The following is a 230,686-nucleotide window of genomic DNA, read 5'->3' as shown; positions in this document are numbered from 1 at the left end:
TCCTCCTGCTCGCCGGTGAGCGGGTTGATCATACCGTGAGCCAGCTCGATAATCTTGTTCTCGTTGAACGAGTAGGTGAAGTTGGTAGCCCAACGGAAGTCACCCCACTTGTTGTTGTAGCCGACCGAGAGCTCGATACCCTGGTTCTGGATGTTACCCGTCTGGGCGGCGTAGTTCTGGTAACCGGTCGACGAGGCCAGCGGCATGTAAATCGTCTGGTCGTAGGTGTTCGAACGGTAGTAGGTGATGTCGAGGTTGAACTTGTTGATGAAGCGTGCGTTCACACCGACCTCCCACGACTTGGTCATTTCAGGCTGCAGGTCCGTGTTCGGGTAGGTGGTCGGGGCGCTCCAGCCGTGCGACTGCTCGTTGTAGGTGTAGCTCGGGTTCGACAGATAGCGGGCGAAGGCCGATGCCACCTGCGAGTAGGATGCGCGTACCTTCAGGAACGAGAGCCACTTCGGAGCGTTGAACATGTTCGAAACGACAGCCGAGAGACCTACCGAAGGATAGAAGAACGACGAGTTGGCCGAGTATGCCAGCTGCGAAGCCCAGTCGTTACGTCCCGTGACGGTCAGGTAGAGCATCGAGCGCCAGCCCACCTCGACGTTGGCGAAAATCGCCTGCGTCTGGTCGTGCCAGCCCTTCTGCATAATCTTGTACTTGTTCTCGGTGTTGAGGTTGAGCTTCGTGAAGAGGTTGGTCTTCTTCAGGTCGCCCGCGTCGCCCGAACGCTCGTAGCGCTGGTCGTTAATCGAGGCACCGACCTGGGCGCTGAGCGACCAGTCGCCCCACGTCTTGTTGATGTTGGCCATCACGTCGCCGTAGAAGGTGCGGTCGAGTTGCGTCTCGTCCGACAGACCGCCGTTCTCGCCGGCGAAGGTCTCCAGCGTCGAAGCGTAGTACTTCGTGGTGATGCGGTAGTCCGAGTTGTCGATGCGTACGCGCCCCGTTACGTTGAGCCAGTCGGTGATGTCCCACTTGAGCGAGGCGTTGAGCATGTAGCGGCGCTTGGTGGTCTCACGCATGATGCGGTTCTGAATCCAGTAGGGGTTCTGGAGCGAGTGAGCGCCCTCGCCGTAGGGCCAGTACTGAGCCATGTAGCCGCGAACGGGGTCCCAGCGCTCGTAGAGGCGGATTTCGTCGAAGTCGTCGCCGCGCGGGAAGAGGTAGAGGGCCGGCAGCGGGTTGTAGTACTTACCCTGCGATACCTGGTTCTGGTTGTTCTGGATGACGAAGCTTGCACCGAAGTCGAAGGTCAGCTTGTCCTTGGCGAACTTGGTGGTGTTGCGGGCCGTGAAGTTGTAGCGGTTGTACTCGGCCTCGGGGATGATGTCGGCGGCGTTGGTCGTCGATACCGAGATGTAGGTCTGGTTCTTCTGCGTGCCGGTCGAGAGCGAAACCGAGTTGATTACGTTCGTTCCGGTGTTGAAGAAGTCCTTGGCATCGAACGTGCCGTTGATTTTGTCTCCCCAGCTGAAGGTCGTATTGCTGGTGCCGTAGCGGTTCTGCATCTCGGGCATCATGTAGGCCTTCGAGAACATCGTGGTGTTTGAAATCGTCACGGTGGTCTTGCCTTCGGCACCGCGCTTGGTGTTGATGAGCACCACGCCGTTGGCGGCATCCGAACCGTAGAGGGCGGCTGCCGAGGGGCCCGTCAGCATGTTGATGGACTCGATGTCCTCGGGGTTGATATCGGCGATGCTCTCCGAGCCGACCTGGGCGGTCATCGTACCGCCGGCGTCGCCGCCGAAGCTGTTGTTGTACATCGGGATACCGTCAATCACGTAGAGGGCGGCGTTGCTCTTCTCCAGAGACTTCATACCGCGCATGATGACACGCGACGAAGTACCTGCACCACCGGCACCGGCGTTGATGGTCACACCGGCCACCTTGCCCACCAGCGAGTTCATGAAGTTGGCATCCTTGACCGTCGTGATTTCATCGGATTTTACCTGCTGCACGTTGTACGACAGGGCCTTCTCCTCGCGCTTGATACCGAGGGCCGTTACGACGACGGCGTTGAGGGCCGTTGCCTCCTCCTTGAGCGTCACGTCGAGCATCGTCTGACCGACGTAGGGAATCTCCTGGGTCTGGTAGCCGATGAACGAGATGACAATCACGTCGCCCTCCTTTACTTTATTGAGGGTGAAGCTTCCGTCCATGGCAGTCGTCGTACCGGAGGTGCCGTCCTGCGTGATGACCGTTGCTCCGACAATCGGACCGGCAGCATCCTTGACGATACCCTTGACGGAGGTTTCGCCTCCGTTCTGGGCGAATGCGCCGAATGTGCCGGCAACGAGAACGGCGCAGCACGTAGCGAGCATTAACTTAATTGATTTCCACATAATTAAGAGTGTCTAAAATTAAACATAAGCATAAAAGGTTAGATAAAACTTAGAAGCGACCGGAATCGGTTTCTTCTAACGGAACGGTGAGGGTTTTTGTTTTTTTCTTATAGGCTTCGGTGTTTTTGAGTTAATAAATCTTTAGAATGTTGACCTTTTTTGTTTATTGTGTGGTCCGTCGAGACCTCTTTCTACTATTATGCCTTATAACAAAATTACACATTTTTTTATTTATAACAAAATGATATTGTAATATCTTGCAAAACCGTGTACGATTCGTTCAAAATGATGTTTCATTTTACTTGTCCCGGGTTTTGTTACGCAATATGTTTTTTACTTTCATATTGCCTTCACGATTGTAACCGGCGGGGAGTGTTGACGTTGAGATTGAAATTTGGAAGCAGGTGCCTGTTTTCGAAACAGATGCAAAACACTTTCTTAAAATTTTTATTATCGTCTTTTTTAGGAATTGCCTGCCTGTCGGGAGCTCGTGGCGATGTTCTCTCGGTCGTTTTTACTGGTAGATACAGCCTCTCCGGGAGCGTCTGGAAAACTCTTTTTTCGCTGGACGAATATGTATAGCAGCCGCGTGCGCCGGAGCCTACATCGGACCTTTTGTCTCGTTTGGCGGCTCTCTGGAAGGGGGCGTCGGTTGCATGGCAGCGCAAAGTCAGACAGAACCCGCATCGCTGCATCGCGATGCGGGTTCTGTCGTAAAGTTCCGGGAAGCCCTCCCGTGGGGCGTATGCCGTTTGTCGCAGTTGTCGGTTCCGGACGGTATGGAGGTGCGGAGGCGAAGCTCTCTTTCGTTCCGGAGCGCCGGAAGCGTCCGAGAAGGGCGCTCACGGCGTCGGGTCAGAGCACCACGATTTCGTCGAGGAAGAGCCAGCCGCCCGGCGTGCCGTTCGAGCGGGCCACGCAGCGCAGGTAGCGCGCCGAGGTGCGGCCCGTGTAGGCGAAGGTCTTGAAGAGCAGGTCGGGGCACTCCGTCGAGATGTCGTTGCGCACCGTGGTCAGCCGCTCGAAGTGCTCGCCGTCCTGCGAGGCGTAGATTTCCACCTCGGAGGGCACCCAGACGTAGGGGCCCTTCGACTGCATGAAGGTGAGCCCCACGTAGTGCACCTCGGTCGGCTCCTCGAGGTCGACCGTCACGTCGACGTCCGAGTTGAGGAAACCCTGCCAGCGGCGGTCTCCGTAGGTCCATCCGCCAATCATGCCGTCGGTGAGCGTCGTCTCGCCCGCGGCGGCATACTTCTCGTGCCACGGCGTGCGGTACTCCACCCGCTTGCCGCGCGCCAGATGCTCCTTGGGTTCGAGGCTCTCGGGCCGCTCGCCGTATTCATGCTCCAGGTCGAAGGGGTTGTAACCTTCCTCGCGGAGCCACTCGACGGCGCCCAGTGCCCGGCGCAGGAAGTCGTCGTAGTCGCGTCGCTCGGGAAGGCTCCATCCCGCCTCGGCAATGGCCAGCACGCGGGGGTAGAGCATGTATTCGACGTGTTCGGGCGTGGGGATGTATTCGGTCCAGAGGTTGGCCTGCACGCCCAGCAGACGGGCCTGCTCTTCGGGCGTCAGCTCGGGGAAGCTCATCTCGAAGGAGTAGACCTTGCGCAGGGGCGTGTAGCCGCCGATGGAGAGCGGCTGGGTGAAGGGGGCATCCTGCGCATAGTCCAGGTAGCAGTACTCGCCCGGCGTCATGATGGCGTCGTGGCCCGCGCGGATGGCCTTCAGCCCCCCTTCAGCGCCGCGCCACGACATCACCGTGGCGTTGGGGGCCAGTCCCCCGTCGAGAATCTCGTCCCAGCCCAGCAGCCGGCGGCCGTGGTCGTTCAGGAAGCGCTCGATGCGGTGCACCAGATAGCTCTGCAGCCCGTCCACGTCGGCGATACCCTCGGCCTTCATGCGGGCCTGGCACTTCGGGCAGCTCTTCCAGGCGCCCTTGCCCGCCTCGTCGCCGCCGATGTGGATATACTCCGAGGGGAAGAGCTCCATGACCTCGGTCAGAACCTCTTCGAGGAATTCGAAGGTCTGCTCGTTGCCCGGGCAGAACTCCGAGTTGACGTAGGGCTTGCCGGCGCACGAGAGCTCGGGATAGGCGGCCAGCACCTCCTCGCTGTGGCCCGGCATCTCAATCTCGGGAATCACCGTGATGTGGAGCCGGCGGGCATGTTCGACAATCTCGCGGATATCCTCCTGGGTGTAGAAGCCGCCGTGGGCCTGCGGGTCCGAGGCCTCGCAGTAGTGGCGGTCGGCCGACCACCAGTCGAGCCACGTCCGGTAGGGGCGCCATGCGGCGAACTCCGTCAGACGGGGATAGCGCTTGATTTCAAGGCGCCACCCGGCACCGTCGGTCAGGTGGAAGTGCAGCCGGTTGAACTTGAAGTGCGCCATGGCATCCAGCTGCTTGAGTACGAACTCCTTCGACTGGAAGTTGCGGCTCACGTCGAGCATGATGCCGCGGTAGGGGAAGCGGGGGGCGTCCTCCACCCGGCAGCAGGGGATGCGCCACGAACCATCGGTCTGCTTCCCGGCCAGCTGCAGCAGCGTCTGCAGGGCGTAGAAGGCGCCCGCCTCGCTGCGCGCCTCGACGTTAATCCGCCGGGGAGTCACCTCGAGCGTGTAGCCCTCTTCGGCTGCTACCCGGCGCGGGTCGATGCGCAGCGTGAGCGCGCCGCCTCGGGGCGCTTCCTTGAGTGCGAAGGGGAGCGAGGCGATATACTGGGCGAGTTCGCCTTCGCGTGCGGCCCCCGTCAGGGAGAAGGTGGCGCCGGAGGTCAGCCGGTATTCGCCCGGCTGCTCCGTGAAGGAGGCTGGAGCCGGAATGACAGGGTGGCCCGATGCGGGCAGGAGTGCGGCCGTCAGGAGCGCGGCCAGCAGCAGTGCAAGTCGTTTCATGGGGGTGTCGGGTTGGGTTATTCGACTACGATTTCATCGACGAAGAGGTAGCCCTTCTTGCCGTGGGCGCCGTGCCATGCGGGAATCTCGCCGACGGTCTGGGCCTCGACGCGCAGGTAGCGGGCCGACGTTTCGGGGAAGGTCACCGTGTAGCTCTTCAGCCCGTCGGGATCGGCGGCCGTCTCCATCGGGATGTCAAGCGAGCCGGCGTCGGTGAAGTGCTCGCCGTCCTCCGAGACGCTGGCCTTGAGCGCCAGCGGCGCGAAGATGTCCATGCCCTTCTGGACGAGCGTGCCCAGACGCACCGAAGAGTACGAGGCCCCCTGCATGTCGATGGTCACGACCATCGGGTCGCCGAACCAGCCGGTCCAGTCGCCGTTCGAGTAGGTGAAATCGCTCTCGAAGCCGTCGACGAGCGTTTGGGGGGCGCCGTAGAGGTAGTTGTCGCGTGGCTGCGTGTTGAGGACGATGGGGTGGGCGAGCGCCTTGTTGGCCGTGAAGAGACGCGTGTAGGGGCGCACCTCGATGTTGTCGCGCAGGGCGATGGCCTGGAGCGTGCAGCCGGTGCGGATTTCAATCGGGGCAGTGTAGCGCGTGCTCTTGTCCGTGGGCTCCGAGCCGTCGAGCGTGTAGTAAATCGGGGCGTCGCCCTGCGTGAAGAGGGTCACCTCGACGCATCCCTTTTCGGGGTTGTTCCGCGTCTGGGCGCTCACGCCGAAGACATTTTTGGCGAAGTTGTATCCCCGCGCGCGGTAGATGTCGGTCAGGTGGGAGAGGCTTCCCAGGAAGCGCTCCCACGAGCGGTTGTCCGCCCGGCACCACTGCACCTCGGCAAGGGCCGCCTCACGCGGCAGCAGCATGTATTCGAGCTGCGACGAGGTGGGAATGTATTCGGTCCAGAGGTTGGCCTGCACGCCCAGGATGTGCGCTGCCTCCTCGGGCGTGAGCTCTCCCTCGAACGAGGGGTCGAACTCGTAGACGCGCTCCACGGGGATGTAGCCGCCGATGGCCAGCGGCTCGTTCTCGACGTCGCGCGCCTGATAGTAGTCGAAGTAGAGGTGCGAAGTGGGGGTCATGATAACGTCGTGGCCCATCTTGGCGGCCTTGATACCCCCTTCGGTTCCGCGCCACGACATGACCGTTGCGCTGGGCGAGAGTTCGCCCTCGAGAATCTCGTCCCAGCCGATGATGCGGCGGCCGTGGTCGGCGAGGAACTTTTCGACGCGCTTCGTCACGTAGCTCTGGAGGTAGTGCTCGGCCTTGAACTCGGCGTCATCCTTGAGTCCGAGCGCGCGGATGCGGGCCTGGCACTTGGGGCACTGCTCCCAGCGCTCCTTGGGGCACTCGTCGCCGCCGATGTGGATGTACTCCGAGGGGAAGAGCTCCATGACCTCGGTCAGAACCCCCTCGAGGAACTCGAAGGTCTTGTCGTTGCCGGCGCAGAGCACCTCCTTGGCCACGCCCCATTCGCTCCACACCTCGTAGGGGCCGCCCGTGCAGCCCAGCTCGGGGTAGGCGGCCAGTGCGGCGAGCATGTGGCCCGGAAGGTCGATTTCGGGAATCACCGTGATGCCGTTCTCGGCGGCGTAGGCCACCACGTCGCGCACCTCATCCTGCGTGTAGTATCCGCCGTAGGGGGTGTTGTCGGAGGAGCCCCACTGCTTGTCGACCATCGTATGGCGGCGGAGGGAGCCCACCTCCGTCAGACGAGGGTAGCGCTTGATTTCGAGGCGCCAGCCCTGGTCGTCGGTCAGGTGCCAGTGCAGCGTGTTGAGCTTGTGCAGCGCCATGATGTCGATGACGCGCTTCACCTCCTCGACCGGGAAGAAGTGGCGCGAGACGTCGAGGTGCTGTCCGCGGTAGGCGAAGCGGGGTGCATCCTCGATGCGGAGGCAGGGCATCGTCCATGCGACGGTCTCGGCGGCCGGTCCTTCGCCGTAGATGGCCACGGGCAGCAGCTGCTTCATCGTCTGGATGGCATAGAGCACGCCGCGCTGCGACGAGGCGCGCACCGTCACCAGCCGGCGCGTGACATCCAGACCGTAGCCCTCGGCCGGCTGGAGCGAATCGTAGAGGAAGAGGAATCCCTCCGCTGCGGAGTCTCCCGCGCTCATCTCCGACGGCTGGCCGCTGGTCGCCTCAAGCTGTTCGGCGAAGTGCCCGACGGCCTTGCGGGCCGCCTCGTCCAGCTGCGGGTCACAGGTGAAGGGTGCCCCTGCGGCGTGGAACTCGCCCGAGCGGGGTTCGAGCGAATTGGGATAGGGAATCAGGTCGTAGCTCCGGGTGTTGCCGGCGCATGCCGCCAGAAAGAGGCAGCACGACAGAAGGGTAGTCAGTCTGTTCATTAGGGTTTTGGGTTTGGTTGCTGCGCGGAGGCAGATGGTGCAAATATACGAAAATATGGCCGGAGGGCCAAACCTTTCCGGACGCTTTTCGTCCGGCGTCGGCCGATTCCCGGGCGTAGATGACGCCGCGTTGCGATTTTTTCGCTATTTTTGAAGTCCCGATGTTGCCGCATCGCCCGCTTTGCGCCCGACCTTCCGGGCCGGGGAGGCGGCAATGGAGGGATGATTGACCTCCGAACCCAAAAACCGCTTCGATGAAACATCTCTTTCCGCTTCTTCTGCTGCTTGCCGGCGCCTGCTCCCGCGTGGAGGCGCCCGCACCCGTAGGTCCCGTGCCCGATGCCCGGCAACTGGCCTGGCAGCGCCTCGAAACCTACGCCTTCGTCCACTACGGACTCAACACCTTCAACGACATGGAGTGGGGCTACGGCAATACGCCCGCCTCGACCTTCGACCCCGCGGCTCTGGACTGCGACCAGTGGGTCCGCACGCTCAAGGCGGCCGGCATGAAGGGGGTCATGCTGACGGCCAAGCACCACGACGGCTTCTGCCTCTGGCCCTCGGCCTATACCGACTACAGCGTGAAGAGCTCGCCGTGGCGCGATGGAAAGGGCGACCTGGTGCGTGAGCTCTCCGACGCCTGCCGCCGTCACGGGCTGCGCTTCGGCATCTACCTCTCGCCCTGGGACCGCCACCACGCCGAGTATGGCCGCGAGGCCTACGTGGAGTACTTCCACAACCAGATGCGCGAGCTGCTGACAAACTACGGCCCTCTGTTCGAGTACTGGTTCGACGGTGCCAACGGCGGCGACGGCTGGTATGGAGGCGCCGACGAGCGGCGCAGCATCGACGCGCGGAGCTACTATCGCTACGAGGAGGCCCGGGAGACGATTCGCTCGCTGCAGCCCGAGGCCGTCATCTTCGGCGGCACGTGCGCCGACATCCGCTGGATTGGCAACGAGGAGGGCTGGGCCGGCCAGACCAACTGGAGCTTCGTCAAGGGGGCGGGTGACCAGAACGTCAACGACTTCACGCACGGCGAGCGCGACGGCGACCACTGGCTGCCCGGCGAGGTCGATGTCTCGATTCGTCCCGGTTGGTTCTACCATCCGCGCGAGGATACCCAGCTGAAGAGCCTCTCGCAGCTGGTCGACATCTACTACCAGAGCGTGGGACGCAACGCCAACCTGCTGCTCAACTTCCCGGTCGACCGCTCGGGACGCATCGCGGCGGCCGACTCGGCCCGCATCGTCGCGTGGCGGCAGACGCTCGACGCCGAGTTCGCGCACGAGCTGTTGGCCGGAGCCGACGTCGAGGCCGACAACGTGCGCGGCGGTGCGCGCCGCTTCGCACCCGGCCGCACGACCGACGGCAACTGGGAGAGCTACTGGGCTACGGACGACGGCGTGACGGAGGGCGTGCTGACCTTCCGCTTCGAGGCGCCGCAGCATGTGAACCGCCTCCTGCTGCAGGAGTACATCCCGCTCGGGCAGCGCGTGGCGCGCTTCGCCGTCGAGTGGTCCGGCGACGACCGGGAGTGGCATCCGGTCGAGACCGGCGAGGAGCTGACGACCATCGGCTACAAGCGCATCATCCGCTTTGCGGGGGTCACGTGCCGGGCCTTGCGTGTCCGTTTCGAGGAGGCGCGCGGTCCGCTCTGCATCTGCAACGTCGAGGCCTACGACGCCCCCGTGCTGCTCGAGGAGCCGCGCATCGTGCGCGACGGCAGCGGCATGGTGACGCTCCGGGCGGGCGACCGCGGCGCCGAAATCCGCTATACGACCGACGGCACGCAGCCCGATGGCTCGTCGCCGCGTTACGAGGTCCCCTTCCTGCTGCCGGACAAGGGCGAGGTGCGGGCGCTGGTCCGTGACCCGCAGAGCGGCCGCATGAGCGAGGTTGCGGCCCGCCGTTTCGACATCCCCTGCGGCTCGTTCCGCGTCCGTGAACTGGAGCCCGGCGAGCAGGCCAAGATGTTCGACGGCGATGTCACGACGGCGGCCTACCTGCCCCGGGGCCTGAGGAGCTGCACGATTGACATGGGGTGCGAGCGGAGCCTTACGGGGTTTGCCTATACGCCCGACGCCGGGCGCTGGGGCAGCGGCGTGGTCACGCACTACCGGCTGTTGCTCGACGGCCGCAAGGTGGCCGAGGGGGAGTTTTCGAACATTGTGAACAATCCGGTGGAGCAGCTGGTTGAGTTCGCTCCGCAGCGGGGCCGCGTGCTCCGCTTCGAGGCGTGCGCGCTTGCCTCGGGCGACGCCCCCTCCATCGCCGAATTCTCCGTCAGGACCGAATAGGGTATACCCTTCCCTGGAGCGTCAAGCGCCCGGAGCCGAATAGGCTCCGGGCGCTTTTTTCGTTCTGCGGGAGAGGGGCGTATGGCGGGGCGCCGTTTGCCCGGTTTGCGAATGTCGCCGTATGAGGCTTTTCTCCGAGTTGCGCTCCGAGTTGCATCCCGGGTGGCGCAAACGTTCCGTTTGAGCGGGAAAAAGGTTGCTGAGTAAAAAAAATATAGGAAAGAAAGACTCTTTTTTTTACGCCTGCTAAAACGTTTAATCTGAATTGTGATGGCCATTTTGAGGTGAGGCGGTCCTTGATGTCCCGGTCGGGGTATTTGTTTTATTTAGAAAGAATGGTATATTTGTTTTGCGGCGTATGTCAAAATTAAAAAACGGGCCGAGTGTACGTTGAAAAAAACGAGCATAATAGAGATAACTTTTTAAAATAAATAAAAACCGAAGCCTATTATGAACAAACACGCAAAAAACTTCACCGATTGTCGGAAAAACGGAACCAAACCCTCATGGTTCCGGCTTTTTCCATGATTCACCCAAACAGTATGCTTATGTTTAATTTTAACGGTCTTAATTATGTGGAAATCGATTAAGTTAATGCTCGCCACGTGCTGTGCGGCCCTTGTCGTCGGCATATTCGGTGCATTCGCCCAGAACGGAGGCGAAAACTCCGTCCAGGGTATCGTCAAGGACGCCGCCGGCCCGATTGTCGGTGCGACGGTCATCACGCAGGACGGTTCGTCGGGTACGACGACCACCATGGACGGAAGCTTCACCCTTTCGCGGGTCAAGCCGGGCGACGTGATTGTCATCTCGTTCATCGGCTACCAGACCCAGGAGATTCCCTACGTCGGACAGACGATGCTCGACGTGACGCTCCAGGAGGAGGCTACGGCCCTCAACGCCGTCGTCGTAACGGCCATGGGTATCAAGCGCGAGGAGAAGGCGCTGTCGTATAACGTGCAGCAGGTCAAGTCCGATGAAATCACGACGGTCAAGGATGCCAACTTCATGAATTCGATGGTGGGCAAGGTGGCCGGTGTGACCATCAACTCGTCGGCCGTCGGCGCCGGCGGTTCGGCCCGCGTGGTGATGCGCGGTACCAAGTCGCTGACCAAGAGCAACAACGCCCTTTACGTGATTGACGGTATCCCGATGTTCAACACCTCGACCGGCGCCTCCGACATCTCGGTGCTCTCCGACCAGCCCGGTTCGGACGCCGTTGCCGACCTCAACCCCGAGGACATCGAGTCCATCAACATGCTGACGGGTCCCTCGGCAGCCGCCCTCTACGGTTCGGATGCCGCCTCGGGCGTGGTGCTCATCAACACCAAGCGCGGAACGAAGGACAAGACGACGGTCACCTACTCGAACAACACGACCTTCTCGCTGCCCTACATGATGCCGAAGTTCCAGAACAGCTACGTCAATGCGGCCGGCGCACTCGAGAGCTGGGGCGCCAGACAGCACAGCAGCTACAACCCCGAGGACTTCTTCAACACGGGAACCAACGTCATCAACTCGGTGGTCTTCACGACGGGTACCTCGCGGAACCAGACCTACGTCTCGGCCTCGACGACCAACACCTCGGGTCTGCTGCCCAACACGAAGTACGAGCGCTACAACTTCACCTTCCGCAACACGTCGTCGTTCCTCAAGGACAAGCTGACGCTCGATGTGGGCGGCAGCTACATCATCCAGAACGACCGCAACCTTACGGCCCAGGGACAGTACTACAACCCGCTGACGTCGCTCTACCTCTTCCCGCGCGGCGACAACTTCGACGAGGTGCGCAACTTCGAGCGCTACAACGCGGCACGTGAGGTCTACGAGCAGTACTGGCCCTACACCACGGCCGGTATCGGTCTGCAGAACCCCTACTGGGTAGCCTACCGCATGGTGCGCGAGAACAACAAGAAGCGCTACATGTACAACGCCACGCTCAAGTATCAGATTACCGACTGGATGGACATCTCGGGACGTGCCAAGGTCGACAACACGACCAACCGCTACACGTTCAAGAAGTACGCCACGACGGATGCCATCTGGGCCAGCGAGAACGGCGGCTATCAGGACGAGCAGAGCACCTACCAGAGCTTCTACGGCGACGTGATGCTCAACATCAACAAGACGTGGAACGACTGGTCGCTGTCGGCCAACATCGGCGGCTCGATTAACGACCAGCGCTACCAGATGATTGGCCATGCGGGCAACCTGCGCGACGCCAACCTCTTTGCCGTCCACAACCTCGACTACACGACCAAGTACAAGCCCAAGCAGGCCGGCTGGCACGACCAGGTTCAGTCGGTGTTCGCCAACGTCGAGGTGGGCTGGCGCTCGATGCTCTACCTGACCGTTACGGGCCGCAACGACTGGGATTCGCGCCTGGCCGGTTCGAAGGAGTCGTCGTTCTTCTATCCTTCGGTGGGTCTTTCGGCCGTCGTTTCGAACATGTTCGACGCTCCGCGCTGGCTCTCCTTCCTGAAGGTGCGCGGTTCGTATGCCGAGGTGGGTAGCGCCTTCGACCGCTTCCTGACGCGTTCGTCGTATCCCTTCAACGAGGAGTCGAAGAACTGGGAGACGCTTGCCCGTTATCCGGTCTACGAGCTGAAGCCCGAAAAGACCAAGTCGTGGGAGGTCGGTGTGAACGCCAAGTTCCTCAACAAGATTTCGTTCGACTTCACCTACTACCGTTCGCACACCACCAACCAGACCTTCAACGTGCCGCTGTCGGCATCGTCGGGTTACGACTACGTGCCCATCCAGAGCGGTGACATCCAGAACCAGGGTATCGAGATGGGCATCGGCTACAACAACAAGTGGGGTGACTTCACCTTCAGCACCAACTACAACTTCACGTGGAACCAGAACAAGGTGATTCGCCTGGGCGGCGGCGTCGTGAACCCCGCAACGGGCGAAGTGGTCGAGATGGAGACCTGGGAGCAGGGCAACTTCGGCAACCTCGACGCCCGCGTCATCCTCAAGGAGGGCGGCTCGATGGGCGACGTCTATGCCGCGCACGTGCTGGCCACCGATTCGAACGGCAACATCAAGGTTGACCCGCAGACCGGCGCCATCTCGATGATGGCCAAGGATGTGAAGCTGGGTTCGATTCTTCCCGACTTCAACATGGGCTGGAGCAACAACTTCGACTACAAGGGCATCAATCTGGGTGTGACCTTCTCGGCCCGCATCGGCGGTATCGCCCTCTCGAGCACCGAATCGTTCCTCGACCAGTACGGCGTATCGGAGCGTTCGGGCAAGGCGCGCGACAACGGCGGTGTGCCGGTCAACTACGGCAAGGTCGATGCCAAGACCTACTATCAGGGAATCGCCGGCTACGGCGCCTACTACGCCTACAGTGCGACGAACGTCCGTCTGCAGGAGCTCTCGCTGGGATATACGCTTCCCGCAAAGTGGTTCCGCGACAAGGTGCGGATGACCGTTTCGTTCGTGGGCCGCAACCTGTGGATGATTTACTGCAAGGCTCCGTTCGACCCCGAGGTGACCGCTTCGACGACGAACAACTACTACCAGAGCTACGATTACTTCATGCTCCCGAGCACGCGTAATTTAGGTTTCAGCGTCAAACTCCAATTCTAAAAAATGTTCCCGATTATGAAAAAGGTATTGAAATATATTGTAGGCGTTGCTTTGCTGCCGCTGGCCTTAGCCGGATGTACCAGCAACTTCGACGAATACAACACCAACCCCTACGAACCGACGACGCTCGACGTCCGTCAGTTCTTCGCGGAGATGCAGGACTGCTTCGCGTCGCCCGAAGAGAACCCCTACCAGCGGAACGCTACCTTCTGGGCCTGTTTCGGCGGATACATCACCGCACCGCACAGCTGGTCGCGTTCGACGCTCTATTCGACCTGGAACATCGACGACGACTGGAACAAGTGGACCGTCGACTGGTATTACACCAAGTTCTATCCCTCCTATTTCCAGGTGGAGAACTACACCGAGAAGCAGGGCCAGTACTATGCGCTGGCGGTGCTGCACCGCGTGGCCGTGATGCAGTATGTGCTCAACCTCCAGGGCCCGCTGCCCTATTCGCAGGTGACCAACGGCAAGTATGCCGTCCCCTACGACGACGAGAAGACGGCCTGGCACCAGATGTTCGACGACCTGGATTTCGCCATCGCCGAGCTCTCCAACGCCATCGACCCCAACTACCGTCCGATGTCGGGCTACGACCGTGTCTACAACGGTGACTACGAGAAGTGGGTCAAGTTCGCCAATTCGCTCAAGCTGCGCATGGCCATCCGCATCTCGGGCGTCGATGCCGAGTACGCCAAGCAGCAGGCCCTGTCGGCCGTCAACCATCCCATTGGCGTGATGACCTCGAACAGCGACAGCGCTTATGACAACCTCAACGGTCGTTTCCCGAACGGTTTCTACCAGGTGGGTACGGGCTGGGGCGAGGCTCGTCTGAATGCCTCCATCACCGCCTACATGAACGGCTACGAGGACCCGCGTCGCGAGAAGCTCTTCACCGAGGCTACCGTTGCCGACACCTCCGGCTACATCGGCGTGCGTTCGGGCATCGCCGGCGCCAACAAGGCCGACTTTGCCGAGTACTCCCAGTGGAACGTAACCTCGACCACCCCCATCCCCTTCTTCGTTGCCGCCGAGGTGGCCTTCCTGCGTGCCGAGGGTGCGCTGCTGGGCTGGGACATGGGCGGCACGGCACAGCACTGGTATGAGGAGGGTATCCGTCTGGCCTTCTCCGAGGTGGGAGCCCAGGGTGCCGAGGACTACATCGCCAACAGCACGGCCAAGCCGGGCAACTACGTCGACCCGAAGAACAGCGCCTACAACTACAATAACCGCAGTACGATACCCATTGCCTGGAGCGCCGTTTCGTCCAACGAGGAGCACCTCGAGCAGATTATCACCCAGAAGTGGATTGCCAACTTCCCCAACGGACTCGAAGGGTGGTGCGACTTCCGTCGCACGGGTTATCCCTACCTCTTCCCGGCCTACAACAACCAGTCGACGCAGGGCGTGACCAACGAGCGCCAGCAGCGCCGTCTGCGCTTCTCGCTCTCGGAGTACCAGACCAACAACGCGAACGTGACGGCGGCCGTCGGCATGCTGAGCAACGGTCAGGATTCGGACAACACCGACCTGTGGTGGGCCAAGAAGAATTGAGTATAAACCTTAGATTCGAACAAGACTATGAAAAAGAAGATATTGAATCTGGGCATCCTGGCATTTGCCGCGGCGCTTGTGGCGGGCTGCAGCGACTGGACCGAAGCGGAGCCCAACAACTACTTCGAACCTCGCCCCGCCGAGTATTACGAGCAGCTGCGCGAGTGGAAGAAGACCGACCATTCGGTGACCTTCGGCTGGTTCGGCAACTGGACCGGTCAGGGTGCGTCGCCCGTCAACTGTCTGATGGGTCTGCCCGACAGCGTCGATTTCGTCTCGATGTGGGGCAACTGGTATGGCCTTTCGCCCGAGAAGTGGGCCGACAAGCGCGAAGTGAAGAGCAAGAAGGGCACGCGTGTGACCATCTGCTTCATCGTGGCCAACTGCGGTGACCAGACGACTCCCCAGTCGGTGCGCGACAACTGGCAGGCCAACGGCTTTGCCAGCGAGGATGCGGCGGTGAAGGACTTCTGGGGCTGGGTGGACGGCGACCAGGCCGCCATCGATGCCGCCATCGCCAAATATGCAAAGTCGATTGTCGATACGATTGACAAGTACGACTGGGACGGCTTCGACTTCGACTACGAGGCCAACTACGGTTCGCCGGGCAACATTGCCGGTCCGTACCTCGGCGACTCGGGCGACCCCGAAACGAACCGCCAGCGCACGAACTTCCTGACCTTCGTCAAGGAGCTGGGCAAGTACCTCGGACCCAAATCGGGAACGGACCGCCTGCTGGTCATCGACGGCGAACCGCAGAACATGCATCCCGATGCGCGTGACTACTTCGACTACTACATCATCCAGGCCTACGCCTGCTACTCCTACTCGAATCTGGACTCCCGCTACGAGAAACTGCTCCGGGGTCTTGAGGTCGGGGACGACGAGGCGCTCAAGCAGATGGTGACCGAGCGGTTGATTTGGTGCGAGAACTTCGAGAGCTACGCTGCCGACGGCGGTGTGACCCACACCACGCGCGACGGCCAGACGGTCAATTCGCTCAAGGGCATGGCCATGTGGGAGTCGCAGTACGGCTACCGCAAGGGCGGTGTCGGAACCTACCACATGGAGTATGAGTACAGTCTTGCCGGCCACTCGATTGAGTACCCCTATCTGCGTGAGGCTTCGGCCATCATGAATCCTCCCATGAAATAACAAAGCGAGCAAAAGGTTATGAAAAAGAACAGAATCTATATCGGATTAGCCCTCTGCCTGGCGGCCGTGCTGGGTACGGGGTGCGAAGATGCCAATTACGATACGATTGACAACGGGCTCTACATCAAGGAGGCATTCAGCTCCAAGGGCCTCACGTCGAGCAAGATTACGGTCGATGCCGAGGATGTGACGGTGACGCTTACCCCGTCGCTTTCGCGTCCGCTCTCGTCGGATGTCACGGTGAAGCTGGAAATCGACCCGACGCTGCTCGAGACCTACAATGCGGCCAATGCAAGCAGCTATCAGGTGCTTCCGGCCGAGTACTATGAGATGCCGGCCGAGGGTGTCATCCAGGCCGGATTCACCAGCGGTGACGCGATGGTCATCACGGTGAAGCCCTTCGAGGCGGAGGATGGCGCCCAGTATGCCCTGCCGCTCAAGGTCGTTTCGCCGCAGATGAACTCGCTGCCCTCTTCGTCGAAGTATCTGGTGCTCTGCGACCAGCCTCTTGTCCAGTCGGTTCCCTACATGGACTACACGTCGCACCTCAAGTGCGAGCCGCTTGACGGAAGCGGCGAGATGGCCCGCAACTGGGGACTCAGCCTCAACGAGTGGTCGCTCGAATTCTGGGTATGGATGGACGGCTTTGCCATCAACAACCAGGCGCTCTTCGATTCGAACGACATCTACATCCGCTTCGGCGATGCGATGATTGACTTCGACCTGCTGCAAATCAAGACGCTCGGCACGCAGGTGAATACCGTATCGCACTTCACGCCCGAGACGTGGACGCATGTGGCCATTACCTTCGATACGGCCGGTCTGCTGACGATTTATGTCAACGGTGTGAAGGATGTGACGCTCCAGACCAAGGGCGGTTCGGTTCCCGTGGACTACCTCCAGATGGTATGCTCGGGTGCCACCTACTTCCGCAACCATTGCATGATGGCGCAGGTCCGCTTCTGGAAGAAGTGCATCTCGGCCAGCCAGATTGAGTCGAACCGCTACTACTCGATTGCGCCGACCGACGACATGGTGGGTTACTGGCGCATGGACGAGGGCAGCGGCGACATCTGCAGCGACTGCACCTCGAACGGTCGTCATGCCCATGCCAGCGCTCCGCTGACGTGGCGTGAGAACCAGCGTTTCGACGGCAAATAGTCTTTAACGGTAATGTAAATTGAAAACGGATATGAAAAAATATTGAAAATACATGGCGTTTGCAGCTGTAGCCCTCCTCGGTGTGGGGGCTGCGGCCTGCAGCGACGACGAAGGGGACACCTCGTGGTTTGAAACATACGCTTACCTGGTGCCCGAGCATCTTGGTATCCTCGACAAGTCGGTGACGCTCAGCCATACGGCTGCGGGCATCACGGGCGACGCGTCGCTGGTCTTCAGCGTCGGCCTGAACAAGGCCGCGGCGAAGGACCTGACCTTCTCGTTTGATGTTGTTGCCAGTGAGACGCTGCCTGAAAATGCGGTTGCCCTTTCGAAACAGGAGGTGACCGTTCCGGCCGGCGAGCTTGTCTCGGCTCCCGTGACACTCTCCGTTTCCGACTGGAGCTTTGCCGCCGATATGCGCGACAAGGCGGAGTATTCGATTGCCGTCTCCCTTGCGCAGACCCCGGCGTGGAGCTGGGGCGTCAGAATCTGCTGACGCTCGACATCACGAAGAACGCCTATCTGAATCTCAAGGCCGAGGCTCCGGCCAACCCCAAGCAGATTGACCGTACGAACTGGGTATGCTCGAAGATGGATGGCATCGAGGGTGACGCCAACGTATTGAAGGGCACGGCCGGCGGCGATGTGGCTTCGAACTCCGCACCCTGGTGGGTGATGGTCGACATGGCGGCAACCCACACCCTCATCGGTGCCAAGACCACCCATTGGGCTTCGGCCTTCGCTCCCACGCAGATTGAGGTGGAGACCTCGGCCGACGGGACGAACTGGACGAGCCACGGTGTGCTTGACGTCTGGGGCGGAACGCAGAACTGGAGCTTCATCGAGCCCGTGACGTGCCGCTACCTCCGTTATACGGCTCTTGCTCCGAATTCGCGCACGGACATCACCGGCATGTTCCTCTACGAGGCCCAGTAGCCAATCGGGCATTCATTCAAGGAGCCGCCTTCCGAACGGGAGGCGGCTCCTTTTTTGTTACCCTGCAGGTGTCCCGCAGACGGCCGTATGGGGCTGTTGTACGACCTCTGCACCGTGGCGGCAGGAAGCGACGGCCGGAGGCGGCAGCGGCTGCAGAATCGCCCGTTTGGGACCTTAACGTCCTGTCTGACGGCGGGGAGGCGGCTGTTGGTGTGGGGGGCGGCTATTGTCGGCGCAGCACCTTCTCAAAGGCTTCGCGGTGCTCCGCTCCGTAGCGGATTTCGCCGCAGCGGACGAATCCCGCCTCGGCGAGCAGTGCGAGCATGTCGGCGTTGTCGAAGTTGGTGTCGACGCGGAAGCTGCCGATGCCGCGCGTGAGGGCCAGTGCCTCGACGCGCTGCATGAACCGGCGCGCCACGCCCTGTCGGAGCCGCTCCTCGGCCACGGCCAGCCGGTGGACCATGACGTAGGGGCCTGTGGTCAGCCACCGCCCCTCGATGGCCTCGTAGGCCGGTTCGCCCTCGAAGAGCACGGCGCCGTAGGCCACCGTGAGCCCCGTCTCCGCCTCCGCAAGCAGATGGCCGTAGCCCCGCTCGATGTCGCGCAGGATGTCCGCCGCAGCGGGGTAGCCGTTCTGCCACTGGCTGCTCCCGCGGGCCCGCATGCGGGCCTGTGCCGCGCGGATAATCTCCATGATGCGCCCGAGGTCGGCCTCCGCGGCGGGCCGGAACAGAAGTTGGTCGTGTGTCATGCCGCAAAGGTAGCGATTCTTCGGCCAAGTTGCGACGAAATGGCGTGCGGAGTCTTTCTTTGTCATGACGAATCGTCCGCTTTTGTGACAATTTGTGACACACTGTGCGCTTTGGCCTTCTGGCACGGCATTTGACCATATTGGGGGCGAAGCCGCTCCGAAAGGGGCGGGTCCAAAAAAGCAAATGTTGAACTAAAATAAATAGGAGGACAAAACTATGGTACCTGCAAGACGTAACAATCAGAATTGGTTGCCGAGTATTTTCAATGATTTCTTCGACAATGAGTGGCTTGAGAAGCGCAACACGACCTCTCCGGCCGTCAACATCATCGAGAATGAGGACGAGTTCCGCATTGAGGTGGCAGCGCCGGGCATGACCAAGGAAGACTTCCATGTCGACGTCAACCCCGACAACGAGCTGGTCATCTCGATGGAGAAGAAGAACGAGGAGAAGGAGGAGGATCCCAAGAAGAAGGGTACCTACCTGCGTCGCGAGTTCTCGTACAGCCGCTTCCAGCAGAGCCTGCTGCTGCCTGACAACGTCGAGACCGAGAAGATTTCGGCCAAGGTCGAGCACGGAGTGATGACCATCGACATTCCCAAGAAGAAGGTCGAGGAGAAGGCTCCTGCATCGCGTCGCATCGAAATCAAATAATCGTCGCAGCCAAGCCGAACGAGGGAGAATTCCTGCAAGGGGATTCTCCCTTTTTTTGTGCCCTGCGGGGCCGGACCGGGAGCGGGCGGTTGCCGCGCCTTTGTCGATGCGGACCGGGCCGGAGGAGGGGGAGGTCGCTGCGGAGTTGGGCTGGGGCCCGAACCGACTCATTGCCGCCTCGGGGTAGCGGGGTGGTGCACCGGGGGCGGAATTGAGCGCGGCGGCGGGGATGTCGACCGCCTGGCGCGCTTCGGCCGGAAGCGCTCCTGCGGCATCCGGCGCCCGTGCCCGACGGTTGCGTGCGGGGAGGGGAACGGAAAAATTCGACCGGCAACGGCGAAAATCGGGCCGTTCGATATCAAGTTGGCGCAATTCACGCTATCTTTGAGGCCGGTTTTTGCGCCATACAGACAAACATATCCGTAACCTTACAAAGAACAATCGATGAAAGTCGGACTCTTTATCCCCTGTTATATCAACGCGCTCTACCCCCAGGTGGCGCGCGCCTCCTACGAACTGCTCGTTCGGCTGGGGTGCGACGTGGAGTATCCGCTCGACCAGACCTGCTGCGGCCAGCCGATGGCCAACGCCGGGTTCGAGCAGGATGCCAAACCGCTGGCTGAACGGCTGAACGACCTCTTCGCACGCTTCGACTACGTGGTGGCCCCCTCGGCCAGCTGCGTGGTCTTCGTCAAGGAGGGTTATCCCCGGCTGCTGGAGCACTACGACGAGCATGCCTGCGTCGATTCTCGCATCTGGGAAATCTGCGAATTCATCCACGACGTCGTCCGCCCCGAGCGGCTCGACGCCCGCTTCCCCCACCGGGTGAGCCTCCACAACTCCTGCCACGGCGTGCGCCGGCTGGGCCTTTCGTCGCCCAGCGAGCGGCACGAGCCCTACCTCTCGAAGCTGCGCGACCTGCTCGAGATGGTCGACGGCATCGAGGTCCGCGAACCCGCGCGGCGCGACGAGTGCTGCGGCTTCGGCGGCATGTTCTCCGTCGAGGAGAACGCCGTGTCGTGCGCCATGGGACGCGACAAGGTGCGCGACCACATGTCAACGGGCGCCGAATACATCACGGGCGCCGACTCCTCCTGCCTGATGCACATGCAGGGGGTCATCGACCACGAGAAGCTCCCCGTGAAGACCATCCACATTGTCGAAATTCTCAATTCGCACTCATGAGCAGCCATTCCAAAGCAGCAAAGCGGTTCGTAGCCGACGCCGAACGCATGGCGTGGCACGACCGGGCGCTTTACGCCGTGCGCGAAAAGCGCGACCGGATGGCGCATACGGTTCCCGAGTGGGAGTCGCTGCGCGAGACGGCATCCGCCATCAAACGACATACGCTCAGCCGTCTGGGCCACTACCTCGAACTCTTCGAGCGCAACGCCACGGCCAACGGCATCGAGGTCCACTGGGCCGAGGATGCCGCCGAGATGAACGCCACGGTGTGGCGCCTGGTCCAGGAGCACGGCGGGCAGAACCTCATCAAGAGCAAGTCGATGCTCTCGGAGGAGTGCGGCCTGACCCCCTACCTGCGCGAGCGCGGGGTCGATGCCGTCGAGAGTGACCTGGGCGAGCGCATCATGCAGCTGCTGAAGCTCCCCCCGAGCCACATCGTGCTGCCGGCCATCGGCGTGCGGCGCGAGGAGGTCGGCGCGCTCTTCACTCGCGAGATGGGCACCGAACCGGGCAACAGCGACCCGACCTACCTGACCCATGCGGCGCGGCGCAACCTGCGCGCCAAGTTCCTCGGGGCCGACATCTCGATGACGGGCGTCAACTTCGCCGTCGCCGAGACGGGCGCCCTGGCCGTCTGCACGAACGAGGGCAATGCCGACCTTGGCACCTCGTTCTGCGACCTGCACATCGCCATCATGGGGCTCGAGAAGGTGATTCCCGACATGCGGGCGCTGGGCGTCTTCACGCGGCTGCTGGCCCGCTCGGGTACGGGACAGCCCGTGACCACCTACACCTCGCTCTACCGCCGTCCCGCCCCCGGCAAGCGCATCCACGTCATCATCGTCGACAACGGCCGTACGGAGTGGCTGGCCAACGAGGCGCACCGCAACATGCTCAAGTGCCTGCGCTGCGGCGCCTGCATGAACACCTGCCCGGTCTATCGCCGCTCGGGCGGATACTCCTACTCCTACTTCATCCCCGGACCGCTGGGCATCAACCTCTCGATGCTGCGCTCGCCCAAGCTCCACCACGGCAACGTCTCGGCCTGCTCGCTCTGCTACTCCTGCTCGCACGTCTGCCCGGCGAAAATCGACCTGGGCGAACAAATCTACCTCTGGCGCCAGCAGCTCGACCGCGACCATCTGGCCGACCCCGCCAAGAAGGCGGCCGTCAAGGCGATGGACGTCATCATGCGCTCGCCGCGCTGCTTCTACGGCGGCATTGCGCTGGCCCGCGTGGCCGAACACCTCCCGGCGTGGATGCTCGACAACGGGCTGAATCCCTGGTGTGCTCCGGGACGTGCCATGCCCCGTTTCGCACCCCATACCTTCAATGCCCTCTGGAAGCGGGGCGGAATCGAAAAAACGACCGACCATGAATAGCAAAGCGAAGATTCTCGAGCGCATCGCCCGTGACGGCATGCCCGAATACCCCTATCCCCAGTTTGACTTCACGCCGCAGCGTTTCGACGACCGTGCGGCCACCTTCGCCGAGCGGCTCGCCGCTGCCGGGGGCCGGGCCGTATGGGTCGAGGAGGGTGAATCGCTCGCCGCTGCCGTGCGCCGCTGCTATCCCGAGGTGCGGCAGATTGCCTCGACGATGCCCGATGCCGGAGCGACGATGAATCCCGACGAGGCGGAGGATGCCCGCTCGCTGGTCGACGTCGAGCTGGCCGTTGTCGAGGGTTGCTTCGGCGTGGCCGAGAACGGTGCCGTATGGATTCGCCAGAACATCCGCCACAAGGCGCTCTACTTCGGGGCCACGGCGCTGCTCATCGTCATCCCGCGCGACGCGCTGGTCGATACGATGCACGAGGCGGTCGTGCGGCCCGATGTGGCTGACTTCGATTACGGCTGCTTCGTCTCGGGCCCCTCGAAGACGGCCGACATCGAGCAGGCGCTGGTCTTCGGCGCCCACGGCCCCATGTCGGTGACGGTGCTGCTGCGGTAGTGCGCCGCGCGGATTGGATTTCTCGCGCGCTTTTCGTACCTTTATCGACCGAATACCGCCAACCCTCTTTCCGATGATTACAACCGAACTGTGTGCCTATACGCGTGCGGCGTGCGACGTGGCCCGCCGCTGCGGCGTGTCGCGCATCGAACTCTGCTCCGCCCCGCTCGAGGGGGGCACCACCCCCTCGGCCGCACTGCTGCGCTACGCCCGTTCGCTCGGGGGCGTGCGGCTGAGCGTGATGATTCGCCCGCGCGGCGGCGATTTTCTCTATACCGACGACGAGGTCGAGCTGATGGCCGCCGAGATACGCTTCGCCCGCGAGTGCGGAGCCGACGGTGTGGTGCTGGGGCTGCTGACGGCCGACGGCGAGGTCGACGTGGAGCGTACGACCCGCCTGGCGCGCGAGGCGGGACCCCTCGAGGTGACCTTCCACCGCGCATTCGACATGGTGCGCGACCCGCAGCGGGCGCTCGAGGCGCTCATCGCCTGCGGCTGCCGCCGCGTGCTCACCTCGGGAGGCCGCAATACGGCGCTCGAAGGCATCGAGCAGCTGCGTGCGCTGGTCGCCCGGGCGGCCGGTCGCATCGAGGTCATGGCCGGCAGCGGCGTCAACGCCTCGAATGCCCGCCTGCTGGCCGCAACGGGGGTCGATGCCCTACACTTCAGCGCCCGCCGCAGCCGCGAGAGCGCGATGCGCTACCGCAACCCTGCCGTCTCGATGGGGGGCTGCGCCGAGGTGCCCGAATATGTGGTAACCGATGCGGACGAAGAGCTCGTCCGTCAGATACTAACCCAACTTGAACCATGAAAAGACAACTGCTCCTGCTGCTCGGCGTCGTGCTCTGCGCCTGTACGCCGAATCCCTACGGGCGGGGTGTTCCCGCCTCCTACGTCCCGCTGCTCGATGCGGCGCTCGAAGAGACGCCGCGTGCCGACTCGCTGCGTGCGCTGCTGAGCGACACGCCCTGCGAAGAGCGCGAGGCGATGGCCTACCTGATTGCCTGGATGCCGCGGGGCGACCGCGACACGATGGCGCTCGACCTGCTGCGCGAGGATGTGCACTACGCCTGCCGGGCGCGGAGCGAGTTCCCGTGGACGCAGAGTCTGCCCGACTCGATTTTCCTGAACGAGGTGCTTCCCTATGCGGCCGTCGACGAGGTGCGCGACAGCTGGCGCGCCGACTTCTACCGGCGCTTCGCCCCCCGCGTGGCCGGCTGTAAGACCCTGCGCGAGGCCTTCGAGGCGGTCAACCGCAGTCTGCGCGACGAGGTGCAGGTCGACTACAACACCCTGCGTGAGAAGACCAACCAGAGCCCCGCCGAATCGATGCGCCAGCACATGGCCTCCTGCACGGGGCTCTCGGTGCTGCTGGTCGATGCGCTGCGTGCGGTGGGCGTACCGGCGCGCTTTGCCGGCACGGCAGCCTGGCACGACAACCGCGGCAACCACAGCTGGACCGAGGTGTGGCTCGACGGCGAGTGGCACTTTGCCGAGTATTACTATGCGGGGCTCGACGAGGCGTGGTTCCTCGCCGACGCCGGCAAGGCTTCGCCCGACGACCGTGCGCATGCCGTCTATGCCGTCTCGTTCCGTCCGACGGGCGACTGGTTCCCCATGGTGTGGAGCGAGTCGTCGCGCGAGGTGCATGCGGTGAATGTTTCGCAGCGCTACATCGACCTGAGCGCCTCGCGTGAGAGCGAGCAGGTGAAGCAGGGAACGCACGTGTGGGTCTCGTTCCGCATGTTCCGCGATGCGCGCCACGCCGCGGAGTCGGGTGACCGCGTGGCGGCCAACGTCGACGTCTTCAACGCCGACGGGCTGCAGGTGGGCGGCGGCCGGACCGCAGGCCCGACGCAGGACATGAACGACGTGCTGAAGTTCCTGCTCGAGAAGAACCACAGCTACCTCTTCCGCTATACGAACGGCGCCGACCGTCCGGTCGAGATGAAGGTTGAGGTGGGCGACGCTCCGATGACCGTCGACGGCTACTGGGAGTAGCGTGCAGTCACCGGCTGCCAACGATAAAGGGAGGCTCCGCATCGTGCGGGCCTCCCTTTTTTACGGCGTTTGCGGCGCCTCGTGCCGGCGTCTCAGAGCAGCGTGACGTTGGGCTTCGGACGGCCGAAGCTGCGGGCAAGTGCAGCGGCGAAGGGGGTCTCGAAGCTGCGGGCTCCGACGGGGCACCCCTTCACGCAGGCGCAGCAGCGGATGCAGCGCGAAGGGTCGGTCTCCTCCTCGCGGCCGCGGGTGATGGCCCCCGTGGGGCAGCCTGTGGCGCAGCGGCCGCAGTGGATGCAGCGTGCGGCGTCGGTTCGGGGAAGCAGCACGACGGGGTGCCGCTTCTGGCGGCGGAGGTAGCTGAGGGCAAAGGCGATGAAGCGCAGCAGCGGCAGCAGCGGGGTGTGGGGCGTGCGGAGCCGTGCGACGTCGACGGATGCGGCCCCTGCACCGGAGAGCTTAGCGTGGATGCGCTCGCCGAAGAGCCGGGCTTCGCCCAGGTCGCGGTCGTCGGGACGCCCGGCGGCGATGGGCGTGGCGGGCGAGGAGTAGGAGTGCTCGCCGATGAAGGCCCCTGCCGCTACGGTGCGGAAGCCCCGCTGGGCAAGGAAGGCGTCTAGTTCGCGGAGGGCATGGTCGAAGGCGCGGTTGCCGTAGAGGACCACCGCGACGGCGGGGGTGTCGTGGCCGCGGAGTGCCGCCATGCGCTCGAGCGCCAGCGGTGCGGGGTGCCCGCCATAGACCGGAACGGAGACGACGAGCAGAGCGTCGGCGTCGAGCTCCGTGGCGGGAGCGGCGCCGAAGGTGATGTCGCAGCAGCGGGGTGCGGGCTCCTCCGCCGTGCGGATTCCGCCGGCGATGGCCTCGGCGATGCGCCGCGAGGTGCCGGTGGGTGAGAAATAGAGGGTGACGAGCTTGTCGGGTTTCATGTCGTTTGTGTGTCGTTGATGCAAAGGTAGCCTTTTTGGAGGGAAGCCGGCCGCTGCAGGTGCGGCGATTTCCCGTTCCGGCGAAAAAAAACGCCGCGAAGGCGAGAAAACGGATGAAATTCGTATCTTTGCTGGAGAACCTCAATACTCGAAAAACGTATGAAAGAACTTCTTGCTTTGGCCGTAGCGGCACTCTTCGTGTCGTGCGGCCCGCGTTCCGCCGGCAACGCCGCCTCCGGGACGGCACCCGAAGAGGTGCGTACTCCGGTGGAGATGGCCGAGACGATTGCCCTCGTGAAGCCCGAACTGAAGAGCGGCCTCACCATCAACGAGGCGCTGCAGAACCGCCGCTCGTGGCGTGAATATGCCCCCGAAGCCCTCTCGCTTGAGGAGCTGTCGGGTGTGCTGTGGGCCGCTGCGGGTATCAACCGTCCCGAGAACGACCATCTGACCGCCCCCTCGGCGCTCGGTCTCTATCCGCTGCGCGTCTATGCCTTCTTTGCCGAGGGCATCTACCTCTACGATGCCAAGGCGCACCGGCTGGTGCGCGTCAAGGAGGGTGACTTCCGCAAGGTGTCGGGAGCGCAGCCCTTCGTCGAGACGGCGCCGCTCAATCTGGTCTATGTGGGCGACCGCTCGGTCTACGAGGGGCGCAACATTCCGGAGGAGCACCAGTACTACCTCTGCGGTCAGGATGCCGCCGGCTATGCCGAGAATGTCAACCTCTATACGGCGGGCCACGGCCTGCGTTCGATTACGCGCGGCAGCGTCTCGCCCGAGCTGCTCTCGGTGCTGGAGCTCGACCCGGCGCGCTACTGCTTCGCACTGGCCCAAAGCGTGGGCAGGTAGCAGTCCACATTGACGTAAACAAGACGAGGAGCGCCTCTTTCGGGGTGCTCCTCGTCTGTTTTGTGCTGCCGACCGCTCCTCTGCTATCGCCTTGCGGCGGCGCAGCGCTGCTCGCCCAACTCGCAGAAGTAGCGCCACAGCGGTGCCGCCATGAGCGCCTGGCGGATGGCCCCCTCGTCGAGCAGTTCGCGCACCTCGGCCTCGGTGAAGAGGTGCACGCTGAGGTCCTCCGTCGCATCGGGGTGCTGCTCGCCGATGCGCTCGACCCCCTCGGCCACGAAGCAGTGGGTCAGGTTGTTCTGCGTGGCGGGGTTGGGGGCGATGACCATCAGCTCGCGCCACTGCCCGCCGCCGTAGCCGCTCTCCTCGAGCAGCTCGCGCCGGGCGGTCTCCAGCATCGAGGCGTCCGTCGGCTCGCTCACGCCGGCCACCAGTTCGTAGTCCGTCTCGCCCAGGGCGTGGCGGTACTGGCTCACGAAGACAAACTCGCGCCGGGGCGTGATGGCAATGACGTTCACCCAGTCGGGGTATTCGAAGATGTAGTAGTCGGGGATGCGGCGTCCGTTGGGCAGTTCGACGCATTCGTGGCGTACGGTGTACCAGGGACGGCGGGCGAGGTATTCGCTGGTGATGACCTTCCAGGGTCGGTTTTCGGGCTTTTTCATCGGTGTGTCGCAGGGTGTGGTGCGAAGATACGGAAAATTTCCTATCTTTGTTTGTATGAATGCCGGACGCGGTCCGGCCCACCAACCTGAAAAACACACCGTATGATTCCTCAGTCCGAACGTCAGCGCATCATCGCGCTCATCCAGCGGGAGGTGGTTCCCGCCATCGGATGCACCGAGCCGATGGCCGTGGCGCTGTGTGTGGCGCGTGCCACCGAGACGCTGGGCTCCCTGCCCGAAAAAATCACGGCGCGGTTGAGCGCCAACATCCTCAAGAACGCCATGGGCGTGGGTATCCCCGGCACGGGCGGCATGATAGGCCTCCCAATCGCCATTGCGCTCGGCGCACTGGTCGGCCGCTCGGAGTACCAGCTGGAGGTGCTTCGCGACACGACGCCCGAGGCGGTCGAACGTGGCCGGGAGTATATCGACCGGAAGTGCATCTCCATCGGTCTGAAGGAGGGCATCACGGAGAAGCTCTACATCGAGGTAGAGGTCGAAGCCTCGGGGCACCGGGCCGTGGCGGTCATCGCGGGCGGTCATACGAACTTCGTCTACGTGGAGCACGACGGCGAGGTGCTGCTCGACAACCGACGCGCCGCCTCGGATGAGGCGGAGGAGGGCGAGGTGCCCCTCACGCTGCGCCGCGTCTGGGACTTTGCGATGACGGCGCCGCTCGACGAGGTGCGCTTCATCCTCGAGACGCGCCGTCTGAACAAGGCGGCAGCCGAGCGGGCCTTCACGGGCGAGTACGGCCACTGCGTGGGACAGACGCTGCGCCGCGAACGCGAGCGGCGGGTGATGGGCGACAGCATCTTCAGCCACATCCTCTCCTACACCTCGGCGGCGTGCGACGCGCGGATGGCCGGGGCGATGATTCCCGTGATGAGCAACTCGGGGAGCGGCAACCAGGGCATCGCCGCAACGCTTCCCGTGGTGGTCTACGCCGAGGAGAGCGGCGCCACGGAGGAGCAGACCATCCGGGCGCTGGTGCTGAGCCATCTGACGGTGATTTACATCAAGCAGAGCCTCGGCCGGCTGTCGGCCCTCTGCGGCTGCGTGGTGGCGGCCACGGGGTCGAGTTGCGGCATCACCTATCTGATGGGGGGCAGCTACGAGCAGGTGGTGGCCGCCGTCAAGAACATGATTGCCAACCTGACGGGCATGATATGCGACGGGGCGAAGCCCAGCTGCGCGATGAAGCTGACGAGCGGTGTCTCGACGGCCGTGCTGTCGGCCATGATGGCGATGGACGGCCACTGCGTGACCCCCGTCGAGGGCATCATCGAGGAGGATGTCGACCGCTGCATCCGCAACCTGACCGCCATTGGCCGCGACGGCATGAACGAGACGGACCATCTGGTGCTCGACATCATGACGCACAAGTGCTGAGCAGCCCGTGTGCCTCCGGACAGAAAAAGAGCGAGGGGACTTCCCGTATGGAAGTCCCCTTGTTTTGTCTGTCTCTGTAGCTTTCGCCCTTTGTCGCAGCTGACTTTGTTTTTTTTTCCCCCCCCTCCGGCGGACGGAGCGCTACCGGGTGCCGCTCTTGCGGAAAATCGTGTGGAGGATGATGCCCGTGGCCCCCTGATGGCGCGTGGTGTAGTCCTTGGCGATGCGGCTCGTCTTGCGCAGCAGCTCCTCGTCGGTGCGCAGCGGGGTGAACCAGTCGCGCAGCTCCTCGTACGTGGTGACGGGCTGCGCTGCACCGAGCGTCACCAGGTCGCGCGCCTCCTTGAACTTCTGGTAGTTGGGCCCGAATGCCAGCGGCAGGCCGAACGTTGCGGCCTCCAGCGTGTTGTGGATGCCCACGCCGAATCCGCCGCCGATGTAGCTCCACGAGGCGTAGCCGTAGACCGACGAGAGGATGCCGACCGTGTCGAGCACCAGCAGCTGTGTCCCCTTGAAGTCGCTCTGGGGCGTGCAGCGCGTATAGCGGATGCCTCCGCCGCGCGTTTCGCCGAGCAGGCGGGCGATGCGCCCCTCGTCCATCTCGTGGGGGGCGATGACGAACTTCACGTCGGGATTGTCGTTCATGAGCCGGATGAGCAGCTCCTCGTCGGGGCCCCACGTCGAGCCGGCCACGAAGAGGCGCTCGTCGCCGCGGAAGCGCTCGACAATCTCGATGCGTTTGGCCGCCGAGGCGATTTCGGCCACCCGGTCGAAACGGGTGTCGCCCGCAACCACCACGTTGTCGAAGCCCAGTTCGGCCAGCAGGCTCTTCGACTCCTCGTTCTGGACGAACATCGTGTCGAAGCTCTCCAGCGCCTGGCGCCAGATGCTGCCGTAGGGGCGGAAGAAAATCGAGTTGCGGCGGAAGATGGCCGAGACGATGTAGGTGCGTACCGAGCGGTGGCGCAGCTCGGTGAGCAGGTTAATCCAGAATTCGTACTTGACGAAGATGGCTATCTCGGGGTGGGCGATGTCGAGGAAGCGGCGGGCGTTCGACGGTGTGTCAATCGGGAGGTAGAAGATGTAGTCCACGCCGCTGTAGTTCTTGCGGATTTCGTAGCCCGAAGGGGAGAAGAAGGTGAGCAGAATTTTGTACTCGGGGTACTCCTTGCGGAGCCGTTCGATGATGGGACGCCCCTGTTCGAATTCGCCCAGCGAGGCGACGTGTATCCAGACGATGCGCGCCTTGGGGTCGATGGCGTCGGCCATCCGTTCGAAGAGATTTTTCCGCCCCTCAATCCAAAGCTTCGCCTTGGGGTATCGCGGCGAGACCAGCCGGATGGCCAGTGCATAGAGCATGAGTCCGAAATTATAGAGCCACATCGGTATCTTCGTTTGCGATGTTGTGTTTGCGTCCCTTGGCTCCCGTGCGGGGCTCCGTTCGTCCGTCGTCCGAGGCAATCCGGGCCGGGTGGAGCGGTTTCGGTTCGCAAGCAACCGTTTCAGTCCGGCAAAGGTAGCATATTTTGGCGGAAATGCAAAATTGCCGGCCGTTTATCCGCCTGATTCGCACGGCGGTGCCGTCGGAAGGGTCGGCCGGAGTGTTGCCGTGCCGTCGGACGGGTGTGCGCGTGCGGTCACCAGTTGTACTCCATGGCCTGCTCGACGAAGCGGACGTCGAAGCCTCCGTCGCGACGCATTGTGACGGCCGCCAGGTCGAACTGCACCTCCTCCGTGACGGCGTAGGCGGCCATGTAGCTGCGGGCGGCGTGGCTCAGCGCGCGGAACTTGGCCGGTGTAATCGCCTCCTCGGGGGTGGTGAGGCTCCCCTCGCGGCGGGTCTTCACCTCGACGAAGTGGAGCACGCCCGGCGTGCGGGCGACGATATCCAGCTCGTAGCGCCCTTCGCGCCAGTTGAGGGCGCAGATTTCGTACCCCCTTCGGCGGAGGTAGTCGACGGCGGCCCGTTCGCCCCGGCGTCCTGTTTCGCTCGTTTTCGATTCCATGGTGCGCTTTCGGAAGGGTAGTGGGGTTCGAAATGCACCTCAAGTTAGGCATTTTTTTGCCGAAAAGCAAATTTCCGCTTCCGGTTCCGCAGTTGGGGGGGAGTTCCACAGTCCGGTTCCAGTTCCGCAGAGGGCTTTGGCTCCGCGGTCGGCTTCCGTTTCCGCACCGGGAACGATTGCTCGATGTCCGATGTCCGATGCAGCCCGGGCCGTTTCGGTGCCCGCGCTGACGCTCCGTATAGCTCCTATAATAAAGGTGTGCTTCCGCGGATGGGAAGAGACATTCCTCAAATACGTAGGGGCAGTGGGGCGATTGTCGCAAGCGGGCGTTCGCGCCGTTTGCCGGGTGCAGCCATCGGCCGGGGGCTCTTCCCGATTCGGGCGGCTCGGAAGAATAACCCTGCGGGCGCTGTTGCATCGGTGCCTTGTTGAGCGGCTCTCTCCGGCCGGAGCCGGAGCGGTGGCGGAAGTGGTGGCGGAGCGGTGACGGGAGATGGCCCGGGGGCGTCGGGGCCGGCGGAAGAGGCGGGGTCGGCGGCAAGGTTCGCGGACGAAGGAAGCGACCGGAACGACGGCGAGGTCTGTGACAGGGACTGCGGAAGGGGTGGAAACGACCGGAACGACAGAAAGAGGGGGCGGAAGCCTTGCCTCCGCCCCTCTTCAGCCTACAGCAGGAAGTCGAGCTCCTCGCCCGGATTGACCTCGAAGGGGTCGCGTCCGTGTTTGAAAATCCGCATCGGACGCTTGCCGAGCAGTTCGAGGCGTCCCTCCTCGTAGCGCAGCATGCATCCCTCGCGCAGGCCGACCACCCAGCGGCGCGGATTGGCGGCGATGTACTCCAGGATGCGCTGCTCGCGCGTCTCGCCGGCATGTCCCTCGGGGTTGGCGTCGAGGTAGTGGGGGTTAATCTGGAACTTCACGGCGCCGATGGCCCGGAACGACTCGGGCTGGACGATGGGCATGTCGTTGGTGGTGCAGATGGTGGGGCAGGCGACGTTGCTGCCGGCCGACCACCCGACGTAGGGCGTTCCGGCCTTGATTTTGCGCAGAATTGCCTGCATGAGCCCCTGCTCCTGCATCTTTTTTGCGAGGGCGAAGGTGTTGCCGCCGCCCACGCAGATGGCCTCGGCGTTGCGGATTTCGCGGGCGGGGTTCTTGCTGCGGTGCACCGACCGCACGCGGATGCCCAGCTCGGCCAGGCGCGCCTGCACCTTGGCTTCGTAGGCCGCATAGGAGAAGGTCACGGCCGCGTAGGGGACGAAGACGAGTTCACGCACGCCGTCGAGAAAACGGCCGATTTCGGGCAGCGGGTAGCGGAGGTATTCCTCGCCGGCGTTGGTCGAGTTGGAGATGAGAAGCAATTTCATAAAAATCTGTTCTTTAATTTGTTGCGAATGCAATTGTGCTAAATGTCGAAAATGTTGTGAATAAAAAAAACGCTCCTTTTGTCAAAAGTAATAAAAAAAATGTTACTTTTGCGCGAAATTATGTTGGAAATACGTGAACTATTTCTAGTAATAATTGTTTAACTAAAAACTTAAAGTTATGTCAGAAGTTCAATCCAAAGTTGTCGAGATTATCGTTGACAAGCTCGGCGTTAAGGAGTCGGAAGTTGTGCCCGAAGCAAGCTTCACCAACCACCTCGGAGCAGACTCGCTCGACACCGTAGAGCTCATCATGGAGTTCGAGAAGGCATTCGACATCCAGATTCCGGACGAGGACGCTGAGAAGATTACGACCGTTGGCGACGCCATCAAGTACATCGAGGAGCACAAGAAATAATTTGCCCCGAAAAGGGATTTTCACGGAAGCTTTAAACTTAGATTTATGACTGAAAGAAGAGTAGTTGTTACGGGCATCGGTACTATCAACCCGCTCGGTAATAATGTTGAGGAGTATTTTTCCAACCTTGAAAAGGGCGTGAGCGGTGCCGCACCGATTACTCACTTTAACGCCGAAAAGTTTAAGACGAAGTTTGCCTGTGAAGTAAAGAATTACGACCCGTCCCAGTTCTTCGACCGCAAGGAGGTCCGCAAGTACGACCTCTTCACGCAGTATGCTCTTGTGGCGGCCGCCCAGGCCGTTGAGGACTCGGGTCTCGACCTGGAGACCGTGGACAAGGAGCAGGTGGGCGTCATCTGGAGCTCGGGCATCGGAGGACTCAAGTCGTTCTTCGATGAGTGTCTGGGCTATGCCGAGGGCGGTATGACCCCTCGGTTTAGCCCGTTCTTTATCCCCCGCATGATTGCCGACATCGCCGCCGGTTTCATCTCGATGAAGTATGGCTTCATGGGACCCAACTACTGCACGGTGTCGGCCTGCGCCTCCTCCAACCACGGCATGATTGCCGCCTTCGACGCCATCCGCTACGGCAAGGCCGACGTCATGGTTGCCGGCGGCTCCGAGGCTGCGGTCAACGAGCCCAGCGTGGGCGGTTTCAACTCGATGCAGGCGCTTTCGACGCGCAATGACGACCCCGAGCATGCCTCGCGTCCCTTCGACAAGGACCGCGACGGCTTCGTGGTGGGCGAGGGTGCCGGAGCGCTGATTCTCGAGGAGTACGAACATGCCAAGGCGCGCGGTGCGAAAATCTACTGCGAAATCCTCGGTGGAGGTGCCTCTGCCGACGCCTATCACTTCACCGCGCCCCATCCCGAAGGAAAGGGAGCCATCAAGGCCATGCGCGATGCACTGAAGGATGCCGGCATTACGGCCGATGAGATTGATTACGTCAACGTACACGGAACGTCGACCCCCGCGGGCGACCTGCCGGAGCTGAAGGCCGTGGCCGAGGTTCTGGGCGACCATGTCTACGACGTCAACATTTCGTCGACCAAATCGATGACGGGACACCTGCTGGGTGCCGCCGGTGCCGTCGAGGCGCTGGCCTGCATCTTCGCCATCACGCACGGCGTGGTGCCCCCGACCATCAACTGCGAGAACCTCGACCCGGCGATTGACCCCCGCCTGAACCTCACGCTCGGCACGGCGCAGAAGCGCGACGTGAAGTGCGCACTGAGCAACACGTTCGGTTTCGGCGGCCACAACTCGACGGTCATCTTCCGCAAACTCTAACGCCCGAACCCGCTGCGCGATGCTCGATTTTCTGCTTCGCCCTTTGAAGCGCACCTTCGGACGGGACAAGGCGTACTACCGAATCATCGATGATATGCTGGGCTTCATCCCGCATAACATCGAACTCTACAAGCTGGCTTTGATACACAAGTCAGCTTCTTTTGTTTTGGAGAACGGTACGGCCATCAACAACGAACGGCTCGAATTTCTGGGCGATGCCGTCATCGAGGCCGTGACGTCGGACTACCTCTACATCGAATTCCCGGAACGTGACGAGGGCTTCATGACCCAGCTGCGGTCGAAGATTGTCTCGCGGCAGTCGCTCAACGCCATCGCCGGCAAAATCGGGCTGGACCGCCACGTGATTTCGAACGGCAACGGGAACTTCGCCCAGAAGCATATCTACGGCGACGCCTTCGAGGCAATGATGGGGGCCGTCTACCTCGACCAGGGATACGACTTCGTCAACCGGCTGCTCATCAACCGGATATACTACCGTCATCTGGACCTCGAGCAGCTGACCGAGTCGGAGACCGACTTCAAGAGCCGGCTGATTGAGTGGTGCCAGAAGAACCACCACACAATCCTTTTCCAGACGGGTCACGACAAGGGCTATACGTCGAACCGTCCGCTCTTCTGCTCCACGGTGCTCATCGACGGAATGGAGATGGGACACGGAGCCGGCGAATCGAAGAAGGAGGCCGAACAGCATGCTGCCTTCTCGGTGTCGCGTTCGCTCAGCGACGAGGATTGCGCCTCGCTGCTGGACAAGGTGGACCGACTTTCGGAATGAATACGATGATGCAACCGTTGTACGACAAGGCGCTTTCGCGAGGCATCGCTTCGCTCAGCGACGAGGAGCTGCTCACGCTGCTGGTCGAGGAGCCCGGCGTGGCCGCCTCGGTGCTGCGTTCGTGCGGCGGTTCGCTGGCTTCGGTCGCCGCCGAGGAGCCGGCGCGGCTGCGGATGGTGGGCGGTCTGGGACGCAACCGGGCGCTGCGGCTGCTGGCCGCCGCCGAGTTCGGCCGCCGGGTCGCCGAGAGCCGTGCGGGCGAGGCTGACGTCATCGCCACGAGCGACGACGTGGTGCATCTGTTCCGCCCCAAGTTGCAGCGGCTCGACCACGAGGAGTGCTGGGTGCTCTACCTCACCTCGTCGAACCGCATCGTCGAACGGCAGCGGGTGAGCCAGGGAGGCGTTCAGGGGACGGTGGTCGACCATCGGCTCATCATCAAACGTGCGCTTGAACTGCTTGCAACACAGCTGATTATGGTGCACAACCATCCGTCGGGCGCCGCCGAGCCGAGCCCTCAGGACAAGGTGCTGACCGAACGGATTGCCCGGGCTGCGGCGCTCTTCGACATCCGGCTGTTGGACCATCTGATTATCTCCCGCGAAGGGGACTTTTCGTTTCTGCGCGAGGGGCTGCTGCACTGAGACTGCTCCGCGTGGCGCATTTCGGCGCCGTGCCGCTCCGCACCGTCCGCATAATCCGCGCATCCGCGTACCCTGCACAACCTGCCCCCGCACCCACCTCGCACCCCACACCCCGCACCCTGCACCCTGCACCCTGCACCCCGCACCCTGCACCCTGCACCTCGTACCTCTCGCACCCCGCACGGCCTGCCTGTACCGTATGATTGCCCCTCCGCTCCGACGGGCCTGTCAATCCCGGTCACCCGCCCCCCCCCTCAATTTTGCCGTTCGTAGCGTTGGCGCCCGCCACATTTTCGCAAAATCGCAAATTAATCGCCGCAGAGGGTGCGGTTTCTCGTTAATTTTGTACTTTTGTAGTTCGGAAATCAGGTAAAATCAAAATACTATGACTCAGGAGGAACTTTTCAAGAAGCTGGTCGCTCACTGCAAGGAGTACGGATTCGTATTTCCGTCGAGCGAAATCTACGACGGTCTGGGAGCTGTCTACGATTACGGCCAGAACGGCGTCGAGCTGAAAAACAATATCAAACGCTACTGGTGGGACTCGATGGTCAAGCTCCACGAGAACATCGTCGGCATCGACGCGGCGATTTTCATGCACCCCAAAACGTGGGAGGCTTCGGGTCACCTGAGCGCCTTCAACGACCCGCTCATCGACAACCGCGACTCGAAGAAGCGCTACCGCGCCGACGTGCTCATCGAGGATTGGCTGGCCAAGCAGGATGAGAAAATCGAGAAGGAGGTCGAGAAGGCCCGCAAGCGCTTCGGCGAGTCGTTCGACGAGGCGAAGTACCGCCAGACGTCGCCCCGCGTGGCGGAGACGTCGGCCCGTCGCGACGAGATTCACCGCCGCTTCGTTGCGGCGCAGAATGCCAACGACCTTGCGGAGATGCGCCAGATTATCCTCGACTGCGAAATCGCCTGCCCCATCTCGGGTACCCGCAACTGGACCGAGGTGCGTCAGTTCAACCTGATGTTCTCGACGCAGATGGGCTCCACGTCGGACGCCACGTCGACCATCTACCTGCGTCCCGAGACGGCACAGGGCATCTTCGTCAACTTCCTCAACGTCCAGAAGACCGGCCGCATGAAGATTCCCTTCGGCATTGCCCAGATTGGCAAGGCCTTCCGCAACGAAATCGTGGCCCGTCAGTTCATCTTCCGCATGCGCGAGTTCGAGCAGATGGAGATGCAGTTCTTCGTACGCCCCGGCACCGAGATGCAGTGGTGGAACGAGTGGCGCAACACGCGTATGGCATGGCACCGCGCGCTGGGCTTCGGCGACGATAACTACCGCTTCCATGACCATGAGAAGCTGGCCCACTACGCCAATGCGGCCACCGATATCGAGTACAACTTCCCCTTCGGCTTCAAGGAGGTGGAGGGCATCCACTCGCGTACGGACTTCGACCTGGGCAACCACCAGAAGTTCTCGGGCAAGAAGATGCAGTACTTCGACCCCGAGACGGGCGAGAGCTACGTGCCCTACGTGGTCGAGACCTCGATTGGCGTCGACCGCATGTTCCTGCAGGTGATGTCGGCCGCCTATACCGAGGAGAAGCTCGAGGGCGGCGATTCGCGCGTGGTGCTGCGCCTGCCTGCCGCGCTGGCTCCCGTCAAGGTGGCCATCCTGCCGCTGGTGAAGAAGGACGGCATGCCCGAAGTGGCTCAGAAGATTGTCGACCTGCTCAAGTACGACTTTAACGTGGTCTACGACGAGAAGGATTCGGTCGGCAAGCGCTACCGCCGTCAGGATGCCATCGGCACCCCCTTCTGCGTCACCGTCGACGGTCAGACGCTCGAGGACAACACCGTGACGGTCCGTCACCGCGATACGATGCAGCAGGAGCGCATCGCCATCGACCGGCTCCACCAGATGGTCGAGGAGGAGTGCTCCTACCGCAAGCTCTTCCGCAAGCAGAACCTGTAGCAGATGGAGGCAAACCTCGCGGCAAAGCGGCGTCGGCGCCTGTGGCTCGTGGTGCTCGTCTGTTTCCTGCTGGGCATGCTCCTCGGCGGGCTGCTCCTCGCTGCGGGGTGGCTCAATCCCGGGTCGGACCTTAACCTCTGAGCAGGCATGGGACGCATCATGGCCATAGACTACGGGACGCGGCGCACGGGAATAGCCGTGAGCGACCCGCTGCGCATCATCGCCGGGGGGCTGGTGACCGTCGAGACGAAGGAGCTCGAACGGTGGCTGGCTGACTACTTCGCGCGTGAGGATGTCTCGACCATCGTCCTGGGCAAGCCGCTGCAGATGGACGGCACGCCGTCGGAGACGTGGCGCTACGTCGAGCCGCTGGCGGCCCGTCTGCGCCGGGCCTATCCCGACAAGGAGGTCTGCTTCCACGACGAGCGCTTCACCTCGGTGATGGCGCACCGCACGATGCTCGAAAGCGGCATCGGCCGCATGGCGCGCCGCAACAAGGCGCTGGTGGACAAAATCTCCGCCACGATTATTTTGCAAAGTTATATGGAATTCAACCGATGATTTATCCGATTGTTATCTATGGCGACGAGGTGCTGCGCAAGCACTGCACCCCGCTCGAGCCCGGAACGCTCGACGTGAAGCAGCTCGAGAAGGACATGTTCCTCACGCTCGAGGAGGCCGGCGGCGTGGGCCTTGCCGCTCCGCAAATCGGCAAGGACATCCGCTTCTTCATCGTCGACTGCACGCCGTGGGCCGAAGAGGACCCCTCGTGCGCCGACTACAGGCGGGCCTTCGTCAATGCCGAAATCTACGAATACTCCGACGAGAAGAAGAGCTACAACGAGGGCTGCCTCTCCTTCCCGGGGCTCTACGCCGACGTGACGCGTTCGCTCTCGATTCGCATGCGCTACCTCGATACCGACTTCGTCGAGCACGACGAGGAGTTCACGGGGCTCAAGGCGTGGGTCATCCAGCACGAGTACGACCACATCGAGGGAACGGTCTTCACCGACCGCGTCTCGCCGCTGCGCCGTCAGCTGCTCAAGGGAAAACTGTTGAATCTGGCCAAGGGCAAGTACCGTTGCGCCTATAAAACCAAGTAAGTGATGAAGAAGTTTCTGGCTGCAGCATTCGTGGCGCTGGCATGCGCCGGGTGCGTCAAGTCGCCGGTCGTAGGCGGCATCTATACCGATGTGAAGGACGGTCTGGCCGTTACGGGCAATGCCGGTTCGAGCAAGGTCGGCACGGCCGAGGTGAAGGGATACGTGGGTCTGGTGGCGCTGGGCGATGCCAGCATCCAGACGGCGGCGCGCGATGCCGGCATCACGCGCATCCACCACGTCGACTACCAGGCGAAGTCCTACGTGGGCGTCTATACGATTTACACGGTCATTGTCTACGGTGATTAGGCGTGCGCTGCTGACGGCGGTCCTGCTGCTGACGGCTGTCTGCTCGGTGCAGCAGCTGCGGGCGCAGGAGATTCGTGACCGCTATGTGGCGCGCCACGAGGCGGACGGCACCATCTACCACACCTTCCCCGTGACGCTCTTCGAGCGGGAGGGGTCGGGCGATTTGACCTTCGACATCACCTATAAGACGGGGCGCGACGGCCGGGCGACGCTCAACTTCACCTACCGCATGGCCGAGCCCCTGCCGGCCGATTCGGTCTGCTTCCGCTCGGGCACGACGCGGATTGCGGGTCGTGTCGAGCGGCTCTACATCGAGCCGGAGCGGCGCATGTGGGTCCATCGCTACTCGCTCTCGACGGATGTGGCCCCCTTCTACCGCTTCTTCGACCCCGAAGCCGAGGCCGACGTGACGCTCTACTCGGGCGGTCGTGCCCTGAGGTACGGGGTCAAGCGCCGCGCATGGCGGAGTTACGCACCGGTCGGCTTCCGCATCTTCGAGATGATTCGCTGCAACGAGGCTCAGTAGGGTATACGGGGCGCGGAGCAGTGCGGAGCCGGGGCGAAACGGGGTCGGGCGAACCGAGGCCGGGGCGAACAGAACTGGGCAAACCAGAACCGGGCGAACCAGAACCCGGGTGGAACCGGGGGAGGAGCGGTGCCGGTCTTCGGTGCGACCCGGGATAGCCATTCGGCTCAGGGAGCAAGCAAGACGGAATGTGCTCTTGCCTTTCGGTCGTAATTCCGCCTCTTCCGGCGCATCGGACCTTTACAAGGCTCATCTCATCGTCCGGAACCGGACAGACCAAAATAGAGGCTCTTCTGCATAGCAGAAGAGCCTTTTTCGTATCCGGAGACCGGGTCCCGGTTTCTCAGAATCGGTAGGCGCCGCCTACCATGATGACAACCGGATTGGTACGTCGGTCGTCGAACATGGGCTGCCATTTGAGCCCGGCCGTGATGTCCCAGTTGTTGGCGACGCGGAAGTCGAAGCCGCCTCCCACATTCAGACCGACGGCCCACTTGCCGATGTCGTTGGTCGTGAGGCCGACCGAGGGGTAGATGGCCCAGGCGTCGCCGATGTGGAAGAGGTATTGTGCGTCGCAGCTGACGTCAATCGAACAGTCGCGGTGGAGCAGCGCCGCAATGGCGGGCTCGATGCGCCAGTTGTCCGTAATGCTGTAGCGGCCCGATGCGCCCAGACCGACTACGGCGTCGCCGACGTTCGTGTAGATGCTCATTTTGGGGACAATGGCCCACTTCCCGGCATCCTGTGCCGACGCTATCGAGGTCGAGCACAGCATGATGGCGATAGCAAGAATGATTTTTTTCATGGTTGTGATGCTTTTTTTGTATTGCTTGCCAGTTCAAATATAGCGATATTCTCTCCTCGGGCCAAAAAATTTCAACGAACAGCTCTTTTTTCCCGACCAACCGGTGATTCGCTCCATCGGCCCCGGAGCTGTACCTCGCCCGGGTGTATCCCCGCACGAAGCGTGCCGAACGGGAAACGCGGCGGCCTCTTCCTTGCAGACGGGGCCCGGTGACGGCTGTCGGTTTTCCCGTCTCCCCTGTCGGAGTGCACGTTACCCGCCGCGGCCCCATCTGCGGCCTCATCCGCGGTCGCGGGGAGGAGCGCATGCAAAAAAGCCCCCGCATCGAAGGATGCAGGGGCTTTTCGGTTGTCGGCCGGGCGGAGGCATTCGCGTTGCCCCCCCCCTCGGCGCGGATGTTACTTTTCGTTGAGCGCTGCGTGGGCTGCGGCCAGACGTGCGATGGGCACGCGGAAGGGCGAGCAGCTGACGTAGTTCAGACCGGCATAGTGGCAGAACTCCACCGACGAGGGCTCGCCGCCATGCTCGCCGCAGATACCGCACTTGAGGTTCGGACGCGTGCCGCGGCCCTTGAAGACGGCCTCGCGGATGAGCTGGCCCACGCCGTTGCGGTCCAGAATCTGGAACGGGTCGTTCTTCAGGATGCCCTTCTCGAGGTAGATGGGCAGGAACTTGCCGATATCGTCGCGCGAGAATCCGAGCGTCATCTGCGTCAGGTCGTTCGTACCGAACGAGAAGAACTCGGCAACCTCGGCAATCTGGTTGGCCGTCACGGCGGCGCGCGGCACCTCAATCATCGTACCGACCATGTACTCGATGCGGTCGTTGCGCTCCGAGAATACCTGCTCGGCCGTCTTGTCGATGATGTTCTTCTGGTAGCGGAGCTCCTTGTGGTTGCCCACCAGCGGAACCATAATCTCGACGTGTACCGGAATACCCATCGCGCGGACGTTCATCGCAGCCTCGATGATGGCACGGGTCTGCATCTCGGTGATTTCGGGATAGGTGTTGCCCAGACGGCAGCCGCGGTGTCCCAGCATCGGGTTGAACTCGGCCAGCGACTCCACCTTGTCGACAATCTTCTTGAGCGATACGCCCATCTCCTTGGCCATCTCGCGCTGGCCCTTCTCATCGTGGGGCACGAACTCGTGCAGAGGGGGGTCGAGCAGGCGGACCGTCACGGGATATCCCTTCATGACCTTGAACAGCCCCTCGAAGTCACCGCGCTGCATGGGCAGCAGCTTGGAGAGCGCCACGCGGCGGCCGGCCTCGTCGTCGGCCAGAATCATCTCGCGGATGGCCTTGATGCGGTCGCCCTCGAAGAACATGTGCTCCGTGCGGCAGAGGCCGATGCCCTCGGCGCCGAACTCGAATGCCTGGGCGGCATCCTTCGGCGTGTCGGCGTTGGCGCGCACCTTCAGCACGGCGTATTTCGAAGCCAGCTCCATCAGTTTGCCGAAGTCGCCGCTCAGGTCGGCGGCCTTCGTGGCAACCTGGCCCAGGTATACCTCGCCCGTCGAGCCGTTGAGCGAAATCCAGTCGCCCTCCTTGACGGTGAAGCCGTTGACCTGGATGGTGCGGGCCTTGTAGTCAATCTGCAGCTCGCCGGCACCCGACACGCAGCACTTGCCCATACCGCGGGCAACGACGGCGGCGTGCGAGGTCATGCCGCCGCGTGCCGTCAGGATACCTGCGGCGTCGAGCATGCCCTTGAGGTCCTCGGGCGAGGTCTCGATGCGTACGAGCACGGCCTTCTGGCCCGTCTTGGCGAAAATCTTCTCGGCATCCTCGGCGAAGAAGACCACGGGACCCGTGGCGGCGCCGGGCGATGCGGGCAGACCCTTGGTGATGACCTGCGCCGAAGCGATGGCCGTCTTGTCGAATACCGGGTGGAGCAGCTCGTCGAGCTTTGCGGGCTCGCAGCGCAGCACGGCGGTCTTCTCGTCGATGAGCCCCTCGCGCAGCATGTCCATGGCAATCTTCACCATGGCGGCACCCGTGCGCTTGCCGTTGCGGCACTGCAGCATCCAGAGCTTGCCGTCCTGAATCGTGAACTCGATGTCCTGCATGTCGGTGAAGTACTGCTCCAGGTGGTGCTGGATTTCGTTGAGCTCCTTGTATACGTCGGGCATCACCTCCTCGAGCGAAGGATACTTGCTCTTGCGCTCCTCCTCGGAGATGTTCTGAGCCTTGGCCCAGCGCTTCGAACCCTCGATGGTAATCTGCTGCGGGGTGCGGATGCCGGCCACCACATCCTCGCCCTGGGCGTTGATGAGGTACTCGCCGTTGAAGATGTTCTCACCCGTTGCGGCGTCGCGCGAGAAGGCCACGCCCGTAGCCGAGTTGTTGCCCATGTTGCCGAATACCATGGCCTGTACCGATACGGCCGTACCCCACTCGGCGGGGATGTTGTTGAGCTTGCGGTAGAGGATGGCGCGCTCGTTCATCCACGAGCCGAAGACGGCGCAGATGGCTCCCCAGAGCTGGTCCCACGGATTGGTCGGGAAGTGCTCGCCGGTCTGCTTCTTGACGGCGGCCTTGAACTCCTTGACCAGCTCCTTCAGGTCGTCGGTCGTCAGCTCGGTGTCGTTCTTCACGCCGCGCTGCTTCTTCTTGGCGTCGATAATCTCCTCGAAGGGGTCGTGGTCCTCCTTCGATGCGGGCTTCATGCCCAGCACCACGTCGCCGTACATCTGGACGAAGCGGCGGTAGGAGTCCCATGCGAAGCGGGGGTTGCCCGAGAGCTTCGAGACGGCCTCGACGGCCTGGTCGTTCATGCCGAGGTTGAGAATCGTGTCCATCATGCCGGGCATCGAGGCGCGTGCGCCCGAGCGTACCGAGACGAGCAGCGGTTTGTCCTTGTCGCCGAACTTGCGGTCGGTCAGCCGCTCGATGTTCTGGATGGCCTTCTCCACGTCGGGACGCAGCAGGTCGATGACCGCCTGCTTGCCGTGGGCGTAGTATTCGGTGCAGACCTCCGTGGTGATGGTGAATCCGGGAGGAACGGGAATGCCAATGAGGTTCATCTCGGCGAGGTTGGCACCCTTGCCGCCGAGCAGTTCGCGCATTTTGCCGTTTCCTTCGGCCTCCTTGTTGCCGAAGGTATAGACACGTTTAACGTCTGCCATAGTAGTAGTGTTGTTTTGAAATATGATTAGTTTTGAAATTTTGTTCCTTCTCGTAAAGTTAATAAAAATTTTCGTTTCGGGGAATACCCATAGCCGAAAAATTGCGGTCATGTATCACACGCCGCAATTCTCTCTCCAACTTTCGCTTCGGAAGCGCGAATATAGTGAATTATTTCGATTTCTCCAACTGCTCAGCGAATATCTTGAGTTCAACTTATAAATGCAACTTTTTGGGTGCGGATAATAAGCAATAAAAACATTTATTTTTCAGAGAGGAAAGAGAGACAATGTCCCCCTTTCTCTCACTCTGAATGGATAAAGTTTGCTATCTTTGCTTTAATTGTCCGTCCAAAGAAAAAAAAGTTGCAGATGAGCAAACATATAACCGAGGAACAAAGGTATGCAATTTCTATGATGTTGCAAATACCGATGAGCAAAAAAGCAATAGCGGAAGCTATCGGAGTAGATAAAAGCACTGTTTACAGGGAGATAAAGCGCAATTGCGACGCCCGAAGTGGTAGCTATAGCATGGAGCTTGCCCAGCGAAAAGCAGACAGGCGCAAGCAGCAAAAACATCGCAAGGAAGTGCTTACACCGGCAATGAGAAAACGGATAATAAAGCTGTTGAAGAAAGGATTCAGCCCGGAGCAGATTGTCGGCAGGAGCCGCTTGGAGGGAATTGCGATGGTATCTCACGAAACGATATATCGCTGGATTTGGGAGGATAAGCGGCGGGGTGGCAAACTGCACAAATATCTTCGCAGACAAGGTCGCAGGTATGCCAAACGTGGTTCTAAAAATGCAGGGCGAGGATTTATCCCAGGCAGGGTGGATATTGATGAGCGTCCCGAGATAGTGGAACTGAAGGAGAGATTTGGTGATTTAGAGATAGATACAATTATTGGTAAGAACCACAAAGGTGCCATTCTTACCATTAACGACAGAGCAACAAGCAGGGTCTGGATACGCAAGTTGTCGGGAAAAGAAGCCATCCCGGTAGCTAAGATTGCAGTATGGGCACTGCGGAAAGTGAAAAACTTAATACACACAATTACGGCTGACAATGGAAAGGAGTTTGCAAAGCACGAGGAAATTGCGCAAAAATTGGAAATAAAATTCTATTTTTGCAAACCATACCACTCATGGGAACGTGGTGCCAATGAAAACACCAACGGGCTTATCAGGCAGTATATCCCAAAGGGTAAGGACTTTAGTGAAGTAACCAACAAACAGATTAAGTGGATTGAAAATAAACTCAATAATCGACCTCGTAAAAGACTTGGATACCTCACGCCAAACGAAAAATTTAAACAAATTATTAATCAGAATTCTGTTGCATTTGCAAGTTGAATTCAGCTATAAATGAAAATTGGCAGGGAAAAACCGAAACCTCCGAGGTACTTCTCCCGCCGGTAGGTGGGAAGCGGCCCGATGCCCCGCTCGTCGAAGAGGAAGGGGCGGGCGTAGACGTCCGCGCCGCAGACCTCGAACGCCGTGTCGGCGAGGATGCGGTCGCGCATGTGCCAGCTGCCGTTGGGGTAGCGTACGTTGCCGCGTCCGGCGCGTTCGGCGCGGCGCAGCAGGTCGCCGAGACCCAGCCGTGCGGCGTCGCGGTGGGGTGTCCGTCCGGCCACGAGCAGCCGCAGCCCTGGCCGGTCGTGCCGCAGTTCCCGTACCGCCCAGCGGGCCATCCGGTAGTCGCAGCTCAGCACCAGGGCGAGGGTGTCGCTGCGCAGGACGCCCTCGATGCAGAGGTAGTCGCGCCCCTGCTCCACATCGAGCGGACGGAAGAGGTCGCCGTAGTAGAGCAGCGCGAAGTCCAGACCGTCGAAGGCGTTCATCGTGCTGTGCAGATAGCTGTAGTCGCCCCGGCAGGCGGCCGAAAGGTCGCGCACGACCGCCTCGTTCTCCACGCCGTAGAGCGCCACGAGGGGCAGCCCCATCGAGTCGATGACGGCGGCCGTATGGGCTATCTTGCGGCGGTAGCGCTCCGAGTCCCAGGCCAGCCGGCCCCGGGGCGTATGGTCCGAGTCGTCGTAGAAGAGTGCGGGGATGGTGTCGTAGAGTCCGTCGAGGTCGTAGAAGGCGATACCCAGCGCCGGTTGCCGCTGTGCCCGGGCGGTCGCGACGCAGAGGGCAAGCAGCAGAAGGAGCAGGCAGCCGGGCAGACGTTTCATGCGGGGGTGTGTATCAGTGTGTTTCGGCAGCGCGTTGCAGCAGCCGGCGGCCCAGCGGACACTCTGTGCAGCGGCGTTCGGCGCAGTATTCGGTGGCCAGCTGCAGCAGCGCCTGCGTCTCGAAGGCGTTGGCGGGTGCCGGCGCGCAGCTGTTGAGCCAGGCGCGGATGTAGCGGTTGTCCTCCGCCTCGAGCCGTTCGAGCAGCGTGAGCGAGCGGTCGCGCAGCGCCTCGTGTCCCGTGTAGCTGCCGTAGGCGTATTGCAGCACGGCGACCAGATTGATGCCGATGATGTTGGCCTTGAAGTTGCCCAGCCGCTTGGGCGTATCGAGGCTGGCGGCGCCGGGGATGTAGTGTGTGCGCCAGTATTCCGACGCCTCGACGCGGAAGAGCCGCCGCACGTCGTTTTCGTTGCAGCACTCCATGGCGCGCTGCATGATGAATTCGTCCTGCGTGAAGAACTCGGCCGCCTGGGCCAGCCGCAGCACGGGGTGGTTCGCCGGACGGATGCCGGCCAGCTCCCATGCTTGGGCGTCGAGCCGTTCAAGCGAGTATTTGGCCGCCAGATATTCGAACGAGCGGCGCAGGTCGAGCGTATAGCTGTCGTCGCGGTAGAGGTCGAGCAGCCCCGAGCAGCCCAGCAGCATCGCCTCGACGGCGTGGGGCGCCAGCCGCTCGCGCAGCACGATGCGGTAGGGGACCCGGCGGGCGAGTTCGAGGTAGACGGCCTGGTTGGTCCGGTCGCCCAGCGTGCGGAAGTACATCAGGTAGAAGGTCTGGTTCCAGTTGCGGGTCGCCTCCTCCCACAGCTCCGTCACGGTGCGCATCTTGCGCTGCAGACGGTCGAAGAGCAGCGTCGTGTAGAGTTCGTTGCGCTGCAGCGGCGAGAGGGCCTCCAGATGTACTCCGCAGCTCAGGTTGCGGGCCCCGGCCTGCAGCCGGTTGAGCATCCGCTCTTCACGCTCGGTGCGTGCCATGGCTCAGAGCATGTTGAGTTCGAGCAGCGCCTCCTCGGACATCATGCTCTTGTCCCAGACGGGGTCGAACGTCAGAATCACGTTCACCGACTTCACCCCCGGCACCTTGCCCACCTGGATGTTGACATCCTCGACGAGCATGTCGGCCATCGGGCAGTTGGGCGCCGTGAGCGTCATGCGGATGTTGGCCACGCCGTCGGGCGTGTAGTCGATTTCGTAGACCAGCCCCAGGTCGTAGATGTTCACCGGGATTTCGGGGTCGTATATGTTCTTGAGCGTAAGGACGATTTCCTTTTCAACCTTGAGAATCTCTTCGGGTGTCATGACGTATGTGCGAATTTGATGAGGGAAAAACTACCGCGCATCGGGCTCCCGGTGCTGTTCGTGTTCGCGGGCGTCGAAGGCCAGCGCGTAGAGCCGCATCTGCTTGACCATCGCCAGCAGTCCGTTCGAGCGGGTGGGCGAGAGGTTGGCGCTCAGTCCGATGGCGTCGATGAAGTAGAGCTCCGTGTCGAGGATTTCGCGGGGCGTGCGGCCGTTGAGCACGCGGATGAGCAGCGCGATGATGCCCTTGGTGATGATGGCGTCGCTGTCGGCCGTGAACCACACCTTGCCCCCCTCGTAGCGGGCGTCAATCCACACGCGCGACTGGCACCCCTGAATCAGGTACTGGTCGGTGCGGTGTTCGGGAGCGATGGCCGGAAGCGAATCGCTCAGCGAAATCAGGTAATCGTACTTGTCGAGCCAGTCGTCGAATACGGCGAACTCCTCGATGATTTCCTCCTGTATCTTGTCCATGGTCATAAACGGTAGATTTACAAATCGACGATTTCCGGAAGGATTCCGCCCTCGGAGGCGGCCGGTTCCGTAATTTCCAACAACCGGGCCAGCGTCGGTGCCACGCAGGTCATGTCGATGCGGCGCTTTATGCGCATCATCCCGGCGCCCGTTCCGTAGAAGAGCAGCGGCACGTGGGTGTCGTAGCCGTACATCGAACCCGAGGCCGAGCGGCAGCGGTCGCGCTCCTCAATCCATCCGGGCATCAGGTTGAGGATGACGTCGCCCGAGCGGCGGGGGTAGAAGCTGTTCTGCATGCGCTGCGCATAGCCGCTGCCGAAGTAGCTCGTCCGCATGGCGGTGGCCGAGAGGGCGTGCGACACGCCGCGGAACTGCATGGCGAAGATGGCCACCTCGTTCTGCACCTCGGAGAGGTTGAGCCCCCGTTCGTAGACGAGGTTGTGGTTCAGATAGATGCACTGGTCCTCGTAGGCGAGCAGCCAGTCGCCCGACCCGTAGCGGGCGTTGAGAAAGCTGTTGACGATGACCTCGAACTGCCGCGTGTTGAAGCGCTCGAGCGGCTCCGGACCTGCGTCATACGAGGGGCTCGTTCCGTGGTCCGAGGTGAGGACCACCGTGACGTTGCCATCCTTGACCTGGGCGAAGAGGAAGGTCAGGAAGTCGGCCAGGTCGCGGTCCAGCCGGTAGTACATGTCCTCGGCCTCGATGGATTCGGGGCCGTAGGCCTCGGTGATGCGGCGCGATGCGTCGAGGCAGATGTTCAGCAGGTCGGGTGTCTCGTCGGCGCCGAGGCGGAACTGGGCGATGGCCTGCTTGGCGAAGCCCAGCACGGCGGTGTTGCCCGCCGGCGAGTAGAGCATGCGGTCGAGGTCGGTGCGCAGCTCGGGGCCCTGGCCCGCCCTGCGGATGCGCTCCTTGCCGCGCTGAGCACCCGACAGTTCGATGTCGAAGCTGCGCGTGTTGACGTAGTCGTCGGGCGAGAGGAGCGTGCGCCACGTGGCGTCGAGGTAGGAGCGGTTGAACCCTTCGCGGTTGCTGCGCTCAATCCATGCCGGGAGGATGGGTTCGTAGTAGGTCGACGAGCTCCAGCCGCAGGAGAGCGAGTCGAGCCAGAAGGCCTCGCCCCCCTTGCCTGCCATCACGACGGCCGACGTGGCCTCGGCGGCGATGGATACCTGGCGGCTCCCCTCGAGCTGCTGCTCCATGGTCTGGGCCAGCGTCGGGGCGATGAGGTTGTAGGGGCCGCACCCCTGCCGTCCGTCGAGCAGGCGTACCGTGCGGTTCTCGGTATAGTTCTGCCAGCGGGTCCCGATGACGCCGTGCGTCGAGGGCATGGCCCCCGTGGTGAGCGTGGCGAGCGAGACGGGGGTCGTCGTCTGCTGGTATTCGTAGCGGCTGTCGAGGTATTCGGTGCCTCCGCGGCGCAGGCGCAGAAAGCCGTCGTTGCAGAAGTTGGCGGCGTAGCGGTCGAGCTCCTCGGCGCGCATCGAGCCCACGACAATCTGGACAATCAGACGGGGGCGTGCGGCCGCGTGGAGCTGCGTGGCGGTCAGGAGCGATGCGGCGAGCAGGATGATGAGTCGTTTCATTGCGTAATGAGGTGGAAACCGAACGGCAAATTTACGTTTTTTATTTCAAAAAGCGTGAGAAATATGCCCGTTCGGCGGTGAAATCGACCTCGGGGAGCGCCTCGATGGCGGTGAGCTGCTGCCGGCAGAAGGCGCGGCACGCCTCGCTGCGGGGGTGCTGCATGCGGTGCTCCGAGGCGCGGACAATCCGCTCGACCTCGGGCAGCAGCCTCCGGGCCCGCTCCGAGAGGGCCGCCTGCGTGAAGTGCTCCCAGACATATTCGACGGCCTGCGGCGAGGGGTGGACCAGGTCTTCGGCGTAGAAGCGGTAGTCGCGCAGGTCGTCGACGAGCATCTCGTAGGCGGGGAAATAGCGGACTCGCTCCGCAAAGCGCTCCTCGAGCGCTGCGGCGGCCAGCCGCAGCGTCGCCTTGCTGAGCGAATTTTCCACCAGCCCGTCGCCCGCGTGGCGCACGGGGCTCACGCTCACGATGAGGCGCTTTGCCGCAAGCTCCCCCTCGAGCAGCCGCGCAAACGGGGCGACAATCTCCTCGACCGTCATCCGGCGGCGGTGAAACTCCGCGGCGGGCTGGCGGTGGCAGTTGGCCACCGGCCGCCCCTCGTGGTCGTAGACCCACGCCGTACCGAAGGTGAGCAGCAGCGTGTCGGCCCCGTGCAGCGCTTCGGCGCCGCGCCGCACCGCCTCGTTCATGGCGTCGAGGGCCTCGTCGGCCTCCGTGCGCGAGAGCGAGCCGTGGAAGTCGTAGTGGAACCACACCCCCTCGCGCGAGCGGTGCAGCTCCTCGCGGCGGACCGGCTCGGCGTGCCACAGGCGCTCGAGCGTCCGGACGATGGAGGCGGGGTTGAAGAGGATGCCCGTCGGGTTGGCCTCGATGCGGAACCGGGCGCGGGAGAGCCGCGCCGCAATGTGCTCGGCAAAGCACGAACCGAGGGCCAGCAGCCGGCTTCGGTAGTCGATGTCGGTGCCGAGGGTGAAGGGCTCTATTTCGGTGCGGAACTTCATGCGGCGGTTGCTTTTTGAGGAGTGCGCGGTCCGGGGGCTCCTAACGGTCGATGACGCCCGAGCCGACGAGCTCCTCGCCGTCGTACCAGGCGGCGAACTGCCCGGGGGTGATGCCCCGCTGCGGCTCGTCGAAGAGGATGAAGCCCCCTTCGTCGCGCACGTAGAGGGTGGCCTGCTGCAGCGGCTGGCGGTAGCGTATCCGCACCTGGAAGCGGCGGCTGCCGCCTGGTGCGAGCTCCCGCGTGGGGTTGACCCAGTGCATCTCCTCGGGACGGATGCGCAGCGCACGACGGTAGAGGCCCGGGTGGGCGTCGCCCTCGCCGACATAGATGACGTTCTGCTCCACGTCGGTAGCCAGGATGAAGAGCGACTCGCGGCGGCCGCCGATGCCGAGCCCCTTGCGCTGGCCGATGGTGTAGAAGTGGGCGCCGTTGTGCTCGCCGATTTTCTTGCCATCGCGCACGGTGTAGTGCCACGGCTCGGCCAGTGCGGCCAGCTGCGCGGTCGTGGGTTCGCAGCCGGGTTCGGGGAGCGGAGGCCGCTGTGCATATTTGGGCCACGTGGCGAGAATCTCGTGGACGTTGCCCCGCCGTGCAGCCAGCTTCTGCTGGAGGAAGAGCGGCAGGTCGACCTTGCCCACGAAGCAGATGCCCTGCGAATCCTTGCGCTTGGCGGTGGCGAGCCCCTGCTCGGCGGCGATGCGCCGCACCTCGGACTTGAGCAGCCCGCCCACGGGGAAGAGCGCCGGGCGCAGCTGCTCCTGCGAGAGCTGGCAGAGGAAGTAGCTCTGGTCCTTGCCCGGGTCGCTGCCCGCAAGCAGCCGCCACGTCGTGCCGCCGTCCGGCCGCAGCTCCTCCGCCTTGCGGCAGTAGTGGCCCGTGGCGACGTAGTCGGCCCCCAGGCGGAAGGCCTCCTTCATGAAGACGTCGAACTTGATTTCGCGGTTGCAGAGCACGTCGGGATTGGGCGTGCGTCCCCGTTCGTACTCCGCGAACATGTAGTCGACCACGCGGCGGCGGTACTCGGCCGAGAGGTCCGTGATGTGGAGCGGAATGTCGAGCCGGCGTGCGACCAGCTCGGCGAAGAGGCGGTCGTCGTGCCACGGGCAGTCGCCCTCGAGCGTTCCCGTGGTGTCGTGCCAGTTAATCATGAAGAGCCCCACCACGTCGTATCCCTGCTGCTTGAGCAGGTAGGCGGCCACCGACGAATCGACGCCGCCCGAGAGTCCGATGACTACCTGTTTCATTGCTTCTGCGTTTGTGTTTCGAAGGTTTCGGCCAGCAGCTCGCCCAGTCCGAGCCCCGGTTCGGTGAAGAGGCGCGAGGTGTCGGCCCCGAGCAGCATGAGCACCCGCATGAGGTTGTAGCCCGTAGCATAATAATAGTAGGGCGTGCGCGCGGGGTCGTACAGCCAGGTGTCCTTCTGCATGTCGTAGATGCCCAGGCGGAGCCCCGTCTGGGCATCTACGTAGCGGGCCGAACCCTCCATCATCTCGTAGAGCCGTTCGGCCGAGGTCATCGTCTCGCCGTTGTAGTGGAGCATGCGGGCGCGGCGGTCGGCACGCGTGTCGAGGAAGAGGCGGATGCAGGAGTCGCGCTGCGCAACGTCGGCGGCTGCCAGCGCTCCCTTGAGCGCCTCGTTCTCACGGTCGATGAGGCGGCGCTGCCAGTCCACGCCCTGGTAGAGCCGGCGGAAGGGGCCCTGCGGGAAGGTGAGGCAGTATTGCTCGAACTCGGCCAGGAAAGCGGGGTGCAGCAGCTGGAAGCCGTGGGTGTATTCGTGGAGCGCCATGAGGGCCCACGCCTCGTCGGAGTCGGTCCCTGTGACGAACTGCGCCGTGGTCTCGGGCGAGCTGCAGAGCAGGACGGGCGAGCGGTAGTCGAAGCGGGTCGAATCGTCGAACGACATAATCGCCTGCATGTGGAAGGGGAGCGAATCGGGGCGGGCGCACTTGCGGATGTTCAACCCCTTCTCCTCGTGCATCGGCCGGCACGCCATCCGCCCGAGGAAGTGCTGCGTCGGGTTCACCGCGTAGCAGACCGAATCGGTGTAGTAGAGCAGCGGCACGTCGTATTCGGGACGGAGCAGCGCGGGCCAGCTGCGGCCCGCCTCGGCGCGCAGCTGCTGCACCATGCGGATGCGTTCGACGATGAGCGCCTCGCCCTCGGGCTCGGGCGTAGAGCAGCTGCCCAGCAGCAGGGCGGATGCAAGCAGAAGGAGGTATCGTTTCATGCGGAGCTGTTTTGAAAATCCTTGCGGCGAATTTACGAAAAATATTCAACAACCCGAAACGCAGGCGGGGCGGACGGCCTCGGCCGTCTGCCCCGCACTGCGTCTTCCGACCCGCCGTCTGCGCTTCAGAGGTCGGTCATCCCCTCGGGCAGCACGAGCTTCACGCACCGCCGCTCGAAGTCGATGTGGGCGATGAACTCCTCGACGGCGGGGACCAGCAGGCGCCGTCCGCCCGTCTCCAGTTCGAAGAGCGGGTTGGCCTCGCTGTCGTAGTAGTCGGTCAGCCGTCCCTCGAAGTGGAGCGGCTCGGCCTCGTGGCGCGTCTCGATGCCCTCGACGCGGAAGCCGATGAGGTCTTCGAGGTAGAACTCGTCGTCCTCCCGCTCGCCGCTCTCGATGCGGAACTCGCGGCCGACGAGCTCCGATGCGCGGCGCTCCGTGTCGAAGTCGGCGAACGTGGCGACGGCGCCCGAGATGCCGCGCCGCTCGAAGCGGTCGCACCAGAGCGGCACGTCGAGTGCATCGATTTCGACGAAGAGTGGGGTAGTCTGCGGGGAGAACTCCTCCGGAAAGTCGGCATAGAGCGAGAGCATCAATCCGCCCTCGGAGCCGAAGAGTTTGTTGATTCTGCCGGCGGGAACAAGCATGTCGATTGTCTGTTTTTGGAGTGAGGAAGGGGGCCGTCAGTCCCGGCGTGCCGCGCGGGACCCTCTCGGCCGGAAACGAAAAACCCGATAAGTCTCCGAAGAGAGTTACCGGGCGTTTCGAAAGAGAGAACCTGCTCCTTTAGGCCTCTGCGGGAGCTTCGGCGCCCTCTGCGGGAGCCTCGGCAGCAGCAGCCTCGGCAGCCTCCTTGGCGGCGGCTTCGGCAGCAGCCTTCTTCTCGGCGATTGCCTTTGCGCGCTCCTCGTTCACCTTGGTCTCGGCAGCCAGACGGGCCTTCTGGGCCGACTTGGCATCCGATGCGAGCTTGTTGCTCTTGGCCTCAATCTTGCCGACCTTGGCCTCAAGCCACTTGTTGAAACGAGCCTCGGCCTCAGCCTCGGTGAAAGCGCCCTTGGCGACACCGCCCAGCAGGTGCTTCTTGTACATTACGCCCTTGTACGAGAGAATTGCCCGACAAGTATCCGTAGGTTGTGCGCCTTTGAGTAACCAACCCAGAGCTTTCTCGAAGTTCAGGTCAATCGTAGCAGGATTCGTGTTGGGGTTGTAGGTACCCAGCTTCTCGATGAATTTACCGTCACGCGGCGCTCTGCTATCTGCGGCAACGATGTGGTAGAAGGCGAAACCCTTCTTGCCATGGCGTGCCAGACGAATTTTAACAGCCATTTGCTATAAAATTAAATTAATGAAACGCTCACCCACTTTGGGCTTTTTAGCGTGCAAATGTAGGTAAAAAATTCCGCGCAGCAAAATTATTCGCTCAAAAACCCCTATTTTTCTTTCATTTTTACGGTAAAATGACAGGATAGTTGTTGAAATGAAAAAAAATGTTTACATTCGATATGCATTAACCCCTAAATTTTCTAATTATGACTCGTTTCTCTGTTTTTGCCGCTCTGGCGGCCGTGTCCTTGTTGTTCTCATGCAACAAGTCGGGTGAGGTAGAAAATCCGCAGGCATCACAACCGATAATCCTGATTCAGACCAGGACGGTTTCCGTTGAAGCCCAGGGCGGAGACTGTGAGATTTTATACACGGTCGAGAATGCTAAAAACGGAGTATCCATGGAGGCTTCGTGCGATGCCGAATGGATTTCCAATATCGATTGCTCGGTAGCGAACAAGGTGACCTTCACGGTTGACCCCAACGACCAGGCGGAGGAGCGTACCACCCCCATTATCCTGAGATATGGTACGGAGACGGCCACGGCTCAGGTCGTGCAGCACACCGATGGTTGGTCGGAGTACGATGTGGAGCTCGAAATGCCCAAGTTCTACGGAATCTACTACGGTGACTATTATATGCCGGGCGTGGGCAACTACTGGTTCTATCTGATGGACCAGGACATGGTCAACGACGTGATGTCGCCCAACGGAAACTACTACCGCATCGACCTCTACGGAGAACTTTCGGAGGATCCTTCGGCTGCGGTTGTTCCCGACGGAACCTATAAGTTGGATTTTGCGTCGACCTGTGCTTCGGGTACGTTTACTAGCAACTACAGCTATCTGATGACGACGGACGAAGCCGGACGCGGTACCGCTCATGACTATACGGAGGCCGTCCTCACCGTGAAAAACGATGGTGAGAACTGCAGCTTCGAGCTGATTGCCACCATCGAAGGCAAAAAGCATCGGATTACCTACAACGGTCCTGCTCAGTTCATGGACGATTCGGGCAGCGACGAGCCCGAGGTGGATTATCCGCAGCTCAAGGAGAATGTCGACCTGAATGTGGTCAGCGCTGATGCATACTGGGTTGAGACCAAGGAGGGCGTTTCCGCAATCGACCTGCGCTTCATGGATATGGAGAAGGATGGCAGCGGCAATCCGGTATATCCCGGCAACATCCTGGATGTAGACCTCTACAGCGTGCTTGAAAGCGACGGAAGCATCAAGCCGGGCACCTATACCATTGCTGCCTCGGAGGAGGAGGCCGGTCCCGACGGAACGATGACTCCCGGCTCCGTAAGTTCCATCATGGGCATGATATTCTTCCCTTCGGGTACGAACGTGCAGCAGTACGATGAGGACGAGAACCGTCTGTTCGGTCCGGTGACCTCGGGTACGCTTACCATCTCCGGCAATGCATCCAGTGCGACCGTGGACATCGACTTTACCATGGTGGGCGGTTATACCGTCAAGGGCAAATATACGGGTCCGCTGCCTGTTGACCGCCTGCCTTCGGACGCCTCCGTGCCCTCGCTGCGTGCTGCCAAAAGACGTTAGCGGAAGGCCGTCCGCCTAAGTCCGCCTGACGTGCGGACGGAACGATTCACGCATGAGACCCCGGAATGCGGTTTATGCCGCATCCCGGGGCCTCTTTTTTCGTGCGGTACGTTTTTCCGGGGGCGGAACCTTCTGAAGGGCCGGTTTGCGGCACGTGAGGCCTGCGGCCTGTAACCATGCGCCGGGCGGGCGATGGAGGTGTTCGGTCTCCGACGGAAGGCCCTGGAATGTCGTCGGAACCCTGTGACCCGCCCTCTGTGCGAGGCTCGATTTGCATTCGGTTTGTATAATTTCTCGCAAATTCATTTATAATCGGGCGAGATTTCGTATATTTGCACCCGCAAGCGGTGCGCCTGTCGCGCTGCGAGCCGATGGTTCCGTAGCTCAGTTGGATAGAGCAACAGCCTTCTAAGCTGTGGGTCTTGGGTTCGAATCCCAACGGAATCACCCCTAAACATGCGGCAAGCGGGAGACTCCTTCGTGGAATCTCCCGCTTGTCGTTTTCCGGTCTGTCTGTCCGTCTGTCTGTCTGTCCGTCTGCCCCTCTGCCCGTCCGGCTCTCCGGCCCCGAAGGGCCGTGACCGGCGGTAACCGGTGCGGCCCGTCAGCGGCGTCGGAGCGTGTCGACGAGTGGATGCTCGGCCGACGAGGGTCCTACCTCGATGCGTACACGCCCCTCATAGCTCATCGGGCGGTAGTCGCGGCCGATGATTTGCAGATCGCGCGGCGTGAGGCGGAACTCGACCTCGCGCTCCTCACCGGCCGGGATGGCGATGCGCTCGAAGGCCTTCAGCTCGCGCAGGGGCTGTACCAGCGGCGCCTCCAGATGGCGGATGTAGAGCTGTGCCACCTCTTCGCCGTCACGTTCGCCGCAGTTGCGCACCGTGCAGCGGATGCGGTAATCGTTCCTGCCGAGCGAATCGACGGCCAAATTGCCGTACTCGAAGCGCGTGTAGCTGCGTCCGAATCCGAAGGGGTAGAGCGGCGTGGCCTCCAGCTCGACGTAGTCGTGGTTGGCTGGCACGAGCTTGTTGTAGTGGACGGGCAGCTGCCCCTCGGTGCGGGGAATCGAGACAGGAAGGCGTCCCGCAGGGTTGTATTGCCCGAAGAGCACCTCGGCCAGCGCCTCGCCTCCGGCCTCGCCCGGATACCAGGCCGTCAGCAGCGCATCGGCATGCTCCGAAGCCCAGCGCATGTCGAGCGGACGTCCCTCGATGTAGACCACCACCATCGGCTTGCCTGTCTGTGCGACGGCGCGCAGCAGCTCCTCCTGCCGTCCGAGCAGCGCCAGCGAGGCGCGGTCGTTGCCCTCGCCGCACTCCATGTCCTTCACGCTGCGCGTCGAGGCCACGGCGGCTCCCGTGGCGAGGTACTCCGTGTCGAAGTCGCGGGCACTCGAGCCACCGACCACCACCACGGCCACATCTGAGCGGCGTGCGGCGTCGACCGCACGCTGGATTTCGGCCGTCGAGAGGTCGCGGATGGCGCAGCCGCGGACGTAGCGGACGCGGTCGGCGCCGATGAGCCGCTCGATGCCGCGGCGCAGCGTCGTCACGTTGTCGGACTGCTGGGCCGTGTAGTCACCCAGCTGGTTGTATACGTTGTCGGCATTGGGGCCGATGAGGGCCACCGTTCCCTTCCCGGTGGAGAGGGGCAGGATGCCGTTGTTCTCGAGCAGGACGATGGACTGGCGCGCCACCTCGAGCGTCGTCTGCCGGTGCGCGTCGCTTCCCGACGTGCATCCGTCGACATCGACATAAGGGTTCTCGAAGAGCCCCATCTCGAACTTGAGCCGCAGCACCCGCTCGGCCGCCCGGTCGATGAGCGCCGGGTCGACGAGCCCCTTGCGCACCGACTCGATGAGCGTGAGGTAGGCTTCGCCGCAGAGGTCGGCATCGACACCCGCCGTGAGCGCCTTGCGCGCCGCGTCGTCGACCGACGTTGCCACGCCGTGCGTCTGGTAGAGCCCCTCGATGCTGAAGAGGTCCGAGATGACGAATCCGTCAAAGCCCCACTCGCCGCGGAGCACCTCGCCGAGGAGGTAGTCGTTCATCGTGCAGGGCACGCCGTCGATGGAGCTGTAGGCGGTCATCACCGAGCGGGCGCCCGCCCGCACGGCCGCCTCGACGGGCGGCAGGAAGGTGCGGCGCAGCTCGCGCTCTCCGAGCAGGTTCGCTCCGCCGTTCTGTCCTCCGTCCGAGGCTCCGTAGGCGGCGATGTGCTTGAGCGTCGAGAGGGCGTGCTCCCGTTCGCTCAGGTCGGCCGAGCCGAGTCCCTCGACGAAGGCGCGCCCCATGGCGGCCGTCAGCGTCGGGTCCTCGCCGTAGGACTCCTCGGTACGCGACCAGCGCGGGTCACGCACCACGTCGAGCACCGGTCCGTAGGCGATGTGTGCTCCCTGCGTGCGGATTTCCGAGGCGATGACCCCGCCCATGCGGCGGATGAGCTCCGGATTCCACGTCGAGGCCTGTCCCAGCGCCGTGGGGAAGACCGTGGCACCGATGGCCATGAATCCGTGGGGCGCCTCCTCGGCCAGGAAGAGCGGGATGCCCCAGCGGCTGTGCTCGATGGCGTAGCGCTGCATGCGGTTGGCCAGCTCGGCGCCCATGCGGGGCGAGAGGCCCGTTTCGAGGTTGCGCTGCGTCCAGGGGTCGGCGCGGAAGGTGCCCCACAGCATGCCGATGTGGCGCTCGTCGACCAGCTCGCGGAAGCGGTCGGTCAACAGCACCGAGTCGCCGCTGCGTTCGTAGGTCTCCCAGCCGTAGGGGCACTGCAGCTGTCCGACCTTCTCTTCGAGGCTCATGCGGCGCACCAGGTCGGCGGCACGTGCCGCGGGGCTCTGCGTCGCATCGAGGTAGAGCGGTGTCGTCTGGCAGGAGCCCAGCCCGAGCAGCAGCGCTCCCGTCATGATTTTCAGCGTTTTCAACGTTTTCATCGTTCGGGTATCTCTGTTTTGTTTCGAATCGTTCCACGGTGCCGTCCGCCGCGTCCTGAAACCGGACGGGGGACCTCCCGGCCTGCTGCTCCCCAATTTATAAATATCCCTCACCACGGGTGTTTTGCAGCCGGTCGTCGAGGCCCCCTTCGCCGGACCCACCTGCTGGCGGGCTTGACCGAAGCCTTGGACAGTCTTATCATGGCTGCGGGACCTGCATGTCGGCTGACCTCGCGGGGAGGATTGCTGCCGGTCGGTGCGCACGCCCTTCGTGAAGGCGTACGTTGTGACGAAAGTGCGTCGTCGGCAGCTGGAGCCGTTCTTTTCCTTACTGCCGTTCACGTAGAACAGCACCTTGAATGTGCTTCTTGCCATACTCGTTTCTTTTTGGTTGCAAAACTATAAATCAACGAGTTACCTATTGATAAGCAAAGCTGCGCAGAACGCCGCAAAATGAAACGAGGACTGTTAAATCTGCACTTTCATCGGGTAATGATTAGGAAACCGTTCTTTTGCTTTAATCTGCTTTAAGACGGTTTTCAATTGTCTGCCCAACTTCTGCGTTTTTCTTCTAACTCCCTAATTATCAAATCCTGTTGCGTTAATCTGCTGCAATTCGGCGGATATTCCAGAGATTTTTCATAAGTTTGTAAGAATTGATTTTAGGGTTAGTCCGGTTCACAGGGGGACCGGATGGTCTTGGCGATTCGACAGGCGGGGGGACGGGCAGGTCCTTCCGCTTGTGTTTTTTCGGGTCGGGCTAAGTCTGTCTCATGGTTCTGGGTGAGGTTTTGGTTTGTTTTCGGTTTGATGCAATCTATTTATATTCAGATATTTCAGTATACTTCGAAGATGGCCCGCCCGTCGGTTTCGCGGTTCCCGTCCTCAAGCCCGATTTGGTGGAAGCGGAGCTTCGAGGAGATGGTGAAGTAGCGCAGGATGACGTCGAGGCTCTGGTTGGAGAAGGTTCCCGTGAAGGTGTTGCCCAGCAGCTTCTGGTCCTTGATGTCGAACGAAACGTTGTACTTGTTGCCAATCATGCGCAGCGCGTCGTTGAGCGGCGTGTTGTCGAGCACGATTTTACCCTCTTTCCACGAGGTGCTGCTGGCGATGTTGGCTTGGTCGAGGTAGATGGCGCCGGTGCGCGAGTTGTAGATGACGAACTGGTCGGGAACCAGCCGCACGAGCTGGCGCATGTGGCGCGAGTCGTCGTACTTCATGCCGATGCTTCCCTTGACCAGCGTGGCGCGGATGTACTCGTCGTTGTAGGCCTCGACGTTGAACTCCGTGCTGTAGACCTCGATTTCGGTCGAACGGGCCTCGACGACGAACTTGTGCTTGGTGTCCTTCGTCACCTCGAAGTAGCCCTCGCCGCAGAGCTTCACGCGGCGCTCCTTGCCGCTGAAGCGGGTGGGATAGATGAGTTTCGAATTGGAATTGAGCCAGACGCGCGAGTTGTCGGGCAGCGTCACGGCGCTTATCATGCCCGTGGTCGAGCGAATCTCGACCATGCTGTTGTTCTTTTCGGCGATTTTCGAGGCCAGGAGCAGCGAGAGTACGATGAAGGGGAGCAGCAGTACGGCAGCTACGCGCTCCAGACGGTGGAACGTCCGGTGCCAACGGTCGCTCCGGATGCGGCGGTGCACCTTGCGCAGCGCCTCGGCCGGGTCAATCTCCCGGTGCAGGCGCTCGACTTCGGCCGCCAGGTTAATATAATAGAGGTGCTCTGCCGTCTTGCGGTGCTCCTCGCTCCCGGCAATCCATGCCGCGACCTTTTCGGCCTCGGCCGACGAAAGCTCGTTGTTGAAGTAACGGACGAGCAGAGGTTCGATTTCAGTAAGGTCCATAGTTTGGGTTTTGTTATTATGACTCATTTGCGGGGCGAGTTCCTAAACGGAACGACGACTTTTTTTCATTGTTTTGTAAAATTTTTTTATCTCCGGCTTGCAGTTGGTCTTTTCCGGATGTCAAAGGTTGTTTTTCGGAACGGCATGGCCCGTTGAGCTGCCGGGTGGCGCAGCTTTTCGGGTTGATGCCTTCGGATTGACGCCCGGAGTTCGTTTGCAGCGGCGCGGATTTCAGGACGGAGCCTTCGTGGCTTTCGATACGTAAGCAGTTTCGGGTGGACGTATTGGTACTTGATTGGCTCATCTTTCACCTTAATTGGTTAAAAACGGGGTGTATGATGTCTGCTTTGGGTATGCACCGGCTCCATCGGGACTTTTTTTGTCGTTTTTTCCTGAGACATGCTCCCCAAAGAGTTGGAGTTCCGATTTATTTACTAATTTTGAATCATGCTCAAAAAGGAACGGATTTCGGAATCGGAACTGCTGACCCGACTGTTGGAGGGGGAGCGGCAGGCTTTCGACGAGATTTTCACGCGGTATTACACCTCGCTGTGTGCCTTTGCGAACCTGTATGTCAAGCAGACCGAGGTGGCGGAAAACATCGTTCAGGACCCGATGCTCTGGTTGTGGGAGAACCGTTCCGAGCTTCAGATTCGGGGGGCCCTGTCGCACTATCTCTTCACCTCGGCCAAGAACCGCTGTCTGACCTATCTGAGCCGTGAGGCCCTGCGCAGCAACCGTTTGAGCGACCTGCGGGTCGATGTTGCCGAGCCCTTCGGCGTTCCCGACATCTACCAGCTCGAGGAGCTGCGCCAGAACATCCGCCGGGCGGTCGAGGAGCTGCCCGAACCCTATCGTGAGGCGTTTGAAATGAACCGTTTCGAAAACCGCACCTACAAGGAGATAGCCGAGGAGCTGGGCATCTCGGCCAAGACGGTTGACTACCGTATTCAGCAGAGTCTGAAGATTCTGCGCGTCAAGTTGAAGGATTATCTGCCGCTGATTCTCTTCCTGCAGGCTGCGGGCATGCTCGGCGCCGACCACTGGTTCGGGCTGTAACCTCTCCGGTGAGCGTTCGTGTGCAGCTTGTTCCGTATCCGTTTATCTGCCAGCCGGTCGTCTGACCCACATCGGTCGGGGGCAAGTTAATCCTTATTTATTAAAAATTTTATAAAATCAATAAGACGAAGAAGAGCCCGCTTTCCTTTCGGAAGCGGGCTCTTCTGTTCTCCCTCTGTGATGTGTTGAGCGGCGGGGATGCCGGCCTTGCGCGTGGAATCGCGCGGAGTGGGGCATCTGCTCTTGCTCCGTGGGCCGCCGCGGTGCCGTCCGCCGGGTCAGCGGCGGAAGCTTCCCTCCCAGCGGCTCTCGTTGCCGCAGCCGTCGCGGACGACGAGCAGCAGGCGGTGCGTCGAGCCGTCCGGCCCCTTGGGGAAGTGGTATTCGAGGGTGCCCTGCATCGGGTAGCGTTCGCAGGGGGTCCACTCGCCGTCGACGTAGAGGTCGCAGGAGGCGATGCCCGAGAAGTTATCGCCCAGCCGGAAGCGGAGGGCTCCCTTGCGTGCAAGGTCGGCGCCCGATTCGAAGAGCGGGCGTATGGTCGGGGGCAGCGTGTCGGCTACGGCGAGCCAGTCGCCCGAGGTGCGGATGCGTGCCGTCAGCCGTCCGTCGGCGTAGGAGCCGCCCAGCCAGACGAGCTGTCCGCGGCGGTTGATGCCGGCCAGCGTGACGTGGCGGCCCATCTCTTCCGGGACGAAGAGCTGCAGCGAGAGGGTCACGGCCGAGGCCAGCGGCGTTGTGAGGTCCAGAAACCGGTAGGCGGGGGTGAGCACCTCGACGCCCGTGGCGTGGGCCGAGGGGTTGTCGTGCCGCTCGGGGCGGGCGAAGAGCGATTCGTGAAGCGCTCCGGCCGGGATGCGGAGCGTCGCCTCGTCGCCGATGCGCAGCAGTGCGTCGCGGTCGCGCCGCAGGGCGACGGCCGCCGAATCGCGCCGGGGCTGGAGGCGTGTCTCGCCGCCGCGGATGTCGAACTCGAGCGTCGAGCAGTTGCCGCAGTCGTCTTCGGCCTCGATACGGATGTGGCGGCTCTCTCCCGGTGCCGTGCGGACCAGGCCGCGCTCCCGCAGCGTGGGGTAGAACTCGGCGGGGGCCCCTTCGAGCTGCGCCAGACGAATGACCTCGGCGCGGGCGCCCACCTGGAGCGGGTAGCAGGAGACGGCGTCGCAGCTGCGCGAGCGGTCGAACGTGAAGCCGTCCATGCGGTACTCGAAGCAGCACCGGCCGTCGACATAGAGGCTCACGCGGTAGAGCCCGAAGCGGTTGTAGACGCCGTCGCGGCGGTCCGACGCCTCGATGACGAAGTAGCCGCGCGGACCCACCTCGATGCTCCCGGCCTCCGTGCGGTAGCGCCCTTCGGCCGTCTTCTTCAGCTCGAAACTGCGCAGCGGTCCGTGGACCGGAATGCCTTCGAGTGTGTCGACCTCGGCGTAGCGGAGCCCCAGCATGAGCGGTGCGATGTGGTCCTCGGGGCGGATGATGCCCATGCGGACGGTGTTGAGCGTGCGTTGTGTGGCCGTCTCCCGTATTTCGAAGTGGAGGTGCGGCCCGAACGACGAGCCGCTGTTGCCCGAGCGGGCCACCACGTCGCCCTGTGCGACGGGGAACTCGCCGGGCCGAAACCACAGGTTGACGCTGTTGCTGCGCGTGCGGCGCCGCTCGGCGTCGACGCGCTGCTCCAGGTCGTCGCGGAAGCGCAGGATATGGCCGTAGACGGCCGTATGTCCGTCGCGGAGCGTGATGTAGAGGGCGCGTCCGTAGCCGCCCGGCGCCACCGAGAGGCGCGAGATGTAGCCGTCGCCCACGGCGACGAGCTCCTTGCCCACCGCACCGTCGGTCTTGATGTCGACGCCGCCGTGGAAGTGGCCCGGGCGCAGCTCGCCGAAGTTGGCCGAATAGAGCCCGGAGACCTGCCGGACGGGGTAGAGGTATCGGGTCGAATCCTCGCGTGCGAGGGCAGTCGTGCAGCCCGCCGCAAGGAGCATCAGGGTCAGAAGATATCGCATTCGTCGTTCTCTTTGATGAGTGTGGCGACCAGGTCGCCCACCGTTTCGTAGTCGTATCCGAGCGAGAGGCCGTAGCGCAGCAGCTTGTTCCGCCGCTCGAAGGGGGTTCCGCCCTTCAGGCTCCGCATCTTGCGGCGCAGCTGCTCCTCGAGCCGCCGGCCCATTGCCTCGCGGTCGGTCTGGCACAGTGCGGCGTCGATTGTCGCGCGTGCGATGCCCTTGCGGAGCAGTGCCGCCCGGATTTTGTATTCGCCCCAGCCGCTCAGCCGCAGCTTGTCGCGCACGAAGGCCTCGGCATAGCGGGCGTCGTCGATGAAGCGGTCGCGTACGAGCCGCTGCAGCACCTGCTGCCGGTCGCCCTCCGACAGCCCCCAGCGCTGCATGAGCCGCAGCGCGTCACCCGTCGAGCGCTCGGCACGGGCGCAGAGCCGCATGAGCGCGGCGAGCGCCTCGTCGGGGCTCTTCGTACGCGGAGTGCGGGGCGCAGCCGCTGCGCTGCCTTCGGGGGTTGAAGTTCGCGGTTGTTTCATCGTTGCTGTTTTGGGGTTGGGTTGGTCGTTCCGCCCGCTGCGGTGCGGAGGTCGCCCCCGGTTTCGGGGGCGGCTTCGGCTTGCAGCGCCGCAAGCCGGGCTGAAGCCATGCGCTCCCGCCCGAAGAGGTCGCGGCGGATGCGCACCTCGGCGTAGCCCTCCTCGAGGAGCATGCGGCGCATCGTCTCGCCGGCCCGTTCGTAGATTTCGAAGTAGAGCCCTCCGTCCGGGGCGAGCATGCGGCGCGCCTGCCGCGCGATGGCGCGGTAGAAGAGCAGCGGGTCGTCGTCGGGGACGAAGAGCGCTCCGGGGGGTTCGTAGTCGCGCACGTTGGGATGCATCGCCGCGGCGTCGCTCCGGGGAACGTAGGGGGGATTGGAGACAATGACGTCGAACGTCCCGGCGAAGCACTCCGCCAGATTGTCGAGCGCATCGGCGCGGCGCAGCTCGATGGGCGCTTCGAGGCGGCGGCTGTTCTCGGCCGCCACGGCCAGCGCCTCGTCGGCGATGTCGGCCGCCGCCACCTCGGCGCGGGGAAGCCGCCGCTTGAGGGCGATGGCGATGCAGCCGCTGCCCGTCCCCACGTCGAGCAGCCGGCGGGCCGTCGGGTGCTCACTTGTGACCCACTCCACCAGCTCCTCGGTTTCGGGGCGGGGGATGAGCACCCCCTCGCGCACCTTGAAGCTCATGCCGCAGAACTCCGCCTCGCCCAGCTCGTACTGCACGGGGCGTCCCGCCGCAAGCCGTGCGATGACGTCGTCGAGCCCCTCAAGCTCGAGCTCCGCCCCGGGGTCGGCCAGCAGCTGCGTGCGGCTCACGCCGCCCAGCCCGGCGGCCGTGAGCAGTGCGATGCTGCGCGCCTCGTCGTGCCCGTAGAGGGGGGTGAGCGCCTCGGTGATGCGGCGGATGATATCGTGGCGGGGGGGCATGGGGGGGGCAGGGCGGCAAGAATGATGGCCAGCGCGGCCTCGACCACCACGGCGCCCCTCAATGCAATGCAGAGGCCGTGGCGGCCGCCGATGCGCAGCGCCCGCCGCGTCCCCGTTGCGGGGTCGTAGGTGAATTGTTCGCGGGCGATGCTCGGCGTGGGTTTGAAGGCAACGCGCACCACGAGGTCGTTGCCGTTGGTGATGCCGCCGTCGATGCCTCCCGCATGGTTCGTCGCGGTGTGTCCCTCGGCGTCGAGCAGCAGGTCGTTGTTGGCGGAGCCGCAGCTGCGCGCCGCGGCGAAGCCGCTGCCGAACTCCACCCCCTTGACGCCGGGGATGGCGAAGAGCAGGTGGGCGGCCACCCCTTCGACCGTGTCGAAGAAGGGCTCGCCGTAGCCGGCTGGAACGCCCCGCACGCGGCAGGCAACCACACCGCCCAGCGAATCGCCCTCGGCGGCGGCGTTGCGCAGCAGCTCCTCGAAGCGGGAGGCGTCGTCGCATCCGCCCATCTCGGCCAGCCGCGTCTCGAAGCGCACCTCGCCGGGCAGCATCCGCTTGGCTACGACCCCCGCGGCAACGAGCGGCAGCGTGAGCCGCCCCGAGAAGTGGCCTCCGCCGCGCGGGTCGTTGTAGCCGTGGTACTTGACCCACGCCGTGCGGTCGGCGTGCGAGGGTCGGAAGCGCGAACCGGCGGCGGGGTAGTCCGCCGAGCGGGTGTCCGTATTGTCGAACAGCAGCGTGAGCGGCGCCCCGGTCGTATGGCCGCGGTAGAGCCCCGAGACGATGCGCGGGGTGTCCTTTTCGCGGCGGGGCGTGGTCCCCGCGGCGCCCGAGCGGCGCCGTGCCAGGTCCGCCTCGAACTCCTCGGCCGAGAGCGGAATGCCTGCCGGCACGCCGTCGAGCGTGATGCCGAGCAGGCTGCCGTGGGATTCGCCCCAGAGCGAGAGTCGGAAGTTTCTGCCGAAGGTATTCATGGAAATGGGGGTTCTCTCTTCTGTTGTTTTCGATGTCACCGGACGCGCAGCCGCTTGAGCTCCTCGAAGAAGAGCGGGTAGCTCTTCGAGACGCACTCGGCTCCCTCGATGGTCACCGGACCGTCGGCGCGCAGGGCTGCGGCGGCCAGCGACATGGCGATGCGGTGGTCGCCGTGGCTCGAAACCCGTCCGCCGTGGAGCGCTCCGCCGCGGATGCGCATGATGTCCTCGGTATCGATGTCGATTTCGATGCCCAGACGGCCGTACTCCTCGCGCAGCGCCTCGGCGCGGTGGCACTCCTTGTGCTCGAGGCGCGAGGTGCCCCGGATGACGCTCACTCCCTCGGCCGCCGAGGCCAGGACGGCCAGCGCCGGGAAGAGGTCGGGGCAGTGCGTGGCGTCGAACTCGAAGGCGCGCAGCGGACGTTGTGCCGCCGTGACGGCCTTCGTCTCGTCGATGAGGCCCGCCCCCGAGCGGACGAGGGCCGTCAGCACGGCCGTGTCGGCCTGCTGCGAGAGGCTCGAGATGGTCTCGACGCGCACCTCGCCGGCCGTGGCGCCGATGGCCAGCATCATGGCTGCGGCGCTCCAGTCGCCCTCGATGGCGAACTCCGCCGGGCGGTAGCGCTGGCCCCCCTCGATGAAGAACTCCTCGAGGTCGTTGTGGCTGATTTCCACGCCGAAGCGGGCGGCCGTCGAGACGGTCATCGCCAGATAGGGCTTCGAGACGGCGTGGCGCACGTGGAGTGTCGTGTCGCGGTGCGCCAGGGGAAGCGCCAGCAGCAGTCCGGTGACGAACTGCGACGAGAGCGAGCCGTCAATCTCCAGCTCGCCCCCCTCGAGCGGTCCCCGCACCTCGACGGGCAGCCGCCCCTCGTTGTCACGGGCGTAGGCGCCCAGCTGCCGCAGCGCCTCGGTCATCGGGTGCATCGGGCGGCGGAGCAGCGACCCCGTGCCCTCGATGAGCATCGGCTCGCGTCCGAGGGCGGCAATGGGGGTGAACAGACGCGCCGCAAGGCCCGATTCGCCCACCTGGAGCCGGTTGGCGCGGGGCGCCAGGCCTCCGCGGATGGAGAGCGTGTCGGCGCCCGTCTGCCGCACCTCGGCACCCAGCGTGCGGATGCAGTGCAGCGCCGAGCGCGTGTCGTCGCAGAATTCGATGTTGTGCAGGGTCGATTCCCCGTCGGCCAGCAGCGAGGCGGCCAGGGCGCGTTGGGCGTAACTCTTCGAACAGGGGGGCGTCAACGCGCCTGCGACGCGCCCCGGGGGTATGGTGATGTCCATGACTGGAATTTACTCGTTTTTCGGCGTCCCGGTTTCCGCCCCGGCGTCCGCTTCCGCTCCGCCGTCGGGCGCTGCGGCATCCGCCGGCTTCTGAGCTGCGTCCGCCTCCGAAGTCCGGGGCGCGGCCTCGGCCGCCTTGCGGTTTTTCATGTCCTGGGTGATTTGGTGGCTCTTCTTGAGCTCGAAGTGCTGTCCGAGGTAGACCTTGCGCACCATCGGGTCGGCGGCCAGCTCCTCGGCCGTACCCGTCTTGAGGATTTTGCCCTCGTAGAGCAGGTAGGTGCGGTCGGTGATGGCCAGCGTCTCGTCGACGTTGTGGTCGGTGATAATGACGCCGATGTTCTTGTGCTTCAGGGTGGCGACAATCGACTGGATATCCTCCACGGCGATGGGGTCGACACCCGCAAAGGGCTCGTCGAGCAGGATGAAGGCGGGGTTGATGGCCACCGCGCGGGCAATCTCCGTACGGCGCCGCTCGCCGCCCGAGAGCTGGATGCCGAGGCTCTTGCGCACCTTCTGCAGGCGGAACTCCTCGATGAGCGCCTCGACGCGCTCCTGCTGGTACTGCTTCGAGTAGTCGGTCATTTCGAGCACGGCCCGGATGTTGTCCTCGACCGAGAGCCGGCGGAAGACCGACGCCTCCTGGGCCAGATAGCCGACGCCCATCTGTGCGCGGCGGTAGACCGGTTCGTGCGTGAGCTCGGTCACCACGCCCTCGTCGTTCTCGAGAAATATCTGCCCCTCGTTGGGTTTGATAAGCCCCACAATCATGTAGAAGGTCGTCGTCTTGCCCGCTCCGTTGGGTCCGAGCAGACCGACGATTTCTCCCTGCCGGACATCGATGGAGACGTGATTGACCACCGTGCGGGTCTTGTATTTCTTGACGAGTTCACTGGTGTAGAGACGCATGTTTTGCCGAATAAAATTTTTGACAAAGTTATGCTTTTTTCCGAAAATTTTTTTATCTTTGAATGAATTTTGTGATTTTAGAGACTGTGCAGACGACAATGAAACAGGAGCAGGAAAAGGAACAATCATCGCTGTTGCACGAGAAGCTGAAGGAGTACTTCGGATTCTCATCGTTCAAAGGGAACCAGGAAGCCGTCATCCGTAACGTGTTGGCCGGCAGGGATACCTTTGTATTGATGCCAACGGGCGGCGGCAAATCATTGTGCTACCAGCTTCCGGCGCTTCTGATGGAGGGTGTGGCGATTGTCATCTCGCCGCTCATCGCCCTGATGAAGAATCAGGTGGACTCCATGCGTACCTTCTCGGCCGAGTCGGGCATTGCGCACTTCCTCAACTCGTCGCTCAACAAGACGGCCGTGCAGCAGGTCCGCTCCGACGTGCTCGCTGGGAAGACCAAGCTGCTCTACTTCGCCCCCGAATCGCTGACCAAGGAGGACAACGTCGCCTTCCTGCGCAAAATCAAAATTTCGTTCTACGCCATCGACGAGGCGCACTGCATCTCGGAGTGGGGCCACGACTTCCGGCCCGAGTACCGCCGCATCCGCCCCATCATCAACGAAATAGGCCCGGCGCCGCTCATCGCCCTGACGGCCACCGCCACCCCCAAGGTGCAGATGGACATCCAGAAGAACCTGGGCATGACCGACGCCTCGGTCTTCAAGTCGTCGTTCAACCGTCCCAACCTCTATTATGAAATAAGGCCCAAGCACAACGTCGACCACGACATCATCCGCTTCATCAAGCAGAACGAGGGCAAGAGCGGCATCATCTACTGCCTGAGCCGCAAGAAGGTCGAGGAGCTCACCGAGCTGCTCTTGGCCAACGGCATCAAGGCACGCGCCTACCATGCCGGCATGGATGCCTCGACGCGTGCTGCCAACCAGGACGACTTCCTCATGGAGCGTGTCGACGTGATTGTGGCGACGATTGCCTTCGGCATGGGCATCGACAAGCCCGACGTGCGCTACGTGATTCACTACGACATGCCCAAGTCGCTCGAGGGCTACTACCAGGAGACGGGCCGTGCGGGCCGCGACGGCGGCGAGGGGTACTGCCTGGCCTTCTACAGCTACAAGGATATCCAGAAGCTCGAGAAGTTCATGCAGGGCAAGCCCATTGCCGAGCAGGAAATCGGCAAGCTGCTGCTGCTCGAGACGGTCTCCTATGCCGAGAGCTCGATGTGCCGCCGCAAGACGCTGCTGCACTACTTCGGCGAGGAGTATACCGAGGAGAACTGCGGCAACTGCGACAACTGCCGCAACCCCAAGCCCAAGGTCGACGCCAAGGCCGAGCTGAAGATGGCGCTCGAGGCGCTGCGCGACATCGGCGACAAGTTCAAGAGCGACTACCTCATCAACGTGCTGCTGGGCAAGAATACAGCCCTCATCAAGAGCTACGGCCACAACAAGTCGAAGTGGTTCAGCGCCGGAGCCGACCACGATGCCCGCTTCTGGGGCGCCGTGGTGCGTCAGGCGCTCATCCTCGGACTGGTCGACAAGAATATCGAGAACTACGGTCTGATTTCCATCAACCGCAAGGGTGAGAACTACATCGCCATGCCCTTCCCCGTGACCGTGACGCTCGACCACGACTACGACGCCGAGGAGAAGGAGATTGAGGCGGTGGCGCCGATGGGCAAGGGCGGAGCGGCCGACGAGGAGCTCTTCGCGATGCTCAAGGACCTGCGCAAGAAGGTGGCCAAGAAGCACGGGCTGCCCCCCTTCGTCATCTTCCAGGACCCCTCGCTCGAGGACATGTCGGTGCAGTACCCCATCACGCTCGAGGAGATGCAGAACATCACGGGCGTGGGCGTGGGCAAGGCGCGCAAGTTCGGCGAGGAGTTCGTCAAGCTCATCAAGGCCTACGTCGAGGAGAAGGAGATTATCCGCCCGCAGGACATGATTGTCAAGTCGGTGGGCAACAAGTCGGGCAACAAGATATTCATCATCCAGTCCATCGACCGCAAGATGGACTTCGAGGACATCGCCCGCGCCAAGGACCTCGACTTCGACGAGCTGCTGACCGAAATCGAGGGCATCGTCAACTCGGGAACGAAGCTCGACATCTCCTACTACATCCGCGAGTTCATGGACGAGGACAAGGCCGACGACATCTACCTCTACTTCAAGGAGGATGCCGAGAGCGATTCGCTCGATGTGGCCATCAAGGAGCTGGGTCCCGACTATACGGAGGAGGAGATTCGTCTGGTGCGCATCAAGTTCATCTGCGAGCAGGGCAACTGATGCTCCGGTGAGGCGTTTCCGGCGGTTTTCAGTGCCGCCGGCAGGGGTCTCTCCGGTGCGCGAGATAAGGGACCTTTGCGTCGTCCGGGCACTGCCCGGAGCCGGTGCGGGGCCCGATGTAACCTAAAACGAACGCCTATGAATAAGAAGACCTTTACTCTTGCCTTAGTGTTTTTCTGTGCGACTGTCGTGTGGCTGGGGGTCAACATCTATTGGCTTGTGGCACGGCCGGCGTGTGTCTGTCTGCTCGATTTGCTCATTGCCTTCCTCTTCGTGCTGGCGGGTGCGGGCATGACCTGGAACGAATACAAGAAGAAGCGGCGGCGCCACCTCGACGAGGTCAATCCGCACAAACTCCCCTGAGGGGCCTAAACTGAGATTCTGAGCCTATGAAAGAGAAACTGTTGCAGGGACTGCGGCTGCTGATGATGGTCGTGGCCATTGCGGGCATCATCTATGCCGTCGAATACATGCCGTCGGGCATTGCCGTCTGGTTCTGGGTTGCCGTGCTGGGCGTGGGCTTCGTCGGCCTGCTCTATTCGTTCCGCGTCACGCAGCGGAGGTTGCGCCAGGCGCGCCGTGCGCAGGAGCGCAAGGAACAGAAGGAGGAGAAGAAGAACCGCTCCCGCTTGCGCCGAGGCCGCCGCTGAGCCGGTGGGGTAGTTGCCCGGTTGTGCAGGAGGGGCGCTGAATTGGCAGAGTGGTTCCCGGTTGTGCAGGGGCGCCGCTGAGCCGGTGGGGTAGTTGACCGTTTGTGCAGGGACGCCGCTGAGTTGGTAAGGCTCCGTGTCGTTGAGGCACCGGGGCGGTCGTTCCGGGACCGGCTGCTGCGGGGAATGAACCTTGCGGAGGGTTGCGACGACCTTCCCGAACCCGAAGTAAGAAGCAAGAAGAGGACAGGGAGTGGTGAAGGCTGCTCCCTGTCTGCGTGACGGAGCCGATGGAGCGCCCTCTTCGACAGGCGAAAACCCGGCTTCCGGTTTGGCGCTCTGTCACCCTTTTCGTATCTTTGCACCCATGACCGAAGTCAGAGCCAAAAAATCGTTGGGCCAGCATTTCCTGGTCGACCTCAACATTGCCCGCAAAATCTGCGACGCGCTCTCGGGCGGCGCCCTCGTGGCCACATCCGACGGCTCCTTCCACTGTGCCGCGCCGGAGACGGACGCCGCGCCTAAAGCGAACAATGCGCCAAACGGAGACGCGGCATCGGACACCGCAGTCGTGGCGAGCTCCACGGCGAAGAGCGCGCCGAAGCCCTCCGTACCGTCCGAAGCCTCCGGACAGGAGGCGGATGTGCCTGCCGGCGGCGCCTGCGACGTACTCGAGGTGGGGTGCGGCATGGGGGTCCTGACCCGCTTCCTGCTGCAGCGCCGCGACATCGTTACCTACGGCGCCGAAATCGACTCCGAGAGCGTCGCCTACCTGCACGACCACTATCCCGAGTTTACGCCGCGCCTTATGGAGGGCGATTTCCTGCGGATGGAGCTCCGCGACCTCTTTCCGCGCGGGGTGAAGGTGATTGGCAACTTCCCTTACAACATTTCGTCCCAGATTTTCTTCAAAATCCTGGAGAACCGCGACCTGGTGCCCGAATGCGTCGGGATGATTCAGCGCGAGGTGGCCGTGCGTCTGGCCGAGCCTCCCGGCTCGAAGGAGTACGGCATCCTGAGCGTGCTGCTGCAGGCGTGGTACGACATCGAATACCTCTTCACGGTCAACGAGACGGTCTTCAATCCCCCTCCGAAGGTCAAGAGCGCCGTCATCCGCCTGCGCCGCAACGGCGTCGAGCGGCTCGACTGCGACGAGCGGCTCTTCGTGCGGGTGGTCAAGGCGTCGTTCGGCCAGCGGCGCAAGATGCTGCGCAACTCGCTCCGGGCCGTCTTCGGCAACTTTGGCGGCGAGGAGCACCCCTTCTTTTCACGGCGTGCCGAGACGCTGTCGGTGGCCGAGTTCGTCGAGCTGACGCGCTGGGTGGCGGCACACATCGGAGCTGCCTCCGCAGACGGCGCAGGGGCGGATGCACCGGCGGAGCGCAACCAGGGGGCGGCCGGTCCGACCGGAGCCTGACGTAAGACGGACGCTCCGAAGAGCGGGTGCCGTATGGAAAACCCCGGAGGAACCTTTATTCATGGGTCCCTCCGGGGTTCGCTTTTTCTGCAGGGCGGAGCCTGTCGGCCGGCGTCGGGGGCTTCCGCCTGCGTGCGCGGCGTGGGGCGCCTCCGCATCTCTGCAACCCGGTTGCTTTGCGTCCCGCGGATTCGGTCCGGACTACTCGGGCAGCGTGCCGAGTTCGGGGTCGCCGACGACGACCGTCACCAAATCCTCGTGGGCCAGATACTGTCGCGCCAGGCGCTGCACCTCGGCGGGGGTGATGGCCCGGATGCGGCGGATGTTCTGCTCGATGACCTCGTTGCCGTCGCCGCAAAGCAGGTTCTCAATCGTCACGTCGGCGATGCCGAAGGGGCCGTCGAGGATGCGCAGCATCTCGCCGACCATCATGTTCCGCACCAGCGAGAGCTCCTCCTCGGAGACCGGCTCGTTGCGCAGACGCTCGATTTCGGCATAGATTTGGCCCAGCGCCTCGGCCGTCACCTCGCTGCCCACCTGTGTTGCGACGGCGAAGTAGCCCGCCTGCTCGAAGTTGACCATGGCGGCCACCACCCCGTAGGTGAATCCGTTGCGCTCGCGCAGGTTCTGCATCAGACGCGAGCCGAAGTAGCCGCCCAGCAGCATGGCCACCACCTGCATGCCCAGAAAGTCGGGATGCTGCCGCGGGAAGAGCAGCCGCCCGATGCGGATGGCCGACTGCACCGCCCCGGCATGAGGCAGGATGAGCCTGTGGGTGGTCTCCGGTGCCGGCATGGGCTCCTCGGCGCCGGCCGCGGAGGTCGCAAGGGCGCCGGCAAGGCGTCCGACGACATCGAGCTCCTGCGCTCCGATGCGGCCGCTGCAGACCACCAGCGTTTGGTCGGCGGTGTAGTGTTCGCGGTAGAAGTGCTCAATGGCCTGTCGCGTCACCGCGTCGTAGGCCTCGGTCGGCGCCGCAATGCCGTAGGGGTGCGTCGTCCCGAAGAGCGCCTGGGCAAAGGCCTCGCGGGCCCGCACGTCGACCTTCGTGCGGTCGATGGTGAGCCGCTGGCGGCGCTTCGCGCAGTAGCTGCGCAGCTCCTCCTCGGGGAAGAGCGGGCGGAGCAGAATCTCGCGGGCCACCTCGAGCGTCTGGGGTACGAACTTCGAGAGGGCGGCGAAACTGATGTAGGCGTAGTCTCGGTCGATGTTGGCATCGTACCACGAGCCGTAGTAGTCGAGCCGTTCGGCAATCTGCTGCGCCGTCATCCCGCGGCTCCCTTCGGCGAGCATGTTGGCGGTCGTCGAGGCGGTGAAGAACTCCCGCTGACGGGCCGTGCCGGCGCGGAAGACGAACGAGATGCGCAGCACCTCGAATTCGGGGGCCGCAAGGGTGTAGAGCCGCACGCCGTTAGGCAGCGTGTGCAGTTCGGCCGGCGTTACATCGACCTGCGAGGGGATAATCAGGGGCGGTTGTTTCATCATGAGCGTGCCTTGTAGATGAGTGTCGAGGAGTTCTCCGCGCGGAAGGTCCGGCGGCTGAAGTCGATGATGTCGTCGGCCGTGACGCTGCGGTAGCGGTCTACCTCGGCGTTGATGAGGGCCAGGTCGCCCAGCATCTCGTAGAAGCCGAGGTTCATCGCCTTGTTCATCACGTTCAGCTCGCCGAAGAGGGTGTTGGCCTCGAACTTGTTCTTGACCTTCTCGGTCTCGTAGTCGCCGGCCGGGGTGCGGCAGAGCTCCTCCATCTCGCCCAGCAGCGCCTCTTCGGCCTGCTCGGGCGTCGTCTCGGGGAGCAGCTGTCCCGTGAAGACGAAGAGTCCCGGGTCGCGGTCGCCCGTGATGTAGGCGTTGACGCTGGCCAGCAGCCTGCGCTCCTTGACCAGGCGGTTGTAGAGCCGCCCCGAGTCGCCGCCGGCCAGCAGGTCCGAGACCAGGTCGGCCGTGTAGAAGTCGGGCGAGAGGCGGTCGCCCATGTGGTAGGCGATGGAGATGGCCGTGGCCGGCACGTCGCGCTCGACCTCCTCGCGGCGCGCCTCCCGCTGCGGAGGCTCCTGCGCGATGGGCTCTTCGGTCACCGTGCGGGGGGCAATCTGGCCGAAGTAACGCTCCGCGAGGTCGAGCATCCGCTCCTCGTCGATGTCGGCCGAGAGCGAGAGGATGGCGTTGCCGGGGTGATAGTGGTCGCGGTAGAAGCGGCGCACCTCGTCGAGCGAGGCGGCGGCGATGTGGTCGGGTGTCAGTCCGATGGTCGACCAGCGGTAGGGGTGGACCTTGTAGGCCAGCGCCCGCAGCAGCATCTGCTGGTCGCCGTAGGGCTGGTTGAGGTAGCGCTGGCGGAACTCCTCGATGACCACGCGCTTCTCCGTTTCGAGCTTCTCGGAGGTGATGTCCAACCCCTCCATGCGGTCGCTCTCGAGCCAGAGCGCCGTCTCGATGTTGTCCTTCGGCAGCGTGATGTAGAAATCGGTATAGTCGTTGTTGGTAAAGGCGTTGTTGTCGCCGGCGGCCATCTGGACCGGGAGGTCGAAGTTGGGGATGCGGCGCGTGCCGCGGAACATCAGGTGCTCGAACAGATGGGCGAAGCCCGTCCGGTCGGGACGCTCGTTGCGGGCGCCGACCCGGTAGAGGATGTTCACCGCGGCGAGTTTCGACTGGCGGTCGCGGTTCACGACGACCGTCAGCCCGTTGGCAAGACGTTTGGTACGGTAGGCTATCATAGGTGCAAAGATACGAAAAGCGGAGGGTAAAACGCCGCTGCGGCCCGGTTTTTTGCACGGCCCGCCGCGCTTCCTTAATTAAAAATATGTGCGGAGAGGCTCTCCGCAAAAACCGCTCCGCGGCGGCGGCCCTCACGGCATGCGTGCGCGGCGTCGTGCGCCCCGGGGCGGGAGGGTAGCCGCGGTACGCACGCTGCAGGCCGGGGCGGGGCGGGCGAATAACGTGTAGATTGTTAATTTTTTAACACACCGGGAGCGTAAAATTTGTTTGGCGGACGTCATCGTTTTTTTTGATGAAAATTTGTATATTTGCCACGCGTCTGCACAAGCATACAGAAAAACAACACAATATCATCCAAAAACCTTTTAAAAATGGCTGAAAAGAAATTTATCACTTGTGATGGCAACTACGCTGCGGCTCATGTGGCATACATGTTCTCGGAGGTTGCGGCGATTTACCCCATCACGCCGTCGTCGACCATGGCAGAGCTCGTGGACGAGTGGGCCGCTCAGGGCCGCAAGAACATCTTCGGCGAGACCGTCAAGGTGATTGAAATGCAGTCGGAGGCGGGTGCTGCGGGTGCCGTACACGGCTCGCTGCAGAGCGGTGCGCTTACGTCGACCTTCACCGCATCGCAGGGCCTGCTGCTGATGATTCCGAATATGTACAAGATTTCGGGCGAGCTGCTGCCGGGCGTCTTCCACGTTTCGGCCCGTGCGCTGGCTGCCCAGTCGCTCTCGATTTTCGGTGACCACCAGGATGTGATGGCCACGCGTCAGACCGGCTTCGCCATGCTGGCCACCTCGTCCGTGCAGGAGGTTATGGACCTCGCCGGCGTGGCACACCTCGTGGCGCTCAAGTCGCGCGTGCCGTTCCTGCACTTCTTCGACGGTTTCCGCACCTCGCACGAAATCCAGAAAATCGAGCTCATCGACGAGGCAGCCCTCACGGCGCTGCTTGACCGCGATGCCCTGAAGGCCTTCCGTCAGCGTGCGCTCAACCCCGAGCACCCCGTAACGCGCGGTACGGCCCAGAACCCCGACATCTACTTCCAGACGCGCGAGGCTGCCAACAAGTTCTACGACGCCGTGCCCGACATGGTGGCCGAGACGATGGCCCAGATTTCGAAAATCACCGGCCGTGAATACAAGCCCTTCGTATACTACGGCGCTCCCGATGCCGAGCATGTCGTCATCGCGATGGGTTCGGTGACCGAGACCCTGAAGGAGACGGTCGACTATCTGAACGCCAAGGGCGAGAAGCTCGGCGTGGTGACCGTTCACCTCTACCGTCCCTTCTCGGTGAAGTACCTGATGGACGTGCTGCCCCAGAGCGTAAAGCGCATCTGCGTGCTCGACCGCACGAAGGAGCCCGGAGCCAACGGCGACCCCCTCTACATGGATGTTGTCGAGGCCTTCTCGCGCACGGACCGCAAGGTGCTCATCATCGGCGGCCGCTACGGTCTCTCGTCGAAGGACACCACGCCGGCACAGATGCTGGCCGTCTTCGCCAACCTCAAGGCTGCCGAGCCGAAGAACCAGTTCACGGTGGGCATCACCGACGACGTGACCTTCCACTCGCTGCCCGTCGGCAAGGAGATTTCGCTGGCCAAGCCCGGTACGTTCGAGGCTCTCTTCTTCGGTCTGGGCGCCGACGGTACGGTGGGTGCCAACAAGAACTCCATCAAGATTATCGGCGGTACGACCAACAAGTACTGCCAGGCATACTTCTCCTACGACTCGAAGAAGTCGGGAGGCTACACCTCGTCGCACCTGCGTTTCGGTGACAAGCCCATCACGTCGCCCTATCTGGTGACCACGCCCGACTTCGTGGCCTGCCACGTGCCTTCGTATGTCGACAAGTACGACGTGCTGAAGGGTCTGAAGGCTGGTGGTTCGTTCCTGCTCAACTCGGTGCACGACGCCGCCACGACCTGCGCCACGCTGCCCGACCACATGAAGGCCTACCTGGCGAAGAACCACATCAACTTCTACATCATCAACGCCACGAAGATTGCCTCCGAGCTGGGTCTGGGTTCGCGTACGAACACCATCATGCAGTCGGCTTTCTTCAAGATTGCCAACGTCATTCCCTTCGAGAAGGCGGTTGAGGAGATGAAGCACGCCATCCTGAAGTCCTACGGCAAGAAGGGCGAGGATATCGTCAACATGAACTATGCGGCCGTCGACGCCGGCGGCAACGCCGTTGAGAAGGTCGAGGTTCCGGCCGAGTGGGCACAGATTGAGGACAAGGGCTTCACCCATCCGTCGGATGCTTCCTATCCCGAGTTCGTCCGCAAGATTGTCGAGCCCATCAACGGCCTGAAGGGCGACGACCTGCCGGTATCGGCCTTCAACGGCCGTGAGGACGGCACGTGGGAGAACGGTACGGCCGCCTACGAGAAGCGCGGCATTGCCGTCAGCGTTCCCGAGTGGCAGATTGCCAACTGTATCCAGTGCAACCAGTGCGCCTATGTCTGCCCCCACGCCGTGATTCGTCCCTTCCTGGCAACCGACGAGGAGGCTGCCGCTTCGGGTACGGAGTGGAAGCAGGGTCTGGGCGAGACGAAGGCCTACAAGTTCCGCATCCAGATTTCGCCGCTCGACTGTACGGGTTGCGGTAACTGCGTCGACATCTGCCCGGCCAAGGAGAAGGCGCTGGTAATGCGTCCTCTGGAGGAGCAGCTCCCGCAGCAGAAGAACTGGGACTACCTGACCAAGCACATCGGCTACAAGCAGGTGGTCGACAAGACCAAGTCGGTGAAGAACCTCCAGTTCGCACAGCCGCTCTTCGAGTTCTCGGGTGCCTGCGCCGGTTGCGGCGAGACGCCCTACATCAAGGCCATCACGCAGCTCTTCGGCGACAAGATGATGGTTGCCAACGCTACGGGCTGTACGTCTATTTACTCGGGTTCGGCTCCGTCGACTCCTTACTGCACCAACGCCGAGGGCAAGGGTCCGGCATGGGCCAACTCGCTCTTCGAGGATAACGCCGAGTTCGGTCTGGGCATGCACATCGGCGTGGAGAAGCTCCGCGACCGCATCCAGCAGACGATGGAGGAGGCCATAGCCAACTGCTCGAAGTGCTCCGACGAGCTGAAGGGCGTGATGAAGGAGTGGATTGCCAACCGCGGTTCGTCGGCCGGCTCGGCCGAGGTTACGGCCCGTCTGGTGCCGATGATGGAGGCCTGCGGCTGCGACTACTGCAAGGAGATTCTCGCCCACAAGGATTGGCTCATCAAGAAGTCGCAGTGGATTATCGGCGGTGACGGCTGGGGCTACGACATTGGCTACGGCGGTCTGGACCATGTCCTCTCGACGGGTCAGGATGTGAACGTGCTGGTTGTCGATACGGAGGTTTACTCCAATACGGGCGGCCAGTCGTCGAAGTCGACCCCCGTGGGTGCCGTTGCCAAGTTCGCATCGGCCGGCAAGCGCGTCCGCAAGAAGGACCTCGGCGCGATGGCCATGACCTACGGCTACGTATACGTTGCCCAGGTTTCGATTGGCGGCTCGCAGCAGCAGCTCTTCAACGTGCTGAAGGAGGCCGAGGCTTATCCCGGTCCGTCGCTCATCATCGCCTACGCTCCGTGTATCAACCACGGCATCAAGGGCGGCATGACGCGTACGCAGACCGTCGGCAAGGAGGCCGTAGCATGCGGCTACTGGCACCTGTGGCACTACAACCCGCAGCTTGAGGCCGAGGGCAAGAACCCCTTCGTGCTCGACTCGAAGGAGCCCGACTGGACGAAGTTCCGCGAATTCCTGATGAAGGAGGTTCGTTACTCGTCGCTCCAGAAGTCCTTCCCGACCGAGGCCGAGGAGCTCTACAAGGCAGCCGAGGAGAATGCCAAGTGGCGTTACAACACCTACAAGCGTCTGTCGATAATCGAGTACTAATACTTTCGCAGGCAAATAAAAAGGGTCCGCAGTGAATTACTGCGGACCATTTTTGTTTATTCAATCGATTCTGTTAAATTGAAAAACTTTTCGTATATTTGTGATAAATTCGTTTTTTGTGTATTTCACATGGAGATTTAATATTTTGCCTATGGATAAATAAATGACTTGAGGACATATAGATAAAAGGCGTTAGCTTCTATTTCGGGATTTTGAAACTTCCACTTATCAAACATGTCCCCGAAGGAATAAAGTTCAACGCCCATGCTGTGTATTCCAGCGTGGGCTTTATTCTGTGTTCGGGGACAAGGGTTGTGGAAGACCTCAAAATCCGGCATTGAGCAAAGGGTCCGCGCTTTTTGTTTTGTCTGCACTCTCCCTGAACGGGCCCCCTTATCCCAACCTAAATTTAATCCGAATTGACCTATGAAAAGATTTTTGTGTATTCTTGCGGCCGCCTTCCTTTTTGTTTCTTGCGGTTCGCAGCGCATGCTGGTGGTACCCCGTGCCGTCAACACCGTCAATACGGCGGCAATTGAGGAGTTGAACCTCGAACGTGGCGACTATGAGGTGTTGAATACAATTTCGGCTGAGGCCTCCATCTCCTATTGGAGCAATAAGTCGGGGACCAAGTATGAAATTATAGACGAGCAAAATGAATTTTCGTTGAAGTATGACTATTCTCTGAAGAAGGGGTGGTTTTGCAAGTTCAGTGGAATCTTGAAGCTCGGGTATCTCAGTGGAGATTATGTAGGCGAAACGACCAATCTTTTCCGTCCCGAGGATGTCGCCCGGCGTCTGGCCATTTATCGCCTGATTAACGAGGCTCAGCAGTACGGCACGGATGTATTGATTGCTCCGACCGTTGCAACCAACGTGGAGCAGTTGGGCGATAGAGTGATTTTCAAATCGACGGCTACGGCTAAAATCGTAAAAATCAAGACTGACAATTGATATATAATCAATCCGGACATATGAAAAATAATATTAGTCGAATACTGACCCTTGTTTTGGCATTGTCGATGTTGGCTGCCTGTGGGTCGAGTAAGAAGGTAGTGGCTACGGGACCGAGAATATTGAATCTGGCTCTTGTCGAAGAGCCCTATTCGAACCGGTATGTTGATTTGGATTATGGCATTCGGCTCAATGTACGTGACGGACGGGCCAATACGAAGTTCGTGCAGAAATATGATGCCAGCGCCGTATCGCTGCCTTCGGTTCAGGTAAATCCCGATTTATTGTCTTTTGTCGGGGAGAGTACGCGCCGTTACATGCGTACGATGGGCTTTGTGCTCAATGCCGATGTGGCCACCGATTACATGATGACCATTATGCTTCGCGAATTTGCGGTCAACTACCTCTCCGGTGTGGGATGGAGCGGTACCGTGCAGATGAATGTTGAGGTGCATGACCGCAACGGACGGCTGGTTTACCCCAATGTTGTGGTTTCAGGTCGTGCCAATGGTTCCGGCAACAGCTCCGATTTCATTGCGGCTGCCCAAACCCTCAACAAAGCGTATGCGAATGCTTTGCGCGATATTGACTGGGACAGAATCGCCTTCTTCCTGCGCAAGGCCGATACTCCGGCTCTCGAAAAGAACAAGCAGGTGACGGGAGATGGGAACACGTCGCTCGAAGCAACCGTTATCCGTTGGTATATCGACTCGTCGCCCCGCGGTGCTGATGTATCGTCGCGAATTGTCTCATCTGTTTCCGATGTCAAGAATACGAACCAGAATTACGTGGGCTCCACACCCTACGAGACGACGGAGACGTTCGACATCAAGGGCCTTACGTTCAACAATTCGGGCAATGTGCAGATTGAGATTACGTGTGAGAAGCCCGGTTACATTACTCAGAAGCGTCGCTTCAATCTCCGACAGGTTATTGAGCAAAAGGAAATTTCAACCAAATTCAATCTTGTGAAGGAGGAGTAGCTCCCGCTTTTTCATGAACACGGCTGCCCAGGTACAAGGGCGGCCGTTTTTGTTTGCTTTTGTGAGTATGCGTATACTACAATGTGCACGTCGTATGAACAAACACCTGTAATGAAATTCTCTTGCTCACCATGTGTGGTGGAGTCAAGGCTTTCTTGGATTGAAGACGCAGCAGGTCGTTTGCGCTTTCCGAACTTGAAATTGGGAGAATTGCAACGAGTTGGTTATCTTTGCCGCGGGATAGTCCGGGCCGAAGGCCGTTGCCTGTTTGTGTCGTTGCGGCATGGCTTTTGGACTCCAGGGCGTAAAACCGATACAGCAAACAATAAAAACAATAGACACATGAAAAAGATTCTCTTTGCGGCCGCAGCCGTGCTGGTTGCGCTGACCGCCTGCGACGGAGCCAGGAAGACCGTCGCGCTCGAAGGTACGCAGTGGAAGCTGGAGCAGATGGAGGGCATTCCCGCCGAGGCCATCACGCGCGAGGCCGACTTCTTCACGCTGACCTTCAACGCTGCCGATACGATGGTCAACGGTCGTACGAACTGCAACCGCTTCTTCGGCCGCTATGCACTCAACGGCAACGAGCTCGAGTTCGACAACATGGGTATGACGCGGATGGCCTGCCCCGAGATGGAGTATGAGAACGCCTTCGTGGAGATGCTCAACGGGGTGGACGGCTACGCCATCGAGGGCGAGACGCTGACGCTGCTCGGCAACGGCAAGGCGCTGGCCACCTTCAAGGCGCAGAGCGCAGCGGTGCCGACGACCCAGGATGCTCCGGCTGCCAGGGTGACCCCCGTCGAGGCGGCCGAGGCTGCCATCGAGGTGATGGATTCGATTGACGTGGTCGAGTAACGACCCTCTTCGGAATAGGAAAAGGGTGGCTCCCGGAGGGGCCACCCCTTTTTGTTGCCCGACGGCAGCACTTGTGCGTCGATACGAAAAAAGCGGACTTCCCGCAGGGGAAATCCGCCTTGTTTCGCGTTCCGAAAGCAGTTACTCGCTCAGCGGGGTAACGCTTACATAGGACTTGCCGCTCGCCTTCTTGCAGAACTCGACCGTACCGTCGACCAGCGCGAAGAGCGTGTGGTCCTTGCCCATGCCGACGTTCTCGCCCGGATTGTGTACCGTACCGCGCTGACGAACGATGATGTTACCTGCCTTTGCGAACTGACCGCCGAACAGTTTCACGCCGAGTCGCTTGCTTTCCGACTCACGGCCGTTCTTCGAACTACCTACACCTTTCTTGTGTGCCATTTCTCTTCAGTTTTTAAAGGTTTATGCAACAATCTCCTCTACGAGCACCTGCGTCAGATACTGGCGGTGTCCGTTGCACTTCTGGTATCCCGTTCTGCGCTTCTTCTTGAAGACGAGGACCTTGTCGTCCTTCAGGTGCTTCAGAATCTTGCACTTTACCGAGGCGCCTTCTACTACAGGTGCGCCTACCTTGACCTGACCGTCGTTGTCTGCGAGCAGGACCTTGTCGAAACTTACGGACGAGTTTTCTTCGCCCTGGAGACGGTGAACATAAAGTTTCCGACCTTTCTCAGCTTTGAATTGCTGACCTGCAATCTCTACTATAACGTACATTGAATGTGTAAATTATGTTTTTGAACATAAATTCAGCATGCAAAGATATGTATTATTCGCTTCATACGCAACAACCTGCGCTAATTTTTTTCGCGGCCGCCGCTTCGGCACGGTTCTGGCGGGCGTCGGCACGGTGCGGCAGGGCCATTGCCACGCAATTTTCAGGAGGGTAGAGCGTTATGAAAATACAGGAAGCGGCCTTGAGCGGCGATGACCGGAGCTGTGGACGGTATGGGTGGAATTGATTGTGAAAAATTTCACAATATCATAAATTGTTGCTACCTTTATGCCAGCAATGAGTATCGAACAAAAACAGGACGAACGATGATAAACGACAAGGAGCGGAAGTTCCTGCTCCCGCCGCTGTTCAATGCGGCGGTGCGGGCCGGGGCAGCCATCATGGAGGTCTACAAGGACAGCTCGTCGTATGAGGTGAGCCTCAAGAGCGACCGAACCCCCATCACGCTGGCCGACCGGCTGGCCCACAAGACCATCCGCGAGTACCTCGGCCCCACGCGGATACCGATTCTGAGCGAGGAGGGGCGCGAACTGCGCTACGAGGAGCGCCGCAACTGGGAGCTCTTCTGGCTGGTCGACCCGCTCGACGGAACGGTAGAATTCCTCAAGGGTAACAACGAATTCACGGTCAACATCGCGCTCATGGAGAACAATGTCTGCGTGGGCGCGGTGATTTATGTCCCCTACTTTGCCAAGATGTATGTGGCCGGACGCGGAGCCGGCTCCTACCTCAAGGAGGGGATTGCGCCCGATGCGGCGGCCGACTATACCTACGAGCAGATTGTCTCCGGCTGGAGACGATTGCCGCTCTTCGACGGCAGTCGCGAGCGGCAGCGCGTGGCCGTCTCGCGTTCGCACCAGACCCCCGAGACGCACGAGCATATCGAGGAGCTGCGCCGCCGCTGGCCCAATCTGGAGGTGGTCGAGCAGGGCAGCTCCTACAAGTTCTGCCTGCTGGCCGAGGGTACGGTCGACTACTACGTCCGCACGTCGCCCACCTACGAGTGGGATACGGCGGCCGGAGAGCTGATTCTCTCGGAGGCGGGCGGTCAGACCCGTTCGCTGCCCGAGGGGCGTGAGCTTCGCTACAACGAGGAGGACCTCCACAACCCCTGGTTCGTCTGCCGGGCGAAGTGCTGCCGGCTCTGACTCTGCGCGGATGCGGCGCCGGGCCCGGAGCGGAGCAGTGGAAGCGGGCATGCCCGGGAGGAAGTCTTGGCTGCGACTGAATTGGGGTCAGCTCCCCGGTGAAGGTGAGGTCGGACGGTGTGTCTCCGTTGGTCGGAGTGAAGGAGGCATTGCCGTTGCGAACGAAGCAGAAGGTTACGTTGCCGTTGAGGGAGAGGCGGCAGGATGTGCCGCTGCCGGTCTGATGTCGGAATACCGCCGCCGGGCGAGGATATGGATAAAAAGAAAGAGGAGTCGTAACTCCTCTTTTTTTGTGCTCGGCGCCCTTTGTGGGCCCGGCACCCGCCTTTTTTGTGCCCGGCGCCCTCTTTTTTGTGCCCGGCACCTGCTTTTTGTGCCCGGCGCCCGCTTGTCGGGGACTTTACGACGCGCGGAACCGGGATTTTGTGCCCGGCGCCGGGGCTTAGCCGGGACGGCCGGACTAACGTGCTGCCGGTTGCTCCGCGGAGGCGGAAGCTGCCGTGCGGCTCCCCGCCGGGGCGTGGTGGATGCGCTGCTCCTCGATGTCGCAGGCCGAGCAGTTGCCCGAGCAGCCCGCTGTGACGCAGTCGGTCTGGCCCGAATCCTCACGCGACTCCTGCACGGCGCACTTGATGCCCAGCCGCTGCATGTTCTTGTTGGTCGAGATTTCCGAATCGATGAAGTGCCCCTTGAACATCAGCGTGAGCGACATCCCGACGACGAACAGGGCGACGGCCGCAATGGCGGCCAGCAGAAGAATCAACCACGATGGCATGACATGTGTGTTTTTAGGGTCCGAAATTTTGGGCTTTCCGGGACAAATGTATACATTTGTAAATTAATTTGCAAAAATGCCGCCCTGTTCCGAACCCCGACCCGAAAAAGCCGGCCGGAGCGTTGCGGGCGCGGCATCCGGCCAAAAATCGAACCTATGAGAATCGTCATTGCGGGAGCCGGCGAGATGGGGAGCCATCTGGCCAAGATGCTGAGCGGAAACGGCCACGACATCACCATCATCGACGCCGACCAGAAGCTGCTGGCCGACGTGGGCAGCCTGGCCGACGTCATTACGGTCGAGGGCGACTCGACCACCTTTGCCGTGCTGCGCAAGGCCTCGGTGCGCAAGTGCGACCTCTTCATCGCCGTCAACCACGAGGAGAACGACAACGTCGTGGCGGCGATGCTCGCCAAGCAGCTGGGGGCCAAGAAGTCCATCGCACGCATCGACAACAACGAATACCTCGAGCCCAACAACAAGGAGATGTTCATCGAGATGGGCATCGACTACCTCTTCTATCCCGAAAAGGTGGCCGCCCGCGAGGTCATCAACCTGCTGGGCCACACCTCGACCACCGAGTATGTCGACTTCTCGAGCGGCAAGCTCTCGCTGGCGGTCTTCCGTCTGGAGCCCGCCTCGCCGCTGGTGGGGCAGGAGCTCACGGGCTTCGACGAGGAGCAGACCGAGCTCAACTACCGCACGGTGGCCATCACGCGCGGCGGCGAGACCATCATTCCGCACCGCGGCGAGCGCTACTTCGAGGGTGATATCATCTATGTCATCGCCCGTCAGGATGCCGTGCGCGAGGTGATGGAGTTCTCGGGGCAGTCGAACATCGAAATCAAGAACATGATGATACTCGGCGGCTCGCGCATCGGCATCCGCATCGCCACCGAGCTGCAGGACGAGGTCAACATCAAGCTCATCGACTACAACGCCGAGAAGGCCTACCGTCTGGCAGAGATGCTCGACAAGACGTTGATTATCAATGAGGACGGGCGTAATACGGAGGCGATGATGGAGGAGGGCCTCTCGAACATGGACGCCTTCGTGGCGGTGACGGGCCGCAGCGAGACGAACATCCTGGCGGCGATGCTGGCCAAGCGTATGGGCGTCAAGAAGGTGATTGCCGAGGTCGAGAACCTCAACTACATCAATCTGGCCGAGTCCATCGGCATCGACACCATCATCAACAAGAAGCTCATCACGGCGTCGAACATCTTCCGCTTCACGATGTCGACCGACGTGCAGGCCATCAAGTGCCTGACGGGCAGCGACGCCGAGGTGCTCGAGTTCATCGTCAAGCCCAACTCGCCGGCCACCAAGTGCCGCATCAAGGAGATGGGGCTTCCCGAGGATACCATCATCGGCGGCATCGTCCGCGGCGACAAGGTCTTCATTGCGGTCGACAACTCGATGATACAGCCCTACGACCGCGTGGTGGTCTTCGCCATGCCCGAGTCGGTGGGCCGCGTGGGCTACTTCTTCAACTAAGGAACTTTAAGCAACAAAAACGATTTTGTCACTTCGCAGCATACTTCTGAGGGCCTACTTCTCGCAGCGCGAGCGGGCCATCGACACCTTCCGCCGCCACCCCGTGGAGACCCAGGCGCGCATGTTCCGGCAGCTTCTGCGCCGGGGCCGCCGCACGGAGTTCGGCTGGCGCTACAACCTGGGCCGCATCCGCACGCCCGAGCAGTTCGCCTCGATGGTCGAGACGTTCGACTACGACACCTTCAAGCCCTACATCGAGCGGATGCTGGCCGGTGAGTCCGACGTGACGGCTCCGGGCCGCGTCACGCTCTTTGCCCGCTCGTCGGGCACCACCTCCGACCGGAGCAAGTACATCCCCGTCACGCGGGAATCGCTGTGGTGGAACCATACGATGGGCATGCGCGACGTGGCGACGGTCTTCGCGGCCAACAACCCCCGCTCGAAGGTCTTCGACGGCAAGACGCTCACGCTCGGCGGTTCATGCCGGCAGGAGGGGTCGAATCTGGTGGGCGACCTCTCGGCGCTGCTCATCCACGAGACGACCTTCTGGAGCGGCTGGTTCCGCGCGCCGAAGATGCAGACGGCCCTCATCGCCGATTTCGACCGCAAGGCCGAGGCCATCTGCCGCGAGTGCACGGGCGAGAACATCACGGCCTTTGCCGGCGTGCCGTCGTGGAACCTGGCGCTGATGCGCCGCGTGCTCGAGTATACGGGGCGCAGCAACCTGCTCGAAGTGTGGCCCAATCTCTGCATGTTCGCCCACGGCGGGGTGGAGTTCACCCCCTACCGGCGTTCGTTCGAGGAGCTGATACCCTCGCCCGAGATGCAGTACATGGAGACCTACAACGCCTCGGAGGGCTTCTTCGCCCTGGCCGACGACCCCACGCGCAGCGACATGCTGCTGATGCTCGACTACGGCACCTACTTCGAATTCCGCCAGGGCGACAGCATCGTGCCGCTCGAAGGGGTGAAGAGCGGCGAGGTCTATGCTCTGGTCATCACCTCGAACAACGGGCTGTGGCGCTACGAAATCGGCGATACGGTGGAGTTCACCTCGACGGACCCCTACCGGATTCGCTTTGCAGGGCGTACGCGCCAGTACATCAACGCCTTCGGCGAGGAGGTGATTGCCGACAACGCCGACCGCGCCCTGGAGCGGGCCTGCCGCGAGACGGGCGCCGTGGTGGGCGAGTATACGGTGGCTCCCTGCTACATGAGCCTCCGCGAGCGGGGCGCCCACGAGTGGATTGTGGAGTTCGACCGCGAGCCCGATGACCGGGCCCGCTTCGCCGAGGTGCTCGACCGCGAGCTGCGGGCCATCAACTCGGACTACGACGCCAAGCGTCTGACGACGCTCGACCTGCCGCGCATCACGGTGGTCGAGCGGGGCCGCTTCCTTGACTGGATGCGCCGCAAGGGGAAGAACAAGGTGCCGCGTCTGATGAACGACCGCCGCGTGGCCGACTCGGTGCTCGGGGGTGAGTAGTCCGGACCGGGGCGGGCGCCGATTCTCTAATTAGGCCCGGCTTTGCAGGGCGGAACGTTTTTTCGGACGTAGCGGTTTCGGGAGCGCGGCGTTGCAGCCGGGTGTCGGACTGCGGCCGCCGAAAACAGCCGCTGAAAACAGCCGCCGGCAACGGTTGCCGAAAAAACGGCCGCCGAACGACAAGAAGTGTAAAACCATTCAGAAATATCGATTGAACGATGTATATTGCCATTGCGGGAAACATCGGCAGCGGCAAGACGACGCTGACCGAGATGCTGACCCGGCGCTACCGGGCCAAATGCTATCTGGAGGAGAGCAACAACCCCTACATCGGGGATTTCTACGAGGATATGAACCGCTGGTCGTTCCAGCTGCAAATCAGCTTCCTCGGCAGCCGCATCGAGCAGACGATGGACATGCTCGCCTCGGGCGACGAGGACATCATCCAGGACCGGACCATCTACGAGGATGCCCACATCTTCGCCACGAACCTCCACGAGATGGGGCTCATGTCGACGCGCGACATCGAGACCTACATGAAGATTTTCCGGCTCGTGACCACGCTCATCCCCAAACCAGACCTGCTGATTTACCTCAAGGCGAGCGTTCCGACGCTCATCTCGCAGATTCACAAGCGGGGCCGCGAGTACGAGATGAACATCGACGAGTCCTACCTGCGGCGGCTCAACGAGAAGTACGACCACTGGATTGACCATATCTACGACGGCGAGGTGCTCGTCGTCGACAAGGACAACGAGGACTTCGTGGAGAATCCCGAGGTGCTCGAACGGATTTGCGCACGGCTCGATGCGCTCAAAGCCTCCGAGAAGCAATGAGGCTGCCCGAAGCGTTCGTAGCGTCCATTGCCCGCGAGCTGGGCGAAGAGGAGGCGCAGGCGTTGTGTGCGGCGCTCGACGGCCCGTCGCCCGTTGCGGTGCGGCTCAACCCGGCGAAGTGCGCGGCACTCCTGCCCGCCGTTGCGACGGGCGAAGGGGTGCGCCGCGTAGGGTGGTGTGCCGAGGGGCGTTACCTGCCCCGGCGGCCGCAGTTCACCTTCGATGCGGAGTTCCATGCCGGCGCCTACTACGTGCAGGAGCCCTCATCGCAGTTTGTCGGGCGGCTGCTCTCGGGTGTCGATATGCGCGGTGCGCGGGTGCTCGACCTCTGCGCCGCACCCGGCGGCAAGAGCACGCTCTACGCCTCGCTGGTCGGGAGCGAAGGGCTCGTTGTCGCCAATGAAATCGACCGCCGGCGGGCGCAGGTGCTTGCCGACAACATCCGCCGCTGGGGCACGGGCAACGTCGTGGTCACGACGGCCGATGCGGCCCGCATGGCGGAGTTCGAGGCGTGGTACGACGTGGTGGCGGTCGACGCCCCCTGCTCGGGCGAGGGGATGTTCCGCAAGGACGACGCCGCGCGCGGCGAGTGGAGCGAGGCGAACGTGCGCCTCTGCGCATCGCGTCAGGATGCCATTCTGCGCGAGGCGTGGCGGGCGCTGCGGCCCGGCGGGACGCTCCTCTACAGCACCTGCACCTTCAACCGCACCGAGGACGAGGGCTCGCTTGAACGTTTTCTTGCATGGGCGGGCGACGAGGTGGCCGAGGCCGGCGAGTTCCCGCTCGCGGAGGAGTGGGGGATTCTCGGCGGCAGGGTCGGAGCCTTCCGCACCTTCCGTTTCTTCCCGCACCGGGCCGAGGGCGAGGGCTTCTTCGCCGCCGTGGCCCGCAAGGCCCCCGATGCCGGCGGTCGGAGCCGCACGCCGCGGCAGCGCCGCGAAGTGCTCGTCGCGGCCGACAAGGCCGCAGCGGCGGAGCTTGCACGCTGGGTCGAGGAGCCCGCGGCGATGCGCTTTGCCGCGGCGGGCGATACCCTCTACGGCTGGTATGCGGCGCAGTACGATGCCGTGCGGAGCCTCTCGGGCGTGCTGCCCGTGATTTATTCGGGAGTGGCCATGGGGCAGCTCTTCAAGGGGCGGCTCAAGCCCGACCCGGCTTTGGCCCTCTTCGCGGGGCTGCGGCGCGATGCCGTGCCGACGGCCGAACTCGGCTCGGAGGATGCGCTGCGCTTCCTGCGCAAGCAGGAGCTTGCAGCGGGGCTCTTTGCCGAAGGCATCAATCTGGTGACGGCGAGCGGCCGGGCGCTGGGATTCGTCAAGCGGATTGGCCCCCGCGTGAACAACCTCTATCCCAATTCGCTGCGCATCCTTCGGCAGCAGGGTGACGGAGAGCCGGCCGGCGAGGGGGAGGCGTAGCCCCGGGGTGCGGTCCGATACGGAGAGCGGGGCCGACCTCATGCTGAGGAAAGCCTTGTGTTGAGGAAACCGGCCCCGAAGGAGATGAAAATATAAACCGTGAAACGAAATAGCGTATGGCAGAGAAGCTTTACTATTCAATGGGCGAGGTGGCCGAGATGTTCGACGTCCGGCCGTCGTTGCTGCGCCACTGGGAGTCGCAGTTCGGCGTGCTGAAGCCCAAGCGGAACAAGAAGGGCAACCGGCTCTTTACGCCGGCCGACATCGAGAACCTGAAGCTGATTTACCACCTGGTCAAGGAGCAGGGCATGACGCTCGAGGGGGCCCGCAAGGCGCTGCGTCAGTGCCGCCGCGAAAAGGAGGTGCCGCGCGACGTGGAGCTGCTCGAGCGGCTGCAGCGCATTCGCGCGCTGCTGGTTGAGGTGCGCGAGGAGCTCAAGGAGCCTGCCGCTTCGCAGGGGCGGACCGTGCTGGTCGATTCGTCGGTCGACGCTTCGGCGGAGCTTCCGACCGATGCCGCAGAGATGGCGCACGGGGAGGCCCCCGAAGAAGCGACTGCGGAGCAGGATGCTTCGGTTGCCGCAGAGGCTGGAACCGCCGCCGAGGCCGAAGCTGCCGCCCCGAAGCGCCGCCGGCGCACCAAACCGGTGGTGAAGTTTGCCGATACGCCCGAGGGTGGAACCCCGGCGGAGGCAGAGGCGGAAGCTGCCGCGCAGACCGAGCCGGGCGCTCCGAAGCGTACGGCACGCCGTCCGCGCCGCGGCAAGAAGGAGGAGGCGGAGCACAAGGAACTCTTCGCCTTCTACGAACAGTCGCTCTTCTGAGGCGCAGCGGCCTGCTGCGGCCGGCAGCGCGCCGCACGTTAACGCAATCATCTGGAAAAAGAAGACAACACTATGAAAATTAAAGATATAACCGACGTAATCGAGCGCTTTGCACCGCTCTCCTACCAGGAGTCCTACGACAACGCGGGGCTGATTGTGGGGCGTCCCGACGACGAGGTGCAGCGGGCGTTGCTGGCCGTCGACGTTACGGACGAGGTGCTGGACGAGGCCGAGCGCGAAGGGTGCGACCTGGTCATCACGCACCATCCCATCATCTTCCATGCGCTCAAGCGCTTCAACTCGGCCGATGCCGTGCAGCGCTGCGTCGAGCGGGCCATCCGCCGCGGCATCGCGCTCTATGCCTGCCATACGAACCTCGACAGCGCCCCCGGAGGGATGAGCTGGCGTCTGGCCGCGATGATGGGCATCGGGGAGCTCCGCGTGCTGCAGCCCTCGGCGGCCGACCCGCAGGTGGGCTTCGGCGTGGTGGGCGAGCTGCCCGAGCCGCTCCCGACGGAGGAGTTCCTGCGCCGCATGCAGCAGCGTCTGGGGCTCAAGGTGGTGCGCCACAGCGACCTGGTGCGCCCTCAGGTGCGGCGCATCGCCCTCTGCACGGGGGCCGGAGCCTCGCTCATGGAGGAGGCCCGCCGCTCGGGTGCCGACCTCTACGTGACCGCCGATTTGAAGTACAACGATTTCATGCTCCCCGACGGAGCCTTCGTGGTGGCGGACATCGGACATTTCGAGAGCGAATATTGCGCAATTGAGCTAATATTTGAGGTTTTATCGAAAAATTTGCTTACCTTTGCGGTCCGCAAGAGTGGATACTCGCGTAATCCGGTGAACTATTTCGTTTAAGTTCAAACAATTATAATATATGGCAACACAGAAAAAGGCCGCCGATGTTGATTATTCGATGCAGGAGAAAATCCTGGCGCTCTATGAGATTCAGAAAATCGACAGCAAAATCGACGAAATCAACAAGGTGAAGGGTGAACTGCCGCTCGAGGTTCAGGACCTCGAGGATGAGCTTGCCGGGCTGAAGACGCGCATCGACAACATCAACTCCGAGATTGAGGAGTTCAATGCGCTCACCAAGCAGCGCAAGCGCGAAATCGACCAGGCGAAGATTCAAATCGCCAACTACAAGGAGCAGCAGAACAACGTCCGCAACAACCGTGAATTCGACGCCATCTCGAAGGAAATCGAGTATCAGGAGCTCGAAATCGAGCTGGCCGAGAAGCGTCTGAAGGAGTACGCCGCCGGTGTGAAGGCCAAGAAGGCTCAGCTGGAGCAGACCGAGGCCGAGCTCAACGAGCGCAATGCCGACCTGACGGTCAAGAAGGGCGAGCTGGAGAGCATCGAGGCCGAAACGGCTCCGCAGGTTGCCGAGTACGAGGCTCAGGCCGAGCAGGCCCGTGCCAAGGTCGACGACCGGCTGCTGGCTGCCTACAACCGCATTCGCCGCAGCGTGCGCAACGGTCTGGCCGTGGTGACGGTGAAACGTGATGCGTGCGGCGGCTGCTTCAACCGTATTCCGCCTCAGCGTCAGATGGATATCCGTGCCGGCAAGAAGATTATCATCTGCGAGTACTGCGGTCGCATTCTGGTGGCAGACCCCGAAGCCGAGCAGTAGTGGACGGCTTCCGGCGTGACGCCGGGAGGTGCATGTGAACAGGGCGGCGGACCCCAAAAGGGCCCGCCGCTTTTTTGTACCTGGAGGGACGGAGCGGTTTTCCGCGTCGGCAGGTGGAACCTTTCGTCTTCGGCGGGGCTGCGGGACGGTATGCCGGCGGCGGAAGAGGAGAAGGTCGACGGAGACGGCGGGGCAGGATGCGTCTGCCGCTTTTTTGTGCCCGGAGGGGCGGAGCGGTTTTCCGCGTCGGCAGGTGTGTCGGCCCGTCCCTTTTCGATGGTGCGGCGGCGTTCCCCTCGATGGGTAGGTGGCAGCAGGGTGGTGCGGTTGGTTGAAACGGCGGGTCAGGCAGTGCCCGTCGTTTTTTTATGTCCGGGCGGTGGCGGCCGGGCACCCCTTGCCCTGCGGTTGCGGGGCGGGACCGGACCGGAAGCATTTGCCCCCCCCTTCCGCCCTCCGGCCGCGGTGGAGCGGCTCCGGGGCGGTCTCGCGCGGGCGGGAACCGAATAATGGCTCGGGAATAACATTTTACGGACGAAAAAGTTCGGACTTTAGCAAATAATCGCTATTTTTGCAAAGTTCTATACCGACGACTAAAATTGCCTTAGATGAAGATAGCCATTGCCCAGTTGAACTACACCATCGGCGATGTGGAGGGCAACACCTCGAAAATCATCGATTCGATTCAAAAGGCCAAAGAGCGTAAAGCCGACCTCGTGATTTTTGCCGAACAGGCCGTGAGCGGAACCCCCGCCTTCGACCTGCTGCGGAAGACGACCTTCCTCGAGTTGTGCGAGGATGCGCTGGTTACCATCGCCTCCTGCTGCGACGGCATCGCCGCCATCGTGGGACTTCCGATTCTGACGTCGCAGGGCACCATCAGCGCCGCCGCGCTCATCCAGGACCGCAAGGTGCTGCGTTACGTGGGCAAGAAGTACATTACGGCCCGCCGCGAGATGGGCTTCCTCGTCGGCTCGAAGGGCTACGAGTATGCCACCATCAAGGGACACAAGTGCGCCATCGTCGTGGGCGACGACCTGAGCCGCGAACGCGACTACGACAAGTCGGTCGAGACGGTCATCTCCATCAACGCCCGCAAGTACGGCCGCGGCACGATGACCTACCGCTACGAGGTGATGCGCAACCTCTCGTTCGTCGAGGGCAAGAACATCGTCATGGTCAACCAGGTCGGCGGCTCGACCGACATCGTCTACGACGGCACGTCGGGCGCCTTCAACAACCGCGGCGAGCTGGTGCTCATGATGAAAAACTTCGAGGAGGACTTCCAGATTTTCGACACCCGCGCCCAGGCCCGTCCCGTCGTCATCCCCACCAGCGGCGAACGTACGCGGCTGGTCTACGAGGCGGCACGCTGCGGACTGCGCGACTTCTTCCTCAAGAACGGCTACCGCAAGGCCTGCATTGGCCTCTCGGGCGGTATCGACTCGGCGGTGGTCGCCTGCCTGGCGGCCGATGCGCTCGGGCACGAGAATGTCCGCGCGCTGCTCATGCCCTCGCAGTTCTCGTCGGACCTCTCGGTCGAGGATGCCAAGGAGCTGGCCGAGAATCTGGGCATCGAATACAACGTCATTCCCATCACGGAAATCTACAAGTCGGTGGTCGACACGCTCACGCCGGTTATCGGCGGACGCGACTTCGACTCCACCGAGGAGAACATCCAGACGCGCATCCGCACGATTCTGCTCATGGCCGTCCAGAACAAGACGGACTACGTGCTGCTCAATTCGTCGAACAAGAGCGAAAACGCGTTGGGTCTCTGCACGCTCTACGGCGATACGGCCGGCGCCTTCAGCCCTACGGGCGACCTCTACAAGAGCGAGATGTACGATGTGGCGCGCTACATCAACCGCACCTTCGGCAACCCCATTCCCGAAAGCATACTCGACAAGGAGCCCTCGTCGGAGCTCCACCCCAACCAGAAGGACAGCGACATTCTGCCTCCCTACGAGGTGGTCGACGCCATCCTCTACCGCATGATTGAGGAGGGGCAGCACCGCGAGGAGATTGTCAACGCGGGTTTCGACTCGGAGGTTGTGGAGAAGATTCACTCGATGATTATGCGCAACGAGAAGAAACGCTACCAGTTCCCGCCCGTGCTGCGCCTTTCGATGTGTTCGTTCGGACACGAGCGGCTGATGCCGCTGACCAACAAGTACGGCGATTAGAACTGTGGCGGAGCTGATTGAACATAGCGGGGTGGTCGAGCGCATCGAAGGGGATGCGGTCCTGGTACGAATCACCTCGCATTCGGCGTGCGGCAGCTGCAAGGCGCGGGCCGCATGCGGTCTGGCCGAGACGCAGGAGAAGATTGTGGAGGTCCACACTCCGGAGTCGGGGAGCTATCATCCCGGCGAGGAGGTGTCGGTGGGAGTGCGGCGGCGCGCAGGTGCCGTCGCGGTCGTATATGCCTATGTGGGAGCCCTTGCCGTGCTGCTTGTGGTGCTGATGGTGAGCAGCCTGGCGCTGGGGTGGAGCGACGGGGCGAGCGCCCTGGCGGCGCTGGCCGGCGTGGCGCTCTACTACGGGGTGCTGGGGCTCTTCCGCCGCAGAATTGAACATACAATTCATTTTACAATAACAAAACACTGATGGAAGTATTACTTTACACAATCCTGACGCTCTGCGTGTTGGGAGTGCTTGCCGCAGTTATTCTCTACGTGGTGGCCCAGAAGTTCAAGGTCGAGGAGGACCCGCGGATTGACCAGGTCGAGAAGATGCTGCCGGGCGCCAATTGCGGCGGTTGCGGCTTCGCCGGCTGCCGCGGCATGGCCGAGGCGCTGGTCAAGCGCGACGACATTTCGGCGCTCTACTGTCCCGTCGGAGGCGGTGACTGCATGAAGGCCGTGGCCGGCTTCCTGGGCAAGGCTGCCGCCGAGAAGGAGCCCCAGGTGGCGACCGTCCGCTGCGGCGGTACGTGTGAGAAGCGCCCCCGCACCAACCAGTTCAACGGAGCACGCTCGTGCGCCGTGGCCGCATCGCTCTACATCGGCGAGACGGGCTGCTCGTTCGGCTGCCTCGGATTCGGCGACTGCGTGACGGCCTGCTCGTTCGATGCCATCCACATCAACCCCTCGACGGGGCTGCCCGAGGTCGACGCCGACAAGTGTACGGCCTGCGGCGCCTGCGTGAAGGCCTGCCCCAAGCAGGTCATCGAGCTGCGCAAGAAGTGGCCAAAGAACCGTGCGGTCTACGTCTCGTGCGTCTCGAAGGACAAGGGTGCCGTGGTGATGAAGGCCTGCAAGGCGGGCTGCATCGGCTGCGGCAAGTGCGCTAAGGTGTGCGCCTTCGGCGCCATCACCGTCGAGAACAACCTGGCCTACATCGACCCGCAGAAGTGCAAGCTCTGCCGCAAGTGCGTGAACGAGTGCCCGACGGGCGCCATCCGCCTGGTGGGCATGGAGCCGCTGCCCAAGGCCCCCAAGACGGCGCCTGCAGCCGCTCCGGCCGCCGCTCCTGCTGCCAAACCTGCCGCTGCTCCGGCCGCCAAGCCTGCAGCAGCACCTGCAGCGGAGAAGCCCGCCGCAGAGGCCAAGGCCGCACCGGCCGCAAAGAAGACGGATGCCGAATAATTAACCGCTAAAATTCAGATTCCGAGATATGAAGACATTTCCGAAAGGCGGAGTCCATCCGTCGGAAAACAAACTGAGCTGCGCGAAGCCCATCGAGGTCCTTCCGCTGCCCGACGTGGTGACGATTCCCCTGTCGCAGCATATCGGCGCGCCCGCGGTTGCCAAGGTGGCCAAGGGCGACAAGGTGCTGACCGGTCAGCTCATCGCCGAGGCGGGCAGTTTCATGTCGGCGAACATCCACTCGCCGATTTCGGGTACGGTGACCGCCGTGGAGCCCGTGGCCAACGGCCAGGGCGTGCGTCAGATGAGCATCGTCATCAAGCGCGAGGGCGACGAGTGGGCCGAGGGCATCGACCGCACGCCGGAGCTGGTGCGCGAGTGCACGCTCGAGCCGCAGCAGATTATCGTCCGCATCAAGGAGGCCGGTATCGTCGGCATGGGCGGTGCGACCTTCCCCACGCATGTGAAGCTTTCGGTGCCTCCCGGCAAGAAGGCCGAGGCACTCATCATCAACGGCGTCGAGTGCGAACCCTACCTCACGTCGGACCATCGCACGATGCTCGAGCGGGGCGAACAGCTGCTCGTCGGCGTGACGATTCTCAAGCGTGCGCTCGGTGTCGAGCGCGCCTACGTCGGCGTGGAGAACAACAAGCCCGATGCCATCGAGCATCTGCGCCGTCTGGCGGCCGGATACGAGGGCATCGAGATTGTGCCGCTGCGCGTGAAGTATCCGCAGGGCGGTGAGAAACAGCTCATCGCCGCCATCATGGGCCGCGAGGTACCTCCTCCGCCCGCACTGCCCATCGACGTGGGTGCGGTGGTCTGCAACGCCTCGACGACGGTGGCCGTCTACGAGGCTGTGCAGAAGCACAAGCCCCTCATCGAGCGGGTGGTCACCATCACCGGCAAGGGGATGAAGGAGCCCAAGAACCTGCTCACGCGCATGGGTACCCCCATCTCGACGCTCATCGAGGCGGCCGGAGGTCTTCCCGCCGATGCGGGCAAGGTCATCAACGGCGGTCCGATGATGGGTCGTGCGATGATTAACCTCGAGGCCCCGGTGACGAAGGGCTGCTCGGGCATCACCGTCATGAGCGGCCGCGACGCCGTGCGCCGCACCGCCTCGCAGTGCATCAAGTGCGCCAAGTGCGTGTCGGCCTGCCCGATGGGTCTGGAGCCCTACTTCCTCTCGAAGATGACCCAGAAGAAGAACTGGGACGAGGTCGAGGCCCGCATGATTACCTCGTGCATCGAGTGCGGCTGCTGCCAGTCGACCTGCCCGGCCTACCTGCCGCTGCTCGACTGGATTCGTCTGGGCAAGCAGACCGTCATGGGCATCATCCGCGCGCGGGCTGCCGCCAACGCTCCTAAAAAGTAAATGAAAATAAACGATAAAGTTATGGCAAACAAACTTGTTGTCGCTCCCGCGCCCCACGTGCAGACGACGCAATCGACGAGCGTCATCATGCGCGACGTCATCATCGCGTTGTTGCCTGCGCTGGCGGTCTCGACGGTGGTCTTCGGCCTCAACGTGCTCTGGGTCACGGCGCTGTCGGTCGCGTGCTGCGTGTTGTTCGAATACCTGATTCAGCGATTCCTGGTCCAGGGCCCCGTGACCGTGGGTAACCTTTCGGCCGTGGTGACGGGCATGCTGCTGGCCTTCAACCTGCCGGCGACGATTCCCTGGTGGATTGTCGTCATCGGCGCCTTCGTCGCCATCGCCATCGCCAAGATGACCTTCGGCGGCCTGGGCAAGAACCCCTTCAACCCGGCACTCGTGGGCCGTGTCTTCCTGCTGATTGCCTATCCCGTGCAGATGACCACCTTCCCCATGCCGGTCAACGGCTCGTTTGACGCACTGTCGGGCGCCACGCCGCTGGCGGTCGTCAAGCACGGTGCGGCCGGTCCCGACGTGCTCGGCGTGCAGGACCTGCTGCTGGGCAACATGCCCGGTTCGATGGGCGAGGTGGCCGCGCTGGCGCTGCTGTGCGGCTTCGTCTATCTGCTCTGGCGCCGGGTCATCACGTGGCACATCCCCGTGACGGTACTCGTGACGATGGCGCTCTTCGCCTTCATCGTGGCGCTCTGCCGCGGTGGTGAGCCGTCGCTGCTGTGGCAGCTGCCGCTCTTCCACGTGCTGGCCGGCGGTGCCCTGCTGGGCTCGATTTTCATGGCTACCGACTACTCGACCTCGCCCATGACGGTCAAGGGCGGCGTGATTTTCGCCGTCGGCATCGGTGTCATCACCATGCTCATCCGTCTGTGGGGTGCCTATCCCGAAGGCATGTCGTTCGCGATTCTGATTATGAACGCCGTCGTGCCCCTGATTAACAAATATGTGAAACCCGCGCGCTTCGGCGTGAAATAACAGGAGGCCTTAAGATTATGGAAAGTACACTTAAGAACATGGTTGCGGTGCTCTTCGGCATCACGCTGGTGGCTTCGGCCGGTGTGGGCGTGGTGAACATGATTACCGTGGAGCCCATTGCCCAGTCGAAGCAGGCCGCCACGACGGCGGCGCTGACCGAGGTGCTGCCTCCGTTCGACGAGACGACGAGTGAGGAGCTCACCATCGACGAGATGCCCATCACGGTCTACACCGCCACGAAGGGCGGCGTGGTGGCCGGCTATGCCGTGCAGTCGATGTCGAAGCTGGGCTTCGGCGGTGCGGTGCGCATGATGGTGGGCTTCGACCCCGACGGCCGCGTGGTCAACATCAACGTGCTGGAGCAGACCGAGACCCCGGGCCTCGGTACCAAGATGTGCGACGAGGGCAACCCGCTGCTGGGCAGCGTCAAGGGGCAGCGCCTCGAGGATAAGCAGCTCGTCGACGGCAAGCTGGCGGTCCGCAAGGACGGCGGCGACGTGGACGCCCTGACGGCTGCCACCATCTCGTCGCGCGCCTATGTCGATGCCGTCAACCGGGCCTGGATGGCCTACAAGAGCGTAGCGACGGGCACACCCGCCACCGACGTGGCGTCGGGCGCCTCGCAGCAAACCAACAACGAGCCTGCGGCTCAGGAAGGAGGTCAAAATGAATAAACTGCAAATCATTCTCAGCGGCATCATCAAGAACAACCCGACCTTTGTACTGGTGCTGGGCATGTGCCCGACGCTCGGTACGACCACCTCGGCGGCCAACGGCATGGGTATGGGTCTGGCCACCATGGCGGTGCTCATCATGTCGAACCTGGTGATTTCGCTCATCAAGAACATCATCCCCGACAAGGTCCGCATCCCGGCCTTCATCGTGGTCATCGCCTCGTTCGTGACCATCATCCAGATGCTCATGGAGGCCTTCGTTCCGGGGCTCTACAAGGCGCTGGGCGTCTTCATCCCGCTCATCGTGGTGAACTGCATCATCCTGGGCCGCGCCGAGGCCTTCGCCTCGAAAAACTCGCCTTTCGACTCGATGCTCGACGGTGTGGGCATCGGTCTGGGATTCACCCTCTCGCTGACGGTCATCGGCGCCGTGCGCGAGGTTCTGGGCAGCGGTGCCATCTTCGGCATCAACCTCGGCATCGCGGATGTCATGCCGCTGGTCTTCGTCCTTGCGCCGGGCGGCTTCCTCACGCTCGGATACCTGATGGTCCTGTTCAATAAATTAGCCAAGAAGTAGCCATGGAAATATCCTATTTCGCAATCATTATCGGCGCCATCTTCGTCAACAACGTCGTGCTGGCGCAGTTCCTCGGCATCTGCCCCTTCCTCGGCGTCTCGTCGAAGGTTGAGACGTCGCTGGGCATGGGCGCCGCCGTGACCTTCGTCATGGCGCTTACGGCCGTGGTGGCGTGGCCCATCCAGACCTACATCCTGGTGCCGCTCCACATCGAATACATGCAGACGATTGTCTTCATCCTGGTCATCGCGGCTCTGGTGCAGATGGTCGAAATCATGCTCAAGAAACTCTCTCCGTCGCTCTATCAGGCGCTGGGCATCTTCCTGCCGCTCATCACGACCAACTGCGCCGTGCTGGGTGTGGCCATTCTGATGATTCAGAAGGAGTTCAACCTGCTGCAGAGCGTCGCCTACTCGGTCTCGACGGCTCTGGGCTTTGCTCTGGCGCTGGTGCTCTTCGCCGGCATCCGCGAGCGTCTGGAGTTCGAGGAGGTTCCCAAAGGCTTCCGCGGTGTCCCCATCGCGCTCATCACGGCCAGCATTCTGGCCATGGCCTTCATGGGCTTTTCGGGTCTGGTCTGAGACCCGGCAACGGTTCCACCGCGAAGACCGCTCCCCGAGGGGCGGTCTTCTCTGCATTCCGGGGCACGCTTTTTGTGCACGGCCGACTTTTTTCGCCGTAAAAACTTCGTTTCTTGCGCCAAGATTGTTAATTTTGCGCTATTATCGAATAAAACCCACCGAAGTCAATGGATAAGGTCATCAAACTTCACGACCGGAAGTTCCGGGTCATGATTCCCGCCGCGAAAATCGACGAGGCGGTCACGGCCGTCGCGCAGCGCATCAATGCGGACTATGCCGACAAGGATACGCCGCTTTTTGTCGGGGTGCTGAACGGTTCGTTCATGTTCATGAGCGACCTCATCAAGAAAATCGAGTTCAACAGCGAGCTGTCGTTCGTCAAGCTGGCCTCGTACGAAGGGACGCAGACCACGGGCGACGTGAAGTGCCTCATCGGACTCAACCAGTCGCTCGAGGGGCGCCACGTGATTATCGTCGAGGACATCGTCGACACGGGCGAGAGCATCGAGCGGATGGTTCGCGACCTGGAGAAACTCCATCCGGCCAGCATCGCCGTCTGCACGCTCTTCTTCAAGCCGGGCTCCTACCGCAAGCAGATTCCCATCGATTATCGGGCGATGGAAATCGGCAACGAGTTCATCGTAGGCTACGGTCTGGACTACAACCAGCTGGGCCGCAATCTGAAGGATATCTACGTGGTGACCGAATGATGGGCGAGGTGACGAACAACATCGTGGAGTTGCTCGACGGCGGGCGGCTGCTTCCGCTGGTCGAGGATTTCTATACCATCCAGGGCGAGGGGTACCATACGGGCAAGGCGGCCTACTTCATCCGTCTGGGCGGCTGCGACGTGGGGTGCCGCTGGTGCGACGCCAAGTATACGTGGAATCCGCGCCTCTATCCCCCGGTCGAGGTGGCGACCATTGTTGCGCGGGCTACGGCCTGTGCGGCGCAGGCCGTCGTGGTCACGGGCGGCGAGCCGCTGCTCTATCCGCTCGGCGTGCTGACCTCGGAGCTGCGCGCCCGTGGGCTTGAACTCTTCCTCGAAACCTCGGGTTCGCACCCCTTCAGCGGCGAGTTCGACTGGGTATGCCTCTCGCCCAAACGGCAGCAGCCCCCTCTGGAGGAGGCCTATGTGCGTGCCGACGAGCTGAAGGTGATTGTCGAGCGGGCCGAGGATTTCGCGTGGGCCGAGCAGAACGCCGCCCGCGTGCGTCCCGAGTGCCGGCTCTACGTACAGCCCGAATGGAGCGTCTCGGAGCAGGTGATGCCGCTGCTGGTCGAGTATGTCAAGGCCAACCCGCGCTGGAACATCTCCATCCAGGCACACAAGTACATGCATATTCCTTAACCCCTCTGTCCCAATCGAAGATGACCCTCCATTTCGGACGCAAGTTCTGGCGGTTTCTGACCACCGTCGTGGTGCTCTTCATGCTCTTCGTGGTGGGACGCAATCTGGTCCATGCCGTGAAAATCAAGGGGCAAATCGGGACGCTGCGGCGTCAGGCCGAGGAGTATCGCGAGAAAATCGCCCAGGACAGCACGCTCGTCGAGCGGCTGCGCTACGACGACTACCTCGAGGAGTATGCCCGCGAGCGCTACGGCATGCAGCGGCGCGACGAGCGGGTCTTCCTCATGGATGATTGAGCGGCCGGCAGGCTCCGGGGCCGGGTTGCGTGAGGCTTGTGCGCACCGGGCAGTGACAGGGGAGGGGCTGGACAGGACAGGCCCCGATTGATGAATCGGGAGAGTCAGACAGACCGTGCTGCGTTGAAGAAGCACCGGGTCGGACAGGGCAGGCCGTGTGGGGTGTCCGAACGGGATACGAAAGCGATAAAAAACAGGGGAGAGCGTCCGAAGACGCTCTCCTCTTTATTTTCGGGACTGCGCGGCTTTTGGATGTGCCGCGCAGCTTCATCTGGTGGAGTATCGTGCTGTTGTGGATAACCGTGCGACGGGGCGGCGGTGTGCGGCGGAGCCGGTTGCGGAGCGTGTCAGTAGTGGTGGAACCCCTGCCAGTCGAGCGGACTGGGCGTGCCGTGCTCGCACCAGCGCAGCTCGTGCGTTCCGGTGATGCGGCCCAGCGGGTAGAGCGGCGCCCCGAAGCGGGCCTCGAAGGCCTCCATGAGCGAATCGACCCCCGACGCCTCGGCGCAGAGCAGCAGCTTGTAGTCCTCGCCGGCGCAGGCCGCCGTCCGCAGGTCGATGCCCGGGGCGGTCGGGATGCGCTCCAGGTCGATGTCGGCGCCGACGCCCGAGCACTCCATGATGTGGCGCACGTCCGAGGCCAGACCGTCCGAGAGGTCCATCATGGCCGTCACCTCGCTCCTCGTGCCGAGCCAGAGCCCCTCGTCTACCTGGGGACGGGGCATGCGGTGGATGGCGGCGCAGGGCGTGTCGCAGCGCCCCTGGAGCAGGTCCTGCAGCCCGGCGCCCGATTCGCCCAGCAGCCCGGCCGTGAGCAGCACGTCGCCCGGGCGGGCGCCGCTGCGCCGCTTGATGCAGCCGTCGGCGGCCCGGCCGATGGCCGTCACGTTGATGGTGACGCCCCCCTTCGAGGCGGTCGTGTCACCTCCGATGAGGGCGACTCCGTACTCTTCGGAGAGCGCACGGTAGCCCTCCATGAACTCCTCAGCCCACGCCCCGGCAGCATCGGCCGGCAGCGCGATGGAGAGGAGCGTCGCTACGGGGCGGCCCCCCATGGCGGCAACGTCGCTCAGATTGACGGCAAGCGATTTGCAGCCCAGCTCGCGGGCCGTGGTTGCGTGGCGCAGGAAGTGCACCCCCTCGGTCAGCAGGTCGGCCGTGAAGAGCAGCGATTCGCCGCCCTGGAGCGGCAGTACGGCGCAGTCGTCGCCGATGCCCTCGAAGCCGTTGTCGGGCAGCGCGGCGAAGAGCGTGCGTATGTGGTCGATGAATCCGAATTCGGTCATGGTGGTCTGTTTGCTTTTGTCTCTGTGCGGCGCGCGGCTGCTTGCGCGAGGGAGATGCCCCGCCGTGCAGCTGCAGCGTCGGAACCGAAACGTCACGCAAAGGTATCGAAAATAATCGAATAATGTTGTATCTTTGCCCGGAGAATGGTCCCGCCGCGGAGCGGGACCGCAGCCTCAGTCCAACGATGAAGATTCTGATTCTCAACGGTCCCAACCTCAACCTGCAGGGGCGGCGCGACCGCGCGGTCTATGGCGCGGAGACGCTCGACGACCTCATGCGACGCCTTGCGGAACGCTATCCCGACGTCGAATTCATCCACTTCCAGTCCAACGTCGAGGGGGAACTCATCGATGCGCTCCAGCGCGCCGAGCAGACGTGCGACGGGGTGGTGCTCAACGCCGGCGGCTATACCCACACCTCTGTGGCGCTGCGCGATGCGGTCGATGCGGTTGCGGTGCCGGTCGTCGAGGTGCACATCTCGTCGATTCTCGCCCGCGAGGAGTTCCGCCACACCTCGTTGCTGGCTCCCGTCGTTGCGGGCTCCATCATGGGATTCGGCATGGACTCCTACCTGCTGGGTGTCGAGGCGCTGAGGCTCAAACGGAACGAACAACAGATTTAACGAGACAATACATGTACAGAAAGAAAAGAACCAAGGTGGTTGCGACGATGTCGGATTTCCGTTGCACCGAACAGTTTGTCCAGGAGCTCTACGATGCAGGTATGGATGTCGTGCGCATCAACTCGGCCCACGTGAGCGAGGAGAGCGCCACGCGCATCGTGGAGACGGTGCACCGCGTCAACCCCTCCATTCCGATTATGATAGATACCAAGGGCCCCGAGATTCGGGTGACGACCATCGCCGACGAGTACGGCAACGGCATCCACTTCCAGGTGGGTGACATCGTGAGCGTCCGCGGCTCGATGGGCGACGACCTCACTACGCGCAAGGTGGTCTACATGAACGTCCCGACCATCGTCCGCGACATCCCCGTCGGGGCGCGCATGCTCATCGCCGACGGCGAGATGGAGATTCGCGTCCTGGAGAAGAGCGACGATGAGCTCCGCTGCGAATTTACGGTGGGTGGCTGCATGCGCTCGCGCAAGAGCGTCAACGTGCCGGGCGTCTCGATTGACCTTCCGTCGGTTACGGAGAAGGACCGCCGCTTCATCGAGTGGGCCGTGCGCAACGACGTTGACTTCATCGCCCACTCGTTCGTGCGCAGCGCCCGCGACGTGGCCGCCGTGCAGGAGATTCTCGACGCGCACCGGAGCCCGATTAAGATTATCTCGAAAATCGAGAACCAGGAGGGTCTGAACAACATCGACGAGATTATCGAGGCGTCGTACGGCATCATGGTGGCCCGCGGCGACCTGGGTGTCGAGCTGCCGGCCGAGGCGATTCCCAATACGCAGCGCCGCATCGTCGAGAAGTGCATCGCCGCCAAGCGTCCGGTGATTATCGCCACGCAGATGCTCTACTCGATGGTGAAGAACCCCCGCCCGACGCGGGCCGAGGTGAGCGACGTGGCAAGCGCCATCTACGAGCGTGTCGACGCCGTGATGCTGAGTGACGAGACGGCCATGGGCGACTATCCCGTGCAGGCCGTCGAGACGATGTCGCGCGTGGCGCGCGAGATTGAGCGCGACGAGACGCACTTCGCCCCGATGATTGACATGAACATGGTCTCGGTCAACCACGAAATCACTGCCCAGCTGGCCCGTACGGTGGTCCGCGCCAGCACCAACCTGCCGGTGCGCTATGTGGTGCTCGACACCAAGACAGGGCGTACGGGCCGCTACGTGGCCGCCTTCCGCGGCCGCAAGCCCGTTGTGGCGGTCTGCTACCAGCGCCACGCACAGCGCATCCTGGGCCTCTCGTACGGCGTGGTGGCCATCCTGCGCAACCAGCAGGTCAACGACAAGTACCACTTCCTCATCGACGCCATGGAGTTCATCGACCAGTATACGAAGCTCGACGAGGAGGACCTGCTGGCCATCGTCGGCGGCAGCTTCGGTCCCGACGGCGGCGCGTCGTATGTCGAGCTGGCCAACGTGCGCAACATCCGTCACCGTAACGAGGAGATTGCCGCCGGCATGGTGCGCTGACCTGCGGACCGGTCGGAGGGCGTATGGAGCGAACGGACAAGCGAAGAAACCAGTAGCTGAAAGGGGGTACGACGATGGGCAGCGGTGAGCTGAAGGTCAAGGTTGCGCGCGGCGTGGCGTGGAGTATCGGCGAGAAGGTCGGTACGATGCTCCTCCAGATGGGGGTGAGCATCGTCGTGCTGCGCTTGCTCACGCGCGAGGACTTCGGTCTGATTGCTATTTTGACCGTCTTCTCGACCTTTGCGCTGGTGGTCGTCGACAGCGGCTTCTCGCAGACGCTCGTGCGCCGCACCTCGCCGCTGCAGGAGGACTACAAGTCGGTCTTCCTCTTCAACGTGACGGTGTCGGTGGCGCTCTACCTGCTGCTGGTGGCCCTTTCGCCGCTTCTGGCGCGCTACTACGCCATGCCCGAGCTGACGGCCCTTGCTCCGGTCTTCTTCCTGCTGCTGCCGGTCAATGCCCTGTGCGTCATCCAGCAGACGCTCTTCACGCGGCAGTTCCGCTTCGCCCTGCTCTCGAAGGTCACCTTCGCCGCCTCGCTGGTGAGCGGCGTGGCGGCCGTGGCGCTGGCGCTGGCCGGCTTCGGTGTCTGGAGCATCGTGGCGCAGCGGGTGCTGCAGATGGCCGTGCGGGCGCTGCTGCTCTGGTGGCTCAGCTCGTGGCGCCCGTCGGGTAGCTGGAGCGTCGGTTCGCTGCGCCGCATGGCCCCCTACAGCTTCAGCCTGATGGCCTCCGACCTCTTCGCTGCGCTCTACACCAAGATTCCGCAGCTCTTCATCGGCAAGCTCTACACCCCGGCGACGCTGGGCAGCTACGACCAGGCGCAGAAGCTCAAGGACCTGCCCATCACCTCGACCATGCAGGCCGTGCAGGGGGTCATCTTCCCGGCGCTGGCCAAAATCAAGCACGATGCGGCAAAGTTCGCCGAGAGCTACCGCCAGATTGTGATGGTGGTTGCCTATGCGCTCTTTCCCGTCATGGCGGGCATGGCGGCCATTGCACAGGACATGTTCGCCGTGCTGGTCGGCCGGCAGTGGCTGCCGGCGGTGCCCTACTTCGAGGTGCTGTGTCTTGCGGGCCTCTTCTGGCCGGTGGCGATGGTGGCCTACAACGTGCTGAAGGTGAAGGCCGACGGAAGGACCATCTTCCGGCTCGAGGTGGCCAAGAAGGCCGTTCTGACGGTGATTTTCATCGTGACGATTCCCCGCAGCGTGATGGCCGTCGTCTGGGGACTGGCCCTCTACGGGCTGCTCGAGATGCTCATCAACGTGGCCGCCTCGCTGCGCCTTACGCTCTTCACCTTCGGACGCTTCCTCCGCACGCTGCTTCCCGTGGCGGCGGTGACGGCGCTCATGTTCCTGCTCGTGCGACTGACGGAGCTCTACGGCCCCGCCAACGACCTGCTGCGGCTGGTGCTCGAGGTGGTGGTCGGCGTGGCGATCTATGTCGGGCTGTCGGCCCTCTTCCGGCTCGAGGCCTTCGGCGAGGTGGTCGGCCTGGTGCGCCGGCAGCTGCAGCGTCGGCGGTAAGCTCTGCGCAACAAAACGAGGAGCGGGTGTCCCGACCGGGACACCCGCTCCTCGTTTTGTTGTTCGGCGGGTCATTTCGCCGCCCGCAGCCCTCAGGTGTAGAGCCTCGGCGTGCAGATGCCGCGCAGTACGGCCAACGCGTTGCTCATGAGCGCCTCCAGCTCGTTCTCGCCCGGGTAGACCGTAACGGGAGCGATGAAGGAGCAGCGTTGACGGATGGCATCCGTCACGGGGGCGTTGTAGGCGATGCCGCCCGTGAGGACGATGCCGTCGACCTTGCCCTCGAGCACGGCGGCCATGGCGCCGATTTCCTTCGAAATCGTGTAGCACATCGCCTCGATGAAGCGCTTGGCCTCCTCGTCGCCGGCGCGCATGCGCTCCATGACCGACATGACCGAGTTGGTGCCCAGGTGGGCCACCATGCCCCCCTTGCCGGCCAGCAGCCGCTCCACGTCGTGGCGCGTGTAGCGCCCCGAGAAGCAGAGGTCGGCCAGCCCCGAGGTGGGCAGCGAACCGGCACGCTCGGGAGCAATCGGTCCGTCGCCGTCGAGGGCGTTGTTCGTGTCGACCATGCGGCCCCGCTTGTGGGCCGTCACCGAGATGCCGCCGCCCAGATGCGCCACGATGAAGTTGTGCTCCTCGTAGACCAGCCCCACGCGTTCGCAGTGGAGCCGCACGGTCGCCTTCTGGTTGAGCGCATGGAGAATCGAGCGGCGCGGGCAGTCGGGCAGTCCGCTCATGCGGGCTACGTCGTCCATCTCGTCGACCACCACCGGGTCGGCGATGTAGGCCTTCACGCCGGCCATGGCCGCGATGTCGGCCGCCAGCAGTCCGCCCAGATTCGAGGCGTGCTCGCGCGAGGCGTGGCGCAGGTCGTGACGCATGGCGTCGTTGACCTCGTAGACTCCGGCCGGAATGGGCTTCACGAGCCCGCCGCGGCCGATGACCACCGCCAGTTCGCGGATGTCAAAGTGCTGTTCGCGCAGCGCCGAGAGGATGATTTCACGGCGCCAGTCGAGTTGCGAAATGATGTCGTCGAAGCGGGCAATCTCCTCGGCCGAGTGGCGGAGCGTCAGCTCCAGCAGCGGATGCTCGTCGTCGTAGAGGGCGACCTTGGTCGAGGTGGAGCCCGGGTTGATGGCTAAAATCTTGGAACCCATAAAAGCAGTTTCAGGTTGGTTGGTTTCGGTTCGTCGGTGGGTTCCCGATTATTTCGCAGCCAGGCAGGCCAGTGCAATCGAATAGAGCTTGGTGAGGCTCGTGTCGCCGCGCGAGGTGAGCACGCAGGGAACCTTCGTACCCATCACCATGGCAGCCAGCTCACCGCCGCAGAGGTGCGATGCGCACTTGAAGAAGACGTTTGCCGACTCCAGGTTGGGGAAGAGCAGGCAGTCCGGGTCGCCGGCTACCGACGAGCCCTTCACCTTCTTGTGCTCGGCAACCTCCTTGTAGAGCGCCACGTCGAGCGACAGCGGGCCGTCGATGATGACGTTGCCCAGCTGGCCGCGGTCACCCATCTTGGCCAGCAGCGCGCCTTCGGTCGACGAGATGACGTTGGGCAGCACCTGCTCCGAGGGGGCGATGCAGGCAATCTTCGGCGTGGTGATGCCCAGCAGGTTGGCCGTAGCCGAGAGGTATCCGATTTGCTTCATCTTCTGCTTGAAGTCGGGCAGCGGAATGACCGCCACGTCGGAGATGACGAGCAGCTTGTGGTAGCTCTTCATCTCGACAATCGAGACGTGGCTCAGCACGCCCTTGGGCGGGAAGAGACCGGCGTCCTTGTTCAGAATGCCTCGCATGTACTTGTCGGTCGAGACCAGACCCTTCATCAGCACGTCGGCATTGCCTACAACCACTGCGGAAACGGCCTGCTGCACGCACTTCACGTCGTTGGGCTCGTTGACGATGTTGAAGACCTTGATGTCGATGTCATTGTCGCGGCATACCTGCTCGATGACCTCCTTGTCACCGTAGAGCGTGGGCTCCACGAGACCCTCCTTGTAGGCGTTGTAGACCGCCTCGAGCGTGTGCGAATCCTGTCCGTAGGCCACGGCAAGGCGCTTTCTGCCCTTCTTTCTCGCCTCTTCGACGATTTCGGTAAGATGCTTAATCATAACGTTCTATGAATGTGTTTTTTGTGTGGTTGTGTCGTTTGGAACGGAGCCTCCGGAACCCTGCGGTGCTTCACTTCGCGAAGTCTCATCCTGCGGAGCTTCACCCTGCGTAGCCGGCCCGTGTCGCCGCTTGCCGCCGGAGTCCGGAAGCCTCGCTTCGTCGTCCGGACCGGGTCAGCGCACCAGCTCGTAGGTGTCCGTTGCGATGACCAGCTCCTCGTTGGTGGCAATCATCGCCACCTTCACGCGCGAGTCGGGCGTCGAGAGCAGCTTGTCCACGCCGCGTGCGCCGCGGTTGGCCTCGCAGTCGAACTTCACGCCCATGAACTCGAGCCCCGTGGCTACGGCTTCGCGCATCTCGGAGGAGTTCTCGCCCACGCCGCCCGTGAAGACAATCAGGTCGACGCCCCCCATCTCGGCGGCATACTCGCCGACGAACTTCTTGATGCGGCGGTAGTGCATGTCGCGGGCGATGATGGCGCGCTCGTCACCGCGGTCGTAGGCGGCGTCGATGTCGCGCATGTCGCTCGAGAGGTCGGTCAGACCCAGCACGCCCGACTTCTTGTTCATCATCTCGTCGAGCTGTGCGTAGCTCATTCCCTCCTTCTGTCCGATGAAGGTGATGGCTGACGGGTCGACGTTGCCGCAGCGCGTACCCATCACCAGACCGTCGACCGGCGAGAAGCCCATCGACGTGTCGAACGACTTGCCGTTGAGGATGGCCGTCACCGAGGCCCCGTTGCCGATGTGGCAGGTGATGATTTTCGAGTGCTCGAAGTCCAGCCCGGCCAGCTTGGCACCCACCTTGGCCACATACTTGTGGCTCGTTCCGTGGAAGCCGTACTTGCGGACGCGGTACTTGTCGTAGTAGGCGTGGGGCAGTGCGTAGAGGTAGTTCACCGCCGGAATCGTCTGGTGGAACGAGGTGTCGAAGACGGCTACCTGGGGCGTGCCGGGGAGCACCTTCTCAATCGAGAGGATACCTTCGAGGTTGGCGGGGTTGTGCAGCGGGGCGATGTCGAACAGGCGGCGGATTTTCTCCTTGACCTCCTCGTCGACCAGGCAGCTGGCCGGGAAGAACTCGCCTCCGTGGGCCACGCGGTGGCCGACGGCCTTCACCTCGTCAAGCGAGGCGATGACGCCGTGTGCGGGGTCCGTCAGTGCGTCGAGCACCAGACGGATGCCGGTCGTGTGGTCGGGAATCGGCTGGTGCAGCTCGAACTTCTCCTTGCCGACGGGCTTGTGGGTCAGGTCGCCTTCGGCCAGGCCGATACGCTCGACAAGGCCTTTCGCGAGCAGCTTGCTCGACGCGGGCTCCATGTCGATGACCTGATACTTAATCGACGAGGAACCGCAGTTCAATACCAAGATTACCATATTGTTGTCTGTTTTTTAGAATTTGCTCTTCCGGTGATTCGTCTGTCCGGATGAGGTCGCAGGAGCCGGCGCCTGCCGGGGTGTCGGACCTTGCCGCCGCAGCTCCCTGTCGGGACGGCTGTGTTGAGGCTTCTCCGGAGCCGGCGGCAGGCGGGGTCTCCCCTCCGGCCGGCTCGGTTTCACGAATCATCAATAAAAGTAGAGATTCTTTTTAATTTATGCAAATTTAAGGAAAAAATGCTTGCGGATTGTTATCTGAAAGGCCGTTTTTTAGATTTTTTTCTCTTCTGCTCTGACCGGTTTGTCCTGCACGGCGGTTGGGGCGGGGCGTGAAGGTGCGGCCGCATCCGGACAGGACGCGGAAGGTTGGAGTGTGCATGCGGTCGGGTTGGGGTGTGGCCGGGCGGGAGCCGGAACGGCTGCCGACAGTGGAAGTGTAAAACGGTTGCGGCCGGAGGTCGCAGCTGGATGCCGGAGCGGCCGCGCCCGATGCCGGTATGCTGCAGTCGGACCCGGTGAATTCAGGGGCCGGACCCGGGGGTGGATTCAGGAGGAGGATGTGGAGGCTGGGCTCGGACTTGGGGGTGGGGCTCGGACTCAGGGCTCGAACTTGTAGCCGACGCCCTTGACCGTGACGATGTGGTCGTCACCGATTTTCTGGCGCAGCTTGCGGATGTGCACGTCGATGGTGCGGTCTCCCACGACCACCTCGCTGCCCCAGATGCTGCTGTAGATTTCCTCGCGCGAGAAGAGCTTCCCGGGTGACGAGCTGAGCAGGTCGAGCAGCGCGAACTCCTTGCGCGGCAGGGTGATTTCGTGCCCGTTGCAGCGCACCGAGTAGCGGTCGCGGTCGACCGTGACGCCCTGTTCGGCCGCCGGTGCGGTATCGGTGTCGGGGTCGACCCGCTTGAGCAGCGCCTGCACGCGGCTGACGAGCAGCTTCATGGGAATGGGCTTGGTCAGGTAGTCGTCGGCTCCGGCATCGAACCCCTTCAGCTGCTCCTCCTCCTCGCCCAGCGCCGAGAGGAAGACCACCATCGTCTGCTTCAGCTCGGGCTCCTGGCGGATGGCGCGGCAGGTCTGCGCCCCGTCCATGACGGGCATCATCCGGTCGAGCAGAATCAGATGGGGGTGGTGCTCCCGGGCCAGACGCAGCGCCTCGGCGCCGTTTTCGGCCGTATAGACCTCGTACCCTTCGCGCTGGAGGTTGTAGCGGATGAATTCGAGGATGTCCACTTCGTCGTCGGCTATCAGGATGCGGTATTTCATGGTCGAGGAGTTTGGTTGGGGCAGGTGGCTGTCCGCACCTTCCGGGAGCACCTCCCGCAGCGTTGCGCGGGGGTCGGTCGGGCGGGCCGGCGGGGCCAATCTTCTGCGAAGGTACGAAAATTTCCGGGGAAAACCTTCGGCGGCACGGGAAAAATGGTTATCTTTGCGTGATTCATATTATTTCCTTTGCGGAACCTTAAAACGCTTGATTGAAATGGCTACTGAGAATCCGAATCTTCCTGCTCCCGAGGAGCAAGTCAGCAAGGTTGCTGAAGATGTGCAGCATGATGCTCCCGTAGAGACCGCCCAAACCGTCGCAGCCGCCGCTCCGGCGTCTGCGGAGCCTGCGCCTGCCGCCGTTGCGGAGGCGCCCGCCCGCGCCGCTCAGGGCGAAGGGGTGGATTTTACGGACGAGGAGGCCGCTCTTGCGGCCGAGCAGGCAGACCTGTCGCTGGGCGAGGAGCCTGCAGCCGAGGAGGAGGGCGAAGCCGATGCCGAGGCGCTACAGGCCGCTGCCTCGGACCGCTTCGTGGGCAAGAGCAAGCAGGAGCTGCTGGAACTCTTCGCCCGGATGCTCGAGGAGCAGCCCGTGCAGACGCTCCGCCGCGATGTCGAGGCATTGAAGGTAGCTTTCTATAAACTTCGCCGCGCCGAGGTCGAGGCGGCACGCCGGGCCTTTGTCGAGGCCGGCGGCAAGGAGGAGGAGTTCACCCCGGCGGTGGACGGCTCCGAGGCGCGCCTGAAGGACCTCATCCGCGAATACCGTACGCGCCGCGACGCCTTCCTGGCCAACCTCGAGCAGGAGAAGGAGGAGAACCTCAAGGTCAAGCTCGGCATCATCGAGGAGCTCAAGGCGCTGGTCAACTCCGACGAGACGCTCAACCATACCTTCACCCGCTTCCGCGAACTGCAGCAGCGCTGGAAGGAGACCGGTCCGGTACCCCAGCAGCAGGTCAAGGACCTGTGGGAGACCTATAACCTCCACGTCGAGAACTTCTACAACTTCATCAAAATCAACAAGGAGCTGCGCGACCTCGACTTGAAGAAGAACTACGAGCAGAAGGTGGCGCTCTGCGAGCAGGCCGAGGCGCTGGTGCTCGAGCCTTCCATCGTCGAGGCGTTCCACAAGCTGCAGAAGCTCCACGACGAGTGGCGCGAGACGGGTCCCGTGGCCAATGAATACAAGGAGGCGCTCTGGGAGCGCTTCAAGGAGGCCTCGAGCCGCATCAACAAGCAGCACCAGGAGCACTTCGAGGCGCTGAAGGCCGAGCAGGTGCACAACCTCGAACTGAAGGAGGGGCTCTGCGTGGCGGCCGAGGAGTTGGTGGCCCAGCCGCTGACCACCCTCAAGGAGTGGAACCGTGCCAACGACCGTCTGCTGGAGATTCAGAAGACGTGGAAGACCATCGGCTTCGCACCCAAGAAGGACAACAACCGAATCTACGAGCGCTTCCGCGCGGCGTGCGACCGCTTCTTCGAGAGCAAGCGTCAGTTCTTCGCCGGCGTGAAGTCCGAGATGGAGCACAACCTCCAGCTCAAGAACGAGATATGCGCCCAGGCCGAGGCGCTGCAGAACAGCGAGGAGTGGAAGAAGACCACCGACGAGCTGATTGCCCTGCAGGCCCGCTGGAAGCAAATCGGCGCCGTGTCGCGCCGCCACTCGGATGCCGTCTGGAAGCGTTTCCGCGCGGCATGCGACCACTTCTTCGAGCGCAAGGCGGCCCACTTCGCCGGCGTCGACGGCGAGCATGAGGAGAACCTCCGCCGCAAGCTGGCGCTGCTCGACGAGATGGCTGCGGCCGACGTCAAGGCGGGCGGCTACGAGGTCATCAAGGATTTCCAGCGCCGCTGGGGCGAAATCGGCTTCGTGCCCATCAAGCAGAAGGATGCCATCCAGAAGCGCTACAAGGCGGCCGTCGATGCGCTGTTCGACGCGCTGCGCGGCTCGGAGCGTGACCGCTCGATGAACCGCTTCCGCGAGAAGGTCTCCTCGCTCAAGGGGGCCGGTGACCGCCGTCTGCGTTCGGAGCGCGAGCGCCTTTATAACAAGGTGCGGCAGATGGAGCAGGATATCGCCCTGCTGGAGAACAACATCGGATTCTTCACCAAGTCGAAGAACGCCGATGCGCTCGTGGCCGAAGTGAAGGCCAAAATCGAGCGGGCCAAGGCCGAGATGGCAGCCACCATCGAGAAGGTGCGCCTCATCGACCGGGAACAGCAGCAGGGAGGCACCGAAGAGTAGGTGTCACGAATGCCCGGCCTGCGGCGGAGACGCCGGGCCGGGTATTTCCGTGCATGCGCCCCGGGCGCCCGGGAGCGCTGAAGGTCCGGAAGACCCGGAATGTGCGGCGTGCGTGGAGCGCCCGGAAGGGCGGAATGCGAGAAGCGCCCGGAAGAGCGGGAGGAGAGTCCCGAAGGACGGAATGTGAGGAGAGTCCGGAATGCGAGGAGCGTCAGAAACGTGTGAAAGCGTGGAGCGTTCCGGAAAGAGCGGATGAGCGGAGCGCCCGGCGCCCCGGACATAGTGAATAAGAATGTAAAACCCCAAAGATAAGCAGTAATGAAACTTGCAAAACCCAAGTACATATTCGTGACCGGTGGTGTCGCCTCTTCGCTGGGCAAGGGCATCATCTCGGCCTCCATTGCGCGCCTGCTTCAGGCCCGCGGCTATTCGGTAACGATTCAGAAGCTCGACCCCTACATCAACGTCGACCCCGGAACGCTCAACCCCTACGAGCACGGCGAGTGCTACGTGACGGAGGACGGCGCCGAGACCGACCTCGACCTGGGCCACTACGAGCGCTTCACCAACCAGCCCACCTCGAAGGCCAACAACGTGACGACGGGCCGCATCTACAAGAGCGTCATCGAGAAGGAGCGCAAGGGCGAATACCTGGGCAAGACCGTGCAGGTGATTCCCCACATCACCGACGAAATCAAGCGTCGCATCCAGCTGCTCGGCCAGCAGAAGACCTACGACATCATCATCACCGAGATTGGCGGTACGGTGGGCGACATCGAGTCGCTGCCCTTCATCGAGTCGGTGCGCCAGCTGCGCTACATGCTCGGCTACCGCGACACGGCACTCGTACACCTGACGCTGATTCCCTACATGTCGGCTTCGGGCGAGCTGAAGACCAAGCCGACGCAGCACTCCGTCAAGGCGCTGCTCGAGAACGGACTCCAGCCCGACATCCTCGTGCTGCGTACGGAGCATCCCCTCTCGATGGCGCTGCGCCGCAAGGTGGCGCTCTTCTGCAACGTCGACGCCAACGCCGTCATGGAGTCCATCGACGTGCCGACCATCTACGAGGTGCCGCTCAAGATGCACGAGCAGCATCTGGACGAGGTGGTGCTCGAGAAGCTGAACCTGCCGGCCGACAGCGAGCCCGACATGACGGCCTGGAGCGCCTTCGTCGAGAAAATCAAGCATCCGTCGCGCACCATCGACATCGCGCTGGTGGGCAAGTATACCGAGCTGCACGACGCCTACAAGTCCATCAGCGAGTCGTTCATCCACGCCGGTGCCAGCAACGACTGCCACGTGAAGCTCTCCTACGTCAACTCCGAGAAGCTCAACCGCGAGAACGTGGCCGAGAAGCTGGGCCGTATGGCCGGCATCCTCGTGGCTCCGGGCTTCGGCAACCGCGGCATCGAGGGCAAGATTGAGGCCGTGCGCTTCGCCCGCGAGAACGGCGTTCCCTTCCTGGGCATCTGCCTGGGCATGCAGTGCGCCGTCATCGAGTTCGCACGCAACGTGCTGGGCATCGCCGATGCCAACTCGAGCGAGATGGAGGCCACGCCCCATCCGGTCATCGACCTGATGGAGGAGCAGAAGGGCGTGACGGCCAAGGGCGGCACGATGCGTCTGGGCGCCTACCCCTGCGTGCTGAAGAAGGGTTCGAAGGTGGCCGAGGCCTACGGCAAGCTCCACATCTCGGAGCGCCACCGTCACCGCTACGAGTTCAACAACGACTATCTGGCGCAGTTCGAGGCCGCGGGCATGAAGGCCGTCGGCATCAACCCCGACACCAACCTGGTCGAGGTGGTCGAGATTCCGAACCATCCGTGGTTCGTCGGTACGCAGTACCATCCCGAATACAAGAGTACGGTGTTGAGCCCCTCGCCGCTCTTCGTGGCCTTCGTCAAGGCGGCGCTCGCCTTCGACGACTCGCGCAAGTAACGACGACTTTTGAGTAACGAGAGACAAACGTTTCGATGGATAAGAAATCACTTTTGGGAATTGCCGTCATTGCGGTCCTCTTTCTGGGATTCGCCTACTTCAGCGGCAAGGAGCAGGAACAATACAAGAAGGAACTGGCCGAATACGAGGCCTATCAGGATTCGCTGGCGGCCGTGACGCGCCCCGAGCAGGCGGCCGCAGCCGTGGCCGGTGAGGAGGGTGCCGCCTCGGCAGCCGACACCTTGTCGCTGCACGAGCGGCAGGTGGCCGGCCTGGGCGAGTACCTCGCGGCGGCACGCCAGGGCGAGGAGCGCTTCATCACGCTCGAGAACGACGTGATGACGGTGCGCTTCTCGACGCGCGGCGGCCAGATTGTCGATGTGACGCTCAAGGACTACACCCGCTATGCCCCCCGCGGCGAGCGCAACGAGCTGGTCAAGCTCTTCGACCCCTCGACGGCCAACTTCGACCTGTCGTTCTACGTCCGTAACGGACTGAACAACGTGGCGGTCAATACGACCGACTACCTCTTCGAGGCCGACTCCGTCGTGCGGACCGATGACGGTGCGCAGCTGCTCACGATGCGGCTGCCCGTGGCGGCGGACGCATGGCTGCAGTACGACTACCGCATCTACGACGTGCAGACGCCCGAGCGCGACTATCTGGTCGACTTCGACGTCCGGCTGGTCAACATGGCGCCGCAGATGGCCAACCAGACCTCCATCGGCATCACCTGGTCGAACTCCTCCTACCAGAACGAGAAGGGCTTCAAGAACGAGAACATGTATACGACCCTCTCGTACCGCTTCCCGGGCGAATCCTCCATCGAGGATCTGGGCATGAGCGAGAAGGATAAGAGCAAGAAGGTCTCGACGGCGGTCAACTGGGTGGCCTTCAAGCAGCAGTACTTCTCGTCGGTCTTCATCGCCCCCGAGAACCTGTCGTATGCCGACATGTCGTTTGACACGGCCGAGGAGGGCTCCGAATTGCTCAAGGACTTCTCGCTGCAGACGGCCGTGCCCTATACGGCGCAGACCGAGGGGTATGACTTCGCCTTCTATTTCGGCCCCAACAAGTACGCCATTCTCAAGAAGGTGGCCGACGCCGAGGGCGAATCGCTTCACATGGAGCGCCTCATTCCGCTGGGCTGGGGCATCTTCGGCTGGGTGAACCGCTGGTGCGTGATTCCGGTCTTCGACTTCCTGCGCAACTACATCCCCAACTTCGGCATCATCATCCTGATTCTGGCGGTGCTCATCAAGCTGGTCATCTCGCCGCTCACCTACAAGAGCTACGTCTCGACGGCCAAGATGCGCGTCATCAAGCCCGAGGTCGACGAACTGGCCAAGAAGTACCCCAAGAAGGAGGATGCCATGAAGCGCCAGCAGGCGACGATGGAGCTCTACCGCAAGGCGGGCATCAACCCCATGGGAGGCTGCATCCCGATGCTGATTCAGCTCCCGATTCTGGTCGCCATGTTCCGCTTCTTCCCGGCATCGATTGAGCTGCGTGGCGAGTCGTTCCTCTGGGCCGACGACCTCTCGTCGTACGACAGCATCCTCAACCTGCCCTTCTCGATTCCCTTCTACGGCGACCATATCAGCCTCTTTGCGCTGCTGATGGCCGTGTCGCTCTTCATCTTCTCCTACGTCAACTACCAGCAGACGGCTTCGTCGCAGCCCCAGATGGCCGGCATGAAGTTCATGATGGTCTACCTGATGCCGGTGATGATGCTCCTCTGGTTCAACAGCTACGCGAGCGGTCTGTGCTTCTACTACCTGCTCTCCAACCTGATTACCATCGGCCAGACCTTCTTCATCCGCCGCATGATTGACGACGAGAAGATTCATGCCATCATGAAGGCCAACGCCGCCAAGCATACCAACGGCAAGAAGTCGCGCTTCCAGCAGCGCTACGAGGAGCTTCTGCGTCAGCAGGAGGCCCAGCAGCGCGCCAAGCGCAAGTAACGGATGCGGAGCCTGGTGTGCCGGGCTCCGACGGAGCAGAACGACCGGGTGGGGAGGACTTCAGAGCGCCTTCCGCCCGGTCGTTCCGTTTTCGGCGCCTTTGTCCCGTCTTTGGCGCGGTCGTCCCGTCCTTCGATGAGGGCGAAAGCGCCGCGGCCGGATGCCCGACGTTGAGGAGGGCCCGTCCCGGCAAGGGGCGGCCCGATGTTGCGGGGCTCACCGTTGCAGAAAACTTGCAGTTGCGAGGTGCCCGTCGTTGCGGAATGTCTGCCGTTGCGGTCCTGGGGCCGTTCGGTGCGCAAACGCTGCGCCCGTCGGATTCAGAGGGCGGAAAGGCAACCTGCCCGGTCAACAACCACGAAACAAAACCATAACCATGAACATGAAAAGAGAGATACTCATTGTCGCCCTGCTGCTTTCGGGCGCGGTGGCGGCACAGCCCGTGGCGGAGCGTCCGCTTCCGCCTCAGCCGGAAGCTGTTGAGCCTGCCGTAGACCGTCCGCTTCCGCCTCAACCCGAGACGGGAAAGCCGGTTCCGCCTGCATCCGCTGCACAGCCCGCGCTTGCAGGTCAACCCGTTCCTCCCGTTCCGCCGGTTCCTCCCGTGCAGCCTCTGCCGCCGGTTCCGCCTGTGCCACGCGAGGGCGACTGCTACCGGCTCCGGAGGGTGATTCCGGTCGAGGGGCGGCAGGGCGTTGCCGCCGACTCGAACTACTACTACGTTTCGGGCAGCACGGCGCTCTACAAATACACGAAGCAGGGCGAACTGGTGGCCTCCAACGAAAAGCCCTTCGAGGGGCTGCCCCTCCCGGCCAACCACATCGGCGATATCGACGTCTGGCGGGGTGAAATCTACGCCGGCATCGAGACCTTCAACGACGGGGTGGGCGAGCACATCCAGATAGCGGTCTACGACGCCCGGACGCTTCGCTGGAAGCGCTCGATGGCCTGGGAACCCGCATCGGGACAGGTCGAGGTGTGCGGCCTTGCCGTCGACCGCGACAGCGCCCGCGTCTGGATGGCCGACTGGGTCGATGGCCGCTACCTCTACGAGTACGACCTGCGGACGGGCGCCTATCTGCGCCGGGTGCATCTGCGTCCCGTGCCGCAGTGGCAGCAGGGCATCTTCATGCTCGGCGGGCAGATGCTCCTCTCGGCCGACGACGGTGATGCCGACCTGGACGAGGCAGACAACCTCTATGTGGCCGACCTGCGCGGCGCCGGAAGCTGCACGACGGTGCTTCCCTTCCGCGAGATGAACGACTTCCGCCGCGCGGGCGAAATCGAGGGGCTCACGGTCGACCCGGCGACGGGCGAGCTGGTGGTGCTCTCGAACCGCGGTTCGCGCATCGTGCTGGGGATGGTCCGCGGCTTCTATCCCGGCTACGACCGAGAGGTGCACGAGCTCTACATCTACGAGCGGGTGCGGTAGCTCCCGTATCGGCGGGCTCTGTTTGGGCTCCGCTCCTAACGACAGACGGCGACGTTACCCCGTAAAGGGGGACGTCGCCGTCTGTCGTTTCGATGCTGCGCACCCGATGCCTTTCGGGCCCGCCCGGTTGCCGTTATACTCCGTCCCGAAGCGCTTCGGGTCGGCCCGGCTGCCGTTACTCCTGCCCGAATCCGATGCTGACAAAGGTCAGCACCTCGGGCAGCGCCGTGCGCCAGTAGCGCCACGTGTGGCCGCCGTCGCGCATGCGGTATTCGAGTGGAATGTTGTGCAGGCGCATCTGCTCGTAGAAGCGGATGTTGCCTTGCCAGAGGAAGTCGTCGTCGCCGCAGTCGACCCGCCAGCGTACGGTGCGCAGCGCAGCAGCCTGCTCGTCGGTCATCTGCTGCAGGAAGCGCAGCGGACTGTTCTCGATGCGCGAACGTTCGTAGTCGTTCGGGTCGCCCGGAATCGGCCGCGGCTCCATCGCCGCGCTGAGCGGGCAGGCCGAGCTGAAGAGCTCGGGGTGGTGCTGGGCATAGGTCGCCGTGCCGCCTCCGCCCATCGACAGGCCGGCAATGGCGCGGCTCTGCTTCTCGCTCCGGATGCGGTAGCGGCGCTCGACGGCGGGCATCAGCTCCTCGAAGAAGAAGCGCTCGTAGGGCCAATCCGGAACGTTGTAGTAACCCATGTGGCGTCCCGTGTGGTTCTCGTCCTCGCCCGAGGCGTCGGGCATGACGACCACCATCTTCACAGAGCGTCCCTCGGCGATGGCTTCGTCAAGAATCTGCTGCATCTGTCCCTTGGTGGGTTCGCTCCATGCGGTGTGGGTGTCGCTCGCGCCGTGCAGCAGGTAGAGCACCGGATAGCGGCGCGTCGGGTCGGCGTCGAAGCCGTCGGGAAGGTAGATTGTGCAGCTCTTTTCGGCGCCGAGCAGCTCGCTGCGGAGCGTGAAGGTTTCAAGCCGGCTCTGGGCCGTCAGCGGTGCGGCGGAGAGCAGCATCGCCGCAAACATCAGCATTCGTCTCATTTCAGGTTGTTTATCGTTTGGTTCGTCGTGTCGGTTTTGCTGCCGGCGGAGTCCGATGCGTCGGTCGGAGCGAGCAGTTCGACCAGACGGTCGAGCTGCGGTATGCCGTATCCCACCTCGCAGTCGGGCGTCGCGGCCCGGCTGCCTGAGGCGTGGAGCGCGGCAATCAGCGTAGAGCGCTCCACGCGGTTGTACTGGAGCATCGCGGCGCAGAGCCCTGCAATGACGGGCGTCGAGAAGGAGGTTCCGCGGGGCGAGTCGCTGACGACCACGTCGGGCTTGATATACCCAGCTTCGGGCCATCCCGTGCTGCTGTACTCCCTGCGCGTTTGACCGTCCCAGTCGACGGCGCCGACCGTGACGGCCTCGCGCACGTCGCCCGGGAAGCCGATGTGGCGCCACGGCTTGTTGCCCTCGTTGCCGGCGCACTGGATGAAGAGCAGCTGGGGATGAGCGCGCAGAATGCTGTCGAGGAAGCGCGAAATCCGCGAACTGCGGCCGTCGAGCTGCCCGGGCGTGTAGCCGTCGAAGTCGTCGAAGGTGGTGTAGCTGATGGAGCAGGTGATGAGGTCCACCCCCTTGTCGAGCAGCCACTCGATACCCTGCATCATGCGCACCTCCTCGCTGCGCGGCTCCCGGTCGGGAAGGTCGATTTTCGCCAGACAGAACTCGCTCGCGGGGGCCAGCCCGAGCAGCGTGTCGCTCCCCATGCGGCCGCCGATGTTCATGCAGACCTGCCGGCCGTGCTCCATCGGGTCGCGAAAGAATCCGGTCGTGTCTCCGGTCGTGAAGTCGCGGTAGTCGATGATGCGGAGCCCTTGGGTGCGCGGGTCGCTGCGCAGCGACCCGAACCCGGCATCGAGCACGCCGATGCGGATGCCGCGGCCCTCCAGAGCGAGCGAATCGTAACGGGGACCCATCATTGCGCCGATTTCGCGCGAGTAGGTTCGGGTGTATTCCTTGGTCCAGCCCCCCAGCGCATCGTCGATGGCTTGCCGGATGTCGGCACAGCCATCCGCAAGCAGCAGTGCCGATGCTGCGGCAAATGCCGCAAAGCCCCGCCGCAGGAGCTTCGATTTGCTGTTGTCGGTCGTTCCGTTCATCGCATTCATGCCTTTCGGCGGTCGGGGCGTGGCCGCTGCTACTCGACGTAGAGCACCAGCCCCTTGAGGTACTCGCCTTCGGGGTGGTAGATGTTGATGGGGTGGTCGGCCGGCTGGGTCAGCTGGTGCAGAATCCGCACCTTGCGCCCCGCGATGGCCGCCGCCGAGAAGACCGTCGTGCGGAAGAGCTCCTTCGAGACGGCCTGCGAGCAGGAGAAGGTGAAGAGGATGCCGCCGCTCTTGATTTGCGACAGCGCCCGGGCGTTGAGCCGCTTGTAGCCCTGCATGGCGTTGCCCAGCACCTTGTGGTGCTTGGCGAAGGCGGGCGGGTCGAGGATAATCAGGTCGTAGCGGTCGCCGATGTCGCGCAGGTACTCCACGGCGTCGGCCGCCAGGGCCGTGTGTTTGGCCTCGGCCCCGAAGTTAAGCCGCACGTTCTCCTCGGCCAGTGCCACGGCGCGTTCCGACGAGTCGACCGACACCACCTCCTTCGCGCCGCCCGAGAGGGCGTAGACCGAGAAGCCGCCCGTGTAGCAGAAGGTGTTGAGCACGGTGCGGCCCGCGGCGTAGCGCTTCACCAGCTGGCGGTTTTCGCGCTGGTCGAGGAAGAAGCCCGTCTTCTGCCCATGCTCCCAGTTGACCAGGAATTTCTCGCCATGCTCGAGCACCACCTGCGTCTCGTGGTCGGAGCTGCCCCACAGGTAGCCGTCCACGGCGCCCAGACGGGCGTTGTAGGGGACCGTCTGCGAGCTCTTGTCGTAGATGGCCGTGAGCCGCGAGCCGTAGACCTCGCGCAGGGCGGCGGCCACGTCGAGCCGCGCACGGTACATCCCCACCGAGTGGCACTGGACGACGGCCGTCGTGCCGTAGATGTCCACCACGAGCCCCGGCAGCGAGTCTCCCTCGCCGTGCACCAGTCGGTAGCAGGTCGTGTCGGGGGCGTCGGTGAGCCCCAGTGTGCGGCGCACGTCGAGAGCCGAGGCGATGCGTCCGCGCCACCACGCGGCGTCAATCGCGCAGCGCTCGAACGAGAGCACGCGCACGGCGATGGAGCCGATTTGGTAGTGGCCCAGAGCGATGAATTCGCCGCCGTGGGTGTAGACTTCGACCAGGGCGCCTTCCGTAATCTCGGCCTCGTCTTCGGCCTTGATGTAGTCGATGGCGCCCGAGAAAATCCAGGGATGGTGGCGGAGGAGCGATTCCTCCTTGCCGCGGCGCAGGTATACTTGAGGTGTCATGCGGGGGTTATTTTTTGCGGATTTGGGGCGTTTGTTGCAGTTTGTCGTAGATTTCGGTGCAGACCCAGGCATCGGTTGCCGCGTAGAGCAGCTGCTTGTCGGTCAGCTGGGCGGCCTCCCAGTTGCTCAGCCGCTGCGCCTTCGAGACCCGTTTGCCCAGCACGATGGCCGAGAGTTTGCGGAGGCTCTTCTCCTCGATTCCCCAGTCGGGGGCGATGGCCTGCAGGTCGACAAAGCCGCCGTCGCGGAAGTGGCGCAGCTGGCGCAGCGAACGGAGGTCGCCCGCCACGTCGGCTCCCACCTTCTGCACCTTTGCGCTCCCCAGCAGGTGGAGCAGCGGGGCGGCGAGCGGAATCCGGTTGAGGCGGAAGAGGTAGCAGCGTTCGGGGGTGGAGAGCTGGAGCAGCGAGACGCGGAAGGTCACGCCCTGACGGAACGAGGGACGCGTTTCGGTGTCGAATCCGATGACGGGATGGGCCGCCAGATAGGCGCAGGCGTCGGAAATCTCCTCCTCCTGCTCGATGACGCGGATTTCGCCCGGGTATTCGATGGCGGGCAGCGCCGCCGTCTCTTCGTTGCCGATTTTGGGTTGAAATGTATTTGTGTTCTTCATCGAGTTGTAAATTCATACAAAGTTAGGGAAATAAATCGGAATATCGGCATCGGCGCCCCCAAAATCGGCATTGCCCTCCGTGCGGGCCCCGCTGCCGGCCTTGGCGCAGGGAGACTTGCGTTCGGCCGTTTTTGTAATTTGGGGAATAATGCGTATCTTGTAGAGGAGTCGAATCTATGGAACTATGAAACGGAGCATTATATTTTTGTTGGCGGTATTGGTGTGCATGACGGCCATTGCACGCAAGCCCGGTTATGCGGACTACAAGCCATTGTCGGCCTTTGGCGGGGATACGGTCGCTTATCTGGATTACAACTGGAGTGCTCATGCCATGGGAACAAATAGCAACGCCCCATTGCAGGAGTTTTTTGACCGGTTCGAATTGCCCATCCGGTCGGTGGATTTTACGTGCATCAATGGATATGTCCTGTCTGATGTTCGGCTTTATATTATCCCGTGTGATTCGGTTGCCAAATTGAAAGAAGAGCGGGCCGTATTGCTTAATAAGTGTTCGTTGTTCAGCATGTTTATCTTTCCGTGGGAGGTGGAAAACCGCGAGGATTTGCCGGACTACGAGACGATTCACCGGTCGATTCCCGAATTGAAAGAGAAGGGTACGGTGCTTCTGCCGTGGAAAGAGGAGTACAAGGAGGTGATTGGCCGTTATCTGGTGCAGAACGTCCAGTTCAATTGGGATGAGAGCTGGGAGAAGTAGCTTCTTATTCCGGACGATTCCGGGCGGTGCCTCAGGGTGCCGCCCGTTTTTGTGTTCTGGGAACCCGCTGCCGAAGGCATGGAATTACGGCTGCGCGAGGACGGTGTGGAGGCGTCCGTCGGCTTCGGTGCGGAGCACTCCCTGTGCCTGGAGGCGGCGCAGCAGTTCGATGACGGGGCCCTCGTCCACGAACAGTGCTCCAGGCAGTTCGCTGTGCAGCGCGTCGAGCAGCTCCTGCGGTGAGCAGGGCGAGGACGAGAGGAGCTCGAGCACCCTGCGCCGCAGCTCCCCGGTCGGAATGGTCCCCTCGGCAGCGGCAATCGGCAACCTCGTGGGTGAGGAGCCCGTCGGGCTGTCTGCTTCCGCTTCCGCTTCGTCTGCCTCAGAAGCCGTCTCCGGGGCCGCGCCGGTTGGGAACGAGCCGGCCGGTCGGGGACCCTCGGGCGTGGTGCCGGTCGGACGGGGAGTGGTTGAGGCTTGACCCCCGGGCGTGGTGCCGGTCGGGGCGGCGTCGTGCGCTGACGGATTTCCTGCCGGACTGTCGGCCGGAGCGTTCGGTTCGGTCGGGGCGGTCGATGCCTGCTGCCGCTTCGTCTCGCGCCGGCGGGCAAGGCAGATGTCGCAGATGCCGCAGGGTTGGGCGTCGTCGGCCCCGAAGTAGCGCTCGAGCACCACGCTGCGGCACTCCGTCTCGTTGGCCGCATAGGCGAGCATGTGGTCGAAGCGTTCGCGCATGAGCTCCTGGCGGTGCCTGTAGGTCTCGGGGGCGATGTAGAGGTCGGCGCGCGGCAGGCGCTCCTCCTCCATGTAGAGCATCGGGGAGCGGTTCGACGGGATGTAGCGGATGACGCGCAACTGCCAGAGCGTCTTGAGCAGCTCCTTGACCCGCTCGACCTTATAGCCGCTCCACGTCGCCAGCTCGCACTCGTCGATGGGGCGGAACTCCGTGAAGACGCCGTTGTAGAGCCGCAGGATGGTGCGGATGAAGTGGTCCAAGTCGTCGCGGCGGATGCGCAGCCGGTAGAGGTCGTCGCGGCTGACGCAGAACATCAGCCGGGCGGGGTTCTCCATGGCGTCCGTGAGGGTCAGATAGCCGTTCTGCTGCAGCAGCTTCAGTGCGCTCTGCACCGTGCCGACGTAGAGGTGCTCGCGCGTGCAGAAGTCGTGGATGTTGAAGAGGAACGAGGCGCCGGCCCCCTCGCCGATGCCGATTTGCAGGTAGGAGCAGACCTTGTCGTAAATCTCCTTGATGCGGTCGAGCGGCGGAAACTCCTGCTCGAAGCGGCGCACGACGCGGCTCTCGTCGTTGGGGGCGACGAGCAGCAGGGCATAGCTGCGGCGGCCGTCGCGTCCGGCGCGCCCCGCCTCCTGGTAGTAGCTCTCGAGCGAGTCGCAGAGCGAGTAGTGGCAGACGAAGCGCACGTCGGCCTTGTCGATGCCCATGCCGAAGGCGTTGGTGGCCACCATCACCCGCACGCGGCCCGTCATCCAATCCTCCTGGCGAAGCGTCCGCTCGGCGTGGCCCAGTCCGCCGTGGTAGGCGGCGGCCGTGATGCCCTCGTTGCGCAGCAGGTCGGCCAGCTGTTCGGTGCCCTCGCGCGTGCGGACGTAGACGATGCCGCAGCCTTCGACCCCCCGCAGCAGCCGGAGCAGCTGCCCGTTCTTGTCCTCGGTGCGGCGGACGCTGTAGGAGAGGTTGGGACGTGCGAAGCTGCTGCGCAGGATGTGGGGCTCGGCGAAGTCGAGGTGGCGCATGATGTCCTCGGCCACGAGCGGCGTGGCCGAGGCGGTGAGCGCCAGCACCGGCACGCCGGGAAGCTGGCGGCGCAGCTCGGCGATGCGCAGGTAGGAGGGGCGGAAGTCGTAGCCCCACTGCGAGATGCAGTGGGCCTCGTCGACGGCCAGCAGCGTGACCTTCATCCGCTCGACGCGCAGCCGGAAGGCGTCGGTCGAGAGCCGCTCGGGGGCGACGTAGAGGAACTTCACGTCGCCGTAGGCGCAGTTGTCCAGCGCAATGTCGATTTGGCGGGGCGAGAGGCCCGAGTGGACCGCCACGGCCGGAATGTGCAGCGCGCGCAGCCGGTCGACCTGGTCCTTCATCAGGGCGATGAGGGGGGTGACGACGATGCAGAGCCCCTGGCGGGCCATCGTCGGGACCTGGTAGGTGAGCGACTTGCCGCCGCCGGTGGGCATCAGCGCGAGCGTATCGCGCCCCTCCAGCACCGAGCGGATAATCTGCTCCTGTACGGGCCGGAAGGCGTCGTAGCCCCAGTATTGCTTCAGGACGGCATGAATGTCGCGAACTTCCATACGTTGCAAAATTAGTGAATCCGCCGCGCAAAAGCAAGCCCCGGACCCCGTCAGGCGGGTCGGTGACGGGCCGAGGGGCGGGCGGCTTCTGTCGTTTTGTCGTCGGAATTAGGCAAAATCGGAAATAATCACTATCTTTGCTCCGATAGCTTCGAAACAGCGTCGATGAACCCCCGCCGCATCATAGCTCTCCTGCTGCTCGCCCTCTACCTCTTTGCCGTGGGTGGCGAGGCCGCTGCCGCACTCTCGTGCGACTGCGTGCGGCTCCATGCGCATCCCGGACATGAGCATCCGCACTGCATCTGCTGCGTGCACCACGATGCGGCCTCTGCGGGCGACGCCCTTCATCTGACGGCGCCCTGCTGCGACGACTCGCACAGCACCGAAATAGCACTCTACACGGCCCTCTCGTCGCTGCTCGACAAGGCGGCCCGCCGCGTCGTGCTGGCCCTGCCGCCGACGCTTGCGGCCGAACTGCCGGCCGTGGCCGAGCAGCTGCTCCACCACAGCGATGCGGCGGAGCGTCCCGACGTGCTGCCCGACGACGGATTGCTTCGTGCGGCGGCTCTTCGGGCTCCTCCCGCCCGGGGCTGACGGCGCCCTCGGTGTGTCCGGGCGCGCCTGCAGGCGGATGTTGCGCGGAGCCCGGCTCCCTCTCCGCCCGCGTGCTTCTCTTTTTATTCCACCCGTTTTTACCAATCATCGATTTACGGACCGGTCTGCCGCCCGTCGGCAGGCCTTTCGAGGAGGGCAAGATGGATTCCCACCATTGCGAAGAGGTGCTTCTGCACCACGGCATCCGCCCCACGGCGGTGCGCATGCTTGTGCTGGACGCCATGGAGCGTTTCAGCGACACCTTCACGCTGGCCGACCTGGAGGAGGCCACCGACGGCATGGACCGCTCGTCGATTTACCGGACGCTGACGCTCTTCGTGCGGCGCCACCTGCTGCATCTGGTCGAGGATGGCAGCGGCTCGGCCAAGTACTGCGTCTGCCACAACGACCACGCCTGCCGCATCGACGAGATGCACTGCCACTTCCATTGCGAGGCGTGCGGCCGGACCCTCTGTCTGGACCATACGCACATTCCGGTTGTCGCCTATCCGGCCGGTTTCGAGGTCCGTCAAATCGACTACCTGCTCCGGGGACTCTGCCCCGAGTGCAGGGCCAAACGGCGGGGCTGAGCCCCAGTGCAGGGTATGCATAGAGACTTTGCAACCCGGTTGCAACTCTTTTTTGCCACCTTTGCTCCGTCGAAAAATGAAAAACCCATGAAACGATTCGCTTTATCGATTGCAATTCTTACGCTGTTTGCCGCCGCCTCGCCGCTTCGCGCCCAGGACCTGCGCGGCAAGGTGTGCGATACGGAGGGACAGCCGCTCGTCGGCGCTTCGGTCTACTGGGCCGGAACGACCGTCGGCGCAAGCACCGATGCCGAGGGTGGCTTCCTGGTGCACCGCGTGCGCGGCTACGACCGTCTGGTCGCCTCCTACCTCGGTTACGTCAACGACACGGTCCGCATCGACGACAACCGTGCGGAGCTCAACTTCGCGCTCGAGGCCGAAGGGGTCTCGCTCGACGAGGTGGTCATCGAGGGGAACCAGAGCGGCAACTATGTCAAGCACGACGGCATTGTCAAGAACGAGATGATATCCTTTGCCGGCCTCTGCAAGATGGCCTGCTGCAACCTGGCCGAGTCGTTCGAGAACTCGGCGTCGGTGACCGTAGGCTACAGCGACGCCATCTCGGGCGCGCGGCAAATCAAGATGCTCGGTCTGGCCGGCACCTATACGCAGATTCTCGACGAGAACCGCCCCATCATGCAGGGGCTCAGCGCCCCCTACGGCCTGAGCTATACGCCGGGCATGTGGCTCAACTCGATTCAGGTCTCGAAGGGCGTCGCCTCGGTGACGGCCGGCCATGAGGCCATCACGGGCCAAATCAACCTCGAGCACCGCAAGCCGACCGACGCCGAACGCCTCTTCGTCAACGTCTACCTCGACGACGAGCTGCGTCCCGAGGCCAACATCACCTCGGCCTTTCCCGTCTCGCGCGACGGAAAGCTGACGAGCATCATCCTGCTCCACGGCTCGGGCGATACCGACGTGCGGCGCATGGACCACAACGACGACGGTTTCCGCGACCTGCCCATCACCAGCCAGTTCAACGTGGCCAACAAGTGGCTCTATGCGGCCGACAACGGCACGCAGATTCGCTGGGGCTGGAAGTTCGTCCAGGAGAACCGCCTGGGCGGCATGCTCGGCTACCGCAATACCGACGCCATGCGCCGGGCGATGGAGGATGACTGGTCGCTGTGGGAGCAGCCCGATGCTGCCGGCAAGCCGCTCTACGGCTCGCACATCCGCAATCGCAACGCCAACGGCTACGTCAAAATCGGCTTGCCGCTCGGCCCGTCGGTCTACGACGAGCAGGAGCAGGACGAGATGCGCTCGAACCTGGCCTTCGTGGCCGACTTCGACCACTTCGACGAGGAGGCCTACTTCGGCCTGAACAACTACTCGGGTAACCAGAACGCGCTCTCGCTCTCGCTCATGTACAACCACTACTTCACCTACCGCTCCTCCATCAACGTCGGCGGTCAGGCCCACCTGAACTACTACCGCGAGTCGCTGCTCAACCCCACGCCCTGGATTGCCGGGACGTCGGCCGGTGACTTCACCTTCGACCGTACGGAGGGCGAGGCGGGACTCTTCGCCGAGTATACCTACTCCATCAAGGACAAGTTCTCGCTCGTGGCGGGCATTCGCGGCGACTACAACCGCTACTTCGACAACTTCTTCGCCACGCCGCGCGGCCACATCCGCTGGAATATCACCCGCACCACCACGCTGCGCGCCTCGGCCGGTCTGGGTTACCGCACGACCAACATCATCACGGACAACGTCGGCATGCTGGCCACGGGCCGCAAGCTGGTCTTCGACAACGGCTTCTCGCGCGACTTCAACCGCATGGAGAAGGCGCTGACCTTCGGCGGCAGCCTCACGCAGAGCTTCACGCTGGTGCGCGAGGACGATGCGACGCTGAGCTTCGACTACTTCCGCACGCAGTTCTACAACTCGGTGGTCGTCGACCAGGAGATGGACCCCTCCGCCATCCACATCTACAACACCGACGGCCGCTCCTATACGGATACCTACCAGGTCGACTTCTCGTGGTCGCCCGTCGAGCGGCTCGACATCTTCGCCACGTTCCGCTACACGGACAGCGAGATGACGCTCAACCGCAACCCCCAGGGAACGGAGCACGTGCGCGTCGAGCGGCCGCTCATCAGCCAGTACAAGACGCTGCTCAACATCCAGTACGCCACCAAGTTCCGCCGTTGGGTCTTCGACGTGACGGCCCAGCTGAACGGCCCGAGCCGCGTGCCGCGCTTCGTGGAGAACAACGGCGTCGTGGAGGCCGACTACGGCTACTACTCGCCGCGCTACCCGATTTTCTTCGCACAGGTGACCCGCAAGGTGGGCAAGTTCGACATCTACGTCGGCTGCGAGAACATCGGCGACTACATGCAGCACGACCCGATTCTGAGTGCCGACAACCCCTTCTCGGCGGCCTTCAACTCGATGAACGTCTGGGGTCCGCTCATGGGGCGCAAGTTCTATCTGGGCGTGCGCTTCAACCTCTACTGATACTGATACTGATGCGGGGCGCGGGCCGGGCCGGGCCGGAGCGCTCCGGACGGCCTCCGCGCGCCGGAATGAACGAATACGAGTAAAACTTCAAAAAACAGGAGACAAGATGAAAAAGATGCTGATGATGTGCCTCGTCCTGCTGCTGGGCGTCGGCACCTGCATGGCGGCCAAACCCGCCGCCCAGAAGAAGACGGTGACCACCGTCTTCAAGACCGATGTGGACTGCGAGCACTGCGTGACCCGCATCATGAACAACGTGCCCGTGCTGGGCAAAGGCATCAAGGATGTGCAGGTGGACCTCGCCACGAAGCAGGTTACGGTGGTCTACGACGCCTCGAAGAACGACGTGCAGACGATTGTCAAGGGGCTGGCCTCGCTCAAGGTGAAGGCCGAACCGATGCCCGAGGCCGAAAAGGCCGAGTAGCCTTTCGCGCGCGCTGAAACCGACCGCTGCGGAGCGTTTTCCCCCAAAGGGGGAAGCGCTCCGCTTTTTTGTCCCATGAGGGTCTTCAGACGGCGGCCGGACGGAGCGTCGGCCGGACGATTTTTGCCCGAAGCGTTTGGAAATATGCCGGAAATGGCTACATTTGCCCTGCAAACGGTTCCCGAGAGGCCGCGCCGCCTCGAGGGATTAAAAGGGAATGCCGTGCAATTCGGCAACAGTTCCCGCTGCTGTGAGCTTCGTCCCGGTGGATGCCGGGCTGTCGTCGCGACAATCTTTTGCCACTGACCTTCGGGTTGGGAAGGCGTCGCGTCGGAAGCGAGTCAGAAGACCTGCCTTTGCCTGAATCGAGCGCATGCCTGCGGAGGACGGGCGGGGCGAGGTGGAGGAACTCTTTTCGTTTTACCGTTTCCCCTTTTTTGCATACTCCGAATCTTCCTGCGGGCGGCGCCGATGGTGCGGTGCAACGCCTAACCCTTTAATTGTACAGGATATGAGGAGATTGTTTGTACTCTTGACGGCCGCCTGGGCGGCCCTGCTTCCGACGGCGTGCAGCAAGTCGGATAGTGATGCTCCGCGGCCGCTTCCGGCCAAGGTGACCATCGAAGAGGTGACCCCTGCCCGGCAGGCGGTGAGCTTCACCCTGAAATCGGAACAGGCCGCGCGTGTGGCCTACTGCTGTCTGAGTCAGGGCACCGCGCCCGACGCATCGGCCTGGACGCAACTGGAGAGCCCCGCCGCTTCGGTGACGCTCCGCGTCGAGGGGCTTGACGCCGGCACGGCCTATACGCTTATGGCGCGGGCCGAGAATGCAAAGGGCGAGCCGTGCGAGGCGGTGAGCCGCGATTTCGAGACGCTGCGTCTGCCGGCACTCCAGTTCGGCGAGGTGACCGCCACGGCCGAGGGGGCCGAGGCCTCGGTGACGACCTCCGACGCGCTGCGCCTCTTCTGGGCCTGCCTTCCCGCCGACGGGGGCGAGCCTTCGGAGTTTACCGAGGTGGAGGCTGCGGCCGAGATGAAGCTCGAAATCCGGGGCCTTGCCGCGGCGACCGACTACCGGCTCTACGCCTACGTTGCCGATGCTGAGTCGCGCAGCGAGCTGGCCGTGAAGCCTTTCCGTACGGCCGACCCCTCGTCGGTCGACCTGAGCGCCTCGGGGACGGCCAACTGCTACCTGGTGAGCGAGGCGGGCGTCTACTCCTTTGCGGCCGATGTGCGCGGCAATGGCGTGAGCGCCAATGCCGATGCGGAGAGCAAGCATTTCGACGGGGCCATCCAGCCGGGCGAAGGGTGGAGCGCCGACTGGCTCTGGGCCTCGGCCGAGGGGCTGGTTTCGGGGGTGTCGTTTGACGCCGCCTCGAAACGGATTCGCTTTGAGGCCTCGGCGGGGCGCGGCAATGCGGTGCTGGCCCTCTTCGACAGCGAGCAGCGGGTGGTCTGGAGCTGGCACATCTGGATGACGGAGGACCCCTCGGCCCACCTTATCGAGGGCTCCTCGCCCGAGTATCTCTTCCTCGACCGCAATGTGGGGGCCACCTCGACGGCGGTCGACGACGTGGCGTCGTTCGGCCTCTTCTATCAGTGGGGGCGCAAGGACCCCTTCATCGCGACGTCGCAGCTGGCGAACTCCGACGGTGCGGCCATTCCCGACGGTGAGGCCTTCCAGAGCGCCATCGAGGGAGACTGCGTCTTCAACGCGGCCCATACGACCGGCTGGTCGACGCTGCGCAACGACGACGCCTCCATCGCCTCGGGGCAGTCGGTCGACTATGCGGCGGCCCATCCGATGACCTTCATCACCTACGGGGCGCAGGTCGCCTCGAGCGGTGTCGGGGCGTGGTTCAACGACGACAACGTGCAGTATGCCGAGCTGTGGGGCTACGACTTCATGAAGCGCAACAACCAGAAGACGATGTTCGACCCCTGCCCGCCGGGATACAAGGTGCCGGGATGGTATCAGGAGGTGATGGCCGACGCCGACAAGACGACGATGGCAGCGGCGGGCGAACATCAGTCGCGCACCTACAAGGGCGGCTACTGGCCGGCGCAGGGCTACCGGATGGATTCGGGCCGGCTGTCGAACGTGGGGCGCTACGGCTACTATTGGTCGGCCTGCTCCTACAACCACAACTATCCGGCGCAGAACTTCAAGGGCTACATGCTCTACTGGTACTCGCGTGCGGTGAGCAATAACAACGCCCAGAACGAGGCCATCGGCGGCAACATCCGCTGCATCCGCGAGTGACGGGGGTGGGGAGGCGCGCAGCTCCGTGCGGCGCTCCTCCCTCCGGACCTCCGGAACCTTCCTCCGGAGCCGTTCTCCGGAGCCGTTCTCGGAAGCCTTCCTCCGGCGCCGTTTTCCGGCTCGGAACATGAACAAGGGGCGTGACCCGTCGGGTCGCGCCCCTTGCCGTGCGGTTGTGCGGCTGGGATGTTGCCGGGAAGGGTAGTCGGAGCCTTTGGAACAAACAATTACTCCATCGGGCGGATGCGGACCTCGGTGACACCCTCCAGCTCGCGGGTGAGCCGGTCGAGGTCGGTCTTCTCGTCCACTTCGCCGTAGTGGTAGGGGTAGAAAATCTTCGGGCGGATGGCCTTCGCCGCCTCGACAGCCTGGTCGACGGTCATCGTGAAGGGCTGGTTGACGGCCAGCAGCGCGATGTCGATGTCGCGGAGCGCCTCCATCTCGGGGGTGTTCTCGCCGTCGCCCGAGACATAGATGCGCGTGCCGCCGATGGTGAGCAGGTAGCCCACATCCTGACGCTCGCGCGGATGGTACTGCTGCCGGTCGGCCGAGGTGTTGTAGGCCGCTACGGCCTCGATGGTGACGTAGTCGCGCGGACGGGCCGTATCGCCAGGCATCATCACGTGACAGTCGAAGTCGAAGGCCTCGGCCGTCGTCTTGTCGCAGAGCAGATCCGTTTCGGGGGTCTCGAGCGCCTCGATGGCCGTGCGGTCGAAGTGGTCGTAGTGGGAGTGGGTCACCAGAATGAGGTCGGCCTTGGGCAGCGTCGCGTAGTCGGCATATTCGCTGACGGGGTCGATGTAGATGTGCTTGCCCGCCACCTCGATGGCCAGCGAGCCGTGTTTGATGAAGGTCATTGTAAATTGGGAACCGTCGCGGGCCGTGAAGGTATCCGTCGGAAATTCGGGGGCGTGCGATGCGCCGCAGCCGAAGAGTGAAAGAAACGACATAAGCAAGAGGGTTTTGCGAATCATTGTATCCTGGATTTAGAGATTCCGGAGTCCAATTTAACGAAAAAAACGAATAATTCCTATCTTTGCAGATGATAAACGTCGGTGCGGTCTCCGATTTTTTTCGGACGTGCGATGCAGTATCGGTCGCTGTGCACCGTTTATCGGGAAACCAAACAGAACAGACCATGCGCAAATTCTACCTTATCTCCCTCGCGGCGGCCGCAGCGCTCTCGCTCACGGGATGCCTCAAGAGCGAAGGCAACGACCTCTTCAAGAAACTGGAGCCCGTGCGCCCCGGTATCGCCATCTACAATGCGGCTCATCCGCAGAACGTGCTCTCGATGCAGTCGGCCGACGCCGCCCTGCGTCTGGCAATGCTGCTGGCCGAAGCCGAAAAGCAGGCGGCCGCTGCCGTCGAGCAGGGACAGGAGCCGGGAGACCCGTTCGACGTTGAGTATCTGAAGAAGATTCAGGTGAGCGGCGCCAACCTGCAGAACCTGCTCTTCGGCTACAATACCGAGCTCGAGAAGATTGCCTCGGGCTTCCGCATTCGCTACAACGGCAGCAAGGGGAGCTACGACGCCTACAACCGGACAGGTTCCTACATCGTCATGACGGGGGACCGGCAGCTGGCCGCGACCGATGCCGACAACCTCTGGACCGTCTCCATCGATACGCCGGTTGAGATGACGGCCGGCTCCGACGAGAAGGTAACCTGCGAAGGAGGCTCGACGCGCATCCATGCCGATGCGACGGGCGGCTATGTCATCGAGATGGCTGCCGTGAAGATTTACGAGCAGGAGGCCTATACCTCCGACTGGAGCGGCACCTTCCGCTGGAAGCCCAAGGCGGGGACGCTCTGCTACTCCGACTTTGCCGAGGAGGGCAAGGGCAGCGAGCTGGAGGGCGAGGCTTCGGGCCGCTCGTTCGTGACCTTCAACAACACCACCTCGCTGGCCCTTGAGTATGAAATCATGGGGGGCGAGTGCATCGGCTACAACATCATCAGCGACGGCGTGGAGACCTGCCGCATGCCCGATGCCGGCGACTACGACGCCGCACAGTTCCCCTCGAACGAGGTCTCGGTGGAGTGGGAGCTTCAGGGCAGCTATGCGCTGATTTATACGATTCGCTACAACGGCTACGTCGTGGTGGTCGACTGAGTCCTCCGCGGAACGTCGTGCTGCATCCATCGTCGGTGCGGAGCTGAGGCTTCGCACCGTTTTTTTATGCCGTCCGGCGCGCGGAGATTGCGCCGTGGAGTCGGAAGGGAGGCTTGAACCGTCTGGAGGCCCGGCCAGGTGGGGGAGCAGGAGCGGTGCGAAGAGCAGAGGCGGGAAAGGGGAGAAGGTGCTGAACGGTTGCCGGAGCAGGACCGGGAAGGAATCGCAGGGCCTGTCGGACCTGCATCGAATGCGGCGGGATGAGTGCGGCGTTTACCTCTTCTGCCCGGCCGGCTCCTCATCTCTTTTGCTGTCAATCTGGCGGACCGAGGGGATGAGGAAGGCGACGATGCCGAGCAGGCAGATGATGCATCCCGAGATGATGAAGGTGGGGCGCAGTCCGACCTGTTCGGCCAGAAATCCGGTGCCCAGCAGTCCGAGCGCTGCCGGCAGCAGGCTGAATCCGTAGTAGAGCGAGAGGACGCGGCCGAGCACCTCGGCGGCAATCCGGTGCTGGACCACGGCGATGAAGGCGGCGCTGAAGACGCTCGAGGTGATGCCCGCCGCCGCGGTGAAGAGCGCGAACCAGACGAATCCCGATGCCGGGAGCAGTCCCGAGCCGAGGAACGAGAGGCCGACGACCAGGTACATTGCATTGATAAGCAGCGCCCGGTTGCGGTGGTAGTTGCGCACCCCCATCAGGGCGCCTCCAGCCAGTGCTCCGGCGCCCCAGACAATCTCGACGAGGCTCATTTCGTAGGTTCCGCCGCCGAAGTGTTCGAGCGTCATGAGCGGGAAGAGCACCCCGACGGGCATGATGAAGAAGAGCACGGCGATGGCCAGCCCGATGAACCACGCCATGCCCCGCACGGCGAAGATGGCCGAAAACCCTTCGCGGAACTCACGCCTCAGGTCGGGCGTCCGTTCCGGACGCTCGGGCTCGGGAATGCGGACCAGCTGCAACGTCGTGCAGGCGAAGAGCGCTCCGGCCACGTCGAGCATGAGGATGGTGCCCATCCCCGTGAGCGAGATGAGCAGCGCTCCGAGCGCCGGGCCGGCGATGTCCGACACGGCGCTGATGACCTGATTGATGCCGGCGATGCGGGTGAGCTGCGAGCGGGGGGCCAGCAGCGGAATGGAGGCCTGCATGGCGGGCCTGTGGAAGGCCGAGCCGGCCGAACGGCAGGCCAGCAGCAGGTAGATGTGCCACGTGCGGGCCACGCCCAGCCAGAAGAGCAGGGCCAGCAGCAGCGTGCAGAGGGCGATGAACGAGTCGGAGGCAATCATCGTCCGCTTGCGGTTCCAGCGGTCGACGTAGGGGCCGACGAAGATGCCCAGAACCGCCTGGGGCAGCATGCCGCAGATGGCGGCCAGCGCCAGCACCTCGGCCGAGCGGGTCTCGATGCTCAGCCAGAAAATCACGGCATATCCGACAATCGAACTGCTGAGCACCGACAGAAACTGTCCGCTCCAGATGATGGCGAATGTCTTTTTCCAGCTTTGTTCCATGCTCAGCGTCGCGTGGGTGCCCGGTCATTGTTCCGGCCGATTGCCGCGCCGGGCTCCATTCAGCCGCTAAATTACGCAAAATTTGCCGAATCTGCTCCATCCGACCCGTCCGAACTTGCTCTGCCGGTTGCCCGGCCGCCCTCTGAGTGAGCATCCCTTATTCGTCGTCGGCAGCCTGCCGACCCTCGTCGCGTGCATTCTTTCTCCGCTGCCGGCGGCCCCTCCTGTTTGTCGGCCCGGCCATTCTGTCCTGCCCGGCCTTGTCCGGCCATTCTGTCCTGCCCGGCCTTGTTCTGCCTGTCCTGCCTGTTCTGCCTGTTCTGCCTGTTCTGCCTGTCCTGCCCGGCCTTGTCCCTGTCTTGTCTGTCCGGCCCGGTCATGTCTGTTTGGCCCGGCCGCCCGCTCCGTCCGCAACAATCCGCAACAAAACAGGGGGCGGATAGTTCCGCCCCCTGTGAGAATGCCTTTGAAGGTCTTTTCCTTCCTGCGGGGATTACTCCATCTCCCACGTGGCGCCCGAGTGCAGCAGGTCGTCCACACAGTGAATCTTGCTCTTGGCCTTCACCTCCTCGACCTGGCGCTCGACGGCAAGGTCGTAGACCGCATCGTCCTCCACCTCGCGGATGACGCCCAGCGCCACCGGATAGTCGGGATACTTCATCGAGGCGAGCATCACGTGAAGCGTCGTGTCGCGCTCGTGGGCGTCGTGCGTCAGCACGTCGTCGAGCGTGTAGCCGTCCTCGCCGACGGTCACCACCTTCAGCTTCATGTTCTCGAAGACGAGGCCCTTCTCGCGGTTCGCACCGAAGAGCATCTTCTCGCCATGGCGCAGCGTGATGGTGCGTGCGGCGCGCGTGGCCTTGTCGGCGGCGAAGTCGGCATGGGTCTTGTCGTTGAAGATGACGCAGTTCTGCATCACCTCGATGACCGACATGCCCTTGTGCTTCGCGGCGGCGACCATGCACTCCTTCGAGAGCTGCACCTCCATGTCAATCGAACGGGCGAAGAAGGTTCCCTTGGCGCCGATAACCAGCTCACCGGGGTTGAAGGGCTTCTCGACGGTGCCGTAGGGCGACGTCTTGGTGATTTTGCCCAGCTTCGAAGTGGGGGAGTACTGACCCTTGGTCAGACCGTAGATTTCGTTGTTGAAGAGGATGACGTTGAGGTCCACGTTGCGGCGGATGGCGTGGATGAAGTGGTTGCCGCCGATGGCCAGCGAGTCGCCGTCACCGGTGGTCACCCAGACGTTCAGCCGCGGATTGGCCACCTTGACGCCCGTAGCCACGGCGTTGGCGCGTCCGTGAATCGAGTGGAACCCGAAGGTCTTCATGTAGTAGATGAAGCGCGACGAGCAGCCGATGCCCGAGACGAAGGTGAAGAGGTTGTGGGGCGTGTCGGTCGCATCTGCAATCTCGGGCAGTGCGCGCTGCACGGCGTTCAGGATGGCGTGGTCGCCGCAACCCGGGCACCAGCGTACCTCCTGGTCGCTCTTGAAGTCGGCGGGAGTGTATTTGTAGTCTGCCATGGCTTTACTCTGCTAATAAGGTGTGGAACTTCTCTTTGAGCTCGACGACCGTGAAGGGAAGACCCTCGCACTTGTTGTACTGGTCGTAGTGGAACTCCTGGAAATGCTGGCGCAGGTAGCCGGCGAACTGACCTTCGTTGAGCTCGCAGACGACGATGCGCTTGAAACGGGCGAAGATTTCGCGAACGTTCCGCGGCAGCGGGTTGATGTAGTTGAAGTGGCACAGCGAGACACTCTTGCCCTCCTCCTGGAGCTGCATGACGGCGCTCTGCAGGTTGCCGCGCGTACCGCCCCAGCCTACGACGAGCAGCTCGCCCTCCTGGGGACCGAGCACCGTCTGGTCGGGAATATCCTCGACCACCTTGGCCACCTTCGCGGCGCGCGTGTTGACCATCTTCTGGTGGTTGGCCGGGTCATGCGAGATGGAGCCCTTCACACTGTCCTTCTCCAGACCGCCGACACGGTGCTCCAGACCCACCTTGCCGGGGAATGCCCAGCCGCGGGCCAGCTTCTCGTTGCGCACGTAGGGCATGAAGCCACCCTCGGGCGCCTTGTCGACGATGGGCGGAACGATGGTCGGGTAGTCCTTCATCGAGGGGATGCGCCACGGCTCCGAACCGTTGGCGATGAAGCCGTCGGTGAGCAGGATGACGGGCGTCATGTGCTCCATGGCGATGCGGCCGGCCTCGAAGGCGAAGTGGAAGCAGTCGCTCGGCGTCGATGCGGCCATGACCACTACGGGGCACTCGCCGTTGCGGCCGTAGAGTGCCTGCACCAGGTCGCTCTGCTCGGTCTTGGTCGGCAGACCCGTCGAGGGGCCGCCGCGCTGTACGTCGACAACCACCAGCGGGAGCTCGGTCATCACGGCCAGACCCAGCGCCTCGCTCTTGAGCGAAAGGCCCGGACCCGACGTGGTCGTGACGGCGAAGTTGCCGGCGAAGGCGGCGCCGATGGCGGTGCAGATGCCGGCGATTTCATCCTCGGCCTGCACGGTCTTCACGCCGAGGTCCTTGCGCTTGGCCAGCTCCTCGAGAATCACCGTTGCGGGGGTGATGGGGTAGGAGCCGCAGAAGAGTGGCAGCCCGGCCTTCTCGGCGGCGGCGCAGAGGCCCCATGCCGTGGCGACGTTGCCTGAGATGGTGCGGTAGGTGCCCTTCTCCAGATGGGCGGGGGGCACGTTGTAGGTATTGGCGAACTGGTGGGTGTTGGCGGCGAAGTTGTACCCGGCATCCATGGCCCGCTTGTTGGCCTCGGCTATGGCGGGGTTCTTCTTGGCGAACTTCGTGTCGAGGTAACGCTTGGCGTAGTCCTCGGGGCGGTTGAACAGATAGAAGCAGATGCCCAGTGCAAACATGTTCTTGCACTTGACAATGGCCTTGTTGTCGAGTCCCGAATCCTTGAGCGCCTCACGCGTCATGGTGGTGATGTCGGGAATCACGACGTTGTATTCGTCGAGCTTGAGTTCGGCCAGCGGGTCGAGCGTTGCGAAGCCGGCCTTCTTGAGATGTTCCTCGGTGATGGAGTCTCCGTCGATGATGACCGTAGCCCCTCTCTTGAGCCATTTGCGGTTGGCCTTGAGCGCCGCGGGGTTCATGGCGACCAAGACGTCGCAGTAGTCGCCGGGGTTGAGTCCGGAGCGGTTGGCGAAGTGCACCTGGAAACCCGATACGCCTGCCACGGTTCCCTGCGGGGCGCGGATTTCGGCGGGATAGTCCGGGAACGTCGAGATGCCGTTGCCCAACAGCGCCGATGTGTCGGAGAAAAGCGTGCCTGTGAGCTGCATGCCGTCGCCCGAATCGCCCGAAAAGCGAATGACGACATCCTGCAACTCGCGCACATTGGTTCTGTCCATGTTTGAGTGGTGTTGGTTTTAGGTTTGGTTTTGTAAACTGTAATACAAATATATAAATTTATTGTTAGATTATTCACAAACCATGAAAAAAATTGACAACCCGTAACTCCGACCCCTAAAAAAGAGCTCCGGCCGGGTCTGAAAACCCGGCCGGAGCCGTATTTTGACGAAGAAAGGTCCTGAGCGGCCCCTTCCGCGGGACCTTCTCATCGGGGACGTTCGTGCCTTAGAAGGCGACCTGGTCCTCCGTGGCGCCAACTTTGATGACCACATCGCCGTCAGCCACCAGCGCCTTGCCGAACGAATATCCGCCCATCATGTCGTCGAAGTCGGCCGGATAGACGGTCACCGTATCACCGATTTTAACCCCTACGTAGAAGTTCGAACCCTCGTAGTCGGAGACCGAGAGGTAGAAGGTTGCGCCGCGCTCCATCGTGAAGCCCTCGGCAAAGTCCCAGTCGTAGTTGGTCGAACTGTATACGTCGTAGGTGTCTGCATCGTAGTAGGCAATCACCGAGACGGTCGAACCGGTGCCTATCTGCTCGTAGGTGACCTCCACGCTTACGTCCGAAGCCGGCATGACGAAACTTGCATACGGCAGATTGAGCGTCACGGGCAGGTCGTGCCCCTCGGCGTCGGTCGCCTTGACCGAGGTGATGCGCTCTCCGTCGGGAACGTAGATGGCCATCGAGACCGTCTCACCCTCGGCGTAGAGCGTGCCATCGTCGAACGAGATGTCGTTCTTGGTCGATACGGTGTACGCTTGGGCCACCTCGACCGATGCGGCGAGTTCGGCGGCGCTTTCGGGAATCAGAATCGCGGCGCGGTACATCTCATAGGCGTAGTGTTTGAAGGTGAAGGTCTCGCCCGAAGCGATGCGGGCCCGCATCGGCTTGTAGCCCTCCTCGGCCGAGGCGAAGAGATAGACCTTCTCGCCCGGAATGCCCTTGTCGGTCGGCACGCCGTAGTAGATGTCGTCGGCATCGTAGAAGGTTGCCTCCGTAATGTGGTCGCTGGGAGTGTAGGCGACCGGAATCTTCTCCTCGAAGTTCAGTGTTACGGTCACATCCTCGGCCGGCATCTTGAAACGGACGTAGACCCGCTCGATGAGCTCCGGTTCGACGCCCTGGGCCGAGATGGCGGCCGATGCGAGGTAGTAGTCCGGCTTGACCCACAGTTCGGCGGTCACCTGCTCGCCGTCAATCGACTCCGCGGGGAGGGTCGACTTTTCGAGGTCGAGGTAGCTCTCCTCGGCATGTTGCCAGGTGATGGTGTGGCGGGCATGCTGCTCGCCGCTGACGCGAAGCGTGACATCGCCCGTCACGTCGGCGTAGTCGGGACGTACGGTCAGCTGGTAGACATTTGCGACAAGGGCCGAGCGGGTGAACGAACAGCCGGTCGTTTCGGCGAGCGGCTGCCACTCGCCGTTGCCGATGCGGAATTCGATGCCGGTGATGGTGTAGGCGTCTGTCGTCAGCAGGTAGCAGTCGAAGTAGCGGTACGAGCGGTCTGGGCTTACACCGTAGAGCTTCACGCTCGGATTCTCCTCGAGGAACATCGTGTGGCCGCCGTCGACCATCTGCTGCTGGACGCTGTAGCATGCCACTACTTCGAAGTCCGAATCGGGCACCGTGATGTCGACCGTAAGCGACTGTACGTTCTCATCGCCCGTTGCGGGGAATGTCGGGATGTAGACGGCATCGTTCACGTGGATGTGGATATGCTCCATGTGGGTGGCGCTGAAGCCGGAGGCGAGCGTTTCGCCGGGGATGAGCGTCAGCGTCAGGGTGGAGCCTGCCTTATAGTGGGTATCTTTGTCAACACCCTCAAGGGTGATGAAGTCGGGTGTAAGGTTGAGCACCTGCGCGGCGGTGCTTCCGGTGGCGCCAGGACCAGGGACTTCGCTCTCGGAGTTGCTGCAGCCGTGCAGAAGGGCAAGGCCTTGCACGAACAGCAGGAGCACAAGGGTCAAGTGGAGTCGGTGTTTCATGACGAATCCTTTTTTGTGTAAAATTTCTGGTATGTATTATGTTTGGGGTTGATGCTACTCCGCGGGGCAGCATGGTGTCAGCCCTCAGTCCGGAACATCGGTGCAAAGATTATTATTAGGGTCTATAATTACTGCAAAGGAGGATGAAAAATAAGTGGTTTTGGATATTTTTCGTCTTTCCCGTCTTTTCGATGTTCAGCTCCTCTCATCATGAGCCTGTTGCCCGTCGAACGGCATGCCCCCGGCTGTCGGACAATGCCGACGGCCGGGGGCCTTCTGTTTTGTCGGTATGGGTGGGGCACTGCCTTGGAGCTCCGATTGCTGAACGGCTCCTGCCGTCAGCGGATGGAGTTCATGCGGATGCTCGCCTTGACCAGCGCAATGGCGCGGATGCGGTCGATGCGCACCTCCTTGTCGGCGTGGTGGGGGTTCTGGCTCACCAGCTTGACATATCCCTCGCGCTCCGACTTCTGGATGTACTTGACGGTGATGTACTCCTCGCCGTCGATGTCAATCGAGAGCAGGTACATGTCGCCCCAGAAGATATCGTTGATGTCGTGCAGCTGCTTGTAGAGCACGATGTCGCCGCTCTTGAGCAGCGGATACATCGAGTCGCCCACCACGTAGATGGCGCCGTCGCACTTCGGCAGGTTGGGGATGTGGATGTAGTTCACGGGCTTGGCCTGCACGTGCTCGGTAAAGAGCGGCACCAGCCCGGCCGTCCCCTCAATCGAGTAGAGCGGCACGCTCTGCAGCGGCAGCGACGAGTCGGTGCGGCGCATGTAGGCCGTCAGGTCGGGCTCGGCGTTGAACATCTCGCCTTTGCCCGTCTCGAGCCATTCGGGGTTGACGTTCAGCTCCTGAACCAGGATGTTCCGGTTTCGCGACGAAAGACGCGTCTTTCCGGTTTCAATCATCGAGAGGGCCGCCTTTCCGATGCCAAGTCGTTGTGCCAGTTGTTCTTGTGTCATGTTCAACGCCTTTCGTATCATTTTTATGCGCTCGTTCATGGCTCTGCGATTGGAAAAAATTATAATAAAAAATTGTATTTTTGAGTATCAACATTCAATTATTGAACTATCTTTGCCTCTGCAAAGTTAAACAATTTATTTCGGTGATGCAAACTCCGCACCGAAAAACCACATTATCCATTTATAAAAAATGTATACCGTATCGCCTGAACTTTACCGGGAGACGGCCGCGCGCCTCTGCGACGCGCTCGACGGGGGAGACTACTATTCGGGTTCGCTCGAATTCCCTTTCGACGGAATGGAGTGCCGTCTGGTGGCGTCGGTGATTGTCTACCGCCGCCGGGAGGTCGCCCCCGAGGGGCGTACCGAGCCGATTTCCGACCTGGTGCCCGTCTGGTGGGAGTTCCACACCGTCGGCGACGAGGGGGAGTGTCTGAACGACTTCTCCTTTGCCGAGATGACGCGCTACCTGCTCTGATGCACGGCGGCGCCTCTGAGGCGCTGGCCTCTCCCACGTTCCGGAATCCATCCCACCTGCGGCGCGGCGCCGCCCTCCGGAACGTTTCAACTCAGGGAATCTCTCGCCGTGGCGCCGCACACCCGGATTCCCGCCCGACACCGTTGCCCGTGCAGCGGTGTTTTTGTACCAACCCCGACCGCGGGGCCCCTCCCCGTAGCGGCGTCTGTGTCCTGACACCCCGTCCGTCGCAGATGCCTCCGGAGGGAGTGCCCCGAACGGGCGGTTCGCTTTCTCACAAATTCCTACACATCATGTCCTTGTCCTTTACCGACTTTGCGCTCGAGGTCTACCCCTTTCTCGAGCTGCAGCCCTTCCATCGGGTCTACTACCGCGTGCTCGAGGCCTTTGCCCGCGGGCGCATCCCGCGACTGATTGTCACCATGCCTCCGCAGCACGGCAAGAGCGTCGGCGCCACGACGCTCCTGCCGGCCTACCTGCTGGGGCTCGACCCCGACCTGCGGGTGGCCATCGCCTCCTATTCCGGCTCGCTGGCCTCGAAGTTCAACCGCCGCGTGCAGCGCATCCTCGAATCGTCGGAGTATGCCGCCCTCTTCCCCGAGACGACTATCAAGCGCGGCACGCGCCCTCCGAGCTACATCCGCACGGCCGACGAGGTGGAAATCATCGGCCGCCGCGGCGGTCTGCTCTCGGTCGGGCGCGAGGGCTCGCTCACGGGCAACCGCGTCGACTGCTTCATCCTCGACGACCTCTACAAGGATGCCATCGAGGCCAACTCGCCCCTCATCCGCGCCAACTGCTGGGAGTGGTACACCTCGGTGGTCCGCACCCGCATGCACAACGCCTCGCGCGAGCTGGTTGTCTTCACCCGCTGGCACGAGGAGGACCTCATCGGCTCGCTCATGCGCCGTGAGCCGGTCGTGCCGCTCGAGCGTTGGGAGCAGCTCGGCTCGGAGGGGGCGCCGGCCTTCGGAACGGCCCCGGAGGGGTGGCTCCACCTCAATTTCGAGGCGCTCAAGTCGTCGCCGCCCACCGAACTCGACCCGCGGCGTCCGGGCGAGGCGCTCTGGCCCGGACAGCACGACGTTGCGCTGCTCGAGGCCAAGCGGCGGCTCGACCCCGTGCAGTTCGAGTGCATGTACCAGGGCCACCCCTCGGCGCGCGAGGGGCTGCTCTACGGCGGAAACTTCGCCGAATACGACCTGCTGCCGCGCGATGTGGTCCGCCGGGGCAACTACACCGACACGGCCGACACGGGCGACGACTACCTCTGCTCGCTCTCCTATGTGGTCGATGTCGACGGGCTGATTTACGTCACCGATGCGGTCTATACACGCGAGCCGATGGAGGTGACCGAGCAGCTTGTGGCCGAGATGCTGCTCCGCTCCGACACGCGCGAGGCGGCCGTCGAGAGCAACAACGGCGGCCGGGGCTTTGCCCGGGCCGTGCAGGCGCGGGTGCCGGGCGTGCGCGTCGAGTGGTTCCACCAGAGCGCCAACAAGGAGGCGCGCATCCTCTCCAATTCGGCTACGGTACTCCATCTGGTGCGCTTCCCGCGGGGCTGGTCGCTGCGCTGGCCCGAGCTCTACGCCCACCTGACGACCTACCGGCGGAAGTTCCGCGCCAACCGCTGGCACGATGCCGCCGACGTGGTGACGGGGCTCGTCGAGCGCGAGGCAACCGGCCGCAGCGGGCGGCTGCGCTATGTGAAAATCGTGTAGCGCTGCGTTCCCCGGCGTTCCGGTCCTCCGCTCCGGGGGGGGCTGTTCGTCATCCCGGCGGCCGTCTTCTGTCGCACCCCCTGCGCAGGCACCGGCAGGCTGCAGCCGTTCCGTCCCGTTCCGCTTGCCGCCCCACAGAAGCGAGGAGGCCCGACCTCTATGGCCGGACCCCCTCGCTTTTTGCATGCGGATGCGTCACTTCCCGTTCCAGAGGCAGCGGAGCCGTTCGGGGCGCTGCTGCTCCGGGCGGCGCTGCCAGACCATCGCCAGGTCGTCGGCCGCATTGCCCGTGCCGAAGTCGAAGCCGTCCTTCGTGACGAACTCCACCGGGGTGCGCCCCTCGAAGCCGAAGCGGCCGTAGAAGTCGCGGAGCCACTCCTCGCCCGGCGAGGGGATGAGCAGGGCGGCATCGTCGCCGCGCTCCTCGATGAGCCGCATCGCTTCGCGCATGAGCTCCGTCGCAAGCCCCTCGCCCCGGTGTTCGGGGGCGGTGGCCACGCCGTAGATGTAGGTCGTGCGCCCCAGCTCGCTCTCAAAGGGGAGCAGGTGGAGCATCGCCGCCATGCCTCCGTCGCGCTCGATGCAGAGCATGCGCCGGCGGCTGTAGTAGCGGATGAGGAACGAGTCCACGAACTGCTCCTCGTCGCCGAAGCAGGTTGTCCAGAGACGCTTGCACTCCAGTTCGTCAGGGTGGAGGTGGATGGCCAGATACTTGTGCTGGATGACGACGGGGTGGTACGAGAGCTTGGCGCGGCGCAGCCCCTCGATGCCGAGGTCCTCCTCGCGGTTGATGAGCGTGAAGCGCTCGGGCAGGTGGCGGGCGAAGAGGCAGTTGATGATGGTGAAGGCGCCGTCGTACTCCGTGTCGGCCTTCTCGACATGGGTGTCGAACGTGTGGTCGTTCACGGCCGAGCCGTAGGTGAAGGCCACCATGCGGTCGCCCACATAGATGCAGCCGCCCGTCATGCCCAGCTCGGCGAAGTGGGCGAATCCCCGCTGCATGGCCCGCTGCTCGGCGCAGAGCTCCGAGGTGTGTCCCTCGTGCACCTGCCGCCACTCGCGTTCGAGCTCCATGCAGGCCTGGAACCGGTCGGGCGTGAGCTCCTCGTAGCGGTAGTCGGGGTATTCGGCCGTGAAACGGTTGATGTGGTTGCGTTTGGGCTGGTAGCGGCGCCCCGGCAGGTTGCGCAGGTCGTCGGCCGCATAGACGTAGTCCTCCAGTGCACGGTCCGACTCGAAGGCGAACTGCCCGATGTGCATGTTGCGAATCATGTCGCGCCCCTGGTCCGTGAGCCCGACGATGCGCAGCCGCTGCCCGTGGGCATGAGCATCCTCGCGCAGCGCGGGGATGATGCGGGCGCAGTCGCCCTCGCCGACGGGCTGCATGTAGCCCAGCCGCTCGCCGCCGTCAATCTGGAAGCGAATCACCAGAAAGCCGTCCACCACGGCCCATGCGCTGTGGTAGACCTCCTGCCAGCAGTACATGTTCGAGAACGAGAGGTCGCAGTTGGTGATGTCGGACGACATCGTGAAGCGTTCGATGGTTGCCCGGTCTTCGAGCCGGACGGGTTGAAATTCAATCATCGGTATGAAGCGTGTTGTCCCCGCCGACCGTGTAGTCCTTGCGTTCGATGCGGGTGTAGTATTGTTGAATGAGCGCCTTGAGCTGCGGCAGCAGCGCGGCGGCGTCGGGCGTGTCGCCGGCCGAAGGGATGCAGCCGCTGTCGGTGCGGGGCTCGACCGTGGCCTGCTCCTCGTCGAAGAGCAGTGTGGCGTCGCCCGTCACTGCACGGAAGTTGCCTCCACCGTAGGAGACCGACCAGCGGGGACGCTCCGGCTCGTTGAGCACGTCGCGGCCGAAGGCGAAGTAGGGCTCGCGGTTGCCCAGCAGCCCGAGCAGTGTCGGCATGAGGTCGAGCTGCTGCGCAACCTCGCGGATGGTGCCGCGCAGCGCGCCGTCGGGCGTGTAGATGAAGCCCATGATGCGCATGTTGCCGGGGAAGGCGAGGCTCTCCTCGGCGAACTTCTCGGAGGAGACGTGGTCGGCCGTGAAGACGAAAATCGTGCGGCGGAACCACTCCTCGTCCTTGTAGCGTTCGAAGAAGCGGCGGAAGGCCATGTCGTCGTAGGCAACCCCCTTGTGGATGCGGGTGTAGCCCTCGGGAAGCGAGTCGGCGTACTCTTCGGGCACGACGAAGGGGTGGTGCGACGAGAGGGTGAAGAGCGTGGCGAAGAAGGGCTCGCGCGTGCGGCCCAGCTCCTCGCCCGTGAAGCGCAGGAAGGGCTCGTCCCAGATGCCCCAGTATCCGTCGAAATCCCCCTTGCCGTGGGCCGCCTCGTAATCCTCGCGGCTGACGAGCCGCTCGACGCCGGCCGAGCGGGCGTAGGCCCCGAAGCCCATCGAACCGTGCTCCGAGCCGCAGAAGAAGAGCGTCTCGTAGCCCCGGTCGGAGAGCATGGCGGGCAGCTGGCGGCTGCGGCCCAGCGCCTGGGGCATCAGCACGAAGGGGGTCTTGAACGAGGGAATGCTTCCCAGCACCGAGGGGAGCGCCTGGATGGAGCGGGTGCCGTTGGCATAGAAGCGCTCGAAGCACAACCCCTCGCGCATGAGCGAATCGAGGAAGGGGGTGAAGCCCTGCTCCGCACGGCCGGCGTAGAGCTCGGGCATGAGGTAGGCCGAGTGCTCGGCCGACATGCTCTCCATGACGAAGAGCACCACGTTGCGTCCCGAGAGGTCGACGGCCGCCGAGTCGGCGGGCATGTGGAGCGGTGTGAAGAGGCTGTCGAGCTCCTCCGCGGCGTAGTACTTGCGGTAGGAGACCTTCGCGCTGCTGCCCACCGTGCGGAGGATGCAGAAGGGGTTGCTCAGGATGAGGTTGGCCTTGCCGCTGTCGGGGGTGTAGAGCGTGGCGTTGGAGAGGGTGATGGGACGCGTCATGCGGGTCATGCCGCCGCGCATGCCGGCGATGGAGAGCGCCGCGCCGAGGGCCAGCAGCAGCGTGCCGCCCGCATAGTAGCTCCAGCCGTCGCGCAGCAGGCTCTCTTCGCGCGCCTTGCGGCGGTAGCCCCATGCAAGCAGGGCGATGAGGCCCGCGGCGACGAGCGCCAGGTACCAGTTCTCACCCAGAAACTTCACGACCAGCTGCGCCGAGTTGTCGTTGTCGGCGAAGAAGAGCTCCTCGGCCGTGAAGCGCTTCTGCGTGTAGCGGAAGTAGACGCAGTCGGCCATGTTGACCGCTACCACCAGCAGCGCACCCACCGCCAAGTAGTAGCCGTAGCGCAGGTTGCGCCACCAGCCCCGCTCGCGCAGACGGCGTGGAAGGGGCAGCAGCGAGAGGAGGATGAAGAGCCCCTCGGCGTAGACAATCGAGGCCGTGTCGAACTTCAGCGCCCCCTGCAGGAGCTGTCCCGCCTCGTGCCACGAGAGCGCGCCCAGCAGTTCGTAGTTGTAGAGGTAGAAGACCATGCGGCAGAGCATCAGCACCACATAGAGCAGCACGATGCGCCAGAGAAGCAGGAAAAGCGGGGTATGGAGCAGTCGTTTCACGGGCGTTGGATTTGGGTGTATGGTTGCCCGGGCGGGCGTCGGGCGCCCCTCGGGCGGGAAGCAGGCCGGACTCCCTTCCGCAGCGGGCCCGGGTCGGCTTCCGGCTGCAAATTTAATGGTTTCGGCGGATGGTGCAACTCCGCAGCCGCCTCTTTTGTCCGAAAAATAGGCGCAGCATCCGCTTGCAGCGGGCTTTTCGACCGCTTTCGGTAGCAGGGCCGGACCAATTTGTACTTCCGGACCACTTCGTAGGGGCCACGGCGCGGAAGCCGGTCCTTCGCCGCTCCGGTCGGTGCTTCATGCACCCGGCTTCGTGTGTGCGGTTTCGTGCGTCCTGCTTGATGCGTCCGTCCGGATTTTGGTGTGCGCAGCTGCATTTTTCTACTTCAGCCCACCCATCCGATGCGAACGGCCGCCGTCCTCGGCTCATGGAGTCGGTGACGGCGGCCGTCGGTCGTCTCTTTTTCGGATGTCAGGGTCGGATGTCTGCCGGGCGGCTATTCGCACGCCTTGAGCGACATGTCGAGCGACTTGATTTGGTGGGTCAGCGCCCCAACCGAGATGAAGTCCACGCCGCACTCGGCATAGGCGCGCATCGTCTCGAGGGTGATGCCTCCGCTCGACTCCGTCTCGCAGCGGCCCGCCACCTTTTCAACCGCCTTGCGTGTCATCTCGGGGGTGAAGTTGTCGAACATGATGCGGTCGACGCCTCCGGCGGCAAAGACCTCGTCGATATCCTCCAGCGAGCGCACCTCGCACTCGATGGGGAGCTGCTTGCCCTTGGCGCGCAGGTATTCGCGGGCGCCGTGGATGGCCTTCCGGATGCCGCCGGCGAAGTCGATGTGGTTGTCCTTGAGCAGAATCATGTCGAAGAGCCCCATGCGGTGGTTCTCGCCGCCGCCCAGCTTGACGGCCATCTTGTCCAGCACGCGCATGCCCGGCGTGGTCTTGCGCGTGTCGAGAATGCGGGTGTGCAGCCCCTCGAGGTGCTTCACGTAGAAGGCCGTCTGGGTTGCCACGCCGCTCATGCGCTGCATGATGTTGAGCACGATGCGCTCGGCCTGAAGCAGCGAGCGCACGCGGCCGGAGACGTAGAAGGCGACATCGCCCGGCTGGACGTGGTCACCGTCGTTGAGCTTCTGCTCGAACCGCATCTCGGGGTCGAGCCGGTTGAACACCATTTGGGCCACCTCGATGCCGGCGATGACGCCCTCCTGCTTGCAGAGCAGGCGCATGCGTCCGTGCGCGTCGGCCGGGATGCAGCAGAGCGACGTGTGGTCACCGTCGCCGATGTCTTCTTTGATGCAGAGCTCGATGAGCTCCTTGACGAAAGGTATGTATTCGGGTTTCATGCGGCAAAGGTACGAAAAAATATTTATTTCGGTCCAATCAGGCGTCCTTCGTAGGCAACCTGCCAGCGTCCGGCCACGGTGAAGCTCATGCGGCAGTCGATGTCGTCGATACGCCCCTCGAACTGCGTGATGCGGAGCTCCTCGTCGGGACGGTAGGTGGCCCCGCCGCCCACCTCGTTGGGCTGTAGCACCTCGGGAATGGCCTCCTCCAGCGCAAAGCTGAGCGAGCGGTCGCCCGTGGGGGTGTATCCGACGTTGCGGAGCCGCATCTCGCTGCCCCATGTTCCGGCCTCGAGGCGGAAGCGGTGGAGGTAGAGCGTGAAGTCGTAGAGCCCGGCCAGTTCGATGTATCCCTCCCGGTTGGTGTAGCTCTCGCCGCTCTGCGTGTCGCGGACCGTCGTCGTGCCGTAGAAGTGGAGGTTGGTTCCCGTCAGGTGTCCCTCCTCCAGATAGGGGTTCCCGCCCAGATAGACATATCCGTAGGGAAGCCCCGAGTCGTCGTCGCTGCAGGAGGCCAGCATGGTGAGTGCACCGGTCAGAAGCAGCAGTCGTTTGAAGATGGTTGCAAACATGGTTGTCGTAATGATGGGGGTTGGTGTTTGTGTTGATACGGAGCGCCCGGCGGCTACTTGGTGCCCGTGTAGCTGAGGCTGTAGCCCATGCACTCGAAGGTGAGCGTGAGCCGCTCGGCGGTTGCCGTGCCGCGCAGCGCGGTGATTTTGCGCTCCTCCATCGGGCGTTCGCCGTAGTAGGGGACTACTTCGTCGGCCGAGAGGGTGGCCGTATCGCCCGACGAGGTGTAGCCGATGCCCGGCAGCGTCATGTCGATGGCCATCGGCATGCCCGGGAACTGCATGTCGTAAATCCACAGCGTCAGCGTGTTGTCCTCCGTCGAGCTCTTCAGCTCGAACGAGACGTTCTCGTAGGTGTAGCTCTGCGAGGGGTCGGCCAGCAGATGCATGTCGAGGGTTCCCCGGTAGCCGATTTGGGTCTTGAACGAGATTTCGTCCTCCGTGTTGCAGGCGGCTGCCACGAAGAGGCAGGCAAGGAGTGCAAACAGTTTTTTCATCGTTGTCTGAATGTGTTTGGATTAGTCTTTTCTAAAGGTTGATGTTGAGCGTTATGCCGAAGGTGCGCGGACGTCCCCGCTGCACGAAGTCGTTGCCGATGGAGCGGAAGTAGAAGACGTCGTAGCGCGTATCGGCGAGGTTGCGGCCCCAGAGGTCGAGCGAGAAGTGGCGCTGCTCGAAGCGCACCGAGGCTCCCGTCAGCAGGTAGAACGACTGCCGGAGCGAGTTCTGCTCGTTCCAGGCAATCGGTCCCGTGCCGCGCAGGTCGGCCTGCAGGACGATGCGCTCGAGCCAGCGCAGGCCGACGGGAATCTCCCACGAGGCGAGGGCCGAGAAGGTGTGCTCCGGGGCGTAGGGGATGCGCTTCCCGGCGTAGTCCTCGATGCCGTTGTTGTACTCCACGAAGCGGGCGTCGGTGTATCCGTAGGCGACGTTGAGCTCCACGTTGCGGTGGGGCACCGCCTGCAGGGCCACCTCGGCGCCGAGGCTGCGCGTGCGGCCGGCATTGGTCATCATGCGCCCCGTGGTGCTTCCCTCGGGGAAGACGGTCAGCTGCTGGTCGCGGCAGTCAATCCAGAAGAGGGCGAAGTCGCCCCGTATGGCACCCTCGAGGCAGGAGAAGTGGCCCCCGACCTCGTAGTTCCAGCTGTACTCGGGGTCGTAGCCCACCACCTTGCGGATGTCGTACTGCGTGCCGACGTGGAAGTACTCCTTCATGATTTGCTGCTGCAGCACGTCGGAGAACATCTGCGTGTTGAAGCCGCCGGCCTTGTAGCCCTTGGCGACCGAGAGGTAGAGGTTGCGGTTCTCGTCGAAGGAGTAGGTGACCGTCACCTTGGGCAGCAGTTCGGTGAAGAGGTCGCGCAGCGTGCCCCGCGTGTCGATTTTAATCGGCGTGGTGGCCACCAGCTCGCGGTTGCCCTCCTCGTCGGTCCGGTAGGTCTTGCACCCCGTGTCGGTAAAGTTGCGGTAGCGCAGCGTGGCGTGCTCGTAGTCGAAGCGCAGCCCCGCCGTGAAGCGCCAGCGCCCCGTGCGGTACTCCGACTCGTGGTAGAGTGCGGCGCCGAGCGTCGGCATGCGGAAGGTGCTCCCCAGCATGAAGTTGTCGTCGTCCCAGACGTCGACATAGTCGGGATTCACCTGGTTGATATGCTTGAGAATCAGTTCGTCGATTCCATACTGCTTGAACCTCACGGGGGCGTCCATCACCCCGTGGCGGTAGAATCCGAAGGCGCCGAACAGCCAGCGGTAGTTTCCCTTGCCCCGCTTGCGGATGACGATGTCCTCGGTCAGCGTGTGCTCCGTGCGGGCCTGCCGCAGCGTGAAGTAGGAGAGGGGCAGGAAGTCCTGGTCGAGTATCATCTCGTCGTCGGAGTACTGGTAGCTCGTAATCGAGGCGAGCGTGAAGCGTTCGCCCTCGTAGCGGACGGTCAGTCCGTCGCTCAGCAGCGTGCGGCGGTAGGACGAGGGGTCGTTGTAGCTGATTTCGCCCGGGCGGATGACGCTCTGGCCGTCGACCTTAATCTCTTCGCCGACGTAGGCGTAGGGATAGCCTCCCTGGCGGAGCACCGAGACGGCGAAGGTGTTGTCAATCTGCCAGCGCGAGCCGCTGCGCCACTGCAGGCGCCACCGTCCGCCGGCGTTGCGCTCCCAGTCGCACAGCTTGCCCGTCGAGCGGTTCTCGAAGAGGCCGTCGCTGTGGCTGTAGTAGCCCGTCACGGAGAGCCCCAGCCCTTCGCGCAGCTTCTGATAGGCCGCCGCGCGCAGCTTGAGGGTGTTGCCGCTGCCGTACTCCATGCCGAGGCGGATGCCCTCGTAGGTGAGCGGCGAGAGCGTGTAGACGTTGATTACGCCCCCCATCGTGTTGCGGCCGTAGAGGGTCGACTGCGGGCCGCGCAGCACCTCGATGCGCTCGATGTCGGCCAGCTCCGTATCGTAGTTGTCCTTGTTGAGTACCGGGACGTTGTCGACGTTGAGCCCCATGACGGGCTGGTCGATGCGGGCGCCGAGGCCGCGGACGTAAATCGACGAGGTCATGCGCGAGCCGTAGTCGGGGATGTGGAGGTTGGGGACGATGAGCGAGGCATCCTTCAGGGCGTCGACGTGGCGCCGTTCGAGCATCCGCTCGCCCAGAATCGACGAGGCGACGGGCTCGCTGCGCAGCATGAGCCCCTGCTTGATGGCCGTCACCTGGACGCGGTCGACTTGAATCACCGTGTCGGCGAGCAGGTCGCTCTCTTCGGTCGCGGCCTTGTCGCGGGGCCGCGGCAGTGCACGAAGCCCCTCCGCCGGGAGGGCGGCGGCAATGGCCGAAAGCAGCAGAAGCGGGATGTGGCGCAGGCGCGGTTTCACGGGTGCATGGTTCGAATCGGGTGCAAAGTAAGGGCTTTTCGCGCGAAAATGCAATCCTAATTTATGAGGAGCGGCCCCGTGAGCGCTCCGCTCAGAGTTCGTCGGCCTCGACATAGCCCCGCGTGACGGCGTAGAGCGTCAGCCCCGAGACGGAGCGGATGCCGAGCTTCTCCATCAGGTTGCGGCGGTGCGAGATGACCGTCGTCAGCCCGATGCCGAGCCGCTGGGCAATCTCCTTGTTGATGTGTCCGCGGGCGATGAGGGCCAGCACCTCCGCCTCGCGGGCCGAGAGCACGGGCCCCTGTGCGGCGGAGGCGTCGGGCGCCGGGTCGTGGGCGTCGTGGTGGACGCTGCGGTGCATGTGCATGATGTCGCGCACGAGCTCCTCCTCGCTGCGGAGGATGTTCAGGCGGCGCATGTCGGCCAGCTCGGGGGGAACCGACCCTCCGGCGAGCAGAATCACCCGCCGGCGGTAGGGGCGGAAGAGGGCGCTGTGGCGCACGAAGAGCGGCGCGGCGGTGAAGAAGTGGAAGTAGCGCTCCATGCCGCTCTCCTCGAGCGCATGCACGTCGTTGAAGACCTCGACCTCGGCCATCGGGATGATTTTCTCGAGAATCGACTTCATGCCCAGCGCCGTGAGAATGCTGGGGGCGATGACGGCTATGGCGGGGCGGCGCTCCATCATTATTCGTGGTGGTAGGGTTCGTTGTTGAGGATGGTGAAGGCGCGGTAGAGCTGTTCGGCGAAGAGCGCCCGCACAATCTGGTGCGAGAAGGTCATCTTCGAGAGCGACAGGCGCGCATCGGCCCGCGCGTAGACCGCCTCCGAGAAGCCGTAGGGACCGCCGATGACCAGCACGAGCCGCTTCATGCCGCTGTTCATCCGCTTCTGGAGCCATGCGGCGAACTCCACCGAGCGGTATTCGGTGCCGTGCTCGTCGAGCAGCGCCACGTAGTCGCCCTCGGTCAGCTGACGGAGGATGGCCTCACCCTCGGCCGTGCGCTGCTGCTTCTCGGAGAGGCTGCGCGTGTTGCGCACGTCGGGCAGCACCGTGAAGCGGAAGCGGCAGTAGAAGTCGATGCGCCGGGCGTACTGCTCGACCAGCGCGGCGACCTCCTTCGAATCGGTCTTGCCGATGACTATGAGTTCGATGGTCACTTTTCGAATTTTCGGATGTGGGGTGGCAGTGTGGCAGTGTGACGGTGTGACGGTGTGACGGTGTGACGGCAGCCGGCCTCAGAGGTCGCTGTTCCACTCGCCGTCGGCATCCTCGTAGATGACCGGACGCGACTTCTCGACCGACTTGAGCCACTCGTAGGCCTTGTACATGTTGTAGCCGTTGCCCGAGGGGGCGCCCAGCGCAAAGGCCACCACGCAGGTGAAGTTGCGCGAGCGGTAGTACATCGCCTTCACCCGTTCGAGGTACTCGTCGGCCAGCCGCGGGTCGTTCGACGGCGTCCCTCCGACGGTGCGGTCCCCGCGCCGCTCGGGTGCCGAGATGGCGGCGCGGTCGATGACGTAGAGCCCCGTCTCGTCGCACAGGGCGTAGAACCACGCCGGCTGCGGACAGTCGGGGCAGACGGTGTTGTAGCCCTGCCCCTTCAGGCGGAGCAGTTCGCGGCGCGTCGCGGTGGGGTCGGTCCCGGCATTGCAGCGCACGCGCTTGAGCGTGAGCTCCTTGCCCAGCCGCATCAGCTTGCCGTCGCGCAGCTCCGTCTTGCCGAAGCCGATTTTCATCGGCATGTACTCCTTGTAGACGCCGTCGCGCCGCGTGAAGAGCATCACCTTGTAGAGCGGGACGCTTTTGGCGCCGCCCTCCCACTTGTTGGCGAAGGTGCCGTAGATGTAGGGGTCGAAGCGCACGGTGTCGGTCGAGCGGCCGGGGATGGTCACCTCGGTCATGTTGAACTCGAGCAGCTTGCCCTGGGGCGAGTAGATGTCGTAGCCGACGGTCACCGGCTCGTCGTAGTTGTAGGAGTTCTGGGCCACGATGTCGAGCCGCAGCACGCCGAAGTCGCGCCCCTCGGGGTCGGGTTCGAGCGAGATGGTGAAGTCGCGAATCGAGCGCTTGTTCTGCATGTAGAGGTAGCTCCCGGCAAAGGGCTCGCGGGGCGTCGCCTCGGGATCGATGGCCGACCGCCCGGTGTTGTCCAGTTCGAGCAGCAGCGAGTTCTCTCCTTCGCGGATGTAGGGTGTCAGGGCGTACTCGGCCGGCGTGACGGGGTCGGCGCAGAGGGCCACCTCTTCGCCGTTGAGCGTCAGGCGGTAGGGCCGCCCCGCATTTTCGATGTGGAGGTAGACGTTGCCGTCGGTCCAGGCGTAGGGAATCTCGAGGCTCTGGCCGGCGATGAGCACCTCGCCCTCGGAGACGAGCATCCGGGGCTTGAACTCCCGGTAGGCCTCCACTCCGGCGCGGTTGCGCGCCTCGGCGTCGTGGCGCGTGTCGTAGGGGATGACCTCGGTGCGGTAGATGCGCCCCGCCTGCTGGGCCTGGAGGGCTCCCGTGCAGCAGAGGGCGGCAAGAAGAAGTATCGTCTGCTTCATTTCGGTTCGGATGATGTCAGATGCGGACAAAGGTACTTTTTATTTTGAGAAATCACAAATAATCGATACCTTTGTCAATTCGAAAAGCAAACGAAAAACAACAGAATCACGATATGAAAACACAGAGAATCGCTGAAATACTCAAGGCGGCAGCCGTCGATACGGACGTGGTCGTCAAGGGTTGGGTGCGCACCAAGCGCGGCAACAAGAACGTGGCCTTCATCGCCATGAACGACGGCTCGTGTCTGTCGAACATCCAGGTGGTGGTTGACCTTGCGAAATTCTCCGACGAGGAGCTCAAGCCCATCACCACGGGCGCCTGCATCCGTGTGGACGGCCGTCTGGTCGCCTCGCCCGGCTCGGGTCAGGGCGTCGAGGTGCAGGCCTCGAAAATCGAGATATACGGCACGGCCGACCCCGATACCTACCCGCTCCAGAAGAAGGGCCACTCGCTCGAGTTCCTGCGCGACATCGCCTACCTGCGTCCGCGCACCAACACCTTCGGCGCCGTACTGCGCATCCGCCACGCCATGGCCTACGCCATCCACGAGTACTTCAACAGCCACGGATTCTACTACTTCCACACCCCCATCATCACCGCTTCGGACTGCGAGGGTGCCGGTGCGATGTTCCAGGTGACGACGCTCGACATCGCCAATCCGCCCCGCACGGAGGATGGCAAGGTGGACTATACGAAGGACTTCTTCGGCAAGTCGTGCAACCTGACCGTCTCGGGTCAGCTCGAAGGCGAGCTGGGCGCCCTCTCGCTGGGCCGCATCTACACCTTCGGCCCCACGTTCCGCGCCGAGAACTCCAACACGCCGCGCCACGCCTCGGAGTTCTGGATGATTGAGCCCGAGGCCGCCTTTTACGACCTGGAGGACAACATGGAACTGGCCGAGGACTTCCTCAAGTACCTCATCCAGTATGCGCTGGACCACTGCATGGAGGACCTCGAGTTCATGAACAAGATGTGGGACAAGGGGCTGCTCGACCGGCTCCGTTTCGTGCTCCACAACGACTTCAAGCGTCTGGACTACACCGAGGGCATCGAGATTCTGAAGGCTTCGGGCCGCAAGTTCGAATTCCCGTGCGACTGGGGCTGCGACCTGCAGTCGGAGCACGAGCGCTACCTGGTCGAGGAGCACTTCAAGCGTCCGGTCATCCTGATTAACTACCCGAAGGACATCAAGGCCTTCTACATGAAGCAGAACGACGACGGCAAGACGGTGCGCGCCATGGACGTCCTCTTCCCGGGCATCGGCGAGATTATCGGCGGCTCGGAGCGTGAGGCCGACTACGAGAAGCTCAACCGCCGCGTCAAGGAGCTGGGCATGAACGAGCGCGAGCTGTGGTGGTACCTCGACACGCGCCGCTGGGGCTCGGCACCTCACTCGGGCTTCGGTCTGGGCTTCGACCGCCTGCTGCTCTTCGTCACGGGCATGACCAACATCCGCGACGTGCAGCCCTTCCCGCGTACGCCGCAGCACGCCGATTTCTGATTGTTTCCGTGCTGAGCCTGCCGGCGGGGCTTCGGCCGCGCGCGGCTTGATTTCGGGGTGCAGACCCGAACCGTGAGACCCGAACAAACCCGAAAATGAAGGAGCCAAATGAGAAGCTGATTCTTAATTTGGATTCGATATGGCAATAACACAGAAACAGGTCCTTTCGCTTCAGCAGAAGCTCTCGCCCCAGCAGATTCAGACCATCAAGCTGCTGGAGCTTCCCGCCATGCAGCTCGAGCAGCGCATCAAGCAGGAAATCGAGAACAACATCGTGCTGGAGGAGGACGAACGTACGCCCGAAGAGGAGGAGCCCCAGCAGATTTCGGTCGACGAATACCTGCGCGAGGACGAGACGCCCTCCTACAAGAGCCGCATCAACAACTATTCGAAGGACGACAAGCAGCGTCCGGTGATTCTCTCCGAGGGACGCTCGCTGCAGGAGTACCTGGTCGAGCAGCTCGGCTACCGCAACCTCTCGGAGCGGGAGATGAAGCTGGCCACCTACCTGGTGGGGAGCATCGACGAGGACGGCTACCTGCGTCGGGAGCTGGATGCCATCGCCGACGACATTGCTTTCACGCTGGGCATCGAGACCACGGCGGAGGAGCTCGAACGGCTGCTCGACGTCATCCACGACCTGGAGCCCGCCGGCATCGGCGCCCGCAACCTGCGCGAGTGCCTGCTGCTGCAGATGGGGCAGCTGCCGATGAATACGCCGGCGCGCCGTCTTGCCCGCCGCATCCTGACCGACTACTTCGACGAGTTCGTCAAGAAGCACTACGAGAAGCTGATTTCCCGCCTGCAGGTGAGCGAGGAGGAGTTCCGCGATGCCATCGCCGAAATCCGCCGCCTGACCCCCAAGCCGGGCAACCTCTACGCCGAGGGGGGAACCGATACGACCCCCTACATCGTTCCGGACTTCATCCTCGACTACCACGACGGGCGCTTCGACCTCTCGCTCAACTCGAGCAACATCCCCGAGGTGCGCATCAACCGCCGCTATGCGGAGATGCTCCGCGACATGGTGGCCCCCGACGGCACGGTCAAGGCAGAGGACCGCGAGGCGCTGCAGTTCGTCAAGAGCAAAATCGACTCGGCCAAGTGGTTCATCTCGGCCATCAAGCAGCGCCACGATACGCTCATGCGGACGATGCAGACCATACTCGACTACCAGAAGGAGTACTTCAAGGATGGCGACAAGTCGAAGCTGCGGCCGATGATTCTCAAGGATATTGCCGACCGCACGGGGCTCGACGTCTCGACCATCTCGCGCGTGGTCAACAGCAAGTATGTCCAGACGCAGTTTGGCATCATCCTGCTCAAGTCGCTCTTCTCGGAGGCGATGCAGACCGAGAGCGGCGAGGAGGTTTCGAGCTACGAAATCAAGAACATCCTCCAGCAGTGCATCGACGAGGAGGACAAGCGTCACCCGCTGACCGACGAGACGCTGATGGATATCCTCAATTCGAAGGGATACCGCATCGCCCGCCGTACGGTGGCCAAATACCGCGAGATGCTCAACATCCCCGTCGCACGGCTGCGCAAACAGATATAGGCTGCGCGGACCGTCGCTCCGGCCGAAGTGCGGAGCAACGGCTTCGGCACCGCGCGTTTGTAAAATTTGTAACGGATGAATTACCGCAAGATATCCCAGGGGCTTTCGTGGGCGCTGCACCCCTTTCTGCTGCCGCTCTACGTCATGGCGCTGCTGCTGACGATGACCACCTTTGCGCGCTATCCCCTCGATGTGAAACTCTACCTGTTGTGGGTCGTCGTGCTCTACGCACTGGTGATTCCGCTGCTGGTGCTCGCCCTGCTGCGCTCGCTGGGGCGCCTGTCGGACTGGCGGGTCGACCGCCGCGAGGAGCGTACGCTGCCGCTGGTGGCAGGCCTCTGCTGTTACCTGCTCTGCGCCTACACGCTTTCGCGCATTCCCGCGGCCGACTTCCTGCGCAAGTTCATGCTGGCGGCCGCCTGCTGCGAGGGGATGTGCCTCGTCGTCTCGCACTACTGGAAAATCAGCCTCCACCTGACGGGCATGGGTGCCGTCGTGGCATTGCTGGTGCTGATGAACGTCGCCGGCGTGGGCAACATGATGGTGCCGCTCTCGGTGGCTATCCTCTGCGCCGGGGCCCTCGCCTCGGCCCGCCTCTACCTGGGCAGCCACAACGGCTGGCAGGTGTTGGCCGGATTTGCCGGCGGCTTCTGCATCGCAACCCTCGCCGTGCTCTTCCTCTGAGCCGGCGCCGAGCGGTTTGCATCAAACGAGCGGAGCTCTTCCCGCATGGGGAGGAGCTCCGCTTGTCTCGTTCTGTCCGGCCGCAGCCGCCCGCTCTACTTGGAGAAGGCGAAGCCGATGTAGACGTTCTCGTAGTTTTCGAGCAGCTTGGTGACCGACGAGAGGGCCTGAATCTTCTGCCCGAGGCTCTCAATCAGCTCGACGAGCTTCGTGGCGGGGAAGACCAGCTGCAGCTCCGTGCCGCTCAGATAGGCGCGGCCCGGGATGGTCCCCAGCGGAATCTTGCCCGTCGAGACCTGCAGCGCCAGTTCGTGCGTCGAGGCGTCGAAGGTGTAGCTGCCCGCCAGTTCGTGCGAGCCCAGCTGGGCCGTGAAGGTTCCGTCGCTGGCGAAGTCGAACGAGCAGGCCCCCTCGCGGATGCCTACCAGCTCGTAGCCCTTCACAAGCTGCTTGGTGACGGTCGATTCGATGGCTGCGCCGCCCAGCTGGCTGGTGAGGTTCTCGCCCTCGAACTTGATGCCCGGACCGGTGTAGCGCCACGCCCCGACGATGGCCACCTCGGTCAGCTTGCCGCCTGTCGCCTCGTCGGCAGCCGAAGTCACCACCTTCTTGAGGGCATCTTTCCAGTCCTGTGCCTGCACCTGGGCGCCCCAAAGCAGGAGCCCCAGCGTGAGGAGCAGTGTCATGTGTTTCATCATTCTGTCGTTTTTCATCTTTTTTCTCTTGTTCGGGGCAAGCCGGCAGCGGCTGTCCCGGTTATTGCCTCCGGGCCCGCTCAGAGTTCCTCCAGCTCGCGGAGCCACAGCGCCGCCGAGGCGTCGGAGGGCATGCGCCAGTCGCCGCGCGGCGAGAGCGAGACGGAACCCACCTTCGGGCCGTCGGGCATCGCCGAGCGCTTGAACTGCTGCGCGAAGAAGCGGCGGAAGAAGACCCGGAGCCACTTGACAATCGTCTCGCGGTCGTAGCTTCCGGCGAAGGCCTGCTCAGCCAGGAAGGCGATTTTCGCCGGCCGGAACCCCGCCCGCACGAAGTTGTAGAGGAAGAAGTCGTGCAGCTCGTAGGGGCCCACCAGGTCCTCGGTCTTCTGGGCGATGTTGCCCTCGCGGTCGGCGGGCAGCAGCTCGGGGCTCACCGGCGTGTCGATGATGTCGAGCAGCGTGGCGCGCGTCGCCCCGTCGCGCTCGGTGTCGGCGGCCCAGCGGACCAGATGGCGCACCAGCGTTTTGGGCACCGAGGCGTTGACGCCGTACATCGACATCTGGTCGCCGTTGTAGGTGGCCCAGCCGAGCGCCAGCTCCGAGAGGTCGCCCGTGCCGATGACCAGTCCCCCCTCCATGTTGGCCACATCCATCAGAATCTGGGTCCGTTCGCGTGCCTGGGCGTTCTCGTATGCGGCCGAGCGGTCGCTCTCCGGAAGCCCTATGTCGCGGAAGTGCTGCAGGCAGGCGTCGCGGATGGGTATCTCGCGCACCGTCACGCCCAGCCCCTCCATGAGCTTCAGCGCATTGCGGTAGGTGCGGTCCGTGGTACCGAAGCCCGGCATCGTGATGCCCAGGATGCCCCGGCGGTCGAGCCCCAGCTTGTCGAACGTGCGGACGGTGACCAGCAGCGCCAGCGTCGAGTCCAGACCGCCCGAGATGCCCACTACCGCGCAGCGGCAGCCCGTGTGGGCCAGCCGGCGCGCCAGGCCGTGCGACTGAATCTGGAAAATCTCCTCGCACCGTTCGCTGCGGTGCGCCTCGTCGGCCGGAACGAAGGGCATGGGGTCCACCCTCCGGTCGAGTGCCGAGGCCTTCAGCGCGTCGGGCAGCTCCATCTCAATCACGGTGCTCTCGCCCGCCTCCTCGCGCATCCGGAACGAGGTGTTCCGCCGCCGCTCGAACTCCAGCCGCTCGATGTCGACGTCGGCCACCGTCAGCTGCTCGTCGAGCGAGAAGCGGGCGGCCTGGGCCAGCATCGTGCCGTTCTCGGCGATGAGTCCGTTGCCGGCGAAGACCAGGTCGGTCGACGACTCGCCGAATCCGGCCGAGCAGTAGACGTAGGCCGTATGGGTGCGGGCCGACTGCTGAGCGACCAGCTCCCGCAGATAGGCGTGCTTGCCCACCCCCTCGGGCGAGGCCGAGAGGTTGAAGATGAGCTTTGCACCGTTGAGTGCCAGCCGCGACGAGGGGGGCGATGCCACCCAGAGGTCCTCGCAGATTTCGATGCCGAACTCGGCGCCGTTCACCGCAAAGGTGAGCTCCGTGCCGAAGTCGGCCTCCTGACCCGCCGCCGTGATGCGCTCCTCCTCGATGCCGGCCCCCGAGGCGAACCAGCGCGCCTCGTAGAATTCGGCATAGTTGGGGATGTAGCTCTTGGGCACCACGCCGAGCAGGCGCCCCTGGGCCACAACCGCCGCGCAGTTGTAGAGCCGGTCTTCGTGCCGCAGCGGAAGACCGACGATGAGTGCGAGCGGCAACTTGCGCGTCTGGCGCATAATCTCGCCCAGCGCCTCGTCCGCCGCATCGAGCAGCGCGGGCTGCAGGAAGAGGTCGGCGCAGGTGTAGCCCGTGACGGCCAGTTCGGGGAAGGCGACCAGTTCGACGCCCCGCCGTGCAGCCTGCTGCGCCAGCGCCACGATGCGCTCGGCATTGCGCGCGCAGTCGGCCACCGCAACCTGCGGCACCGCCGCCGCAACCTTTACAAATCCGTAGTTGTCCATCGTTTTCAGAGTTGGGCGCCGTGCGCTATTCGGCCCACAGGTGGGCCAGGTTGATGACCACCTGCATGGCCTTGTGCATCGTGGTGAGCGAGCAGTACTCGAACTTGCCGTGGAAGTTCATGCCTCCCGTGAAGAGGTTGGGGCAGGGCAGCCCCATGAACGAGAGCCGCGCGCCGTCCGTGCCGCCGCGGATGGGCCGCACAATCGGCTTCACGTCGGCCTCGCGCATCGCCTCGAGCGCCTTGTCGATGAGTTGCGGATGGGGCTCGACCATCTTGCGCATGTTGAAGTACTGGTCCTTGAGCGTGAGCGTCAGCACCTCCTGCCCGTACTTCTTCTTGAGCAGGTCGACGCACGCCCACATGTAGACCTTCTTCTGTTCGAAGAGGTCGGCGTCGTGGTCGCGGATGATGTAGCTCACCGAGGCGTGCTCCACCGTGCCGTTCACCCCGACGCAGTGGTAGAAGCCCTCGTACCCGTCGGTATACTGCGGGCGCTGTTCGGCGGGCAGCAGCGTCTGCAGTTCGCACGCCACGTCGAGCGCGTTAATCATCTTCCCCTTGGCATAGCCCGGGTGGACGTTGCGCCCCTGGATTTCTATTTTGGCGCTCGCGGCGTTGAAGTTCTCATACTCGAGCTCGCCCTCCATGCCGCCGTCGACCGTATAGGCGAAGTCGGCGCCGAAGGCCTCCACGTCGAAGAAGTCCACGCCGCGTCCCACCTCCTCGTCGGGGGTGAAGCCGATGCGGATTTTGCCGTGCCGGAGCTCGGGGTGGGCGAGCAGGTACTCGGCCGCGCTCATGATTTCGGCCACACCCGCCTTGTCGTCGGCCCCCAGCAGCGTCGTGCCGTCGGTGTGGATGAGCGTGTGGCCCTTGAAGAAGCTCAGCTCGGGGAAGTCCTTGACGGTCATCGTCAGGTGGCCGTTGAGGAAGATGTCGCCGCCGTCGTACTCATCGATGATGCGGGGCTTGATGTCCCGGCCGCTCATGTCGGGCGAGGTGTCCACGTGGGCGATGAAGCCGATGACGGGGGCGTTCTCGCACCCGGGCGTGGCCGGAATGGTGCCCATCACGTAGCCGTAGCGGTCCATCGTGACGTCGGTCATGCCGAGCGTCCGCATCTCGTCGGCCAGCGCCGCAAGCAGCACCTTCTGCTTTTCGGTCGAGGGGAAGGTATTGCTCTGCTCCGACGACTGCGTGTCGTAGGAGACATACTTCAGAAATCGGTCCTTGAGTTCCATATCTTTTTCGGTCGTTTTTTTAGGGGTTTCTTGAAATCTGTCGGAAAGCTGTTTCTATGTCGCTACTCCTCCTTGCGGGCGCGGAGCGTGTGCCACGAGAAGTAGCCAATCAGCACGAGGTACATCACCAGTCCGGTCCACTCGGCGGCGTTCGACGAGGCCCAGCCCGAGAGGAACCAGTCTACCTCGCAGAACTTCAGAATGGCGCTCACCACGCCCATCAGCGCACCGCCGGCGATGAAGCCCGAGGCGATGAGCGTACCGCGGTCCATGCGCGCCTTGTTGAGTGCCTGGTCCTTCGAGCGTGTCGAGACGTACCAGGAGACCAGACCGCCGACCACCAGCGGGGCGTTGAGCTCCATGGGGATGAACATACCCAGGGCGAAGGCCAGGGCCGGCACGCCGATGGCCGTCAGCACGAGCGCCAGCGCCGCGCCGCAGAAGTAGAGCATCCAGGGGGTCTGTCCGCCGGTCATCAGCGGCTGGATGACGGCCGCCATGGCGTTGGCCTGCGGAGCAACGAGCGCCCCCTCGCCGACGAAGCCGTAGGACTTGTTGAGGACAATCATCACGCCGGCAACCGTTGCGGCCGAGACGAACGTGCCCAGGAACTTCCAGGTCTCCTGCTTGCGGGGCGTCGTGCCCAGCCAGTAGCCGATTTTGAGGTCGGTGATGAAGCCGCCGGCCATCGAGAGGGCCGTGCAGACCACGCCGCCGATAATCAGCGCGGCGGTCATGCCCGTCGTGCCGTTCAGACCCACCGCCACGAGCACCAGCGACGAGAGAATCAGCGTCATGAGCGTCATGCCCGAGACGGGGTTCGACCCCACGATGGCGATGGCGTTGGCCGCTACGGTGGTGAAGAGGAACGAGATGACGAAGACGATGAGAATCGCCGTGACGGACTGTACCCAGCCGTCGAGCAGCCCGAAGTGGAAGAAGACGAAGACGCAGACGAGCGTGGCGATGAGCAGCGAGAGGATGCGCTTCATCGTGATGTCGCGCTGCGTGCGCTCGGTGGTGTCGGCCCCCTTCTTGCTGCCGCCCAGCTCCGAGACGGCCAGACCGACGGCCTGGCGGATGATGCGCGACTGGCGGACGATGCCGATGATGCCCGCCATGGCGATACCGCCGATGCCGATGGGCTTGCCGATGTAGGTGTAGAGGTTCTCGGCCGTGAAGAGCTGCTGCGGGTCATCCAGCAGCCCCTGGTTCGTCACGCCCAGCAGCGCGGCCAGCGCGGCGGGGTCGAGCGCTTCGGTGAGCGAGCCGACGAGCGGCACGATGAGGAACCATACGAGGCACGAGCCGGCCGTGATGATGAGCGCATACTTGAGTCCGATGATGTAGCCCAGACCCAGCACGGCGGCCGAGGTGTTCAGTCCGAAGACCACCTTGAACTTGTCGGCGAGCGTCTCGCCCCAAGCGCAGATGCGCGTCGAGACGGCGTCGGTCCAGAGTCCGAAGGTGCCGACCACGAAGTCGTAGAGACCGCCGACCAGACCCGCCACGGCGAGCAGCTTGGCCTGGTTGCCCCCCTTCTCGCCCGAGATGAGCACCTCGGTGGTTGCCGTGGCCTCGGGGAAGGGGTATTTGCCGTGCATCTCCTTGACGAAGTACTTGCGGAAGGGAATCATGAGCAGGATGCCCAGCATGCCGCCGAAGAGCGACGAGAGGAAAACCTGCCAGAAGGCGGCGTCGAGCCCCAGGATGTAGAGCGCCGGGAGGGTGAAGATGGCTCCGGCGACAACGACGCCCGACGAGGCGCCGATGGACTGGATGATGACGTTCTGGCCCAGCATGTTCTTCTTGCCCAGCACGGTGCCCATGCCCACGGCGATGATGGCAATCGGGATGGCGGCCTCGAAGACCTGGCCCACGCGCAGCCCCAGATAGGCAGCGGCGGCCGAGAAGATGATGGCCATGGCGACGCCCATGAGCACCGAGTAGGGGGTGACCTCAATCGGGGCGGGCGAGGCCGGCATGACGGGAGTGTACTCCTCGCCGGGTTTGAGTTCGCGGTAGGCGTTCTCGGGAAGCGATGTTTTGGGTGTTTCCTGGTTCATGTCAAGGTATGCTTTGAAACATTGGTTCGATGGGGTGTTCGGCGGGGTGTCGTGCGGCAGCTTGCGAGCCGTTCGTAAGGGCTTGGCCGACGGTCGGACCTGTTGCCGCGTCCGGGGCCTCGCGTTGGGCCTGCTGCCGGTTGTCGCCTCGGGGCGGCGTCGTGGTCGGGGCGCCGTCGGCCGGAGGGGCGCCTGCTGATGTTGGTCGGAGGGGGCCTGCCGCGACTGGCAGAATGCCCGCTTCGAAGTCCGGGAGGCGGGGACCGCTACCGGTTGTCGCCGCTGCCCGAGATGAGGTGGCGCTGCATGCGCGAGCGGAGCTTCTCGACGTTCATGCGGGCAACCTCGTCGAGGTCGTAGCCCAAATCGCGCGAGAGGGTGGCGCAGTACCACAGCACGTCGCCAATCTCCTTGACGATTTCGAGCCGCTTCTCGTCGGTGAACTCCTCGTGACCGTCGCGGATGACCTTCTTCACCTTGTCGGCCACTTCGCCCGCCTCGCCCGTCAGGCCGAGCGTCGGGTAGATGATTTTGCGGTTCTCGGGATATATCGCCGTCTCGAGGGCGTGCTGCTGGTATTCGTTGAGTGTCATAATCGGGTGGAAATTTTGGTAAGTCTGTGCAAAAATAGCAAAATATTTGGTAAACGTGCGGCCAAGGCCCCGTTTCTCGGCGGCTCCCGGGCCTTTTCTCCGGCAACGGGCTCCTGCGGCAGCGTGCGGCCCCGGGCGGTGGGGTGTGGCGGTCGGGACGGGTGTAGCGGCGGGGGGCCGGCAGCCTCCGGAGCGGTTACAGCCCGCCGAGAAACTCCGTGATGGCCTGCACAAGTCCCGGGGCGAGGGGCAGCGTCGGGTCGCCATAGGCCGTGCGCATCTGTCCTTCGAGCGTCGTCTCGTCGCACGCCTTGAGCGTGTGCGCCATCTTCGGGATGACGCGGAGCGGGGCGTCACGGCGCACCGCGGCGAGCTCCTCTGCATGGAATGCGGGAACCTGCAGGTCGTTGTCGCCGGCTGCAATCAGCACCGGGACCTTGACCTTAAGGAGCTCCTGCTGCGGGTCGTAGCGCATCTGCGAGATGATGAAGGGCTGCACGTCCGTGTTGAAAAGCGCCTGGAACTGGGGGTGGTAGGCCATGTCGACCCGCTCTCCCCGCTTGAGTGCCCCGATTATCTGCATCGCTTCGAAGTAGAGCTCCATGTGCGCCGGAACGAGTTGCCCGGCCAGTTGCAGGCGGAGCACCTTGTCGAGCGGGTAGCCGGTGCCGCAGAGTGAGACGACGCCCGCAACGGCCGGCGAACGCTGTGCGGCGACCAGTGCGATGAGCGCCCCTTCGCTGTGACCTGCGAGCACCACGCGTTGGAAGCCCTCCTTCGAGAGAAGGTCGGCCAGCGCCACGGCATCGTCGATGTACTGGTCGAAGGTGAGCTCCCGCAGCCGCGTCGGGTCGTCGAGCTGGCTCGAACCGATGGCCCGCTTGTCGTAGCGCAGCACGGCGTAGCCCGCTGCCGTCAGCTCCTCGGCCAGCAGGCGGTAGGAGTCGCAGCGGATGCCCAGCCGGTTGTTGCCGTCGCGGTCCGTGGGGCCCGAGCCGGCAATCAGCAGCAGGGCGGTCTGCGCGCCCCCGGCAGGGACGGTCAGCGTGCCGTGGAGTTTGCCGAAGTCGCGTTCGCACGCCACCTGACGCGATTCGTATGCGGCGCCGTATGCCGTGTCGTGCGTTGCGGTTTCCGGCGCTGCGCCGCTTGTCTGTGCTGCGCTCCGGAGCGTCGGTACGGCCGTCAGCAGGATGCAGAGCGAGAGTAGCAGTCGTTTCATATTTCCTTGTCTTTCAGAGTTTGTCGATGATGTGTTCCAACCCGATGCCGTGCGAGGCCTTGACCAGTACGAGGGCATTCCCGACCGGGTGGCGCTCCAGTTCGGCGGCCAGCTCCGTGCGCGAGGGGTAGAATTCGGCGCGCCGTGCCACCTCGCTTCCGGCGCAGGCCCGGGCGAACTCGCCGCCGACGAGCATCAGCCGCGCCGCAGGGTCGCCGGCGGCCAGCGCGGCGATGGCGCGGTGCTCCTCCTCGGACCAGGCCCCCAGTTCGAGCATGTCGCCCAGAATGAAGATGCGCTGCGTGCGCCCGTCGAGCGGCTCGCCGAGGAAGTTCTCCACCGAGGCGTGCATGCTCGAGGGGTTGGCATTGTAGCAGTCGACGATGAGCGTGTTGCGCCCCGTTACGACCCGCTGCGAACGGTTGTTGTCGGGACGGTAGCCGGCAATCGCCGCGCGAATCCGCTCCTCGGGAACCCCGAAATAGCGTCCCACAGCCGCTGCAGCGGCGATGTTGGCCCGGTTGTAGGCCCCCTCCAGATGGCTCTCAATCCCGTCGGCGCCGTCGAGCGGGCAGCGGACGCTCTTCAGAGCGGGCCGTTCGGCGGCCATCTCGCCGAGCGTCGGGTCGGCTTCGGGCACGAAGGCCGTACCGCCGTGGGCGGCGAGGTAGTCGTAGAGCTCGCCCTTGCCGCGGCGCACCCCCTCGGGACCGCCGAAGCCGTCGAGGTGGGCCCGGCCGATGTTGGTGATGAGCCCGTAGTCGGGCTCGGCAATCGAGGCCAGCAGGGCGATTTCGCCGCAGGCGCTTGCCCCCATCTCCACCACGCCGAACTGCGTCGAGGCATCCATCGCCAGCAGCGTCAGCGGCACGCCGATGTGGTTGTTCAGATTGCCCTGCGTGGCGCGGAGCACGAAGCGCTCGGAGAGCACGCGGGCGACGAGCTCCTTGGTCGTCGTCTTGCCGTTGCTGCCTGTGATGGCCAGGATTGGAATGGCCAGTGCGCGGCGGTGTTCGCGGGCCAGCGCCTGGAGCGTCGCGAGCACGTCGTCGACGAGGATGCACCCCTCGCCGGCTGCCGACGGGTCGTCGACAACGGCCCGCACGGCCCCCTTTTCGAGGGCCTCGGCGGCAAAGCGGTTGCCGTCGAACGAAGTGCCCTTCAGGGCGAAGAAGAGCGAGTCGGGCAGTATCCGCCGCGAGTCGGTCGAGATGTGCGGATGCTGCCGGTAGATGGCGTAGAGTTCCTGAATGTTCATGTGCTGTCTCTGTTCGAATCGGTTCTGGGGGGTCGGGGCCGGGCGTGTCGCGCCGGACTTCTGTCCCCGATTGTGCAAAAGACCCGCACCGGCGCAGCGGTACGGGTCCCGTTGGGGTCGGCGGCGGTCAGATGTGCCGGTCGCCGTTGTGGAACTTCACCTCGTCGATGAACTTGCGGATGTTCTGCTCCTCGGCGCGCGGACAAATCATCAGCACGTCCTCCGTGTCGACGACGATGTACTCCTTCAGTCCGCTGATGACGGCAATCTTCTCCTTGGGCAGCGAGACGATGCAGCTGCGCGTGTCGTAGAGGTAGCACCCTTCATCCGGCGCGGCGTTGGCGTAGCGGTCCTTGCGCGAGTGCTGGTAGATCGAGCCCCAGGTCCCCACGTCGCTCCAGCCGAAGTCGCCGCGGTGGACATATACGTTGTCGGCCTTCTCCATCACGCCGTAGTCGATTGAGACGGCGCGGCACTCCGAAAAGACAATCTCCAGGGCCGTGCGCTCGGCGTCGGTCCCCAGTGCCGGCATGGCGCCGTTGAACAGGGCGTGCAGCTCGGGCAGATAGCGGCGGAAGGCCTCGATGATGGTGCTCACCTTCCAGACGAAGATGCCCGAGTTCCAGAGAAACTCGCCGCACTGGAGGAAGGTCTGCGCCAGCTCCAGACCGGGCTTCTCGGTGAAGCTCTTCACCTTGCTGATGGCCTGCTCGTCCGAGACCTGGATGTATCCGTAGCCCGTTTCGGGGCGGGTGGGGGTGATGCCGATGGTCAGCAGCGCGTCGTGCTCCGAGGCGAACGAGGCGCAGTCCGTGACGATGCGTCGGAACTCCTCCTCGTTGAGAATCAGATGGTCCGACGGGGTGACAATCATCTCGGCCTCGGGGTCGCGCTTGAGCAGCGTATAGGCCGCATAGGCGATGCAGGGGGCCGTGTTGCGGCCGATGGGCTCGCAGAGCACCTGCCGCTCGTCGAGCTCGGGCAGATGCTGCAGCACCAGCTCCTTGTAGCGGCGGTTGGTCACCACCAGAAAATTCCCGGCGGGAATCATCGGCGCGAAGCGCTCGTAGGTCTGGCGAATGAACGATTTCCCGGTGCCGAGTATGTCGAGAAACTGTTTGGGCATGGCCTGACGGCTCTTGGGCCAGAAGCGCGTACCGATGCCGCCCGCCATGATTACACAATATTTCTTGCTCTCCATAAGTTATATTATAGCGTGTTCAGCAAGACAAAGATAAAAATATTTTGTAACTTTGCCGCCCATGCAGTATAAATTATTTCTTCGCGATGAAGATTAAACTCTTTACGGTTCCCAACCTGCTGACGCTCTCCAACCTGCTCTGCGGAGCGTTCGCATCGTTGGCGGCGCTGGTCTACGGCAGCCTCGAATGGGCCTTCTGGCTCATTGTCCTGGCCGCCGTCTTCGACTTCTTCGACGGCTTCGTGGCGCGGCTGCTCAAGTGCCCCTCGGCAATCGGCGTCGAGCTCGATTCGCTGGCCGACATGGTCTCCTTCGGATTCGCCCCCTCGGCCGTGGTCTACGCGATGACCGTCGGCGGGATGGCGGAGGGAACCCCCGTGTGGATTCGCCTTGTGGCAACCTTCGTATGCTTCGTCATGGCGGCCTTCTCGGCGCTGCGGCTGGCCAAGTTCAACATCGACGAGACGCAGCACACCGAATTCTGCGGACTGCCCACCCCGGCCAACGCCCTCTTCTTCTCCTCGCTGGGATTCATCGGCGTGCGTACGGGGCTCGATTTCGGCGGCTGGCCGCTGCTCATCGTCGTGGTGGCGATGTCGTGGCTGCTCGTCTCGCCCGTGAGGATGTTCGCCCTCAAGTTCCGGGGCTTCGGCTGGCGCGGCAACCAAATCCGCTACCTCTTCCTGCTGCTCTGCGTGGCGGTGATTGCCTCGCTGAGAATCTATGCCATTCCGGTCATCATCCTGCTCTACATCCTCATCTCGGCCATCCGCTGGGGGATGCAGGCCAACCGCGGCGGGCAGCAGCCGGCGGAGGCGCAGGCGGCCGAAGAGCGCACGGATGAGGAGGCGCGGAGCGCCTCGGACGATGCTCCGAAAGCGGAGTAACCATCCATCCGGCAGCGCGCGGAACCCTCTGCCTGTGAGCGGTTCACGCCGAGCGGCGGAATGCCGGATTTGAATATTTAAAAAATTTTTAATTACCTTTGCGGCGCAAAACCGCTCCTGAACGTATGAATCGGTGGTCGAACAAAATCTTCTGGGCGCTTCTGACCGGGCTGCTCCTTGTCGTGTGGCCCCAAGGCGGTTCCGCTCAGGGATTGGACGCTCGGGCGCTCATGCGTGCGCAGCAGAACGGGCAGTCGGGGGCGCTCTACGGCGGCAACCCCTACGAGAACATGAATGGCGAGGAGGGCGAAGGCCAGCAGCAACAGGATACCACCAAGAAGGAGCGCAAAATCCGCAAGCCGCTCGAGAGCTACTTCTTCGACGACTCGACGCGGGCGCGTCCGAACTTCATGTGGCACATCAGCCGCGACTACAACCGCGTGCAGCTGCATGATATCGACACCACGCTTGCGGACTACCGCATCGACTACCCCTTCTACCGTCACGGGGTGGGAGACATGGCGCAGGGAGGTCTGGGCCAGACGTCGCAGCCGCTCAACTACTTCGACCGGCCGCAGGAGTTCAACTTCACCTTTGCGACGCCCTACTACGCCTACCTCTACGACATGGAGAACGTGCCGTTCTACAATACGAAGAAGCCGATGATTCGCCTCTCGTACCTCGAATCGGGTCAGAAGAAGTACCGCGAGGAGAACTTCGACATCATGCATGCGGCACAGATATCGCCGTCGACGGGCTTCAACGTCGACTACAAGGCGCGCGGAACGCGGGGCAAGTACATCTGGTCGTCGACCAAGAACCACAACTTAGCCCTGGCGTTCAACCATACGGGCAAACGCTACTCGGTGCATGCCGGTTACATCAACAACCACATCGAGCAGCAGGAGAACGGCGGCGTGGTGGGCAAATGGGCCATTGCCGACACCACGTTCGAGATGCCGTCGGGCGTTCCGATGAAGCTGGCGGATGCCGAGGCGAAAAACCTCTACCGCAACAACGCCTTCTTCATCACGCAGTCGTACGGCATCCCGCTCCAGCGGGTCACCGAGGAGGACTACTCGATAGCCGGACTTTCGGCCGTCTACATCGGGCACTCCTTCGAGTACAACTCGTGGAGCAAGGTCTATACCGACATCCGGGCACCCTATACCGACGAACGCGGTTCGCGGAACCCGGATACCGGGGAGTGGATTCCGACCGAGGGTTACTACTACGACAACTGGTACCTCAATCCCACCGAGTCGCGCGACTCGACCTACGAGCGCGTGATATCGAACCGCCTCTTCGTGCAGGCGCAGCCGTGGGACCGCAACGGCGTGGTGGGAACCATCGACGGAGGTGTGGGACTCGACCTGCACACCTATGCGCAGTTTGACCCGGAGGATTTCCTCTCGGGCAAGTACTCTACGGTTAAGAAGACCAGTTTTTTCGCCTACGGCTCGGTGGGCGGCAAAATCAAACGGTATGTCGACTGGGATGCGAACGTGAAGTTCTACCCGTCGGGATACAGAGGCGGAGACCTGACGCTGGGGGCCCACCTGGCGTTGATGGGGACGCTCCGCGGCCATCCCCTGATTCTCGAGGGACGCTTCTCGATGGAGCGGCGTTCGCCCAGCTACTGGGAGGAGAATCTGTGCTCGAACCACTACATGTGGTCCGCTCCTTTGGACAAGGAGACTGAAACTCGATTCGAGGTGAAATTCTCGCTGCCCGACTATGCCTTCGAGGTGGAGGCGTGGCAGGGTGTCGTGACCGACAAAATCTACTACGGGAACGACCGCCTGGTGGCGCAGCATTCGGGGAGTGTAAGCCTCACGAGTGTGTACGCTCGCAAGGATTTCCGCTTAGGCGGACTTCATCTGGACAACAGGGTATTGTTGCAGTGGAGTACGAATCAAGAAGTTGTACCCGTTCCGCTTCTCAGCGCCTACCTCTCGTACTACTACGAGTTCTGGGCCGTGCGCAACGTATTGCGCCTGCAGTTCGGACTGGACGGGCATTACCATACGCGGTACTATGCCCCCGGCTACAATCCGGCTCTGTCGGTGTTCTACAACCAGCGGGAGACCGAGGTGGGGAACTATCCCTACGTCGACCTTTTCCTGATGGCCAAGTGGAAGAGAATGAGGATTTTCCTCAAATACCAGCATCTGAACAAGGGGCTGTTCGGCAATGGCGAGTACTTCTCGCTGGCCGACTACCCGCTCAATCCGGGCATGTTCAAAATCGGTATCTCGTGGGGGTTCTATGATTAGCGTACTGTTCTGCACGGTGTAAGCTGCCCGCAAAACAGTGATGTATGCTGAAAAAGACAGTTTTAACCTTTTCGTTCTTAACCTTAATTACTACCTTTTACGGCTTCAATGCCCGCATGAGCGTTCCGATGGACGGAACGCAGCAGTCGGACGAGACGGTGGACTCCGCGACGGCCTCCCCCTATCTCGACGACGCACCGGTAATCTCGGCCTACGATGGCCTGATTCGCTCCATCAGCGAGCGTGAGGGCAACGATTGGCGGCTGATGAGTGCCATAGCCTACCACGAATCGCGCTTTACGCCCGATATCGTGTCGCGCAGCGGAGCGCGCGGTCTGATGCAGATTATGCCCTCCGTAGCGCGTCAGTTCGACGTTCCGGTCGAGCAGATTGCCGACCCCGAGACGAACGTCTGGCTGGCCAACCGACTGATGTCGACGATTCAGTCGATGCTCCGCTTCCCGCAGGGAACTTCGGAAAAGGACCGGATGAGCATCGTGCTGGCCTGCTACAACGGCGGAATCGGTCATGTGAACGATGCCCGCCGACTCGCGCGGCTCAACGGCGAGAATCCCAATTCATGGGAGGTCGTTTCGCGCTACCTTGAGCTCAAGGCGCAGCCCGAGTACTATGAGAACGACGCCGTCAAGTGCGGCAAGTTCACGGGTGTCGCGCAGACGAGAGCCTATGTCAACGACGTAATCGGTCGTTACGATACATATTGCCGTCTTGCCCGCCGTTAGCGGCGTGCGAGGGGCATAACCCGGGAGGGACTCCGCTTCTGTCAGGATGCAGAGTCCCTCTTTTTTGTGCCTGTTCCTCCCGCTGTCTTCCCGCCTTCTTTTCGCCTTTTCCCTTGCTTCGCTTCCTGCAACCCTTTGCCCGTTCTCAGCCTCTTTTTCCGCACGGGTTTCTTCCGCCGAGCCTTTTCAGCCGGGTTCCTTCCGCCGTCTCTGCTCTCTTCACCCTCTTTTCTTCCGTTTTCAGCCTGTTTCTGCCCGTGCAGACCAGCCCTCCCCCATGTCGCCTCTTCGGCCCTCAGAGGCAAGAAAAAGCCCGGTGACCGTCGGGTTACCGGGCTCGGTATGGCTGCGGCCTCGGGCCGCATCAGTCGTAGATGAGTTCGAAGTCGTCCACCCACAGTTCGCTCTTGTCGCAGCCGGTGAAGTAGTCGCCCCAGCGCGACGACGAGCAGACGATGAGGATGTGGGTCGGCACGCGGTCCGTCGAGGTGTACTCAATCGGGATGGTGAACTCGGTCCATTCGTCGATGTTCTCCACCATCACCTTCTCGCCGTAGCCCACTACGTCGGGCCCCTGCGCATTGAAGAACGAACTCTTGTCACCCGTGTAGACGGCAATCGGAACGTCGTTCGTACCGTAGAAGTCGCGCGTGATGTAGTCGACCCAGACACCGTACTTCTCGGGGGTCCACGTACCCAGCGCGATGTAGATGATGCCGTTGTCGTCGGTCACACCCTGCTGGATGTCCACACCGACCGGAACGCTGCCCACGCGGTTGATTTTGCCCCCCTTGAACTTAACCCATCCGTGGAGTGCCGTCGGACGGTAGCCGCACGGGCGGCCGAATCCCACCACGCCGTTGGTTCCCTTCGTGGCGAAGTACTCGCCCGTGAAGAGGTTTCCGGCCGCGAACTTCAGCACCACCCACTTCGAGGTGAGGTGTGCCGAGCGGGTGCCCGTCGAACCGGGCCGCGGGTTGTTCTCGGGAATCGAGATGTTGTCCGACTCGCTGAGTGTCGTCGAACCCTTGTTGCCCGTATCCCAGAAGGGTGTCCCGCCGTCGAGCAGGTAGGGCAGCCAGTATTTGCGCTTGGGGGTGATGTTGAGGTCGGGCGCCGTCCACTCCTCGAAGCCACCGTTGGGGAGTGTCCAGGTCGCCTCGGTGCGGACGCTGCGGGGCTCCGACAGGTCGTCGTCGGCATAGGCCACCACCTCGTAGTCGGTCTCGGCCTCGGCCTTGAGGCGGGCCTTGAAGCTGCCGCCGTCGACCTCGACGTCGGGCACCTCCAGCCACTCCTCCGACCCCTTCACACGGTAGCGGAAGCCCATCTTGCGCCCCTCGACACCGGCGCCGTAGAGCCAGATGACCTTGCTCCAGGCGTCGACCTGTGTCAGCATGACCGTCACGTCGACGGGAACGACGTGGAGAATCCACCGCTCGGTCTGCCCGAAGCAGGTGACGTCGACGAAGCGCACCGTCTCGAAGCTCGTTCCCGAGAGCTCTTCGAGCGTCGGCGAGTAGGTGGTGATGTCGGCCGGTCCGAGCTTGAGTTCGTTGACCTGCAGCGCGCTGAGGTCCGTTCCCTGGGGTACGTTGGCCACCACCGTGCGGTTGGGCACGTCGAACTGCGACGCTCCGATTTGTCCCGCCACGCTGAAGCGGCGCTCGATGTTCTGCTCGGCCACGATGCTCCACTCGAAACTCTGGTAGAGCGACAGCGTCACGTAGAGCGGCGTGCGGAGGTCGAACGTGCCGGTCAGCTCGCGCGACGAGCGCACCTGGGCGAGCAGCTCCTCGTTCGTCAGGCTTGTGCTGTGCGAGACCACGCCGAGCGTCACCTTGTCGATTTCGACGGCGCCCATGTCGGTCTGCTCCTCGAGCGAGAGGGTGACGGTCCGCGTCGTCACGTCAATCGACGCGACGGTGACCCCGCGCCCCTCGACCCCCGTGATGTTGATTTCGACCTCGGGGTAGGGTATGTCGTTCTTGATGCACGACTGCGCCAGCAGGGCCGCTGCGGCCAGCAGGGCGGTCAGGTATCTTTTCAATCTCATCCTATTATAACTTTTTCTTGTCCCACAGGTGGATGGTCATTCCGAAATTGATGGAGAATATGTTGAGCTTGAACTTCATGTTCGACGACTGGCGCGAGCCGATTTTGTTGCCGTCGGCATCCTTCTGCGTCACGTTGGTGTACTGGATGCCGCCCAGTCCGAATGAGATGGTGGCGCAGACGTTGGGGAAGATGTAGACTGCCGCGCCGGGGTTGAAGCCCAGCTTGAGCTGCGAGTTCTCGCTGTAGGTGCGCTTGATTTGGCCGCTCGTCTCGTAGGCGAACTGCGTGTTGCCGGTCGAGAACGAGAGTTCGAACTCGGCAAAGAGGCCGAAGCGCCCCTTGGGGTCCAATCCGGCGTAGGAGCGGTGGAACAGACCGAAGGAGTAGTTGTCGCTCTGCAGGTTGACATAGGGAATCTCGGCCGAGATGTCGTTCGATTCGCCCATGTCGAAGCGCATGTTGTTGAGCGTTCCGTCGATGTGCGTGTATCCGAAGCGGACGCCGATGCAGCGGTTGTCGCGGTAGAAGTAGCCGGCGAAGGGGCGCACCGAGGCCATCGTACCGTCGGCGTTGATGTTGTCGAGGATAATCATGAAGTCGGTGTCGTCGCTCGTCAGGGTGCCGTACGAGGCCGTAAGGCCCATCATCACCTCGCCCTTGTAGGCGAACTTCAGCTTGTTGATTTCACGGTCGATGCGCCGGCGCGTGGGGAGGAAGTGCCGCTTCGTCTTGCCGGCTTCGGCACCCGACATCCGCAGCGAATCTTCCGCTGCGGGCCTTGCGGCATCGGGCACCGTTTCGGCCGTTGCGCCGAGCAGGGTGAAGAGGGTCAGAATCGTGAAGAGTATCGTCTTTTTCATGCGCGTGCCGTTTTAGAGGTAAAAGGCCATGCCGAGGCCAATCGAGAAGATGTTGACCTTGAAGTTCATCATGCTTGCCGAGCGTTTGCCGACGGTCACCTGGTTGTGGACCTGCTTGGTGTGGGAGTAGGAGATACCCATCACGCCGACATTCACCTCGACGGCCATGTTGTTCGTTGCGAAGGCCACGATACCGGGCGAGAAGCCCAGCGAGAGCGAGTAGCCCGTCTCGTAGGTGCCCTTCACGGGCGAGTCGTTGGCAAAGCGGGCCTGCGAACCGCCCACCGAGAGCTGCGTCTCGTTGAAGAGCGCGAAGCGCTTGCTGCGCCCCAGCGGGATGTACTGCCGCCAGATGGCCGAGATGGTGTAGGAGTGCTTGAGCGAGTAGAAATCCTTGGCCTGGAGGTTGATGCCCGAATCCTCATCGCCGAGGCTCAGGTTGGCCTTGTCGAGCTTGAGCAGCGTGCGCCCGTAGGCGAAACGTGCGCCGAGCGCCATGTTGTTGCGGAAGGCGTAGGCCACCATCGGGCTGATGCGGAAGGTGTAGCCCTCGGATTCGATGCCCTCGATGACCAGAAAGCGGTACGAGTCGTTCGAGTGGGCCGAGTAGGAGGCCGTACCACCGAAAATCCACTGTCCGCGCGGCACGAAGAGGTTGTGCGTGTCGGTCAGGCCGCGCTGCCGGCGCTTCTCGTTGATGGTCATGGGGCGCAGCTCGGTCTTTTGGGTCGTCCGGGCGTCGGCGGCCTCCTCGGAGGCCATCTCCTCGGCGGCCGTCTCTTCGGCCGCTGCAAGCGGGTTGCGGTGCGGCTCCTGGGCCCGGAGCGCCGGGGTCGTGCCCAGCAGCGCCGCGAGCGCGAGCAGCAGTGAGTATGTCAGTATGCGCATGGATGCGTGCGTTTGTGTCGTTAGTAAACCCATTCGAAGTCGTCGACGTAGAGTACGTTCGACGTGCAGCCGAGCATGTACTCGCCGTAGGCGTTGGCCGAGCAGGAGATGACGATGGCGTATTTGCCCGAGGGGCGAGCCGTGCGGTCGTAGAAGTGGAACTCGATGTCGCGCGTGAGCATGGCGTCACCCTCGGTGTTGCCGTCGAGCGTCAGCATCGCGTAGCCGATGATGGCCCCCTCGTCGGTGCTCTGCATGGTCGTGGGGTTCCAGGCGCCGGTCGGGGCGCTGGTGCCCGACGATACCTTGTGGCGGGCGCTCCAGTCGACGATGCAGGCGTAGATGGTGGCGCGGTCCTGGTCGCCGCTCTTGATGGGCGGTCCGGCGTAGCCCTTGTCGTTGTTGACGATGCCGACCGTGGCGTGGTACTTCACGCGCATGGCACGCGGCCGCGCCTGCCAGGTGTAGGGCTGTCCGAACTCCACCACGCCGGTGGTCAGACCGTCCTTGTAGAAGAGGCCCGAGAGGAGGTTGCCGGCGGCCAGACCCACCAGCGGAGGCGACGACGAGGCGAGCTTGGCGCAGTACGAGCCGCCCATTCCCGCAAAGGTGCCCTGCGAGCAGAGCGTCTTGGCGAAGGAGTTGTTGCCGCTGGCCCAGAACGACGAGTTGCTGCTTATCTCGACACCGAAGCAGGGGAGCGATGCGCTCTCCATCCCGCCGTCGGGGATGCTCTGTGTGGTCGAGGTCGTGAACGAGCCCTCGCCGCGGGGCGTTCCGTCGAGCGTGACGGCGTAGGCGTACTCTGCATTGGCGAAGATGCCGCTGCCGGCCGCCGGGGTGTAGACGGAGAGTCCACCCTCGTTGTTCGATTCGTTCCATTGCGGGGCGAAGGTGGCCGTGTAGAGGTCCTCGCCCGTACGGCTGCCGTCGAGCTGCTGCCACTCCTCGCTCACCGGCTCGCCGTTGGCCCGGGTGCGGCGCAGCGAGAAGCGCACAGCGGGGGTGTGGTCGTCGAAGACCATTGCGCGCAGCGTCATCGTGTTGTTCCAGAGGTCGTAGTCGCCCTCGCCAACCATGATGAGCCCCTCGAAGCGGAACTCGCTCGTGGCGGTGAGGTGGCCGCCATCCTCGTCGTCGATGTCGAAGGTGAGCGTCTGGCTGCCGGCCGGCAGCTGCGAGAGGAACTCCTCGCCGAGGGTCACCGTGAGTGACGTTTCGGAGGTGAGCTGCGCGGTGATGCCCGGCTCGGTGGGGTGGAGCAGGTCGTACTGCGCGTCACCCACGCGCAGCGTCGTCGACGAGAGCGCACCCATCGAGGTGATGAGGAAGCGGCGCTCGCCCGAGGTGTACTTCTGGACCGCCTTCATGTCGAAGCCGTCGCCCGTGATGGTGGGGTCGGGGCTGAAGATAATCGTATCGTCGTGGTCGTCGGTCGAGGTGTCGACCGTGAGCGTGAAGTCGATGAAGCCCGGCAAGTCCTCCGAGTAGCGGAACGAGAGCTGGTACTTGCCGGCGGCCTTCACGTCGTCGATGCGTCCCGACTTCTCGATGAGCCCCTTCTCGGGGTGTTCGCCGCGGAAGAGCCAGCTGAGCGAGGTCACCCCCTCGGGCAGCAGCAGGTAGCCCGTGCCGCTTTCGGTGAAGCGCAGCGCCGCGAGGGAGCCCTCTTCGGCAGCCGTCGGGTCGAGCTTGTCACCCGCGGCAACCCACGTGAGGTAGCCCTCGTTGAAGTTCTTGGCCACTGTGGGGTCGTAGCTGACCTCGACGACGGTGTTCCGCAGGCGGCACTCCACGTCGACGCGCGACGTCTGGCCCGCCGTGACGGTGAAGGACTCGGCGCCCCGGTAGCAGCGGGCGTCGAACGAGGCCGGAAGCTCTTCGCCCAGCTCCACCTCGATGCGGTAGTCGCCCGCCAGCAGCTCGAGCGAGGAGGGGAGCGCCTCCTGCGAGTCGTATTGGCGGATGAGCCCGCCGTCGGCGTTGTAGATGCGGACCGCAAGGTGCTCGAAGGGGTCGTATCCCCCCTCGTCGCTGCGCGTGGTCGAGAGCGCCATCTCCACGCGGCCGTACCCCTCCGTGCCTCCGGCCGTCTGCTCCTTCGAGCAGGAGCCTCCGCCGAGGAGCAGCCCCGCAAGCGCCGCAACATATAGAATGAGATGTTTCATCGCAGTCGTTCGTTTGTGTGGAATTACTTCCGGTTAATCAGATGGAGGGTCTTGCGCGTCGTGACGCCGTTGTCGTCGGTCACCGCCAGGTGGAACTTGTGCTCGCCGGCATCCATCATCATCAGGATGCTGACAAACTGCGTGATGTCGAACGACATGGGCGAGGTGACGTCGCTGCCGGTCTTGAAGCCGAAGCTTTGGAGCGTCTCGGCCAGCGCGCCGTCGACCGTGCAGAGGTCGAACGTCTCGGGAATGCCCACCGCACCGAGCATCGGGGCGAGCACCTCCGAGTCGATGTTCACCTCGAAGGCCTTGATGCCGTTCTCCGACTCGATGTCGACGACGATGGTCATGTCGGCCGACAGGTCATAGCTTTGGTCGATGTTGTAGCCGCGCCACGTGATGACGGGACCCGTCTGCGTGCCGCCCTTCTTCACCACGAGGGTCAGCGTCGCCTGCGTCGTCTTCCCGGCGGCGTCGCCCAGCGTCAGGGCGAAGGTGTGGGTGCCGGCGTATGTGTAGAGTTGCGGAATCTGGCGCGTGATGTCGAGCGTGAGTGCCTGCTGGCCCACCACCTGGCTGCCCAGCGGCAGTCCGAAGCTCGTCAGCACGGCTCCGGCCGTCGACGAGGCGTCGAGCGTGCAGAGGTCGAAGCTGCGGGGCAGCTGGATGCGGTCGAGCACCTCGAGCAGCGAGGCGTTGTCCGAGTCGATGGCCACGCCCAGCGAGGTGAGCCCTCCGGGGGCCGTCACCTTGAAGCGGAACGGCACGGTGCAGTTGCCCGTCTGGTCGAACATCGCGTCGGTGAGCGTGAAGGGCTGCGAGAGCTCCTGACCCTCCCATACGATGGCGGGGGCGTCCTCCGGTGCGTCGCCGCCGATGACCTCCTCCCAGAGTCCGTCGGTGCCGTTCACCTCGACCGTCTCGTCGAGCACGAAGTTGTCGACCTCGATGTCGAAGACCACGTCGCCCTTGTCGGCCCACTCGATGACGAGCGTGATTTTGCGCCACTGTCCCGCCTTGACGTTCGGGATGCTCTTGTTCAGCGTGACGGGCTTGCCCGTGTCGGCAAACGAGCCCGTGAGCTGGAATTCGAGCGTGTTGAGCTCCTTCTCGGGCAGGTAGTAGGCCGCGCGGGTCTCCTTCTTGCCGAATTCCATGCTCTTGTCACCCAGCGAGATGACGGCCTTCGTGTCGTTGCTCAGCATGTCGGCCAGGTCGGCCGAGAAGAGCATCGTCACCTTGATGTTGGCCAGCGTGCAGGTGATGTCGTCGAGCGTGGTGGTCTGCTCGCGCTCGATGACAAAATCCTTCGAGGCGGCATATACGGGCGCTTCCCACTCCACGTCGGGGAATTGCTCCTGCGAGCGGACCTTGAGCGTGTAGCTGCCCACCGGGAGTTCGTTCCGCTCCGCGGCCTTCCACTCGGCGTAGCTTTTGCTGGCGACCGATTCGCCGCGGGCGTTGACCACCTCGACGATGAAGTCGTCGACCTGGGGCGTCGCGGCCCGCGTTGCGGAGGCGTCGGCCGTGTCGTCGGGCATGGTCTCGGTCTCGCCGTCGTAAATCACCTTCATCTCCAGACCGCTCAGGCTCAGGTAGCCCACCTCGGTCGGGATGCCGTTGCCCGAATCGGGCTTCTTGGCGTAGTTGGGCTCTTCGTTGACGCATCCGGCCAGAAGCGCCGCGCTGGAGAGCATCGCAAGGCATTGGGTAAGAATTCGCATATGGAGTCTCATGTTTTATTGCTGAATGGAGTCGTCGTTGAGTTCCACCTCGATGACGCGGGTCTCGACGAGCAGGTCGTTGCCCTCTTCGTCCACCCCGATGTAGATGTTGAGCGTGGCGCTGCCGGCATCGGCCGCGTCGTACTCGAAGATGTGGCGCGTGCGGGGCGTGGTGGCCTCGAGCCGTTGCTCGGGGAAGTTGACCTCACGGCCCGAGTCGGTGCCCGTTGCGCTCTGGCGCCGTGCCGTGCCGTTGACGGCGAGCGACGTGGAGGCCGCCACGCAGAGCGGGTCGGTCTGGTCCGGGTCGCTGCCGCCCCCCTCGAAGGTGAACTCGAAGGTGTTGGACGACCCCGTGGTGACGCTGAAGCGGGCGTCGTGGAAGTATTTGCGGAACTGCTCCGTGGTGCGGACGAGCGCCTGCGAGTTGGCCACCGTGGCGGTGATGTGCTCCTCGGTGGTCTGGCGGGGCTGGATTTCGAACTCCCGCTCACCGGCGTAGCAGCGCTTGCCGAAGCCCTCCTGCGTGGGGTCGCCCCATGTTACGGTGGCCTTGTAGCTTCCCTTGGCGAAGAGCTCGTCGGCCGACGCAAAGGCGGCGAGCGTCTCCCAGCTGCGGTCGTAGTCCGTGCCCGTGATGCGGAGCGCGAACTCCTCGCCCGCGGGGGCCTCCGCGCGGGTCGAGACACCCGCGACGATGTCGTTGCTCGGCGTGCAGTGCAGCTCCAGGCGGCCGTAGCCCCCGGCCGAAGCCGCCGGTTCGTTGTTCGAACATCCGGCGCCGGCTGTGAGCGCGGCGGCGGAGAGTATGATGAGAAGTCGTTTCATGTGCAGCGGCGTTTAGTGTACGATGGATACCTTGACGTTGTCGATGTAGAGCCAGAAGTTGCCGTTGGCGCCGAAAATGGGGGCGTCGTTCATCGTCGAGCTGACGCTCCACGAGGCGCGCGTAAGGCTGGTGGCTGCCGGGATGACGAACGAGTTCTCATAGGAGATGCCGTCGTAGGTCTGGTTCTGGTTGCGGTCGGCGCCCTCGGTTGCGGGCAGCACGACGTTGCTCTCGACCAGGTTGGGGATGGCTACCGAGCCGGCCTGGAAGCCCTGCACGTCGGTGTAGCCGTAGCTGTAGACGGCCGTGCCGTTGCCGGGCCCGTCGTCGACGAGCTGGACCCACGACAGGCGCATCTTCATCGACCAGCGTCCGCCCTTGTAGTTGTAGGTGACGCGCACCGAGGGGCTCTTGCCTTCCTTGATGCCGCCCAGGGGGGCCGAATCAAGACGGGCGTTGTAGGTGTTCGAGGCAATCTGCTGGTTCTCGACGCGGGCGCAGATGCGCACCGCACCGTTGGCGCTGCCGGCGCCTCCCGCCTCGACGCCGATGCGGCTGCCGGTCCATCCCTGCGTCGAGAGGCCCCACTGGCTCAGGTCGATGCCCGTGCGGTCGCCCGAGACGACGTCGGTGCCGCCGACACCCGGGTTGTCCGACTCGCCGGTAGTCTGGTTGAGCGACGAAAAGTCCTCGAAGAGCAGGTAGGGGATGTCGAATGCCGGGATGACGTTGGTCTGGAAGGGGATAATCTGCGGCATGACGAACGAGCGGGTGAGCAGCGCGTTCTCCGACTCGAAGGTGACGGTGAAGGCGGCGCCCGAAATGCCTTCGGGCAGCTCGCGGAGCAGCAGGTCGCAGGGCTCCTCTCCGACCGTGAAGGTGTGCGTGTTGCTACCGTCGCCAAGGTCCATCCCCTCGGGGGCGGTCAGCGTGAAGCGCTGCACGGGTTCGCCGAGCGTCTCTTCGCCCGTGCCGTTGAGCGAGAAGCGCAGACGCGTGCCGCTCATGTCTGCCTCGGGCACATGGAGCCGGATGGGGGTGGTGTGCCCCTCGGCAAAGCTCTTGCCCGGCATGCGTGCCTCGACGGATTCGTAGTTGCGGCTGATGGCCTTGATGCGAATCTCCTCCTCGGTGGTGAAGTCGGCCGGGGCGATGATGGCCACCAGCGTGCTCCCCGCATCGACCGCCTGTTCCGGGCGCAGCGTCAGCTTGACGGCACCGCCCGTGAGCGACGGGGCAGCCCCGGCGTCGCGTAGGTCGATGTTCATCGTTCCGACTACGGCGCGCGGGAAGGTCAGCTCGAGCGCCTCAATCGGCTCGCCCAGAGCGTTGGAGGCGATGTCGATTTTCAGGACGTGTACCTTGTGCTTGAAGCGGAAGTTGACCTGCTCGCTGTTGTCGCCCTCCTGCAGGGCGCCGGCGCCCTGTACCGGGGTGGCCACCATCACGTCGTGACGGCCGTCGAAGCGGCCGTTCTGCTCCGACGCGATGACGTAGGAGGCGGTCGTGCCGCTTACCGATGCAGGTACGGGCGAGAGGGCGCAGTAGTCGTAGCTCCCTTCGGCCATGGGTTCGATTTGTGCCGTGAATTTGGCGTCGCCGTACTCCTGGTTGTAGTGCCAGAGGGCAAACTCCGAGCCAGAGAGCGTCGCTTCGCCCTCGGCGTTGAAGGCCCACAGGGCGATTTTGTCGCCCGTCGACCAGCGGACCGAGATGCCGTCGTCGCCCAGTTCGGTCATGGGCTTCACTTCAATCTGCGGGCCGGAGCCTACGGTGGCGGTGATGAGCCGGTCGGAAGATGCTCCGCCGCTCTCCTCTTTCGAGCAACCGAGCGCCAGCACGGCGAGTGCCAGCAGGATTGTCCGGGAGTGTATTCGCATAGAAATCTGTCTTTTATTGACTGTATGCAAAAATAGTCATATCGCCCTTCACGGGAAAATAATTTCAACGAACACCCCGATTTTCATCATGAACGCCCCGATTTTTCCCGTTTTTCTCCTTCGCGGAAAAAGAATTTTGGAGCAGAAAAGCCCTCCTTTCGGACACTCTTTTTAGCCCGATGGTCCAATATTGTTCGTTTTGGCATGCGGGGGCTTTGCTCCGTCTGCCCGGCTTTATTCCACCCCGTTCGTTCCCGCCACCGTTTCGTTTCGTTCGCCCCGTCACGTTTGTCCCGTCCGCCTCGTCCCGCCTCTCTGCCGCGCTCCGTTGTTCCGACTCCGGCGTTCGGCTGCGGCATCTGACAGCCGTCTCTGAATCGGCCGCAAAAAAGGCCCGCCCCTCGCGGGACAGGCCTTGTTCGGTTGCCGCAACCGGTTCGTACCGGCCGCCGGCTCTATTGCTGCTGCTTGACGTACTTGTCGAGCCAGCCGAAGAATTCGCGGTTCCAGACCATCGAGTTCTGGGGCTTGAAGACCTGGTGCGCCTCATCCTCGAACTCGACGAGCCGGGCCGGAACCCCCTGCAGCCGTGCGGCGGTGAAGGCCTCGAGTGACTGTGTGTAGGGGATGCGGAAGTCGTATTCGCCCGTGATGATGAGAATCGGCGTGTCCCACTTGCTGACGAACTTGTGGGGCGAGTTGGCGTAGGAGCGTTGCGCCGTGGCGTTCGACTTCTCCCAGTAGGCGCCTCCGTAGTCGTTGTTGACGAACCACAGCTCTTCGGTCTCGCCGTACATCGAGTCGAAGTCGAAGATGCCGCAGTGGGCGATGAAGGCCTTGAAGCGGTGCTCGTGGCAGCCGGCCAGGAAGTAGACCGAATAGCCGCCGTACGAGGCGCCCACGCAGCCCATGCGCGTCTCATCGGCCCACGGCTCGCGTGCCACGTCGTCGATGGCAGCCAGATAGTCGCGGATGTTCTGTCCCGAGTAGTCGCCCGAAATCTGGTCGAGCCACTCCTGTCCGAACGAGGGTACGCCGCGGCGGTTGGGCGCCACGACGATGTAGCCCCGGGCGGCCATCAGCTGGAAGTTCCAGCGGTAGCTCCAGCCGTTCGAGACGACGCTCTGCGGGCCGCCCTCGCAGTAGAGCAGCACGGGATACTTCTTCGCGGGGTCGAAGTCGGGCGGGAGGATGACCCACGTGAGCATCTGTTTGCCGTCGGTGGTCTTCACCCAGCGCTTCTGCACCTCGCCCATGCGGATGTGGTCGTAGATGTCGCGGTTGATTTCCGAAATCTGAGTGAGCGAACCGTCCGAGAGGCTCACCTCGAAGAACTCGGGGGCCGACGAGATGGTGGCACGCTCGGCCACCGCGCGGCCGCCGCCCGTCGAGAAGGACGTCAGGTCGTGGTCGCCCCGCGTGAGCACCTCCACGGGCGAGTGCCCCTCGTCGGTGAGCCGCACACGGCAAATCTGGTGCGTCGCCTCGATGGGCGCCACGAAGAGCAGCGTCGAGGCATCCTCCCAGACGACGTTCTGGGCGTTGTAGTCGAACTCGGTGGTGAGGTCCGTCATGGCGCCCGTCGTGGTGTCGTAGAGGAAGAGCCGCGCCTTGTCCGACTCGTTGCCGGCACGCCGCTGCGAGAGGAAGGCGATGTAGCGGTCGTCGGGCGACCAGACGGGATACTTGTCGTAGCCCGGGAGCTCGTTCGACTGGATGGTCAGCCCGCCGGGATAGTTGACGCTGTCCGGCTTGCAGATGTTCTGCGTCGTGCCCGAGGCCAGGTCGTAGACGAAGATGTCCGAGTCGGTCGAAACGGCGTAGCGCATGCCCGTCAGCGGCTTGCAGGTGTAGGCCAGCCGGGTGCCGGCGTTGTTCCATGCAATCTCGGCCATGTCAAAGTAGGGGGCCAGCGGGGCGTCCCACGCCGCCTCGGGGCCGAGGATGTCGACACCCTCGGAGGCCTTGCCGTCGGCGAGCTCGCCCACGAAGATGTGGCGGTAGCTCCCCTCGTCCCAGTAGTCCCAGTGGCGGGCCATCAGGTCGTCGTAGATGCGTGCCTTCGACTTGGGCATGTCGCGGTGCACGTCGGAGGAGCGGCGGTCGGCCACCTGCACCTGCTGCACCCACCAGATGTGCTGCTCGTCGGGGCTGATGCCGAAGCCCTCGACGGCGGGAGCTCCCTCCTGCAGCCCGGTCACCTGACGGGCGTTCGAGCCGTCGGCATCCATCACCCATACCTGCGACGAGCCGCTGCGCTCCGAGAGGAAGTAAATCCGGCTGCCGTCGGCATTCCAGCGCGGCGAGGAGCCCTCTGCAAGGCACTTGACCTGCTTCGAATCCATCTCTTCGACGTAGAGCGAGGTCGTGCCCCGGTTCTCGGCCATGTCGTACACGGTCTGGGCATAGAGCAGCCGCGTGCCGTCGGGCGAGAGCGACGAGGAGCCCGCGCGTTTCATTTTCCACATCACCTCGGGGGTGAGAATGCCCGCCTCGATTTCTTCGGGCGTGAGGGCGTTGTCGGTGGCCGCGCTTTGCGACGCCTGCTGGTCGCAACCGCTCAGGCCGATTGCTGCGACGACTGTCATGAGGAGCAATTTTTTCATTTCCTTACGGTTTCCTGATTGATTGAGTTTGAAATAAAATTTCTATTTTTGTGTCAAAATTCCTGCAATGACGCGAACGCTTTTCTTTGCGGACAAGTCCGTACTTTTTGCCGGCGAGCTCCCCGTGGGGGCCTCGTGCGACGTGATTCTGGAAAAGGGAACGGCCGTTTCACGTGCCAAGATACTGAAAATTCTCGAAACGAACAACAGCGTGGCCATCCTTTCGGACGACCCCGAGGGGGCCTTCCTCCGCTTTGCCGAGGAGTTCCTTCCGGTCGAGGCGGCGGGCGGCATTGCGGTGAACGGCCGCGGCGAGTGGCTGATGATTCACCGCAACGGGCGCTGGGACCTGCCCAAGGGGCACCTGGAGCCCTACGAGGAGCTGCCCGACTGCGCCGTGCGCGAGGTGGCCGAGGAGACGGGTGTCCGCTGCGAGGTGGTGCGGCCGCTCTGCCGGACCTACCACGCCTATAACCTCTACGGCAAGTGGGAGCTCAAGCGCACCTCGTGGTACGAGCTGCACGCACTCGACGGCGGCACCCCTTCGCCCCAGACCGAGGAGGGCATCGACCGCGTGGCGTGGTGCAATGCCGCCGAGGCGGAGCTTCATCTGCGCGACTCCTTCCCGACGATTCGCTGCGTGGCCCGCGCCATGATGGGGTAGTGCACCGGCCCGGTGCGCTGCTGCCGGCACGTTGCTGCCGGCGCCCGGTACCCCGACTGTCCGGGTACCCTAATTGCCTGCCGCCGCGGCGTCAGACTTCAACATACAACGAGCGGTCCGCTCCCCAGTCGGGAGCGGACCGCTCGTTTTGTAACGACTCCTGCGACAGCCTCCTCGTTGAGGCCGATGCCGCGGCCGGGGCGGGGCTCAGAACTGCGGCGCGCTGTTCATGGCGCGGGCGATGCCCTCGGCAATCTGGTCGATGGCACCCTGCAGCTTCGAGCCAATCATCATCCGCATCATCATGTTGAGCTCGATGTGGAGCACCAGCCGCATGCGGGTGTCGTTCTCGGCGACCGGATGCAGCTGAATCCAGAAGGCGAAGTCCATCGGCACGCCGCCGTCGTCGCCCACAATCTTCACTTTTTTCGGCGCCTCGCGCTCGGCCATGCGGAGCTTCACGGTGAAGCCCTTGGCCTTGAACGAACAGGTGTCTTCGGTGGCCTGCCACTCCTCGACCCGGTCGGCCAGGGCGGGGGTGAGGTTGTCGAAACGGCTGATGACGGCGTAAATCTGCTCCGCGGGGCGGAGAATCTGATGCTGTTTGGAGATGTATTCCTGCATGGATAGGTGTGTGTTGTAAGGTTCTGTTTTGCTCGTTTGCGGGCCGAATGGTTTCGTCTGCGGCCCGAATCGGCGGCAAATATACGAAAAGGCGGCTGCAGCGCCAAGCGAAAATGTACTTTTTCGGAGCGTATTCCGCCTTCTACCTCGGGGACGGCCGTTGCCGCCTGCCGCGTGGCTGCACCACGCCTTCGGGAGGGCAATGCACCGGCGTAGGAGCGGCAAGCGAAACAGAGCGGCGGACCCCATTGCGGGGCCCGCCGTCATGGGGAGCAGGGTGCATGCGGCACAACAAGGTGCGCCGCGCGGTGCGAAAGCCGGAGCTGTGGAGGTCGGGGCTGCCGCTCCGACGTCAGTCGATTTCGAAGGTGCGGCTCTGGTCGTCGTCGACCGTGATGCGCACGTTCATCGTATCTTCGGGCAGCAGCGACTCGATTTTCTCGGGCCACTCCACCAGACAGAGGTCCCCCGAATAGAAGTACTCCTCGTAGCCGAAGTCGTAGGCTTCGCGGATGTCGTTGATGCGGTAGAAGTCGAAGTGGAAGATGCGCTTGCCCGAGGGAACCGAGTACTGGTTGATGATGGCGAAGGTGGGGCTGGTCACCGTATCCTCCGAACCCAGGCGGGCGACGATTTCGCGGATGAGGGTGGTCTTGCCGGCACCCATGCCGCCGCGGAAGGCGACCACGCGGCGGCGTCCGAGCATCTCGATGACGGCGTCGGCTACCTCGCCCAGGTCCTCCTGCGAGGTGATGTGAATGGTTTTCATCATTATCTTTTGCGTATGTGTTGTCTGTTGTTGTTAATATGTTGCCGGCCTGTTGCGTTTGCCGGTTTCCGGTCCGTGGCGCACCCCTCCGTACGCCTCTTCCGGCCTCCGTGCCGGCTCGGGCCTCCCGTTTCCGGCTCTTGGCTCCCGTCTCCGGCTCCCGGTTTTCAGCCTTGTTCCCGGCTTCTGTCTCCGGATCCTGTCTCCGCTTTCGGCCCGGGCGTCTACAGCTTGGGCCTCAGCACGATGTAGGGGACAATCATCTCCTCCATCGAGATGCCGCCGTGCTGGAACGTGTTGCGGTAGTAGCGGATGTGGCGGTTGGCGTCGTTGTTGTAGACCAAAAAGTCGCTGTTGTAGGCGAAGATGTAGCTCGAGGTGAGGTTGCTCGACGGCAGCTGGATATCCTCCGGGCGCTGCACCTCGTATACCTCGCGCGAGTTGTAGGCCAGGTTGCGCCCCGTCTTGTAGCGCAGGTTGGCCGACGTTTCGCGGTCGCCCGTCACCTTCACCGGATTGTCGACGCGGATGGTGCCGTGGTCCGAGGTGATGATGACCGTGTGCCGGCGCTCGGCCAGCAGCTTGAGCATGGTGAAGATGTCCGAGTGCTCGAACCACGAACGGGTGAGCGAACGGAATGCCGCCTCATCCTCGGTCAGCTCGCGGATGATGTCCGTCTCGGTGCGGGCGTGCGAGAGGATGTCGAGGAAGTTGTAGACGATGACCGAAAAGTCGGCGTCGTAGACCTTCTGGATGTTGTCCACCAGCTTGCGCCCCTGCTCGGGACGGACCAGCTTGTCGAACGACAGCTTCCAGTTCTTGCCGTTGCGCGTCATCAGCCGGCGCAGGAACTCCTCCTCGTACTGGTTCTTGCCCCCCTCCTCGTTGTCGTTGAGCCACTTGTCGGGCATCAGCTTGTCGATGGCGAGCGGCATCAGACCGGCGAAAATCGCGTTGCGCGCATACTGGGTCGCCGTGGGGAGAATCGCGCAGTAGAAGTCGTCGAGCACCACGTCGTAGTAGCCGCGCAGCAGCGACGAAATCGACCGCCACTGGTCGTAGCGGAAGTTGTCGATGAGCATCAGCGTCGTCTTGGGGTGTTCGTCCACCACGGGGAAGATGTTCGTGCGCATGAGCATGTGCGACATGACGGGCGACTGCTCGTCGCGGCGGTTAATCCAGTTGTAGTAGTTGCGGCGGACGAACTTCGAGAACTCCTGGTTGGCTTCGCTCTTCTGGTAGGTGAGCACCTCCCTGATGCTCTGGTCACTCGACTCCGAGAGCTCGATTTCCCAGGTGGTCAGCTTGCGGTAGAGCGAGCACCAGTCGGCGAACGAGTCGGCCATCTGCAGCTGCGAGGAGATGCGGCCGAACTCGGAACGGTAGTCGGCCGTCGTCTGTTCGGTGACCAGCTGCTGCGAGTGGACGTTCTTCTTGATGGAGAGGAGCACCTGGTTGGGGTTGACCGGCTTGATGAGGTAGTCGGCGATTTTCGAGCCGATGGCCTTGTTCATGATGTTCTCCTCCTCGCTCTTGGTAACCATGATGACGGGCGTGGTGGGGCGCACCTCCTTGATTTTGGGAAGCGTCTCGAGCCCCGTCATGCCGGGCATCATCTCGTCCAGGATGATGAGGTCGTAGGAGCCTTCGGCAGCCATGTCGATGGCGTCGTAACCGTTGTTGCAGGTGTCGACCTCGTAGCCTTTCTGCTTGAGAAAGAGCACGTGGGGCTTGAGCAGCTCCACTTCGTCGTCGACCCAGAGTATCTTGACCATAGTTCGTTCGGTTAGGGATTACAAAAATAGCGATATTTACCATATTAACGCAAAAACCGCGCTATTTATTGAGTCCCCGTCCGGAGAAAGGGGCCTTGTGCCTTCCGGGCGGTGTTCGGGCGCTGCGGGGGATTGTCCGGCCGCCGGGATGGCCGTGCAGACGGCGGCTTTCCTTTCGGCGCTCAAATTTCCTTTCGATATCTTTTCTCGGCGGCGTGCTGCCTTTTTCGGTGCGTGCGCATGGAGGGCGTTCCGCCGGCGCGGGCGAACGACCGGACGGAGCGGGTTGCGGCCAAGGATGGCGCCAATCTGCCTGGTAGCGCAGCAATGAGTTGTGAAATAGAAGGTTGCATGCCGATGCGGACTCTTCCCGAAAGGCGCGAGTGATGTCGTTTCCGGCAGCGGTCATTTTTTTGCCCGATATTTGCTATTCCGCTGTCTTGCTGGCATCTGGCTGCCGAAACGAAAAAAATGAAAAAAAACGGCGGTTTGTTGGCAGATACATAAATTAAATGTATATTTGCAGTCTGAAAACCTGTAAGGGACTTAATTTTAATATCATAAGAAATATGACCAAGGCAGATATCGTAAGCGAAATCGCTAAGAGCACCGGCGTTGAGAAGGTGCAGGTACAGGCAATCGTCGAGGCTTTCATGGAGAGCATCAAGACTTCGCTGACCAATAATAATAATGTATACCTGCGCGGTTTCGGCAGCTTCATCGTCAAGAAGCGCGCAACGAAGGTGGCCCGCAACATCTCGAAGAACACCACCATCACCATTCCCGAGCACAACATTCCTGCTTTCAAGCCCGCAAAGAGCTTCGCAGCGAAGGTGAAATAACAAATTAATCCAAGAACCTCTTAAATTTTAAGCACTATGCCGAACGGAAAGAAGCATAAGCGTCACAAGATGGCCACGCACAAGCGTAAGAAGCGTCTGCGCAAGAACCGCCACAAGAAAAAGTAGGGTAGCACCTTTGTGCTAAACGATAGATAAAGCTAAAGGGGCCCCGGGCTCTTTTAGCTTTACCTGTTTTTTCTGCTGAGGCATCTCCCCGTGCGGGAGGTGTAATCCGAAAGAGCCGTTGCGGTTCGGCTCGCAATGAAACCGCACGCGGAGCTCTTCCGTCGATTCCACCATTGCTGTACGGGCTCCCGACGTCTTTGGAGCCTGCCGCCGCTCCATGTACCAAGCGCGGCCCCATACCCATTTCACCCACAGCGTCCGGCACCCGGGCGCGAATACGATATACATGAACAAGGAACTAATCGTTAACGTTAACCCGACGGAGATATCCATTGCCCTGTGCGAGGACAAGGTGCTGGTCGAGCTCAACAAGGAGCAGTGCCAGACGGGCTTCGCCGTAGGCGACATCTATCTGGGACGGGTGCGTAAAATCATGCCGGGTCTCAACGCGGCATTCGTCAACATAGGGCACGAAAAGGATGCCTTCATCCACTACCTCGACCTGGGAACGCAGTTCCCCTCGCTCCAGAAGATGGTCGAATCGCAGCAGCCCGGCAAGCGGGGGCTGCGCACCGAGACGATGAAACTCGAGCCGGCGCTCGACAAGAACGGCAAAATCTCGAGCTATCTGCAGGTCGGACAGAGCATCATGGTCCAGGTGGCCAAGGAGGCCATCTCGACCAAGGGTCCGCGTCTGACGTCGGACATCTCGCTGGCTGGCCGCAACGTGGTGCTGGTCCCCTTCTCGTCGAAGGTCTTCCTCTCGCAGAAAATCCGCTCGGCCGACGAAAAGAAGCGCCTGAAGCGGATTGCCGCCGCCGTGCTGCCCAAGAACTTCGGCGTCATCATCCGTACGGCGGCCATGGAGGCCAAGGATGAGGACATCGAACACGACATCCAGACGCAGATTGACCGCTGGCGCAAGACCGTGGCGGCCATCCGCAAGAATGCGGAGTCGGTTCCGGCCCAGCTCATGAGCGAGATGAGCCGAGCCAACACGATTATCCGCGATTCGCTTAACGACTCCTTCTCGCAGATTGCCGTCGACGACGAGGCGATGTACAACGAGATTCGCAACTACATCAAGCTCATCGACCCCTCGATGGTGAAAATCGTCAAGCTCTACAAGGGCAACGTGCCGATTTTCGACAACTTCGACATCTCGAAGCAAATCAAGTCGCTCTTTGCCAAGTATGTCTCGCTGCGGCGCGGCGCCTACCTCATCATCGAGCATACGGAGGCGATGAACGTCATCGACGTCAACTCGGGCAACCGTACCAAGGCCGAGGACAACCAGGAGCAGACGGCCATGGATGTCAATCTGGCGGCCGCCAAGGAGATTGCCCGCCAGCTGCGCCTGCGCGACCTGGGCGGCATCGTCATCATCGACTTCATCGACCTGCACAAGGCGCAGAACCGCCAGGCGCTCTACGACGAGATGGTCAAGCTCATGGCCACCGACAAGGCCAAGCATACGGTGCTGCCGCTCACCAAGTTCGGACTGATGCAAATCACGCGTCAGCGTGTGCGTCCGGTAGCCGTCGAGAGCGTCTCGGACGTCTGCCCCACCTGCAACGGTACGGGCAAAATCGAGCCCACGGTGCTGCTGGACAAGAAAATCGAGAACCAGATTTCGTTCCTCACGCTCGACCGCGGCCACAAGTACATCAAGCTGGTGGTGAGCCCCTACGTGGCCTCCTACCTGCGCAAGGGACTCTGGTCGCTGCGCCGCCGCTGGGAGTGGAAATACAAGGCGCGCATCCGCGTGGTCGAGGACCAGAGCATCGGCATCATCGAGGTCCACTACCACGACTGCAAGGACAACGACCTGATTAACATCAACAAGTGAGCCGACCGAAGCGACCGTCAGGCCGGGCGCCAAAAACCGTCGGGCCGGGCACCGAAATCGGAATTGTCTAACCCATAACCGTTCGGAATGCTTCCGAGTCAGCAACTGGCGCAATTTGTCGCCGATTCAAAACAGCTCGAGGCCCTGTGCCGCGAGCTCGGACGCCGGGGCGCCACCGTCCACCTGAAGGAGCTGGTCGGCGGGGCGCTCTCGTTCTATGCCGCCGCGGCCATCGCCCGCTGCGGGGGGCTCCACATCTTCGTGGCCGAGGACCGCGACGCGGCGGCCTACCTGCTCAACGATTTCTACAACCTGCTCGACGAGTCGCGCATCTGTTTCTTCCCCTCCTCCTACAAGCGCTCCATCGCCTACGGCGGCGAGGATGCCCAGGGGGTGGTGCAGCGTACGGCCGCTCTGGCGGCCCTCCGTGCGCACGACGACGGATATACGGTGGTGTGCACCTATCCCGAGGCGCTGGCCGAGCGGGTGGCCGACGCCGAGACGCTCCGCCGCGATACGATTCGCGTGGCGGTGGGTGACCGCACCTCGCCCGAGGTGCTGGTCGACGCCCTGGTCGACGCCGGATTCGAGAAGGTCGACTTCGTCTACGAGCCGGGCCAGTACTCGCTGCGCGGCGGCATCGTCGACGTCTTCTCCTTTGCCGAGAGCAAACCCTACCGCGTGGACTTCTTCGGCGACGAGGTCGACTCGATTCGCCGCTTCGAAATCTCGAGCCAGCTCTCCTCCGACAAGCTCGACCATATCGAGATTCTGCCCGACCTCACGGCTGCGGCCTCCCCGTCGGAGCGCGTCTCGCTGGCCCGCTTTGCGGGTGAGGAGGCCACCTTCTGGTTCTTCGACGCCGATTTCGTGCTGCGCCGCATCAACGACCTGCGCCGCAAGGTGGTGGCCGACCTCGACGACCCGAAGCGCATCGACTCGCTGCTGACTAGCCGCAACGGCCTGCTGTCGGACATCGGCGGCGGCCGCATCTTCATGCTGCGCGACAACCTGAAGGAGCGTCCGGCCGATGCCGAGGTGCTCTTCTCGACGGCGCCGCAACCCGCCTTCAACAAGAACTTCGCCCTGCTGGCCGACGACATGATTCGCAACGGCCTGCGCGGCTACGAGACCTACATCCTCTCGGAGAACCGCGCCCAGATGGAGCGCCTGAGCAACATCTTTCACCAGATTGGCCGCGGGCAGGTGGTCGTGCGCCCTCTGGCGCTGACGCTTCACGAGGGCTTCGTCGACAACGACCTGAAGCTCTGCCTCTACACCGACCACCAGATTTTCGACCGCTACCAGCGCTACCGCATCAACGGCGAAATCAAGCGCGACGAGCAGATGACCATCGCCGAGCTCAACCAGCTGCGCCCGGGCGACTACGTGGTGCACATCGACCACGGCGTGGGGCGCTTCGACGGACTGGTGAAAGTCACCGAGAACGGCAAGACGCACGAGGCCATCAAGCTGGTCTACAAGGATGGCGACGTGCTCTTCGTCAACGTCCACTCGCTCCACCGCATCTCGCGCTACAAGTCGGGCGACGGCGAGCCGCCCAAGGTCTACAAGCTGGGGACCGGCGCCTGGCAGAAGCTCAAGAATGCGGCCAAGAAGGCCGTCAAGGATATCTCGCGCGAGCTCATCGCGCTGTATGCCAAGCGCAAGGCCTCGAAGGGCTTCGCCTTCTCGCCCGACAGCTACCTCCAGCACGAGCTCGAGGCGTCGTTCCGCTGGGAGGACACCCCCGACCAGCAGGCCGCCACGGCTGCCGTCAAGCGGGACATGGAGTCCGACCAGCCGATGGACCGCCTCGTCTGCGGCGACGTGGGCTTCGGCAAGACCGAGGTGGCCATTCGCGCCGCCTTCAAGGCGGCGACCGACGGCAAGCAGGTGGCCGTGCTGGTGCCGACGACCATCCTTGCGCTGCAGCACTACCGCTCCTTCTCGGAGCGTCTGCGCGACTTCCCGGTGCGCATCGAGTACCTCAACCGGACCAAGACGGCCAAGGAGGTGGCCCAAATCCGCGAGGAGCTCGCCGCCGGCCGCATCGACATCCTCATCGGCACACACAAGATGCTCGGCAAGCAGATTCGCTTCAAGGACCTCGGCCTGCTGATTATCGACGAGGAGCAGAAGTTCGGCGTGGCGGCCAAGGAGAAGCTCACGCAGATGAGCGTTTCGGTCGACACGCTGACGCTCACGGCCACCCCCATTCCGCGTACGCTGCAGTTCTCGCTCATGGGGTCGCGCGACCTGTCGGTCATCTCGACGCCGCCGCCCAACCGCCAGCCGATTGTCACCGAGACGCATGTCTTCTCGGAGGAGATTGTGCGCGACGCCATCGAGGCCGAACTCGCCCGCGGCGGCCAGGTCTACTTCGTCCACAACCGTGTGGAGGACCTGCCGACGCTGCAGGGGCTCATCACGCGCCTCTGCCCCAAGGCCCGTGTCGGCGTGGGCCACGGCAAGATGCCGGCCGAGCAGCTCGAAAAGCTCATCATGGACTTCATCTACGGGGAGTTCGACGTGCTGCTGTCGACCTCCATCGTCGAGAACGGCATCGACATCCCCAACGCCAACACCATCATCGTCAACAACGCGCAGCACTTCGGCCTGAGCGACCTGCACCAGCTGCGCGGCCGCGTGGGGCGCAGCAACCGCAAGGCCTACTGCTACCTGCTCACCCCGGCCGAGGAGCTTCTGACGCCCGACGCGCGGCGCCGCCTCAGAGCCATCGAGGAGTTCTCGGACCTGGGTTCGGGCTTCAACATCGCCATGCAGGACCTCGACATCCGCGGTGCGGGCAACCTGCTGGGTGCCGAGCAGAGCGGCTTCATCGCCGACATCGGCTTCGAAACCTACCAGAAAATCATGAACGAGGCCATCGCCGAGCTGCGTGCCGAGGGGCTGCAGGTTCCGGCGCTGAGCGAGGCCGAGCAGAAGGTCGTCGGACGGATGGGCTTCATCGACGACGCCCACATCGAAATCGACGTCGAGGCGGGGCTCCCCGACACCTACGTCAGCCAGCAGGCCGAGCGTCTGAAGCTCTACCGCGAACTCGACTCGACGAAGGACGAGGCGGAGCTCGAGGCCTTCGAGAGCCGTCTGGTCGACCGCTTCGGTCCGCTGCCCCACGCCGCGCGCGAGCTGCTCAATGTCGTGCGGCTGCGCTGGGAGGCCATCCGCCTGGGTATGGAGCGTGTCAAGGTGAAGAACGGACTGATGATTGTGCAGTTCGTCGGCGAGGAGAATTCGCCCTTCTACAAGAGCGACGTCTTCATGGAGCTGCTGCGCCGTGTGACCCAGCAACCGGCCCGATTTGTACTCAAGCAGCACAATAATCGGCTGGCGATGACCGTTAGAAATGTCAAAGACGTCGAGGAGGCGTGGAAAACCCTGCAGCAGTTGTGAATCTGATTGTCGACATAGGGAACACGCTCACCAAGACGGCCCTCTTCGATGCGGAGGGCTTCGAGACGGAGGCACCCGTGGTGGAGTTCTCGGCCGGGTGGGTCGACGCTCTGCTGCAGCGCCGGCCGCAGATTGAGCGGGCCATCGTCGCCTCGACGCGGGGCGAGGAGGTGCGCCGCCGCACCGTCGAACTGCTTCGGCGGCGCATCGGCCGCGTGGTGGAGTTCACGCCCGAGGTGCCCGTGCCGCTGGGCAACGACTACGCCACACCCCGTACGCTGGGCAGCGACCGGCTGGCCGCCGCCGTAGCCGCCAACGGGCTCTATCCGGGCCGCAACGTGCTGATTGTCGATTTCGGCACGGCGGTCACCATCGATTTGGTGACGGCCGACAACACCTATCGCGGCGGAAACATCGCTCCGGGCATGCAGATGCGCTTCCGTGCGTTGCACGACTGTACGGCCAGTCTGCCCCTGTGCGGGGCGTGCGACGAGCCGGTGTTGCTCGGACGCTCGACCGTCGAGGCCATCCAGGCGGGGGTGCTCCAGGGCATGCTTTTCGAAATCGAGGGCTACATCGCCCGCCTGCAGGGCCGTTGCGCGGACCTCTGCGTGATTTTTACGGGTGGCGACGCGAAATACTTTGCGAAACGGATTAAAAATACGATATTTGCAGACTGTAATTTGGTCTTTCGCGGATTGAACAGAATTTTAGAGTACAATGCAAGTGAAGAAAACCCTATTCTGCCTGGCCGTTGCGGCGTCAGCCCTCATCCCGGCAAGCCTTTCGGCCCAGACGAGCAGCATTAACGCCTTCTCTCCCTATACAATGTACGGAATCGGCGAGCTCAACACGCAGGGAACGCTGCCGACCCGTTCGATGGGTGGTGTGGGTGTTGCCATGCGGAATTCGGGGGTTATGAATCTGCTCAATCCCGCCTCCTACAGCGTGACGCCGCAGAAGAGCGTCCTCTTCGACTTCGGAGTCGAGGGGCAGAACTACTACAACGCGCAGACGGCCGAAGGGGCCACCAAGCGCACGGCCTACAATACGTTCAACTTCCACGACATCGCCTTCCAGCTCCCGCTGGCCAAGAAGCTCGGCCTGGGCTTCAGCCTGACGCCCTACAGCTCGGTGGGCTACCGCGTGAAGTACAACCAGACCTACGGCGGTCCCGAGGATGACCCCATCTGGGGCAACGTGGGCCGCATCCAGTACCAGTACCAGGGCGAGGGCGACGTGACGGAGGTCAAGCTGGGCGTGGGCTGGGAGGTGGTCAAGAACCTCTCGGTGGGCATCGCCGTCCAGTACTACTGGGGCGATATCGACCGCACGTTCGTCATGACGCCGCAGGCCATCACGGGCGACGGCAACTTCTCGTCGACCGTCGGCACGGACAACTACAGCATCTCGTCGTTCAAGGGGCAGCTCGGCGTGCAGTGGAACGCCATCATCGACCGCAAGCGGCTGCTCACGGTGGGCGCCACCTACGACTTCGGCGGCGACCTCAACCCCACGGTGACCAAGAGCATCTATGTGGGCGACCTCTACAATACCACCATCAAGGGCGATACGACCCACCTGGCGCTGGTGCTGCCGCGTCAGCTGGCCGTGGGCGTCTACTACCAGACCTCGAAGTGGGCCATGGGCGTCGACTACGTCTATCAGAACTGGGGCGGCCGCAACGGCAATGTCGAGCATACGGGCGTGACCCCCGAGACGGCGCCCGACGGAAGCACCGTGATGAGGTCGTACGAGGTGGCTTATACCGATACGCATACCGTCAAGCTGGGCGTGGAGTACACCCCCAACCGCTACGACATCCGCAACTTCTTCAAGCGGTGGGCCTATCGGCTGGGCCTGCGTTACGGTACCTACCACCAGACCTTCGGCGGACAGCGCCTCGACCAGATGGCCGTGACGTTCGGCATGGGCGTTCCGGTCAAGTACCGCGCCTTCTCGTCGATTGACGTGGGCGTGGAGTACGGCATGCGCGGTTTCAACGTCGCGGAGCGTCTGGGTCTCGTGCGCCAGCAGTACATCAAGTTCTCCATCGGATTCACCCTCTTCGCCGGCGCCGAGAACAACGAATACTGGTTCCTCCGTCCGAAGTATGATTAACCTCTGAAAATTTGTATTTCTGTCGGTTTCGTCGTATTTTTGCACATCCGCAGCGCGGCACAGCCCCCTCCTCCGGTAACACACGCAACAACAATAAAACAAATACTCATTGACCCATGAAACACGTCAAAATCTTGCTCGCCGCTGCAGCCTGCCTGGTTGCTTCGGCTTCCATGGCACAGGACCTCAACGCACCCCAGTATGCCAAGTGGGGCTCGACGCTTGAGGAGAAGCAGCAGAACATCCTCAACAGCAACTTCCTGAAGGAGTCGTGCGACAACCGCGACTACGATGCAGCCGCCCGTTACCTCAACGCCCTGATTAAGAGCTGCCCCGAGGCTTCGTCGGCCATCTACCAGCGCGGCGCCATTGTCTACAAGAACAAAATCAACCGTGCGAAGAGCCTCGCCGAGAAGAACGCCTACGTTGACTCGCTGATGCTCATGTACGACCTGCGCGCCAAGTACTTCGGCGACAACCCGAAGCAGGGTACCGCCTACATCCTCGACCGCAAGGCCCGCGAGTATGTCATCTACCGTCCCTCCGACCGTGCCGGTATCCGCAAGCTCTTCCGCGAGGCCATCGATGCCGGCGGCGAGAACGTTGACCCGGAGACCGTAGCCCTCTACTTCGGCAACCTCTGCGAGGATTACAAGACCACCGACGAGGTGACCCCCGACGAGGTGATTTCGGAGTACGACCGTCTGACGCCCATCTTCGAGAACAACCCCGATGCCATCGAGAGCAAGAATCAGTTTGACGTCGCCTTCGGTCTGAGCGGTGCCGCCAGCTGCGACAACCTCGAGGAGCTCTTCCGCAAGAAGCTCGAGGCCAACCCCGACGACGAGGCAACCCTTGCACAGGCCGTATCGCTCATGTCGCGTGCCAACTGCGACGGAGAGTTCTTCTTCACGACGGCCGAGAAGTATTACAACGCTCACCCCACCTCGGAGACGGCGCTCTCCCTGGCACAGGGCTTCCAGGCCAAGGGTGAGTATGACAAGGCCATCAAGTATCTGAACGAGGCGCTTGCCACCGAGACCGACAACATCGAGCGTGAGAAGCTGCTCGTCCGCATCAGCCTCGTGGACCTCGTGGCCGCCAACTATTCGGGTGCCGCAGCCGCCGCACGTCAGCTGCGTGAGCTCAACCCCGAGAACGGTCTTTCGTACTTCGTGCTGGCTCAGTGCTATGCCGCTTCGGCCGCTGCATGTGACGGCATCGCCGGACAGGCAACCTTCTGGGCTGCTTACGACACGATGTCGCAGGCCGTGAACCTGCTGCAGGACAGCCCCGAGTATCTGGAGAATGCCAAGACTGCCCTTGCGTCCTACCGCAACCACTTCCCCACCTCGGAGGAGTGCTTCTTCAACGAGCTGCAGCCCGGTGCCCGCTACACCGTAACGTGCGGTACGGCAGCCGGTGTGGTTACGACCGTTCGTACGCGCTAAACGCTCCGGATGGGAACCATTCTCATGAAGTATCTCAAGGTAGCACTTTCCCTTGCGGGAAGTGCTATCTTGCTATTCTCCTGCGGGGAGTCTGGGCAGCAGACGGATGAGGCGGCCAACGAGGCGATGATGACCGAGTACAGCGAGAACCTCTTGATTGTCATGTCGCAGAACGGCTGCAAGTCCTATGTCTTCACCACTCCGCTCGTCGAGGGCTACACGCTCGGCGCGGAACCCTACCGCGAGTTCCGCAAGGGTGTGAAAATCACCACCTACAAGGATGATTCGCTCTCGTCGGTCGACGCCGTGCTGACGGCCAACTACGCCATCTACTACGAAAACCGCGAACTGTGGGAGGCGAAGGGCAACGTGGTGGTCGAGAAGTCGGACGGCAAGACGCTCTATACGCAGCAGCTCTTCTGGAATGCCCGTACGGGAAAAATCTACTCGAATGTCGACTCGAAAATCGTCCAGAACGGAGGCCGCGACGTCTTCATCGGCGAGGGCTTCGAGTCGGACGAGCAGTTCCGAGACTGGCGGTTCCGCCGGATGAAGGGGCAGATGGAGGTCGATGCCACACCCCGCCAGCCGGCCGACTCCACGGAACGGGCCGAGCGGGACAGCGTGCGTGCCGAGCGCCGTGCAGCTGCAGCTACTCCGCAGTCGCAGACGCGTCCGGGTCCCGCTCCACGCGTCCGTTACTCTTCGCCGCGCTCCTCGCAACCCGCGCGCAAGGAGGTGTCGGCTCCCGCGCCCGTCGCCTCGCAGTCGGTGCCGAGTCTGCAGGGTGCCGCAGAGAGCGCCCGTAACTCCTCCGGGGAGCGTTCCACGCTGAAGACTGAACGCCTTCAGCTGGCGGCTCCCTCCAAGCTGTCGACGTCCGATGGGGCGCAGAAGTAGCGCCGAAAAGTAAAGTCACGCATAGATAGAATAACACCTAAAAAGTGTAGCCACCGATGTTGTCTTCCGTCATACTGATTGCCGTCATGCTGCTGCTGTCGGCCTTCTTTTCGGGCATGGAGATTGCCTTCACGAGCAAGAACCGCCTCAAGCTGGAAATCGACCGCAAGCAGAGCCGGATGTTCGACTTCATCGCCGACATCTTCGCCCGCCATCCGGGGCAGTACATCACCACCATTCTGGTGGGCAACAACATTGCGCTGGTCGTCTACTCGCTCTACATGTCGTTGCTGCTGCGCGGCATCTTCCACCTGCTGGGGTGGGAGCGGATTGCCCAGGAGGGGTCGGTGGCCATCGAAACGGCCGTCTCGACCGTGATTATCATCTTCGTGGCGGAGTTCCTCCCCAAGTCCGTATTCCGCAACAGCCCCAACTTCTACTACCGCTCGCTGGCTCCGGTCATCTACTTCTTCTACATCGTGCTCTATCCCATCGCGCGGCTGACGACCCTCATCTCGCAGGGCATCCTCTTCCTGGCGGGCCGCCGGCTCAAGCGCCAGGTGGCCGAGCCGAAGTTCGACCGCGAGGACCTCGCCGCGCTGCTCGATACGGCCGGCACGGAGCAGGGACCCGAGCCCGACCAGGAGCTGAAACTCTTCCAGAATGCGCTCGACTTCGCCGACCTGCGCGTGCGTGACTGCATGGTCCCGCGGGTTGATATCGAGGCCGTGGACCTGGACGACACCACCCTCGAACAGCTCACCGAGCGTTTCGTCGAGACGAAGTATTCGCGCATCTTCGTCTGGCGCAAGAGCATCGACAACATCGTGGGTTATGTCAACTCTAAGAGCCTCTTCACGGCGCCCAAGAGCATCGAGAGCGTCATGATGGAGGTGAGCTTCGTGCCGGAGACCATGCCGCTGCAGTCCGTGCTCGAGAACTTCATCAAGCACCGCAGCAACGTGGCCGTCGTTATCGACGAGTTCGGCGGCACGGCGGGCATCATCTCGCTCGAGGATGTGCTCGAGCAGATTTTCGGCGAAATCGAGGACGAGCACGACGTGCCCGACCTGATTGAGAAGCAGGTTGGCGAGCAGGAGTGGGTCTTCTCGTGCCGTCTGGAGGTGAAGTACCTCAACGAAAAGTACGACCTGGGCATCGAGGAGAGCCGCGAGTACGACACGCTGGCCGGATTCATCCTCTTCCACAACGAAGGCATCCCTTCGCCCGGAGAGACCGTTTCGGCGGGCAACCTCCAGGTGAAGATTCTCCGCACGACCCGTTCGCGCATCGAACTGGCGCGGGTCCGCAAGCTCTGAGCTTCCGGGGCCCGGGTCGGTCGGAGCCTGTCCGAGGGGCAGGAAATGGAGAAGCGCGTCCGGCGAGGGTCGTGAGAGCTTCTGAGGCATGAGGTCCGCATGCAGATGTGTCGGGCGATATGCCCGAAAGAGGCGGATGGAAGATGCTCCGAAGAGCGTGCGCAGTGAATCGTACGCAATCGCGGGCAGTCGGAATGGAGAGGCAGAATGGACAAGCGGAATGATTCCCGCACGGCAGTTGATGACCGAGGGGATTTTTCCGCTTTTTTATGGCATATTTACGAGAATATTTATTATCTTTGGCCCTAATTCGGAACGCCTTCTGCCGCTCCGCCTCGGCGGGGCTGTCGCAGCCCGACGACGCGGAAGGTTAGCACCAAGCAAACAAATATTTAACGTTTTCATATGGCAAGTTTAAACACCTTACGGACCAAGTTCGGCATCGTGCTTTCGATTATCATCGCACTCGCCCTCTTGGCATTCATCCTGTCGCTGAAGACCGAGATGGGCTTCTCGGGCAATGACCCCCGCGTGGGCGTCATCGACGGCGAGAAAATCAACTATTCGGAGTATTACGAGACCTACGAGCGCGTGCGTTCGCAGAGCGGCACCGTCGATTCCGACGAGCAGCAGTCGGCCATGCTGGCCAACGCAGCCTGGCAGCAGCTCTTCTCGAAGTATGTGCTCGACCCGGGCTTCGAGCGCCTCGGCCTTCGCGTGACGGAGCCCGAGCGTATGGCCATGGTGAGCGGCGAGCAGCCCTCGCAGGCCTTCTTCAACGCCTTCGCCGACCCCCGTACGGGCAGCTACAACGTGGCGGCCGTAAGTCAGTTCCTTGCCCAGGCCGAGACCAACTCCCAGGCGCAGGCCGCATGGCAGGCGCTCAACGAGCAGGCGCGTCTCGAGCGTCTCTTCCAGAAGTATATGGGTTTGGTTCGCGGCGGCACCTATGTGAACGCTCTGGAGGTGGCCAACGGCGTTGCTTCGGCGAACAACACCTTCTCGGGTCGTTGGGCCGGCAAGAAGTACGCTTCGATGCCCGATTCGCTCTTCACGGTCAGCTCGTCGGAGATGAACGAATACTACAAGAGCCGCAAGCAGATGTTCAAGCAGCAGCCTTCGCGCACGCTCTCCTACGTCATCTTCGAGGTGAACCCCACCGATGACGACATGCTCGCGCTGGAGAAGCTGGCCAAGGAGGTGGGTGCCCAGCTGGCAGCCTCCGACGAGGTGCGCACCTTCGTACGCAGCAACCGCAACGGCCGCATCGCCGAGAACTACGTCTCGGCAGCCCAGCTTACCGACGACGAGGCCGAGGCGCTGACCGCCGGCAAGCAGTACGGTCCCGTGCTGAAGAACAACGAGTGGACGATGGCCCGCGTGCTCGACGTCAAGACGGCGCCCGATTCGCTGGGCATCAAGCACATCGTGCTTCCCTATACCGAGGAGTCGCTGGCCGACAGCCTCATGGGCGTGCTGCGCGGCGGTGCCGACTTTGCCGAGCTGGCTTCGCGCTACTCGGTTTATGACGCTACGGCTGCCAACGGCGGCGAGGTGGGCGTGCTTCCCTTCTCGGCCTTCACGGGCGAGTTTGCCGAGGCTCTGGCCGGCGCCAAGAGCGGTGACATCGTGAAGATTGCCTCGGGCGACGCCATCCAGATTATGCAGGTCTACCGTGCCGACAAACCCTCGAAGCACTACCAGATTGCCTCCATTACCTATCCCGTCGAGGCTTCGACGGCTACCCGCACCCAGGTGCACAACGCTGCCGGCACCTTCTCGGTCAACGCCAAGGAGTCCTTCGCCGATGCAGCCACGACGGCTGCCGTGACGCCGCGCGTGGCTACCCTCGTGCAGGGCGACCGTACGATTCGCGGTCTGGAGGATTCGCGCGAGGTTGCCCGCTGGGCCTATGGCGCCAAGGTGGGTGACATCTCCGAGATTTTCACCGTGGACAACGACTATGTGATTGCCACGCTGACGGCCATCGACGACGACGAGTATGCCTCGCCCGAGAAGGTCGCCTCGCAGATTCGCATGCAGCTGCTCCGCGACAAGAAGTATGACGCCATCGTCAAGGAGCTCTCGGGCTCGACGCTCGAAGAGCAGGCTGCAAGCCTCGGCTCGGAGGTTGCCCCCTTCGAGAACGTCGGCTACGCTTCGTTCTACATCAATGGCCCCGGCATCGAGCCCCGTCTGGTAGGTGCCATCGCTTCGACCACCGAGAAGGGGGTTGTTTCGGCTCCCGTCAAGGGTATGTCGGGCGTCTATGTCTTCGTGGTGGACAACATCGCCACCGAGGAGAAGCAGACGGCCGAGGGTGAGAAGGTGCGTGCACAAGCCGTGGCCGAGAACATGGCCCAGCAGATGGCTCTTCCCGCCATCCAGCAGATGGCTGAAATCCAGGACCTGCGCGGCAAGTACTTCTAACGGCGCGGCCCAACATCCGATTGAGAAGAGCCGGACCTCGAGGTCCGGCTCTTTCTTTTTCCCGTTTTTTTGCCTATCTTTCGGAGACGAAATGCTCCCGCAGAGCGATTCACGAAAAACATCATACGGATATGAACAACTTCATCTATTACAATCCTACGCGCCTGGTCTTCGGCAAGGGGACCATTGCCCGGCTGTCGAAACTCATTCCCGCAGGCAAGCGCATTCTGGTCACCTTCGGCGGCGGCAGCGTCCGCAAGAACGGCGTATATGACCAGGTTACGAAGGCCCTCGAGGGGCACGAACGGTTCGAGTTCTGGGGCATTGAGCCCAATCCTTCGGTCGAGACGGTCCGCGAGGCGGTAGCTCTGGGCCGCGAGAAGCAGGTCGACTTCCTGCTGGCCGTGGGCGGCGGCTCGGTCATCGACGGCACGAAACTCATCGCTGCGGGCCTCTGCTACGAGGGTGACCCGTGGAAGATTGTCCTCAAGGGTCAGGCCTCGGCGCAGCTCCCCTTCGCAACGGTGCTTACGCTGCCCGCCACGGGCTCCGAGATGAACAGCGGAGCGGTTATCTCGCGCCACGAAACGCGTGAAAAGAGAGCCTTCTACGGCACCTATCCGCAGTTCTCGATTCTCGACCCCGAGGTGACCTACTCGCTGCCCAAGCGTCAGATTGCCTGCGGTCTGGCCGATACGTTCGTGCATGTGCTCGAGCAGTACCTCACCACGACGGGCCAGTCGCGCGTGATGGACCGCTGGGCCGAGGGTATCCTCCACACGGTGGTCGAGGTGGCTCCCCGTGCCCTGAGCGGCGAACATGATTATGATACCATGTCGGACTACATGCTCTCGGCAACGCTGGCGCTCAACGACATGATTCGCATGGGCGTGACGCAGGACTGGGCGACCCACATGATTGGCCACGAGCTGACGGCGCTCCACGGCCTGACGCACGGCGCCACGCTGGCGATTGTTGCCTGCGGTACGATGCGCGTGCTGCGCGACCAGAAGCACGGCAAGCTGCTTCAATTCGGCGAGCGCATCTGGGGCATTGCCGACGGCACGGAGGTGGAGCGCATCGACCGGACGATTGCCCGCACCGAGGAGTTCTTCCGCTCGCTGGGGCTCTCGACCCGCCTCTCGCAGGAGGGTATCGGTGAGGTGACAATTGCCGAGATTGAGCGCCGCTTCAATGCCGAAGGTGTTGCTTATGGCGAGGCCGGCAACGTGACGGGAGCCGTTGCACGCCGGATTCTCGAGGCCTGTCTCTAAGGGAAAATTGGCCGAACCGACCGAACCGGCCGCACAGGCTGAACCGACTAACCGCTCCCGACTCAACCGGGCTGGTCAGCCGATTCTGCCGAATCGAGCCGAGCCGGCAGGGTCGGTCGGGTTTTCCGGGACGGGCACATCACCGCTTCGGATATCAACGCAGCGAGGCCGGGTCCATCAATGGACCCGGCTTCGCCTTTTTTGTGCGGGGCATTCCGTGCCGGCAACGGTTGGGCAATTGCCTTGGCAGGGTAGTCGGTTTTGCCCCGATGGGGCATTCGTTTTACCTTGGTAGGGTAGTGCTTTACCCCGGTGGGGCAGTCGCCTTTGCCTGGGTAGGGTAGTGCTTTTACCCCGATGGGGCAGTCGCTTTTGCCTCGGAGGGGCAGTCGCCCCTTTCCCCTCCGAGGAGCGGGGCCGGGACAAAAAAATACCCGCCGGATGCATCCGGCGGGTATTTCGTACATGCGTCACTTCGGTTACTCGGCGAGCAGAATCTCAAGCATCTTGATGGCTGCCGTGGCAATCGGCGTACCGGGGCCGAAGATGGCGGCGGCACCGTCGCGATAGAGCTCGTCGTAATCCTGGTGAGGAATAACGCCTCCCACAATCACGATGATATCCTCGCGGCCCAGCTTCTTGAGCTCGGCAATCAGCTGCGGAACCAGCGTGAGGTGACCTGCGGCCAGCGACGATACGCCCACTACGTGAACGTCGTTCTCGACGGCCTGCTTGGCGGCCTCCTCCGGAGTCTGGAAGAGCGGACCCATGTCGACGTCGAAGCCGATGTCGGCATAACCCGTGGCAACCACCTTGGCACCACGGTCGTGACCGTCCTGACCCATCTTGGCAATCATGATGCGCGGCTGACGGCCCTCCTTCTTGGCGAACTCGGCGCACAGCTCCTTGGCGCGCTCGAAAGACTTGTCGTTTTTCACTTCTGAAGAGTATACACCCGAGATGGAACGAATAACTGCCTTGTAGCGGCCTACGACTACCTCGCAGGCGTCGGAAATCTCACCCAGCGTAGCGCGCACCTTGGCTGCCTCGACGGCCAGCTCGAGCAGGTTGCCCTTCTTGGTCTTCACGCACTCGGTGATGGCGGCCAGAGCCTTCTTCACGGCCTCGTTGTCGCGCGTTGAGCGCAGCTCCTTCAGACGCTTAATCTGGCTCTCGCGTACGGCGGTGTTGTCGACGGCTAGGATGTCAATCGGGGCCTCCTTCTCAAGCCGGTACTCGTTCACGCCGATAATCTTCTCGGCGCCCGAGTCGATGTGAGCCTGCTTGCGTGCGGCAGCCTCCTCGATACGCATCTTCGGAATACCGGTCTCGATGGCCTTGGCCATACCGCCCAGCTTCTCGACCTCCTGGATGTGCTCCCAGGCCTTGTGTGCAATCTCGTTGGTGAGGGTCTCGACATAGTACGAACCGGCCCACGGGTCGATTTCGCGGCAGATGCTAGTCTCCTCCTGGATGTAAATCTGGGTGTTGCGGGCGATACGTGCCGAGAAGTCGGTCGGCAGCGCGATGGCCTCGTCCAATGCGTTGGTGTGCAGCGACTGGGTGTGGCCCAGAGCGGCGCCCATGGCCTCGATGGCCGTACGTGCAACGTTGTTGAAGGGGTCCTGCTCCGTAAGCGACCAGCCCGAGGTCTGCGAGTGGGTACGCAGTGCCAGCGACTTGGGGTTCTTCGGGTCGAACTGCTTGACAATCTTGGCCCACAGCATACGAGCGGCACGCATCTTGGCAATCTCCATGAAGTGGTTCATGCCGATGGCCCAGAAGAACGACAGACGCGGTGCGAAGGCGTCAATCGACATGCCGGCGTTGATACCTGCGCGCAGGTACTCCAGACCGTCGGCCAGCGTGTAGGCCAGCTCGATGTCGGCCGTTGCGCCTGCCTCCTGCATGTGGTAACCCGAAATCGAAATCGAGTTGAACTTGGGCATGTTCTTCGAGGTGTACTCGAAGATGTCGGCGATGATGCGCATCGAGAACTCGGGCGGGTAGATATAGGTGTTGCGCACCATGAACTCCTTGAGGATGTCGTTCTGAATCGTACCCGAAAGCTGGTCGAGCGTGCAGCCCTGCTCCAGACCGGTGACGATGTAGAAGGCCAGAATGGGCAGCACGGCGCCGTTCATGGTCATCGAAACCGACATCTTGTCGAGCGGAATGCCGTTGAAGAGCACCTTCATGTCCTCGACCGAGCAAATCGACACACCGGCCTTGCCCACGTCACCAACCACACGCGGATGGTCGGCGTCGTAGCCGCGGTGCGTAGCCAGGTCGAAAGCCACCGACAGACCCTTCTGACCGGCCGCCAGGTTGCGGCGATAGAAGGCGTTGGACTCCTCGGCGGTCGAGAAACCGGCATACTGGCGGATGGTCCACGGACGCATCACATACATCGTCGAGTAGGGACCGCGCAGGAAGGGGGCGATACCTGCCGCATAGTTCAGGTGCTCCATGCCTTCGAGGTCTTCGGCCGTATAGGTTCCCTTGACGGGAATGCGCTCGGCCGTCAGCCACGGCTCCACCTGTCCGCAGCCCTTCGAGGCGCAGCAGCTCTTCTGCTGACCGCCTTCGTATTTTAATTCTGAAAATTTAGCTCTCATGATTAGATTCCCATCTCTTTAAGGTAGAACTTCAGTGTCTCGAGCACGTTCGACTTCACGTTGATGAAGTTGGTGATGCCCTGTGCCTCGAGTTCGGGCGTGCAGGCGGGTGCACCGGCCACAACGAGGATGGCCTTGCCGCCGAGCAGCTCCTTGACCTTCGGAGCGACCGTTGCGTAGTCGTCGTCCGATGCGCAGACAACGACGATTTCGGCCTTCGATGCGAGTGCGGCCTCGACGCCCTCCTCAACCGACTTGAAGAAGGTGTTGTCGATGACGCGGATACCGGCGCAGGCGAAGAAGTTGCACGAGAACTGGGCGCGTGCACGGGCCATTGCCAGACTGCCGCAGGTGAGCATGAATGCCTTGGGCTCCTTGCCGCTGCGGTCCACGTGCAGACGCATGGCCTCGAATGCCATGGCGCCGCGGTAGGGCTTCAGCGTGTTGCCCTCGCTCTCGGGACGCGTTACGCACTCCTGCTTGATCTCCTCGCCGGCCTTCTCCGTGAAGTTGGGGTACTGGTTGGCGCCCAGCAGAATCTGACGGCGCGTGGCGATGTTCTTGTCCTTGGCTGCAGCCGAAGCCTTGACGCGCTCTACGATGAAGCCCGACTTGTAGGCCTCCGTGTAGCCGCCCTTCTCCTCAATCTCGAGGAAGAGCTTCCAGGCCTCGTTGGCAATCGACTGGGTGAGGTTCTCGATGTAGTACGAACCGCCGGCCGGGTCAACCACCTGGTCGAAGTGAGCCTCGTGCTTGAGCAGCAGCTCGACGTTGCGGGCGATGCGCTTCGAAAATTCGGTCGGAGCCTCGAACGATGCGTCGAACGGCGTCACCTCCAGCGAGTGGATGCCGGCGATGGAGGCCGACATGGCCTCGGTCGTGCCGCGGAGCATGTTCACATAGGGGTCGTATACGGTCTGGTTCCAGGTCGAGGTTACGGCGTGGGTGTACATCTTGCAGGCGCAATCCTTCTCGGGGTTGTAGGCCTTGACGATGTTGGCCCAGAGCATGCGGGCGGCGCGGAACTTGGCCATCTCCATGAAGTAGTTCGAGGTGACGGCCATCGAGAAGCGGAGCTTGCGGGCAGCCTCGTCGACGCTCAGACCGGCGTCCATCAGACGCACCAGATAGTCGTGACCGGCCGAGAGCGTGAAGGCGAGCTCCTCGACGATGGTCGAGCCGGCGTTGCTGAAGATATGGCCCGAGACGGTTACCACGCGGATGTGCTTGTACTCCTTGGTCTTCTTGACCAGCTCGGCGATGCGTGCGAAGCACTTGGCACCGTTCTCCGAGCAGAAGTCACCCTTCGAGGTGAGGCCCTTGACCAGCGGGTCGATGCAGAAGTTGGCGTGTACATCCTCCTTGGCGATGCCCTCCTTCTCGACCTTTGCGAGGAAGAGTTCGGCTACGGCAGCGGGATGCTCGCCGCAGAAGGTCAGCTCGATGGCCGGGATGTGGATACCGGCCAGCAGCGTGTCGAGGTCGGCGGCGGAGAAGTTCTCCGAAGCGATGCAGAGTCCGAGTGCATCGACGCCTGCGTTGAGGAGCTTGAGCGCCTCTTCGTTGGCAGCCTTGGGGCACTCCACGCGGATGGTCTGGTGTACATGCCAGTGGTTGTTCGCGCGCGTGCCTCTTACATAAGGGAACTCTCCGGGCTGGGAGCCCAGGAACCGGAGACCTTCGAGATTTTCGGCCCGGTAGTAGGGACGGACATTGAATCCCTCGCCGGTTCTCCATACGAGTTTGCGCTCGTAGTCAGCACCTTTCAGGTCGGCCTTAATCACCTCTTCCCACTTCTCGGTCGGGACCGGAGGGAATTCGGTGAACAGCTTTTCACGTTGGGTATTTGCCATAACTATTAGAGATTAGTAAGTGTTGTCCAAAATTGCACGTAAAGGTATAAAATATTCGGGAGAATGAAGCAAAAAATCGTTAGGAAAATAACAATACCCCGGATGCAGTTTTTAGGCCTGCCGGTGACTTGTTCGGTTATTTAGGATAAAATTAGTATGATATAGGAATAAAATCGAGAAAAATCAAAAACAGGCGATTTTGCGTATGTGCGATGAAAAATGATGCTGTTTTCCGGAAAATGGCTCTGAAAAACGGGGTGTCTGCCTGAAAACAGGGTCTGTTTTTCGGAAAATCGCGAAAAAATGAGGTGCTTTTCGAAAAAATGCGATTTTTGCAAAACAACGACAGCGTTTATTTTTTTACCTTTGCACTCGAAAGATAAAACGACAATTCATCCCCCATCCAGATTATGTCTCAACTCAGATTCAAGATGGTCGATGCGGCAATCAACCACACGGCCGTTGAAGTGAAGGCTCCCGATGGACGTCCTTCGGATTATTTCGGAGAGAAGGTATTCGGACGCGCTGCCATGCGCAAGTACCTTGACAAGAAGACCTACGCAGCGCTGCTCGATACGATGGAGAACGGTACGCCGCTCACGCGCGACGTGGCCGACAGCATCGCCGCCGGCATGCGTCAGTGGGCGCTTGAGCATGGTGCCGACCACTATACGCACTGGTTCCAGCCGCTGACGGGCGGTACGGCCGAGAAGCACGATGCCTTCGCCGAGCCCGACGGAATGGGCGGCGTGCTGGAGGAGTTCTCGGGCAAGCTGCTCGTACAGCAGGAGCCCGACGCCTCGTCGTTCCCCAACGGCGGCATCCGCAACACCTTCGAGGCGCGCGGCTATTCGGCGTGGGACCCCTCGTCGCCGGCCTTCATCGTCGACACGACGCTCTGCATCCCGACCGTCTTCATCGCCTATACGGGCGAGGCGCTCGACTACAAGGTGCCCCTGCTGCGGGCCCTTTCGGCGGTTGATGCCGCTGCCACGGAGGTCTGCCACTACTTCGACAAGAATGTTTCGAAGGTCTTCTCCTATCTGGGCTGGGAGCAGGAGTATTTCCTCGTTGACGAGAGTCTCTGGGCCGCACGTCCCGACCTGATGCTCACGGGGCGTACGCTCATGGGTCACGAGTCGGCCAAGAACCAGCAGCTGGAGGACCACTATTTCGGTGCGATTCCGACGCGTGTGATGGCCTTCATGAAGGACCTCGAGTATGAGTGCCTGAAGCTGGGCATTCCGGTCAAGACGCGCCACAACGAGGTGGCTCCCAATCAGTTCGAGCTGGCTCCGGTCTACGAGGAGGTCAACCTTGCCAACGACCACAACCAGCTGCTGATGACCATCATGGACAAGATTGCGCGCCGCCACCAGTTCCGCGTGCTGCTCCACGAGAAGCCCTTCAAGGGCATCAACGGCTCGGGCAAGCACAACAACTGGTCGCTGGGCACCGATACGGGCGTCAATCTGCTCGGTCCGGGCAAGACGGCCGGTGAGAACCTGCAGTTCATCACCTTCCTGGTCAATGCCATCTCGGCGGTCTACAAGCACAACGGTCTGCTCAAGGCCTCCATCATGAGCGCCACCAACGCCCATCGTCTGGGCGCCAACGAGGCACCCCCGGCCATCATCTCGACCTTCCTCGGTTCGCAGGTCTCGGCCGTGCTGGACAAGCTGGCAGCCTCGAGCGGCGACGATGCGATTCGCTTCGACGCGAAGAGCGTCTTCAAGATGAGCGGCATCTCGCACATCCCGACTCTGCTGCTCGACAATACGGACCGCAACCGCACCTCGCCCTTCGCCTTCACGGGCAACCGCTTCGAGTTCCGCGCCGTGGGTTCGTCGGACAACTGCGCCGAGGCGATGATTGTGCTCAATACAGCGATGGCCAACGAGCTGACGGAGTTCAAGCGCAACGTCGACGCCCAGATTGAGGCCGGCGTGAAGAAGGAGAAGGCCATCTACGAGGTGCTCAAGCAGATGATTAAGGCCTGCCAGGCGATTCGCTTCGACGGCAACGGCTATTCGGACGAGTGGAAGGCCGAGGCGGCCCGCCGCGGTCTGGACTGCGAGACCTCCACGCCGCTCATCTTCGACCGCTATCTGGACCAGGCGTCGCTCGACATGTTCGCTGCAACGGGCGTCTTCTCGAAGGTCGAGCTCGAGGCCCGCACCGAGGTGAAGTGGGAGACCTATACCAAGAAGATTCAGATTGAGGGCCGCGTACTGGGTGACCTGGCGATGAACCACATCGTGCCGACGGCTTCGCGCTACGAGGCGATGCTGCTCGACAAGGTCTACAAGATGGCGCAGATTCCGGGGCTCAACGCTGCGGCCGACATCGAACTCATCAAGAAAATACAGGGCCACACGGCTGAAATCCAGCGCCTGACGGGCGAGATGATTGAGGCGCGCAAGCACGCCAACCCCATCGAGGACCAGCGTGCCAAGGCCATCGCCTACCACGATACGGTGGCGGTCTTCTTCGACCAGATTCGCTACCATATCGACAAGCTGGAGGAGATTGTCGACGACCAGATTTGGCCCCTGCCGAAATACCGCGAGCTGCTCTTCATGCGTTAGCGGTACATTGGAGAAGTTAGGTTTTTGAGCGAAGCGGGGAGGCTGCGGCCTCCCCGCTTCCGTTTTACGACCCGCCTTTGCACGGTGCCGCCCCTTTTGCGGTCTGCGTCCTGGTTGTTGTCTTGCTGCGCCTCCGCTCGCGGGTCGGCGGGCGGAGGGGGGGCCGGCTGCGGTGTGTGGAGGTGAGGGTGCGGTCGCGCCGGGTGTTCGTTTTCGGGCCAAAGATGTTGCGGCCGGCCGTTGCATCGGGGCGGATTCGAATAAAAGTATTATCTTTGTAACAGGCGCCTGCCGAGGGGTTGTTTCCGGTGATATGCGGGGCGGCGCGCAAATCCTTTCGAACCATGAAGCCACTCTTTTCGGAACGCGAAGTGCGTGCCGTGGCGATTTTTCTGCCGCTGGCCGGACTGGTCATCCTCGGCCTGCTGCTGGCCCGCCCACGGACGACGCAGCAGGATGCCGACCTGCTTGAACGGGAGTTCGAGGAGCGGGTCGACTCGGCCCGTCTGCGCCCGTTCGACCCCAACCGGGCCGACTACGACGAGTTGCGCAGCCTCGGGCTCTCGAAGTACGAGGCGGTGAGCCTGCTCAAGTACCGCGCTTCGGGCAAGATTTTCCGCATTCCCGAGGATGTGGCCCTCTGCTATGGCTTCTCGGATTCGCTCTACCGCCGTCTGGCGCCCTACATCCGCATCGGCCGCAAGTACGCCCTCGCGCCCCGCTCGTACAGCCGCGAGCGGATTGTGCCGCAGCCGATTGCTCCCGAGCCCTTCCTGGTCGACACGGTAAGCGCCGCCTATCTGCAGGCCATCGGGGCCCTGTCGCGGCGTCAGGCCCAGGTCTTCATCCGCTGGCGCGATGCGAGCGGCATCCGCGACATGGAGGAGCTGCGCGCCTGCTACGTCATCTCGGATTCGGTGGCCGACGCCCTGGAGCCCTACGTCCTCTTTGCGGAGCGGCGCCCCTCGCCCTTCGAGGAGCCCGTCGAGCTCAACAGCGCCGATTCGGCTGCGCTGCGGAGCGTCGTCGGCATCGGCGAGAAGACCGTGACGGCCATCATGCGCTACCGCGAACGGCTGGGCGGCTTCGTGCGGGTCGAGCAACTGGCCGAGGTGCCGGGCGTTACGGAGCGCAATTACGAGCGAATTTTGAAACAAATTCGCTGCGATAGCTTTCAAATTCGAAAAATTGATATTAACTTTGCAGCCCCGAACGAGTTGGGACGCCATCCCTACATGGCACCCCGCACGTTGCGGAAACTGCTCAAGGCAAGACAATTGAAAGGAGGTTGGAGTACCCTCGAAGAGTTGGTAAAGGACGACATATTGACCCGGGAGGAGGCAGCGCGGCTGGCTCCCTATCTGCAATTCGGGGTGCGGAAGACGGAACTGAAAGATGATTCGACGTCGTTCGGAGGTGAGGTTCCTCCGGGCTACTTCCAATGAAAAGACAACCTCAATTTTAATTTTTGCAAACTTAAAAAACAACACATACCATGATTATCATGCCGGTAAAAGAGGGCGAGAACATCGAGCGCGCCCTGAAGAAGTTCAAGCGTAAATACGAGCGTACGGGTGTCCTGAAGGAGCTCCGTCGTCGCCAGTACTTCACGAAGCCTTCGGTGGCCAAGCGTGAGGCGATGCAGCGCGCCATTTACGTGGAGCACACCTACCGCAACGAGGAGTAGGCGCTTCGCTTCCGAAAAAAGAGCCCCGACGGTTTCCGTCGGGGCTCTTTCGTGTCGGGAGTGAAGCGTGGGCCCTGTCTGTCGGAACTTTTTCGTGTCGGTTGGGAGACGTTCCGCACGCTCCGGACGTCGGGGCTATTTTGTGTCGGTCGGATGTCCCCATACGCTCCGGACGTCGGGGCTTTTTTATGCCGGTGTGTGAAGCATGTCCGCGCGCTTCGGTTCGGGCGGGCCGGTGCCCGGACGTTGGGCAGGGTGGCCTTCGCCGTATTCACTCTATCCTGTCCGTTCTCCGTCTCCGTTTCCGTTTCCCGTCTCCGGTTCCTGCCGGGTTGCCCTGCCGGTCGGAATCATCCCTTCGGGCAGGGTTTCGAAGTGTAAGCTGCCGGCGGTTGTCGGGTGGGTGAAATGCCGGAATCGGGCCATAATAGGGTAGTGGTGACCGAAAACGGGTGTACGTCCGTTCGTGTTTTTTTAGGAATAATACCCCTGCTGAACCGTTTTTGCACGGGTAAAATGATGAAAAAAGGGGCTAAGTTGACTTTTTTTGTGAGAAAATGATGACAAAATGAATAAACGTACGGCCGGAAGTAGGATATTTTGAAAAATAAGGTTATCTTTGTTTTTACTTGTGAGAATGATTTGTGGGGTGAGAAACGTCCGTTCATATTCGGAAAAGGCTCACAAATCGCTTCCGCTGCCCGGTCCAGTCCGGTCGACGGTCGTGATACGGCGTTTTTTGCGATTGGGACGGTATTCCGCCCTTTTTTCGTATCACGGTGTCGGCAAGCAAACTTTTTAACTAATAACTTAAACTGTTCGTTACATGAAGTTTTTTGGACTCACGATTGCGGCGGCTGTCGCCACAATGACGGCTCAGGGTGTGTCGGCCCAGGAGCTCAACAAAAAGGTAGCCTCGGACGAGTACGTGCGTAACTCGGTCTGCCTGATGATGATGGAGGATGCCTCCGTGCCCCAGAAGGATGTGCTCCGCGAGGCGTTCCTCAATGCGGAGTGGAACCCCAAGTACAACGACCAGAACATCGAGACGTCGCTGCGCGTCATCGACCCGACGGCCTATACGCTCACTGCCGACGACGAGGCGGCCTTCAACCTCGCCTGCACCCCCACGGAGCAGTATCTCAACATCCTCGAGACGGGTGGTACGGCTCCCAAGCAGACCTACTACAACGAGACGATGAACCAGATTCTGCGTCAGCTGATGTCGACCCAGACGCAGACCGTCGATACGGTCATCAAGCTCAACGTGGCGCGTCTGGCCAACAAGTACCTGCTTGAGAACCACGTGGCCAAGCGTCTGGCCGACGGCTGGTTCCTCGGTCCCGACGGCCAGTACACCGACTCCACCGTGCTCGAGCGCGGCATGCTGAACGTCTCGGCCGACGAGTCGGAGGTGGCTGCTGCGACCGAGGCCGGTTCGCACTACCTGATGCGTCAGATTGACCTCTCGGAGCTGGTGGGCAACACCTTCGTGGTGGTGACGCGCTTCGGCTACAAGGCCAAGGATGCGCTGGTGGCCGACATCATGCTGCCGATGTACGCCGCCGCCGAGTTCGATTCGTCGGGCTACGGCAAGATGGCGCTCAAGGTGGCCGAGATGGGCGTGAAGGCCGGTCTGGGTGCCGGATACTACGTAACGGTTGACTCCTACCTCTTCCGTCTGCGCTGGAACGATGCCATCGCCGAGCGCTTCAACGAGCTGTGGGACAACGAGACCGGCGCCTTCAACATGGATGCCTACAACGCTTCGGACCTCTTCTCGCTGCAGTTCATCGGCAACGAGCGCGCATGGGCCAAGACCAAGGCCGGCGTCTTCACCGACAAGAGCGAGGATGAGCTGATTCGTCTGGCTGCCGCCGACGCTGTGGACGGCGTGCTGGCCAAGTTCGAGCGCAAGTACGACGAGTTCAAGACCAAGACCCCGCTCATCGTGCACGAAACTACCGACAAGAAGGGTCGTCCGACCCGCACCTATGCAGCCCGCATCGGTACGCGTGACGGTCTGGAGGGCGGCGAGGTATTCGAGGTGCTCGAGAAGAAGATTGTCATGAAGGACTCCGTCGAGCGCGTCTCCTACGTCAAGAAGGGCGAGCTGACCGTCGACAAGAAGAACGTTTGGGATAACTCCTACAGCACCGAGGTGGGTGCTCCGTCGGAGGAGGCCAAGACGGGCGAGACGCTGCTGGTGGGCAAGAGCAAGGATGCCTACTACGAGGGTCTGCTGCTGCGCATGAAGACCAAGAAGAAGTAGTGTGCCGCATGGACGTTGCATGAACCTGTTACCTTTTTATATTGTACTGCAATGAAAAGATTAGTTTTCATATTGATGCTTGTCCTTCTGCCCGCGATGCTCTTCGCGGGTCAGAAGAACAAGACCAAGAAGGCCAATGCGGAGACTGCCGCATGGCGCTATGAAATCCAGAACGAGGCGGTGGGTGCCGACAATACGGTGCTGGTCCGCGTCTGGAGCTATTCGAAGAGTGTTGACGTGGCCCGCAAGCAGGCGCTCAAGAATGCCGTTCACGGCCTGATTTTCAAGGGTGCGGCGGCCAACAACGACCGCTCGAAGCGTGCCCGCGCGCTCAAGCCGCTGGTAAGCGACCCGAACGCCGAGCAGACCTATGCCGCGTTCTTCGATAGCTTCTTCGCCGACGGGGGCGACTATGCCCGCTACGTATCGGTTGCCAACAGCTCGGGAGCCGGCAACGTGGTGAAGATGGGCAAGGAGTACAAGGTGGCCGTCTACGTGACGGTGCAGTACTCCGAGCTGCGCAACCGCCTCGAAAGCGAAGGAATTATCAAGAGCCTGGATTCCATCTTCTAACCTGTAAACCGTTGTGGATATGAAACGAGTGATTTTGTCGTGTGCCCTGCTCCTGGCCGCCGTGCTGGGCTATGCGCAGGGTGCCAAGAAGCCGACGATTATGGTCGTGCCGAGCGATGTGTGGTGCATCCAGAACGGCTACTACACCACCTTCGACAACCAGGGGACCGAAGAGAAGGTGCCCGACTACACGAAGGCAATCCAGGGCGATGCTGACCTGCTGCTGGTGACCAGCAAGCTGGGTGAACTGATGGCCGAGCGGGGCTTCCCGCTGCGGAGCATGGAGGCCATGCTCAAGCGGCTGAAGACCGAAGAGGCCGAGGAGTCGCTTACCATGTCGAAGGAGACGGGTGCCGAACTGGCCGAGTCGCCGCTCGACAAGCTCAAGCGGGTGGCCCGCGCCGACATCTGGATGCAGGTGACGTGGACCGTCAACCGCATCGGACGCGACGTCTCGGTGACCTTCAACCTTCAGGGTCTCGATGCCTACACCGATAAGCAGGTCGCCGCCGGCTCGGGTACGAGCGCTCCGGAGCCTGCCGCCTGGATGGAGCTCCCCGTGACGCTGTCGGAGGCCGTGAACGCCAATCTGGAGGACTTCTGCAATCAGCTGATGGCGCACTTCCAGGATATGGAGACCAAGGGACGTGAAATCGCCCTGACGTGCCGTTGCTGGAGCGACAGCGAATATGACTTCGAGAGCGAGGTGGGCGGCGACGAGCTGGGCTTCCTCATCGAGGACTGGGTGGCTGCCAATACGGTCGAGGGTCGTTTCACGACGGCCGACGCCTCGGAGAGCCGCATGTACTTCGAGCAGGTGCGCATCCCGCTCTTCAACGAGAACGGCCGCGCGCTCGACGCCCGCTCGTGGGCCAACGGCCTGCGCCGCGAGCTGCGCGAGAAGTACGGCATCGAGTCGAAGCTCACGATTCGCGGTCTGGGACAGGCAATCCTGACCATCGGAGGCAAATAATGATGTAGCATGAACTGCGCGGCAGACCCGACGGCGGACCCCGTGTCCGCTGCCGGGCCTTCGCCGCATAAAAACTCAAACAGCATGATGAAGAGATTTTTCGGGGTCGTGGCGGCGTTGTTCCTCTCCGCAGCGTCGTTCGCACAGACGGACCTGGTGGCCGTGACGCCCTACGTTTGCGATGAACTGGAGCTGCCCGCCGGCGTGAAGAATACGCTCCAGCAGCGGATGCTGCAGCTGGCGACGCAGAATGGATACGGCTCGCTCTCGGGCGAGTTCGTCCTGACGCCCAACGTGCTCGTACTCGACAAGAAGACGACGGCCACGGCTCCGGCGCAGTTCATCGTCGATTTGGAGATTTCGGTCTACGTGGTCGCCGTGGCCGAGCAGACCATCATCGCCGAGACGGCCGTGCCGGTGCGCGGCATCGGAGCCTCGGAGTCGAAGGCCTACATCAGCGCCATCAACCGGCTCTCGCCCCGTACGCCCGCCATGCGCAACTTCATGAACAGCTGCCGCGAGCGGATTGTCGACTACTACGCGCAGCGGGTCCCCGTGCTGATTGCAAAGGCGCAGTCGCTGGCCGACCGCGAGCAGTACGTTGAGGCCGTAGCGGTGCTCGACGCCATTCCCGAGAGCGTGCCCGAGTACGCCTCGGTGGCAAGCCTCAAGGTCGAGCTGGCCACGCAGCTGCTCGACCGCGTGGCCGAGACGGCCATGCAGCGCGCCAAGGTCGAGATGGTCAAGGGCAACTACGCCGAGGCGATGGATGCCCTGGTGGCGGTCAACCCCGCCAGCAACAAGGCCAAGGAGGCCTATGCGATGATTGACCAGGTGGCTGCGAAGATGAGCGAGGCCGAGCGTGCCGCACGCGAAGCGGAGTTGGCCCGTCTGGAGCAGGAGCGCGAAGCCTCGCAGCGGGCGTTCGACAACCAGATGATGCTCGAGAAGATGCGTCTCGAGGCGTCGTCCAAGGCCGCCGAGTCGGCCCGCAGCGCTGCGGCCGAGGTGTCGCTCTCGGGCATCAACGCCTGGCTGTTCGGCAAACTGAAGTAATCACCCGATAAAACGAAGAATACCCATGGCACAATGTCCCCGATGCAAGGAGGAGATGCCTCTGCTTTCGAAAGTATGCCCCGTCTGCGGATACGTGATGAACGACGGCGATGATTCGCCGACGGCCGAGGAGCTGGTCAACAGGCTCGAAGAGCTGCTGCTGCGCAGCAAGAACATGCCCAAACCCTCGTTTGCCGCCAGCCTGCGCAACATGCTCTTCGTGCTGTTCCTGGTGCTGGCCCTCTACTTCGTCGTGCTGGCCCTCATCAGCGAGGCGGGCCTCTTCTGGCTGCTGGGCATCGCATGCGGCGTGGTGGCGCTCTACCTGCTCGTGCGCAAGCTCACGAAGCGTACGACCAGCGCCGGTGCGTTCGAGCGTCTAAAGAACGAATATGAATACCAGGAGCGCCTTGCGCGCCGCAGCTTCGGCAAGAACATCGAGGTCTCGCGGCTCATCAAGGAGATAACCTCCGAAATCAACGCCGTCGAGGCGGAGCACCTCGCAGCCCGTCGGCGCAGCCGCACGCTGTGGCTGGTTTTCGCCGTGGTGGTCATCGTGGTGGCTGCCGGCGGCATTTTCTCGACCGACCTCGCCTCGCGCGACGAGGCTCCGGCAACGGAGCAGAGCCTTCCGGGCGGAGAGAGCTCCGGGGAGGCGGCCGCCGAGGGTGAGGCAGCTCCGTGGAAGGCGCGTGTGGCCGCCTTCGTCGCTTCGTCCGACAACAGCGAGTACGGCGACAATGCCGCCCGACTCTCCGTGCTGGACGAAATCCTCAAGTACAACGCCTTCGACGCCGCCGAGGAGTTCTTCTTCACCTATTGCCAGGGGAAGATGGGCGACCTGGAGTGCGCCCGGAAGATTGTAGGTAGTTATCTTGCCGCCGACCGGAAGGCCGACGCGGCCGCATTTGCCGGCCGGGTTGCGCTGCGTTATGCGTCGGATACGGCCAAATTGAAAAAAATGGTAGAATAAGATGGGACTTTTCAGCAAAAACAAGGCGGAAGGCGGCATCCTGGATGTCATCCGCTGCGACGAACCCGATTATCTGGTGTGGAAATGGTCGCCCGCAGGGGTGCCGAGCCGCCGCGAGAATGCCATCCGGTGGGGCAGTACGCTCCGCGTCAAGCAGGGCGAGGTGGCGGTCTTCGTCTACCGCCAGAACGACGGCAAGGAGATGGACTACTTCGAAGGTCCGCTCGACACGACGCTCAAGACGGCCAACTTCCCCGTGCTTTCGGGCATCCTGGGGTCGGTGTTCGGAGGGGAGACCCCCTTCCAGGCCGAAATCTACTTCATCAACCTGGCGGGCAACGTCCGTCTGCCCTTCTTCGTCCCGCAGTTCGACGTCTCGGACCCCCGGTTCCTGGACTACGCCGTGCCGGTGACGGTCAAGGGGCAGCTGCTCTTCAACATTACGGACTACAAGTCGTTCATCTCGCTGCACCGCATGATGCAGTTCGACATGGATGACTTCGCCGAGGAGGTGCGTGCTTCGGTAGTGCGCTATACCAAGTCGGTGGTGACCAATGCTCCGTCGAAGGGGCAGATTCCCCTGCTGCAGATTGAGCGCCACATCGACGAGGTGACGACGCTTGTCGAGGAGCGGCTGCGGTCGGTGCTTGCCGACGACTTCGGGGTGAACCTCAAGCGTCTGGACCTCTCGGAAATCGCTCTGGACAAGGATTCGGAGGGCTATGCCGACCTCTATGAGGTGACCACGGCGCAGATGACCGAGCTGACCCGGGCCCGCACGGAGGATACCGTCGAGCGCCTGCGCATGGGCCGCGAAGTGGAGTTCAAGCGCCAGAATCTGGGCGCTGAGACCGACTACTTCGCCGCACACCGGCTCAACCAGCAGACCGAGGTGGCCAAGATTGCGGCCGAGAGCCTCGGCGAGATGGGCGGCGGCATGGGCGGCGGCGACGGACTCAACCCTGCCGGCATGATGGCCGGGATGATGCTGGGCGGCGCCGTGGGCAGCAACATGGCCGGCATGATGAACGGCATGATGGGCGGCATGCAGGGTACGATGGCGCCTCAGACGGCGCAGACTCCGCCGCCCCTGACCACGACGATGTACTACGTTGCGGTGAACGGCCAGCAGACGGGACCCTATGCGCTTGAAGTCATCCGCCAAATGATTGCCGACGGCCGCATCGTGCGCGAGACGCTCGTCTGGAAGCAGGGCATGCCCGCCTGGGAGCAGGCCGGCGCGGTGACCGAACTGGCCTCCTGCTTCGTCCCGGTGCCGCCGGTGCCTCCCGTACCTCCGGTTCCCCCCGTTGTTCCACCTCAAAAGTAGCAAGTCATGAAATTCAGACCCATTCCCGCAGTCATCGCACTGCTGCTCGGCGGCCTGGTATGCTACGGCTATCTGGCCTGTGGCGTCGAGACGGTGATGACGGTCATCGCCACCGTAGTGGCGCTGCTCTTCCTGGTGTCGGTGCTGGGCATCGGTTTCACGACCGGCCCCAACCGGACGGTGCTCTTCTCGACCGTCTCGAGCATCCTGCTGCTCGTCACCTTCCTGCTCAACATCCTCTTTGCGTGGCTCCACGTGGCGCTTCCCGTGGTGATTATCGTCAATGCGCTGGCCGTCATCGGGTGGCTCTTCGCACTCTATGCGGCCCTTTCCGGCAACGTAAAAAATCAAAAGTCATGAAACGGCTCCTGACGCTTCTGCTGCTCCTGGCTGTGGCGCTTCCCGCCTCGGCACAGAAGGAGAAGGTGGTTGAACGCAGCGCCAAGAAGGCGCCCGCGTGGCTGGGCATCTCGTGCCCCGACTACTTCACCGTCTCGGCGACGGCCCCGACGCTCGACCAGGCCCAGAAGCAGTGCCTGACGGATATCCGCCAGCACATCATCACCTCGATTGCCTCGAACATCACCTCCGAGGAGAAGCTCTACCAGGAGCAGACGGCCCGCAACGGCGTGGTCTCGCTGCTCAACAGCTACGCCTCCGAGGTGGGAACCACCGGGGCCTTGATGCCCTATCTGTGCGACATCTCCCTCTCGCGGGCGCTCGGCGTCTACTGGGAGCGGCGCTTCGTCAAGCAGGAGAAGAGCTACTACTACATCTACCACGTGCAGTATCCCTTCACCGATGCCGACCGCAGCGCGGCCATTGCCGCCTTCCGGGCCCTCGACAACGAGCATCTGGAGCGTCTTGAGCAGCTCGAGGAGCAGTTCGAGACCTTCACCGACCTGAGTTTCCTCGACCAGACGGCCGCGGCGCTCAATCCGCTCATCGACTACTTCTTCGATACGGACCGCCGCAACCGGGCCGTCAACCTGCAGCAGCGCTGTCGCCAGGCGTGCGGCGAGGTTGCCATCGTGCCCGACAGCGCCTCGCTGGGGTGCTACTGCTATCACTTGGCGCTGCACGGCCGCCGCGTGACGTCGGACCGTCAGCCGCGCCTGGAGAGCGACTATGCCACCAACCTGCGCGTCGTGCCGCTCGACGGGGGCTATGCGCTGCTCTACGACGAGGCGGGCATCGAGGGTGAGGAGAACTTCATCACGATGACCTACACCTTCGGCGGACGGCGGCTGCAGCACCGCGTGGTCTTCGACCCCACGGAGGGCAAGCTGGCCGTACGTCCCTTCGGTACGGTCGAAATCGACGCGCTCGGCCCCGGAGCCGATAGCGTGGCCACGTGGCGCATCTCGGTGCCGCTGCGGTCGAACAACGATACGCGCTTCGAGGTGCGTCACGTCGACATCCGCGTGCCGGAGTTCGGTGCTGCGGCCCAGGGCTCGCTTGCGGGCTACGCCTTCGAGGGCAAGGGGGTCCATACGCTGCGCTTCACGGCCTCCGTGCCGCAGGTGACTCCCGCGCGCCGGAGCGTGCTGCTCAACGGTACGCTCAGCATCGTCGGAGCCGACGGCCGTCAGACCGACGTGCGCTTCAATCTTCCCTACAGACTCAATTTCACTAACCGCTAAATTCTTTTGAAGATGAAAAAAATGATGCTTATGGTTGGTGCGCTGGCGATGCTGGCCGCCACGACCTCTTGCTCGTCGTCGTCCAAGGCGCCGCGCAAGCCGCAGACCGACATGGTGGAGCAGGTGCTCCCGCTCAGTGGTCCCGAGTACCGCAGCGATGCCGACTACTATCGTGCCGTGCAGAGCGGTGTAAGCCCCGAGCAGTCGATGGCCAAGAAGATTGCCATGCAGAATGCCCGTCAGGAGATTGCCGCCGCCGTGCAGACCGACATCGCAACCGTGATGGAGAATTACGCCAAGTCGCAGAAACTTCCCAGCCAGACCGCCCGCAGCTACGAGGAGCGCGTTACGGAGCTCACCTACGCCATTGTCAAGCAGTCGGTGTCGGGCATGACGCTCGTCGATGAGAAACTCTTCAAGGAGGCCAACGGCGACTATCGTCACTATGTATGCATGCAGCTGAGCAAGAGCGACATGAAGCAGCACGTGCTCGACGAGATGCAGAATGACGAGAAGCTGATGTCGGACTTCGAGTTCGACCAGTTCAAGAAGCTCTACGAGCAGAAGCTCTCGGAGTATTCGCAGCAGTAGTCCTCCGCTTTGCTCACGCGGTGTCCGGCTCCGGAGTACGGGGCGGACGCCGCTTTTTGTCTCTTAAAAAACGAAGTCCATGAACCGACCCATACGTGCGGCGCTCGTCGCCGCGATTGCGACCCTGACCGTTGCTGCGGCCTCCGCCCAGGATGTGCGCAGCAGTTACGAGGAGTTCATCCGTCAGCGCCAGCAGGCCTATCAGGAGTACATCGATTCGCGCAATGCCGAGTATATCCGCTACATGCGCGAGCGGTGGACCGCTGCCGAGGAGCGGCCGGCCGTTGAGGCCGAGTCGCAGCCGGCGCCTCCGATTCCCGCGACGCCGCCCGACGAGGAGCCGCCTGCACCGCGCGCCGTGCCCGTTGCCGAGGTGGTCGAGCCCGTGGCTCCGGCTCCTGAGCCGGTCGTCGAACCCGACATTCCCGCAGCGGTCGGGCCGGCAGCGGGGGAGGGGAACCTCATCCCCGACACCGATGCGGCGCTGCAGGGTGGCTCCGCGCCGACCATCCGCCCCGATGTGCCTGCTGACCCCGCTGCGGGGAGAGGCGGCGCGCCGCAGCTTCGACCCGACGGAGGCAACATCCTCGCGGGAGGGGAGTCGGGGCAGCTCCCGACGCTTCGTCCCGAGGGCGGGAACGTCGGCGGAGACAACCTCTCGTCGGTGTTGGGTTCCGATGCTCCGGCAGCTCCCGTGACCGCGCCTTCGGCCCCGGCACAACCGGCCCTTCCGAGTGCTCCCGCCGTGACGCCCGCCGCACCGGCAGTGCCTGCCGCCGATGAGGTTGCAGCCGACCGTGGCGGTGCGATGCGCGGCGGGTCGAAGCTCAAGGGGCCGCAGCAGCGCTTCACCTTCGTCGGTACGGAGTATGCCGTGTCCGCCGTGCAGGGGTCGAAGCCCCGCCTGCGCGACGTCTCTGAGGGCTCCGTGGCAACGCTCTGGGAGTCCTTCTCGGCGCCGGCCTACCGTACGGTGACGGAGGAGTGCCTCCGTCTGCGCGACCAGTTGCGCCTCGACGACTGGGGCTACCTCAAGATGCTGGAGTTCCTCGCCTCGGCCTGGTACGACGGTGCGGCCAATGAGGCGGTGCTGCTCCAGACCTTCCTCATGGCGCAGTCGGGCTACAAAGTGCGCATCGCCCGCACGGGACAGCGCCTCGTGCTGCTCGTCCCCGCCTCGGGCATGCTCTATGGCTATCGTTACCTCGAGCTTGGCGGCGAGAAGTTCTTCGTCGTGGGCAACCTGCCCGCATCGGGCGGCTACTATGTCTTCAACCGCGCCTTCCCGGGCGAGCGGCTCCTTGCGCTGCGTCCGTCGGTTCCGGCGCTTCCCGAACGGAAGGTTGCTCCGCGCCACCTCGTCTCGAAGCGCTATCCCGAACTTCAGGCCGACGTGGTGGTCGACCGCAGTCTGATTGACTACTACAACCTCTTCCCTTGCTGCGACGTTGCGGTCTACCAAATCCCCTCGGTGGGCGCCACCGTGCGTCAGAGCCTCTATCCCGCCCTGCAGCAGGCTCTCTCGGGCCGAAGCGAGACCGAGGCGGCCGACATGCTGCTCAACTTCGTGCAGACGGCATTCCCCTACGCCACCGATGACGAGCAGTTCGGCTACGAACGTCCGCTCTTTGCCGAGGAGACGCTCTTCTATCCGGCCTGTGACTGCGAGGACCGCGCCGTGCTCTATTCGCTGCTCGTGCGCGAGCTGCTGGGGCTCGACGTCGTGCTGCTCGAGTATCCGGGCCACGTGGCTGCGGCGGTCTGCTTCAAGGGGGAGGCTCCGGGCGACTACGTCGTCGTGCGCGGCAAGCGCTATACGGTCTGTGACCCGACCTACATCGGCGCCGGTATCGGCCGTACGATGCCCGGCATGGACAATGCAAGCGTCGAGGTGCTCATGCGCTGACGCCCTTCCCGGCCCCGGACGGGGCGTGTGTGTACACTTTGGGAGCGAAGACCCTGCGGGGTCTTCGCTCCCTTTTTATATAGGTCGTACCGGTCGGATGTCAGAACGTTGTCGTCTGTTTTTGTGGGAAACTAAATTTTTTAGTTGAATAACTATAAAAAATAGTTGCTCGGCGGAAAAATTTTGCTACCTTTGTTGTGCGGGGAATGCAGGAGGAGAACACCCCGCTGATTGCCATGGAGAAACTGACCCATAAGGAGGAGGAGCTGATGCGCTATTTCTGGGCGCACGGCCCGTTGTTCGTGCGCGAGGTGGTGGCGCTCTGCCCCGAACCGCGCCCCCATTTCAATACCGTCTCGACGATTGTTCGTACGCTCGAAGCGAAGGGCTACCTCTCGCACAAGGCCTTCGGGGCGACCTACCAGTACTTCCCGGTGGTGAGCGAGGAGGAGTTTTCGCGGCAGACGCTCGGTGGCGTCATCCGCAAGTACTTCGAGAACTCCTATCTGGGCGCCGTCTCGGCGCTGGTCGAGGAGGAGAAGATTTCTGTCGAGGAGCTGCGCGGGCTCATCGACCGCATCGAACGTGAAAACAGCCGGTAGCCATGTACGACCTGATGCTATACAGCCTGAAGACGGGCGCCTGTCTGGCAGTCTTCTACCTCTTCTACAAACTGCTGCTCAGCCGCGAGACCTTCCATCGCTTCAACCGCGTCGTGCTGCTTGCGATGCTTGTGCTCTCGTTCGTGCTGCCTTGCTGCGTGGTGACCCTCTACCGCGACCTGCCCGCGCCCGAGCCGTTTGTCCTGCCGGTAGTGACACAGCCCGCACTGCCCGTTGAGGCGGTGGCCGCTGCGAAACCCTTTCCGTGGCGGGAGCTTCTGGCGATGCTCTTTGCGGCGGGCGTCGTGGCCATGCTGCTGTGGGTTGTCGTATCGCTCGTGCGGGTGTGGAGCATTGTTCACGGCGGGCGGAGCGAGCGCCTTCCAGGCGGCATGGTGCTGGTGCGCCGTCCCGAGAGGGGTTCCCCCTTCAGCTGGGGACGCTACATCGTCGTCTCGGAACAGGACGACGACGCCCTGCTCCGCGATGTCCTGCTGCACGAGGAGGCCCACCTGCGGCTGCACCATTCGGTCGACTTGCTCGTGGCGGACCTTGCCGGATGTCTGCAGTGGTTCAACCCCGCGATGTGGCTCCTGCGCCGCGAGTTGCGCGCCATCCACGAATACGAGGCCGACGAGGCGGTGCTCCGCAGCGGCGTCGATGCACGCGAATATCAGATGTTGTTAATAAGGAAAGCTGCTGGCAGGAGGTGGTGCTCAGTTGCCAACAGCTTCAATCACAGTAAACTTAAAAACCGTATTACCATGATGTTACGTAAGAAATCATCGCGGTGGAACTACGCCCGTGCGTTGGTCTTCCTGCCGCTTGTCGGGCTTGCGCTCGGCGCCTTTGCAGAAACCGTCTACCGCGTTCCCGTAGACAAAGGTACGCAAAATTCCGGAACTTTCCTATCCTCGGCCGTCGGAAACGGCACATCGGTTGCGGCACTGGTCGACAGCGCGTTGCGTGATGCCTCGGCCGAGGCAGGGCAGTCGGCATCGGAGGGGCTCGCCGGGTCGGCACAGGCGGCGCTCAAGCAGCCTGCGGTGCGCTATTTCATCAACGGCCGCGAGGTGACGGCCTCGGCGCTCGACACGCTCAAGGTGGAGCGGATTGCCTCGGTCGATGTGGAGAAGTCGGACGACCCGGCGTCGGGTATCGTCCGGATTACCCTTCGGGGTAACTCCTCGGAAGGGACGACCGACCAATATATCTACATTCTGGACGGTCAGCGGAAGAGCTACGCTGAGCTGGACATCGACCCTTCGGAGATTGCGTCGGTGAAGGTCATCAAGGAGCCCTCCGTAATAGAGCAGTTCGACCGGCCGGAGGCCAAGGGGGTGGTCTACATCCTCACGAACGATTTTGCCCGGCAACTCGAAGGGTCGCTCCGTGCCGGGGCCGAGGGCCTCGAGGCGGGACGCGCCGGTCTTGAGGCTGCGCGTGTCGGTCTTGAGGCTGCCCGGAAGCATCTGAGCGGCGACGAGTGGAAGAAGGTGCAGCAGCAGCTGCGCGAAGCCAGCGAGCAGCTTGAGCAGGCGCGGCGCGAATTGGACAATCAGCAGACCGAGGCCTCGCTGGAGGCGGCCCGTCAGTATTTGAACAGCGACGAGTGGAAGGCGGTTCAGCAGCAGCTGCGCGAAGCCAGCGAGCAGCTCGAGCAGGCGCAGCGCGAGTTGGACGGGCAGCGGCTCGCCTCCTCGTCGCAGACCATCGTCATCACCGGTGACGGAACCTCCGTCTCGGCCTCGGCCTCCGGAGCCGGCTCGGTTCCCACCTCGACCTCGACTTCGACCTCCTCCTCCGGTTCGTCGGCAGCCGCTGCTGCCGCAGGGCAGGGGGTGCCGAAGGGCGAGCCGATTATCTCCGTGAAGGGAGGTTCTACGAAACCGACTTCGCAGAAGGGGGTGCTTTGGGTCATCGACGGCAAGGAGTACCGTGCCGACAAGCTGAAACCCGGCGAGCTGGATGAGTTGCTGGGCGAACCTTCGAACATCCGTTCGATGATGATTCTCAAAGATGCTTCGGCCATTCGCGAGTATGGCCGCAAGGCCCGCAATGGCGCGATTATTGTCGAGACAAACAAGAAACGGTAAGCGTCAGAATAAAAGTTCGAGTGGGGGAGCGGCCTTCGGGTCACTTCCCCTTTTTGTGTGGCACGTTATGGAGAGGGACGGCACCCTTTTGAGCGTGCCTTTTCGGATGGCCGCCTCTTCGGCGGACGCAGGGGGGGATGAGGCAGGAGCCGCGCCGCCGCCGAGGGGCCAGATGCGCTACCGATGCAAAAATCCCGGGTGCGGGTGCCCGAATACGCCCCTCTTTTGGTATCTTTGCAGTAGGAAAAAATATCAGCCATGAAACGACTTCTTCTGTTGTTGTGCGTGCTGACGGCGGTGGTTGGCTGCAAGCCCGACTTCCGTCGGCGTACGGCCCGCTATGCGTCGGTCGGCGAGCTTCGCGAGCGGCGGGCCGCCGTGCTCGATACGGTCGACGGGGCGCCCCGCTGGGGCTATGTCGATGCCGAGGGGCGGCTTGTGATTCCCTGCCGCTATGCCGCTGCGGCCCCCTTCAGCGAGGGGCGTGCCGCCGTGCAGATTCCCGGCGAGCGGTGGGGCTACATCGATACCACGGGGTTGATGGTCATCGCCCCCGAGTATGCCGTGGCTTCGCCCTTTGCCGACAGTCTGGCCTGGGTCGAGCTGCCGGGCGGCCTGCGCGGCCGCATCGACCGTGAGGGGCGCGAGGTCATCGCCTGCCTCTACAGCGAAATCGGCGAGCCGGGCCTTCGGGGCTGGCGTGCAGCCGTGCGCAACGGCCGCCGCGGCTACCTCTCGGAGAGCGGCGGCGAGGTGGTGCCCTGCCTCTACGACTCCATCGGACCGGTCGGCGAACGGGGGTGGATGGCCGCTCTGCGCAACGCCCGACGCGGATATCTCGACAGCCTGGGGCGTGAGGTCATCCCCTGCCGGTACGATACGATTGCCCCCTTTACAGGCGGTTACGCCCTTGCGGCCCGCACGGTCGACCAGGGGCTGCGCTGGGGGCTGGTCGATTCGCTGGGCGGCGAGCCGGTGGCGTGCCGCTACGAGGAGCTCGGCGCTCCGAGCGACGGACGGTTGCTCTTCCGCAGCGGCGGGGGACGTTACGGATACCTCGACCTGACAGGGCGCGTGGTGCTCCAGGCCCGCTATGCCGTGGCGCGGAGCTTCAACGAGCGTGTCGCCGTGGTGAGCTACGACGGCGTGCACTTCGGGGCCATCGACCGCCTCGGCCGCGAGCTCAGCTCGTTCCGCTACGAGTCGCTCGGGGATTTCCACGACGGACTGGCCCCCTTCAACGAGAATACGCGCGGCGCGATTTTCCCCGCCATGACCCACTATTGCGGCTATGTCGACACGGAGGGGCGCGAGGTGATTTCGCCCCGCTTCGACGATGCCCGCGAGTTCAGCGAGCGGCGTGCCGCAGTCATGCGTCTGGGCATGGTGCGCGACGACTTCTACAAACCGCGCTGGGGCTACATCGCCCCGACGGGCGAGCTGATGGTTCCCTACCGTTACGACGAGGTGTGGCCCTTCAGCTGCGGACTGGGGCGCGTCTACCTCGAGGGGCGCGGCTATGGCTATGTCGACCGTTCGGGTTCGGAGGTGCTCCCCTGTCAGTTCGAGCAGGCGGAGGATTTCGTCGATTTTACGGCCCGCGTGCGGCTGGACGGCCGCGACTTCAGAATCGATACCAAGGGGCAGGAGGTGACGGTCGCAGGGCATTGACCCTCGTGTGACCTCTGAAGAGCAATGACGGAGCGGAACCGGGGCCTTCTGCGGCTGCGGTTCCGCTCCTTCGTTTGTGCGGGTTGCCAGTTTCCCTACTGGAAGCCCACGACCTCGGGCCGCTTGGGCAGATAGCGGTACTGCTCGAGCCGTGTCTGGCTCGAGATGCGGTAGTATTCGCTCTCGACCAGCCCCCGTTTGCCGAAGGCAACACCCAGCTGGAGCTGGATGGCGCTGAAAATCAGACGTTCGTTCTTGAGCCGGATGCCCAGTCCGAACGAGGTGAAGAAGTCGTTCTTGAAGATGTTGGGCGAGTAGCCGATGAGCCCCATGTCGAGAAATCCGAAGAAGGCAATGCGGAATCCGAGCGGCTGGTAGGGGGTGAAGAGCACCGTTTCGGTGTTGAGCACCATGCGGTTCGTACCCGTGATGTGCTCCTTGAGCGCTTCGAGTCCGTTTTCGCGGGTGAAGCGCACGATTTCGTAGCTGCCCGCATCGCGGTTCCATCCCTGGGTGTAGTTCAGCGAGAGGAACTGTCGGACGCGGTTGCGGCGATAGATGTAGAGGTTCGAGAACCACTGCAGGTCGACATCCACGGCGCTGTGGTGCCACGAGCCGTCTGCCAGGTCGATGTAGCTTCCCAGCGTGAAGCTGCCCATGAGGTAGCCGGCACGGGTGAAACCGCCGATTTTGTAGACCGTACCCAGATACATCTCGTCGTTGAACTCGCCCCACGAGTAGCCGCCCACCAGCTCGGCCTTGTAGCCCGTGGCCAGGTACTCGCGCGTACCGAATCCGTAGACCATGTTCGCCGTGTAGAACTTCTCGCGGTAGAGACCCGCGCCGAAGAGCATCTCCTCGCAGTTGTGGAACGCCGGATTGTAGTCGGCGCGCACCTCGGGGCGGCGGCTGAACTGCGTGAAGCCGTAACGCCCCGTGAAGTAGATGCTCGAGCGTATCGAACGGATGTAGCGCGAGCGTCCGGCCCAGATGTCGAAGGTCTTCACCTTCACCAGGTCCGAGGTGTCGCGGTCGATAAGGTAGTACTTCGACTTGACGTTCTCGTAGCTGATGCCCACCTCGTAGTCGGACGGCCGGATGAACTCCTTGCCGAAGTTGAGCTTCAGTTCCGAGTTGTAGAAGTCACGCCCGGCCGAGAAGCTGGCCGAGTAGAACGAGCCGAAGATGTTGGGAATCTCATACTCGACGATGTTGCCGCCGTAGGAGAAGTCCTTGCGGCTGAAGTTGGTCTTCACGCGGAGCATGTTTCCCGTACCGAAGATGTTGGCGTCGTAGAGGCCGAACATGGTGTGCCCCTCGGAATGGAGGCCGGCGTCGACGCCGATGGTCCAGCTGTCGCGCGTATGGACGATGATGTCGACGCGCGT

186 protein-coding genes, 1 tRNA gene and 1 riboswitch (2 of these 188 cut by a window edge) are annotated in these 230,686 nt (G+C 62.7%); of the genes, 105 read left to right on the top strand and 82 right to left on the bottom strand.

Annotated elements, in window-relative coordinates; all coding sequences use genetic code 11:
• The 3 genes from C8267_RS03450 to C8267_RS03440 all read right to left on the bottom strand — a co-directional run.
• A protein-coding gene (locus tag C8267_RS03450; protein WP_234025672.1) for a SusC/RagA family TonB-linked outer membrane protein crosses the window boundary here: on the bottom strand, window positions 1-2,327 show its 5' portion. The gene continues 697 nt to the left of window position 1, outside the view; only the first 2,327 of its 3,024 coding nucleotides appear in the window; the start codon lies at window positions 2,325-2,327; its stop codon lies off the left edge, out of view.
• An 876-nt stretch (window positions 2,328-3,203) separates the two neighbouring features.
• A complete protein-coding gene (locus tag C8267_RS03445; RefSeq protein ID WP_106633623.1) occupies window positions 3,204-5,240 on the bottom strand; it encodes a glycoside hydrolase family 20 protein in 2,037 nt (678 codons plus the stop codon).
• A gap of 17 nt (window positions 5,241-5,257) precedes the next feature.
• Window positions 5,258-7,585, bottom strand: a complete 2,328-nt coding sequence (locus C8267_RS03440; RefSeq protein ID WP_106633622.1) for a glycoside hydrolase family 20 protein — start codon at window positions 7,583-7,585, stop codon at window positions 5,258-5,260.
• 254 nt (window positions 7,586-7,839) lie between these two features.
• On the opposite strand from C8267_RS03440, the gene C8267_RS03435 reads away from it, so the two are divergent.
• The 7 genes from C8267_RS03435 (at window position 7,840) to C8267_RS03405 (ending at window position 18,294) form a co-directional block, all read left to right on the top strand.
• Window positions 7,840-9,885, top strand: a complete 2,046-nt coding sequence (locus C8267_RS03435; RefSeq protein WP_106633621.1) for an alpha-L-fucosidase — start codon at window positions 7,840-7,842, stop codon at window positions 9,883-9,885.
• A 573-nt stretch (window positions 9,886-10,458) separates the two neighbouring features.
• Window positions 10,459-13,485, top strand: a complete 3,027-nt coding sequence (locus tag C8267_RS03430) for a SusC/RagA family TonB-linked outer membrane protein (RefSeq protein ID WP_106633620.1) — start codon at window positions 10,459-10,461, stop codon at window positions 13,483-13,485.
• Window positions 13,486-13,500: 15 nt separating this feature from the next.
• Window positions 13,501-15,042, top strand: coding sequence for a SusD/RagB family nutrient-binding outer membrane lipoprotein (locus C8267_RS03425; protein ID WP_106633619.1), 1,542 nt, complete (start codon window positions 13,501-13,503; stop codon window positions 15,040-15,042).
• Window positions 15,043-15,069: 27 nt separating this feature from the next.
• Window positions 15,070-16,197: a glycoside hydrolase family 18 gene (locus C8267_RS03420; protein ID WP_087361204.1), complete on the top strand. Its 1,128-nt coding sequence runs from the start codon at window positions 15,070-15,072 to the stop codon at window positions 16,195-16,197.
• 18 nt (window positions 16,198-16,215) lie between these two features.
• Complete coding sequence (locus tag C8267_RS03415) at window positions 16,216-17,358, top strand: DUF1735 and LamG domain-containing protein (protein ID WP_087361202.1); 1,143 nt, start codon at window positions 16,216-16,218, stop codon at window positions 17,356-17,358.
• A 52-nt stretch (window positions 17,359-17,410) separates the two neighbouring features.
• Entirely contained in the window at window positions 17,411-17,854 is a 444-nt protein-coding gene (locus C8267_RS03410; RefSeq protein ID WP_106633618.1) for a DUF1735 domain-containing protein, read from the top strand.
• Window positions 17,827-18,294, top strand: coding sequence for a discoidin domain-containing protein (locus C8267_RS03405; RefSeq protein WP_106633617.1), 468 nt, complete (start codon window positions 17,827-17,829; stop codon window positions 18,292-18,294). Before C8267_RS03410 ends, C8267_RS03405 begins: the two co-directional genes overlap by 28 nt.
• Before the next feature lie 223 nt (window positions 18,295-18,517).
• On the opposite strand, the gene C8267_RS03400 is transcribed toward C8267_RS03405, so the two are convergent.
• Complete coding sequence (locus tag C8267_RS03400) at window positions 18,518-19,045, bottom strand: GNAT family N-acetyltransferase (RefSeq protein ID WP_106633616.1); 528 nt, start codon at window positions 19,043-19,045, stop codon at window positions 18,518-18,520.
• Between the two features lie 217 nt (window positions 19,046-19,262).
• On the opposite strand from C8267_RS03400, the gene C8267_RS03395 reads away from it, so the two are divergent.
• The 6 genes from C8267_RS03395 (at window position 19,263) to C8267_RS03365 (ending at window position 24,836) form a co-directional block, all read left to right on the top strand.
• On the top strand, window positions 19,263-19,700 hold the full coding sequence (locus C8267_RS03395) for an Hsp20/alpha crystallin family protein (RefSeq protein WP_087361194.1): 438 nt from the start codon (window positions 19,263-19,265) through the stop codon (window positions 19,698-19,700).
• Window positions 19,701-20,144: 444 nt separating this feature from the next.
• The gene (locus tag C8267_RS03385; RefSeq protein WP_106633614.1) at window positions 20,145-20,885 is read left to right on the top strand and encodes a (Fe-S)-binding protein; all 741 of its coding nucleotides are present in this window, start codon (window positions 20,145-20,147) and stop codon (window positions 20,883-20,885) included.
• On the top strand, window positions 20,882-22,267 hold the full coding sequence (locus C8267_RS03380) for a lactate utilization protein B (RefSeq protein WP_106633613.1): 1,386 nt from the start codon (window positions 20,882-20,884) through the stop codon (window positions 22,265-22,267). Before C8267_RS03385 ends, C8267_RS03380 begins: the two co-directional genes overlap by 4 nt.
• Complete coding sequence (locus C8267_RS03375) at window positions 22,260-22,835, top strand: LutC/YkgG family protein (RefSeq protein WP_106633612.1); 576 nt, start codon at window positions 22,260-22,262, stop codon at window positions 22,833-22,835. The genes C8267_RS03380 and C8267_RS03375 overlap by 8 nt, the downstream gene beginning before the upstream one ends.
• 76 nt (window positions 22,836-22,911) lie before the next feature.
• Complete coding sequence (locus C8267_RS03370; protein WP_106633748.1) at window positions 22,912-23,646, top strand: copper homeostasis protein CutC; 735 nt, start codon at window positions 22,912-22,914, stop codon at window positions 23,644-23,646.
• Complete coding sequence (locus C8267_RS03365) at window positions 23,643-24,836, top strand: transglutaminase-like domain-containing protein (protein WP_106633611.1); 1,194 nt, start codon at window positions 23,643-23,645, stop codon at window positions 24,834-24,836. The genes C8267_RS03370 and C8267_RS03365 overlap by 4 nt, the downstream gene beginning before the upstream one ends.
• A gap of 92 nt (window positions 24,837-24,928) precedes the next feature.
• Here C8267_RS03365 and C8267_RS03360 read toward each other — a convergent pair whose 3' ends face one another.
• Window positions 24,929-25,765, bottom strand: a complete 837-nt coding sequence (locus tag C8267_RS03360) for a 4Fe-4S binding protein (RefSeq protein WP_087361184.1) — start codon at window positions 25,763-25,765, stop codon at window positions 24,929-24,931.
• 159 nt (window positions 25,766-25,924) lie between these two features.
• Here C8267_RS03360 and C8267_RS03355 point away from each other — a divergent pair, with 159 nt between their 5' ends.
• On the top strand, window positions 25,925-26,614 hold the full coding sequence (locus C8267_RS03355; protein WP_106633610.1) for a SagB/ThcOx family dehydrogenase: 690 nt from the start codon (window positions 25,925-25,927) through the stop codon (window positions 26,612-26,614).
• A gap of 83 nt (window positions 26,615-26,697) precedes the next feature.
• Here C8267_RS03355 and C8267_RS03350 read toward each other — a convergent pair whose 3' ends face one another.
• Window positions 26,698-27,279, bottom strand: a complete 582-nt coding sequence (locus tag C8267_RS03350) for an NUDIX hydrolase (RefSeq protein ID WP_106633609.1) — start codon at window positions 27,277-27,279, stop codon at window positions 26,698-26,700.
• 102 nt (window positions 27,280-27,381) lie between these two features.
• Here C8267_RS03350 and C8267_RS03345 point away from each other — a divergent pair, with 102 nt between their 5' ends.
• Entirely contained in the window at window positions 27,382-28,671 is a 1,290-nt protein-coding gene (locus C8267_RS03345; RefSeq protein ID WP_106633608.1) for an L-cysteine desulfidase family protein, read from the top strand.
• A 141-nt stretch (window positions 28,672-28,812) separates the two neighbouring features.
• Here C8267_RS03345 and C8267_RS03340 read toward each other — a convergent pair whose 3' ends face one another.
• From C8267_RS03340 to pepE, 3 genes are all read right to left on the bottom strand, one after another.
• Entirely contained in the window at window positions 28,813-30,054 is a 1,242-nt protein-coding gene (locus C8267_RS03340) for a 3-deoxy-D-manno-octulosonic acid transferase (RefSeq protein ID WP_087361176.1), read from the bottom strand.
• Window positions 30,055-30,308: 254 nt separating this feature from the next.
• Window positions 30,309-30,677: a YraN family protein gene (locus tag C8267_RS03335; protein ID WP_106633607.1), complete on the bottom strand. Its 369-nt coding sequence runs from the start codon at window positions 30,675-30,677 to the stop codon at window positions 30,309-30,311.
• Window positions 30,678-31,342: 665 nt separating this feature from the next.
• A complete protein-coding gene (gene pepE / locus C8267_RS03330; protein ID WP_087361172.1) occupies window positions 31,343-32,044 on the bottom strand; it encodes a dipeptidase PepE in 702 nt (233 codons plus the stop codon).
• 178 nt (window positions 32,045-32,222) lie between these two features.
• Here pepE and C8267_RS03325 point away from each other — a divergent pair, with 178 nt between their 5' ends.
• From C8267_RS03325 to C8267_RS03285, 10 genes are all read left to right on the top strand, one after another.
• On the top strand, window positions 32,223-32,459 hold the full coding sequence (locus tag C8267_RS03325) for an acyl carrier protein (RefSeq protein WP_087361170.1): 237 nt from the start codon (window positions 32,223-32,225) through the stop codon (window positions 32,457-32,459).
• 45 nt (window positions 32,460-32,504) lie between these two features.
• Entirely contained in the window at window positions 32,505-33,752 is a 1,248-nt protein-coding gene (gene fabF / locus C8267_RS03320) for a beta-ketoacyl-ACP synthase II (protein ID WP_106633606.1), read from the top strand.
• A gap of 19 nt (window positions 33,753-33,771) precedes the next feature.
• A complete protein-coding gene (rnc, locus tag C8267_RS03315; protein ID WP_199792065.1) occupies window positions 33,772-34,545 on the top strand; it encodes a ribonuclease III in 774 nt (257 codons plus the stop codon).
• An 8-nt stretch (window positions 34,546-34,553) separates the two neighbouring features.
• Window positions 34,554-35,189 carry a JAB domain-containing protein gene (locus tag C8267_RS03310; protein ID WP_087361296.1) on the top strand — a complete coding sequence of 212 codons (636 nt, stop codon included), beginning with the start codon at window positions 34,554-34,556 and terminating at the stop codon, window positions 35,187-35,189.
• Window positions 35,190-35,574: 385 nt separating this feature from the next.
• Window positions 35,575-37,119, top strand: coding sequence for a glycine--tRNA ligase (locus tag C8267_RS03305; protein ID WP_106633605.1), 1,545 nt, complete (start codon window positions 35,575-35,577; stop codon window positions 37,117-37,119).
• 3 nt (window positions 37,120-37,122) lie between these two features.
• The gene (locus tag C8267_RS10830; protein WP_158699680.1) at window positions 37,123-37,260 is read left to right on the top strand and encodes a hypothetical protein; all 138 of its coding nucleotides are present in this window, start codon (window positions 37,123-37,125) and stop codon (window positions 37,258-37,260) included.
• A 6-nt stretch (window positions 37,261-37,266) separates the two neighbouring features.
• The gene (ruvX, locus tag C8267_RS03300; protein WP_087361164.1) at window positions 37,267-37,680 is read left to right on the top strand and encodes a Holliday junction resolvase RuvX; all 414 of its coding nucleotides are present in this window, start codon (window positions 37,267-37,269) and stop codon (window positions 37,678-37,680) included.
• Entirely contained in the window at window positions 37,677-38,222 is a 546-nt protein-coding gene (gene def / locus C8267_RS03295; RefSeq protein WP_087361162.1) for a peptide deformylase, read from the top strand. The genes ruvX and def overlap by 4 nt, the downstream gene beginning before the upstream one ends.
• Before the next feature lie 3 nt (window positions 38,223-38,225).
• Window positions 38,226-38,528, top strand: coding sequence for a TRL-like family protein (locus C8267_RS03290; protein ID WP_087361160.1), 303 nt, complete (start codon window positions 38,226-38,228; stop codon window positions 38,526-38,528).
• The gene (locus C8267_RS03285) at window positions 38,521-39,054 is read left to right on the top strand and encodes a hypothetical protein (protein WP_234025686.1); all 534 of its coding nucleotides are present in this window, start codon (window positions 38,521-38,523) and stop codon (window positions 39,052-39,054) included. The genes C8267_RS03290 and C8267_RS03285 overlap by 8 nt, the downstream gene beginning before the upstream one ends.
• A gap of 343 nt (window positions 39,055-39,397) precedes the next feature.
• Here the strand turns inward: C8267_RS03285 and C8267_RS03280 are convergent, their stop codons facing one another.
• Entirely contained in the window at window positions 39,398-39,859 is a 462-nt protein-coding gene (locus C8267_RS03280) for an outer membrane beta-barrel protein (protein ID WP_106633604.1), read from the bottom strand.
• 398 nt (window positions 39,860-40,257) lie between these two features.
• Window positions 40,258-42,987, bottom strand: coding sequence for a pyruvate, phosphate dikinase (ppdK, locus tag C8267_RS03275; RefSeq protein ID WP_106633603.1), 2,730 nt, complete (start codon window positions 42,985-42,987; stop codon window positions 40,258-40,260).
• Between the two features lie 369 nt (window positions 42,988-43,356).
• On the opposite strand from ppdK, the gene C8267_RS03270 reads away from it, so the two are divergent.
• Window positions 43,357-44,337, top strand: a complete 981-nt coding sequence (locus tag C8267_RS03270; RefSeq protein ID WP_005794072.1) for an IS30-like element IS4351 family transposase — start codon at window positions 43,357-43,359, stop codon at window positions 44,335-44,337.
• A 2-nt stretch (window positions 44,338-44,339) separates the two neighbouring features.
• On the opposite strand, the gene C8267_RS03265 is transcribed toward C8267_RS03270, so the two are convergent.
• The 10 genes from C8267_RS03265 to C8267_RS03220 form a co-directional block, all read right to left on the bottom strand.
• On the bottom strand, window positions 44,340-45,164 hold the full coding sequence (locus tag C8267_RS03265; protein ID WP_106633602.1) for an endonuclease/exonuclease/phosphatase family protein: 825 nt from the start codon (window positions 45,162-45,164) through the stop codon (window positions 44,340-44,342).
• 13 nt (window positions 45,165-45,177) lie between these two features.
• Window positions 45,178-46,140: a DUF2851 family protein gene (locus C8267_RS03260; protein WP_106633601.1), complete on the bottom strand. Its 963-nt coding sequence runs from the start codon at window positions 46,138-46,140 to the stop codon at window positions 45,178-45,180.
• Window positions 46,141-46,143: 3 nt separating this feature from the next.
• A complete protein-coding gene (locus tag C8267_RS03255; protein WP_087361151.1) occupies window positions 46,144-46,464 on the bottom strand; it encodes a metal-sulfur cluster assembly factor in 321 nt (106 codons plus the stop codon).
• Between the two features lie 30 nt (window positions 46,465-46,494).
• A complete protein-coding gene (locus tag C8267_RS03250) occupies window positions 46,495-46,938 on the bottom strand; it encodes a SufE family protein (protein WP_087361292.1) in 444 nt (147 codons plus the stop codon).
• Between the two features lie 17 nt (window positions 46,939-46,955).
• A complete protein-coding gene (locus C8267_RS03245) occupies window positions 46,956-48,527 on the bottom strand; it encodes an alkaline phosphatase family protein (protein WP_106633600.1) in 1,572 nt (523 codons plus the stop codon).
• Window positions 48,528-48,567: 40 nt separating this feature from the next.
• A complete protein-coding gene (locus tag C8267_RS03240; RefSeq protein WP_106633599.1) occupies window positions 48,568-49,530 on the bottom strand; it encodes a GSCFA domain-containing protein in 963 nt (320 codons plus the stop codon).
• Between the two features lie 40 nt (window positions 49,531-49,570).
• Window positions 49,571-50,776, bottom strand: a complete 1,206-nt coding sequence (mnmA, locus tag C8267_RS03235; RefSeq protein WP_106633598.1) for a tRNA 2-thiouridine(34) synthase MnmA — start codon at window positions 50,774-50,776, stop codon at window positions 49,571-49,573.
• Window positions 50,773-51,762, bottom strand: a complete 990-nt coding sequence (locus C8267_RS03230) for a hypothetical protein (RefSeq protein WP_106633597.1) — start codon at window positions 51,760-51,762, stop codon at window positions 50,773-50,775. Before C8267_RS03230 ends, mnmA begins: the two co-directional genes overlap by 4 nt.
• 125 nt (window positions 51,763-51,887) lie before the next feature.
• The gene (locus tag C8267_RS03225; RefSeq protein ID WP_199792064.1) at window positions 51,888-52,409 is read right to left on the bottom strand and encodes a ribosome maturation factor RimM; all 522 of its coding nucleotides are present in this window, start codon (window positions 52,407-52,409) and stop codon (window positions 51,888-51,890) included.
• A 139-nt stretch (window positions 52,410-52,548) separates the two neighbouring features.
• A complete protein-coding gene (locus C8267_RS03220) occupies window positions 52,549-53,091 on the bottom strand; it encodes a 30S ribosomal protein S16 (RefSeq protein ID WP_106633596.1) in 543 nt (180 codons plus the stop codon).
• 398 nt (window positions 53,092-53,489) lie between these two features.
• Here C8267_RS03220 and C8267_RS03215 point away from each other — a divergent pair, with 398 nt between their 5' ends.
• Both C8267_RS03215 and C8267_RS03210 read left to right on the top strand, forming a co-directional pair.
• Window positions 53,490-54,653 carry a BACON domain-containing protein gene (locus tag C8267_RS03215; RefSeq protein ID WP_087361139.1) on the top strand — a complete coding sequence of 388 codons (1,164 nt, stop codon included), beginning with the start codon at window positions 53,490-53,492 and terminating at the stop codon, window positions 54,651-54,653.
• Window positions 54,654-55,026: 373 nt separating this feature from the next.
• Window positions 55,027-55,100 (top strand) — tRNA-Arg (locus C8267_RS03210).
• Window positions 55,101-55,257: 157 nt separating this feature from the next.
• Here C8267_RS03210 and C8267_RS03205 read toward each other — a convergent pair.
• The 3 genes from C8267_RS03205 to C8267_RS10825 form a co-directional block, all read right to left on the bottom strand.
• Window positions 55,258-57,588: a glycoside hydrolase family 3 N-terminal domain-containing protein gene (locus C8267_RS03205; RefSeq protein WP_234025671.1), complete on the bottom strand. Its 2,331-nt coding sequence runs from the start codon at window positions 57,586-57,588 to the stop codon at window positions 55,258-55,260.
• A gap of 836 nt (window positions 57,589-58,424) precedes the next feature.
• A complete protein-coding gene (locus C8267_RS03200; protein WP_106633595.1) occupies window positions 58,425-59,435 on the bottom strand; it encodes a FecR domain-containing protein in 1,011 nt (336 codons plus the stop codon).
• A 16-nt stretch (window positions 59,436-59,451) separates the two neighbouring features.
• A complete protein-coding gene (locus C8267_RS10825; protein ID WP_158699679.1) occupies window positions 59,452-59,739 on the bottom strand; it encodes a hypothetical protein in 288 nt (95 codons plus the stop codon).
• Window positions 59,740-59,882: 143 nt separating this feature from the next.
• Between C8267_RS10825 and C8267_RS03195 the strand changes: the two genes are divergently transcribed.
• Window positions 59,883-60,494 carry an RNA polymerase sigma-70 factor gene (locus C8267_RS03195; protein ID WP_106633594.1) on the top strand — a complete coding sequence of 204 codons (612 nt, stop codon included), beginning with the start codon at window positions 59,883-59,885 and terminating at the stop codon, window positions 60,492-60,494.
• Between the two features lie 278 nt (window positions 60,495-60,772).
• Here C8267_RS03195 and C8267_RS03190 read toward each other — a convergent pair whose 3' ends face one another.
• From C8267_RS03190 to lptB, 6 genes are read right to left on the bottom strand one after another with little or no spacing between them, the layout of a single operon-like run.
• Window positions 60,773-62,497, bottom strand: a complete 1,725-nt coding sequence (locus tag C8267_RS03190) for a M23 family metallopeptidase (protein WP_106633593.1) — start codon at window positions 62,495-62,497, stop codon at window positions 60,773-60,775.
• Window positions 62,482-63,027 (bottom strand): regulatory protein RecX, encoded by a 546-nt coding sequence (locus C8267_RS03185; protein WP_106633592.1) that lies wholly within the window; start codon window positions 63,025-63,027, stop codon window positions 62,482-62,484. Before C8267_RS03185 ends, C8267_RS03190 begins: the two co-directional genes overlap by 16 nt.
• Window positions 63,024-63,956, bottom strand: coding sequence for a peptide chain release factor N(5)-glutamine methyltransferase (gene prmC / locus C8267_RS03180; RefSeq protein WP_106633591.1), 933 nt, complete (start codon window positions 63,954-63,956; stop codon window positions 63,024-63,026). The genes C8267_RS03185 and prmC overlap by 4 nt, the downstream gene beginning before the upstream one ends.
• Window positions 63,842-64,930, bottom strand: a complete 1,089-nt coding sequence (locus C8267_RS03175) for a chorismate synthase (protein WP_158699678.1) — start codon at window positions 64,928-64,930, stop codon at window positions 63,842-63,844. The genes prmC and C8267_RS03175 overlap by 115 nt, the downstream gene beginning before the upstream one ends.
• A gap of 35 nt (window positions 64,931-64,965) precedes the next feature.
• Window positions 64,966-66,213: a 3-phosphoshikimate 1-carboxyvinyltransferase gene (aroA, locus tag C8267_RS03170; RefSeq protein ID WP_087361127.1), complete on the bottom strand. Its 1,248-nt coding sequence runs from the start codon at window positions 66,211-66,213 to the stop codon at window positions 64,966-64,968.
• 9 nt (window positions 66,214-66,222) lie between these two features.
• On the bottom strand, window positions 66,223-67,122 hold the full coding sequence (gene lptB / locus C8267_RS03165) for an LPS export ABC transporter ATP-binding protein (RefSeq protein ID WP_234025670.1): 900 nt from the start codon (window positions 67,120-67,122) through the stop codon (window positions 66,223-66,225).
• A gap of 98 nt (window positions 67,123-67,220) precedes the next feature.
• On the opposite strand from lptB, the gene recQ reads away from it, so the two are divergent.
• From recQ to rsmA, 4 genes are all read left to right on the top strand, one after another.
• Entirely contained in the window at window positions 67,221-69,425 is a 2,205-nt protein-coding gene (recQ, locus tag C8267_RS03160; protein ID WP_106633590.1) for a DNA helicase RecQ, read from the top strand.
• A 138-nt stretch (window positions 69,426-69,563) separates the two neighbouring features.
• Window positions 69,564-69,788 carry a hypothetical protein gene (locus C8267_RS03155; protein WP_087361123.1) on the top strand — a complete coding sequence of 75 codons (225 nt, stop codon included), beginning with the start codon at window positions 69,564-69,566 and terminating at the stop codon, window positions 69,786-69,788.
• Between the two features lie 26 nt (window positions 69,789-69,814).
• Window positions 69,815-70,075, top strand: a complete 261-nt coding sequence (locus C8267_RS03150; protein WP_106633589.1) for a hypothetical protein — start codon at window positions 69,815-69,817, stop codon at window positions 70,073-70,075.
• A gap of 367 nt (window positions 70,076-70,442) precedes the next feature.
• Complete coding sequence (gene rsmA, locus C8267_RS03145) at window positions 70,443-71,492, top strand: 16S rRNA (adenine(1518)-N(6)/adenine(1519)-N(6))-dimethyltransferase RsmA (protein WP_234025669.1); 1,050 nt, start codon at window positions 70,443-70,445, stop codon at window positions 71,490-71,492.
• 201 nt (window positions 71,493-71,693) lie between these two features.
• On the opposite strand, the gene C8267_RS03140 is transcribed toward rsmA, so the two are convergent.
• The gene (locus tag C8267_RS03140) at window positions 71,694-72,974 is read right to left on the bottom strand and encodes a M16 family metallopeptidase (RefSeq protein WP_106633746.1); all 1,281 of its coding nucleotides are present in this window, start codon (window positions 72,972-72,974) and stop codon (window positions 71,694-71,696) included.
• Window positions 72,974-74,212: a M16 family metallopeptidase gene (locus C8267_RS03135; RefSeq protein ID WP_106633588.1), complete on the bottom strand. Its 1,239-nt coding sequence runs from the start codon at window positions 74,210-74,212 to the stop codon at window positions 72,974-72,976. The genes C8267_RS03140 and C8267_RS03135 overlap by 1 nt, the downstream gene beginning before the upstream one ends.
• Before the next feature lie 372 nt (window positions 74,213-74,584).
• On the opposite strand from C8267_RS03135, the gene nifJ reads away from it, so the two are divergent.
• The 4 genes from nifJ to C8267_RS03110 all read left to right on the top strand — a co-directional run bounded on the left by nifJ (window position 74,585) and on the right by C8267_RS03110 (window position 80,907).
• The gene (nifJ, locus tag C8267_RS03130; protein ID WP_106633587.1) at window positions 74,585-78,112 is read left to right on the top strand and encodes a pyruvate:ferredoxin (flavodoxin) oxidoreductase; all 3,528 of its coding nucleotides are present in this window, start codon (window positions 74,585-74,587) and stop codon (window positions 78,110-78,112) included.
• Window positions 78,113-78,538: 426 nt separating this feature from the next.
• Window positions 78,539-79,066, top strand: coding sequence for a hypothetical protein (locus C8267_RS03120; RefSeq protein WP_158699677.1), 528 nt, complete (start codon window positions 78,539-78,541; stop codon window positions 79,064-79,066).
• A gap of 20 nt (window positions 79,067-79,086) precedes the next feature.
• Complete coding sequence (locus C8267_RS03115) at window positions 79,087-80,049, top strand: hypothetical protein (protein ID WP_158699676.1); 963 nt, start codon at window positions 79,087-79,089, stop codon at window positions 80,047-80,049.
• A 342-nt stretch (window positions 80,050-80,391) separates the two neighbouring features.
• Window positions 80,392-80,907: an META domain-containing protein gene (locus C8267_RS03110; RefSeq protein WP_087361115.1), complete on the top strand. Its 516-nt coding sequence runs from the start codon at window positions 80,392-80,394 to the stop codon at window positions 80,905-80,907.
• Between the two features lie 141 nt (window positions 80,908-81,048).
• Here the strand turns inward: C8267_RS03110 and rpmA are convergent, their stop codons facing one another.
• Both rpmA and rplU read right to left on the bottom strand, forming a co-directional pair.
• Entirely contained in the window at window positions 81,049-81,309 is a 261-nt protein-coding gene (gene rpmA / locus C8267_RS03105; RefSeq protein WP_087361113.1) for a 50S ribosomal protein L27, read from the bottom strand.
• 21 nt (window positions 81,310-81,330) lie between these two features.
• Window positions 81,331-81,642, bottom strand: a complete 312-nt coding sequence (gene rplU, locus C8267_RS03100) for a 50S ribosomal protein L21 (protein WP_087361111.1) — start codon at window positions 81,640-81,642, stop codon at window positions 81,331-81,333.
• A 324-nt stretch (window positions 81,643-81,966) separates the two neighbouring features.
• On the opposite strand from rplU, the gene cysQ reads away from it, so the two are divergent.
• The gene (gene cysQ / locus C8267_RS03095; protein WP_087361109.1) at window positions 81,967-82,809 is read left to right on the top strand and encodes a 3'(2'),5'-bisphosphate nucleotidase CysQ; all 843 of its coding nucleotides are present in this window, start codon (window positions 81,967-81,969) and stop codon (window positions 82,807-82,809) included.
• Window positions 82,810-83,269: 460 nt separating this feature from the next.
• On the opposite strand, the gene C8267_RS03090 is transcribed toward cysQ, so the two are convergent.
• Window positions 83,270-83,584 (bottom strand): hypothetical protein, encoded by a 315-nt coding sequence (locus tag C8267_RS03090; RefSeq protein ID WP_234025668.1) that lies wholly within the window; start codon window positions 83,582-83,584, stop codon window positions 83,270-83,272.
• A gap of 156 nt (window positions 83,585-83,740) precedes the next feature.
• On the opposite strand from C8267_RS03090, the gene trkA reads away from it, so the two are divergent.
• The 18 genes from trkA (at window position 83,741) to C8267_RS03000 (ending at window position 100,715) form a co-directional block, all read left to right on the top strand.
• Window positions 83,741-85,081 (top strand): Trk system potassium transporter TrkA, encoded by a 1,341-nt coding sequence (gene trkA, locus C8267_RS03085; RefSeq protein WP_087361107.1) that lies wholly within the window; start codon window positions 83,741-83,743, stop codon window positions 85,079-85,081.
• Window positions 85,082-85,106: 25 nt separating this feature from the next.
• Window positions 85,107-86,567, top strand: coding sequence for a GH3 auxin-responsive promoter family protein (locus C8267_RS03080; RefSeq protein ID WP_106633583.1), 1,461 nt, complete (start codon window positions 85,107-85,109; stop codon window positions 86,565-86,567).
• 218 nt (window positions 86,568-86,785) lie between these two features.
• Window positions 86,786-87,403 carry a deoxynucleoside kinase gene (locus tag C8267_RS03075; RefSeq protein WP_106633582.1) on the top strand — a complete coding sequence of 206 codons (618 nt, stop codon included), beginning with the start codon at window positions 86,786-86,788 and terminating at the stop codon, window positions 87,401-87,403.
• Entirely contained in the window at window positions 87,400-88,818 is a 1,419-nt protein-coding gene (locus C8267_RS03070; protein WP_106633581.1) for a methyltransferase RsmF C-terminal domain-like protein, read from the top strand. The genes C8267_RS03075 and C8267_RS03070 overlap by 4 nt, the downstream gene beginning before the upstream one ends.
• Window positions 88,819-88,934: 116 nt before the next feature.
• On the top strand, window positions 88,935-89,642 hold the full coding sequence (locus C8267_RS03065; protein ID WP_106633580.1) for a MerR family transcriptional regulator: 708 nt from the start codon (window positions 88,935-88,937) through the stop codon (window positions 89,640-89,642).
• A 72-nt stretch (window positions 89,643-89,714) separates the two neighbouring features.
• Window positions 89,715-90,500 carry a Nif3-like dinuclear metal center hexameric protein gene (locus C8267_RS03060; protein ID WP_106633579.1) on the top strand — a complete coding sequence of 262 codons (786 nt, stop codon included), beginning with the start codon at window positions 89,715-89,717 and terminating at the stop codon, window positions 90,498-90,500.
• A 19-nt stretch (window positions 90,501-90,519) separates the two neighbouring features.
• Window positions 90,520-91,278: a zinc ribbon domain-containing protein gene (locus C8267_RS03055; RefSeq protein WP_087361095.1), complete on the top strand. Its 759-nt coding sequence runs from the start codon at window positions 90,520-90,522 to the stop codon at window positions 91,276-91,278.
• Between the two features lie 608 nt (window positions 91,279-91,886).
• Window positions 91,887-93,464: an NAD+ synthase gene (locus C8267_RS03050; RefSeq protein ID WP_106633578.1), complete on the top strand. Its 1,578-nt coding sequence runs from the start codon at window positions 91,887-91,889 to the stop codon at window positions 93,462-93,464.
• A gap of 4 nt (window positions 93,465-93,468) precedes the next feature.
• Window positions 93,469-93,888, top strand: coding sequence for a SoxR reducing system RseC family protein (locus C8267_RS03045; protein ID WP_106633577.1), 420 nt, complete (start codon window positions 93,469-93,471; stop codon window positions 93,886-93,888).
• Complete coding sequence (locus C8267_RS03040) at window positions 93,888-94,868, top strand: RnfABCDGE type electron transport complex subunit B (RefSeq protein ID WP_106633576.1); 981 nt, start codon at window positions 93,888-93,890, stop codon at window positions 94,866-94,868. The genes C8267_RS03045 and C8267_RS03040 overlap by 1 nt, the downstream gene beginning before the upstream one ends.
• A 28-nt stretch (window positions 94,869-94,896) precedes the next feature.
• A complete protein-coding gene (gene rsxC, locus C8267_RS03035; RefSeq protein ID WP_106633575.1) occupies window positions 94,897-96,246 on the top strand; it encodes an electron transport complex subunit RsxC in 1,350 nt (449 codons plus the stop codon).
• A 21-nt stretch (window positions 96,247-96,267) separates the two neighbouring features.
• Window positions 96,268-97,236, top strand: coding sequence for an RnfABCDGE type electron transport complex subunit D (locus C8267_RS03030; RefSeq protein WP_087361085.1), 969 nt, complete (start codon window positions 96,268-96,270; stop codon window positions 97,234-97,236).
• Window positions 97,237-97,253: 17 nt separating this feature from the next.
• Window positions 97,254-97,910 carry an RnfABCDGE type electron transport complex subunit G gene (locus tag C8267_RS03025; protein ID WP_234025667.1) on the top strand — a complete coding sequence of 219 codons (657 nt, stop codon included), beginning with the start codon at window positions 97,254-97,256 and terminating at the stop codon, window positions 97,908-97,910.
• Window positions 97,903-98,487, top strand: coding sequence for an RnfABCDGE type electron transport complex subunit E (locus C8267_RS03020; protein WP_087361081.1), 585 nt, complete (start codon window positions 97,903-97,905; stop codon window positions 98,485-98,487). Before C8267_RS03025 ends, C8267_RS03020 begins: the two co-directional genes overlap by 8 nt.
• A gap of 2 nt (window positions 98,488-98,489) precedes the next feature.
• The gene (rsxA, locus tag C8267_RS03015) at window positions 98,490-99,068 is read left to right on the top strand and encodes an electron transport complex subunit RsxA (protein ID WP_087361079.1); all 579 of its coding nucleotides are present in this window, start codon (window positions 98,490-98,492) and stop codon (window positions 99,066-99,068) included.
• A 167-nt stretch (window positions 99,069-99,235) separates the two neighbouring features.
• Window positions 99,236-99,778: a hypoxanthine phosphoribosyltransferase gene (gene hpt / locus C8267_RS03010; RefSeq protein ID WP_106633574.1), complete on the top strand. Its 543-nt coding sequence runs from the start codon at window positions 99,236-99,238 to the stop codon at window positions 99,776-99,778.
• Entirely contained in the window at window positions 99,778-100,419 is a 642-nt protein-coding gene (locus C8267_RS03005; protein ID WP_106633744.1) for a 7-carboxy-7-deazaguanine synthase QueE, read from the top strand. The genes hpt and C8267_RS03005 overlap by 1 nt, the downstream gene beginning before the upstream one ends.
• A 20-nt stretch (window positions 100,420-100,439) precedes the next feature.
• Window positions 100,440-100,715 (top strand): FtsB family cell division protein, encoded by a 276-nt coding sequence (locus C8267_RS03000; RefSeq protein ID WP_087361075.1) that lies wholly within the window; start codon window positions 100,440-100,442, stop codon window positions 100,713-100,715.
• Window positions 100,716-101,062: 347 nt separating this feature from the next.
• Here C8267_RS03000 and thiL read toward each other — a convergent pair whose 3' ends face one another.
• The gene (gene thiL, locus C8267_RS02995) at window positions 101,063-102,001 is read right to left on the bottom strand and encodes a thiamine-phosphate kinase (RefSeq protein ID WP_087361073.1); all 939 of its coding nucleotides are present in this window, start codon (window positions 101,999-102,001) and stop codon (window positions 101,063-101,065) included.
• Between the two features lie 185 nt (window positions 102,002-102,186).
• On the opposite strand from thiL, the gene aroQ reads away from it, so the two are divergent.
• The 3 genes from aroQ (at window position 102,187) to C8267_RS02980 (ending at window position 105,640) form a co-directional block, all read left to right on the top strand.
• Entirely contained in the window at window positions 102,187-102,624 is a 438-nt protein-coding gene (gene aroQ, locus C8267_RS02990) for a type II 3-dehydroquinate dehydratase (RefSeq protein WP_087361070.1), read from the top strand.
• An 11-nt stretch (window positions 102,625-102,635) separates the two neighbouring features.
• Complete coding sequence (pyk, locus tag C8267_RS02985; protein WP_106633573.1) at window positions 102,636-104,111, top strand: pyruvate kinase; 1,476 nt, start codon at window positions 102,636-102,638, stop codon at window positions 104,109-104,111.
• 74 nt (window positions 104,112-104,185) lie between these two features.
• Complete coding sequence (locus C8267_RS02980) at window positions 104,186-105,640, top strand: lipopolysaccharide biosynthesis protein (RefSeq protein WP_106633572.1); 1,455 nt, start codon at window positions 104,186-104,188, stop codon at window positions 105,638-105,640.
• 92 nt (window positions 105,641-105,732) lie between these two features.
• On the opposite strand, the gene buk is transcribed toward C8267_RS02980, so the two are convergent.
• The 4 genes from buk to C8267_RS02960 all read right to left on the bottom strand — a co-directional run bounded on the left by buk (window position 105,733) and on the right by C8267_RS02960 (window position 110,400).
• Entirely contained in the window at window positions 105,733-106,800 is a 1,068-nt protein-coding gene (gene buk / locus C8267_RS02975; RefSeq protein WP_087361064.1) for a butyrate kinase, read from the bottom strand.
• A 48-nt stretch (window positions 106,801-106,848) separates the two neighbouring features.
• Window positions 106,849-107,754: a phosphate acyltransferase gene (locus tag C8267_RS02970; protein WP_106633571.1), complete on the bottom strand. Its 906-nt coding sequence runs from the start codon at window positions 107,752-107,754 to the stop codon at window positions 106,849-106,851.
• Between the two features lie 174 nt (window positions 107,755-107,928).
• Complete coding sequence (locus C8267_RS02965; RefSeq protein ID WP_106633570.1) at window positions 107,929-109,131, bottom strand: acetate/propionate family kinase; 1,203 nt, start codon at window positions 109,129-109,131, stop codon at window positions 107,929-107,931.
• A 597-nt stretch (window positions 109,132-109,728) separates the two neighbouring features.
• The gene (locus C8267_RS02960) at window positions 109,729-110,400 is read right to left on the bottom strand and encodes a response regulator transcription factor (protein WP_087361058.1); all 672 of its coding nucleotides are present in this window, start codon (window positions 110,398-110,400) and stop codon (window positions 109,729-109,731) included.
• A 214-nt stretch (window positions 110,401-110,614) separates the two neighbouring features.
• On the opposite strand from C8267_RS02960, the gene C8267_RS02955 reads away from it, so the two are divergent.
• From C8267_RS02955 to C8267_RS02940, 4 genes are all read left to right on the top strand, one after another.
• Window positions 110,615-112,642 carry a DUF349 domain-containing protein gene (locus C8267_RS02955; protein WP_087361056.1) on the top strand — a complete coding sequence of 676 codons (2,028 nt, stop codon included), beginning with the start codon at window positions 110,615-110,617 and terminating at the stop codon, window positions 112,640-112,642.
• A 318-nt stretch (window positions 112,643-112,960) separates the two neighbouring features.
• A complete protein-coding gene (locus C8267_RS02950; RefSeq protein ID WP_106633569.1) occupies window positions 112,961-114,583 on the top strand; it encodes a CTP synthase in 1,623 nt (540 codons plus the stop codon).
• 35 nt (window positions 114,584-114,618) lie between these two features.
• Window positions 114,619-116,550, top strand: coding sequence for a membrane protein insertase YidC (yidC, locus tag C8267_RS02945; RefSeq protein WP_106633568.1), 1,932 nt, complete (start codon window positions 114,619-114,621; stop codon window positions 116,548-116,550).
• A gap of 631 nt (window positions 116,551-117,181) precedes the next feature.
• Window positions 117,182-117,982 (top strand): hypothetical protein, encoded by an 801-nt coding sequence (locus tag C8267_RS02940; protein WP_234025666.1) that lies wholly within the window; start codon window positions 117,182-117,184, stop codon window positions 117,980-117,982.
• Window positions 117,983-118,157: 175 nt separating this feature from the next.
• On the opposite strand, the gene C8267_RS02935 is transcribed toward C8267_RS02940, so the two are convergent.
• Genes C8267_RS02935 through C8267_RS02920 form a run of 4 tightly spaced genes read right to left on the bottom strand, consistent with a single transcriptional unit; the run spans window position 118,158 to window position 121,963 of the window.
• Entirely contained in the window at window positions 118,158-119,009 is an 852-nt protein-coding gene (locus C8267_RS02935; RefSeq protein WP_087361050.1) for an alpha/beta hydrolase, read from the bottom strand.
• A complete protein-coding gene (locus C8267_RS02930) occupies window positions 119,006-120,121 on the bottom strand; it encodes a S8 family serine peptidase (RefSeq protein ID WP_106633566.1) in 1,116 nt (371 codons plus the stop codon). The genes C8267_RS02935 and C8267_RS02930 overlap by 4 nt, the downstream gene beginning before the upstream one ends.
• Before the next feature lie 29 nt (window positions 120,122-120,150).
• The gene (locus C8267_RS02925; protein WP_106633565.1) at window positions 120,151-121,350 is read right to left on the bottom strand and encodes a class I SAM-dependent rRNA methyltransferase; all 1,200 of its coding nucleotides are present in this window, start codon (window positions 121,348-121,350) and stop codon (window positions 120,151-120,153) included.
• Window positions 121,351-121,357: 7 nt separating this feature from the next.
• Complete coding sequence (locus C8267_RS02920; RefSeq protein WP_087361044.1) at window positions 121,358-121,963, bottom strand: 3'-5' exonuclease; 606 nt, start codon at window positions 121,961-121,963, stop codon at window positions 121,358-121,360.
• 184 nt (window positions 121,964-122,147) lie between these two features.
• Here C8267_RS02920 and C8267_RS02915 point away from each other — a divergent pair, with 184 nt between their 5' ends.
• A complete protein-coding gene (locus C8267_RS02915) occupies window positions 122,148-122,678 on the top strand; it encodes a hypothetical protein (RefSeq protein WP_158699675.1) in 531 nt (176 codons plus the stop codon).
• Window positions 122,679-122,762: 84 nt separating this feature from the next.
• On the opposite strand, the gene C8267_RS02910 is transcribed toward C8267_RS02915, so the two are convergent.
• The gene (locus tag C8267_RS02910; protein ID WP_234025665.1) at window positions 122,763-124,988 is read right to left on the bottom strand and encodes a RecQ family ATP-dependent DNA helicase; all 2,226 of its coding nucleotides are present in this window, start codon (window positions 124,986-124,988) and stop codon (window positions 122,763-122,765) included.
• 165 nt (window positions 124,989-125,153) lie between these two features.
• On the opposite strand from C8267_RS02910, the gene C8267_RS02905 reads away from it, so the two are divergent.
• The 5 genes from C8267_RS02905 to C8267_RS02885 all read left to right on the top strand — a co-directional run bounded on the left by C8267_RS02905 (window position 125,154) and on the right by C8267_RS02885 (window position 131,328).
• Window positions 125,154-125,582 carry a hypothetical protein gene (locus tag C8267_RS02905; RefSeq protein ID WP_106633563.1) on the top strand — a complete coding sequence of 143 codons (429 nt, stop codon included), beginning with the start codon at window positions 125,154-125,156 and terminating at the stop codon, window positions 125,580-125,582.
• A 161-nt stretch (window positions 125,583-125,743) separates the two neighbouring features.
• On the top strand, window positions 125,744-126,172 hold the full coding sequence (locus C8267_RS02900; protein WP_106633562.1) for a Fur family transcriptional regulator: 429 nt from the start codon (window positions 125,744-125,746) through the stop codon (window positions 126,170-126,172).
• Between the two features lie 87 nt (window positions 126,173-126,259).
• A complete protein-coding gene (locus tag C8267_RS02895) occupies window positions 126,260-128,638 on the top strand; it encodes a TonB-dependent receptor (protein WP_087361031.1) in 2,379 nt (792 codons plus the stop codon).
• 109 nt (window positions 128,639-128,747) lie between these two features.
• Window positions 128,748-129,065 (top strand): cation transporter, encoded by a 318-nt coding sequence (locus tag C8267_RS02890; RefSeq protein ID WP_087361030.1) that lies wholly within the window; start codon window positions 128,748-128,750, stop codon window positions 129,063-129,065.
• Between the two features lie 157 nt (window positions 129,066-129,222).
• Window positions 129,223-129,437: riboswitch (cobalamin riboswitch) on the top strand.
• 139 nt (window positions 129,438-129,576) lie between these two features.
• Window positions 129,577-131,328 carry a hypothetical protein gene (locus C8267_RS02885; RefSeq protein WP_158699674.1) on the top strand — a complete coding sequence of 584 codons (1,752 nt, stop codon included), beginning with the start codon at window positions 129,577-129,579 and terminating at the stop codon, window positions 131,326-131,328.
• Between the two features lie 227 nt (window positions 131,329-131,555).
• On the opposite strand, the gene C8267_RS02880 is transcribed toward C8267_RS02885, so the two are convergent.
• Complete coding sequence (locus tag C8267_RS02880) at window positions 131,556-132,278, bottom strand: MBL fold metallo-hydrolase (protein WP_106633560.1); 723 nt, start codon at window positions 132,276-132,278, stop codon at window positions 131,556-131,558.
• 188 nt (window positions 132,279-132,466) lie between these two features.
• On the opposite strand from C8267_RS02880, the gene C8267_RS02875 reads away from it, so the two are divergent.
• Window positions 132,467-133,444 (top strand): hypothetical protein, encoded by a 978-nt coding sequence (locus C8267_RS02875; RefSeq protein WP_106633559.1) that lies wholly within the window; start codon window positions 132,467-132,469, stop codon window positions 133,442-133,444.
• Between the two features lie 273 nt (window positions 133,445-133,717).
• Here C8267_RS02875 and C8267_RS02870 read toward each other — a convergent pair whose 3' ends face one another.
• The 5 genes from C8267_RS02870 to C8267_RS02850 all read right to left on the bottom strand — a co-directional run bounded on the left by C8267_RS02870 (window position 133,718) and on the right by C8267_RS02850 (window position 141,330).
• Entirely contained in the window at window positions 133,718-134,953 is a 1,236-nt protein-coding gene (locus C8267_RS02870; protein ID WP_106633558.1) for an MFS transporter, read from the bottom strand.
• A 493-nt stretch (window positions 134,954-135,446) separates the two neighbouring features.
• Window positions 135,447-136,478 carry a 2-oxoacid:ferredoxin oxidoreductase subunit beta gene (locus C8267_RS02865; protein ID WP_087361020.1) on the bottom strand — a complete coding sequence of 344 codons (1,032 nt, stop codon included), beginning with the start codon at window positions 136,476-136,478 and terminating at the stop codon, window positions 135,447-135,449.
• A gap of 4 nt (window positions 136,479-136,482) precedes the next feature.
• Window positions 136,483-138,330: a 2-oxoacid:acceptor oxidoreductase subunit alpha gene (locus C8267_RS02860; protein ID WP_106633557.1), complete on the bottom strand. Its 1,848-nt coding sequence runs from the start codon at window positions 138,328-138,330 to the stop codon at window positions 136,483-136,485.
• Window positions 138,331-138,556: 226 nt separating this feature from the next.
• Entirely contained in the window at window positions 138,557-140,320 is a 1,764-nt protein-coding gene (locus C8267_RS02855; RefSeq protein ID WP_158699673.1) for an InlB B-repeat-containing protein, read from the bottom strand.
• Between the two features lie 338 nt (window positions 140,321-140,658).
• Window positions 140,659-141,330 (bottom strand): XRE family transcriptional regulator, encoded by a 672-nt coding sequence (locus C8267_RS02850; RefSeq protein ID WP_087361012.1) that lies wholly within the window; start codon window positions 141,328-141,330, stop codon window positions 140,659-140,661.
• 151 nt (window positions 141,331-141,481) lie between these two features.
• Between C8267_RS02850 and C8267_RS02845 the strand changes: the two genes are divergently transcribed.
• Together C8267_RS02845 and terL are read left to right on the top strand one after the other, a co-directional pair.
• Window positions 141,482-141,769 carry a hypothetical protein gene (locus C8267_RS02845; RefSeq protein ID WP_106633555.1) on the top strand — a complete coding sequence of 96 codons (288 nt, stop codon included), beginning with the start codon at window positions 141,482-141,484 and terminating at the stop codon, window positions 141,767-141,769.
• Window positions 141,770-142,062: 293 nt separating this feature from the next.
• Entirely contained in the window at window positions 142,063-143,490 is a 1,428-nt protein-coding gene (gene terL / locus C8267_RS02840) for a phage terminase large subunit (RefSeq protein ID WP_106633554.1), read from the top strand.
• A gap of 195 nt (window positions 143,491-143,685) precedes the next feature.
• Here terL and C8267_RS02835 read toward each other — a convergent pair whose 3' ends face one another.
• The 9 genes from C8267_RS02835 to C8267_RS02795 all read right to left on the bottom strand — a co-directional run bounded on the left by C8267_RS02835 (window position 143,686) and on the right by C8267_RS02795 (window position 154,355).
• Complete coding sequence (locus tag C8267_RS02835) at window positions 143,686-145,074, bottom strand: GNAT family N-acetyltransferase (protein WP_106633553.1); 1,389 nt, start codon at window positions 145,072-145,074, stop codon at window positions 143,686-143,688.
• Window positions 145,067-147,037 carry an LTA synthase family protein gene (locus C8267_RS02830; protein WP_106633552.1) on the bottom strand — a complete coding sequence of 657 codons (1,971 nt, stop codon included), beginning with the start codon at window positions 147,035-147,037 and terminating at the stop codon, window positions 145,067-145,069. The genes C8267_RS02835 and C8267_RS02830 overlap by 8 nt, the downstream gene beginning before the upstream one ends.
• 497 nt (window positions 147,038-147,534) lie before the next feature.
• Window positions 147,535-148,389 carry a carboxylating nicotinate-nucleotide diphosphorylase gene (nadC, locus tag C8267_RS02825; RefSeq protein WP_106633551.1) on the bottom strand — a complete coding sequence of 285 codons (855 nt, stop codon included), beginning with the start codon at window positions 148,387-148,389 and terminating at the stop codon, window positions 147,535-147,537.
• A 23-nt stretch (window positions 148,390-148,412) separates the two neighbouring features.
• Complete coding sequence (locus C8267_RS02820; protein ID WP_106633550.1) at window positions 148,413-148,961, bottom strand: hypothetical protein; 549 nt, start codon at window positions 148,959-148,961, stop codon at window positions 148,413-148,415.
• A 53-nt stretch (window positions 148,962-149,014) separates the two neighbouring features.
• Window positions 149,015-149,458 (bottom strand): hypothetical protein, encoded by a 444-nt coding sequence (locus tag C8267_RS02815; RefSeq protein WP_106633549.1) that lies wholly within the window; start codon window positions 149,456-149,458, stop codon window positions 149,015-149,017.
• Window positions 149,459-149,489: 31 nt separating this feature from the next.
• On the bottom strand, window positions 149,490-151,811 hold the full coding sequence (locus tag C8267_RS02810) for a TonB-dependent receptor (protein WP_234025664.1): 2,322 nt from the start codon (window positions 151,809-151,811) through the stop codon (window positions 149,490-149,492).
• A gap of 91 nt (window positions 151,812-151,902) precedes the next feature.
• Complete coding sequence (locus C8267_RS02805) at window positions 151,903-152,496, bottom strand: helix-turn-helix transcriptional regulator (protein WP_317046017.1); 594 nt, start codon at window positions 152,494-152,496, stop codon at window positions 151,903-151,905.
• Window positions 152,496-152,969, bottom strand: a complete 474-nt coding sequence (gene rlmH, locus C8267_RS02800; RefSeq protein ID WP_087360992.1) for a 23S rRNA (pseudouridine(1915)-N(3))-methyltransferase RlmH — start codon at window positions 152,967-152,969, stop codon at window positions 152,496-152,498. Before rlmH ends, C8267_RS02805 begins: the two co-directional genes overlap by 1 nt.
• A 78-nt stretch (window positions 152,970-153,047) precedes the next feature.
• Window positions 153,048-154,355: a glycoside hydrolase family 2 TIM barrel-domain containing protein gene (locus C8267_RS02795; protein ID WP_106633547.1), complete on the bottom strand. Its 1,308-nt coding sequence runs from the start codon at window positions 154,353-154,355 to the stop codon at window positions 153,048-153,050.
• A 113-nt stretch (window positions 154,356-154,468) separates the two neighbouring features.
• Here C8267_RS02795 and asnS point away from each other — a divergent pair, with 113 nt between their 5' ends.
• From asnS to C8267_RS02780, 3 genes are all read left to right on the top strand, one after another.
• Complete coding sequence (gene asnS, locus C8267_RS02790) at window positions 154,469-155,857, top strand: asparagine--tRNA ligase (RefSeq protein WP_087360988.1); 1,389 nt, start codon at window positions 154,469-154,471, stop codon at window positions 155,855-155,857.
• A 139-nt stretch (window positions 155,858-155,996) separates the two neighbouring features.
• On the top strand, window positions 155,997-157,415 hold the full coding sequence (gene rpoN, locus C8267_RS02785) for an RNA polymerase factor sigma-54 (RefSeq protein WP_087360986.1): 1,419 nt from the start codon (window positions 155,997-155,999) through the stop codon (window positions 157,413-157,415).
• A 75-nt stretch (window positions 157,416-157,490) separates the two neighbouring features.
• Window positions 157,491-158,099, top strand: a complete 609-nt coding sequence (locus C8267_RS02780; protein ID WP_087360984.1) for a hypothetical protein — start codon at window positions 157,491-157,493, stop codon at window positions 158,097-158,099.
• Window positions 158,100-158,194: 95 nt separating this feature from the next.
• Here the strand turns inward: C8267_RS02780 and C8267_RS02775 are convergent, their stop codons facing one another.
• From C8267_RS02775 to C8267_RS02740, 8 genes are all read right to left on the bottom strand, one after another.
• A complete protein-coding gene (locus tag C8267_RS02775) occupies window positions 158,195-158,812 on the bottom strand; it encodes a DUF4923 family protein (protein ID WP_234025663.1) in 618 nt (205 codons plus the stop codon).
• A gap of 62 nt (window positions 158,813-158,874) precedes the next feature.
• On the bottom strand, window positions 158,875-160,800 hold the full coding sequence (locus C8267_RS02770) for an NAD(+) synthase (protein ID WP_106633546.1): 1,926 nt from the start codon (window positions 160,798-160,800) through the stop codon (window positions 158,875-158,877).
• A 25-nt stretch (window positions 160,801-160,825) separates the two neighbouring features.
• A complete protein-coding gene (pepT, locus tag C8267_RS02765) occupies window positions 160,826-162,043 on the bottom strand; it encodes a peptidase T (protein ID WP_106633545.1) in 1,218 nt (405 codons plus the stop codon).
• Between the two features lie 62 nt (window positions 162,044-162,105).
• Complete coding sequence (locus C8267_RS02760; protein ID WP_106633544.1) at window positions 162,106-164,109, bottom strand: OPT family oligopeptide transporter; 2,004 nt, start codon at window positions 164,107-164,109, stop codon at window positions 162,106-162,108.
• Window positions 164,110-164,375: 266 nt separating this feature from the next.
• Complete coding sequence (locus C8267_RS02755) at window positions 164,376-164,702, bottom strand: nucleoside triphosphate pyrophosphohydrolase family protein (protein WP_087360976.1); 327 nt, start codon at window positions 164,700-164,702, stop codon at window positions 164,376-164,378.
• A 196-nt stretch (window positions 164,703-164,898) separates the two neighbouring features.
• A complete protein-coding gene (locus C8267_RS02750; RefSeq protein WP_106633543.1) occupies window positions 164,899-165,924 on the bottom strand; it encodes an alpha/beta hydrolase in 1,026 nt (341 codons plus the stop codon).
• A 13-nt stretch (window positions 165,925-165,937) separates the two neighbouring features.
• Entirely contained in the window at window positions 165,938-167,176 is a 1,239-nt protein-coding gene (locus C8267_RS02745) for a UDP-N-acetylmuramoyl-tripeptide--D-alanyl-D-alanine ligase (RefSeq protein WP_106633742.1), read from the bottom strand.
• Between the two features lie 133 nt (window positions 167,177-167,309).
• Window positions 167,310-168,383, bottom strand: a complete 1,074-nt coding sequence (locus C8267_RS02740) for a mannose-1-phosphate guanylyltransferase (RefSeq protein WP_199792063.1) — start codon at window positions 168,381-168,383, stop codon at window positions 167,310-167,312.
• Between the two features lie 86 nt (window positions 168,384-168,469).
• Between C8267_RS02740 and pssA the strand changes: the two genes are divergently transcribed.
• The 3 genes from pssA to C8267_RS02725 all read left to right on the top strand — a co-directional run bounded on the left by pssA (window position 168,470) and on the right by C8267_RS02725 (window position 172,289).
• Window positions 168,470-169,270 (top strand): CDP-diacylglycerol--serine O-phosphatidyltransferase, encoded by an 801-nt coding sequence (gene pssA, locus C8267_RS02735; protein ID WP_106633542.1) that lies wholly within the window; start codon window positions 168,470-168,472, stop codon window positions 169,268-169,270.
• Window positions 169,271-169,395: 125 nt separating this feature from the next.
• Window positions 169,396-171,546 carry a putative porin gene (locus C8267_RS02730; RefSeq protein WP_106633541.1) on the top strand — a complete coding sequence of 717 codons (2,151 nt, stop codon included), beginning with the start codon at window positions 169,396-169,398 and terminating at the stop codon, window positions 171,544-171,546.
• Window positions 171,547-171,590: 44 nt separating this feature from the next.
• Window positions 171,591-172,289 carry a transglycosylase SLT domain-containing protein gene (locus tag C8267_RS02725; RefSeq protein WP_087360968.1) on the top strand — a complete coding sequence of 233 codons (699 nt, stop codon included), beginning with the start codon at window positions 171,591-171,593 and terminating at the stop codon, window positions 172,287-172,289.
• 364 nt (window positions 172,290-172,653) lie between these two features.
• Here the strand turns inward: C8267_RS02725 and C8267_RS02720 are convergent, their stop codons facing one another.
• From C8267_RS02720 to C8267_RS02685, 8 genes are all read right to left on the bottom strand, one after another.
• On the bottom strand, window positions 172,654-174,345 hold the full coding sequence (locus C8267_RS02720; RefSeq protein ID WP_106633540.1) for a PCMD domain-containing protein: 1,692 nt from the start codon (window positions 174,343-174,345) through the stop codon (window positions 172,654-172,656).
• 4 nt (window positions 174,346-174,349) lie between these two features.
• The gene (locus tag C8267_RS02715; RefSeq protein ID WP_106633539.1) at window positions 174,350-175,207 is read right to left on the bottom strand and encodes a hypothetical protein; all 858 of its coding nucleotides are present in this window, start codon (window positions 175,205-175,207) and stop codon (window positions 174,350-174,352) included.
• A gap of 12 nt (window positions 175,208-175,219) precedes the next feature.
• On the bottom strand, window positions 175,220-176,095 hold the full coding sequence (locus C8267_RS02710) for a hypothetical protein (RefSeq protein ID WP_106633538.1): 876 nt from the start codon (window positions 176,093-176,095) through the stop codon (window positions 175,220-175,222).
• Window positions 176,096-176,115: 20 nt separating this feature from the next.
• Window positions 176,116-178,263, bottom strand: coding sequence for a DUF4493 domain-containing protein (locus tag C8267_RS02705; protein ID WP_106633537.1), 2,148 nt, complete (start codon window positions 178,261-178,263; stop codon window positions 176,116-176,118).
• 23 nt (window positions 178,264-178,286) lie between these two features.
• A complete protein-coding gene (locus tag C8267_RS02700; RefSeq protein ID WP_106633536.1) occupies window positions 178,287-179,990 on the bottom strand; it encodes a DUF4493 domain-containing protein in 1,704 nt (567 codons plus the stop codon).
• Window positions 179,991-180,005: 15 nt separating this feature from the next.
• Window positions 180,006-180,818 carry a DUF4493 domain-containing protein gene (locus C8267_RS02695; RefSeq protein WP_106633535.1) on the bottom strand — a complete coding sequence of 271 codons (813 nt, stop codon included), beginning with the start codon at window positions 180,816-180,818 and terminating at the stop codon, window positions 180,006-180,008.
• 12 nt (window positions 180,819-180,830) lie between these two features.
• On the bottom strand, window positions 180,831-182,699 hold the full coding sequence (locus C8267_RS02690) for a fimbrillin family protein (RefSeq protein ID WP_106633534.1): 1,869 nt from the start codon (window positions 182,697-182,699) through the stop codon (window positions 180,831-180,833).
• A gap of 455 nt (window positions 182,700-183,154) precedes the next feature.
• Window positions 183,155-185,305: a S9 family peptidase gene (locus C8267_RS02685; RefSeq protein WP_106633533.1), complete on the bottom strand. Its 2,151-nt coding sequence runs from the start codon at window positions 185,303-185,305 to the stop codon at window positions 183,155-183,157.
• 67 nt (window positions 185,306-185,372) lie between these two features.
• Between C8267_RS02685 and C8267_RS02680 the strand changes: the two genes are divergently transcribed.
• Complete coding sequence (locus C8267_RS02680; RefSeq protein WP_106633532.1) at window positions 185,373-185,969, top strand: NUDIX hydrolase; 597 nt, start codon at window positions 185,373-185,375, stop codon at window positions 185,967-185,969.
• Between the two features lie 207 nt (window positions 185,970-186,176).
• On the opposite strand, the gene C8267_RS02675 is transcribed toward C8267_RS02680, so the two are convergent.
• The 3 genes from C8267_RS02675 to C8267_RS02665 form a co-directional block, all read right to left on the bottom strand.
• A complete protein-coding gene (locus C8267_RS02675; protein WP_087360949.1) occupies window positions 186,177-186,593 on the bottom strand; it encodes an SRPBCC domain-containing protein in 417 nt (138 codons plus the stop codon).
• A 352-nt stretch (window positions 186,594-186,945) separates the two neighbouring features.
• Window positions 186,946-187,362, bottom strand: coding sequence for a tRNA (adenosine(37)-N6)-threonylcarbamoyltransferase complex ATPase subunit type 1 TsaE (gene tsaE, locus C8267_RS02670; protein WP_087361277.1), 417 nt, complete (start codon window positions 187,360-187,362; stop codon window positions 186,946-186,948).
• Window positions 187,363-187,586: 224 nt separating this feature from the next.
• Window positions 187,587-189,137 (bottom strand): T9SS response regulator signal transducer PorX, encoded by a 1,551-nt coding sequence (locus C8267_RS02665; RefSeq protein ID WP_106633531.1) that lies wholly within the window; start codon window positions 189,135-189,137, stop codon window positions 187,587-187,589.
• A gap of 569 nt (window positions 189,138-189,706) precedes the next feature.
• Here C8267_RS02665 and C8267_RS02660 point away from each other — a divergent pair.
• The 10 genes from C8267_RS02660 to C8267_RS02615 all read left to right on the top strand — a co-directional run bounded on the left by C8267_RS02660 (window position 189,707) and on the right by C8267_RS02615 (window position 204,866).
• Complete coding sequence (locus C8267_RS02660) at window positions 189,707-189,979, top strand: HU family DNA-binding protein (protein ID WP_087360945.1); 273 nt, start codon at window positions 189,707-189,709, stop codon at window positions 189,977-189,979.
• Window positions 189,980-190,391: 412 nt separating this feature from the next.
• Complete coding sequence (locus C8267_RS02655; protein WP_106633530.1) at window positions 190,392-191,954, top strand: Rne/Rng family ribonuclease; 1,563 nt, start codon at window positions 190,392-190,394, stop codon at window positions 191,952-191,954.
• A gap of 87 nt (window positions 191,955-192,041) precedes the next feature.
• Window positions 192,042-195,371, top strand: a complete 3,330-nt coding sequence (gene mfd, locus C8267_RS02650) for a transcription-repair coupling factor (RefSeq protein WP_106633529.1) — start codon at window positions 192,042-192,044, stop codon at window positions 195,369-195,371.
• Window positions 195,368-196,180 (top strand): type III pantothenate kinase, encoded by an 813-nt coding sequence (locus C8267_RS02645; protein ID WP_087360939.1) that lies wholly within the window; start codon window positions 195,368-195,370, stop codon window positions 196,178-196,180. The genes mfd and C8267_RS02645 overlap by 4 nt, the downstream gene beginning before the upstream one ends.
• Window positions 196,092-197,492 (top strand): OmpP1/FadL family transporter, encoded by a 1,401-nt coding sequence (locus C8267_RS02640; protein WP_199792062.1) that lies wholly within the window; start codon window positions 196,092-196,094, stop codon window positions 197,490-197,492. Before C8267_RS02645 ends, C8267_RS02640 begins: the two co-directional genes overlap by 89 nt.
• 116 nt (window positions 197,493-197,608) lie before the next feature.
• Window positions 197,609-198,943 carry a tetratricopeptide repeat protein gene (locus C8267_RS02635; RefSeq protein ID WP_199792061.1) on the top strand — a complete coding sequence of 445 codons (1,335 nt, stop codon included), beginning with the start codon at window positions 197,609-197,611 and terminating at the stop codon, window positions 198,941-198,943.
• A gap of 9 nt (window positions 198,944-198,952) precedes the next feature.
• Window positions 198,953-199,843: an LPS export ABC transporter periplasmic protein LptC gene (gene lptC, locus C8267_RS11005; RefSeq protein WP_234025662.1), complete on the top strand. Its 891-nt coding sequence runs from the start codon at window positions 198,953-198,955 to the stop codon at window positions 199,841-199,843.
• Between the two features lie 56 nt (window positions 199,844-199,899).
• Window positions 199,900-201,162, top strand: coding sequence for a hemolysin family protein (locus C8267_RS02625; protein WP_087360935.1), 1,263 nt, complete (start codon window positions 199,900-199,902; stop codon window positions 201,160-201,162).
• Between the two features lie 405 nt (window positions 201,163-201,567).
• Window positions 201,568-203,592, top strand: coding sequence for a peptidylprolyl isomerase (locus tag C8267_RS02620; RefSeq protein ID WP_106633527.1), 2,025 nt, complete (start codon window positions 201,568-201,570; stop codon window positions 203,590-203,592).
• A 131-nt stretch (window positions 203,593-203,723) separates the two neighbouring features.
• Entirely contained in the window at window positions 203,724-204,866 is a 1,143-nt protein-coding gene (locus C8267_RS02615; RefSeq protein ID WP_106633526.1) for an iron-containing alcohol dehydrogenase, read from the top strand.
• A gap of 479 nt (window positions 204,867-205,345) precedes the next feature.
• Here C8267_RS02615 and scpA read toward each other — a convergent pair whose 3' ends face one another.
• Window positions 205,346-207,484, bottom strand: coding sequence for a methylmalonyl-CoA mutase (scpA, locus tag C8267_RS02610; RefSeq protein ID WP_106633525.1), 2,139 nt, complete (start codon window positions 207,482-207,484; stop codon window positions 205,346-205,348).
• A gap of 2 nt (window positions 207,485-207,486) precedes the next feature.
• The gene (locus C8267_RS02605) at window positions 207,487-209,337 is read right to left on the bottom strand and encodes a methylmalonyl-CoA mutase family protein (protein WP_087360927.1); all 1,851 of its coding nucleotides are present in this window, start codon (window positions 209,335-209,337) and stop codon (window positions 207,487-207,489) included.
• A gap of 410 nt (window positions 209,338-209,747) precedes the next feature.
• Between C8267_RS02605 and C8267_RS02600 the strand changes: the two genes are divergently transcribed.
• The 16 genes from C8267_RS02600 (at window position 209,748) to C8267_RS02525 (ending at window position 229,298) form a co-directional block, all read left to right on the top strand.
• Window positions 209,748-211,925, top strand: coding sequence for a glutamine synthetase III family protein (locus C8267_RS02600; protein ID WP_234025661.1), 2,178 nt, complete (start codon window positions 209,748-209,750; stop codon window positions 211,923-211,925).
• Window positions 211,926-212,269: 344 nt separating this feature from the next.
• On the top strand, window positions 212,270-213,370 hold the full coding sequence (locus C8267_RS02595; RefSeq protein WP_087360924.1) for a helix-hairpin-helix domain-containing protein: 1,101 nt from the start codon (window positions 212,270-212,272) through the stop codon (window positions 213,368-213,370).
• Window positions 213,371-213,420: 50 nt separating this feature from the next.
• Window positions 213,421-213,612, top strand: a complete 192-nt coding sequence (gene rpsU / locus C8267_RS02590; RefSeq protein WP_087360922.1) for a 30S ribosomal protein S21 — start codon at window positions 213,421-213,423, stop codon at window positions 213,610-213,612.
• A gap of 826 nt (window positions 213,613-214,438) precedes the next feature.
• Complete coding sequence (locus C8267_RS02585) at window positions 214,439-215,884, top strand: hypothetical protein (RefSeq protein ID WP_106633524.1); 1,446 nt, start codon at window positions 214,439-214,441, stop codon at window positions 215,882-215,884.
• A gap of 51 nt (window positions 215,885-215,935) precedes the next feature.
• Window positions 215,936-216,457, top strand: coding sequence for a hypothetical protein (locus C8267_RS02580; RefSeq protein WP_143256084.1), 522 nt, complete (start codon window positions 215,936-215,938; stop codon window positions 216,455-216,457).
• A 19-nt stretch (window positions 216,458-216,476) separates the two neighbouring features.
• On the top strand, window positions 216,477-217,430 hold the full coding sequence (locus C8267_RS02575) for a DUF6175 family protein (protein ID WP_087360916.1): 954 nt from the start codon (window positions 216,477-216,479) through the stop codon (window positions 217,428-217,430).
• A gap of 84 nt (window positions 217,431-217,514) precedes the next feature.
• Window positions 217,515-218,486 carry a hypothetical protein gene (locus tag C8267_RS02570; protein ID WP_106633523.1) on the top strand — a complete coding sequence of 324 codons (972 nt, stop codon included), beginning with the start codon at window positions 217,515-217,517 and terminating at the stop codon, window positions 218,484-218,486.
• A gap of 25 nt (window positions 218,487-218,511) precedes the next feature.
• Entirely contained in the window at window positions 218,512-219,459 is a 948-nt protein-coding gene (locus tag C8267_RS02565; RefSeq protein WP_158699672.1) for a hypothetical protein, read from the top strand.
• 1 nt (window position 219,460) lies between these two features.
• The gene (locus C8267_RS02560; RefSeq protein ID WP_106633521.1) at window positions 219,461-220,789 is read left to right on the top strand and encodes an SPFH domain-containing protein; all 1,329 of its coding nucleotides are present in this window, start codon (window positions 219,461-219,463) and stop codon (window positions 220,787-220,789) included.
• A 6-nt stretch (window positions 220,790-220,795) separates the two neighbouring features.
• A complete protein-coding gene (locus tag C8267_RS02555; RefSeq protein WP_087360908.1) occupies window positions 220,796-221,149 on the top strand; it encodes a hypothetical protein in 354 nt (117 codons plus the stop codon).
• Entirely contained in the window at window positions 221,146-222,432 is a 1,287-nt protein-coding gene (locus C8267_RS02550) for a hypothetical protein (RefSeq protein WP_106633520.1), read from the top strand. The genes C8267_RS02555 and C8267_RS02550 overlap by 4 nt, the downstream gene beginning before the upstream one ends.
• A 12-nt stretch (window positions 222,433-222,444) precedes the next feature.
• Window positions 222,445-223,023: a hypothetical protein gene (locus C8267_RS02545; RefSeq protein ID WP_158699671.1), complete on the top strand. Its 579-nt coding sequence runs from the start codon at window positions 222,445-222,447 to the stop codon at window positions 223,021-223,023.
• Between the two features lie 79 nt (window positions 223,024-223,102).
• On the top strand, window positions 223,103-224,929 hold the full coding sequence (locus tag C8267_RS02540) for a hypothetical protein (RefSeq protein WP_106633518.1): 1,827 nt from the start codon (window positions 223,103-223,105) through the stop codon (window positions 224,927-224,929).
• A gap of 236 nt (window positions 224,930-225,165) precedes the next feature.
• Complete coding sequence (locus C8267_RS02535; protein WP_087361273.1) at window positions 225,166-225,531, top strand: BlaI/MecI/CopY family transcriptional regulator; 366 nt, start codon at window positions 225,166-225,168, stop codon at window positions 225,529-225,531.
• Window positions 225,532-225,533: 2 nt separating this feature from the next.
• Window positions 225,534-227,627 carry a M56 family metallopeptidase gene (locus tag C8267_RS02530; protein ID WP_106633517.1) on the top strand — a complete coding sequence of 698 codons (2,094 nt, stop codon included), beginning with the start codon at window positions 225,534-225,536 and terminating at the stop codon, window positions 227,625-227,627.
• A gap of 258 nt (window positions 227,628-227,885) precedes the next feature.
• Window positions 227,886-229,298 carry a WG repeat-containing protein gene (locus C8267_RS02525; RefSeq protein WP_106633516.1) on the top strand — a complete coding sequence of 471 codons (1,413 nt, stop codon included), beginning with the start codon at window positions 227,886-227,888 and terminating at the stop codon, window positions 229,296-229,298.
• 95 nt (window positions 229,299-229,393) lie between these two features.
• Here the strand turns inward: C8267_RS02525 and C8267_RS02520 are convergent, their stop codons facing one another.
• Window positions 229,394-230,686, bottom strand: partial view of a hypothetical protein gene (locus C8267_RS02520; RefSeq protein ID WP_106633515.1) — the 3' portion only. The gene runs 537 nt beyond the window's last position; the window shows 1,293 of its 1,830 coding nt (coding positions 538-1,830); its start codon lies off the right edge, out of view; the stop codon is at window positions 229,394-229,396.

Origin of the sequence: Alistipes sp. Marseille-P5061 (assembly GCF_900290115.1) — a bacterium.
Lineage (GTDB): Bacteria > Bacteroidota > Bacteroidia > Bacteroidales > Rikenellaceae > Alistipes > Alistipes excrementigallinarum.
The sequence above is the reverse complement of the archived record's forward strand: the minus strand, read 5'-3'. Positions and strand labels throughout refer to the sequence as shown.

Excerpts from the sequence above, each read along its gene's own strand:
- C8267_RS03445 (WP_106633623.1), bottom strand. The coding sequence starts at position 5,240 with ATGAAACGACTTGCACTGCTGCTGGCCGCGCTCCTGACGGCCGCACTC.
- C8267_RS03440 (WP_106633622.1), bottom strand. The coding sequence starts at position 7,585 with ATGAACAGACTGACTACCCTTCTGTCGTGCTGCCTCTTTCTGGCGGCA.
- C8267_RS03435 (WP_106633621.1), top strand. The coding sequence starts at position 7,840 with ATGAAACATCTCTTTCCGCTTCTTCTGCTGCTTGCCGGCGCCTGCTCC.
- C8267_RS03430 (WP_106633620.1), top strand. The coding sequence starts at position 10,459 with ATGTGGAAATCGATTAAGTTAATGCTCGCCACGTGCTGTGCGGCCCTT.
- C8267_RS03425 (WP_106633619.1), top strand. The coding sequence starts at position 13,501 with ATGAAAAAGGTATTGAAATATATTGTAGGCGTTGCTTTGCTGCCGCTG.
- C8267_RS03420 (WP_087361204.1), top strand. The coding sequence starts at position 15,070 with ATGAAAAAGAAGATATTGAATCTGGGCATCCTGGCATTTGCCGCGGCG.
- C8267_RS03415 (WP_087361202.1), top strand. The coding sequence starts at position 16,216 with ATGAAAAAGAACAGAATCTATATCGGATTAGCCCTCTGCCTGGCGGCC.
- C8267_RS03410 (WP_106633618.1), top strand. The coding sequence starts at position 17,411 with ATGGCGTTTGCAGCTGTAGCCCTCCTCGGTGTGGGGGCTGCGGCCTGC.
- C8267_RS03400 (WP_106633616.1), bottom strand. The coding sequence starts at position 19,045 with ATGACACACGACCAACTTCTGTTCCGGCCCGCCGCGGAGGCCGACCTC.
- C8267_RS03395 (WP_087361194.1), top strand. The coding sequence starts at position 19,263 with ATGGTACCTGCAAGACGTAACAATCAGAATTGGTTGCCGAGTATTTTC.
- C8267_RS03385 (WP_106633614.1), top strand. The coding sequence starts at position 20,145 with ATGAAAGTCGGACTCTTTATCCCCTGTTATATCAACGCGCTCTACCCC.
- C8267_RS03380 (WP_106633613.1), top strand. The coding sequence starts at position 20,882 with ATGAGCAGCCATTCCAAAGCAGCAAAGCGGTTCGTAGCCGACGCCGAA.
- C8267_RS03375 (WP_106633612.1), top strand. The coding sequence starts at position 22,260 with ATGAATAGCAAAGCGAAGATTCTCGAGCGCATCGCCCGTGACGGCATG.
- C8267_RS03365 (WP_106633611.1), top strand. The coding sequence starts at position 23,643 with ATGAAAAGACAACTGCTCCTGCTGCTCGGCGTCGTGCTCTGCGCCTGT.
- C8267_RS03360 (WP_087361184.1), bottom strand. The coding sequence starts at position 25,765 with ATGAAACCCGACAAGCTCGTCACCCTCTATTTCTCACCCACCGGCACC.
- C8267_RS03355 (WP_106633610.1), top strand. The coding sequence starts at position 25,925 with ATGAAAGAACTTCTTGCTTTGGCCGTAGCGGCACTCTTCGTGTCGTGC.
- C8267_RS03350 (WP_106633609.1), bottom strand. The coding sequence starts at position 27,279 with ATGAAAAAGCCCGAAAACCGACCCTGGAAGGTCATCACCAGCGAATAC.
- C8267_RS03345 (WP_106633608.1), top strand. The coding sequence starts at position 27,382 with ATGATTCCTCAGTCCGAACGTCAGCGCATCATCGCGCTCATCCAGCGG.
- C8267_RS03340 (WP_087361176.1), bottom strand. The coding sequence starts at position 30,054 with ATGTGGCTCTATAATTTCGGACTCATGCTCTATGCACTGGCCATCCGG.
- C8267_RS03335 (WP_106633607.1), bottom strand. The coding sequence starts at position 30,677 with ATGGAATCGAAAACGAGCGAAACAGGACGCCGGGGCGAACGGGCCGCC.
- pepE (WP_087361172.1), bottom strand. The coding sequence starts at position 32,044 with ATGAAATTGCTTCTCATCTCCAACTCGACCAACGCCGGCGAGGAATAC.
- C8267_RS03325 (WP_087361170.1), top strand. The coding sequence starts at position 32,223 with ATGTCAGAAGTTCAATCCAAAGTTGTCGAGATTATCGTTGACAAGCTC.
- fabF (WP_106633606.1), top strand. The coding sequence starts at position 32,505 with ATGACTGAAAGAAGAGTAGTTGTTACGGGCATCGGTACTATCAACCCG.
- rnc (WP_199792065.1), top strand. The coding sequence starts at position 33,772 with ATGCTCGATTTTCTGCTTCGCCCTTTGAAGCGCACCTTCGGACGGGAC.
- C8267_RS03310 (WP_087361296.1), top strand. The coding sequence starts at position 34,554 with ATGCAACCGTTGTACGACAAGGCGCTTTCGCGAGGCATCGCTTCGCTC.
- C8267_RS03305 (WP_106633605.1), top strand. The coding sequence starts at position 35,575 with ATGACTCAGGAGGAACTTTTCAAGAAGCTGGTCGCTCACTGCAAGGAG.
- C8267_RS10830 (WP_158699680.1), top strand. The coding sequence starts at position 37,123 with ATGGAGGCAAACCTCGCGGCAAAGCGGCGTCGGCGCCTGTGGCTCGTG.
- ruvX (WP_087361164.1), top strand. The coding sequence starts at position 37,267 with ATGGGACGCATCATGGCCATAGACTACGGGACGCGGCGCACGGGAATA.
- def (WP_087361162.1), top strand. The coding sequence starts at position 37,677 with ATGATTTATCCGATTGTTATCTATGGCGACGAGGTGCTGCGCAAGCAC.
- C8267_RS03290 (WP_087361160.1), top strand. The coding sequence starts at position 38,226 with ATGAAGAAGTTTCTGGCTGCAGCATTCGTGGCGCTGGCATGCGCCGGG.
- C8267_RS03280 (WP_106633604.1), bottom strand. The coding sequence starts at position 39,859 with ATGAAAAAAATCATTCTTGCTATCGCCATCATGCTGTGCTCGACCTCG.
- ppdK (WP_106633603.1), bottom strand. The coding sequence starts at position 42,987 with ATGGCAGACGTTAAACGTGTCTATACCTTCGGCAACAAGGAGGCCGAA.
- C8267_RS03270 (WP_005794072.1), top strand. The coding sequence starts at position 43,357 with ATGAGCAAACATATAACCGAGGAACAAAGGTATGCAATTTCTATGATG.
- C8267_RS03265 (WP_106633602.1), bottom strand. The coding sequence starts at position 45,164 with ATGAAACGTCTGCCCGGCTGCCTGCTCCTTCTGCTGCTTGCCCTCTGC.
- C8267_RS03260 (WP_106633601.1), bottom strand. The coding sequence starts at position 46,140 with ATGGCACGCACCGAGCGTGAAGAGCGGATGCTCAACCGGCTGCAGGCC.
- C8267_RS03255 (WP_087361151.1), bottom strand. The coding sequence starts at position 46,464 with ATGACACCCGAAGAGATTCTCAAGGTTGAAAAGGAAATCGTCCTTACG.
- C8267_RS03250 (WP_087361292.1), bottom strand. The coding sequence starts at position 46,938 with ATGGACAAGATACAGGAGGAAATCATCGAGGAGTTCGCCGTATTCGAC.
- C8267_RS03245 (WP_106633600.1), bottom strand. The coding sequence starts at position 48,527 with ATGAAACGACTCATCATCCTGCTCGCCGCATCGCTCCTGACCGCCACG.
- C8267_RS03240 (WP_106633599.1), bottom strand. The coding sequence starts at position 49,530 with ATGAAGTTCCGCACCGAAATAGAGCCCTTCACCCTCGGCACCGACATC.
- mnmA (WP_106633598.1), bottom strand. The coding sequence starts at position 50,776 with ATGAAACAGGTAGTCATCGGACTCTCGGGCGGCGTCGATTCGTCGGTG.
- C8267_RS03230 (WP_106633597.1), bottom strand. The coding sequence starts at position 51,762 with ATGAAACGATACCTCCTTCTGCTTGCATCCGCCCTGCTGCTGGGCAGC.
- C8267_RS03225 (WP_199792064.1), bottom strand. The coding sequence starts at position 52,409 with ATGCTTGTTCCCGCCGGCAGAATCAACAAACTCTTCGGCTCCGAGGGC.
- C8267_RS03220 (WP_106633596.1), bottom strand. The coding sequence starts at position 53,091 with ATGGCTGTTAAAATTCGTCTGGCACGCCATGGCAAGAAGGGTTTCGCC.
- C8267_RS03215 (WP_087361139.1), top strand. The coding sequence starts at position 53,490 with ATGGAGGCTTCGTGCGATGCCGAATGGATTTCCAATATCGATTGCTCG.
- C8267_RS03205 (WP_234025671.1), bottom strand. The coding sequence starts at position 57,588 with ATGAAAACGTTGAAAACGCTGAAAATCATGACGGGAGCGCTGCTGCTC.
- C8267_RS03200 (WP_106633595.1), bottom strand. The coding sequence starts at position 59,435 with ATGGACCTTACTGAAATCGAACCTCTGCTCGTCCGTTACTTCAACAAC.
- C8267_RS10825 (WP_158699679.1), bottom strand. The coding sequence starts at position 59,739 with ATGAGCCAATCAAGTACCAATACGTCCACCCGAAACTGCTTACGTATC.
- C8267_RS03195 (WP_106633594.1), top strand. The coding sequence starts at position 59,883 with ATGCTCAAAAAGGAACGGATTTCGGAATCGGAACTGCTGACCCGACTG.
- C8267_RS03190 (WP_106633593.1), bottom strand. The coding sequence starts at position 62,497 with ATGCGATATCTTCTGACCCTGATGCTCCTTGCGGCGGGCTGCACGACT.
- C8267_RS03185 (WP_106633592.1), bottom strand. The coding sequence starts at position 63,027 with ATGAAACAACCGCGAACTTCAACCCCCGAAGGCAGCGCAGCGGCTGCG.
- prmC (WP_106633591.1), bottom strand. The coding sequence starts at position 63,956 with ATGCCCCCCCGCCACGATATCATCCGCCGCATCACCGAGGCGCTCACC.
- C8267_RS03175 (WP_158699678.1), bottom strand. The coding sequence starts at position 64,930 with ATGAATACCTTCGGCAGAAACTTCCGACTCTCGCTCTGGGGCGAATCC.
- aroA (WP_087361127.1), bottom strand. The coding sequence starts at position 66,213 with ATGGACATCACCATACCCCCGGGGCGCGTCGCAGGCGCGTTGACGCCC.
- lptB (WP_234025670.1), bottom strand. The coding sequence starts at position 67,122 with ATGCGTCTCTACACCAGTGAACTCGTCAAGAAATACAAGACCCGCACG.
- recQ (WP_106633590.1), top strand. The coding sequence starts at position 67,221 with ATGAAACAGGAGCAGGAAAAGGAACAATCATCGCTGTTGCACGAGAAG.
- C8267_RS03155 (WP_087361123.1), top strand. The coding sequence starts at position 69,564 with ATGAATAAGAAGACCTTTACTCTTGCCTTAGTGTTTTTCTGTGCGACT.
- C8267_RS03150 (WP_106633589.1), top strand. The coding sequence starts at position 69,815 with ATGAAAGAGAAACTGTTGCAGGGACTGCGGCTGCTGATGATGGTCGTG.
- rsmA (WP_234025669.1), top strand. The coding sequence starts at position 70,443 with ATGACCGAAGTCAGAGCCAAAAAATCGTTGGGCCAGCATTTCCTGGTC.
- C8267_RS03140 (WP_106633746.1), bottom strand. The coding sequence starts at position 72,974 with ATGAAACAACCGCCCCTGATTATCCCCTCGCAGGTCGATGTAACGCCG.
- C8267_RS03135 (WP_106633588.1), bottom strand. The coding sequence starts at position 74,212 with ATGATAGCCTACCGTACCAAACGTCTTGCCAACGGGCTGACGGTCGTC.
- nifJ (WP_106633587.1), top strand. The coding sequence starts at position 74,585 with ATGGCTGAAAAGAAATTTATCACTTGTGATGGCAACTACGCTGCGGCT.
- C8267_RS03120 (WP_158699677.1), top strand. The coding sequence starts at position 78,539 with ATGAAAAGATTTTTGTGTATTCTTGCGGCCGCCTTCCTTTTTGTTTCT.
- C8267_RS03115 (WP_158699676.1), top strand. The coding sequence starts at position 79,087 with ATGAAAAATAATATTAGTCGAATACTGACCCTTGTTTTGGCATTGTCG.
- C8267_RS03110 (WP_087361115.1), top strand. The coding sequence starts at position 80,392 with ATGAAAAAGATTCTCTTTGCGGCCGCAGCCGTGCTGGTTGCGCTGACC.
- rpmA (WP_087361113.1), bottom strand. The coding sequence starts at position 81,309 with ATGGCACACAAGAAAGGTGTAGGTAGTTCGAAGAACGGCCGTGAGTCG.
- rplU (WP_087361111.1), bottom strand. The coding sequence starts at position 81,642 with ATGTACGTTATAGTAGAGATTGCAGGTCAGCAATTCAAAGCTGAGAAA.
- cysQ (WP_087361109.1), top strand. The coding sequence starts at position 81,967 with ATGATAAACGACAAGGAGCGGAAGTTCCTGCTCCCGCCGCTGTTCAAT.
- C8267_RS03090 (WP_234025668.1), bottom strand. The coding sequence starts at position 83,584 with ATGCCATCGTGGTTGATTCTTCTGCTGGCCGCCATTGCGGCCGTCGCC.
- trkA (WP_087361107.1), top strand. The coding sequence starts at position 83,741 with ATGAGAATCGTCATTGCGGGAGCCGGCGAGATGGGGAGCCATCTGGCC.
- C8267_RS03075 (WP_106633582.1), top strand. The coding sequence starts at position 86,786 with ATGTATATTGCCATTGCGGGAAACATCGGCAGCGGCAAGACGACGCTG.
- C8267_RS03070 (WP_106633581.1), top strand. The coding sequence starts at position 87,400 with ATGAGGCTGCCCGAAGCGTTCGTAGCGTCCATTGCCCGCGAGCTGGGC.
- C8267_RS03065 (WP_106633580.1), top strand. The coding sequence starts at position 88,935 with ATGGCAGAGAAGCTTTACTATTCAATGGGCGAGGTGGCCGAGATGTTC.
- C8267_RS03060 (WP_106633579.1), top strand. The coding sequence starts at position 89,715 with ATGAAAATTAAAGATATAACCGACGTAATCGAGCGCTTTGCACCGCTC.
- C8267_RS03055 (WP_087361095.1), top strand. The coding sequence starts at position 90,520 with ATGGCAACACAGAAAAAGGCCGCCGATGTTGATTATTCGATGCAGGAG.
- C8267_RS03050 (WP_106633578.1), top strand. The coding sequence starts at position 91,887 with ATGAAGATAGCCATTGCCCAGTTGAACTACACCATCGGCGATGTGGAG.
- C8267_RS03040 (WP_106633576.1), top strand. The coding sequence starts at position 93,888 with ATGGAAGTATTACTTTACACAATCCTGACGCTCTGCGTGTTGGGAGTG.
- rsxC (WP_106633575.1), top strand. The coding sequence starts at position 94,897 with ATGAAGACATTTCCGAAAGGCGGAGTCCATCCGTCGGAAAACAAACTG.
- C8267_RS03030 (WP_087361085.1), top strand. The coding sequence starts at position 96,268 with ATGGCAAACAAACTTGTTGTCGCTCCCGCGCCCCACGTGCAGACGACG.
- C8267_RS03025 (WP_234025667.1), top strand. The coding sequence starts at position 97,254 with ATGGAAAGTACACTTAAGAACATGGTTGCGGTGCTCTTCGGCATCACG.
- C8267_RS03020 (WP_087361081.1), top strand. The coding sequence starts at position 97,903 with ATGAATAAACTGCAAATCATTCTCAGCGGCATCATCAAGAACAACCCG.
- rsxA (WP_087361079.1), top strand. The coding sequence starts at position 98,490 with ATGGAAATATCCTATTTCGCAATCATTATCGGCGCCATCTTCGTCAAC.
- hpt (WP_106633574.1), top strand. The coding sequence starts at position 99,236 with ATGGATAAGGTCATCAAACTTCACGACCGGAAGTTCCGGGTCATGATT.
- C8267_RS03005 (WP_106633744.1), top strand. The coding sequence starts at position 99,778 with ATGGGCGAGGTGACGAACAACATCGTGGAGTTGCTCGACGGCGGGCGG.
- C8267_RS03000 (WP_087361075.1), top strand. The coding sequence starts at position 100,440 with ATGACCCTCCATTTCGGACGCAAGTTCTGGCGGTTTCTGACCACCGTC.
- thiL (WP_087361073.1), bottom strand. The coding sequence starts at position 102,001 with ATGACCGAATTCGGATTCATCGACCACATACGCACGCTCTTCGCCGCG.
- aroQ (WP_087361070.1), top strand. The coding sequence starts at position 102,187 with ATGAAGATTCTGATTCTCAACGGTCCCAACCTCAACCTGCAGGGGCGG.
- pyk (WP_106633573.1), top strand. The coding sequence starts at position 102,636 with ATGTACAGAAAGAAAAGAACCAAGGTGGTTGCGACGATGTCGGATTTC.
- C8267_RS02980 (WP_106633572.1), top strand. The coding sequence starts at position 104,186 with ATGGGCAGCGGTGAGCTGAAGGTCAAGGTTGCGCGCGGCGTGGCGTGG.
- buk (WP_087361064.1), bottom strand. The coding sequence starts at position 106,800 with ATGGGTTCCAAGATTTTAGCCATCAACCCGGGCTCCACCTCGACCAAG.
- C8267_RS02970 (WP_106633571.1), bottom strand. The coding sequence starts at position 107,754 with ATGATTAAGCATCTTACCGAAATCGTCGAAGAGGCGAGAAAGAAGGGC.
- C8267_RS02965 (WP_106633570.1), bottom strand. The coding sequence starts at position 109,131 with ATGGTAATCTTGGTATTGAACTGCGGTTCCTCGTCGATTAAGTATCAG.
- C8267_RS02960 (WP_087361058.1), bottom strand. The coding sequence starts at position 110,400 with ATGAAATACCGCATCCTGATAGCCGACGACGAAGTGGACATCCTCGAA.
- C8267_RS02955 (WP_087361056.1), top strand. The coding sequence starts at position 110,615 with ATGGCTACTGAGAATCCGAATCTTCCTGCTCCCGAGGAGCAAGTCAGC.
- C8267_RS02950 (WP_106633569.1), top strand. The coding sequence starts at position 112,961 with ATGAAACTTGCAAAACCCAAGTACATATTCGTGACCGGTGGTGTCGCC.
- yidC (WP_106633568.1), top strand. The coding sequence starts at position 114,619 with ATGGATAAGAAATCACTTTTGGGAATTGCCGTCATTGCGGTCCTCTTT.
- C8267_RS02935 (WP_087361050.1), bottom strand. The coding sequence starts at position 119,009 with ATGAGACGAATGCTGATGTTTGCGGCGATGCTGCTCTCCGCCGCACCG.
- C8267_RS02930 (WP_106633566.1), bottom strand. The coding sequence starts at position 120,121 with ATGAATGCGATGAACGGAACGACCGACAACAGCAAATCGAAGCTCCTG.
- C8267_RS02925 (WP_106633565.1), bottom strand. The coding sequence starts at position 121,350 with ATGACACCTCAAGTATACCTGCGCCGCGGCAAGGAGGAATCGCTCCTC.
- C8267_RS02920 (WP_087361044.1), bottom strand. The coding sequence starts at position 121,963 with ATGAAGAACACAAATACATTTCAACCCAAAATCGGCAACGAAGAGACG.
- C8267_RS02915 (WP_158699675.1), top strand. The coding sequence starts at position 122,148 with ATGAAACGGAGCATTATATTTTTGTTGGCGGTATTGGTGTGCATGACG.
- C8267_RS02910 (WP_234025665.1), bottom strand. The coding sequence starts at position 124,988 with ATGGAAGTTCGCGACATTCATGCCGTCCTGAAGCAATACTGGGGCTAC.
- C8267_RS02905 (WP_106633563.1), top strand. The coding sequence starts at position 125,154 with ATGAACCCCCGCCGCATCATAGCTCTCCTGCTGCTCGCCCTCTACCTC.
- C8267_RS02900 (WP_106633562.1), top strand. The coding sequence starts at position 125,744 with ATGGATTCCCACCATTGCGAAGAGGTGCTTCTGCACCACGGCATCCGC.
- C8267_RS02895 (WP_087361031.1), top strand. The coding sequence starts at position 126,260 with ATGAAACGATTCGCTTTATCGATTGCAATTCTTACGCTGTTTGCCGCC.
- C8267_RS02890 (WP_087361030.1), top strand. The coding sequence starts at position 128,748 with ATGAAAAAGATGCTGATGATGTGCCTCGTCCTGCTGCTGGGCGTCGGC.
- C8267_RS02885 (WP_158699674.1), top strand. The coding sequence starts at position 129,577 with ATGAGGAGATTGTTTGTACTCTTGACGGCCGCCTGGGCGGCCCTGCTT.
- C8267_RS02880 (WP_106633560.1), bottom strand. The coding sequence starts at position 132,278 with ATGTCGTTTCTTTCACTCTTCGGCTGCGGCGCATCGCACGCCCCCGAA.
- C8267_RS02875 (WP_106633559.1), top strand. The coding sequence starts at position 132,467 with ATGCGCAAATTCTACCTTATCTCCCTCGCGGCGGCCGCAGCGCTCTCG.
- C8267_RS02870 (WP_106633558.1), bottom strand. The coding sequence starts at position 134,953 with ATGGAACAAAGCTGGAAAAAGACATTCGCCATCATCTGGAGCGGACAG.
- C8267_RS02865 (WP_087361020.1), bottom strand. The coding sequence starts at position 136,478 with ATGGCAGACTACAAATACACTCCCGCCGACTTCAAGAGCGACCAGGAG.
- C8267_RS02860 (WP_106633557.1), bottom strand. The coding sequence starts at position 138,330 with ATGGACAGAACCAATGTGCGCGAGTTGCAGGATGTCGTCATTCGCTTT.
- C8267_RS02855 (WP_158699673.1), bottom strand. The coding sequence starts at position 140,320 with ATGAAACACCGACTCCACTTGACCCTTGTGCTCCTGCTGTTCGTGCAA.
- C8267_RS02850 (WP_087361012.1), bottom strand. The coding sequence starts at position 141,330 with ATGAACGAGCGCATAAAAATGATACGAAAGGCGTTGAACATGACACAA.
- C8267_RS02845 (WP_106633555.1), top strand. The coding sequence starts at position 141,482 with ATGTATACCGTATCGCCTGAACTTTACCGGGAGACGGCCGCGCGCCTC.
- terL (WP_106633554.1), top strand. The coding sequence starts at position 142,063 with ATGTCCTTGTCCTTTACCGACTTTGCGCTCGAGGTCTACCCCTTTCTC.
- C8267_RS02835 (WP_106633553.1), bottom strand. The coding sequence starts at position 145,074 with ATGATTGAATTTCAACCCGTCCGGCTCGAAGACCGGGCAACCATCGAA.
- nadC (WP_106633551.1), bottom strand. The coding sequence starts at position 148,389 with ATGAAACCCGAATACATACCTTTCGTCAAGGAGCTCATCGAGCTCTGC.
- C8267_RS02820 (WP_106633550.1), bottom strand. The coding sequence starts at position 148,961 with ATGTTTGCAACCATCTTCAAACGACTGCTGCTTCTGACCGGTGCACTC.
- C8267_RS02815 (WP_106633549.1), bottom strand. The coding sequence starts at position 149,458 with ATGAAAAAACTGTTTGCACTCCTTGCCTGCCTCTTCGTGGCAGCCGCC.
- C8267_RS02805 (WP_317046017.1), bottom strand. The coding sequence starts at position 152,496 with ATGATGGAGCGCCGCCCCGCCATAGCCGTCATCGCCCCCAGCATTCTC.
- C8267_RS02795 (WP_106633547.1), bottom strand. The coding sequence starts at position 154,355 with ATGAAGCAGACGATACTTCTTCTTGCCGCCCTCTGCTGCACGGGAGCC.
- asnS (WP_087360988.1), top strand. The coding sequence starts at position 154,469 with ATGAAAACACAGAGAATCGCTGAAATACTCAAGGCGGCAGCCGTCGAT.
- rpoN (WP_087360986.1), top strand. The coding sequence starts at position 155,997 with ATGGCAATAACACAGAAACAGGTCCTTTCGCTTCAGCAGAAGCTCTCG.
- C8267_RS02780 (WP_087360984.1), top strand. The coding sequence starts at position 157,491 with ATGAATTACCGCAAGATATCCCAGGGGCTTTCGTGGGCGCTGCACCCC.
- C8267_RS02775 (WP_234025663.1), bottom strand. The coding sequence starts at position 158,812 with ATGAAAAACGACAGAATGATGAAACACATGACACTGCTCCTCACGCTG.
- C8267_RS02770 (WP_106633546.1), bottom strand. The coding sequence starts at position 160,800 with ATGGACAACTACGGATTTGTAAAGGTTGCGGCGGCGGTGCCGCAGGTT.
- pepT (WP_106633545.1), bottom strand. The coding sequence starts at position 162,043 with ATGGAACTCAAGGACCGATTTCTGAAGTATGTCTCCTACGACACGCAG.
- C8267_RS02760 (WP_106633544.1), bottom strand. The coding sequence starts at position 164,109 with ATGAACCAGGAAACACCCAAAACATCGCTTCCCGAGAACGCCTACCGC.
- C8267_RS02755 (WP_087360976.1), bottom strand. The coding sequence starts at position 164,702 with ATGACACTCAACGAATACCAGCAGCACGCCCTCGAGACGGCGATATAT.
- C8267_RS02750 (WP_106633543.1), bottom strand. The coding sequence starts at position 165,924 with ATGAAACGACTGCTACTCTCGCTCTGCATCCTGCTGACGGCCGTACCG.
- C8267_RS02740 (WP_199792063.1), bottom strand. The coding sequence starts at position 168,383 with ATGGAGAGCAAGAAATATTGTGTAATCATGGCGGGCGGCATCGGTACG.
- pssA (WP_106633542.1), top strand. The coding sequence starts at position 168,470 with ATGAAGATTAAACTCTTTACGGTTCCCAACCTGCTGACGCTCTCCAAC.
- C8267_RS02730 (WP_106633541.1), top strand. The coding sequence starts at position 169,396 with ATGAATCGGTGGTCGAACAAAATCTTCTGGGCGCTTCTGACCGGGCTG.
- C8267_RS02725 (WP_087360968.1), top strand. The coding sequence starts at position 171,591 with ATGCTGAAAAAGACAGTTTTAACCTTTTCGTTCTTAACCTTAATTACT.
- C8267_RS02720 (WP_106633540.1), bottom strand. The coding sequence starts at position 174,345 with ATGAGATTGAAAAGATACCTGACCGCCCTGCTGGCCGCAGCGGCCCTG.
- C8267_RS02715 (WP_106633539.1), bottom strand. The coding sequence starts at position 175,207 with ATGAAAAAGACGATACTCTTCACGATTCTGACCCTCTTCACCCTGCTC.
- C8267_RS02710 (WP_106633538.1), bottom strand. The coding sequence starts at position 176,095 with ATGCGCATACTGACATACTCACTGCTGCTCGCGCTCGCGGCGCTGCTG.
- C8267_RS02705 (WP_106633537.1), bottom strand. The coding sequence starts at position 178,263 with ATGAAACATCTCATTCTATATGTTGCGGCGCTTGCGGGGCTGCTCCTC.
- C8267_RS02700 (WP_106633536.1), bottom strand. The coding sequence starts at position 179,990 with ATGCGAATTCTTACCCAATGCCTTGCGATGCTCTCCAGCGCGGCGCTT.
- C8267_RS02695 (WP_106633535.1), bottom strand. The coding sequence starts at position 180,818 with ATGAAACGACTTCTCATCATACTCTCCGCCGCCGCGCTCACAGCCGGC.
- C8267_RS02690 (WP_106633534.1), bottom strand. The coding sequence starts at position 182,699 with ATGCGAATACACTCCCGGACAATCCTGCTGGCACTCGCCGTGCTGGCG.
- C8267_RS02685 (WP_106633533.1), bottom strand. The coding sequence starts at position 185,305 with ATGAAAAAATTGCTCCTCATGACAGTCGTCGCAGCAATCGGCCTGAGC.
- C8267_RS02680 (WP_106633532.1), top strand. The coding sequence starts at position 185,373 with ATGACGCGAACGCTTTTCTTTGCGGACAAGTCCGTACTTTTTGCCGGC.
- C8267_RS02675 (WP_087360949.1), bottom strand. The coding sequence starts at position 186,593 with ATGCAGGAATACATCTCCAAACAGCATCAGATTCTCCGCCCCGCGGAG.
- tsaE (WP_087361277.1), bottom strand. The coding sequence starts at position 187,362 with ATGAAAACCATTCACATCACCTCGCAGGAGGACCTGGGCGAGGTAGCC.
- C8267_RS02665 (WP_106633531.1), bottom strand. The coding sequence starts at position 189,137 with ATGGTCAAGATACTCTGGGTCGACGACGAAGTGGAGCTGCTCAAGCCC.
- C8267_RS02660 (WP_087360945.1), top strand. The coding sequence starts at position 189,707 with ATGACCAAGGCAGATATCGTAAGCGAAATCGCTAAGAGCACCGGCGTT.
- C8267_RS02655 (WP_106633530.1), top strand. The coding sequence starts at position 190,392 with ATGAACAAGGAACTAATCGTTAACGTTAACCCGACGGAGATATCCATT.
- mfd (WP_106633529.1), top strand. The coding sequence starts at position 192,042 with ATGCTTCCGAGTCAGCAACTGGCGCAATTTGTCGCCGATTCAAAACAG.
- C8267_RS02640 (WP_199792062.1), top strand. The coding sequence starts at position 196,092 with ATGCAAGTGAAGAAAACCCTATTCTGCCTGGCCGTTGCGGCGTCAGCC.
- C8267_RS02635 (WP_199792061.1), top strand. The coding sequence starts at position 197,609 with ATGAAACACGTCAAAATCTTGCTCGCCGCTGCAGCCTGCCTGGTTGCT.
- lptC (WP_234025662.1), top strand. The coding sequence starts at position 198,953 with ATGGGAACCATTCTCATGAAGTATCTCAAGGTAGCACTTTCCCTTGCG.
- C8267_RS02625 (WP_087360935.1), top strand. The coding sequence starts at position 199,900 with ATGTTGTCTTCCGTCATACTGATTGCCGTCATGCTGCTGCTGTCGGCC.
- C8267_RS02620 (WP_106633527.1), top strand. The coding sequence starts at position 201,568 with ATGGCAAGTTTAAACACCTTACGGACCAAGTTCGGCATCGTGCTTTCG.
- C8267_RS02615 (WP_106633526.1), top strand. The coding sequence starts at position 203,724 with ATGAACAACTTCATCTATTACAATCCTACGCGCCTGGTCTTCGGCAAG.
- scpA (WP_106633525.1), bottom strand. The coding sequence starts at position 207,484 with ATGAGAGCTAAATTTTCAGAATTAAAATACGAAGGCGGTCAGCAGAAG.
- C8267_RS02605 (WP_087360927.1), bottom strand. The coding sequence starts at position 209,337 with ATGGCAAATACCCAACGTGAAAAGCTGTTCACCGAATTCCCTCCGGTC.
- C8267_RS02600 (WP_234025661.1), top strand. The coding sequence starts at position 209,748 with ATGTCTCAACTCAGATTCAAGATGGTCGATGCGGCAATCAACCACACG.
- C8267_RS02595 (WP_087360924.1), top strand. The coding sequence starts at position 212,270 with ATGAAGCCACTCTTTTCGGAACGCGAAGTGCGTGCCGTGGCGATTTTT.
- rpsU (WP_087360922.1), top strand. The coding sequence starts at position 213,421 with ATGATTATCATGCCGGTAAAAGAGGGCGAGAACATCGAGCGCGCCCTG.
- C8267_RS02585 (WP_106633524.1), top strand. The coding sequence starts at position 214,439 with ATGAAGTTTTTTGGACTCACGATTGCGGCGGCTGTCGCCACAATGACG.
- C8267_RS02580 (WP_143256084.1), top strand. The coding sequence starts at position 215,936 with ATGAAAAGATTAGTTTTCATATTGATGCTTGTCCTTCTGCCCGCGATG.
- C8267_RS02575 (WP_087360916.1), top strand. The coding sequence starts at position 216,477 with ATGAAACGAGTGATTTTGTCGTGTGCCCTGCTCCTGGCCGCCGTGCTG.
- C8267_RS02570 (WP_106633523.1), top strand. The coding sequence starts at position 217,515 with ATGATGAAGAGATTTTTCGGGGTCGTGGCGGCGTTGTTCCTCTCCGCA.
- C8267_RS02565 (WP_158699672.1), top strand. The coding sequence starts at position 218,512 with ATGGCACAATGTCCCCGATGCAAGGAGGAGATGCCTCTGCTTTCGAAA.
- C8267_RS02560 (WP_106633521.1), top strand. The coding sequence starts at position 219,461 with ATGGGACTTTTCAGCAAAAACAAGGCGGAAGGCGGCATCCTGGATGTC.
- C8267_RS02555 (WP_087360908.1), top strand. The coding sequence starts at position 220,796 with ATGAAATTCAGACCCATTCCCGCAGTCATCGCACTGCTGCTCGGCGGC.
- C8267_RS02550 (WP_106633520.1), top strand. The coding sequence starts at position 221,146 with ATGAAACGGCTCCTGACGCTTCTGCTGCTCCTGGCTGTGGCGCTTCCC.
- C8267_RS02545 (WP_158699671.1), top strand. The coding sequence starts at position 222,445 with ATGAAAAAAATGATGCTTATGGTTGGTGCGCTGGCGATGCTGGCCGCC.
- C8267_RS02540 (WP_106633518.1), top strand. The coding sequence starts at position 223,103 with ATGAACCGACCCATACGTGCGGCGCTCGTCGCCGCGATTGCGACCCTG.
- C8267_RS02535 (WP_087361273.1), top strand. The coding sequence starts at position 225,166 with ATGGAGAAACTGACCCATAAGGAGGAGGAGCTGATGCGCTATTTCTGG.
- C8267_RS02530 (WP_106633517.1), top strand. The coding sequence starts at position 225,534 with ATGTACGACCTGATGCTATACAGCCTGAAGACGGGCGCCTGTCTGGCA.
- C8267_RS02525 (WP_106633516.1), top strand. The coding sequence starts at position 227,886 with ATGAAACGACTTCTTCTGTTGTTGTGCGTGCTGACGGCGGTGGTTGGC.